The following is a 230686-nucleotide window of genomic DNA, read 5'->3' on the forward strand; positions in this document are numbered from 1 at the left end:
TCTCGACCGACAAAAATTGGAATGAAAACCATATTTATTACCACTTTGTTTAACCCTAAATCATTCGTATTTGCGACATATATAATTCCTTCAATTGCTTTCAGAGAGCTTCAGTCTTTCACTGCCGCCATGCTGAGTGTTTTTGTCGCGCTATTGCCTCTTTCTTTTATATGGGTTGCCTGTGGGAAGGGGATAGCCAGGCAAGGCAAGCTGCAATCACGATTATGGCCAATGTTTTTTTATCGCGGTCTGTCGCTGGCGATGGCGAGTTTCGCTGCTTCTATGGTTTACCATTCCGTCGCTGTTTGATGCGAAAACCTAAGGATAACCATGAAAATTTGCTGGTATCAAACACAACGACTAATGAAAGTCTTACCCGATTACATCCATTTCACCGTATTGCGTTTCTCCCTGGATGGTGTGCTGGAGGATGCTTTCCGAGTTTATGATATACCGCTCCCGCGCCGGTTGGCGAACGCATCAGATCAACGCCGGGCTGAATATCTTGCTGGACGGATTGGCGCTCAAAAGTTACTACAACATTTCGATTCCTCGCTATGTGCGCCGCTGATGGCAGATGATCGCGCACCCTCATGGCCTTCTTCCTTTTGTGGGGCAATTTCTCACGATCGCGATTTTGCTTCTGCCGCCGTTATCAAAATGCACCATGGCCGGGTCGGAATAGATATTGAATCGCTCTCACCGAAAATAGCTCTCGATACGATAAGCCAGCGCATAGCCTCTGCCAGGGAAATTGACACATTGGCCAACTCCCGCGATTTGCTTTCGGACCACGTCCTGCCATTGCTTTTTTCTGCTAAAGAGAGTGCCTATAAGGCTTTCCCACGTGATCTTCAACAGCATCTGGACTTTCACAGTATTGAATTGCGCGAGATTGATCCCCACTTGCAGCAGTTTACTTTTAGCCTGACACTTACGCTTAATCATGAATATGAGGAGGGGTTTCGCTTTAACGGCTGGTATACTTTTCTGGGAAATCGGGTTCTGACCTTGGTTCATTTGCATTGACGGATATCGGTGACTCCAGACAATCTCCGCGCTCTTTGCGCCTTCCCTTCCCTTCCCTTCCCTTCGAAAAAAAGCAAAAATCTCAAACAAAATCAATCATCTCCCCCATCAATTACAAAGACTTCAACCCATTTCCGATCACCAGAGTCGACTGATGAAGTCCTTAAAGCCCTGCAGGCTTTTCTGAGCTTGTAATTTATCCCGCAGAGCCCGTAAAATTTTCCGGCTACAAGTGAGCATCACGCCATTAAACGTTATTCCTCTCATGCTCAATGAGCCATTCTTTTCGAGAAATCCCCCCTCCATAACCCGTCATCGCTCCATCTTTACCAATTATCCTGTGGCAAGGGATCACAATCGCAATTCGGTTTGCACCATTAGCAGCAGCGACAGCGCGCACAGCATTTGGCTTATTCATCCGTAGTGAGATGGCCTGATAGTGTGAGGTCTGTCCATAGGGAACTGACCGCAGCTCGCGCCAGACGGATTGTTGAAAATCACTCCCCGGGGCATCTACAGAGAGATCAAACTGTCGGCGCGTTCCGGCAAAATACTCGCTGATCTCTTTTACTGTCTGCCGGGTATGGCTGTTTTCTCCGGTGACGATTCTGGCGTTAAATAAACGCTGAATATCGCGAAATTCTGTTTCTAACATCCGGCGATCGGTAAACTCCAGTAGACAAACTCCCCGCTCTGTCGCACAGACAAACATCGGCCCAAGCGTCGTGGTAAAACGGTGAATGACAATCACCTGGGTTGCCTGAGTCGGCGCTGCACCAGTAAGTCGCTTGTAGGTATAACCAAACCCACTCAGGGATTCATAGCCGTTGTCCAGCGCAACGTCAGTCGCCGTTCGTCCGCTTTTGAGCTCCTGCATGGCAACGTTCACCCGCTGCATTCGCTGGAAAGCCTGAAAAGTGATGCCGTGATGTTGCAGAAACCAGCGCCTTACCCGCTCCGGACTGATTCCATGCTGGCGAAGCTCCGCGTCTGCAACACGGGATTTAATATCGCGCCTGACAAGCGCAAGCGCCTGTTCAACAAATAATGGCGCGCTGTGCGCATTCTCAGCGGGTCTGCAGACCTTACAGGGCCGAAAGCCGGCTGCAAGGGCAGATTTGGCATCTTTATAAAATTCGACATTTTCACGTTTGGGCTTTCGCGCCCGACATACCGAAATGCAGAATACGCCAGTGGTTTTGACGCCGACAAAAAACACGCCAGTATATTCTGAAGCACGTTCAAGTAATGCCTGATACCAGATATCACATAAATTCTTATCGGTTATTTTCATCACCAAAAAGTCCTTCAAACGTCTGACGAGATCGGATCGCATGCATGACATCAGTCAGCGTTGACTGCATGGCTGAATGCACAAAATTGCCCATGGAAATGCGGCTTACTCCGGCCAGCTTCAGCCTGCCGAACGACGGAAGGTCGGGCATACACATGACATTAAGAGGCAAAGCCGTTGCCTCTGCAATGAGGCTGATGTCTTTCTCTGACGTCAGACAGGGAACAAAAAGGCCGTCAGCACCTGCAGCTTTATAACTTTGACCCCGTAATATCGTCTCATGCAACGCATCTACATGCCCGAGCAGGTAAGTGTCAGTCCGGATGTTCAGAAACAGGCTATGATTTTCGCTTCTCAGCGCATCGCATGTCCTCAGGGTACAGGTAAAATCAGAGGCATGGTCAAGCTGACGCACCCCGTTTATGACTCTGCTGTCTTCAAGGTTAACGCCTGCGACGCCTGCTTGAGCAAGGCGCCTGAGATTGGCTGTTATCTCTTCGGCTGAATCACCATACCCTGCTTCCATGTCAACGCTCAATGGCAGCTTGCTGACAGCCTGGATACGGGTGACCATATAAAATAACGCATCAAATGGCATTCCCTGCCCGTCTTCATATCCCAGTGTGGACGCGATTGCTGCGCTGGACGTTCCCAATGCCTGATAACCTGCTTCTTGCGCTGCTACAGCACTGGCGGCATCCCAGACATTAGCGATAAGAAGTGGCTCATGCTGGTTGTGGAGTTCTGCAAAGTTCATATCCATGTCCTCTCGATAGATTGAAAATGAATCTAAGCAGTCAGCAAGAACGTCACAACCGAAATTCAGACGACCATTTTTTTAGCAAACGTCGTCTGAACCCGGGGCGAACCAGACCGAAACCTTTCAAGGTCGGGTTCAGGCTTTCAGCATGGCAAGAACCGCCCATCGTGCCGCATCGTCTGCGATATTTTTCGGCAGCGCATCAGCCCGCAGAGTGATATAAGCGTCAATAGCCTTTCTGATGGCAATGCTGACGGAGTCACGATCGTGCGTTGCCAGCGTGGATGCAAGCAGGCCATCAGGATCAATGCCATGGAATTCAATGCGGCGAACCCCACGTTGCGGTAGATTTGCCCGACGGCACAGCATAGGTCCCAGCACTTGCTCGCGAAAGAATGACAGCATACCAATCGCTTCAAAGAGTTCGCCCCTTCCCAGTTTCACCACCGCATAATGAAGCCAGATCCAGGCTCGGGACTCAAACCACTCCGACGTCATGTCAGGCCATTGAGCACTATATTTTGCCAGTTGTTGTTCCAGAGCCAGGTGATCGCGGGTAAATAACACTGCAGGCTCCTCTACGCGTTGAGTGAGCATGTCCAGTGTGACAAATTTCAGATCGACATGGAGGAGTTCAGGACCATACAGGCATATAAGCAGACGAGGCTCTCCGACATGTTCCCCGGTGAAGGCATGCAGCAAATGCCCCAGTGTTCCGGCGAACTCAATACGCTGCGCCATGATCTCGTCATAGCTGAGAGGGTCTACCACAACGACAAAATCGAGATCGGAGTAAATATCGAACCCGCCATGAATAAGCGAGCCGCCAGCGAGAAGAGAGTGAATTCGCGAATCAGCCTGAAATTTAAGCTTGAGTTGCTCTGCAAAACTTCTGTGTAAATCGGGTAATGTACTTAGCATACTTTTTCCTGTTCACAAAAAAGACAAAGCATTACAGAATATCGAGCTCTTTAAATAAGGGCCAGATATTTTTTGCAGGAACCGTCTTGTCCCTGAGGAGTTTACTCGCTTAGCCATAAAGCAATCTCTTAGATATGAAGGGCATAGTTATGTTCTGACTGCCGAGCTCGCAGTGCGCTTTGTCTGACTGCAGGCACGATATCGTGATTCATCACTTCAGCGAGTGTTGAATCTGTTTTTGCTCAGCCATAACTGTTATTGTTTTATATAATTTAAGCAGGAGCATTCAACATTCAGGAGTGATGGGTGATAGATGCGCAACAGGAAGCGAAACTTCGTTCATACGGGTTTACTGATAAAAACATTACGGCTTTGCGTGCCGTACTTGAAGATCCGAAACGTAAAGATCGGACTCTGCATTCACTTTTAGTTGAGCTAAAACGACGCTTCTACACGTCCTGGATCATTGTCATTGGTTTACTGTTTTTTGCTACCTATGCCACTATCACTAATGATTATGGTAATGGTTGGATTTATTTCGCAATAATTATCGTTTTATCTCTTTTTATATTGGGAATGGCACCGCTCTCTGTTTCATGGAAGGCGGTGAAATTTTTAAGCAACGAAGGTTAACTCTCCTTTCTGTCTAACGAGCAAACTCTTTTTCATCGGTATTATAGGTTTTCACATTTTATAAACTTTATAAGCTAATTTTCACCATTAATAGCCAATGCAGGCCCTGTCATCAAATACGATGAGGCGTTACATTAAAAACTATTTTCATGCGTTCAATATCAAAAAGCATAAAAACATTGCTGTAATTACAGGGACGACTAATGAATGTTGCATTCAAAAAATTGTATAGTGTTTATATAGGGAGAAAATTAGCCAGAGATATTATCTCTACCACGCTGTTCGTCATGATGAGGTGCTGAATGGGATTCACATACCCCGCCGTTGCTGGTGCAATGCAGAATGATCAGAGAGCCTTTTCTGCTGCTCTAGCTTCGCTGCAAGGAACGGCGTCAAACTTTGCTGCACATTGTATACAGGACTCGCGTGTCAGAGAGCAATATTTGCGCGATATTCAGAAAATGTCTGCTGAGTTTGTGCAAGCAGTGGAGAGTGGAAAAATGTCTCCCCGAGAAGCAGCAACTTTAGCCTCCCAAACGCGTAACGAAATACTCGACCTTTCGCGGCTAAGAAACAGCCCTGTAGGTAAAGCCTATGCTAAAAAGCTAAAACCATCGGGACGCACGATGGCTGACCTTACCGAACATTATGCGACTAAAATGTTTCAGCAATCTTTTGAGTCTTTATCGGAAAGGCAGCAGGCCACTGTATTCAAGGAAATGATCCAGTCGGCCGGACGTGACAGGGGCGTGGTATCAGGTATTGCTAAAACATTGGGTAAGGCTGGTAAACGGGTTATCTTCGTTTCTTTAGCGGTCGCCGCGTATGAAATTTATCAGGCAGAATATAAAAGCACCGAAACAATGCACCAGGGCGCTATAGTTACTGCGGGTATTGCAGGCGGATGGGGAGCGGGTGCAGCGGTGGTAGCCACGGGTGTGTGCGCAGCAACTGCGCCCGTTTGTATTGGTGTTGCGGCATTAGTGGGCGGAATTCTTGCGTCGATTGGAACAGACCTCCTGTTCGGAACCGTGTATGTTTCACCGCAAGGGAGAAATTAAAATGCATTTGACTGAAACCCAGCTGATCGCCCGCGTCCCCGTCTGGCACGCCTTATCAGAACTTTTTACCGGGCGCGAACTCCAGGAGTATGACTATCAATGGATGGCAGAGGTGCTGAAAAAATCCGGATTAAACCGGGAAGAGATCTTCAGAATTGTGGATGAGGAAGTCGCCCCTGCTCTACAGGCTAACCTGCTTTACAACCCAACGCCGGTGATGGACGGTTGGTCAGAGGAAGACATCAAACGGCTTGTGACAGCGTATTTGAACAGAAAGCCGACAATTATCGAACGCATCATTCCGGCCCGGGTACTGTTAAAACAACGGCGCAAACACATCAGCAAGGAACTTAACAGGCTATCCGCTGAGCTTGATAAAGGCATGTAATAAGTTATAAAGCGAGATGATAACCAAAGAATGTTAATAGCACAGGTCTTCTCGCACAAACAAAAAACCCGCACACCTCAGGTATGCGGGCTTTTTTATACCAGTAAGGTCACTCTTACTCGGCGACCACAAACCCCGGCAGATCGGCATCGAAGTAGTTGTGATACATATTCATCACTTCGGGATTACGGAAGCTGTAGGTTTTCAGCAGCCAGCGTTTTTCTGCAGAGTAGGGATCTCTCACCTGGATGATTTCCCGGTTGTGTAAAGAGTCCTGATTGGCGAAGGAGAACAGGTCGCCTTTGTTAATAGCAACGCGGCCTTTTGCCGCTTTGGTGATGGCCACCTTAAGGTCAATTAATGCTTTGATCGCCTCTGCTGGCGCATCCGGAAAATACGTTGTGCGTGTGTCGTAGTAACGGAAAGTATGAATATTCTCCAGGATCGGATGCAGCTCAGAATCAATCTGGCTGGCGTTCGAGTCGCGAGAGTATTCATCAAAAGGGGTAATAAAAAGTGGCTTGCGTAACCACTCCTGGGATTCAGCCTTTAAATTATCCAGAATCGCTTTACCGTCCAGGTAGCCGGTAAAAATCAGGTTTTCTTCGCTGCAACGCATGCCTAATAAACTGAGAAAATCAGCGCGCACCGGGTGAGCGGTGCGATCGTTGTGGTAATAAAGTTCGCCGTCCGTTTTTTGCGTTTGTGTGTTGCTGTATTTTTTGTCGGCATAAACATCATGGAAAAAATCACCGTTGTTGCGCGTACGGTAGGCCAGTAACGGGGAGTCGGTGAGCTGAGCGAACAGCTCCAGCAGGGCCTCTCCTACAAAGGTGAGCTTTTTGGCGTACTTATCGTTAACGGGATTGGACTGATCAAATTCAGGAATGATGGTGTCGAGTGGTACGTTTTTTAATAAATGCGCGTTAATGCCTTGATCCTTGCGCTCTTGCCTGACGCGCTCGCAGGCCTGAACAAAAAAAGTGGGCACCAGACCATTTTCGATGAGTTCGGTGATGGACTGCTTGAAGAGTTTGTAGTCTGTATAAGGGCTGATGGTGACACGGCTGATAAGTTTTGATAGCTCATCTTTTTGAAGATCGTTAAACTCTAGCTGGGTGATCATAGTTTGATTGCCTTATGTACGCTCAAAACAGACGCTGCACCCTGAGAAAGTAAGGCGTCTTGTTTTGAGTCTTATGGTTGTATTGGATTAAATCTTTCCTGTTTGCCTTGCGTAAGCGAACAAGCCACCGGCGGCGACAATGTTCGCAAGTTCCCCTACCGGAGCGGTTTTCAGAATCCCATCAGCAGTACCAATCTGATGAGCGTCTAAATCGATTTCAATGGTATCCCCCGTTTTCAGCGCACGGATATCACAGCCTTCATTCAGCGTGACGGGCATGATTTGCCCCGTGGATACACAGTTACGGAAAAATATGCGGGCGAACGACTGGGCGACGACGGCCTTCACGCCGGATGCCCCCAGAGCCACCACCGCATGCTCGCGCGATGAGCCACAGCCGAAATTTTTCCCGGCCACAATAAAGTCATAACCGGCTCGCTGCGTCTGCGGGTTAATAAACGGCAGCGCCCCTTCCGGCAGTCCGCACATGGCGAGCGTTGCCAGCTCTTCACGCCCCTCGGCAGAGGCCGGGTTAATTTTCAAATATTCAGCCGTTAATATCTGGTCGGTATCGATATTGTCGCCTAACACATAAACTGTACCGCGCATTACGTTATTAATAGTCATTAGTTAAGTACCGTTCTGGATTAGTAATAAAACCGGTCACTGCCGCAGCAGCCACTGCATAAGGCGAGGCCAGATAAATCATCGCGCCTTTATTTCCCATCCGCCCCACAAAGTTACGGTTGGTGGTGGAGATCACGCTTATCGGATCCCTGACTCTCCCAAAGGTGTCCGCTGGCCCGCCACAGCAAGCCGCGCAGCCGGGTTCAGAAGATAATTTAACGCCAGCCCGGGTCAGGATTTCATACACGGATCGGCCCTTCACCTGGGTGGTGATCAGATTATGAAAAACCTCTTTGGTCGCGGGAACGGCGTAGGTTGGGATGGCCACCTTGCGCTGCCACAGTATTTCCGCGGCAGCGATAAAATCATCCGTTTTACCGCCCGTGCAGGAGCCAATATAGGCTTGCGAAATGGCAATATTTTCCAGCTGTGCCACTGCCACCACATTATCCGGGGAGTGTGGCCGCGCAATCACGCTGGTTAATGCCGAGACGTCAATATCAATCGTGCGGACGTAATGCGCGTTTTCATCAGGCGTCACCACGGAATACGGGACGGTGGTTCTGGTCGCCAGGTAATCCAGCGTGGCCTGGTTTGGCACCATAATGCCGTTTTTAGCCCCGCACTCCACAACCATATTGCACATCGTCATTCGCTCTTCGACCGATAATTCATCGATGACGTTGCCGGTAAATTCGATGGCATTATAGGTCGCCCCTTCCACGCCCAGCTCTTTCATTAACACCAGAATTAAATCTTTCGCCTGAACGCTTTTCGCTTTTTTACCGTAGTAATTCACTTTTATGGTGGCGGGAACCATCAACGGGATCTCCCCCGTACCCAGGGCGTACGCCCCGTCGGTGATCCCCACGCCAATGGCGAAGGTGCCAAAGGCCCCGGCGGTCACGGTGTGAGAATCGGTCCCCAACAACACCTCTCCCGGCCGGGTGTGTCCCCCTTCCGCCAGGCCGATATGACACACGCCTTTATAGTCCGGGGTGCCCACATCATAAAAATGGGTAATATTTTGCGCTTTTGCGAATTCCCGCATTACCCGAATATTTTGATTCGCCTGCGGGTCGGCGGAATAAACAAAGTGGTCAGGGATCATAATAAAGCGATCCGGGTTCCAGACTTTTGCCTCTTCACCAAATTCTTTTTTAAATACGCTGGCGACGCCAGGCGTGCAGGGATCGTGGGACATTAATACATCAACATTCACGAAAAGCACTTCACCCGGTGAAACATGCGATCTCTTGCTGGCTCTGGCGATTATTTTTTCGGTTAACGTCATCCCCGGCTTTATATTTACCGACGCATAATCATCAGTTTCGTGAATATTCATTTTTCTCTCCTCTTTATCTGATGGGGAAATTACACCGTACAGAGGAGGGGCTTTCAACGGGAATCCGTTATTCGTCAGATTAGTTTCATTTTGCGTATGAATTGTTCCTCAGGTGGAACTGTGCTCCCCGCTGCGCAAATTCTTTAAGTAAAGCAGTGCAGATATGCATACCACCAGAATATAGATCAGGCAGAAGATCAGCATCAGCGTGGAAAAGTCCCGGCTCACCAGCAGCCACGCCCCAACGGCCAGTAAAAAAGCATTGGCCAGCCCGAAATCACGCTCCATGCGCCCGAACACGCGCATACGTTCATCCGGGGTATTGGCAGAGAGATCGAGGTTAGCAAGCGTGACGGGCCGGATCGTCCCGGAGCCAAACCCCAGCAGCACCAGCGCCAGCAGCCCGGAGACAAAATAGTCCATGCCTCTCGCTGCAAGCCATTCATTGCTGGCAAAAAGCCCCAGCGCCGCCGTCATAAAAAGGCTTGTCGTCGCCAGTAACGCCGTTACCCCAAACCGTGCGATAAACGGCCCGGCTATTTTGATCGCTCCCCAGGACGAGAGCGTAAAGCAGCTCAGCACGGCACCGAAAAGCAGCGGGTCGACATTCACCATAATAAAGTAGAACGGGATAAAGCCGATGAACGGCGCCAGCGTAAAAGCGCGTGAAATGGAATAGAACAGCATCCAGAAGAGCTGGTCCCCTCTGGGCGAAAAAGAGACCCGCTCAACAGGCCGGGCAGGTTCGGGCTCTGCCTCCTGCACGCGAATCAACGCCACACACCCGGAGGAGATAACGCTCACCACAATGGCGGCGATAAACGGCCACTGGGGGTTATAGTCAAACAGAATACTCCCCAGCGACCCGGCGATCAGGGTGGCAATAAACATCCCGCTTTGCGACGTGGTCTGGATCTGCATAAACCGGTGCTGGTCGCCTGCGGTGAGCTGGCGCAGCAGGGCAGCATCCGTGGTCAGCGCAATGGTAAATCCCGCGCCGCCAAGCAGCTGCGACACCACCAGCAGAGAGAGGTTAACCTCACTTTGCCGGGTGCTCCAGAGCATCAGCGCCATTCCCAGCGCCTTCATCAGTTCGCCTGCAATCACCGTCTGTCTGGGTGACAAAAAGCGCAGCAGCCAGCCGGGTATGCCGCTGCTGAAGGTGCTGGTCAATCCATACAGCGCCAGCAGGAAAATAATCCGGTACATCCCCATGTCTATTGTCCAGAAATAGAGCAGCAAGACGGGAAGATGGAAATAGCAACGGGAAATAATACGGTAGGCCAGGAACAGGCCATGGTTGCCAGACCCGGGATGAAACCGGCGCGTCGTCATGACGCCAGCATCGCCATAATATCCATATCTCCCGCACGAAGGATTTTAATCTCCTTCTCCAGTAACGAGACGATGGTGCTGGAGACCGTCGTCACCGGGCGCTGGGCTGCGGGCAGAATATAGCCCACACGGTCGCCAAACGTCTGGCGGGCGGCATCAATGTCGATCAGGCAGTCAGACTCCACGCCGGAAAGATTGGCAGAACTCATCCCCAGCGGGCGGCCAAACAGCGCAATCACCTCTCGCAACACGCTCTGATGATTGCACACCAGAGAGATGGAGTCCGGCTTCAGATAGGGGTTCTGAGGCACATTGTCCGATGCCGGAACCACCACATTCAGCGCGCCGGGCATGGCACCAATCAGTTTGTCGAGCGCAGCGCGGTGCTGGACCTTATCGACGGCGATGTAATCCCATGCCTGCGCCGGTTCCGCGACGAAAAGCGTCAGCGGTTTCTGTCGTTCGCGTTTTTTGAGATCGTAAATTTTCTGGCAGGCGTCAATGTTCCACGGGTCTGCCGCCAGGGCGTAATTCGTGTCCGTGGGGACCAGAACCACCTCGCCGCGCTTCAGGGCGGCGACCGTATTGTGTATATGCTGCATCTCTTTTCCTGTTTAAATGTTGACGGTTACGCTACGTCCCGCGAGGCAGAAACTGGCGGGATCCGGCACGTCTTTCCAGTCGATATCGATATGTGCAGTCAGCACTTTTACGGGCAACTGCCGGCGCGCGATTTCAGGCGGGGGCTGTACGTCCCTCTCCCCGACCGCTACGCGTCCACTCCCAGCGCGGAGGGTTCTTATCGTTCCTTTCCAGCGCGTGGCGGATGCGGTGGTCAGACGCACCGTTACCGCCATCCCCGGGCGCAGACTGCCGGCGTCAGCCTCATCAAAAAACGCCTCTACCCAGCGGGTGCGGCAATCCAGAATGCGCACAATCGGGGTGCCGTTCTGGACGCTCGCACCACTCTCCTCCGTCACGTCCCAGATCACGCCGTCCGTGCTGCTGTTGAGCGCCGCCTGCTGACGGGAGTGAAGGAGCGCAGCGACTTCCTGAATGCTTTGCGTCGTCGCCTGCTTGCGGGCAATCAGCTGTAGCTTCTCCTGCTGCATATTCTCGATTGTGAGCGACATATCGCGCTGATTCTGCTGTGGCGCATCCAGCGTTCTTGGCCCTGTCAGCTGAAGGCCGGATTTGGCGGCATTCACGTCCAGTAAACGCTGACGGAGCTCGGCCGCTTTCGCCTCCTGGCTGGCCTGCAACACCCGGGTGTTGTTCTTACGCTCTTCATACTCCATGCGGCTGATGAAACGCTGCTGGTAGAGATTTTCATAGCGCTGAAGCTGCTGTCGGGAGAAGGCGGTTTGCGCCGTAATCGCGCTCAGCTCCTCCTTCAGTTGCACAAACGTGGCAGCCGATTGTTTCTCACCTAACTGCTGCTGCATCCTGCTCTCGGCGAGGTACTGCTGCCGCTGCTGCTGATAAACCTGCAGTCGTTGATCGATCCCCGAAATTTGCTTGTCGAGTTCAGCAAGCTGGATCTCCAGCGCGCTGCGCTGGGCCACCAGGCCGGGGATCTGGTCGTTCGCCTGCGTGGTGACCACATTTCCCAGCGATTGCCGGGCCCGGACCGCCTGTCCCGGCGCGATGTTCTTCGCCAGCACCAGCTGTCCCGGCAGCGGGGAGAGCACCGTGGATATTCGGCCATTGATAAAGGCCTCCTTGCTGGAGACCCCCATTCCCGCAAAAAACAACAGAACAATGGCCACCAGCACGCCACCCGCCACGCCCCATTTGAGCAGGCTATACCGGGCGAAAACCGCTCTGATTCGGTTAATCACACACGCCTCATTAACGCTTATACAGCGTGACGACGCTGGCTTTCTCAAGGGTATGCATGTTGATGAGGAAACGTATCACCGCGTTTGGCAGATCCGGCGTTACGCCCAGGTCATCGCAGCTCAGGGCGTGCAGGGTGAAGATATAGCGGTGCGGAATATCCCCCTCTGGCGGGCAGCAACCGCCGTAGCCAGGCGCGCCAAAATCGGAGCTAGCGTGTTTGATGTCGGGTGTGTTCGCCGGGTTTCCCGCGTCTGCCGCAAGCCCGGTCAGGCTGGCAGGAATGTTATACGCCACCCAGTGCCAGAAACCGCTGCCCGTTGGCGCATCAGGATCGTACGCGGTTACGGCAAAACTTTTGGTTCCCTGCGGGACATTTTCCCAGGACAAGGCGGGCGAGACATTATCGCCATTCCCCCCAAAATTATGATATTCGTTCGCTTTGGAGAGAAAAGCGTAGTCACTTAAACCTGCAATAGATACTTTCATAGCGTTAACCTCTGTTTAAAAATCGGTATTTACCGGTGGGTTGTTCTATTGGTAACCGATTGAAAGCAAAACCGGTAACAGAATTAACCAACCCGGCATATTGCCCAGGAATAACGCGATATTGTTCCAACACTGAAACAATGCGGTGAAAATTTCTCTGCTGATTGCGAAGCCTCTTATTACACGACATCCTTTCCCTAAATTTATGACACCAGTGCGGTGCAGGGAGAATTGAATGATGAATAAGAAAGTCGCGTGGAATGGTCAGGTTCAGCCGGAAGCGATTAACGTATTATCGGCTGAAGGCGGAATGATTGTTTGCCCTACGAAAGTGGGTTATATCATTATGACCTCAGATAAAGAGGGGCTGGAGAGAAAATTCGAAGCCAAACAGCGAAACCGTAATAAACCCGGCGTGGTATTGTGCGGCAGTATGGAACAGCTGAAATCGCTGGCGGAGATGAACCCGGAAATCGAGGCATTTTATCAGGCCCACTGGGATGCAGACGTATTACTGGGCTGTATTTTACCGTGGCGAGAAGATGCCATCGCCAGATTACCCGATAACGGCCTCAAAGAGCTGATGATGGACGGCAGAAAAACCAGCTGCTTCGTGATTAAATTTGGCAAACCCGGCGAAATGATTGCTAAAGAGCTGTGGGAAAATCATCAGAAATTCTCTTTTGCCAGCTCGGCGAATCCGTCAGGAAAAGGCAACCGCGGCATGGTGGAATTCATTGGGGAACGCATCGAATCGCGTGCAGACTTAATTATTTGTGCCAACGAGTACGTTAAGTCTATTCAGCCTGATGAAACCCAGGAGAGTCGCTATGAACAAGGCGTGATGGTGTCCATGGTGGACAGCGAAGGGAAACTGGTCCCTGAACAGGGTAGTGCCAGAAAAGTGACCCCTTGCCCGGTATTAATTCGCAAAGGTCTCGACGTGAATAAAATTATTAATTTCATGTCCGCCCAGTTTAATACCTGGGACTATCGCCACGGCGATTACTATTAATTTTTGGGTTTAACCGCGTCACAGGGATATCGATAATCATGTCATTTATAGACAAGGCCATTACCGTATTGCGTAATAGCGGGATCATCCTGATCCCTACCGATACCCACTTTGCCCTGGCAGCCGATCCTTACAGCCCGGATGCCGTGGAAAAACTGACGCTGTTAAAAAGATCGCCCTGTACCAGAGAGATGACGTTTTGCTTCTGCGAACTGGCGGACATATGGGAATGGGTGGATGTCAGCCCGTGGCAAAGAAGCAAAATTGAAATGCTCAGCCGGGCCTGCTGGCCCGGCACCCTTAAAATCAGCCTGCGAAAGAAACAGCGCGCCGATTTTCTTCCCGGCGCAGGCGATATACTCCCGGTCGTCTGCGTGAAAAACAGTCAGATGCGAACCATCATCAGCCGCTTAGGCAGGCCGCTGGTGGTGATCCCGGCAGGGTATCCGCAGGATGAGGGCGATCTTGTCAGTTTTACGCTCGCCCGGGAAGACATGGGAGACTGTGTCGATCTGGTTGTCCCGTCCAACTGCAAAAACCCCAGCCGTACCGCCACCACGCATATCTCTTTGCTGGATGACAAAGTCTCGATCCTGCGTCATGGCGAGCTGGATATCAGTAGCCTGCTTTGACCTCGGCCCCGGCGATCAGCTGCTGAAGTTCGTCGCTAAAGCGTTTAATGCCTGAGGTCATCGTGTTTTTATTTTTGGACAGTAGCCACACTTTATATTCATCCATCTGCCAGCCGGGTAAAAGCCGGACCAGTTTCCCGGTGGCGAGACTTTCTCGCGCAATGTAATTGGGCAAGTAAGCAATGCCGAGGCCGGAAAGCGCCATGCTGATCAGCGCCACGCTGTTGTTGCTTCTGAAGCGGCTATGAACGTCAATATTGACCTTCTGTTTCTCTTTTCTGAACGGCAGCGAAACCGTACGCGCCACACCGCGAAACAGAATGTAGTTGTGGGCCGGGAGATCGCCCGGCGTCAGGACAGGACGCATCCGGGCGATACAGTCAGGGGTGGCATAAAGCCCCCACTGGATGGAGCATAAAAATTTGGTGTGCTCATGGGTTGGCGTGTCCTGCGCCACAATGATAGAGAGATCGTACTGGCTCTCTTTGATATCCACCGCTTTATCCGATAAATCGAGATCGACGTTGGCCATAATATTTCGTTCTAAGTACGCATTTAATGCTGGCACAACATACTCTTTTCCGAACGTCACCGGGGCAAGTATTTTTATTGTCCCCGCTGGTTCCTCATAATAATCCCGTATAAAGCGTTCTGCGGCGCGCAGTTCATTCAATATTTTGAAGCAGTGCTGATAGTAACTCAGCCCCAGCTCCGTAATCTCTATTTTCCGGGTGGTGCGCTTAAGCAGCATTGCACCAATACGTTTTTCCAGCGTTGAAATATCCCGGCTAACTGATGACTTCGACATTCCCAAAGAGAGTGCGGCCTCGGTGAAGCTCAGGGTTTCGACGACACGCGCGAAAACCACCATCGGAATTAAATTCTCGATTTTTTCCATTCTACAATCTGCACCAGGTCAGCAAACATCACCCGATAATTAGTGGCAAAAGTCCTTGCTATCGTCAAGTGAAAATTTTCCAATATTATCGTTCTGCCCCGGTTCGATAATAACTCCGCAGCGCCGCACGGCTATTTTTCACCGCCTAACAAGAATATATTTTCTTCGAAAAAAGGGTTAACTCAGAGGGTGGATATCCACGCACTAAAAGAAAAATATCTGGTTTTTTATGCTTTATTTATTGCTTCTGAATACGAATTAAAAATTTAAATCCGCTGATTTCCCTCTAGCATAACGACTCAGGGTGAATGTTACGAGAGGGTTAACCGTGAGTGAATGCATAGTTTCAGGAACACAGTGGGGGGCACAAAACCCCATCCGCGAGGACGATCTTGCGGCAAGGATCGATGCCTTACCGGCTTCCGCCGGACTTTGGCGATTCATCGCCTTGCTGTCCCTTGGCGGTTTTTTTGAGCTTTACGACCTGTTTCAGACAGGCTACATCAGCGCCGGTCTCATTGCTGATGGCATCTTCCACACCGGCCAGCAGGGCGTGTTCGGTATGGCCGACCAGGCCGCGTTTGCGTCCGCAACCTTTCTGGGGCTTTTTATCGGTGCCAGCCTGCTCAGCCCCTATGCTGATCGCATTGGCCGACGCGCGACCTTTATGTATGCCCTGCTCTGGTACGGGCTGTTCTCCCTCGTCATGGCGTTTCAGCATCAGGCAGAATGGGTGATCTTTTTTCGTTTTATGGTAGGCATCGGCCTCGGCGTTGAACTGGTTACCATTGATACCTATCTGACAGAGTGGGTACCTGCTCACCTTCGCACCCGCGCCTTTGCTTTCGCCTTTTTCATTCAGTTTCTCTCGGTTCCTGCCGTCGCGCTGATGTCATGGTGGCTGGTACCGCAGATGTGGTTTGGCCTGAGCGGATGGCGGTTCGTGGTGATCGCTGGCGCGCTGGCGTCCATCATTATCTGGCTGGTACGCAAGGGGCTGCCGGAATCTCCGCGCTGGCTGCTGCAGCAAAAGCGTTTTCTCGAGGTGAGAACCGTCATGCAGGAGATGGAAAAGCGCTGCGGCAGCGGTGAACAGGCGGATTTCCCTCTCCGCGCCGGGCAGCACAACGAACAGGTTTCACTCAAGGGCAGGTTTAAAGATATCTGGTCTCCGCGCTACCGTGGCCGGGTTGCGATGCTGGTGGTGATGAATATCTTTCAGGCGATTGGCTTTTTTGGCTTCGGGAACTGGCTTCCCGCCCTGCTGTCCGGCAGCGGGACATCCGTCACGCACAGTTTGTTATACGCCTTTTTCATCACGCTGGCCTATCCTCTCGGCGCGCTTATCTGCAGCCGCTATGCCGATCGGATGGAAAATAAATGGCAAATCGTGTTGTCCTGTCTGACCACGGTCATCTTTGGTTCGCTGTTTGCGTTTCAGAGCAACCCACTGCTGCTCATTGCCTGCGGCTTTTTTATTACCTGGTCCAATGCCTGGCTGACTTACAGTTACCACTCCTATCAGTCAGAGATTTTCCCCACCCGTATCCGGGCGCGAGCGGTCGGCTTTTGTTACTCCTTTAGCCGTTTATCCACCGTCTTCAGCAGTATAATTATCGGTCTGATACTGCAATATAGCGGCTCAACGGCGGTCATTGCCTTTATTGTGATCAGTATGCTGATTGTTATGCTCACCATTGGTATTTTTGGTCCCAACACGCGCGGTATCGACCTGGAAAATATTTAATCACGGTGACTAATAAAATGCCGTCTCACAACTTGTGAGCGGCATCCATGATTATTTTCGCTGCCCCGGAGATAATAACGTCGCCCCTAATAACATCGGGCGGGAGCATACCAGGAACAACACGGATGATATTTGCGCAAACAAGGAGAGAGCGATGTACAGACCCTTCACCATAGTATTTTTTATTCTACTGACGCTGGCAGCACTGGCTGAGATTGGATACCTCACGTTCGGTTAGCCTTTCGCATGAAATAGCGCCGTCATGGCCTCCACCCTTTTACAGTTTTTTCCTAAAGCCGCTTCGCTTTGTCTGTGACATGCTGAATCACGCTCATAACCGATAACGTAAATGAGGATATTATGAAAAAAACAATTATCGCATTGTCTGCCATTCTGCTGGCTTCTCCAGTATTTGCTGCGACCACACATGCAACTGATGATACCGTCGCCGCGGCGAACGCTAACGCCAACGAAGCGAAGCAAAAACTGCACGAAGAGCAGAACAAAGGTGAAGAGCTGAAGCTGAAACAGAAACATGCTGCAGAAGGTAAAAGCGAAAGCTTTGGCAGCAAGGTCAGCGAAGACTCACAGAAAGTCTGGCACAAAACCAAAGAAGGCACCGAGAAGGGTTGGGACGCCACCAAAGAAGGTGCTGAGAAAGGCTGGAACAAAACCAAAGAAGGTGCCAGCGAGCTGGAAAAGAAAGTCACTGAGTAACCGTCACACAGATAAAAAGGCCGCCTGCGCGGCCTTTTTTATTGCTTCAAATAAAGTCAGGCGTATTTTACCCCTCACCATTCTATTAAATGTCGCCTGCTAGCAGAAAATTTAACCCTGTAAAAGAATATTTTTAAAATGCGAATAAATATAATATATCTTACATCAAAAACATTACCCTATCTTAAACTGCAATTAAGCAACCATAAACAATCAATGCCAGAATACGATTAAAGCTATCACCTACCAATTATTTTCCCGCGGCGAAAACGCACAAAAAACCGACTCATCAAAAATGAATTAACCGCACACAATCAATGACATACAAACTTTAAATTATAAATAAAATCTATAAAGTAATGCCCTCTTCACATCCTTGCGCCATGTTTACTAAAGCTTAATTTGCATATCCAGACTTTTCTGACTATATCATTTTCATACCGTCCCGGATTAATTCCTCTATTAAATACAAGGTTATATAAAAGACAAAATCACATTGTTGATAGTTTTTCTCAAATAAATAGATTCGCTCTGATGTTGCCACTCTGCATTCTGGCGGGCATCGTTCGCGCTGAAAATAAATACGGTGAGCGCTGTTTTAAATAACAGTTACTCCGCCGGGGGCGCGCTTTACCCTTAACAGAGATGGCTCATCTTGCTCGCCGTTAACGATAACTCTGCTGGAGTACTCACTAAATGAGCCAAATCTCTGTTATATCGAAACTTACGGGTGTGGAAACCACCACGGAAGGCACTCAGGTTACGCTGAGCCATTCCTCTATCGTTGAGCTTAAGGTAGAGCGAGCCAATGTCGCTGACTTCGCCCGCAACGGTAACGATCTGGTGATCACGCTACACTCCGGCGAGGTGATTACCGTTAAAAATTTCTTCGTCACCGATGCGCAAGGGGCGAGCCAGCTGGTTCTGCAGGACAGTGAGGGAGCGCTGTGGTGGATTCAGGACCCCGCCGGGGCGGCCACCTATGAATCTATTGCCTCCACTGACGTCCTGCTTGCTGCATCCGGAAGTGATGCAGGCGGCGCGGCCATCTGGCCCTGGGTACTGGGTGGCATTGTCGCCGCGGGTGGCATCGCGGCGGCGGCAAGCACCGGCGGTGGCGGCGGTGGGGATGACGATGATGACAACGGCAGCAACCCCGGCACGCCGACAAACCCTTCCGATCCGGATACCACTCCGCCGAATGCGCCGTCCGGTCTGCAGTTCTCGCCGGATGGTAAAACCGTCTCCGGTACCGCCGAACCGGGCAGTACCATCACGCTGAAAGACGCCGACGGCAACGTCATCGGCACCGGCAAAACCGGCAGCGACGGTAAATTTACCATCGATCTGGGGACGCCGCTGACTAACGGCGAACAAATTACCGCCACCGCGACGGATTCCTCCGGGAATACCAGCCCGGGCACGACCGTGACCGCCCCGGACACCACCGCGCCGGATGCCCCGGACATCCTGCTGGTAAATGACGATGCCGGCGACAAAGCGGGCCCGCTGGAAAACGGCCAGCGCACCGATGATGCCCGCCCGACCTTCAGCGGTATCGGCGAGCCAGGCAGCACCATCACTCTCTACGATAACGGCAAGCAGATTGGCACCACCACAGTGGATGCTAAAGGTAGCTGGAGCTTTACCCCCACCACCGATCTCGCCAACGGCAGCCACACCATTACCACAACCGCGACCGATGCGGCAGGCAATACCAGCCCGGCATCCACTGCCGTCAGTTTTGTTGTCGATACGGTTGCGCCCGGCGCGCCCACCATTAGCAGCGCAACGGACGATATTGATCCCGGCAAAGGAACGGTAAGCAGCGGAGGCAGCACTAACGATCCGCGTCCTCAACTCTCGGGCACCGCCGAACCAGGCTCCACCGTAACCATCTATGACGGCTCTGTCGCAATTGGCACGGCGGTCACCGGCAGCAACGGCACGTGGACCTTCACGCCATCGGTCAATCTGGGTGAAAGCACCCACCAGTTCACCGTTCGGGCAACCGATGCCGCTGGCAACACCGGACCCGCCTCTCCGGTATTCACCCTCACCGTGGATCTCACCCCTCCGGCAACGCCAACGGCGATTGTACTGAGCGATGAGACCGGGGCCATTAAAGGCGCAATTACCGCAGGCCAGTTCACCGACTCCTCTGAACCACTGCTGGCGGGACGGGGAGAGCCTGGCGGCACAATCCAGGTCTATGACAACGGTGTGCTGATTGGGCAAACCACCGTGCTGCCAAACGGCACCTGGAGTCTCAGGCCAGACAATCCGCTCGCGGAAGGCCCGCACTCGATCACCATTAAACAAACCGATGCGGCGGGCAACCAGAGCGCAGAATCCCAGCCAGTAAACTTTACCGTCGATACCACGCCACCGGCGCTGCCCGTTATTGCCATTAACCCGGTGGGAACCCAGGTTACCGGCACCGCCGAGCCAGGCAGCAAAATCGTCATCACCAACAGCAACGGCGACGTGATTGGCCGCGCCACCACTGACGGCAACGGTAACTTTGTTGCGACCCTTTCGCCTGCACAAACAAACGGCGAGCAGCTTTCGGTAGTAGCCACTGACGCGGCGGGCAACCAGAGTCCGGCGGCGTCCCTCACCGCACCGGACACAACACCCGATATCCTCTCTGTGGTGGATGATCAACCCGGCGTCACAGGCCCCATCAGCCAGAATGGGATCACCAATGACCGCACCCCTACCCTGAACGGCACGGCGGAGCCAGGCTCGACCATCACCATCCATAGCGGCGGCGACGTCCTCGGCACGGTCGTTGTTCCATCATCTGGCCAGTGGACCTTTACGCCATCCACCCCGCTGGCCGAAGGTGCCCATGTACTGACGGCGACATCAAGCAACGGTAACGTTTCAAACGCCTGGACCATTACCATTGACGGAACGGCGCCTGATGCGCCCGCCATCACCCAGCTTGTCGATAATGTCCCTGGGGGCACCGGCCCGGTGGATGTCAACGACACCACCAATGACGCAACGCCGACGCTCAACGGTACCGGTGAACCCGGCTCAACGATCACCATCCGTCTGGATGGCGTCGATATTGGCACCGCGGTGGTCGGTAGCAGCGGCGCGTGGACCTTTACGCCCACCACGCCGGTTGGCGACGGCACGCATACCCTGACCGCGATCGCCACCGATGTCGCCGGTAACACCAGCCCGGTATCCGGTGGATTTACCTTTACCGTTGATACCACCCCACCGCCGGTCGCGACGCTGGCAACCGTCACCGACGACGCCGGAGACGTTAAAGGCCCGCTCAGCAGCGGCGATACCACGGATGACACCCAGCCGTTACTTCAGGGGAGCGCCCCGGATGGCACGGTCATCACCGTGTATGACGGCACCACGCTGCTCGGTACCGCAACGCTCGACGGCAGCGGCGGCTGGAGCTTTACCCCTACCACGCCGCTCACCGACGGCCCGCATTCGCTGACGATCCATGCCACAGATGCCGCCGGGAATACCTCGATTTCTGATCCGTTCGAGCTGGTGATTGATACCGTCGCACCGGCCACACCGGACACGCCAGCCATCACCGTTAACCCGGATGGCTCAGCACCCACGTCGCTGAACCCGGGGGAAACCACCCGTGATACCACGCCGACGCTGAGCGGTACCGGTAATCCGGGCGATACGGTGACGATTTACAACGGCACCGACAAAATCGGTGACGCCGTGGTGGACGGCGACGGCAACTGGAGCTGGACGCCATCCACCGACCTGCCCAACGGCACCTATGACATTACCCTGACCGTCACCAACAAGGACGGCGCGGGTAACGAAAGCGCCCCGTCCCAGCCGGTGACTATCACCATCGACACCGACGCGCCGGCCGCGCCCGCGGCCCCGGTCATTACCGACAGCGTCAGCCAGATAACCGGCCCGGTTGCCGATGGCGAAACCATCAACGATCCGCGTCCGGTACTGAGTGGCACCGGTACGCCAAACGATGTGATTACCATTTACGATAGCGTTGATGGCGGCACACCAACCGCCGTGGGTACCGTCACGGTAGACGGCAACGGCAACTGGAGCTGGCGTCCTGAAAGCGCCATTGACGAGGGCAGCCACGAATTTACCGCTACCGCCACCGACGAGGCGGGTAACGTCTCTGACCCTTCTACGGGGATCACCATCACCGTCGATACCCTCGCACCGGACACCCCGGTGATTGGCGCCATCGCCGGTGAGCCGAATGGCGGTGTTACTACCGATACCACGCCAACCGTCGGCGGAACCGGTGTGACGGGTGAAACGGTAATCGTCTATAACAATGGCGTCGAGCTTGGACGCGTGGTTGTGGCTAACGGCGAATGGTCATTCACCCTGCCCACGCAGACGGATGGCCCGCTGAACATCACCGTTGCGGCAGTCGACGCTGCGGGTAACGTCAGCGCACTCAGCCCGGTCTTTACCGTCACCGTCGATACCACTGCACCTGAGATCCCGCTGATCAACAGTGTTACAGACAGCCAGCTCACCAACGGGACGCTCTATACCCGCGACGGTACGCCAACCCTCAACGGCACCGGCGAGCCGGGCTCCGCCGTGATTGTCAGCGTGGACGGTACGCCATCCACAGTCCAGGTCACCGTCCAGCCGGATGGGACCTGGAGCTGGACCGCCGACACCACACTGCCGGAAGGCCCACACAGCTTCACCGTCTCGTCGGTCGACCCGGCGGGTAACGCTTCAGGAAGCTCTGCGCCGCTTGCCGTCACGGTGGATACCGTGCTTCCGGCAGCGCCGGACAATATCAGCGTGGCTGCACAGGGGACGCCGCTGACCGGTACCGGCGAAGAGGGCGCCACCATTATCGTTACAGACGCCAGCGGTAACGTGATCGGTACCGGGGTGGTTTCAGGCGGCAACTTCTCCGTGGCGCTCAGCCCGGCCCAGCAGGACGGCGCGGCGCTGACCATCACCGCCACGGATGCTGCAGGGAATCTTAGCCCTGAAGCCTCCTATACCGTCACCGGTACGCAGCCGAACCTCCCGGACGTGCCCGTCATTACGGTCATCAACGACGATACGGCCCCGGTTACGGGCGATGTGAAAGACAAAACCACTAACGACACGACGCCGACCCTTGTCGGGACAGCAGAGCCAGGCAGCACAATCACTGTCTATCAGGATGGCGTGCAGGTTCTGCTGCCAACCGTGACCGCCGATGCAAACGGCGACTGGAGCTATACGCCAGCTCTGCCGCTGGGTGAAGGAGCGCACACCTTTGAGGTCACCGCCACGCTGAATGGCGAAACCAGCGGACGTTCGCCGGTGGCGACCGTCACTGTTGATCTCACCGCCCCTGACGCGCCTGCCATTGGCGCAGTTATTGATGATGTCGGCCCGGGCACCGGTCCTCTCACGGACGGGCAGACCACCAATGACAACCGCCCAACCCTGACCGGTAGCGGCACGGCGGGCGATACTATCTCCATTTACAGCAACGGCACCCTGCTGGGCACCACCGTGGTCGGCCAGACGGGTAACTGGAGCTTCACGCCGTCCGCGCTGGCGGAGGGCAATAACGTCCTGACCATCCGTGAGACCGATCCGGCGGGCAACGAGAGTGCGCCATCGGCAGGCTTCACTATTGTGGTTGACACCAGCTCCACCACACCGGTGATTGTCAACGTCACCGATGATGTCGGCAACACCGCCACGACCGTGGTCAGCGGCAATACCACCAACGACGCAACGCCTACCCTCTCCGGCACGGCGGAAGCGAACAGCGTGGTGACGATCTTCGATGGCAATACGCAGATTGGCATCGTCACGGCGGACGGTACCGGCGCGTGGAGCTTTACGCCTGAGACCGCCCTCGTCGAAGGGCCACACAGCTTAACCGTCAAGGCCACCGATCCGCAGGGTAACGTCAGCCTGTCGTCAAACGCCTGGAGCGTGGTGGTTGACCTGACGGCGCCAGCGGTCCCCGTGCTGGAAACCGTCAGCGACAACGTGGCGGGCGGGATTGTCGGTAATCTCACCACCGGCCAGGTCACCAATGACACCACGCCAACGTTCAGCGGGACAGGCGCCGTCGGCAGTACCATCCACATCCTGAACAATGGCGTGGAGATCGGTACCGCACCGGTAGACAGCAACGGCAACTGGAGCTTTACCCCTAATCCTGCGCTGGGAGATGGCAGCTATAACATTCGCATCAACGCCAGCGATGCCGCCGGTAACGTCTCAGCCAACTCGCCGGTCTTCGTCTTCACGGTTGATACCGCAGGTCCTTCCGCGCCGGTGGTCACCAGCGTGATTGACGATGTCGGTCCGGTCACCGGGACGCTCACCAGCGGCAACAGCACCAACGACACAAAACCCACCTTCAACGGCACGGGTGAAGTCGGTTCCACGGTGCACATCATTGTTGATGGCAGCGAGATTGGCACCGCGGTCGTCAATGCTCAGGGGAACTGGACCTTCACCCCGGGTACCGCGCTCACCGAAGGGCCACATGCCATCACCTTCAACGCCACAGATGCGGCAGGCAATACCGGCAGCACGTCGGCACCGATTAACCTGACGGTGGATACCTCCGCACCGACAGCGCCGTCCATTTTGACCGCGAGCGATAACGTGGGCAGCGTTCAGACACCGCTCTCCTCCGGGCAGAGCACGGACGACACCACCCCAACCCTTAGCGGCACAGCCGCGGCCAACGCGACCATCACTGTCTATCAGGACGGCCAGCAGGTCGGCACCGCCCAGGCTGACGGCAGCGGCGCGTGGAGCTTTACCCCGTCCACAGCGCTGGCGAATGGTAGCCACACCTGGTCCGTCACGGCCACCGATGCGGCGGGCAACGTCAGCCCCGCATCGCCTGACTTTACGCTGGTGGTGGATACCACGGCGCCTAACGCGCCGGTTATCAGCCAGGCGGTTGATGACGTGGGCACGATCACCGGCCCTGTCAGCTCCGGACAAAGCACCGACGACACCATTCCGCGTCTCGTCGGTACCAGCGAGCCGTTTGCCACGGTGAACATTTATGAAGGAACGACGCTGGTGGGCACCGGTACCGCGGATGCCAGCGGAAACTGGAGCATTCTGCTGACCACCACGCTGGCAACCGGTCCACATAGCTTTACGGCTCAGGCGACGGATGCGGCAGGTAACACCAGCGCGCCGTCAGCGACCTTCAACCTGACCATCGACACCACGCCGCCTGCGCAGCCGGTGCTGAGCAGCATTGTGGATGACGTCGGGAATGCCGCCACGCCTGTCGCCAATGGCGGATTGACCAACGACGCGCAGCCAACCCTCACCGGCACGGCGGAAGCGGGCGCGACGGTGAAAATCTTCGATAACGGCGTGCAGATTGGCAGCGTTGTCGCCACCGGCGGTAACTGGAGCTTTACGCCATCCCCGGCGCTCAGCGATGGTCAGCACAGCCTGACGTTTACCGCCACCGATGCGGCGGGCAACGCCAGCGCACCCACCACCGGGTATGTGATCAACGTGGATGCCACCGCGCCAGCCGCGCCGGTCATCAGCGCGATTGTAGACGACGTGGGCAGCGTTACCGGGCCGGTGACGGGCAATAACCCGACCAACGACACCCGACCAGCGTTGAGCGGTACCGCCGAAGCCAATGCGACGGTGCGTATCTACGACGGTAGCACGCTGGTTGGCACAGTCACCGCCGATGCCAACGGCAACTGGACGCTGGCGCAGACCACCACCACGCTGACGGAAGGTTCGCACAGCTTCACCGCCACCGCCACCGATGCCGCAGGCAATACCAGCGCGCCATCGACCGTGACCACAATCCTGGTGGACCTGACGGCACCGGGCGCACCGACCAGCCTGCAGGTGATCGCTAACGGAACCCAGGTCACCGGTACCGCTGAAGCGGGCAGCACCGTCACCATCACCAGCGGTAACGGCACGGTGCTCGGTACCGCGACGGCAGACGGTAACGGCAACTTTAGCGCTACCCTCACCACGGCGCAGACCAACGGTGAAGCCCTGCTGGTCTACGCGACCGATAAGGCCGGTAACGCTGGCGTCAGCGCCTCGGTGGTTGCGCCATCAACCAACATTCCGAACGCTCCGGTTATCGCCAACATTGACGATAACGTCGGTAGCGTTACCGGAGGGCTGACCAACGGTAAAACCACCGATGACACCACGCCAACCCTGAGCGGCACCGCACAGCCGAACGCCACCGTCACGCTGTATAACAACGGCGTGTCGATGGGTACGGTAGTGGCGGATGCCAGCGGTAACTGGAGTTTTACGACCCCGGCATTAAGCGAGGGATCACACGCCTTTACCGCCACGGCAACCAACTCAGCCGGCACCAGCCCGATCTCGCTCTCGACAACCGTTATCGTCGACGTGACGGCGCCAAACGCGCCTGCCGGGACCTTTAACGCTGACGGCAGCGTATTGACCGGTACGGCGGAAGCGGGCAGCACCGTCACCATCCGCCTCGCGGACGGCTCAACGGTGACCACCACCGCAGACAGCAATGGCGCCTACAGCTACACCTTCCTCAACAAGCAGACCGAAGGCCAGACGCTGCAGATCACGGCCACCGATGCGGCGGGTAACACCTCGCAGCCGGGCTCGGTCCTTGCGCCGGTGGTGCCGCTCTCTGCCAGCAATAACGTTGAAGAGCTGGATCTCAGTACCACCGCCACCGTCACCAACAGCCAGTACAGCGACTATGGCTTCCTGCTGGTGGGTGCCGTAGGCAACGTGCTGACCCTGCTGGGCAACGATACAGCCCAGGTTGAGTTCAACGTGGGCAGCGGCGGCAGTGCGGATATTGTGGTCAATGCCAACGCCACGGGGGCGGTACTTTCGCTGCTCAACACCCTGGAGCTGGTGGTGCAGCGTTTCGATACCGTCAACAACACCTGGACCACCGTCGTGGATACCGGACAACCGCAGTTCGCCGACTTGCTGACCCTTGGGGCCACCGGCGTGTCGCTGAACCTGACCGGGCTCGCTGATGGCCAGTATCGCGTGCTGAGCTACAATACCAACCTGCTGGCAACCGGCTCGTACACTAGTCTGGATGTGGCGGTGAAAGAGACCAGCGCCGGGACCGTAACGGGCGACACCAGCCTGGACGGTAACGTGATCCTGGATACCGATCCTACCGCAGGCAGCGATAACGCCCCGGCAGGTACGACCGTCTCCGCCGTGACCAACGCGCTGGGGGTCACCACCAGCGTTAACGCCGACGGCACGGTGATTCAGGGGCAGTACGGTACGCTGACCATTAACCGCGACGGCAGCTACACCTACAACCTCACCGACACCAGTGCCGCGGTGATTGGCCGCACGGAGAGCTTCACCTACACCATTACCCATAACGGTGTCAGCGCGTCGGCAAATCTCGTGCTGTCGCTCGGTTCGGGCAGCGTGGCGAATGGCATTGTCGCCGTAGACGACGCGGCTTCCCTGACCTTCGACACCACCGTCCAGGCCATCGATAACGGCACATCGTCGCAAAGCGGCTTTACCCTGGTGGGGATCAATCTCGGCAACACGCTGGGGCTGAACCTGCTGGACGATATGACCAACCCGATCATCTACACCGTGGAGGAAGGTACAACCCGCACCATGACGATTCAGGCCTCCGTGGGGGGCGTAGCCCTGGCATCGGTGTTCGACCTGTACGTCTATAAGTTCAACAATGCGACCCAGACCTTCGAGCAGATGCGCGTTGAGCCGGGCTGGCTGCGTGCGCCGCTGCTGGGCGGCACCTCCTCGCAGCTGACGCTGAACCTGCCTGCCGGGGAGTATCTGTTCCTGCTCAATACGGCGGCAGGGATCACCGCGCTGACGGCCTACACCCTGAGCGTGCTGCAGGATCATGTCTACAGCGTCTCCAGCATCGGGGAGAGCACCACGGGGGATGTGCTGGCAAACGATCCGGTGCCGGATGGCACGGTGGTGACGGAAGTGAACGGTGTGGCGGTTAACAGCAGTGGAACAACCGACATTCAGGGAGAATACGGCACGCTGACCATTGATTCGTCCGGCCAGTACACCTACACCCTGAATAGCGGCGTGGGTGCGGACCATATCAGCACGCCAGACACCTTCGTCTATACCATTACGGCACCAAACGGCGCGAAAGATACGGGCTCGCTCAACATTACCCCAACCGCGCGGGCAATGGATGCGGTGAACGATGTCAGCACCGAGATGAGTGTCACGTCGGTACACCATACCTCGGCTTACTCTGACACCACCGTCGGCAGCGCCAGCTGGACCACCTCGTTGCTAGGTACCACCACGGGCAGCGGAAGCGGGACCTTTGTGGTGGATCCGAACACCGCCCTGCATAGCGCGTCGCTGCACTTTGACGTCGCGTCGCTGCTGGCGCTGGGCGGGCTGACGGTGAACTGGACGATCAGTGATGCCAACGGTGTTATCCGCACCGGCTCCTTCAGCGGCGGCTCGCTGCTGGGCGGCAGTATCGACGTGCCCCTGACCGGGCTGGATCTGAACGCCGGGACCTATACGCTGAGCTATACCGGCAGCGTACCGGGGCTGAGCGTGGGCAATATCACCATCACCCCGAGCGTGAACGGTACCACCTACTCGCTGACCCAGTTCGACTCCACCAGCGGCCATACCGTTGACGGCAATATCTTCGACGGTACGGATTCCGCCGGGGCGATGGATCAGCTGCAGTCGGTCGATACCCGCGTGACCATTACCGGCTTCGACGGCACCACCACCACACTGGATCCATACACCGGCAGCACGCTGGTCAACGTCACGGGTCATTACGGCACGCTGTCGATTGGCGCAGACGGCCACTACACCTACACCCTCAACAGCGGGGTGTCGCTCTCAACCATCACGTCGAAGGAGGTCTTCAACTACACCCTCACCGATGCCAACGGCAATACGGACACTGCCACGCTGACCATCAATATGGCGCCGCAGTTCGTCAGTTCTGAGCATAACGATGTCATTACCGGCACCGCATACGGCGATACGCTGATTTATCAGGTGCTGAACAGCACCACAGGCAACGCCACCGCGGGTAACGTCAGCAGTACCGCCGGCGATCACTGGACCAACTTCTCGCTGGCCCAGGGAGACAAAATTGACATCGGCGATCTGCTGGTGGGCTGGAACGGCAGTGCGTCAACGCTCGGTAATTACCTGCATGTGACGAACAGCAATGGCAGTACCGTGATCGCCATCGACCGTGACGGTACAGGAAGCACCTATACCAATACCACGCTCGTGACGCTTGATAACGTCCAGACCACCTACGACGAGTTAGTTAACCAGCAACACATCGTGACCTGATAGCACCTGTAGTACCTGACCCGGGCGCACTGCGCCCGGGCATAAACAATAAAGCTGTACTTATTTTTTATTAGGGACATGACATGGGAAAGATGATGCCTTACTGGTGGCTCTCGTGCTGCCTGATATCTGTGCCCGCACTCTCCGCTAATCCGGCGGCGATGATTAATACCGGACAACTTCGCGAAACGCAGGAACTCCCCTCCCTGAATGGCCGCGTGGCGCCTGTGGCGGGCAAGGCCGCCCCCGGCACGCTGCAGCTTGGCGACGCCGTCAACCGCGCCGTCACCTGGCACCCGGCCATCAGTGAAGCGGTAGGAAAACTCTACCAACAGAGTGAAGAGGTGGACGTCGCCAAATCGAAATACTACCCGCAAATTAACGCCGGTATGGACAATGGCTATACCCATGATGGCGACGATAATGGCTTTACGCCATCGCTGGTGCTCTCTCTTTCCCAGATGCTGTACGACTTTGGCAAGGTGGCAAGCCAGGTGCGTGCCGAAAACGCCGGGGTTGCCCAGCAGCAGGCCAACGTGCTGGTGAGCATCGACACCATTGCCCACGATACCGCCATCGCCATGGTGGAAGTGCAAACCTGGCAGCAGATGGTCGATACCGCCAAAGAACAGCTCGACGCTCTCTCCTCCATTGGCAAGCTGACCCGCCAGCGTAACGACGAAGGGGCCACCTCGCTCTCTGACGTGGTGCAGACCGATGCCCGTATCGAAGGGGCCCGCGCCCAGCTCATGCAGTACCAGGCCAGCCTCGACAGCGCCCGCGCCACGCTGATGAGTTTTCTCGGCTGGAACACCCTCAACGAGGTGGGCAACGATTTCCCGCAAAAGCTGGCCCGCAGCTGTGATATCGCCGAACCGGACGATCGTCTGGTGCCAGCGGTGTTAGCGGCCTGGGCGCAGGCGAACGTCGCGCAGGCCAACCTTGATTACGCCAACGCCCAGATGACCCCGACCGTCTCGCTGGAGCCGGAAGTGCGTCACTACCTCAACGACCGCTATGCGGGTAACGAAACGCGGGATCGCACGCAATACTCCGCGTGGGTGAAAGTGCAGATGCCGCTCTATCAGGGCGGCGGCCTCACCGCCCGGCGTAACGCTGCCGGACACGCCGTGGAAGCGGCGCAATCCACCATTCAGCGCACCCGCCTTGAGGTTCGCCAGAAGCTGCTTGAGGCGCGCAGTCAGGTGATGAGCCTGCTCAGCACCCTGCAGATCCAGGGTCGTCAGGAGGCGCTCAGCGCCCGCACCCGCGAGCTGTATCAGCAGCAGTATCTTGACCTTGGCTCACGCCCGCTGCTCGATGTGCTCAACGCCGAGCAGGAGGTCTACCAGGCGCGTTTCACCCAGCAACAGACCCTTGGCCAGCTGCATCAGCTGCAGCTCAACTGCCTCTACAACACCGGGCAGCTGCGCCATGCGTTCGATCTTGATAACCGCACCATCCAGACCGTGGAGATCCAGCCATGAAAGAGCGTGATATGCCGCAAGCTGAGCCCATGACGGATGACGCCCTGGCCCAGTGGGCGCAGGCCTTTGGCTTTATTGCCACGCGCTACCGCGTCGCCTGCTCTCCCGGCGCGCTGCTGGCAGGCGCACCGTGGCTGAAAGGCAAACCGATGGTGCCCGCCCTCACCCAGCTCGCCCGCGAGGCGGGGCTGTCGTTTCAGCTGCTTACCGCCAGCCAGCAGTCGATCAACAGCTGGCGTCTGCCGGTGGTGGTGGCGCTAAACGACGGCAGGGTTGGCGTGATCGAACATTTCGACGGCGACGATACGCTGGAGGTCAGCTTCTTTGACGACCAGACCTACACCAACCGTTTGTCGATGACGGCGATGCTGCCCGCCATCCGCCACGTCATCGCCCTGCGTCCGCTGGCAGCGCTGAAGGACAGCCGCGTGGACGCCTATATCTCAAAATACCGCCCGGACTGGCTCTACCGGCTGGTGATGCGCGACCTGCGCCCCTACAGCTGGGTGATGCTCGCTGCGCTGTTTATTAACGTGCTGTCGCTCTCCGGAATTGTCTTTTCCATGCAGGTGTACGACCGGGTGATCCCCGCCCAGTCCTACCCGACGCTGTATGTATTGACCATCGGGGTGCTGATCGCCACCCTGTTCGGCTTCGTGCTGCGCGTGGCGCGCGGGCACATTATGGATCTGCTGGGTAAACGCTCGGATCTGCGCGTTTCGGATCGCGTGTTCGGTCACGCCCTGCGGCTGCGCAACAGCGCGATCCCACGCTCTACCGGCAGCTTTATCTCCCAGCTGCGCGAGCTGGAGCAGATCCGCGAGATGGTCACCTCCTCCACCATCTCGACGATTGTCGATCTGCCTTTCTTCTTACTGTTTGTGGTGGTGCTGGCGATTATCGCCCCGCAGCTGGCGTGGATCGCCCCGGTGGCAGCGGTGATCATGGTTCTGCCCGGCCTGCTGCTGCAGAAGAAACTGGCGGAGCTGGCGAAACAATCCGCCCATGAATCGACCCTGCGCAACGCGGTGCTGGTAGAAAGCGTGCAGGGGCTGGAGGACATCAAGCTGATGCAGGCGGAAAACCGCTTTTTGCAGCAGTGGAACAGCTATATCCAGATCACCGCGGAATCTGGCCTGCGTACCCGCGAGCTGACGCAGAATCTGATCAGCTGGGGGATGACCATCCAGAGCCTGGTTTACGCCGCCGTGATTGTGGTCGGCGCACCGATGGTGATCGACGGCACGCTGACCACCGGTTCGGTGGTCGCCGCCTCGATGCTGGCCTCGCGCATGATCGCCCCCATGGCGACGCTGTGCGGCGTGCTGGCCCGCTGGCAGCAGGTGAAAGCGGCAAAAGAGGGGCTGGACAGCATTATGCAGTTACCTACCGAGAACCAGCGCGAGGAGACGCCGATCCGCCAGGACGTGCTGCGCGGTCACTACCTGTTCGAGCAGGCGCAGTTTCGCTATCACCCGGAGGATCCACGTATGGCGCTGCGCATCAACCGTCTGGAGATCAAGCCCGGTGAGAAAGTGGCGATCCTCGGGCGTAACGGCGCGGGCAAATCAACCCTGCTGCAGGCGATGGCAGGCGGGATGGATCTGGCCGGCGGCGAGCTGCGGCTCGACAACCTCAGCCTGCCGCACCTCGACGTCGCCGACGTCCGGCGCAACGTCGGCTTTATGACCCAGAACGCACGGCTGTTTTACGGCACCCTGCGGGAAAACATCACCCTCGGCATGCCGCGCGCCACCGACGAGGAGATTTTCGCCGCACTGGAGTTAACCGGCGCGGCGAGCTTTGTGCAGAAGCTACCGAAGGGGCTGGACTATCCGATCATGGAGAACGGCGTGGGGCTCTCCGGCGGCCAGCGGCAGTCGATTTTGCTGGCGCGTATGCTGCTGCGCGACCCGAATATCGTCCTGATGGACGAACCCACCGCCTCGCTGGATGAGCATACCGAACGGGAATTTATCCAGCGTCTGAGCGCCTGGCTCGGCCACCGCACGCTTATCGTTGCGACCCATCGCGTGCCGGTGCTGGAACTGGTCGAGCGGGTGGTGGTACTCAAGGAGGGCATGCTGGTGATGGATGCCCCGAAAGCGCAGGCGCTGAACAACAGCCGCATGCAACAACAGCAGGCAGCCGCCGCAAGGGAGTGGAAAAATGAAAATCAGTCAGCGTGATGCCGCGGCAATGGACGATCTGGATAATGCGCTCGGTTCTGAAAGCGGCTACACCGGCGCGCGACGAATCGTGATCCTCTCTCTGCTGCTGTTTATCGTCCTCGGGATCTGGGCCTGGTTTGGCGTGCTGGATGAGGTCTCAACCGGTACCGGCAAAGTGATCCCCAGCTCGCGCGAGCAGGTTTTACAGTCGCTGGACGGGGGGATCCTCACCGAGCTGAACGTCCACGAGGGCGATCAGGTGCAGGCCGGACAAGTGCTGGCGCGCCTTGATCCCACGCGTTCAGAATCAAACGTCGGCGAAAGTGCGGCACGCTATCGCGCCTCGCTGGCTTCCAGCGCGCGCCTGTATGCCGAGGTGAACGATCTGCCGTTGAAGTTCCCCCCTTCGCTGAAGGAATGGCCGGAGCTGATTGCGGACGAAACGCGGCTCTATAACTCCCGCCGCGCGCAGCTTGAGGATACCCAGCGGGAGCTGCGTGCCGCGTTAGATCTCGCCAATAAGGAGCTGGCGATCACCCAGCGGCTGGTCAAAACCGGGGCCGCCAGCCACGTAGAGGTGCTGCGCCTGCAGCGGCAGAAAAGTGACCTGGAGTTGAAGCTCACCGACGTGCGCTCGCAGTATTACGTTCAGGCGCGCGAGGCACTCTCCAAAGCCAACGCGGAGGTGGATATGGTCTCGGCGATCCTGAAAGGCCGTCAGGATTCCGTCACGCGCCTGACGGTGAAATCGCCGGTGCGCGGGATCGTGAAAAACATCAAGGTCACCACCATCGGCGGCGTGATCCCGCCCAACGGCGAGCTGATGGAGATCGTGCCGGTGGACGATCACCTGCTGATCGAAACCCGCCTCTCGCCGCGCGATATCGCCTTTATCCATCCGAACCAGGAAGCGCTGGTCAAAATCACCGCCTACGACTACGCCATTTACGGCGGGCTGCACGGGGTGGTAGAGACGATTTCCCCGGACACCATCCAGGACGAAGCCAAGCCGGAAGTGTTCTATTACCGGGTGTTTATCCGCACCAGCCAGGATTACCTGGTGAATAAAGCAGGCAGGCACTTCTCAATTGTGCCGGGGATGATTGCGACGGTGGATATTAAAACCGGAGAGAAAACGGTGCTGGATTATATGATTAAGCCGTTTAACCGGGCGAAGGAAGCGCTGAGGGAGCGGTGATCTTTGCAGGATGAACAGGGCATGCCTCCACTCTATTTATAGAGCGGAGGCAGTTTGTTGCACTTCAAACCGTAGCTCGCTCATTCCAGGCATCGGAGTATTGAATATTTCCATCAACATAACGCCATGTGATTTTCTCGTAGCGCAGTTGAATGCTTTCCATGTGCCCTGTTCCCGGACAGTTACGTGTATCGTGCATAATTGGCGTAATAGAAACAACTTTTACACTTTCCAGTAAAATATTGAAGTATTCAACTTCCTGCCCTGCATCATTAATGTGGTACCACTTTACCTCTGCAGATTTGAGAGTTTGCCCTGTTGCAACAGCCCGATAAAGATAGGGGGATGCGCTGTCAATTTCTTTTTCAAACAGGAAAGGAGCGTGCTGACGTGTTCCGGTGAGTCTTCCTGTTGTCCCATCAACCGGGATACTTAAATTATGTGTCAAACCACGTAATTCAATACTCCCTTCTCTATGTTCTACGTCAGATGACCCCTTAATCAGATTCCCTGCATCATCTTTTAGCCATAAATGGACCGGTACAGCCATCATTTTCCTCCTTATTAATCATATAACCATCTTCCCGCTTTCGCAGATTCGGCGAACATCCTCACCGTTAAAGGCTTAGAAATTTGCTTTACGGGTTTATCCGTAAACCATTTTCGAAAAAACCATGTGTGAAACCATGGGTAATAGGCATTGTAATTCATCAGCGTTATATCAATATTGAATCGTTCGCTGAATTTATCCATACAGATGGCTAAATCATCATCCTCTGCATAGTCTTGTAAAATATCATCTAACTGCAAAGGTATGAGCTTGCCGGTAAATGTACCCATAACGGGCAATTCATTCTGAAAAAAAGCCAAAACCTCTTGTTCAGTTACCATATCCGGTCTTTCTTATGAGCAATCGTGTTATACATTTTAAGTGTCTTATAGCATATTTGAGCCAAATCGCTGGCTACCAATGTCCAGCCAATCACTGGTAGGCCTCTCCCGATAAAGGCCCCCAAATTTGTCACATACTTAGGTTTTAAAGTGGCAATGCTCGCTTCAGTTAACGTCGGTAATCTTACAGGTAACTCTACATTGAGATATTGACGTAAATATTTTGATGCTATAGATGTTCCTGCTGTTGTTCCGTAGGGCTTATTTCTGGTCTTTAATATCGGCAATCCTAAAATGATACAACTCATTGTTAGTGCATCCTCTATGCCGCCAAACTGCTCTTCAATTTTATCTAACAAAATCCAGAAAAACAGTTCACCAGCCGATATGTTGCAAATTCCTTTATAGAAGTAGGTTCCATTAAGCGCCTCGACGGTATCCATACACACCTTCATAGCCATTCTTATTAAGAATAAATACCATACGCCACTTTGACCGCAATGTTGATAAAATAGACCTTTATAAATTCCTAATTTTATAAACCGGCAGTATTATGTGCGGCGGAAAATATTTGCTCGTCAGGTGAAACATTTTTGGCTTGAACGCATTCCTCATTTTCCATTTTTTCTGAAGCAGCCTCGCAGAATGTAACTTATCCTTTCATCCCCACTTTTTCTAACGGCTTTTCGGGCGTATGTTCCTCCCACGCCAGCAAAATCTGGCGTCGGGATTGGCATCCCGGTTAAACTTAATGGCGGCGTAAGCTCTTGTTGCGCCGTGCGTCTGGCTACATTCCAATGGTGGGCTGGGCGGGGGCGTCGCAAGACGCGCCGGTGTCCATTAAGGCCGGTAATGCCAACTCCGTTCAGTCCTGCCACCCGGGAAATTGGCATTTCTCTGGCAGTGTCTTAATCACTTAATGGAAACTGTCATATGAACACCAGTAACGCACTTTTCACGACCCCTTTCGACTGCAACACCGACTTCATCGATCTTGCCGACAATTGCCAACGCTATTGCGAAGCGCTGGTGGAAGAGACCAATCCCGCGAGAAAAATAGCCCTCTGCGGTCGTCTTGCCTCGACTTTTGCCCTGCTCCGCCCAATGCTGCTGGAGCCTATCCCTGAGCACTTACAGGGACGGAGGCTGGAATCGCGTTGCTGGGTTGAGGTGGTTTTCTCCCTCTCCCTGTGGGAGAGGGCCGGGGTGAGGGCATCATACCGCACCTGTTTTATATTTATAAACAGGACGTTAATTATGAATAACCAGGAAAAATTACGCATCTCAACGACGCCACGCGCATTACCTTCACCCAAAAGGGGCTTCTTTAAGCGCCCACTGCCCCGGCGTTTTACCGGTCCACGCGCTGAAAACCTCAATGAATGCGCTGACGCTGTTGTAGCCGCAGGACAGCGCAATCCATCCCACCGGCTTCCCCGCGGCCAGCCACTCCATTGCCTGCATTACCCGCGCCAGTTGCCGCCAGTTAACGAAGTTCATTCCGGTCTGGGCACGAAAACGACGGTTGAACGTACGCACGCTCATCCCCGCCTGGCGGGCATGGTTCTCAACCGTCTGATTATCATCGACAAACTGCAGCAAATGCCTGACCACGTCCTTCAGACGCGGATCCGTCGGCACGGGCAGAGTAAAGTGCACCTGGGGTGCCACGGCAAGCTCATCCAGCAGCAGGGTGAGCTTTCGCGGATCGTACTCGCTTTCAGCAACGCTTAAGCGGGAAAACAGTGCATGGGTAAGATCGTCGGGCTCGAACAGGGCGGGCACATCGGGAAGCCTTGCGCAGCAGGCGGGGTCAAGATAGATGGCGCTGCCTTCTATCGCGCTTTCAGAAAAGGCGGCGTGCTGATTGCCAGGCGGGATCCAGCCGATGTGTTTTGCCGGTACGACCGAGCGCCCCCGCTGCGACTCAATCACCAGCAGACCCGTTGCAATGCGCCACAGCTGCCCAGCGCGATGGCTGTGCCAGGGGGTTCGGTACCCGCCAGGATGAAGGAGCGTCTCAGTACTGACCATATCATTTTGACCGAAAATCGTTATTCATCGGCGTATTACAGAAACTGCGTCTTCGGCTGTCAAGGATAATGGCGACTAAACCACATAAGGAGCCCTTAATGAGCATAATCACATCCCTGATAGCCGACACCGACAACGCCGCGCAGCGCGAAAAGATGGCGTGCCTGTTAACCCGCTTATTCAACGGCGATATCGATCCGGCAGAGGTCTTTACGCCCGATTACCAGCAGGTTACGGACGGTCACACGCTTGATTACCGGGGATTTATCCAGCACCTGAGCCACGTCAGCTCGCAGACTCGCACGATCGCCTTTACCGTGGCGGAGATAGCCTGTCATAACGAACTTCTGGCTGACCGGCATATCGTGACGGTCACGTATCCTGGCGGTCGTCAGGCAGAGATCGAGGTTTACCTGTTTGCCGCGCTGCGTGAAGGGAAAATCTGGCGGATCCATGAAGTCACGCGGGCCCTCAGCGGCGATGCTTCAGATCGCACGCTGGCCCATGCGACAGAGTAACGTCACTCCGCCGGGCGCGGTACGCTACGGTTATATACCTCAACATAACGCGCAAATTTCCCGATAAACACGCCCGCAAATACCCCGCCTGAGATAATCGCCAGCGCGCTCATGGCGGGTTGCTGCATTGTATGGGGAGAGATGGCGCTCATCACGCCCAGCACATACTTCACCGCGAACGCCAGCATCATAAACGGCAGCGCGGTGTAGTCTGCCTGACGGTAGAGGCTGCGCGGTGCCTCAGCTCGGGTGATAGCCGCCTGCTTAATCAGGAAGTACCCCAGTGCCGCACCGGCAAGGATCCCCGCCGTCCACAATGCAACAGTCGCAGGAGTCAGCGTGCGATAGACCACCAGATCGTAAATATCCCAGATAAGAAAAATGCCCGGAATGATAGCAAGCCGCTCCAGCGTCACGGTGGCGGGCTTGCGGGCTTTAATGCCGCGGTAGATAAGGAAGATAAACAGCACCCACACCCAGGCGGGTGTGTGCGTAACGACACCGAGCAGAAATTCAAACATGGAGATCACCATGGACGATCGCGGCTCCTGCCGCCCTGAACGCGTATTGCGCATAACGGCAGGAACGCCATTATGCGCAGGTCTTTTACAGCGATTTTTTCAGGCGACGAACCGCCTCTTTCAGCTCTTCATCCGTTGGCGTGACAAACGACATACGCAGCGTCGAATGGTCTGGCTCATTGCAGTAGAAAAATTCGCCCGGCACAAATACTACGCCGTTACTTAACGTCTTTTCCAGCCAGCGCGTGGTATTACTACCATTTTTCATATTCGCCCACAGGAACATGCCGCCCTTCGGCTTGTGGAACGACATCACATCGCCCAGCTCGGCTTCCAGTTCGTTGGCGAACGTCTGGTACTTCTGACGATAGGCTTCGCGGATCATTTTGATCTGCCCGGCCAGACGCCCGGTTTTCAGGTATTCGTAAGTCATCAGCTGCGACAGCGTGCTGGTGTGCAGATCGGTGGTTTGCTTCAGGTTCACCACCGCACGCTTCAACCACTCCGGCACCAGCACCCAGCCCACACGGGTGCCCGGCGCGAGAATTTTAGAGAAGGTTGAGGTATACACCACGTTCTCTTCGTTGCCGATATCTTTGGCATGGGCAATTAACGGGCGGAAAACTTCGTCGGTGTAATTAATTTCACTGTACGGATCGTCTTCGATAATCACGAAGTCATAGCGCTTCGAGAGTTCCACCAGCTGTTTACGGCGCGCCTCAGACAGCGTAACGCCACCCGGGTTACCAAATGTCGGCACAATATAAACCGCTTTGATGGGTTTATTTGCCACCAGGGCTTCGAGTTCATCCACTTTCATGCCGTCGCCATCGGTGCCAACGGATTCGAAATTCGCCTGCGCCAGACCAAAGACCTGCAGCGCAGCAAGATAGGTTGGGCGTTCGACGACGACGGTATCGCCCGGATTAATTAACGCGCGCGCCAGCACGTCAAGGGATTGTTGTGAACCGGAGGTCACGACCACATCATCCGCTTTGCAGCGGATCCCGCGCCCTTCGCAGATGCGCTGAATCTCTTCCCGCAGTCCCGGCACACCCTCGGTCAGACCATACTGGAAGGCTTCACCAAAATGCTGCGACAGTACGGCATCAGCGGCGATTTTCAGGCCTTCGTGATCGAACAAAGCCGGGTTAGGAATACCCCCACCCAGCGAAATGACGCCTGCCATTTTGCTATGTTTTAATAATTCACGGATGGCGGAAGATTGCAGGCCCTGCGCGCTGCTGGCGAGTTTGTTTGCAGACATTCTTTGATTACCTTCTTTTTTATATTGTGCCCAATCTTAGCAGAATATGAGCAATAAATTCCGTTAGCTTCGGGAGGGGACGTAAATCCTGACGCCACAGTAAATGCACCGGCCTCGGCGCGGGTGTAAACGGCTCCAGAACCCGAACCAGCCTGCCGCTTGCCAGCTCTTCCGCCACCAGCACCTCCGGCTGCAGAAGCAGCCCTGCCCCGGCGCGCGCCGCCATGCGTAAGCCGTAGCCGTCGTTGCATCGTAAAATGGCATCGCGCTTCCAGCGCACTTCGCCCTCCACACCCGGTAACCGCCATTCGTTGCGCGCGGTCCATACCGTGTGGGAAAGGCAGAGATGGTCCACCAGATCGGCTGGCGTTTGCGGCGTACCGTGGCGCGTCAGATAATCCGGCGACGCGCAGATCACCATGTTGTAAGGGCACAGGTATTTCGCCACCAGATCGTCATTGCGAATATCACCAATGCGAATGGCCAGATCGACCCCCTCTTCCACCAGATCCACCATCCGGTTGGTGAGATCCAGTTCGATACGCACTGCCGGATAGCGCTGCAGAAAGGTGGCGGTCAGCGGCGCGATAACGCAGCCGCCAAACGACGTAGGTGCCGTCACGCGCAGGGTGCCCGCTGGTGCGGCGCGCAGACGTTCCACTGCGCTTTCGGCAATGGCCACCTGCTCCAGCACCCGCTTCGCCTCGTCATAATAGACCCGCCCGGCGTCGGTCAGGCTTTGACGTCGCGTATTGCGCTCCAGCAGACGGGTGCCAAGCTCGGATTCCAGCAGCGCAATGTACTTCCCCACCATCACCGACGACATATCCAGCCGGGAGGCCGCCCCGGTAAAACTGCCGCTTTCCACTACGGCGATAAAGGTTTCCATGCCGCGAAGCTTATCCATATTACAAACCTCTGGTTAGCAATCTTCTAACTTTAGCCCAGTTTATCCGACTTTTAATTTATTAAAGAATGAAGACTCACAACATGAGGAGTCGGCTATGAAAATCATCATTATCGGTGCCAGCGGTACGGTCGGTCGCGCAGTAACGGAGGCGCTCAGTCGCCGCCACGAAGTGATCCGCGTGGGCCGCACGCAGGGCGATGAGCAGGTGGATATTACGTCACAGGCGAGCGTGCAGGCGCTGTTTGAGAAGGTCGGTCGTGTGGATGCGATTGTCTCCGCCAGCGGCGGGTTGTACTTTGGCCCCCTCACCACCATGAAAGACAGCGATTTCAATCAGGGGTTACAGGATAAACTGCTCGGACAGGTGCGCCTGGCGCTGACCGGCCAGCACTACCTGAACGATGGCGGCTCCATTACCCTGATTAGCGGGATTGTGGCGCACGAGCCCATCGCGCAGGGCGTCAATGCCACCACGGTGAATGCCGCGCTGGAAGGGTTTGTTCGCGCTGCCGCCTGCGAGCTGCCGCGCGGGATCCGCATCAACCTGATAAGCCCGACGGTCCTCACCGAATCGGTCGAAACGTACGACGGCTTCTTCCCAGGCTTTGAAAGCGTGCCGGCCGCCACCGTGGCGCAAGCCTATCGCCGTAGCGTGGAAGGGGTGCAGACCGGGCGGGTGTATAAGGTGGGTTACTGAAGCAGGAAAGGGGCGAGGAACGCTCGCCCCGTCACGATCAGAGCCTGCTTCGGATTTTCTCCACCATAGCGGTGGTTGAGATCCCGTAGCGGTCGTGCAGGGTTGGCAGCGCCCCCGCATCAAGGAACGCGTCCGGCAGTGCGACGGTATCAAAATCCACGTTCACGCGGTTGCGCATTAACAGCGACGCGACGGCCTCACACAGCCCGCCAACGCTGCTGTGGTTTTCCGCCACAATAACCAGCCGTCCCGGTTTCGCGGCCTGCGCCAGAATGGTCTCCTCATCCAGCGGTTTAATGGTGGGCGAGTGCAGTACCGCCACGCTGACGTTATCCTTACGCAGCTGCTTTGCTGCCTCCAGCGCGCGCATGGTCATTAGCCCTGAGGCGATGATCAGGACGTCGCTCCCCTCTTCCAGCAGCGCGGCTTTGCCCAGCGTAAACTGGTAATTGTACTGGTCCAGCACCACCGGCACCTTGCCGCGCAGCAGTCGCATATACACCGGCCCATTGTGCGCCGCGATCGCCGGTACAGCCTGTTCGGTGTCTATCGCGTCGCAGGGATCGATGATGGTCATCCCCGGAATACCGCGCATAATCGCAATATCTTCCGTCGCCTGGTGGCTCGGACCGTAGCCCGTGGTTAACCCCGGCAGTGCAGCGCATATCTTCACGTTGAGATGCTCTTCGGCGATAACCTGATGAATAAAATCGTAGGCACGACGGGTGGCAAAGACCGCATATGTCGTGGCGAAGGGAATAAACCCCTCTTTTGCCATTCCCCCGGCCGCGCCCATCAAGAGTTGCTCCGCCATCCCCATCTGGAAGAAACGTTCCGGATACGCCTGGGCAAAGATATGCAGATCGGTATATTTCGACAAATCCGCCGTCATACCGACAACTTCCGGGCGCTGTTCCGCCAGCTTCACCAGCGCATGGCCGAACGGTGCAGAGCGCGTCTCCTGGCCGTCTTCCGCAATAGAGGCAATCATGGCCGACGTGGTTAAACGCGGTTTTTTCTCCGTTATCTGGCTCATTACAGCACTCCTTCAGGTTTGTTGGCATCCAGCACGGCGAGTGCCTTTTGCCACTCGTCAGCATCCACGCGAATAAAATGGTTCTTGTCACGTTGTTCGAGGAAAGGCACACCTTTGCCCATCAGCGTGTCGCACAAAATGACGCGTGGCTGGTTTTCCGGATAGCGTCTGGCGTTATCAAACGCCGCCACCAGCGCAGGGACATCGTTGCCATTTACGCGCTGCACATACCAGCCGAACGAGGTCCATTTATCTTCCAGCGGCTCAAAGCCAAGGATCTTGTGCGAATTGCCGTCTGCCTGCTGGCGGTTAATGTCCACCAGCACGATCAGGTTCGACAGGCCATGGTGCGCTGCAGACATAGCCGCTTCCCAGGTTGATCCTTCGTCAAGCTCACCGTCCGACATGGAGTTAACGACCCATGCCGCGCTCTGCTTGTGCTTCAGCCCCAGCGCCATGCCGACCCCAATACTTAACCCCTGTCCCAGCGAACCACCGGAGATCTCCATGCCCGGCGTGTAAGTTGCCATACCGGACATTGGCAGGCGGCTGTCGTCCGAGCCGTAGGTCTCCAGCTCCTCTTCAGGAATGATCCCGGCTTCAATCAGAGCGGCATAACAGGCAATGGCGTAATGACCGTGGGAAAGCAGAAAACGGTCACGACCTTCCCACTCCGGCTCGTCCGGCTTGAGGTTCATACCGTGGGTAAACGCGGTGGCCAGTACGTCGGCATAGCCCAGCGCCTGCCCGATGTAGCCCTGCCCCTGCACTTCGCCCATGCGCAGCGCATAGCGGCGAATACGCCATGCCGCCGCGGCAACCTGTTGAACTGTGGTATCCGTCATCGTCGAGTCTCCTTAATGGATCAGCATGCCGCCGTTCACGTCGAGCGTGATACCGGTGGAGTAAGACGAAAGGTCGCTGCCAAGGAACAGCGCGGCGCGGGCAATATCCTGCGCGTCGCCGAGGCGGTTAAGCGGAATGCCCGCCAGGATGGCGGTTTTCATCTCATCGCTCAGCTTGCCTGCGGTGATGTCCGTCTGGATAAGGCCGGGTGTAATGCAGTTTACGCGTACGTTATCCGGCCCCAGTTCGCGGGCCATCGCTTTCGCCAGGCCCAGCACACCTGCTTTAGCCGCGCTGTAGTGGGGGCCGCCAAAAATACCGCCACCGCGCTGTGCTGATACCGATGAAATGCAGACAATGCTGCCCGACTTCTGCGCGCGCATGGTGGGGATCACCGCCTGAGACATCAGCAGCGTGCCGCGCAGGCTGACGTCCAACACCGCGTCGTAATTCTCGCGTTTAATATCCATCAGCTTAATCGGCTGAGTAATTCCGGCGTTATTCACCAGAATATCGATGCGCCCGTATTTTCCCAGCACCTGCTCAATGGCGGCATTGACCTGTAATTCATTGCTGACGTTCGCCGCAAGGCCCAGATGCTCTTCACCCAGATTCGCCGCCGCTGCCCGACTGGCCTCAGCATCTAAATCGATAATCACTACCTTCGCACCCTGCCCGGCATATAATTTAGCCGTGGCAAAACCCAAACCGCGTACAGAAGCCGCGCCGGTAATAACGGCGACTTTATCTTTCAGTAGCATATATTTACTCCACTATGGTAAAAGGAATTTATTTTTTATTTCGGTTCATCCAGCAACATAATCACAAATAGGCCAATCGCTGCACAAACACCGAAATAAATAAATACAGAGTTAAAACTTCCTGTTTTATCCAGCAGAAAACCCGCCAGCATCGGGGAAACAAATCCGCCGAGATTTCCGCCGCTATTGATAATTGACGCAGCTATCGGATAGGTTTTACTGTCCGCAACGGCCATACCGTAAGCCGTAAAAGCAGGCCAGCCGATATTCAGACAGAGGCCGACAAAAAACAGCCCCACGCAAACCGCAACGGTGCTTTGCGGAATATTCAGCATGATGACCATCATTAACACGGTGCTGATGGCGGTAAACATCATGGTCGGTTTACGCCGACGGCCGAGCAGTTTGTCGGATACGTAACCGCCAAAAATCGCCCCGATAAATCCGCCGATGCACGGCATACTGGCGACCAGCCCCATGCTCATAAACGTAAAGCCTTTCTCTTTCACCAGATAGAGCGGGATCCACGTCAACAGGCCATACAGCACGCTGACCATCATGAAATAGGCCAGACAGTCGCCGAGGATATTCTTCGAAGTAAACAGCCCTTTTACCGTGCTCACCGGGGCTAAGTCCCGCACGCGAATCAGGCGGTCAAGGCGCGCAAAGCCCGGTGAAATCACGATGTTTTCCCGTCTGGCGTCCGGCGTCTCCTGACCCACAGTAATGGTCTCCAGTTCGGCTTTAGAGACGAATGCGCTCTCTGATGGTCTGGTGCGCACCAGCAGATACCACAGAACGGCAATGACCAGACCGGGGATCGCGAAGGAGAAGAAGACCCAACGCCAGCCCCACGTCATGGCGATCCACACCGCCAGCGGCGGCACGAGGATCGGCGCGAACATGGTGGCCGCGATGTAGACGCCGGTGGCGGTGGCCTTCTCCCTGGGTGGAAACCAGTTATTGATGGTGGAGGCCAGCCCGACGGGGCACGGCCCCTCCGTTAACCCCAGCCCCAGACGAATAAACTTCAGCCCAAGAACCGAGGTTGCCGTGCCCATCAGCCAGGTAAACGCCGAGAAGCCGAATATCGACAGCGCCACCATGCCGCGAATACCCTTTTTGGCGATAAAAAAGCCCGCTGGAATTTGGCTCAATGCGTACCCCAAAAAGAACATACTGGCGATGGCACCGGCTTCGAAATTATTAATATGAAACTCATCAATGATAAAGGGCAGTACTGCACCAATATTTGTTCGGTCAGCATAGTTAATGGCATACACAATAAAAATTAATGCCAGCACAACGAAACGGTAATTGGTTTTTTTAGTGTTTATGTAGGGGACAGCATGTTCTATACGAGACATAACTTACCTCATTATTCGAACAACGTGAGTCGTTTTATTTTTACGTTCAAGGTCAATATATCGGCTCATGAATGAAACACCATTCAATAAACCTCATTTATTGCTGAGATAAATTTGATTCGCGATACAGCTCAAAAAAATAACCTCGGGATAAAATTGCCCGCATGTCATCTCAATGTTATGTTTTTTATCAATAAACATGACAGGAGTAGGCTATGTCCGCGCAGGATCGCCAGACGTTATCACTGCCCTCGCTCAGAAATTTGCAGGCATTCATCGCCGTCGCTAACGCATTGAGCATCCATCAGGCGGCCGAACAGCTCAACGTCACCCCCTCCGCGGTCAGCCATCAGATCGCGTCGCTGGAGTCGTGGATGGGCAAGAAATTATTCATCCGCAGCGGCAAAGGGGTTCAGCTCACCCCAACGGGAGAAAAATATCTGCGGGAGGTCTCGGCGGCGATGAGCGCCATCGGACGCGCCACCGATCAGATCGTCAAAGAGAAAGATAACGCCGTGCTTCGGGTGCACTCCTCGCCCACCTTCGGGTTGTCATGGCTGTTGCGCCGCCTGGGTAAGTTTCGCGCCGAATATCCCGATATCACCATCAATCTCACCTGCTCCTATGAGAATCTGCAATTCGCCAGAGATAATATTGATATTGATATCCGCCACGGTATCCCGGACTGGGATGCTTACCGGGTGATGACCATAAAAAACGACACGCTGGTGGTGCTGGCCTCGCCGGAGTATGCGCAAAAACACCCCATCAGCACACCCACCGATCTGCTGCAACAGTCACTCATCTCGTCCACCAGCACTCTGGTGAACTGGGAAAAATGGTTCGCCTGGCACAATATCGACAGGCCCTGGCTCAACTTCAGCCTCAGCTTTGACCGCTCCTATATGAGCTTTGAAGCGGCGCGCATGGGGCTGGGATTTATCCTTGAGAGCAAAATGATGGCGACAGACCACCTGAAAGATGGCTCACTGGTGCAGGTACTGCCGGATGAGATGGGGATCGCCATTAACGCGCATCATCTGGTAATGCCGCATATGCATGAACGCGCGTGGAAGATCCAGCAGTTCGTTGAGTGGATTGACCGGGAGCTGCGGCTGTCGGGTTATCATCTGTAACGTCGGGTGGCGGCTTCGCCTTACCCGACCTACAAAATCTGCGGCCTGTTGCCCTCACCCCAACCCTCTCCCACCGGGAGAGGGAAAAATGCACATTAACCCACCGTGCCCCAGACAAGGTTCCCCTTATGGAAGGTCGCGGTGCGCGGTGAAATGCGCGCCACCGCCTCGGCGGAACAGGAGGCGTCCACCAGCACAAAGCTGGCGTCGTCCTGCGCTTTCGGCCAGACGCGTTCACCTTTGTCGTTCAGCGGCAGCACGTCACCGGTCGCAATACCTAAAGCGCGGGACAGCGTCTGCTCATTAGGGCGGATATAGAGCTGGGCGTAGAGATTCGCTTTTTCCAGCATGTCCCCCAGGCCGTACGGAGACCAGTGGTCGATCACGCTGTCGGTGCCCGTCATGACAAACACGCCTTTATCGCGTAACTGCTTCAGCGGCATGTGCAGGGTGCCGATGGGTACGGTGGAGGCGATAGTCACCTGCTGCGCCGCCATGCGGGTGGCAATCTCGTCCACCTGCTGCTCGTTGAGCGTGGCCAGCGCAAAGGCGTGGCTGATGGTCAGTTTGCCCTTCAGTTGCGGGGTTTTCTCCACGGTTTCGACCATGTAGTTCACCGCCGCCACGCCCGCCGGGCTGGTTTCGTGCAGGTGAATATCCACCCCTTTGTCATAATCCAGCGCAATCTGGAACATGGTGTCTAGAGATTTCTCCATCGCCCCGTCAACGTTGGTTGGATCCAGCCCGCCCACGTAGTGCGCCCCGGCCTGCATCGCCTCGCGCATCAGCTTTTCGGAATTCGACAGCAGCAGGCCGTGCTGTGGAAACGCCACGATCTTGCAGTCAAATCCGGGCTTGCGACGCGCCAGCACCGCCTGCAGGTTCTCGAGATTCTTCAGGCCCGAGACCGGCTCAATATTGCAGTGGCTGCGGGCGAGGGTGGAGCCTTTCGACTGGATCAAATCGATCAGCTTTTCGGCGCGCTCCTGGGTATAAGGCTGAAGTTCGGGGAGCAGCTTCTGCTCAAGGCGGATCATATCCTGAATGGTGGTACCCGCCGGGCGGTTGAGCGAACGCCACGGGCCGCCGTAGAAGGTTTTATCCAGGTGAATGTGCATATCGCGCATCGCCGGGAGCATCAGCTTGCCGCCTGCGTCATAGTGCGGCAGGGTGGCGTCCGCGTGACTTTTGTTATCCCGCAGGGCGACAATTTTCCCGTCTTTGATCTCCAGCGTTTTCAGCTCGGTGCGGGTGCTGGTCGCCACGCCGCCGTCGACGTTAAATCCGGCCTCCAGCAGCACGTTGTCCAGGTAGTAGTGTTTAGCGGTGATGTTCATCGGTTTGCCCGTCTCGCAGGTTGGTTTTGCGGAATCGGCAGCATACGCGACGGAGCCAGTCGCGCCAAACAGCGCGCAGGCGGTGACCATTTTGCCGCTCTGGCTGATGAATTCACGGCGGCTTTTATTTTCACTCATCTTATCTTCCTTCATTAACAATATGGGTACCGGTTTCCCCGCGCAGCGCGGCGGGCAGGCAGTCTGGCGAGGTGATGATCACGCGCTTGCCGCCATGGCGTAAAAATTCCAGCGAGGCGACGATTTTGGGCAGCATGCTGCCCGCCGGGAAATGGCCCTCGTCTTTGTAACGGGTCATCTGCGCCACGCTCACCGTGTCCAGCGCCTGCTGATTCGGCTTGCCAAAGTGGATGCACACTTTTTCGACCCCGGTGGTGATCACCAGTACGTCGGCGCGGATCTCGCGCGCCAGCAGCGCGGTGGAGAGATCTTTATCAATCACCGCGTCAACGCTCTGGTAATCGCCCTGCTCAGTGCGCACCACCGGAATACCGCCGCCGCCCGCGCCAATTACCACAAAGCCTTTTTGCGTCAGGGTCTTGATGGCATCGGCTTCAACAATGCGTAACGGCTGCGGCGACGCCACCACGCGACGATAGCCCCGACCAGAATCCTCAACAAAGTGCCAGTCCGGATGCGCCTGCTGCAGTTCATCGCGCTGCGCTTCGCTGAAGAACGCGCCGATGGGCTTGGTCGGGTGGCTAAAGCCCGGATCGTTTTTATCCACCTCCACCTGAGTGACAACGGTGACCGCTTTTTGCTCACCGCGCGCAGACAGGCGGTTGTTAAGCGCCTGCTGGATCAGGTAGCCGATACCGCCCTGCGTATCCGCCACGCAGTTAGCCAGCGGCGTGAGCGGCAGTCCCTCCCTCTCGTGGGCAATTTCAGCGCGGCGGAGATCCAGCCCCACCTGGGGGCCGTTGCCGTGGGTAAGCACGATGTCATAGTCCGAGGCCAGCATCTCCAGCACCGACTCTGCCACCGCCTTTACCGCCTGCGCCTGATGTTCAACCGACTGGCTGGCGTTATCTTTGATAATGCTGTTGCCGCCGATGGCGACGACCATAAGCTCTTTCATTTTGTTTCCTTTAGAAGGTGCGTTCTGGTGCCCTCACCCCGGCCCTCTCCCACAGGGAGAGGGGGATTAACAGAGATATCCAGCACATGCTTCACCACAAACATGCCGCCCATCATCAGATACGCCGTCACAAACATCAGCGAACTGCCTTCGGCAAAGCCCACCACCGGGGCGTGGATCACGCCAAACAGCGCCAGCAGCGCGCCACCGGCGGCGGCAATGGCCCCGCGCAGCGGTTTGTTGATAATGGCGAAGATGGCGATGCAGCCCCACAGCATGCTGGCGAGCGGTGCGCCGCTGCCCAGATGCACCAGCCCCTCGTAGTAGATCCCTTTACTGTGCAGCACGTCGGTGCCGATTTTCGCCGCGCTGGTGCCCGCCGCGCCCATCACGCTGTTCATCATGGTCAACGCCCAGTTGGCGATCCACGGGAACAGGCAGATGAAAATCACGGGCACCTCCACTTTGGGCGTTTCCCTCACGACCTGGTTGGCGGTGACAACGCCGATAAACACCAGGATCGGCACGATGGCGGTCATCGGAATGATGGCGAGCATAAACGCCCCCAGCCCGAACAGCGGCACGATAAACATGGTCACGCCGGAGGCCAGCGTGTAGCCGATGCTGGCGCCCATCGCTTTCCAGCCCGCATGACCCACATAGACCGTCACCGGGAACGGATTGCCCATCAGGCAGCCGAGCATGGAGGCCAGGCCGTTCGCCAGCATTACCTTGCGGGTCGGGTACTCGTCTCCCGCCGCGTGGGCGCTTTCAATGTTTTCCAGGTCGAAGATGTAGTTCGCCAGCCCCAGCGGCACGGCAGACGCCAGGTACGGCAGCGCGTGCGGCAAGCCCTGCAGGAAACCTTCTACATGGACTTCGGGCGGGTTAAAGCCGAAAGAGGACATCGAGGCTTTGATTGCCTCCGGGCTTTGCAGGCCGGAGATCCACGCTAACACCGTGCCAGCAATCAACAACAGCAGACCGGTCGGGATCCTGGCGAAGATCGGTTTTTTGCCGAACCAGTTAATGAAGATCAGCAGCAGCACGATGAACGACACGGTGGGCGCTTCAAACGCCTGCAGCATCGGGTTCATCGCCAGCAGCAACAGACCCAGGCCCGACAGACACGAGAGCAGCACGGTACGCGGGATCATCTTGCGGATGGTCTCCCCCAGGAAAGAGCCGCCCGCCAGAATCATCGCCTCGACAAAGCACCACACCAGACCGATCTGAATGGCAAAATCCGCGTCACCGGTTTGCTGGTAGACCGGCATCAGGACCAGAAAGGTGACGGTAAAAATCGACGGCGCGCTCGGGCCAGACGGCAGCGCGGTGACGTCCGTTCGTCCGGTGGCGCGCGCCATCTGCAGGCCAAACCATGCGTAACAGACGCTCGCCACCAGCACCGCCAGCCCGAAGGCCGGTGCGATGCGTCCATAAACAATCTCCTTCGGGATGCCGACGACAAAAATGAGCAACCCCATCATGGTCAGCAAATTGGTCAGGTTGTTGGTCATCAGCCCGAAATATGCCGCCCAGTCACCTCTTTTCCACTCCAGTTTCATGTTTTTCATGGATGCTTGCCTTATAAAAAGTAGCGATCGCGGAAGGTCAACAGCGCCTTTTCAAAACAGCTAAACGGCGGGTGCACAATGCCCGCGCCAATCATGCCAATACCGGCGTTTTTGTGGGCAATGGCGGTGTTAATGACCGGCAGAATGCCGCTGCCTGCGACTCGGGTGATGTCGATAGCGGTTGGAATGCCCATAAACGACAGCAGCGGAATGGTGACGTTCGGGTTTTCACCGAGGGTGATTTCGCGCATCTGGCGGGAGAAGTCGATGGCTTCTTCCACCGTACCGCCCACCAGCGCGACAATCGCCGGGGCCGTCGCCATCGCAAAGCCACCGATACCGTAGGTTTCCGTGATGGCGCTGTCGCCGATATCCAGCCCGGAGTCTTCCGGCTTGTAACCCGCGAACATCGGGCCAATCACCTGCTGCGCCGGGCCGGTGAACCACTGCCCTGGCAGGCCAGAGACGCGCAGACCAAACTCGTAACCGTTACGCGCCATGGTGGTGACCACGGTGCTGTACTCAATGCCGTGGGCGGCGTCCAGCGCGGCCTTACACATCGCCATCCACGTCGGGCCGGAGAAGTAGTCGCTGCTGGCGACAAACTCAAATACCTCGCGCTGCTGCGCCACCGGATAACCCGCCTGGATCAGCCCCGGCGTCAGCGCCTGGATCAGCAGTGTGGTGCCCGCGTTGTTGCGGTTGTGGCATTCGTCACCCATGTGCAGCGCCTGGGCCAGCATCAGGCGCAGATCGATTTCGCCGATAATCTTCATGGCGTCGCGCAGCATCGGGCCAAGCACATCGCGCATCCAGTTCAGACGGTCAATGACGCTCTGGTCGTTGGCGCCCATGCGCAGGATCTTCGCCATCTGCTCGCTGAGGTTGGTGTAGGCGCGGTTGCCGTAGGTTTTATTCTCAACGATATGCATAAACATCGACGCGGAGGTGACGCCCGCCATCGAGCCCACGCAGTCGTGCTCGTGGCACGGCGAGAAGGTGATGTCGCCTGAAGCCGCCAGCCTTGCCGCCTCCTCCAGATCGTTCGCCAGCCCTTCAAACACCAGCGCGCCGGTGACAGCGCCTTTCATCGCGCCACACATATTTTCCCAGCTCACCGGAGGACCGGCATGCAGAATGGTGGTACGGGTCATCCCCGGCACAACGTTAATCGCCTGGTCGTACCCCACCAGCACCGGGTGGGACTGAATGATGCGCTCCAGCGCAATCTTGTTGGCGGCAGCGATCTTCTCTGCAAGCGGCTCCGCGGCCAGCTGGTCGAGCGCTTCGACGATCTGCATATTGCCCTGCCCCGGCGGTGCCCAGTCGAGCTGGGTGACGGGGACGTGCTGTTTTTTAAGATCGTCACTGAACAGCGCAATACCGACGTTAATGACGTTCAGCGGTTGGTTGAATAAGGTGGTCATCAGGCGTTCTCCCCTTTGCAGACAAATTCGCGTGCCAGTAATCCGGTGTTAGTACTGCTGCTGGCCCAGATCACGCCGGCATCGGTCAAAAGCTGACACTGCTGCGCCAGCGACTGGGGATCCTGGTCGGTGCCCAACACATAGCCGAGGATCTCCAGCGGACGGTTATCGGCTTTCGCAATCGCCTGCGCCTCTTTAATGGCATCGAGCATCACGCCGACCGGATCCTCATGCGCGCCAAAGCCCAGCACGAAGTCCATCACAATTACGCCCACTTCCGGATCGCGCGCCTCCTGCAGCAGGCGGCTGATGCGGTTGGTCGGGTCGATCATCGGGTGCGGTTTGCCGTTGGTGAAATCGTCATCCCCAAAATCGAGGAAGGTGTGAGCCTGGCTGACGTTAATGTCGCGCAGGCGTTTCGCCGGATCGGGCTGAATGTTGCTGTAGACGTCGTCGTACTTCTCAAGCGCGGCGAACATCGCTTCATCACACAGGGTGCCGCCACAGAACAGACCGCGAATGTATTTCTGCTGCGGAGTGAGACGGGCGCGCACCTCTTCAATCAGGGGCCAGTTGAGCGGATGCAGGTTAAGGGACGCTTTGTTGATACCGGTGAGCAGCACGGCCTTCAGGGCCGCTTCTTTGGTGCCGCGGGCGAACTGCAGACCGTCTTCATCGGCGGGCGGTTCGTTGCGTCCAAGGAAGCAGGCGATGACCGGTTTGCGACAGGCCCGGGCACGCGCCAACACCTTTTCTGCCACCGCTGGCGCTGGCGGTTTGGAGATCAGCGCGATGACCTGGGTGGCATCGTCGGCCTCCAGCATGTCGATGGCGTCGAGCATCATCAGACCACCGATTTTTTCACTGAGATCGCGCCCGCCGGTGCCAATCAGCTGCGATACCCCGCCGCCAAATTCATGAATGCGCACGCTCAGCTCCTGGCTACCGGTGCCGGACGCCCCGACAATGCCTATCGACCCGCGGCGTACGGCGTTGGCGAAGCACAGTCCTGCGCCGTTGATGATGGCAGTGCCGCAGTCTGGCCCCATCATCAGCAGCCTTTTCTGGTGCGCCAGCTGCTTGAGCGCCAGCTCATCGTCGAGGGAGACGTTATCGGAAAAGAGCATCACGTTGAGATCGTTTTCAAGCGCCTTGCGCGCTTCGCGTGCCGCAAACATGCCGTTTACTGAAATCACCGCCAGGTTGCTGTCGGGACGATGGGCTTTCGCGCTGGCCAGAGTCGCGTAGCGTGCTTCATGGGTGCCCGCGCTCTCTTTTCGGTTAAATAACGCTTCAATCGCCGCCAGGGTTTCATCATTAGCCGCATCGCCTTTAATGACGATCATCAGATCGCCGTTTTTCGCATCCTCTAATTCCGGCGTTAACAGCCCGAGATTTTTTAATACGCCTTTGTTCATTTCCGTCGCCATCGCTACAAAGGCCTGCTCAACGCCCGGCAATTTATTGGCTTTGGTGGAAACGGACATTAATGAGACGGAGTCAAAATACGTGTTCTTTTTAATCACGATTTTTGTGGGCATTATTTTCTCCTGAATGCGGATAAAAGGGGGCCGCCGTCGTGCAAAATGCACGTCGGAAAAATACGTTTGAAATGGGGGCCAGCCGGAAACAGGCTGGCCGAATAAATTACGCGCCCGCCGCCAGCAGCAGATCAGCTATCGCGTGGTAGCCTTTTTCCCGCGCCAGTTCGAGCGGGGTTTTACCGTATTTATCGGTCATGTGCGGATTCGCACCGTGGTCCAGCAGCAGCTTCACGATCGCCTGCTGTTTCGGGCCGCCGTCATTCAGGACAATGGCTTCCAGCAGCGGCGTCCAGCCGACAAAGTTGGTGTGATTAACGTTGATATCGGTCTTTTCCAGCAGCTCGCGGACAACCTCCACATGCCCTTTCTCACTGGCGGGCGTAATCCCCACTCCGCCGAAGCGCGTCAGGCGGTCCAGATCCGGGTTGGCGGGCAGAACAAGCCGCAGCAGGGTTAAATCATTGGTCAGGCAGCTTATCAGGAAGGGGTTAAAACAGGTCTGGTCCTGTTTATCTATATCCGCACCGGCGTCAATTAATAACGCGACACAGGGGTAATGTTTTTTCAGGCTGGCAATAACAATGGCGGTTCTTTTCTGACGGTTGGTGGCGTTAATATCGACACCTTTCTCAAGGCAGGCTTTTAGCGCGTCGACATTACCCTGCTCTGCCGCCAGTAAAAATTCCGTCACAAGTTCGTTCGCAGACATACAGACTCCCGATGGTGTGTTGCTGATGACCTGAGAATAGCAACAGCCCTTTCAGAAAAGAATCCGCTTAAAAATCATTCATCGACAGTCAATTCATTGTTGAGTTAAATTCAACGGTTCAGCCAAAACGTGCGTCTGTGCAACCTTTTTCTTATGGGTAAGCGTTTTTTCAGGCCATTCACGGCATTTTGCTTATGACCAAAGAAGCCTTGCATAACAAGGCCTGTAGCTAAACATCAGAACTGTGACCGCCGTCAAATGCGTTGTTGCGCCGCTGTTAAAATATGTTCAAAACTGATGGTAACCCGGAGCCGTAATATGAATTCCATCTTTACTGAAGAGAATCTGCTGGCCTTCACCACGGCGGCGCGTTTTGGCAGTTTCAGCAAAGCCGCCGCCGAGCTGGGTGTGACCACGTCGGCCATCAGTTACACCATCAAACGTATGGAGACCGGGCTGGACGTGGTGCTGTTTGTGCGTAACACCCGCAGCATTGAGCTGACCGAGTCCGGCTTTTACTTTTACCGCAAGGCTACCGATCTGCTGAACGATTTCTATGCCATCAGGCGAGGGATAGACACCATCTCTCAGGGCATCGAGGCGCGGGTACGCATCTGCATCAATCAGCTTTTGTATACCCCACGCCATACCGCGCGGCTGCTGCAGGTGCTGAAAAAGCAGTTTCCCACCTGCCAGATCACCGTCACCACGGAGGTCTATAACGGCGTCTGGGACTCAATCATCAATAACCAGGCCAACATCGCGATTGGCGCGCCGGATACGCTTCTTGACGGCGGCGGCATTGATTATACGGAGATTGGCGCTATTCGCTGGGTATTCGCCATCGCGCCGGAACACCCGCTGGCGTTTGTCCCGGAACCGATAGCGGAAAGCCAGCTGCGCCTCTACCCGAACATCATGGTGGAGGACACTGCGCACACCATTAATAAGAAGGTCGGCTGGCTGCTGCACGGGCAGGAGGCGATTCTGGTGCCGGATTTTAACACCAAATGCCAGTGTCAGATTCTGGGGGAAGGGATCGGTTTTTTACCGGAATACATGACCCGGGAGGCCGTAGCGGACGGGCTGCTGGTGACACGACGCATTAATAACCCGCGTCAGGATTCGCGCATGCTGCTTGCCACGCAGCATGCGGCGACCGGCCAGGTTACGCGCTGGATCAAACAGCAGTTCGGCCCGCAGGGCGTACTGACCGGGATCTACAGCGACTTACTGTGGCGTACCTAGTTTCTCGTCTGAACCCAAAACGCGTGGATAAGTCCAGGGAAGTAGCCCAGTATGGTCAGAAGGATATTCAGGATGAACGCCCAGCCCAGTCCATTGCCAAGCAGTACGCCCAGCGGCGGGAGAATAATCGTAAAAACAACACGCCAAAAACCCATAAAGACTCCGTGCAAGCTAACCAATTGAAAATTATAAAAGAGACATCTCTAAGCGTAGCCAGTTTACGGGTAACTGCCATTCGGCTGGCGCGCTTTTACCTGCCTTTACCCTCTTTACACTGGCTTAAATCCTTCTTTAAATGCTCTACTACATAAAACACGATCGTAAGGAAACACCATGTCTCTTCCTCTGATTACGCCACAGCAGGCAAACGCGCTTATTGATGACGGCGCAAAGCTGATTGATATTCGCGATCCTGACGAATATGCCCGCGAGCATATTCCCGTCGCACAGTCCGTGCCGCTGGACACCTTACCCGGCGCACTGAACGCCGGGGCAGGTGAAACGGTGATTTTTCACTGCCAGTCCGGGGCCAGAACATCGAACAATGCCGCACGTCTTGCCCTGGTGGCGTCGCCTGCTCAGGCCTTCGTGGTCGAGGGCGGTATTCAGGGCTGGAAACAGGCCGGACTGCCGACCGTAGAAGATAAATCCCAGCCGCTGCCGCTGATGCGTCAGGTGCAAATTGCTGCCGGACTGCTGATTCTGTGCGGCGTGGTGCTGGGCTATACGCTCTCCAGCGGCTTCTTTCTGCTGAGCGGTTTTGTCGGGGCCGGGCTTCTGTTTGCTGGCCTGACCGGATTTTGCGGCATGGCAAGACTGCTCAAGGTGATGCCGTGGAACAGACATACCTCATAAGCAGTAATCGATGAACCCTGCTGTACCCGGCGTGTGACGTGGGCTACAGTGAAGATCGCTAAAACGATGAGGAGGTTCTATGTTTTCTGTCGGTGATTATGTGCAACCGCGTCAGGGCGGCCCGAAACTGAAAGTGCTAGAAGTGAATGGGGATAGCATTGTGGCCGTTCAGGCCAGCAATGAGCAGGGCGAGAAATATACCCTGAAAGCAGCGGATGTTGCGCTGTACACCGAAGACGGTGATTTTGGCGTCTGCTAAACAGACAACCGGGCGGAGTCTTCCGCCCGGCTCACGCATTAGATCAGAAAATCATCCAGTGATTTGCCATTTTCCAGCGCATTGGCAATAGGCTTCGGCGTGCGGCCCTGACCGGTCCATGTTTTCTCTTCACCGTTCTGGTCAATAAAGCGATATTTTGCTTCACGCGGCTTACGTTTTTTCGCCGATTTACCCGCATGCGCCAGCTCTACACCCAGCAGATCGGACGGTGAAATACCATCGGCTTTCATCCGTTCCAGCAGAGCATTAATTTTTTCCTGCTGCTCAGCGCGCTGTTGCTCTAATTCCGCCTGCTCACTACGTTTCTCTTCAGCAACGACCCTGACTTTTTCCAGCATTTCCTCAAGAACGTCCAGGGATAATTCACGCGCCATGGCGCGCAGAGTTCGGATATTATTAAGATTCTGTAACGTCAAAGACATATTATTTGAAAACCTTTTTTGTGGTGAGTCGTAAAATCAAAGCGAAGAATAATTCATTTCAAACATAATATCCACCCATCGACGCTTTTTGTCATTATTGTAAATATTTTTAAAGACGCCGCTTATATTATCCGGATATCGCGTTGTCGCGCTGCTTTTAATAAACATTCATAACAACATAAACGGTCGGTTTTAAGGCAAATCACAGGAGGGTACGCTGCACGCTGCGTTTCGCACGGTCGCCGCCCACGCACTGCAAGCAACTTGTTGATTTTGCGCATCAAAAAACAGGACGAGAAAGAAAATAACGAAGCGAGCAAAAAACCATCATCTTTAGAGGATTTTGTGGAAAAAACGCGAATAAATAAAAATTTAACACTAGTTGTTAGTTTAAAGCCAGAAGGATACGCTATACACGTCAACCAAACCAACCCAAATCACTAAGATCATTACTTTTGTGCGTCTCAAGGAGCTCAGCCATGTTCTCACCGCAATCTCGCCTGCGCCACGCGGTAGCGGATACTTTCGCGATGGTTGTCTACTGTTCCGTCGTGAACATGCTGATTGAAATATTCCTCTCCGGAATGACCTTCGAGCAGTCACTTTCTTCGCGTCTGGTAGCGATCCCGGTGAACATTATTATCGCCTGGCCTTACGGCTTATACCGTGATGCCGTAATGCGCTTCGCCCGCCGCATCAGCCCGTCTGGCTGGATGAAAAACCTGGCAGATGTGCTGGCCTATGTGACGTTTCAGTCGCCGGTGTATGTGGCGATCCTGTTGACGGTGGGGGCAGACTGGCATCAGATTGCCGCAGCGGTGAGCTCAAATATCGTGATTTCAATGTTGATGGGCGCGGTGTATGGCTATTTCCTCGACTACTGTCGCCGCCTGTTCAGGGTCAGCCAGTACAGCCAGGCAAAAGCCTGATATGAAGCGACTGGCGTATGCCAGTCGCAGTATTATTGTGCGTCGCCAAACAGTCCCTTCAGAAACCGCTCCAGCGCCATACGCGAGCTAAAACCATGCGGAATACCATAATGCTCGTGCGTCTCGCCGCCTAAATAGAGCGGAAATTGCTGGTAGTGATCGCAGGTTTTAATATCCGAGGCAGGCTCAGCAAATGACAGACTTCTGTCTTTCAGCGTCGGGTGAATAATAAGAGCGGTACGCCCCATTCTGGCTTCACGATTCACGTAAACATAATTCTCGCCACGGCGATAGCCATACGCTTTTGGCGTCACTTCATCCATGGTGAATCCCGCTTTTTCAAGAACGCGCGCCACCTCATCCGGTCGTAAATACATATCTTTTCCTCGTTATCTTTTCCTGCCCGGCAACCTTACAGTATTCAGCATTAGCAGGGCTTTCAGAATATTCCATAAACGACCTGATGAGTCGTGACTCGCTTCAGATATTAAATTTCTGAACTAAACTAAACCGGAAGACAAAATTATGGAGGATCGTATGTTTAACAGACCGAACCAAAACGATATTAACGACGACGCTCAGGATATTCGTAATGATGTCAGCAGATTAGCGGACACGCTGGAGGAGGTGCTGAAATCCTGGGGCTCCGATGCGAAGGACGATGCGGAGGCCGCAAAACGTAAGGCTCAGTCTCTGCTGCGTGAAACACGCGCCCGGATGCATGGCCGCTCTCGTGCCACCCAGGCTGCCTGCGACATGGCAAGTTGCGCCACCACCTTCGTTCGTGAAAAACCGCTGTGTACCCTGGGTACGGTCGCGGCGGTGGGTATTTTTGTTGGCGCCCTGCTTAGCCTGCGTAAGTAAGCACGCGTTATCAGCCCCGGTTGCCTCTGGCGCCGGGGCTTTTCTTTGCCTGAAAGCCTGAAAAACCCGTGCAGCCTGCCCTGCCCCGCTGTGCTCATCATTGGGGCGCCATCAATCTGAATTTCCCATATCTTGTATGGTTGAAACTTAGCACAACTACATCTAGTATTCCCTTTAGCAAGACACATACAACCTGACGCGATGCTTCGCGCCGTTCTCTCATTTTAAATGGAAATACGAATCATGAGCATTATTATTTACACTCGTAACGATTGTGTTCAGTGCCACGCGACCAAACGCGCTATGGAAAGCCGCGGGGTGGACTTTGAGATGGTGAATATCGATCTGGTGCCCGAGGCTGCCGATACTCTGCGTGCCCAGGGATTTCGCCAGCTGCCAGTGGTGGTGGCCGGGGAAACCAGCTGGTCTGGCTTTCGCCCGGACATGATTAACCGCCTCGCCGCGCAGGCCGCAAGGGCATGAGTGGGCTGGTCTACTTCTCCAGCAGCTCGGAAAACACGCTCCGCTTTATTGAGCGCGTCGGGCTGCCTGCGGTGCGCATTCCGCTCAACGAGCGGGAGCGTATTCAGGTAGACGACCCTTACATTCTGGTGGTTCCCAGCTATGGCGGCGGCGGTACGGCAGGTGCGGTACCGCGTCAGGTGATCCGCTTTCTCAACGATCCCCATAACCGCGCGCTTATTCGCGGCGTGATTGCGGCGGGCAATCGTAATTTCGGCGACGCCTTCGGTCGCGCCGGGGATGTCATCTCTCAAAAATGCGGCGTGCCGTATCTCTATCGCTTTGAACTGATGGGGACACAGCAGGACGTAGAGAACGTGCGTAAAGGAGTGAACGAATTTTGGCAACGACAACCGCAGAACGCGTAATGCAGGCGACACCGGACTACCACGCCTTAAACGCGATGCTTAACCTCTACGATCGCGAGGGGCGCATCCAGTTTGGTAAAGATCATGACGCCGTGGACGCCTTTTTTGCCGCCCATGTCCGTCCAAACAGCGTGACGTTCGCCAGCCAGGATGAGCGTCTCGACTACCTGGTCAACGAAGGGTATTACGAAGAACGCGTGCTCTCCCGTTACGACCGCGCCTTTGTGGTCAGGTTATTTGAGCGGGCCCACGCCAGCGGTTTTCGGTTCCAGACGTTTCTGGGCGCCTGGAAGTATTACACCAGCTACACCCTGAAAACCTTCGACGGCAAACGGTATCTTGAAAGCTTTGAGGATCGCGTGGTGATGGTGGCGCTGACCCTGGCCCAGGGCGATGAAGCCCTGGCTGAACAGCTGATGGAAGAGATCCTCTCCGGACGCTTCCAGCCAGCCACTCCGACCTTCCTTAACTGCGGCAAGGCCCAGCGCGGCGAGCTGGTCTCCTGTTTCCTGCTGCGTATAGAAGACAATATGGAGTCGATTGGCCGCGCGGTAAATTCGGCGCTGCAGCTGTCCAAACGCGGCGGCGGCGTGGCGTTTTTACTGTCTAACCTGCGTGAAGCGGGTGCGCCAATTAAGCGCATTGAGAACCAGTCATCCGGCGTGATCCCGGTGATGAAGATGCTGGAAGATGCCTTCTCCTACGCCAACCAGCTTGGCGCGCGTCAGGGGGCCGGGGCGGTCTACCTGCACGCCCACCACCCGGACATTCTGCGTTTTCTGGATACCAAACGCGAAAACGCCGACGAAAAAATCCGTATCAAAACCCTGTCGCTCGGCGTGGTGATCCCGGATATCACCTTTAAGCTCGCCAAAGAGAATGCCGACATGGCGCTGTTCTCGCCGTATGACATCGAGCGAATTTACGGCAAAGCGTTTGGCGACGTGGCGATAAGCGAGCTTTACGACGAACTGGTTGCCGACGATCGCATTCGCAAAAAATACATCAACGCCCGCGATTTCTTCCAGCGGCTTGCCGAAATCCAGTTTGAGTCCGGCTACCCGTATATCATGTATGAAGACACGGTAAACCGTGCGAACCCGATTGCCGGGCGCATCAACATGAGCAACCTCTGTTCGGAGATTTTGCAGGTCAACAGCGCGTCCACTTATGACGAGAATCTGGACTACGCCGACATCGGCAAAGATATCTCCTGCAACCTCGGGTCGCTGAATATCGCCCACACCATGGATTCCCCCGATTTTGGCCGTACGGTCGACACGGCAGTTCGCGGCCTGACGGCAGTATCAGACATGAGCCATATCCGCAGCGTGCCGTCCATTGAGGCAGGCAACGCCGCGTCGCACGCCATTGGTCTGGGGCAGATGAACCTGCACGGCTATCTGGCGCGGGAAGGCATCGCCTACGGCAGCCCGGAAGGGCTGGATTTCACCAACCTCTATTTTTACACCATCACCTGGCATGCGCTGCACACCTCAATGATGCTGGCGCGCGAGCGCAACCAGCGCTTCGCGGGCTTTGAGCAGTCGCGCTATGCCAGCGGGGAATATTTCAGTCAGTACCTGGAGGGCGACTGGCAGCCGAAAACGGAGAAAGTGCGCGCGTTGTTTGCCCGCGCCGGGATCGTTCTGCCCACGCGCGAAATGTGGCAGCAGCTGCGTGACGATGTGATGCGCCACGGCATCTATAACCAGAACCTGCAGGCGGTGCCGCCCACCGGCTCTATCTCCTATATCAATCACGCCACGTCGAGCATTCACCCGATTGTGTCGAAGATTGAGATCCGCAAGGAGGGCAAAACCGGGCGCGTCTACTACCCCGCCCCGTTTATGACCAATGAGAACCTGGCGCTGTATCAGGACGCGTATGAAATTGGCCCGGAAAAAATCATCGATACCTACGCCGAAGCAACCCGGCACGTGGATCAGGGCCTGTCGCTGACGCTCTTCTTCCCGGACACGGCCACCACGCGGGATATCAACAAAGCACAGATTTATGCCTGGAAGAAAGGCATTAAAACGCTCTATTACATTCGCCTGCGCCAGCTTGCGCTGGAAGGCACCGAAATCGAAGGCTGCGTGTCCTGCGCGCTGTAAGGAGAAAGGATGAAACTGTCACGCGTGAGTGCGATTAACTGGAACCACATTCAGGATGATAAGGACCTGGAGGTGTGGAACCGCCTGACCAGCAACTTCTGGCTGCCGGAAAAAGTGCCGCTTTCTAACGATATTCCGGCCTGGCAAACCCTGAGTCATGCCGAGCAGCAGCTGACAATCCGCGTCTTTACCGGTCTGACGCTGCTGGACACCATCCAGAATACCGTTGGCGCCCCCGCGCTGATGGCCGATGCGCTGACGCCGCACGAAGAGGCGGTGATGTCGAACATCAGCTTTATGGAAGCGGTGCACGCCCGCTCCTACAGTTCGATCTTCTCGACGCTGTGCCAGACCAAAGATGTGGATGCGGCCTACAGCTGGAGTGAAGAGAGCGAGTCACTGCAGCGCAAGGCCAACCTGGTGCTGGATTATTATCAGGCCGATGAGCCGCTGAAGAAGAAAATCGCCAGCGTGTTTCTGGAATCATTCCTCTTCTACTCCGGCTTCTGGCTGCCGATGTACTGGTCGAGCCGCGGCAAACTCACCAACACCGCCGATCTCATTCGCCTCATTATCCGGGATGAAGCGGTGCACGGGTATTACATCGGCTATAAGTACCAGAAAGGGCTGGAGAAAGTCAGTGATGCCAGACGCGAGGAGCTAAAAGGTTTTGCCCTTGATTTGCTGATGGATCTCTATGATAACGAACTGAGCTATACCGAAGAGCTCTACGCCGGAACCGGCTGGGAAGAGGAGGTAAAAGCCTTCCTCTGTTACAACGCCAATAAGGCGCTGATGAACCTCGGCTACGAGGCGTTGTTCCCGCCGGAAATGGCCGACGTGAACCCGGCAATTCTGGCGGCGCTCTCCCCCAACGCTGATGAAAACCACGACTTCTTTTCCGGGTCCGGCTCATCGTATGTGATGGGTAAAGCGGTGGAAACAGAAGATGAGGACTGGGATTTTTAATGAGCGCCTTAACGTTCATTAATTAAATATAAATATTCCAATTTCCTTCCGGATATTTCTCCTTCAGCTACACTGTCATCTCCACGACATATTCGCCTGAATCACTCCGATCCAGGCGAATTCTCCCGATGGCGCAGCAAAAAATTCACAAAAATTCAGATCGCGCTCAGCCCTTTACTCATGGGAAATTCAGCCGTTTCGCTTACTGCAAAATTCAACCCATAAGCAAACCCAGGGTTGCCTCAGAATCTGAGTATGTTAGGGTTATGCCCGTTAACAATTTACCATGGTAATCATATCGACATAAACAAATAACAGGACACTCTCTATTGCATGGCAATTAAATTAGAAGTGAAGAATCTTTATAAAATATTTGGCGAGCATCCGCAGCGCGCATTCAAATATATTGAAAAAGGCCTTTCGAAAGAGCAAATTCTGGAAAAAACCGGGCTATCGCTTGGCGTTAAAGACGCCAGTCTGGCCATTGAAGAAGGCGAGATTTTTGTCATCATGGGGTTATCCGGTTCGGGTAAATCCACTATGGTTCGCCTTCTCAATCGCCTGATTGAACCCACCCGTGGGCAGGTCCTGATTGATGGTGTAGACATTGCCCAAATATCAGATGCCGAACTCCGCGAGGTGCGCAGAAAAAAGATTGCGATGGTCTTCCAGTCGTTCGCCCTGATGCCGCATATGACGGTACTGGATAATACCGCCTTTGGTATGGAATTAGCGGGCGTTGCCGCCAGCGAACGTCAGGAAAAAGCGCTTGATGCATTGCGCCAGGTGGGGCTGGAAAATTATGCCCATGCGTATCCGGATGAGCTTTCCGGCGGCATGCGTCAGCGTGTAGGTTTAGCCCGCGCATTAGCCATTAATCCCGATATTTTATTAATGGATGAAGCCTTCTCGGCGCTTGATCCCTTAATTCGCACCGAGATGCAGGATGAGCTGGTAAAATTACAGGCCAGACACCAGCGCACCATTGTCTTTATTTCTCACGATCTCGATGAAGCCATGCGTATTGGCGACCGCATTGCCATTATGCAAAATGGCGAAGTGGTGCAGGTCGGTACACCGGATGAAATTCTGAATAATCCGGCAAATGATTATGTGCGGACCTTCTTCCGCGGCGTGGATATTAGCCAGGTGTTTAGCGCCAAAGATATTGCCCGTCGTACCCCGAACGGCATTATTCGTAAAACGCCAGGTTTCGGTCCGCGCTCTGCCCTTAAGCTTCTGCAGGACGAAGACCGTGAATACGGTTATCTGGTTGAACGCGGCAATAAATTTGTCGGCGTTGTCTCCATCGATTCTCTCAAAACCGCGCTCAGCGAAAACCAGGGAATTGATGCGGCGTTAATTGACGCTCCGCTTGCCGTGGATGCCGAAACGCCGCTCAGCGAGTTGCTCTCTCACGTCGGCCAGGCACCCTGTGCCGTGCCGGTTATTGGTGAAGAACAACAGTACGTCGGCATCATCTCAAAACGGATGTTGCTGCAGGCTTTAGATCGCGAGGGGGCAAACCATGGCTGATCAATCTAACCCGTGGGGCACCACAGAGGCAGCAGACAGCGCTGCGCAATCTGCCGATGCGTGGGGTTCCACGCCAGCACCGGCCGATGGCGGTGGCGCGGCAGACTGGCTCAATAATGCGCCAGCACCGGCACCAGAACATTTCAATATTATGGATCCGTTCCACAAAACGCTGATCCCCCTGGACAGCTGGGTAACGGAGGGGATCGACTGGGTGGTTACCCATTTCCGTCCCGTCTTCCAGGGGATCCGCGTTCCGGTGGATTACATCCTCAACGGCTTCCAGCAACTGATGCTGGGCATGCCCGCGCCGGTGGCGATTGTGCTGTTCTCGCTGATCGCCTGGCAGTTTGGTAGTGCAGGTATGGGGATCGCCACGCTGATCTCGTTGATTGCGATTGGTGCCATTGGCGCGTGGTCGCAGGCGATGATCACCCTGGCGCTGGTGCTGACCGCCCTGCTCTTCTGCATTGTCATTGGATTGCCTACGGGGATCTGGCTGGCGCGCAGCCCACGGGCGGCGAAGATTGTTCGTCCGCTGCTGGATGCGATGCAAACCACGCCAGCGTTCGTTTATCTGGTGCCCATCGTGATGCTGTTCGGTATCGGCAACGTGCCGGGCGTGGTGGTGACCATTATCTTCGCCCTGCCGCCGATTATTCGTCTGACAATACTCGGGATTAACCAGGTGCCTGCGGATCTGATTGAGGCCTCCCGTTCGTTCGGTGCCAGCCCGCGGCAGATGCTGTTTAAGGTTCAGCTCCCGCTGGCAATGCCTACCATCATGGCGGGGGTTAACCAGACGCTGATGCTGGCGCTCTCGATGGTGGTGATCGCCTCGATGATTGCCGTTGGCGGGCTGGGTCAGATGGTACTGCGCGGTATTGGCCGCCTCGATATGGGGCTGGCGACCGTCGGCGGCGTGGGCATTGTGATCCTCGCCATTATTCTTGACCGCCTGACCCAGGCTGTCGGTCGTGATTCACGCAGTCGCGGCAACCGTCGCTGGTATACCACCGGCCCTGTCGGGTTACTCACCCGCCCATTCAGAAAATAAGGAACAACGATGCGACATAAGGTACTTTTTGCCACAGCGTTTGCCACCCTTGTCTCCACCAGCGCATTCGCCGCGGACCTGCCGGGTAAAGGCATTACCGTGCAGCCGGTGCAGAGCACCATTTCGGAAGAGAGCTTCCAGACGCTTATCGTCAGCCGCGCGCTGGAGAAGCTGGGTTATACGGTCAATACGCCGAGCGAAGTGGATTACAACGTCGGCTACACCTCGATTGCCTCCGGTGATGCGACCTTCACTGCCGTCAACTGGCAGCCGCTGCACGACGATATGTACGCCGCGGCTGGCGGTGATAAGAAGTTCTACCGTGAAGGCACCTTCGTGACCGGTGCGGCGCAGGGTTATCTGATCGACAAGAAAACCGCCGACCAGTACCACATCACCAATATTGAGCAGCTGAAAGATCCGAAGATCGCCAAACTGTTCGACACTAACGGCGACGGCAAAGCCGATATGATGGGCTGCTCGCCGGGCTGGGGTTGTGAAGCGGTGATTAACCACCAGAACAAAGCGTACGGTCTGGCGAAAACCGTCGACGTGAGCCACGGCAACTACTCAGCGATGATGGCCGACACCATCGCCCGCTTTAAAGAGGGTAAACCGGTGATTTATTACACCTGGACCCCGTACTGGGTGAGCGACGTGCTGAAGCCGGGTAAAGATGTGGTGTGGCTGCAGGTACCGTTCTCCTCCCTGCCGGGCGAGCAGAAAGATATCGACACCAAACTGCCGAACGGCATGAACTACGGCTTCCCGGTGAATACGATGCATATCGTCGCCAACAAAGCCTGGGCGGAGAAAAACCCGGCCGCCGCCAAACTGTTCTCGGTAATGAAGCTGCCGCTGGCGGACATCAACGCCCAGAATGCGATGATGCACGCGGGCAAATCGTCTGAGGCGGATGTGAAGGGCCACGTTGACGGCTGGATTAAAGCCCACCAGCAGCAGTTTGATGGCTGGGTGAAGGAAGCGCTTGAGGCGCAGAAGTAAGTTTTTCCCCTTACCCCGGTTCTCTTAATCATTCCCTCTCCCTGTGGGTTGAGGGATCCCCAGTAATTTTTTACCGAAAGCGACGAAAGTTGTTTTAGGAAAATTAATGACTTACAGCGACGCCCTGGTCCGGCTGTAAATCGCTGAGGCGTTTCCTGCAGGCCGGGGCGAGGCGCATGGATGCGCCGAGAGGGCGGCTTTACAGGGACGTTACATCCGCCCGTCCCCGATAAGCCGGAAGGAATAAGCCGAAAGTACCGCGAAGCGGCGATTTACCGCCGGGAGCCCGGGTCGCCAGGGCGGCGGCGATTGAGCCGCCCTGGCACGTTCACAAGTCATGCCGTTACAGAGTAGCAAGGAACATAAAGTGAACGGAATTACCTCTACAGCCATATGTTCCCCCTCACCCCAACCCTCTCCCTCAAGGGAGAGGGGGTCCTCCGTGCAGGCATTATTTTATGGGGATCCCTCACCCCTGTGGGAGAGGGTTAAGGTGAGGACACCAGACCGCACCATCCCCTAAACCGCACAATCCATCACCCAACAATCCCCCATCCTTCACAATCATTGGTTATTATTGTTTCCGGAAAAATAATCACTTAACTAATGATTTCTGAAACCCATGACAAAAACATCTCAGGGGCTTAGCCCCGCGCTTATTCTTTTAATGTCCGTGGCAACGGGTCTGGCGGTCGCCAGTAACTACTACGCTCAACCTCTGCTCGATACCATCGCCCGGGCGTTTAACCTTTCTGCCAGCTCGGCAGGCTTTATTGTCACCGCCGCCCAGCTCGGCTATGCCGCCGGGCTGCTGTTCCTGGTGCCGCTCGGCGACATGTTTGAGCGCCGGATGCTGATTGTCTCCATGACCCTGCTGGCCGCAGGCGGCATGCTGATCACCGCCAGCAGCCACTCTTTAACAATGATGATTATCGGCACCGCGCTGACGGGTCTGTTCTCCGTGGTGGCGCAAATTCTGGTTCCACTGGCCGCCACCCTCGCCGCACCGGAAAAGCGCGGCAAAGTGGTGGGCACTATCATGAGCGGCCTGCTGCTGGGGATACTGCTGGCACGTACCGTAGCAGGTCTGCTGGCCAGCCTTGGCGGCTGGCGTACCGTCTACTGGGTGGCAAGCGTGCTGATGGTGGTGATGGCGCTCGCGCTCTGGCGCGGCTTGCCGAAGGTGAAGCAGGAAAATCACCTGAACTACCCTCAGCTTCTGGCCTCCGTGTTCAGCCTCTTTACCCGGGATAAACTCCTGCGCACCCGCGCGCTGCTGGGATGTTTCACCTTCGCCAACTTCAGCATCCTATGGACGTCGATGGCCTTTCTGCTGGCTGCACCGCCATTTAACTATTCCGAAGGGGTGATTGGTCTGTTTGGTCTGGCCGGTGCGGCGGGGGCGCTCGGCGCGCGTCCGGCAGGCGGGCTGGCCGATAAGGGCAAATCTCACATGACCACCAGCGCGGGACTGGTGCTGCTTCTGCTCTCCTGGGCGGCCATCTGGTACGGTCATACCTCCGTGCTGGCGCTGATCGTCGGCATTCTGGTGCTCGACCTCACCGTACAGGGCGTGCATATCACTAACCAGACCGTGATTTACCGCGTGAAGCCAGACGCGCGAAACCGTCTTACTGCCGGATACATGACCAGCTACTTCATTGGTGGTGCTGCGGGCTCGTTAATTTCCGCCTCGGCGTGGCAGCATGGCGGGTGGACAGGCGTGTGCGCGACAGGGGCCGTTGTCGCCGCGCTAAACCTGGTAGTATGGTGGCGCGGATACCATCGTCAGGAAGCCATTCACTAAGTTTTACATAGCTTTGGGCCTCTTAGGGTGTAAAGGGGCCCCTCACTCTGTTAATGTAAACGTAATCATTTATCCCAGAAATTTTAATGTGGGTGACATATTTTCAAACGGCATGAATAGTTCAGACCCCTGTCCTCACATCCTCTCTTCCGCGGGTTCATCCCTCTCTCTTTCTGTGCTCACCGGGTCACGGACTCACCCGGCGCTTTCTGATAGTGACATTAGTTTGGCGGATTTAACCGCACAAATAATTCATTTACATTATTTGTCACTGTCGTTACTATATCGGCTGTAATTAATGAGGTTATGCCCAAATGGATAGTTCGTTTACGCCCATTGAACAAATGCTTAAATTCCGCGCCAGTCGTCATGAGGACTTTCCGTATCAGGAAATCCTGCTGACCCGCCTGTGCATGCACATGCAGGGGAAACTGCTGGATAATCGTAATAAGATGCTGAAAGCTCAGGGGATTAACGAGACGTTATTTATGGCGTTGATTACGCTGGAGTCTCAGGAAAACCACAGTATTCAGCCGTCTGAGCTGAGCTGCGCGCTGGGTTCGTCCCGTACGAACGCCACCCGTATCGCTGATGAGCTGGAAAAGCGCGGCTGGATTGAACGCCGTGAAAGCGATAACGACCGCCGTTGCCTGCATCTGCAACTGACCGACAAAGGTCACCAATTCCTGCGTGAGGTCCTGCCACCTCAGCACAACTGCCTGCACAAACTCTGGTCTGTCCTCAGCACAAGCGAGCGCGACCAGCTTGAGCACATCACTCGCAAGCTGCTCACCCGTCTGGATCAGATGGATGAAGATGGCGCCATCCTTGAGGCGCTGCGCTAACGCGACGACACGCTCGAACATCCAGATTTAATAAAAGAAAACTGACAGGCCAGCACGTGACACTGCTGGCCTTTCTGACAACAGGTCGGCTCAGCCGATGTGAAAATAAGAAGATCGTGGAGAACAACAATGAGCGCAAATGCGGAGAACACAACCCCGCAGCAACCGGCCAACAAGAAAGGCAAACGTAAGAGCGCCCTTCTTCTGTTGACCTTGCTCTTTATCATTATTGCCGTGGCATATGGGATCTATTGGTTTTTAGTATTGCGTCATGCAGAAGAGACAGACGACGCATACGTGGCAGGGAATCAGGTACAAATTATGGCGCAGGTGTCGGGCAGCGTGACGAAAGTCTGGGCTGACAATACCGACTTTGTGCAAAAAGGGGATGTGCTGGTCACGCTGGATCCGACCGACGCTCAACAGGCGTTTGAAAAAGCACAGACCGCGCTGGCCTCCAGCGTGCGTCAGACCCGTCAGCTGATGATCAACAGTAAGCAGCTGCAGGCCAACATCGACGTGCAGAAAACCGCACTCGCCCAGGCACAGAGCGACCTGAACCGTCGCGTGCCGCTCGGTACCGCCAATCTGATTGGCCGTGAAGAGCTGCAGCACGCCCGCGATGCCGTTGCCAGCGCCCAGGCGCAGCTGGATGTGGCTATTCAGCAGTACAACGCTAACCAGGCGATGATTCTCGGTACCAGCCTTGAAAACCAGCCTGCGGTACAACAGGCGGCGACCGAAGTGCGTAACGCGTGGCTTGCCCTGCAGCGTACCAAAATCGTCAGCCCGATGACCGGCTACGTCTCCCGTCGTTCCGTACAGCCAGGCGCGCAGATCAGCCCAACCACGCCGCTGATGGCGGTCGTGCCGGCGGACAATCTGTGGGTTGATGCGAACTTTAAAGAGACGCAGCTTGCCCATATGCGTATCGGCCAGACCGCAACTGTTATCAGCGACATTTACGGTGACGACGTGAAGTACACCGGTAAAGTAGTGGGTCTGGATATGGGTACCGGCAGCGCCTTCTCGCTGCTGCCTGCGCAAAACGCCACCGGTAACTGGATCAAAGTGGTGCAGCGTCTGCCTGTGCGTATCGAGCTTGATCCTAAACAGCTGGCAGACCATCCGCTGCGTATTGGCCTCTCCACGCTGGTAACGGTGGATACCGCTAACCGCGACGGCCAGATTCTGGCAAGCCAGGTACGTAGCACCCCGGCTTATGAAAGTAACGCCCGTGAAATTAGCCTCGATCCGGTCAACAAGCTGATCGATGACATCGTGAAGGCAAACGCCGGTTAATCCGAAGGTGAGCGTTATGCAACAGCAAAAGCCGCAAAAACCGCTGGAAGGCGCGCAGCTGGTCATTATGACCATTGCGCTGTCGCTGGCGACATTCATGCAGGTGCTGGACTCCACCATCGCAAACGTGGCAATCCCGACGATCGCCGGGAACCTTGGCTCGTCATTGAGCCAGGGAACCTGGGTCATTACCTCGTTCGGGGTGGCAAACGCCATTTCCATTCCGATTACCGGCTGGCTGGCGAAGCGCGTCGGTGAGGTGAAGTTGTTCCTGTGGTCAACGGTGGCGTTTGTGCTGGCCTCCTGGGCGTGCGGGATGTCCAGCAGCCTGACGATGCTGATTTTCTTCCGCGTCATCCAGGGGATTGTCGCCGGGCCGCTGATCCCCCTTTCGCAAAGTTTGCTGCTGAGTAACTACCCGCCTGCAAAACGCTCCGTCGCGCTGGCGCTGTGGTCAATGACCGTGATCGTCGCGCCTATCTGCGGACCGATTCTCGGCGGGTACATCAGCGATAACTACCACTGGGGTTGGATCTTCTTCATCAACGTTCCGATTGGAGCGGTTGTGGTTCTGATGACGCTGCAATCCTTGCGCGGTCGTGAGACCCGTACCGAACAGCGGCGAATCGACAGCATTGGTCTGGCGCTGCTGATCCTCGGTATCGGCAGTCTGCAGATCATGCTCGACCGGGGTAAGGAGCTGGACTGGTTCAACTCGCAGGAGATCATCATCCTGACCATTGTCGCGGTGGTGTCGCTGAGCTTCCTGATTGTCTGGGAGCTGACGGACGACAACCCGATAGTCGATCTCTCGCTGTTTAAGTCGCGAAATTTCACCATCGGCTGTCTGTGTATCAGCCTCGCCTATATGCTCTACTTCGGCGCGATTGTTCTGCTGCCGCAGCTGCTGCAGGAGGTGTATGGCTATACAGCGACCTGGGCGGGTCTGGCCTCTGCGCCTGTTGGGGTGATCCCGGTGCTGCTGTCGCCGATCATTGGCCGCTTTGCCCATAAGCTCGACATGCGCAGGCTGGTGACTTTCAGCTTCATTATGTATGCGGTGTGCTTCTACTGGCGGGCGTATACCTTTGAACCGGGGATGGACTTTGGCGCCTCTGCGTGGCCGCAGTTTATTCAGGGCTTCGCGGTAGCGTGTTTCTTTATGCCGCTGACCACCATCACGCTGTCTGGCTTACCGCCTGAGCGTCTGGCGGCCGCGTCGAGCCTGTCGAACTTTACCCGTACATTAGCGGGCTCCATCGGGACATCGATCACCACCACGCTGTGGACAAACCGGGAATCGATGCACCATGCGCAGCTGACCGAAGCGGTAAATCCGTACAACCCGAATGCGCAGCAGATGTATAGCCAGCTTCAGGGGATGGGCATGACGGAACAGCAGGCGTCCGGCTGGATTGCCCAGCAGATCACCAACCAGGGGCTGATTATCTCGGCTAACGAGATTTTCTGGATATCCGCGGGGATCTTCATCGTCCTGCTGGGGCTGGTGTGGTTTGCCAGACCGCCGTTTGGTGCCGGCGGTGGAGGGGGTGGCGCGCACTAGTCCTCTGCGTGAAATGCCCGGTGGCGCTTCGCTTACCGGGCCTACGATATGTGCACATCCGGCAAAACCCGCGCTGTTGTCCAAAACGCGACAGCAATTGTCACATCCGATAAAGCAGCGCTCCTGAAATCGATTCACGATAGTGAAAAGACAACAGGAGCGCATCATGCTGAACACACCCGCCGACAAGTACCAGCCTTATCCCGTTATTTCTCTTCCCGACCGTCGCTGGCCTGAGCAACGCATCACCCATGCCCCGCGCTGGCTCTCAACCGATTTACGCGATGGCAACCAGGCCCTGGCCGAACCCATGGACAGCACGCGCAAGCTGCAGTTCTGGGATCTGCTGTTAAGCTGCGGGTTTAAAGAGATTGAAGTTGCCTTTCCTTCTGCCTCGCAGACGGATTTCAACTTTGTTCGCCAGTTGATTGAAGAGAATCGCATCCCGGATGACGTCACAATTCAGGTATTAACCCAGGCACGGGAAGACCTGATCGTCCGCACCTTTGAATCGTTACGTGGCGCGAAACAGGCCACCGTCCATCTGTATAACGCCACCGCCCCGCTGTTTCGCCGCCTGGTGTTCGGCCTGGAGAAAGCGCAAATCGTTGAGCTGGCAACACGCTCCACGCGGCTTATCCGCACGCTGTGCGAAGAGAACCCGGAGACGCGCTGGCAGTACGAATACTCCCCGGAGACCTTCTGCTTTACCGAGCCCGAGTTTGCGCTGGAGATTTGTGAAGCGGTGGCGGAGATCTGGCAGCCCTGCACCGAACGGCCCATGGTGATCAACTTACCGGCCACCGTGGAGGTCAGCACGCCAAACGTGTATGCCGATCAGATCGAGTATTTCTGCCGCCACTTTAGCCGTCGCACCGATGTTTGCATCAGCGTTCACCCGCATAATGACCGCGGCACCGGCGTGGCCAGCGCAGAGCTGGCGGTGATGGCGGGTGCGGACCGGGTGGAAGGCTGTCTGTTTGGCAACGGCGAACGCACGGGCAACGTCTGCCTGGTAACGCTGGCGATGAATCTCTACAGCCAGGGGATCAGCCCGAATCTCAACTTTAGCGATATGAACCGGGTGGTAGAAGTGGTGGAAGCCTGCAACCAGCTTCCGGTACACCCGCGCCATCCGTGGGCGGGACGGCTGGCCTATACCGCCTTCTCGGGCTCGCATCAGGACGCCATCAAAAAAGGCTTTGATGCCCGCAAACCGGGCGAGCGCTGGGAGATGCCGTACCTGCCCGTCGATCCGCAGGATATCGGCTGCACGTATGAAGCGGTGATCAGGGTTAACAGCCAGTCCGGGAAAAGCGGCAGCGCCTGGCTCATCGAGCAGAATCATGGTCTGAAGTTGCCCCGCGCGTTGCAGCAGGATTTTAGCCAACATGTGCAGCAGGAGACCGATCGCCATGGTAAAGAGATGACGCAGCACGCCCTGTGGCAACTGTTTCGCAGCCGCTACGGGCTGGTCGCAGACCCACACTTTGCCCTGCAATCTTATCGCAGCGACAGTCAGCAGGACGGTCAGTTACGTTTGACGGCAAGCGTCGTGACGCAGGGCGCAACGCGCCAGCTTGAAGGCCAGGGCAACGGGCTGTTATCCGCGGCAGCCAGTGGGTTAAGCCGCTGGCTCAACACCCCGTTTGTGATTAAAGACTACCACGAACATACGCTGGGGGAGCGCAGCGACAGCCGCTCGGTGGCTTACATCCGCTGCCTGTTCCAGGACGGCAGCAGCCGTTGGGGAGTGGGCATTGACAGTGACGTGGCGCGCGCCTCGCTCCAGGCGCTGTTTAATGCGGTGAGCTGTCTTTGAAGTAATCGCTGGGTGATGTCCCCATCACCCGGCGAAACATCGCGGTAAAGGCGCTGTGGCTACCGTAGCCCAGATCCAGCGCCACGCGTAACACGGGCTGCCCCTGAGCCAGCCGTTGCAACGCCTCCAGCAGGCGCGCCCTTCTCAACCACTCCGCGTAGCGTAAACCGGTCTGCTGTTGAAAATGACGGTTCAGTGTGCGCTCGCTCATGCCTGCGCAGCTCGCCGCCTCAGTACTGCTCCAGCTTTCACCGGGTGCCTGGCGGATCCGCTGGCAAAGCTGGCGTAACGGCTCGCTTTCCGGCTCCGGCAGATGAAACGGCAGCACTGGCATCAAACGGATCTCATCCAGAATCAGCTCATACACCCGCTCGTCGCGGCTCCCCGGCGAGTAAGACTCATCAAGCAGCAGGGAAGCGAGGATCAGTTCGCGTAACAGCGACGAGATCTGCACGATCTGGCAGGTTGCAGGGAGATCGGCCCGCGCCAGCGGATCGATAAACAGCGTACGCGCCGCCACGTTGCCGGTGATGCGAAGCGAGTGTTGCGTTCCTGCTGGCAACCAGACGCCACGGCCCGGCGGAACAACCCAACAGCCCGATGCGGTATCCACTCTTACCACCCCGCTCAGGGTGTGCAGCAACTGGGCACAGTCGTGCTGGTGCCACGGCTCGCTGTCACCATGAACGTAATCATGGGCAAACGGAACGAGGGGACGATGGGTAAAAGAGAAGGTAGACGTTGTGGTCATGGGTTAAACAACCCTCACCCTACCCTCTCCCGGTGGGAGAGGGAAAAGGTGCACTAGATGTGCAGTTCCTGCAGTTTTTCTTTTGGCAGGGCCAGCTCTTCGTTGCTGTTGACGCGAACATCACGCTCGATGATGTGACGCGCGATCTCCTGGGCTTCTTCCAGAGAGTGCATCTGGTATGTGCCGCACTGGTAGACGTTCAGCTCGGGGATCTGGTTCTGCTCTTTTACCTTCAGCACGTCCTGCATGGCCGCTTTCCAGGCATCAGCAACACGCTTCTCTTCCGGTTGGCCGATCAGGCTCATGTAAAAACCGGTACGGCAGCCCATCGGAGAGATATCGATAATCTCCACGCCGTTACCGTTCAGGTGGTCACGCATAAAACCAGCAAACAGGTGTTCCAGCGTATGAATGCCTTTCTCCGGCATCACTTCTTTATTCGGCACGCAGAAGCGCAGATCGAAAACGGTGATCGTGTCGCCGTGCGGGGTGTTCATGGTCTTCGCCACGCGGACTGCAGGTGCTTCCATACGGGTATGGTCGACAGTAAAGCTATCTAATAACGGCATACGTCACCTCCGATAGTGATTTTTTTTAAAATAAACTGAACTCTTCTACAGAATGCACGTCTGAGTATATGAAAGACGCGCATTTGTTATCATCATCCCTGAATTCAGAGATGTATATTTTGGCCACAGCGATGTGGCCTTTTTCTTTTCTGCTTAAGCCTGCTTCGCCAGGAACGCCTCAAACGACTCCGTATCCGCCGCTTCGACCTCTTTCTGACGTACGACAGACGCATCGCGCTCCGCCGCAAAATCCGCTTCGCTCAGGATCTCTAAAGGCTCCTGCATCAGCATTTCACGGTACTCCGCAGAGAGTGCTCGCCCTGTTCCGCCGATGCCCTGATCAATCATAGAACGCAGAATACGCGCCGAGAATGTCAGTTCCGGGTTATCAAAGCATTCCACTAACTGGTCGCAGACCTGTTGATACGCTTCGCCACCGTAAAGGCTGTCCATTGTCTGGGCAACGCGCTTCAGGTCGCGGAACAGATCTTTACCCACTTTCGGCAGCGGGAACTGCGCCGTTTCACAGCCGATACCCAACGTCAGGCCCGGTTTGCGCCCTTCCAGGATCACGCGGTTCCAGTTAGTGCGGGTACAGAGCAGTTCGTCTGAACTCATTTCCGGCGCATCGGCCAGCACACACCAGACCATAAACAGATCCAGGAAGCGAACCTGCTGCTCATCAACACCGACCGGTGAGAACGGGTTGATATCCAGTGAGCGCACTTCAATGTATTCGATCCCGCCGCGCTGCAGCGCATCCGACGGGGTTTCACCGCTGCGCGTCACGCGCTTCGGACGAATCGGTGCGTACAGTTCGTTTTCAATCTGCAGCACATTGCTGTTGATTTGCAGACGTTTGCCGTCTTTTTCGAGGCCGATTTTCTCGTACTCTTCCGACGGGGTTTTGATCGCCCGCTTCAATCCTGCCACATATTCGTGCAATTCGTTAAACGTAATACCGAGATTGCTTTGCGATTTATTGGTATAGCCAAGGTCGCTCAGACGCAGCGAGGTGGCATACGGCAGGTAGTACATTCCGCACGCGGTCTTCTCGAACGGTAGCGTCGTCGGTTTCCCCTGCAGGAACGAGGAGCATATAGCCGGAGACGCACCAAACAAGTAAGGAATAACCCAGCCAAAACGGTAATAGTTGCGGATCAGGCGGAAGTAACCCGCGGAGATCGCGTCCTTATCCGTTTCACCGCATTTCGCCTGCCAGAAAGCCATCGGCAAAGAGAAGTTGTAATGTACGCCTGAGATCGTCTGCATCAACGCGCCGTAGCGGTTTTTCAGACCCTCGCGATACAGCGTTTTCAGTCGACCGATATTCGACGTGCCGTATTGCGCCAGTTCAATCTCCTGCCCCTGCTCGATATAGCAGGGCATGCTGAGCGGCCACATACGCTCATCGCCCATATTTCGGGCGGTGTAGCGATGGATGTCGCGCAATATCGTCAGCATATGATCAATATCACCGTCCACCGGAGTGATAAATTCCAGCAGTGCTTCAGCGAAATCGGTAGTGATCCATTTATGTGTCAGCGCCGAGCCTAACGTCTTCGGGTGACCCGTCGTCGCTAAGCTGCCATCCGCGTTTACGCGCAGCGTTTCACGCTCAAGGCCACGCTGAATACCCTTCAGTGCCTGAGGGTGGTTTTCCAGCCAGGCCAGCGCCTGTGATACGTCCGGGATCAAATTGACCTCCCGCCTGTCAAAGTAATGTTACTCAGCATAATTGTAATGGTTGACGATTGAAGGTCGCGTATTCATTCCACCAATTAGTGCCACCACGTCATACCCTGTAGTGTTGCCCACGCCACAAGAACATAGCGCAACGCCTTGCCAAGGCACAAAAAAAAGAGCACCGGCCCCCAGGAGATGCGCATCCATCCCGCCAGCAGACACAGTAAATCGCCTATTACAGGCATCCAGCTTAATAACAGCGTGGCAGCGCCATAGCGTTTTAGCCAGCCGACTGCCTTTTCCTGCCAGCGCGATTTTTCACGCAGCGGAAAGAAACGCCCAAGAATAACGTTAGTCAGCCCTCCAAGGCTATTACCCATTGTTGCTATTAACACAAGCAACCAGGGCTGACTCACGCCAGACAACAGCATCGCCACCAGCACCACTTCCGAATTGCCCGGTAAGAGCGTAGCACTTAAAAAACTGCTGGCGAATAATGATAAAAGTGACAGCGCGTCACTCACAGTAAGCGAACATCCACCGCATCCATTCCGGCAGCACGCGCGGCCTGAATGCCAAAGTCGGCATCTTCAAAGACAACGCATTTTGCCGCCGGCACACCCATTCGTTCTGCGCAAAGCAGGAAGGTGTCCGGTGCGGGCTTGTGATTGTTAACATGGTCGGCGGCAACCACCGCAGAAAAATAGTGGCGCAGGCCAAGATGGTTGAGCAGCGCTTCGGCGATGGCGCTTTCGCTGCCCGTGCCGACCGACATCGGGCGACGTCCGTGCCACTCTTTTACCACGTCAATAAGCGGCAGAGGACGCACGGTATCCAGCAGGATAGCTTTGACTGCATCGGTTTTTTCACGCGCGAGCTGGTGCGGATCGAGATCGGCCTGATTAAGTTCAATCACGGCCTGTGCGATACGCCAGGTAGGAGATCCGTTGAGGGCAATCATCGCCTGGAGATCGAAGCGCATACCGTAACGTCCAAGAACGTCCGTCCAGGCCTGGCGATGCGTGGGTTCGGTATCCAGAAGCGTGCCATCCATATCGAAGATCAAACCGTCATACTGTGCGTACATCGTGCTCTCGCTAACCGATTAACAAAGGGTTACTTTATCGTAAACGGGCGTTTTTGTCGCTGACAGAGAGTGTGATTGCTGACGGAACGTCGAAGGAATAAACAAACCAGGAGAAGATGGTGCATCCGGGAGGATTCGAACCTCCGACCGCTCGGTTCGTAGCCGAGTACTCTATCCAGCTGAGCTACGGATGCATCGGGATTTACTGCTATTGCTGCTGAAACTTGGTGTCACTTCAAAAGCAACACAAAGTAATAGATGGTGCATCCGGGAGGATTCGAACCTCCGACCGCTCGGTTCGTAGCCGAGTACTCTATCCAGCTGAGCTACGGATGCATCAGGGTACTGCTTTCAGAAATAGTAAATGGTGCATCCGGGAGGATTCGAACCTCCGACCGCTCGGTTCGTAGCCGAGTACTCTATCCAGCTGAGCTACGGATGCATCGGGATTTACTACTGTACTGCTCGATGTTCATATCACTTCTAAAGCAATATGAAGTAATAGATGGTGCATCCGGGAGGATTCGAACCTCCGACCGCTCGGTTCGTAGCCGAGTACTCTATCCAGCTGAGCTACGGATGCAAAATGGCGGTGAGGCGGGGATTCGAACCCCGGATGCAGCTTTTGACCGCATACTCCCTTAGCAGGGGAGCGCCTTCAGCCTCTCGGCCACCTCACCACACAACGCCTCTTTCGAGTGCTTCGAGCCACTCGTTAAGAGCTTCTCGTCGCTGCGTGGCGCATATATTACTTTCTGGGACTTATAAGTCAAACAATTTTCCAAAAGCTTTTATCGTTTGCACAAATCACAGGCAATTCGCATGTAAAAGCCGCAAAGAGAGTGTTTTATAAGCGGATTTTGCAGGCATCCTCCCAGAAATCTATGAAGAGAAGCGTGTGGTTTGGACGAGATAAGCTGGCGAGAGTGGTTAAAAACAGAGCGATTGAAATCGAACGGTAACTTTAAGCAGGAAAAATAACAGGAGGGGTTGCGTCTCGCCCGACAGCGAGACGCGACAATATCAGTAACTGGACTGCTGGGATTTTTCAGCCTGGATACGCTGGTAGATCTCTTCACGGTGGACAGATACTTCTTTAGGAGCGTTAACACCAATACGTACCTGGTTACCCTTTACCCCTAAAACTGTCACGGTGACCTCATCCCCAATCATGAGGGTCTCACCAACTCGACGAGTCAGAATCAGCATTCTTTGCTCCTTGAAAGATTAAAAGAGTCGGGTCTCTTGTATCCCGGCATTATCCATCATATAACGCCAAAAAGTAAGCGATGACAAACACGTAAAGTGTAAGCAGTCACGGCATCACATTCTGTTAAACGTAAGTTTAGCCGATATACACAAACTCAACCTGACTTTATCGTTATCGATAGTGCAGTGAACAAGACGCCATAACGTTACCGCTATGGCGTCTGTTTGTGCTTTGTAGTTATTACAGTTTCGCGCTTACCCAGCTTTCAACGCTGGCCAATGCCGCAGGAAGTGCCGCCGCATCCGTACCACCGGCTTGCGCCATGTCCGGACGACCGCCACCTTTGCCACCCACCTGCTGGGCAACCATGCCAATCAGTTCCCCTGCTTTAACGCGGTCGGTCACATCCTTAGAGACGCCCGCAATCAGAGAAACCTTACCTTCTGCTACCGTCGCCAGTACGATAACCGTCGAACCAAGCTGGTTCTTGAGATCGTCGACCATGGTACGCAGCATCTTAGGCTCTACACCTGCCAGATCGCTGACAAGCAGTTTGACGCCCTTAATGTCTACAGCCTTGCTGGAGAGGTTTGCACTCTCCTGCGCCGCAGCCTGCTCTTTCAGCTGCTGCAGCTCTTTTTCCAGCTGGCGAGTACGATCCAGCGCAACACGCACTTTCTCGCCCAGATTCTGGGTATCGCCTTTCAACAGCTGCGCGATATCGTGCAACTGGTCGCTCTGCGCATGCAGGCTGGCAATCGCGCCTTCACCAGTCACCGCTTCAATACGACGCACACCTGCCGCCGTACCGGATTCAGAAACGATGCGGAACAGACCGATATCACCGGTACGCGATGCGTGTGTACCACCGCACAGCTCGGTAGAGAAGTCGCCCATGCTCAATACGCGAACACGGTCGTCATATTTCTCACCAAACAAGGCCATCGCACCTTTTTTCTTCGCCGCGTCGAGATCCATAATGTGGGTTTCGATTGGCAGGTTACGACGGATTTGCGCGTTCACCAGATCTTCCACCGCACGGATCTCAGACGGTTTCATCGCTTCAAAATGCGAGAAGTCGAAACGCAGCACTTTGTCGTTAACCAGAGAACCTTTCTGTGCAACATGCGTTCCCAGAACCTCACGCAGTGCAGCGTGCATCAGGTGCGTTGCCGAGTGGTTCAGACGGATGCGTGCGCGGCGCGCTTCGTCGACATTAGCCTGAACGCCCTCGCCCACTTTCAGGGAGCCTGAAACCAGTTTACCCAGATGACCAATCGCCTGGCCGTATTTCTGAGTGTCGTTCACACTGAAGCTGAAACCGTTGCCTTTCAGTTCGCCTTTATCACCAACCTGACCACCAGATTCCGCATAGAACGGGGTTTTATCCAGAATGACAACTGCATCCTGACCTGCGCTGATGCTGTCTACGGCTTTGCCGTCAACAAACAGGGCGGTCACTTTGCCAGTCAGTTCCAGCGCTTCATAACCTTTGAATTCAGACGCGCTGTCCACGCGGATCATCGCGTTGTAGTCTGCGCCAAAACCGCTGGACTCACGCGCACGACGACGCTGCTCTTCCATCGCCGCTTCGAAGCCCGCTTCGTCCACTTTGATGTTGCGCTCACGGCAAACGTCCGCCGTCAGGTCAACCGGGAAGCCGTAAGTGTCGTACAGGCGGAAGGCGGTTTCGCCATCCAGCGTGTCGCCCTTAAGCTTAGCGAGTTCTTCATCCAGCAGCGCCAGACCACGCTCCAGCGTACGGGCAAACTGCTCTTCTTCAGTCTTCAGTACTTGCTCAACCTGCGCCTGCTGGCGTTTCAGCTCGTCACCTGCAGAACCCATTACGCCAATCAGTGGCCCAACGAGCTTATAGAAGAAGGTGTCCTTCGCGCCCAGCATGTTGCCGTGACGGATAGCACGACGAATGATACGACGCAGCACATAGCCACGGTTTTCATTCGACGGAATAACACCGTCAGCAATCAGGAACGCACAGGAACGGATATGGTCTGCGATTACGCGCAGTGATTTGTTGTTCAGATCGGTCGCGCCAGTCACTTCTGCAACGGCTTTGATCAGGGTGCTGAACAGATCAATTTCGTAGTTGGAGTTAACGTGCTGCAGAACAGCCGCAATACGCTCCAGGCCCATACCGGTATCAACGGACGGTTTTGGCAGCGGCTCCATGGTGCCGTCGGCCTGACGGTTGAACTGCATGAAGACGATGTTCCAGATCTCAATGTAGCGATCGCCGTCTTCTTCAGGGCTGCCTGGAGGACCACCCCAGATGTGGTCGCCGTGATCGTAGAAGATCTCGGTGCATGGACCGCAAGGGCCGGTATCACCCATCTGCCAGAAGTTGTCAGACGCGTACGGTGCGCCTTTGTTGTCACCGATGCGAATAATACGTTCGCGCGGGATACCGACTTCTTTTTCCCAGATTTCGTAGGCCTCGTCATCGGTTTCATAGACGGTAACCCACAGACGCTCTTTCGGCAGGTTGAACCAGTTTTCACCAGTCAGCAGTTCCCACGCGTATTGAATAGCATCATGTTTGAAATAGTCGCCGAAGCTGAAGTTACCCAGCATTTCGAAGAAGGTATGGTGGCGCGCGGTGTAACCGACGTTTTCCAGGTCGTTGTGTTTACCGCCCGCACGCACGCAACGCTGTGAGGTTGTGGCGCGGGAATAATTACGCTTGTCGAGACCAAGGAACACATCCTTGAACTGGTTCATCCCGGCGTTGGTAAACAGCAGAGTTGGGTCGTTGTTCGGTACCAGGGAGCTGCTGGCAACAACCTGGTGTCCCTTACTATGGAAAAAATCGAGAAACGCCTGACGGATCTCAGCGGTGCTCTTGCTCATAATTATCCTGAAATCAAGCTAACGAAATGTCGTAGCAAGCCGGTATCGGTAAACCCCTGGACAGACCTGCTACTGGAAAAAGTGGGAATAAGATAAGTTTTCTTTGGTGGGAAGTAAAATCCCGCATGCGTTCAATCGGCAAAATTACGCCAGATATCCTGAATATCTTCCATCAGAAAGCCGCGGTAGAGCAAAAAGCGCTGGATTTTGACTTTTTCTGAAAATTCACGCGGCAGCGGTTCACCGTATTTACGAATCGCCTGCTCTTTTGCCAGCGCACACCAGTCGGTGTCACAGTCGCGCATTGCTTTTTCGATGGACTCACGGGCAACGCCCTTCTGGTTCAGCTCCTGACGGATACGCGCCGGACCGTATCCCTTGCGGCCACGGCTGGCCAGGAACCGGGAAGCAAAACGGTCGTCATCCAGGTAGTGATGCTCATAGCACCAGGCAATCACCCGGTCATAATCTTCGGCGATGGCATCAATCTCTTCCGGCCCATTTTTACTCATCACCGGGGCCGACAGTTTACGCCGCAGCTCTTGTTCACTGTGGTCACGCACGGCAAGGATCCGCACCGCGCGGTCCAGTAATCGCGCATAAGCGGGTCGACGCGTTGTGGATTCGCTCATAAAAAACCTGCTGGTTCAGAAATGCAAAAAGGGCCGCATCAGCAGCCCTTCATTTTTAAACGAAAGCCTTAAAAGTCTTCGTTAGTTTCTTCAGCATCCGCACCATCAACCACAAAATCAGGTTTAGAGTCCTGGTTGTTCAGCAGAAGCTCACGCACTTTCTTCTCGATCTCTTTCGCTGCAGCCGGGTTCTCTTTCAGCCAGGAGATCGCATTCGCTTTACCCTGACCAATTTTATCGCCGTTGTAGCTGTACCATGCGCCCGCTTTTTCGATCAGCTTCTCTTTCACGCCCAGGTCAACCAGTTCGCCGAAGAAGTTGATACCTTCACCGTAGAGGATCTGGAATTCAGCCTGTTTGAACGGCGCGGCAATCTTGTTCTTCACGACCTTCACGCGGGTTTCACTCCCCACCACGTTTTCACCCTCTTTCACCGCGCCGATACGGCGGATATCCAGACGGACAGAAGCATAGAATTTCAGCGCGTTACCACCAGTAGTGGTTTCCGGGTTACCGAACATTACGCCAATTTTCATACGGATCTGGTTGATGAAGATCAGCAGCGTGTTGGACTGCTTCAGGTTACCGGCCAGCTTACGCATTGCCTGGCTCATCATACGTGCCGCGAGGCCCATGTGAGAGTCGCCGATTTCGCCTTCGATTTCCGCTTTTGGCGTCAGCGCAGCAACGGAGTCGACCACGATAACGTCAACCGCACCGGAACGCGCCAGCGCGTCACAAATCTCCAGCGCCTGTTCACCCGTGTCTGGCTGAGAACACAGCAGGTTATCGATATCCACGCCCAGCTTACGAGCATAAACAGGGTCCAGCGCGTGCTCGGCATCGATAAAGGCACAGGTTTTACCTTCGCGCTGCGCCGCGGCAATCACCTGCAGCGTCAGGGTGGTTTTACCGGAGGATTCTGGCCCGTAGATCTCTACGATACGGCCCATTGGCAGACCGCCCGCGCCCAGCGCGATATCCAGAGAAAGCGAACCGGTGGAGATCGTTTCCACATCCATGGTACGGTCTTCACCCAGGCGCATGATGGAGCCTTTACCGAATTGCTTTTCGATCTGGCCCAGTGCTGCCGCCAACGCTTTCTGTTTGTTTTCGTCGATAGCCATTATTACTCCTGTCATGCCGGGAGAAGCGACTGTGCTTCACCGTGGATTTCTGTTCTGTTGGTGCAATTATACTGTATGGTCATACAGTATCAAGTGTTTTGTAGAAATTGTTGCCAGAGCGTTTTTAACGCATAAACGGTGGCCTGACGACGCACGCTTTCACGATCGCCGCTAAAGCACTCGCGACGCGTGATCCCTTCACCTTTAGAGGTGGCAAAACCAAACCAGACGGTGCCGACAGGCTTCACGTCACTGCCGCCGTCCGGGCCGGCGATACCGCTAATAGAGATGGCATAATCTGCACGCGCCGCTTTTAGCGCACCAATTGCCATCTCAATCACCACCGGTTCGCTGACCGCGCCATGCTGTTCAAGCGTGGATTCGTGCACGCCAATCATTTGCGCTTTAGCTTCGTTACTGTAGGTCACAAAGCCGCGTTCAAACCAGGCGGAACTGCCTGCAATATCGGTAATGGCTTTAGCAACCCAGCCGCCGGTACAGGATTCGGCAGTTGTGATAGTCGCGCCACGTTGCTTAAGCGCCAGTCCTACGACTTCGCTAAGCTGCATCAATTCATGGTCAGTCATTCTCGCTCCGGGCATCAGAAAAACGTGCAGCACAAGATAGCACTTTCTCGTCAGATATGGAGATGAGGATCATGTTTTACGAGGGGGCTTCAGAAAAAAGCCGATGCGAAGGCACCGGCTGAGAAAAAGGTTACTTCATGCTCCTGGCGAGGGTATTCACGTTATGGCGAAACGCCTTAACGTAGGTATCCGCCACGCCGCCTTTGGCCGACAGCGCCTCCGGGTAAAGTTCGCCCCCCGGCTGCGCACCGGTGGCCGTGGCAATTTGTTTAACCAGGCGCGGGTCGAGCTGGTTTTCCATAAACCAGGTTTTCACCCCATCCGCTTTAATCTGATTGATAATCTCAGCCACCTGCGCTGCGCTGGCTTCGCTCTCTGACGACAAGCCCTGCGGCGCAATAAAGGTCACGCCATAGGCGCGGCTGAAGTAGCCGAAGGCGTCATGGCTGGTGAGGACTTTACGTTTCACCTGCGGGATCTGACTGAACTGCGTTTTGGCCCAGCTGTCCAGTTGCATAAGCTGCGCGATATAGGGTTGACCTGTGGCCTCCAGCGCCGCCTTATCTTCAGGATCGGCTTTTACCAGACCGGCAAGGATATTTTGCGCATACAGTGCCCCGTTCGCCGCGCTGTTCCAGGCATGCGGATCGGTCACGGTTTTCCCGTCCTCTTCAAGCGTGTGGGTTTTCACCCCGGTCGAGGCCACCACCAGCTGGCCCTTAAATCCGGAGGCCTTTACCAGACGGTCGAGCCAGCCCTCCAGCCCCAGACCGTTCACCACCACCACATCGGCCTTGCTGAGCGCCGCACTGTCTTTCGGCGACGGTTCAAAGGTATGCGGATCGCCGTCCGGCCCCACCAGCGTGGTCACATTGACCCGGTCGCCCCCTACCTCACGGGTGATGTCTCCCAGAATGGAAAAACTGGTGACCACATTAAGCGTTTTCGCCATCACGCCCTGTGACAACATCCCGAGCGCGAGCGCCATTATTAACCCTGTACGTTTCATCATTTCCCCTTGCGTTAAAAAAGCGCACGCAGGCTGCCAGCCAGGTGGCTTCGTGTGCCAAATAAAACAGAAATAAAGAACAGCGCGCTGGCGGTCAGCACGATGGACGGCCCGGCGGGTAAACTCACCGCCCAGGAGAGGCTTAACCCCAGCCATGCGCAAAAAACGCCGCTGATGCCCGCCAGGCAGAGCAACCCTGGCAGGGTGCGCACCCAGCAGCGTGCCGCCACCGCCGGCAACATCATCAGCCCGACGGCCATCAGCGTGCCGAGAACCTGAAATCCGGCCACCAGGTTAAGCACCAGTAGCGCCAGAAACAGCCCGTGCAACAGGCCGGGCAGCCAGCGGGCGTTAACCTGTAGCCAGGCGGTATCGAACGCCTCAGTCACCAGCCCACGATAGAAAACTGCCAGCGTCACCAGCGTGAAGATGCACACGCCAGCCACAAACAGCGCGGCGTCGTTATCCACCGCCAGAATGGAGCCAAACAGCAGGTGCAGCAGATCGACGTTCGAACCACGTAGCGACACCAGCGTCACGCCCAGCGCCAGCGAGCCGAGATAGAACCCGGCAAAACTGGCGTCCTCTTTGAGCGGCGTACGTCGACTGACCAGCCCGGCCACCAGCGCCACGGCGATCCCAGCGATAAACCCGCCGATGCTCATCGCCAGCAGTGACATACCGCTCAGCAGATAACCCACCGCAACGCCGGGTAAAATGGCGTGTGAAAGGGCATCGCCCATCAGGCTCATCCGGCGCAGCTGAAGAAATACGCCCAGTGCCGTGGTGCTGACGGACAGCGCCAGGCACACCACCAGCGCGCGACGCATAAAGCCGTATTCGATAAACGGCTGAAAGAAGAGATGCCAGATCATGCCACCCTCACCCGCTCGGTTTTCCAGTGCGGAATAGCCGTATCCAGCCGTAGTGTTTGCGGAAAATGACGCGATACGCGCTCGCTGTCATGCAATACCGCAAGCAGGGTCTGGCCCTGCATGTACATCTCGAGCATCAGGTCCATCAGCACGTTACAGGTAGCTTCATCGACGCCGGTAAAGGGTTCATCCAGCATCACCAACGGCGCCTGTTGCACCAGGATCCGCGCAAACAGCATGCGCTGAAACTGGCCGCCGGAGAGTGCATCGATGGTAGATAACGCCATGGCGTCCAGCCCGACACGCTCCAGCGCGCTGGCAATGCGCGAGCGTGTTTCCCGGCGAAAGCCGGAAAAGAGCGACACACGCGGCCAGCAGCCCATACTCACCACATCCTGCACCGTCAGCGGAAACTGCGCCTCCAGAGCGTGACGCTGTGCCAGCCAGCCAATCACCGGGCGTTTCTCCTGCCAGCGAAAACGGCCGCTCACCGGCGGAATAAACCCGGCGAGCGTTTTGAGCAGCGTGGATTTTCCACATCCGTTGGCCCCGATAATGGCGGTCATACTTCCGCGTTCAATTACGCCCGACAAGGCACGCGTAACGGGCATGCGGTCGTAACCCGCAACCAGTTCATTCATGACAATCATGGCAATGCCACCGCCCAGCGCACGGCCAGCCCGATAAACACGATAATCACCAGCGCCAGCAGAAACCTAACTGCCGCAGACAAAGAGAAAAGGGACGTTGACATGTTGACACCACATTAAATGTTATAACGTAACAATAATGAAAGGCGATTGAGATGTAAATGGCGCGTTTGCAAAGGGAGTGTGGCGAAATGTTTCTGCAAAATTCCCCTCTCCCGTGGGAGAGGGGGGAATAAAGCGACTTACTGACTGAACGGTGACGCCGCAGGGACACGCGCCTGCGATACCGCCAGGCCCAGCTGCCACACGGCCATCGCATAGTGCGTGCTGTGGTTATAGCGGGTGATGGTGTAGAAGTTTGGCATACCGTACCAGTACTGATACCCGGTTCCTACATCCAGGCGCAGCAGGCTCACCTGATCGACATTACCCAGCGGCTGCGTTGGCGTTAAACCTGCCGCCGTCAGCTGCGCAACGCTGTATTTGGTTTTGAAGCCGTTTTCCAGACCAAACGCTTCGCCGTTAGCCTGCACGGCAACCTGCCCACCCGGCGTCCAGCCGTGTGCCTTGAAGTAGTTCGCCACGCTGCCGATGGCATCCACCGGATCCCACAGGTTGATGTGACCATCTCCGTTAAAGTCGACGGCATACTGCTTGTAGGAAGAGGGCATAAACTGGCCGTAGCCCATCGCTCCGGCAAACGACCCTTTCAGATCGAGCGGGTCATCCTGTTCGTTACGCGCCATCAGCAGGAAGGTTTCCAGCTCGGAAGAGAAGTACTCGGCACGACGCGGATAGTTAAACGAGAGCGTGGCCAGCGCATCAAGAATGCGCGTTTTGCCCATCACGCGGCCCCAGCGCGTTTCCACACCAATAATGCCGACGATGATTTCAGGCGGCACGCCGTAGACCTGCCACGCGCGATTGAGGGCATCTTCATACTGATTCCAGAACACCACGCCATTTTGCACGTTGTCCGGGGTAATAAACTGTTTGCGATAGCGCAACCACGCACCGTTTGGCCCGGTTGGCACCTGCGCTGACGGTGCCTGCCTGTCCATCAGGCGCAGCACGTAGTCCAGACGTTTCGCCTGCGACAAGATTTCATGCAGTTGCTGTCTGTCAAAGCCGTGTTTGCTCACCATTTTATCGATGAACTGTTCGGCCGCCGGGTTATTCGCGAAGTCGCCCCCCATCTGCATCATATTGTGCTGCGGCTCCAGCAGGAATCCTCCTGAAGGCGCGCCAGCCGTCTGCACAGCGGCTTCAGTCTTGGGTTTACTACTACAGGCGGACAGCAGAATAAGCGCAGGTAACAACGCTGCATAACGACGCTTGAACATGGGACATCCATTTAACGGGTTCGATAAGAACCCAGTATGGTAAAGCATCCGCAACACCTCAAGGAAGCGGTACGCGCCTTACCCACCAAATCTTTACGCTCCTCAACGCAAATCTGCGCTTTTTTCAACCAAAATGCGTCACCCCCGCCCATTAACTTTCAAAATAATCCATTTTTCTTTCATTGTGAGATCTGATTAACACTTTAAAAACTTTCAAAGTGATTATTATTAGTCCCGGAAATACAAAACAAGAAAAGCCTCACAGGAGAGAAGAATGATAGAAACCATCACCCACGGCGCCGAGTGGTTCATCGGGCTGTTTCAGAAAGGCGGAGAAGTCTTCACCGGCATGGTGACCGGGATCCTGCCCCTGCTGATCAGCCTGCTGGTGATCATGAACGCGCTGATTAATTTTATCGGCCAGCAACGTATTGAACGCTTCGCCCAACGCTGTGCCGGGAACCCGTTATCCCGTTACCTGCTGTTGCCCTGCATTGGAACCTTCGTTTTCTGCAACCCCATGACCTTAAGCCTCGGCCGCTTTATGCCAGAAAAATACAAGCCGAGTTATTACGCCGCCGCCTCATATAGCTGTCACTCCATGAACGGCCTGTTCCCGCATATCAACCCGGGGGAACTGTTTGTTTATCTCGGCATTGCCAGCGGCCTGACCACGCTTGGCCTGCCGCTCGGCCCACTGGCGGTGAGCTATCTGCTGGTCGGCCTGGTCACCAACTTCTTCCGTGGCTGGGTGACCGATCTCACCACCACCATTTTTGAGAAAAAAATGGGCATCCAGCTTGAGCAACGCGTTCATTTGTCAGGAGCCACAGCATGAGCCGGATCCGTATTGAGAAAGGCACGGGTGGCTGGGGCGGCCCGCTGGAGTTCGACGCCACCGAAGGCAAAAAAATCGTCTATATCACCGCAGGCACACGCCCGGCGATTGTCGACAAACTACGCGAGCTGACCGGCTGGGAAGCGGTCGACGGTTTCAAAGAAGGCGAACCACCGGAGGCGGAAATCGGCGTGGCGGTTATCGACTGCGGTGGCACCCTGCGCTGCGGCCTCTATCCGAAGCGTCGCATTCCGACGGTGAATATTCACTCCACCGGAAAATCAGGACCGCTGGCGCAGTACATCCTCGAAGACATTTATGTCTCAGGCGTGAAGGAGGACAACATCACGCTGGTGAATGGCACTTCCGCGCCGCAAAAAGCCGCACCGCGTGATTACGACACCAGTAAGAAGATCACCGAGCAGAGCGACGGCCTGCTGGCGAAGGTCGGCATGGGAATGGGATCCGCCGTGGCGGTACTGTTCCAGTCCGGGCGCGACACCATCGACACGGTGCTAAAAACCATTCTGCCGTTTATGGCCTTCGTCTCCGCGTTAATCGGCATCATCATGGCCTCCGGTCTGGGAGACTGGATCGCCCACGGCCTCGCCCCGCTTGCCAGCCACCCGCTCGGTCTGGTGACGCTGGCGCTGATCTGCTCCTTCCCGCTGCTGTCGCCGTTCCTCGGCCCGGGGGCGGTGATTGCTCAGGTCATCGGCGTCCTGATTGGCGTGCAGATTGGTCTGGGCAATATTCCTCCGCACCTGGCTCTGCCTGCGCTGTTTGCCATTAACGCTCAGGCGGCCTGCGACTTCATTCCCGTTGGCCTGTCTCTGGCCGAAGCGCGCCAGGACACCGTACGCGTGGGCGTGCCGTCTGTGTTGGTCAGTCGTTTCCTGACGGGCGCACCGACGGTGCTGATTGCCTGGTTCGTTTCCGGCTTTATTTATCAATAAGAGGTTCCTGCGATGACAGTGATTTATCAGACCACCATCACCCGCATCGGCCAGAGCGCGGCCGATGCGCTCAGCGACCAGATGCTGATCACTTTCCGCGAAGGTGCACCGGCAGATATCGAAGAGTTTTGCTTTATCCACTGCCACGGCGAGCTGCACGGAGCGTTAAAGGCAGGAAGCCAGCTGGAGCTGGGTGACACCCGCTATGCCGTCACTGCCGTGGGCGACGTGGCCGAGCAAAACCTGCGCGAGCTGGGCCACATCACCCTGCGGTTCGATGGCCAGCCGCAGGCAGAGTATCCCGGCACGGTTCACGTGGAGGGGCCGGTTCCGCAGGCTGTTACCCCAGGCTGCACATTAAAATTTGTTGCGTAATTAAGGAGAGCGTTATGAGTCAGGTTGCCGTTGTCATTGGTGGAGGACAAACCTTAGGAGAGTTTCTCTGCCGTGGGCTTGCCGCAGAAGGTTACCGCGTGGCGGTAGTGGATATTCAGAGTGAGAAAGCCGCCCGCGTGGCGGATACCATCAACACCGAGTTTGGTGAGGGGATGGCGTACGGGTTTGGTGCCGATGCCACCAGCGAGCAGAGCGTCATGGCGCTGGCTCGCGGGGTAGACGAGATTTTTGGCCGTACCGACCTGCTGGTCTACAGCGCAGGGATCGCGAAAGCGGCGTTTATCAGCGATTTCGAACTGGGGGACTTTGACCGCTCGCTGCAGGTGAATCTGGTGGGTTACTTCCTCTGCGCCCGCGAATTTTCCCGTCTGATGATCCGCGACGGCATTCAGGGGCGCATCATTCAGATCAACTCCAAATCGGGCAAAGTGGGCAGTAAGCATAACTCCGGCTACAGCGCGGCGAAATTTGGCGGCGTAGGGCTGACCCAGTCTCTGGCGCTGGATTTGGCCGAATACGGGATTACCGTTCACTCGCTGATGCTGGGCAACCTGCTCAAGTCGCCAATGTTCCAGTCGCTGCTACCTCAATACGCCACCAAGCTTGGCATCAAAGAAGACGAAGTGGAGCAGTATTACATCGACAAAGTGCCGCTGAAGCGCGGGTGCGACTATCAGGACGTGCTGAACATGCTGCTGTTTTACGCAAGCCCAAAAGCCTCGTACTGCACCGGCCAGTCGATTAACGTCACCGGTGGGCAGGTGATGTTCTGATCGAGCAGGCTGATGCCCTCACCCTCTCCCTGTGGGAGAGGGAATATAACAAGGAGCCGATATGGTAACCGCACTCATCACCGTCGCCGCCCTCGCCTGGATCTGCCAGATGGCATTCGGCGGCTGGCAGATCCATCAGTTTAACCGCGCATTTGACGCCCTGTGCCAGAAGGGCCGCGTGGGCGTCGGGCGCTCCGGGGGGCGCTTTAAACCGCGCGTCGTGGTTGCAATTGCGCTGGATGATCAGAATCGGGTATGCGACTCCCTCATCATGCGCGGGATGACGGTGTTTGCCCGCCCGGTGAAAATTCAGGCAATTAACGGCATATCGTTGCAGGAATTACAGCCTGATGTGATCTTCCCCCACGATCCACTCTGTCAGAATGCACTATCATTAGCGCTTAAATTGAAACATGGATAATTTCGTTGTGAACGCGATAAGCTTGCGAAATTATCATTTCGCAACGTAAGGAACGAAGCGCCTATGAAACCTCGTCAGCGGCAGGCGGCCATTCTTGAGCATCTGCAAAAGCAGGGAAAATGCTCAGTAGAAGAGCTGGCCCACTACTTTGACACCACCGGCACAACGATACGCAAGGACCTGGTATTGCTCGAAAACGCAGGCGCGGTCATTCGAACCTACGGTGGGGTGATGCTCAACAAAGATGAAGCCGACCCACCTATCGATCACAAAACGCTGATCAACACCCACCAGAAAGCGCTGATAGCCGAAGCCGCGGTGAAATTTATCCATGATGGTGACTCCATTATTCTTGACGCGGGCAGCACCGTCCTGCAGATGATCCCGCTGCTCAACCGCTTTAACAACATCACGGTGATGACCAACAGTCTGCACATCGTCAACGCCCTGGCAGAGTTCGACAGCGAACAAACCATTCTGATGCCCGGCGGTACCTTCCGTAAGAAATCGGCGTCCTTTCACGGCCAGCTGGCGGAAAATGCCTTCGAGCACTTCAGCTTTGACAAACTGTTTATGGGCACCGACGGCATCGACCTGAACGCCGGTGTCACCACGTTCAACGAGGTGTTCAGCGTCAGTAAAGCCATGTGCAACGCCGCCCGGGAGGTTATTTTGATGGCGGACTCCTCGAAGTTTGGCCGTAAAAGCCCCAACATAGTCTGTAGCCTTGAAAGCGTCGATACGCTGATTACCGACGCAGGGATCGATCCGGCGTTCAAAAAAGCGCTGGAAGAGAAAGGCATTGATGTGATCGTAACTGGAGAAAAAGATGAGTGATTTTCTGTTAAACGCAGGCCGTCAGACCCTGATGCTGGAGCTGCAGGAAGCCAGCCGCCTGCCAGAAAGGCTGGGTGAAGATTTTGTGCGCGCCGCCAATATTATTATCGAGTGCAAAGGCAAAGTGATTGTCTCCGGGATCGGCAAGTCCGGCCACATCGGCAAAAAAATTGCCGCAACGCTGGCGAGCACCGGGACACCGGCGTTCTTCGTGCACCCGGCTGAAGCCCTGCACGGCGATCTGGGGATGATTGAAAGCCGTGACGTGATGCTGTTTATCTCCTACTCCGGCTCGGCCAAAGAGCTGGATCTCATCATCCCGCGCCTGCAGGAAAAATCGATCGCCCTGCTGGCCATGACCGGTAAATCCCGTTCGCCGCTGGCGCTGGCGGCCAAAGCGGTGCTGGATATTGCCGTGGAGCGCGAAGCCTGCCCGATGCACCTCGCCCCCACCTCCAGCACCGTCAACACCCTGATGATGGGCGACGCGCTGGCAATGGCGGTGATGCAGGCGCGCGGTTTCAATGAAGAAGATTTCGCCCGTTCACACCCTGCCGGGGCGCTCGGCGCACGGCTGCTGAATAATGTTCATCACCTGATGCGCTCTGGCGATGCCATCCCGCAGGTCAAACTCGACACCAGCGTGATGGACGCGATGCTGGAGCTGAGCCGCACCGGGCTGGGGCTGGTCGCCGTCTGCGACGATACGCGCCAGGTTAAAGGCGTCTTTACCGACGGCGACCTGCGCCGCTGGCTGGTGGGCGGCGGCAAGCTGGAGGCACGCGTCTCAGAAGCGATGACCTCTGGCGGGTTAACGCTGAATGCCAACAGCCGCGCCATTGAAGCCAAAGAGGTGCTGATGAAACGTAAAATCACCGCCGCGCCGGTGGTGGATGACGCTGGCCGCCTGTGCGGCGCCATCAACCTGCAGGATTTCTACCAGGCAGGCATTATTTAACCCTTCAGTCCCAGACGCTTCGCCAGCCGGTGCAGGTTGGCGACGTCCATTTCCAGCGCCCGCGCGCACGCCGCCCAGCTGCGGTTGTTCTGTTCCAGCGCGCGGGTAATCATCTGACGCTGAAATTCTTCCGTCGCTTCACGCAGGTTCTCGTTCACGTTTTCAGGCGCAGCGGGCTTCACGGACGGTATATTTTCATCATGCAGGGCAAAATGGCGCGCATGAATCACGATTTCATCCCCCGAGCGCGTCGCCCGCGCCAGCACCACCGCGCGATGGATGGCGTGCTCCAGCTCGCGTACATTACCCGGCCAGCCGTAGGTCAGCAGATGGCTTCGCGCCCCCGGGCTTAATACCACGCGCGACAAGCCCATTTTGAGCCGACACTGTTCGCAGAAAAAACCCGCCAGCAGCACCACATCGTCCCCACGCTCGCGCAGCGGCGGCACGGTAAGCGGAAAAACACTCAGACGATGGAACAGATCGGCGCGGAAATTGCCGTTCAGCACCGCTTCGCGCAGGTCGCGGTTGGTTGCCGCCAGCACGCGCACGTTGACCCGTAAGCTGCGGTCGTCTCCCACGCGCTGAATATCACCGTACTGTAATACGCGCAGCAGCTTGGCCTGCAGCGACAGCGAAAGCTCGCCTATTTCATCGAGGAACAGCGTGCCGTTATCGGCCATTTCAAACTTGCCGCTGCGGTTGCTGATGGCCCCGGTAAATGCCCCTTTGACGTGACCAAACAGCTCGCTTTCCGCCACGCTTTCCGGCAGTGCGGCGCAGTTAAGGTAGACCAGCGGGTTGGCCGCACGCGGTGAAGCTTCGTGAATGGATTTCGCCACCAGCTCTTTACCGGTGCCGGTCTCACCGAAGATCAGCACGTTCAAATCGGATGCCGCGACGATCTCAATCTCTTTTTTGAGTTGTACCATGCCTGGCGAGAGGCCAATCATCTCCGTATGCGCGACCTGTTCAAACGCCGCCGGGCTGCCGGGAAGAATATTCTGGCTCTCCAGCTGTTCAATCAGCAGAGCATTGTTCAGCGCCCCGGCCGCCAGGGCCGCAATCAGGCGCAGTTCTTCGTCGCTGAAGGTATCGAACTGGTCCGGCGACATGCCGTCGAGTGTCAGCGCCCCAATCAGGTTTTGTCCGGCAAACAGCGGCAGGCCGATACAGGCGTGCACCTTCAGGCTCTCCTGCCCAGGTATAAGGCCGTCGTACGGGTCGGGCAGATCGCTGTCTGCCGGAAAACGCACTACGTCACCCGCCCGGGCGATGGTCTCCAGCCGCGGGTGGCCTTCCAGCGTAAAGCGTCGCCCGAGCACGTCCTGCGCCAGCCCGTCGATGGCCAGCGGAATAAACTGCCGTCCCTCGTAGCGCAGCAGCGCCGAAGCATCGCAGTCCAGCACGTGGCGCAGCGTGGAGATCAGCCGCTGAAAACGATCCTGATGCCCGATGCCGGTTTGCAGTTCAATGGCGATTTTCGCCAGCACGTCTACGGAAAAGCTCATGTCTGCCTCGCTGTCATTTTGACAATACATAGTGTCATATTGACATCTTTAACGATAGTCATAATGACTACCCATTCCGGGGCATAAAAAATTTAATCCATAAAAATCAATAAAATAAAAGTTGGCACGCAAGTTGATATAGACAAAACAACTTATTCAACACGCCGTATTATTTGAGGTTGCTATGTCTATTCTGGTTAAAAATAACATTCATTGGGTTGGTCAACGTGACTGGGAAGTGCGTGATTTTCACGGAACGGAATATAAAACGCTGCGCGGCAGCAGCTATAACAGCTATCTCATTCGTGAAGGTAAAAACGTACTGATCGATACCGTCGATCATAAATTCAGCCGCGAGTTCGTGCAGAACCTGCGCAGTGAAATCGATCTGAACGACATCGACTACATTATCATCAACCACGCGGAAGAGGATCACGCCGGGGCGTTGACCGAGTTGATGTCCCACATTCCGGATACCCCGATCTACTGCACCACCAACGCCATCGACTCCATCAACGGTCACCATCACCATCCGGAGTGGAACTTCCACACCGTGAAAACCGGCGACACGCTGGATATTGGTAACGGTAAACAGCTGATCTTCGTAGAAACCCCGATGCTGCACTGGCCGGACAGCATGATGACCTACCTGACCGGCGACGCGGTGCTGTTCAGCAACGACGCCTTTGGTCAGCACTACTGCGACGAACGCCTGTTTAACGATGAAGTGGATCAGACCGAGCTGTTCGAACAGTGCCAGCGCTACTACGCCAACATCCTGACCCCGTTCAGCCGTCTGGTGACGCCCAAAATCACCGAGATCCTCGGCTTCAACCTGCCGGTGGATATGATTGCCACCTCCCACGGCGTGGTGTGGCGTGAAAACCCCACCCAGATCGTTGAGCTGTACCTGAAATGGGCGGCGGATTATCAGGAAGACCGCATCACGATTTTCTACGACACCATGTCCAACAACACCCGCATGATGGCAGACGCCATCGCCCAGGGCATCAACGAGGTGGACCCGAACGTGGCGGTGAAAATCTTCAACGTGGCGCGCAGCGATAAAAACGAGATCCTCACCAATGTCTTCCGCTCTAAGGGCGTGCTGGTGGGCACCTCCACCATGAACAACGTGATGATGCCGAAAATTGCTGGCCTGGTGGAAGAGATGACCGGCCTGCGCTTCCGTAACAAACGCGCCAGCGCCTTTGGCTCCCACGGCTGGAGCGGCGGCGCGGTAGATCGTCTCTCCACCCGCCTGCAGGATGCCGGTTTTGAGATGTCCATGAGCCTGAAGGCCAAATGGCGCCCGGATCTTGACGCGCTGGAAGTCTGTCGTCAGCACGGCCGCGATATTGCTCGTCAGTGGGCGCTTGCACCGCTTCCTGAGGCCGCAGCACTCCCCGCCGAACAGCCGCAAACCTGTGCCGGGGCAGCCAGCCCCGATCTCGGTCCACGCATGCAGTGCAGCGTCTGCCAGTGGATCTACGACCCGGAACTGGGCGAGCCGTTGCAGGACGTGGCTCCAGGTACGCCGTGGAGTGAGGTGCCGGACAACTTCCTCTGCCCGGAATGTTCCCTCGGAAAAGACGTCTTTGACGAACTGGCAACGGAGGCAAAATGAGCAACGGTATCGTCATCATCGGCTCGGGTTTTGCCGCCCGCCAGCTGGTGAAAAATATCCGCAAACAGGACGCTAATGTGCCGCTGACGATGATCGCGGCCGACAGCATGGACGAGTACAACAAGCCCGATTTAAGCCATGTGATTAGCCTGAACCAGCGCGCCGACGATCTCACCCGCCAGACGGCGGGGGAGTTCGCGGAGCAGTTCAACCTGCGTCTGTTTCCGTACACCTGGGTCACCGATATTGACGCCGATGCCCACGTGGTAAAAGCGAAAGATAAAACCTGGCAGTACGACAAGCTGGTGCTGGCGACGGGGGCCTCTGCGTTCGTGCCGCCGGTTACCGGCCGCGAGCTGATGATGACGCTCAACAGCCAGCAGGAATATCGGGCCAGCGAAACGAAGCTTCGTGATGCAAAACGGGTAATGATTGTTGGCGGCGGTTTGATTGGCACCGAGCTGGCGATGGATTTTTGTCGGGCGGGTAAAGCCGTCACCCTGGTCGACCACGCGGCAAGCATTCTGTCGGCCTTGATGCCTGCAGAAGTAAGCAGTCGCTTACAGCACCGTCTGACCGACATGGGCGTGCATCTGCTGTTGAAATCGCAACTGCAACATCTGAGCGAAACCGAAGGCGGCATTCGCGCGACGCTTGACCGCCATCGCAGCCTGGAAGTCGATGTGGTGGTTGCCGCGACGGGGTTGCGCCCGGAAACGGCGCTGGCGCACCGCGCAGGCGCTGAAACAGGCCGTGGCGTGAAGGTGAATAGCTACCTGCAAACCACGCAACCCGACATTTACGCCCTGGGGGACTGCGCGGAAATCAACGGCCAGGTACTGCCTTTCCTGCAGCCGATCCAGCTTAGCGCAATGTATCTGGCAAAAAACCTGCTCGGCAACAGCGCGCCGCTGAAATTACCGGCCATGCTGGTGAAGGTGAAAACGCCGGCGTTGCCGCTGCATCTGGCAGGTGAAACCCAGCGCCAGGATCTGAACTGGCAGATCGCTGTGGAAGCTCAGGGAATGGTCGCGCGCGGCTCTGACGCCGATGGCCAGCTCCGCGCCTTCGTGGTTAGCGAAGATCGGATGAAGGAGGCTTTCGCGCTACTGAAATCGCTGCCCGCTTAACCCTTAACCTTTTACCACGCTTACTTAACCCTGGGATTTTATTATCCGCAGCCCCGATGCCCCGGGGCTTTTTTTTACGTAATCTATTAGCAAGATAAATACAAAAGAGGTAAATCATCGCCATCTGTCCTTAACTTATTATTTAACTGAATATAAAAGCGTAAAAACCTTCATAAACAGCAAGATATTCATTCCATTTTTCCAGTAAAACGGCACCCTGCTTCGCTTTACCGGAACGACATCATGGCGATTTTACCCCTCAAACACAATGGTTTTAGCGCAGCGCTCTGGAATGTATGACCAGCGCGTCGTAGCCGCGCCAGCGGTAGTTGATCATGGAGATCAGCCAGCAGGCGACAAACAGCCCAACCACCACAAAACCGGCGTTGCCGAGGTTATCGTTGACGGCACCAATGCGATCCCAGATGCCGCCGCTGAGGGCAAATTTATCCATCAGCAGCCCAAGCGCTTCCAGCCCGCCGATAAACACCGCCACCACCACAGAGGTACCGGTAATGGTCATGTTGTAGTAGAGCTTGCGCTGCGGCTTGTTAAATGCCCAACCGTAAGCCCCCACCATCAGCAGGTTGTCGAGGGTATCCACCAGCGCCATGCCGCTGGCGAAAAGCGCCGGGAAGATCATGATTGACCACACCGACATGCCGTTTGAGGCGCTGGCGGCAGAGATCCCGAGCACGCCGATTTCGGTGGCGGTATCAAAACCAAGCCCGAACAGAAAACCGACCAGATACATCTGCCAGCTTTTGTTGACCAGGCGGAAAGTCGCGCCAAACAGCCAGTTCATTACTCCGCCCTGCGCCGGGAGGGAGATGTCTCCCTGCACCGCCTGCCCGTTTTTCAGCGCCTGGAAATTGCGCCAGACGCCGCGCAAAATCACCATATTGACTAACGCCATCGCCAGCAGGAACGTCGCGGAGACGGCCGTGCCAATCAGGCTGCCGGTTTCATGAAACCAGGCCATATTTTTCTGAAACGCGGTCGCCGTCGCGGCAATGGCGATGGAGGCCAGCACCACAATGGTGGAGTGCCCCAGTGAGAACCACGCCCCGACACCAGAGGGGCGCTTGCCCTGCTGCATCATCTTGCGTGTCACGGTATCAATGGCCGCGATGTGGTCAGCATCCACCGCGTGACGCAACCCATAGCACCAGGCAAGCAGGCTTGCGGCCATTAACGCAGAACTGCTGCTAAAGGCGTTCCACGCCCAGCCCCACGCCAGAAGATTAGCCATTACCAGCGCCAGCAGCAGGAGCGCGGCGCGAGGTTCATTGCGTAAGCGTCGTAACATTTTACATCCTTTTTGAACATGACCGGGCTGCGGCAACCACCGCCTGCCCGAAGGAGATAGCCCCGTCACCCGCAGGCAGATGATGGGGAAAAAGAAGCGTGAAATCAGAGAGGTGTACCCGCAGACGCGCCCGCAGCAGGCGGTTATGCAACACGCCGCCGCTGAAACAGACGGTAGAGAGCGACAGGCGTCGGGCATGGTGTCGGGCTAACGCCGCCAGCCCTTTTGCCAGCGCATCGTGAAAGGCCCACGCGCGCTCGCAGGGTTGCGCCTGCCAGGCCAGCCACTGCTGCCAGAAGAGCGCAAGGTTTTCAACCTGAAGCGTCACCGGGTGCTCAACACCCGGGCACTGCGCGGCCAGCGCCTCCAGCCTGCAGGCGGCTTCGCCTTCATAGCGTTGTGTTTCAATACCCAGAGCACAGGCCACCGCATCAAACAACCGCCCGCAGGACGACGCCAGCGGCGCGTTAAGGCCGCGCTGAACGGCGGTCGCTAAAAGCGGCCAGTTTTGCGAACGTACGGCGCGGGTTTCCGGGTAGCGTTGCCAGCCAGGAACAAACGCCAGGCAGTGTGCCAGCAGATTTCGCCAGGGCTGCATGGCCGCGAGATCGCCGCCCGGCATCGCCACGGTGGGCAGACCGTCCAGATGCTCGCACTCAAGGTAGTTCACCCGCAGACACTCCCCGCCCCACAGCGCGCCGTGCTCGCCCATGCCGATCCCGTCCAGCGTCAGGGCGATGGCGTCGCCACCGTCGAGCGGCCAGCCGTTTTCGGCAAGGCAGGCCGCGGCATGCGCGTGATGATGCAGTACGGTATCGACCGGCAGCGCCTGCTCCTGTGCCCAGTGCCGGGCGTGATAGCCAGGATGGGCATCGCACACCAGCCGCTCTGGCTGAAAGGCGTAGATCTGCTGCATCAACGACAGTGCTGAACGCCACTGGGCCTCGACACCGTCGTCACTGAGATCGCCAAAATGCTGGCTCAGCACCGCCTGGTTACCGCGCACCAGACAGAAGGTATTCTTCATGTCGGCACCGGTCGCCAGAATAGAGGGAACAGAGCTAAAACCGGCGGGTAACGTGATGGCATCCGGCACGAATCCACGCGCCCGACGCAGCATGGCCCCGTCCTGATCAATCACGGAATCGTCCATCCGCTGCAGGATGTCGCGGTTATGGAGCAGAAAACCGTCAGCAATCTCTGCGAGCTGTTCCAGCGCCTGTGGATTACTGATGGCAGGCGGTCTGCCGCTGAGGTTGCCGGAGGTCATCACCAGCGGGCGTTGCGTCTCCTGCATCAGCAAATGCTGCAGCGGATTGGCCGGGAGCATCACACCGAGGCTATCCAGGCCCGGCGCGATGTCGTCCGGGAAGGCCGGCAGCCAGGCTTTAGGGATCAGCACGATGGGCGCGGCAGGCGAGCGCAGCCGTGTTTGCACCGGCTGCGGAAGGCCATCGGCGTTCGGGATCATCACCGCCAGCGGTTTCCCCGGACGCTGCTTACGTGCCCGCAGCATTGCCACCGCCTGCGGGTTAAGCGCGTCGCAGGCCAGATGAAATCCGCCCAGCCCTTTGATAGCAACGATGCCACCGTTTTTCAGCGTTTGCACCGCCGCGTTCAGCGCAGCCTCACCGGCAGCAGTGACGTCGCCCGCCCGCCACTCAAGCTCAGGGCCGCAGTCCGGGCAAGCCACGGGCTGGGCGTGAAAACGTCGGTCCGCAGGGTTGCGGTATTCCGTTTCGCACGGCGAGCAGAGCGGGAATGGCGCCATGGCCGTGGCCGGGCGGTCATACGGCATGGCGCGGATAATGGTAAAACGCGGGCCGCAGTGGGTGCAGTTAATAAACGGGTAACGATAGCGGCGCTCGTGCGGATCGTTCATCTCCGCAAGGCACGCGGGACAGGTGGCGGCATCCGGTACAATCTGGGTGTCCATTGCTCCGCCCGCGCTGTGGCGAATGGTGAATGTCTCTGGCAGCGTTGACCAGTGGAACGGCTGCGTGTCGATACTCTCGATGCGCGCCAGCGGCGGGCAGTCCTGGCGCAGCCTCGCGGTGAAATGCCCCCCATTACCCGCGAGGCGCACCAGCACGCCCTCTCCGTCGTTGCAGACATCGCCGGTCAACTGCAGCGCCTGAGCCAGTTGCCAGACGAAGGGCCGAAAGCCCACGCCCTGTACCTTGCCACGCACCCGCAACTGTACGCCGTTACCGCCCATGACGGATCAGAACAGCAGAGATGAGGTGGTATCGAACGCTGCGCGACGGCGCTTTTCGGCGCTCATCTGCTCGAGCTTATCGCGATCCACGCAAACCAGCGCGTGTGTCGGGCAGGCCTCCATACAGGCCGGACCGGCGTCACGGTGATAGCAAAGATCGCATTTGTTGGCTTCGGCTTTTTCCGCCCGCACGTTCAGCCCCATGCCGCTGTTGCGGACCACCGGACGAACCACCACCTCCATCGCGCCATACGGGCAGGCGACCACGCAGGTTTTACAGCCGATACAGCGCGCCTGCATCACATGCACAAAGCCTTTTTCACGTTTGATTGCCCCGTTAGGGCAGACGTTGGCGCACGGCGCATCTTCGCACTGACGGCAAATAGCGGCGGTGGAAATATTCACGCCTTTGATGACGTGGATCCGCGGCAAAAAGGTCTCTGGCGTAAGCGAAGCGCAATCCTGCTCCGCCTGATGAGACACCACGCACGCCACTTCACAGGTACGGCAGCCAATGCATTTACTGGCATCAGCCATAATAAAACGGTTCATCTGCTTCTCCAGCATTACAGTCATGCGCGGAGATATTCATAAACCGTGCCAGTTTTTAACTCGTTGATTTATAGTGATTTAGAAAATGACGCCAGGGCTGTCATCGTCACTTCTGACGATGACAGCTGTCGACATCAGCGGTGCGGGCCGTCGATGACAGAGTCGCGCAGGATAAGCTCACCCGAGAAGGTTTGCTGATATTTAAACTCGCCGCCGTCGAGCATAAAAATCAGGCGGCTGATGGTCTCTTTAATCATCTCCGTAACCGGAATACGCACGCTGGAGAGCGAGGGCACGATGTAGGGCGCAATCGCCACATCGTCGAAGCCTACCACCGACACCGCATCAGGCGTGGCGACGCCGCTGTCGTGAAGCTGTTTCATGGCGCCAATCGCCATATCGTCGTTACTCGCCACCAGCGCGGTAAAGGTTTCGCCGCGCGAGAGCAGCTCAGACACGGCCGCCGCGCCGCTGGCCGGGTTCCATTTGCCGTGGGCGATCAGCGTCGGACGCAGCGGGATCTGGTGTTGCGCCAGGGCGTCTTTGTAGCCAGAAAGACGCTCCACGCCCGTGGGCGAATCCAGCGAGCCGGTGATAAACGCAATGTCACGGTGCCCTTTCTCAATCAGCTGTGACACCGCTTCCTGACAGGAGGCTTTATGATCTGACCAGACGCTGTGGCTGCTGTTTTTACGCAGGCGACGGTTCAGTACCATGATCGGCTGCTCGTATTTCTCGACGATCTCGTCCATCTCTTCCACGCTCAGGAAACGCGGATAGATAATGACCGCGTCACAGCGCATATCAAGCAGGTACTGGATGGCTTCGCGCTCTTCATCGGCGCTGTGCTTGCCGTCCGCCAGGATCAGCTGCCGCCCTTTCTCTTCCGTCATGCGGGCGGCGTGAAACAGCAACTCACTAAAATAGACGCCGTGATACAGGGTGTTGGTCACCACCAGTCCCAGCGTCTGGGTGCGTTTGGTCGCCAGGTTGCGCGCCAGCAAATTGGGGCGATAGCCGCTCTCTTCGATGGCCTGAAACACCCGGTCTTTGGTCTCCTGGCTGACATAGCCATTCCCCGACAGCACCCGGGAAACCGTCGCTTTCGAAACGCCTGCCCGCTTCGCCACTTCAAGCATCGTGGTCATGTTGTTATTCCCTTTCATACTGATGGCACGCAGTGTACTGCACTGCAAAACAATTGTCGCAACGACGCGCTCACGCTTTTTGAACCGTCTGGTGATCGCCATCACGAAATGAAAAAATGGTCAAAATGCGATCTTGTTTCATTCAAAGAAACTCATGATGATTATGTGGAACCGGTTTCCTACATACTCTCAAAACGACAACAGGATCACATCCGATGGCCAAAAATTATGCCGCGCTGGCGCAAGACGTTGTCAGCGCGCTTGGCGGCAAAGACAACATCGTCGCCGTCACCCATTGCATGACGCGACTGCGTTTCGTCCTGAAAGACGAAACCGCTACCGATACCGCACGCCTGAAAAATATCAGCGGCGTACTGGGCGTGGTACGTAACGACAACCAGTGCCAGGTGATTATCGGCAATACCGTTTCTCAGGCTTACCGTGAGGTGGTGAGCCTGCTGCCAACCGACCTGCAGCCTGCCGTACCGGAAGGCCCACAGAAATTGACCCTGCGCCGCATCGGTGCCGGGATCCTCGACGCGCTGATTGGCACCATGTCGCCGCTGATCCCGGCGATCATCGGCGGCTCGATGGTCAAGCTGCTGGCGATGATCCTTGAGATGACCGGCGTGCTGGAGAAAGGCGCGCCGACGCTCACCATTTTGACCGTCATCGGCGACGGGGCGTTCTTCTTCCTGCCGCTGATGGTGGCAGCATCTGCCGCGGTGAAATTCAAAACCAACATGTCGCTGGCGATCGCCATTGCAGGCGTGCTGGTGCACCCGAGCTTTATCGAGCTGATGGCGAAAGCCGCGCAGGGTGAGCACGTCGAATTCGCGTTTATCCCGGTGACGGCGGTGAAATACACCTACACCGTGATCCCGGCGCTGGTGATGACCTGGTGCCTGTCGTATATCGAACGCTGGGTGGATCGCATTACGCCTGCGGTGACGAAAAACTTCCTCAAGCCGATGCTGATCGTGCTGATTGCCGCCCCGCTCGCCATCGTGCTGATTGGGCCGCTGGGGATCTGGATCGGCAGCGCCATCTCCGCGCTGGTCTACACCATCCACGGCTATCTGGGCTGGCTCTCCGTGGCGATCATGGGCGCGCTCTGGCCGCTGCTGGTCATGACCGGGATGCACCGCGTCTTTACCCCGACTATCATTCAGACCATTGCCGAAACGGGTAAAGAGGGGATGGTGATGCCGTCGGAAATCGGTGCCAACCTGTCGCTCGGCGGTTCATCCCTGGCGGTGGCGTGGAAAACGAAAAACCCGGAGCTGCGCCAGACGGCGCTGGCCGCGGCGGCTTCCGCCATCATGGCGGGCATCTCTGAACCGGCGCTGTATGGCGTGGCGGTTCGCCTGAAACGCCCGCTGATTGCCAGCCTGATTAGCGGCTTTATCTGTGGCGCGGTGGCCGGTATTGCGGGGCTTGCCAGCCACTCAATGGCGGCGCCGGGGCTGTTTACCAGCGTGCAGTTCTTCGATCCGGCCAACCCGATGACCATTGTCTGGGTATTCGGCGTCATGGCGCTGGCGGTCGTGCTCTCCTTCGTGCTGACCCTGATATTAGGCTTTGAAGATATCCCGGTCGAAGACGAGGCTGAAAAAGCCCGCGCCCTGCAGAGCGCGCCGGTGCAGGCCAAAACCGCACAAGTTTAACCGTATAACGAGGTAGAAATGTCTGTTTTTCCACAAGGATTTTTATGGGGCGGCGCGCTTGCCGCCAACCAGAGCGAAGGCGCTTACCGTGAAGGCGGCAAAGGGCTGACCACGGTCGATATGATCCCTCACGGCGCAAACCGCCTGGCGGTGAAGCTTGGTAAGGAAAAGCGTTTTTCGCTGCGTGACGACGAGTTTTACCCAAGCCACGAGGCGATCGATTTTTACCATCGCTACAAAGAGGACATCGCCCTGATGGCGGAGATGGGCTTTACGGTGTTCCGCACCTCGATTGCCTGGAGCCGCCTCTACCCGAACGGCGACGAACCGCTGCCGAACAAAGAGGGCATTGCCTTTTATCGCGCGGTGTTTGAAGAGTGCAAAAAGTACAACATTGAGCCGCTGGTCACCTTGTGCCACTTCGACGTGCCGATGCATCTGGTGACGGAGTACGGCTCCTGGCGCAACCGCAAGATGGTCGATTTCTTCGCCCGCTACGCCCGCACCTGTTTCGAAGAATTTAACGGTCTGGTGAAATACTGGCTCACCTTCAACGAGATCAACATCATGCTGCACAGCCCGTTCTCCGGCGCGGGGCTGGTGTTCGAAGAAGGTGAAAACGAAGATCAGGTGAAATACCAGGCCGCGCACCACGAGCTGGTCGCAAGCGCGCTGGCGACCAAAATCGCCCACGAGGTAAACCCGGAAAACCAGGTTGGCTGCATGCTGGCGGGCGGGAATTTCTACCCTTACTCCTGCAAGCCGGAAGACGTATGGATGGCGCTGGAGAAGGACCGCGAGAACCTGTTCTTCATCGACGTGCAGGCGCGCGGCAGCTATCCGGCCTACTCCGCCCGCGTGTTCCGCGAAAAAGGGGTGGTGATTGTGAAAGATCCGGGCGACGACGAAATGCTGAAAAACACCGTCGATTTTGTGTCGTTCAGCTATTACGCCTCGCGCTGCGCGTCGGCCGATATGAACGCGAACAATACCAATGCGGCGAACATCGTCAAATCCCTGCGCAACCCGCATATTCAGGTGAGCGAATGGGGCTGGGGCATCGATCCGCTCGGCCTGCGCATCACCATGAACATGATGTACGACCGTTATCAGAAACCGCTGTTCCTGGTGGAAAACGGCCTCGGCGCAAAAGATGTCATTGATGAAAACGGCGAAATTAACGATGACTACCGCATCAGCTATCTGCGCGAGCATATCCGCGCGATGGGCGATGCCATTGAGGACGGCGTGCCGCTGATGGGCTATACCACCTGGGGCTGCATTGACCTGGTGGCGGCCTCAACGGGCGAAATGAGCAAGCGCTACGGGTTTGTCTATGTGGACCGCGACGATGCCGGAAACGGCACGCTGGAGCGCAAACGCAAGAAATCGTTCTGGTGGTATAAGAAGGTGATTGCGAGTAACGGGGGGGATCTGGCGTAGCCTGTTGCCCTCACCCTAACCCTCTCCCACAGGGAGAGGGGACAAAAAACGCCCTCTCCCCTATGAGGAGAGGGGTTCAAACCCACCCTTTCCAACCCACCCCGCAAGCCGTGAATAGACCACTTCCACCGCGGCTTTCACCGGGGGTGTCATCGGGTAATAAAATCCGACGATGTCCGGCTGAATGCCCAGAAACAGCACCTCGCCCACGTCCTCTTTGATCTGATCCACCAGATAGTTAAGCGGCATATTATGCGTGGTCATCATGAACATGTCGGCAATGTCGTCTGGGTCGATCAGGCGGATGTCCCCCGGGTTCAGCCCCATATCCGTAGCATCGACAATCAACAGCCGATCAGGGTGAAGCTCGCGGATGGCCACCACGTCGTTTTCCGGCGCGCTGCCGCCGTCAATCACCACCCAGTTGCCCTGCGGGTTCGCGGCACACATCTCTGCCAGCAGCGGGCCTGCGCCGTCGTCGCCCATCATGCTGTTGCCGACACACAGTAAAACGTCAGTCACGTAATCTCCTCACCATCAGGTAGATGGCACTTTCCTGATGAATATCATGCAGCATGCTGAGCAGCGTTTTGCTCCACGCCTGCTGTTCGGGGGTTTGCCGTTTCAGCGCCGCGTCAAACGCGTTCGCCAGCATCGCAATATGGTTGGCGTCGATAACGATCTCACCGTACTTCGGTACCCCTTCCATTTTGCGCCGCGCCGTACTGCCCTCTTCCAGCGTGGCGATCCACGCCAGATAGTCGGACCACGGGCAGCTCAGCGCCGCCTCCAGGCAGTCGATCACCCCGAGGTGATGCCCAATCGCCAGGCTGTAATAGACCACCTGCTGCGCCGCGTCCGGCGTGGCATCGTTCTCATCAATAAATTTACGGCTCAGCTGACTGAACACCACCGTCTCACTCATCGGATACGCGCCTCATCCACAATGCTGTTCAGGTTCGCCACAATCTCATTGAGACGCGGGTCGTTTTCCGCCTCCAGCCAGCGCGCCACCTGGTGCTCGCCCTGGCTCAGCAGGCGCAGGTAATCGTCGGCAATCTGACGGCCATAGCGATAGCCCGCCAGCCTGCGCGCCGTGCGATCGACCTTCACCCGCAGCGGCTGCACCATGTCCGGGTGCAGGATCATCGCAGGCTGATTGTCGGGTTCACCCGGTTCACGAGCGTGGATTTTCTGCTCCAGCAGGCCGAGCGCCATGGCAAAGCCGTACAGCGTGGCGGCAGGCGTCGGCGGACAGCCCGGAATGTAGACGTCCACCGGTACGATTTTGTCGGTGCCGCCCCATACGCAGTAGAGGTCATGGAAGATGCCGCCGCTGTTACCGCAGGCGCCGTAGGAGATGCAGATTTTCGGATCGGGCGCAGACTGCCAGGCGCGCAGCGCGGGCGAGCGCATGGCGCGGGTGACGGCCCCGGTGAACAGCAGAATGTCGGCATGACGCGGAGACGGCACCACTTTGATGCCGAAGCGTTCGGCGTCAAACAGCGGTGACAGCGTGGCGAAGATCTCAATCTCGCAGCCGTTGCAGCCGCCGCAGTCCACGCGGTAAACGTAGGCCGAGCGTTTGATTTTTTTCAACAGCGACGCCTTCATGCTGGCGATGGACTCCTCCACCGTCATCGGCACCGGAATGCCCCGCTCGTCGCGCGGACCGAGTAAGTTTTCCATCAGCTGGCCTCTCTCATATGACGGGTGATATCGATGCGGTCGGACGGCAGCAGGCATTTCTGCCGTTTGCATTCCGGGCAGGTTTCAAAGCTTTCGCGATGATGCTCCGCGCGGGCGTCGCCGTTGTGCTTCAGCAGCGCGATGGCGTAGTCGATCTCTTTTTGTACGGCGAACGGACGTTTGCAGACGCGGCAGTTACACAGGGCAAAACGCGACTGCTGCAAAAAGTCCTCTTTCTTCCACACCGCCAGCTCGTACTCCTGAGACAGACGAATGGCGACCGTCGGGCAAACCTCTTCGCAGCGGCCGCAGAAGATGCAGCGACCGAGGTTAAACTGCCAGGCCAGTTGGCCGGTTTTCAGATCCGTTTCCACCGTCAGGGCATTCGACGGACAGGCGTTGACGCAGGCCGCACAGCCGATGCACTGCTGCGGGTTGTGTTCCGGCTTGCCGCGAAAGTTTTTATCCACCGGCATCGGCTCCAGCGGGTAGCGGCTGGTGGGCGTGCCGGTTTTGATCACTTTTTTGATAAAGGTAAACATGACGAGTCCTTATTTCAGCGGCGAGTTCTTACGCTCGATGCTGTAGCGCTCAAGCTCTTTGTACGGCACCACCTGGCTTTTCTTCTTGCGCACGTCCACCACGGTCATGCGGTCGGTGCAGGAGTAGCACGGGTCGAGGCTGCCGATGATCAGCGGCGCGTCGGAGACCGTGTTGCCGCGCAGCATATAGCGCAGGGTTGGCCAGTTGGCGTAGGTGGCCGCACGGCAGCGCCAGCGGTAAAGCTTCTGGTTATCGCCGGTCATGCTCCAGTGGATGTCGTCCCCGCGCGGCGCTTCGGCAAAGCCGAGGGCAAAGCGGTTCGGGATGTAGGTGAAGCCCTCCACCATCAGCGGGCCGCCCGGCAGGTTATCGAGCCCAAAGTCGATCATATTCAGCGCGGTGAAGACCTCGTTGATACGCACCTTCAGGCGGGAGATGACGTCGCAGCCCTGTTCGCTGTGTACGGTCATTGGCAGCAGGCCGTAACCAACAAACGGGTGATCGGCGCGGGTGTCGCGGGCGTGGCCGCTGGCGCGCACCATCGGGCCAACGTTGCTGAACTCGCGGGCGATCTCCGGATCAAGGCGGCCGATCCCCACGGTACGCTGCTCGATGTTGGGCGTGCTGAGCAGCATATCCACCAGCTCCTGCACGTCGCGACGCATCTGCTGTGCCAGCTGTCGGGTCTGGATCATGTCGTTTTTAAGCAGGTCACGGCGGATCCCACCGATCAGGTTCAGACCGTAGGTTTTACGCGCCCCGGTGAGGATCTCCGCCATCTTCATCGACGCCTCGCGCACGCGGAAGAACTGCATAAACCCGGAGTCGAAACCGACAAAGTGACAGGCCAGACCGAGATTCAGCAGGTGCGAGTGCAGACGTTCCACTTCCAGCAAAATGGCGCGGATCATCTGCGCGCGCTCCGGCACCACGATCCCCATGCCGTTCTCCACCGAGGTGGTATAGGCGGTGCTGTGGGCGAAGCCGCAGATGCCGCACACGCGGTCCGAGAGGAATGTCACCTCGTTATAGCCCATCCGGGTTTCCGCCAGCTTCTCCATTCCGCGATGGACGTAGAACAGGCGGTAGTCGGCGTCGATAATGTTTTCGCCATCAACAAACAGGCGGAAGTGGCCAGGTTCATCAGAGGTGACGTGCAGCGGGCCAATCGGCACCACATTGTTCTTTTTGTTGCCGAGTTCGTTAATGAACTCGTAGGTTTCGCTGTCAGTGGTCGGGGCCGGACGCTGGCGGTAATCCATGCTGTCCTTGCGCAGCGGATACAGTTCGTCCGGCCAGTCGTCCGGCAGCACCAGGCGGCGTTCATCCGGCAGCCCCACCGGCACCAGGCCATACATGTCACGCACTTCGCGCTCGCCCCAGACGGCGGCAGGCACGCGGGGCGTGACGGACGGGTACTCCGGCTTGTTCGGGTCGACTTCCACGCGTACGGTAAGCCAGCACTTCTCGCCCTGCTCCATCGACATCACGTAGTACACCGCGTAATTGCCGCACAGCTGACGCTCGTCATTACCGAACAGCACCGACAGCCAGCCACCCTGCTGGTAGTAAAGAAATTCCACCACTTCCGGCAGATAGTTCACCTTAATGGTGACGGTTACCTGGTCTTTGGTCTGCCATCCTTCATCCAGCACAACACCCGGAAAAGCCTGATGCAACGCGGCGAGATACTGCTGACCTTTCTTTTCTTCAGACATAAATACTCTCTTTAATCACGCCACCAGCAAGGAGACGAACGCTAAAAATGCAAAACCAAAACCGGCCCAGGTGATGCGCGAGGTCGCGACAAAGCGCAGACGTGCCATGCTGTTTTCAAACAGGGCAATCACCAGCACGCCGACCAGCAACTTGAGCGCGGCAACCACCACGGCCAATACCAGCCCCCCAGCGGAGAAGTGCGTCATCTGCCCCCACGGGAAGAAGACGCCAACAAACATCTGCAGGACCACCAGCTGCTTAAGGCTGATGCCCCACTTAAGCACCGCAAAGCCGTAGCCGCTGTATTCGGTGAGCGGCCCTTCCTGCAACTCCTGTTCGGCTTCTGCGAGGTCAAACGGCAGTTTGCCCATCTCAATAAAGGTGGCGAACGCGCAGGCGCAAAGGGCCAGCACTAGCGGGAGGGTACGTGACACCGGCCAGTGGTAAACGGTGTGGGTGATAAAGCTGATATGGGTGGAACCCGCGACCTGCGCGGCCACCCACAGCCCCAGCAGCAGGATCGGTTCGACCAGCACGCCCAGCATCGCCTCGCGGCTGGCGCCGATACCGGTAAACGGGCTGCCGGTATCCAGGCCCGCAATAGCAAAGAAGAAGCGGGCAATGGCGAAGAGGTAAATCAGCGTAATCAGATCCCCAAGTGCAGGCAGCGGCGAGCCCACCGTAACCACCGGCAGCGCGGTGGCGATGGTCAGCATCACGCCGACCATCACGAACGGCGTCAGGCGGAAGACCCAGCCTGCGGCATCCGGCGCCACGCTCTGGCGGGAGAGCAGCTTGAAGAGATCGCGGTACTCCTGGAGCACGCCAGGCCCGCGACGGTTGTGCATCCGGGTGCGCGCCACGCGCGTGATGCCCGACAGCAGTGGCGCAACGGCGAACAGCACCAGCGCCTGAAGTATTGCCAGTAACAGACTCATGTCAGGCTCCTCGTGAAATCACAATAACCACCAGCACCGCCAGCTCGATCAGCGCCAGACGGCGGAACAGCGCAGGTACAGCGGCGCTCTGCCAGCCCGGCATCCAGCCCACCGGGTTCAGCCAGTGGCGCAGCTTCAGCACGGCAGCGAAGTTCTCTTTCACCGGCATGGCAAAACCGTGGGCGGTGATGACCATCGATTGTTCGTGTTCGTAGCCACAGGCCCAGGCCGCCCCGCGCGAGCGGGAGGGGAGTCGGTCGCGCCTGAAGAACAGCATCAGCACAAACGGCAGCAGCGGTGCGGCAACCAACAGCAGCGCCATCATCGGCTGGGAGACGGTGGTATGCGCAAGGGTCAGCGGCAGTGGAATGGCGTTACCCAGCAGCGGCAGCAGCCATGGGGCGGCGACCCCGCCCGCGATGCAGCACAGCGCCAGCGCGACCACGCTGGCACACATCAGTACCGGGGCGCAGCAGGCGTTTTCCGCTTCCCGCGTGCGCGGTGCGCCGAGGAAGGTGACGCCGTAGACTTTTGCCATACACATCACCGCCAGCGCCCCGGTTATCGCCAGCCCAACCGCCAGCAGCGGGCCGAGCAGTCGGGCGATAAAGGCGTCGCTCTGACCGAGCGCGAAGAAGGACTGGTAGATCACCCACTCGCCCGCAAAGCCGTTCAGCGGCGGCAACGCGGCCATCGCCATCAGCCCGACCAGCATGGCGAGAGAAATCACCGGCATCTTTTTGCCAATGCCGCCGAGTTTTTCGATATCCCGATGACCGGTACGGAACCAGACGCTGCCCGCGCCCAGGAACAGGGTGCTTTTAAACAGGCTGTGGTTAACGAGGTGATACAGCCCCCCGATAAACCCGGCGGCAATCAGCGCCGGTTGATTGAGTGCCAGGCCGGTCACGCCTGCGCCGATGCCGAGCAGGATAATGCCGATATTTTCCAGGGTGTGGTACGCCAGCAGACGCTGAATGTTGTGCTCCATCAGCGCATACAGCCCGCCGACAAAGGCGGTAACCATACCTGCGATAAGCAGCGCGACACCCCACCACAGCGGCGGCTGGCCGCCGGTCAGGGTGATAGTCAGAACGCCGAACAGACCGACTTTCATCACCACGGTGGAAAACAACGCGGCGGCGGGTGCAGAGGCATTCGCGTGCGCCTGCGGCACCCAGCCGTGCAGAGGGATGATCCCGGCCAGCAGGCCAAAGCCCGCCACGCCCAGCAGCCAGACGTCATTTCCCAGCGGCTGACCGTTAAGCGCTGCGAAGTCGAGCGTGCCGAAACGTTGCCACACCAGCCAGCAGGCCAGCGCCAGCAGCAGCGTGCCGAGGCGACCGAGCGCAAACCACAGCTTGCCGGAGGCGCTACATCCCGTCAGGAATACGCCGCAGAGCGCCATGATCTCCGCCATCACCACCAGCGCGCCGAGGTTGCTGGCAATGACGGTGCAGACCGCCGACGCCAGCAGCAGGTTAACCAGCAGACCATTCGCGCGGGTGTGCTGATGGCGGTGCCAGTCAATATTGAACAGGCTGATAAACACCCCGCACAGACCAAAAGTCACCAGCCAGATGGCGTTCAGCGGCGTTAGCTGAACGGTATGACGGACGATCGGAATCATTGCTTCGGCGGTCTGGCCGCTGAGTAACACTGCCGTACCTGCTGCCAGCGTCATCAGGCTGCCCACCGCCCCGCCGATACCGGCGATCCAGCCGCTCAGGGTTTTATGGAATGACAGGAGCCACGCCAGCACAGCAGCGGCGGCAAAGTACGCCACGGCGCTGTTAATCATGAATATCGCGTTCATTTCGCCCCCTCGTTAAGCGCCTGAAGCAGAGAAAGATCGCCGACGTCGGTATTAATGGTCAGCTCGCGCTTGCGTTTGCTGGTGCGGGCAATATCGCGAATGTTGACCAGAATCAGCGCTTTGGTCGGGCAGGTGCGCACGCAGGCCGGGCCCTGCTCATCGAAGCTGCACAGGTCGCACTTCACCGCCACCGCACGCACGCCGGGCACCCAGTCAAGCAGCGTACTGACACGTGCCGGAGCCGGGGGTGCAGGTGGCGCTTTTGGGGTGTTGGCATTCGCCGGAATATGCAGCGGACGGCTGCCGGAAAATTCAATCGCACCGAACGGGCAGGCTATGCCGCACAGCTTGCAGCTCACGCACAGGCTTTCGTTCAGCTGTACCGCGCCGTCAACGCGGGTGATGGCATTCACCGGGCAGACACCTGCGCACGGCGCATCTTCACAGTGGTGGCAGAGCTGCGGGGCAGACTCTTTTTCATTACGCATGACGCGCAGGCGCGGCATGGACTGGAGCCCGTGCAGGCGGTGCGTTTCCGAACAGGCCGCCTCACAGGTTCGACAGCCAATACAGACCGTCGAGTCAGCAATTACAAAACGGTTCACCGGGTCATCCTCTGGTGATAGTCATTTTTGACGAAAAATTGTCATGTCGACACTTCTCGACACGTGATGATCAGGCCACGTCCGCTGAGGCGTGTTCATCCATCAGCTGCTTCAGGTTGACCGGGAGATCGTGTTCAACGGCGGTGTACAGACCGTTATAAACCGGCGCGATTTTTTCCAGATAGTGCTCCAGCACCTGCTGGCGATCGCGGTTGCTGACGTGACCGTCAACCATGCCGTCGGCCATCAGTTGCGCCTTCGCAATACACTGTTTTTCACCCTCTTTTGTCTCGACGTAGTACTCAATGGTGTGGCTGTTGAAGGTGTCGGCCAGGGTGACGTAAATCGTGAAATGGCCGAACAAAACAAAGCGCATATCCCCCTGCGCCGCACAGCTCATGGCGTGGTGAAGACGGGCTTTGGAGAGGGTGATCCCCTGGACCAGTGAGTTGCAGTAAAGGTGCCACTGGTCCTGTAACTGCTGGTGACGCTGCGCGATGTAATCCGCTTTTTCGCTAATTTCCCAAATAGTCATAGAAGGTATCCGGTTAATGGAGATAGCGGCTGTTAAGCAGATTCCATGCCAGTTTTTAATGCTTTGATATTTAATGGATTTAATTCAAAACAGGCTGTCAACAAGAGGGTGTCGACGTGTCATTTCGACAGCGTTGACATCGTCACCCCCTAACCAAAACCAGGCTGGCATTGTTATTGCATTAACGGGGCAATTCATTAAGGAGGCGTCATGCACGAAATCACCCTCTGCCAGCGGGCACTGGAACTCATCGAACAGCAGGCAGCGCAAAACCACGCGACGCGCGTGACCGGCGTGTGGCTGAAGATCGGGGCCTTTTCCTGCGTCGAAACCAGCGCCCTCACCTTCTGTTTTGAACTGGTGTGCCGCGGCACGCTGGCGGAAGGCTGCGAACTTCATATTGAAGAGCAACAGGCGGAGTGCTGGTGCGAGCAGTGTCAGCAGTACGTCACCCTGCTGTCGTCGAAGGTCCAGCGCTGCCCACAGTGTCAGCACACCGGCCTTCGCATCGTGGCGGATGACGGGATGCAGATCCAACGCCTTGAAATCGAGAAGGAGTAAAGTATGTGTAGTACCTGCGGTTGCGCCGAAGGCAACCTGTATATCGAAGGGGATGAACACCGTCCTCACTCCGCGTTTCGCTCCGCCCCTTTTACCCCCGCACCGCGTCCGGCAGCGGCACTCACCGGGATTCGCTTTGCGCCTCAACGCTCCGATATGGGCGATCTTCATTACGGCCACGGCGAGGCGGGTACCCATGCGCCGGGCATGAGCCAGCGCCAGATGCTGAACGTGGAAATCAACGTACTCGATAAAAACAACCAGATCGCCGCCCGCAACCGCGCCCGGTTTGCCGCACGTCAACAGCTGGTGCTCAACCTCGTCTCCAGCCCCGGCTCCGGCAAAACCACGCTGCTGACGGAAACGCTCAAACGCCTGAACGAACGCGTCTCCTGCGCGGTGATCGAAGGCGATCAGCAAACGGTCAACGATGCCGCCCGTATTCGTGAAACCGGCACCCCGGCGATTCAGGTCAATACCGGTAAAGGCTGCCATCTGGATGCGCAGATGATTGCCGATGCCACACCGCGTCTGCCGCTGGCGGATAACGGCATTCTGTTTATCGAAAACGTCGGCAATCTGGTCTGCCCGGCCAGCTTCGATCTCGGGGAGCGGCATAAAGTGGCGGTCCTCTCGGTGACCGAAGGAGAAGACAAGCCGCTCAAATATCCGCATATGTTTGCCGCCGCGTCGCTGATGCTGCTGAACAAAGTGGACCTGCTGCCGTACCTGAATTTCGACGTGGATAAATGCCTGGCTTATGCCCGTGAAGTGAACCCGGACATTGCGATCCTGCTGGTCTCCGCCACGCGCGGCGACGGCATGGCGCACTGGCTAAACTGGCTGGAGAGTGAACGATGTGCATAGGCGTCCCTGGACAAATCCATTCCATTGACGGAAACCAGGCCAAAGTGGAAGTCTGCGGCATATTGCGCGACGTCGATTTAACGCTGGTGGGCAGCACCGATGAGACGGGCGTCTCGCGCCTTGGTCAGTGGGTGCTGCTACACGTGGGGTTTGCCATGAGCGTGATTAATGAAGCGGAAGCGCGCGACACGCTGGATGCCCTGCAGAACATGTTCGATGTGGAGCCGGACGTCGGCGCGCTGCTGTACGGCGAGGAACGGTAATTATGCGTTACGTTGATGAATACCGCGCACCTGAGCAGGTGATGCAGCTTATCGGTCATCTGAAAACGCGGGCCGCCCTGCTGAAACACACGGCGGAAAAGCCGCTGCGGATCATGGAAGTCTGCGGCGGGCACACCCATGCCATTTTCAAATTTGGCCTCGATCAGCTGCTGCCGGACAACATTGAGTTTATCCACGGCCCGGGCTGCCCGGTTTGCGTGCTGCCCATGGGGCGCATTGACAGCTGTATCGAGATCGCCAGCCAGCCTGACGTCATTTTCTGTTCCTTTGGCGACGCGATGCGCGTGCCGGGGAAAAAGGGCTCGCTGCTGCAGGCCAAAGCGCGCGGCGCGGATGTGCGCATCGTGTACTCGCCGATGGATGCCCTGAAGCTTGCAACCGATAACCCTGGCCGAAAGGTGGTATTTTTCGGGCTGGGTTTTGAGACCACCATGCCCGCTACGGCGATCACGCTGCAGCAGGCAAAACGCAGCAACGTCACCAATTTTTTCTTTTTTTGTCAGCATATTACGCTTATTCCGACGCTGCGCAGCCTGCTGGACGCCCCGGACAACGGCATTGACGCGTTCCTGGCACCGGGCCATGTCAGCATGGTGATCGGTACCGGGGCCTACGGCTTTATCGCTGACGATTACCATCGCCCGTTAGTCGTCGCTGGTTTCGAACCACTTGATCTACTGCAAGGCGTCACCATGCTGGTTGAGCAGAAAATAGCAGCCCTGAGCGCGGTGGAAAATCAGTACCGCCGCGTGGTGCCGGATGCCGGAAATGAACGGGCGCAGCAGGCGATAGCTGACGTGTTTAGCGTTGAGGGCGACAGCGAGTGGCGCGGGCTGGGGTTGATTGCTGACTCCGGCGTGCGCCTGACCCCAGCCTACCGGTCGTTTGATGCAGAAACGCATTTCCGCCCACAGCCACAACAGGTTTGCGACGATCCCCAGGCCCGCTGCGGCGAGGTCCTTACCGGAAGATGTAAACCCCACCACTGCCCGTTATTTGGCAACACCTGTAACCCGCAAACGGCATTTGGCGCGCTGATGGTCTCTTCCGAAGGGGCATGTGCCGCGTGGTATCAGTACCGCAACCAGGAGAGTGAAGCATGAACACGGTTGAAATGGCACACGGCAGCGGCGGTCTGGCGATGCAGCAACTGATAAACCGGCTGTTTATGGAGGCCTTTGATAACCCCTGGCTCGCCGAGCAGGAAGACCAGGCCCGCATTGACCTCGCGTCCCTCACCGCCCAGGGCGACAGGCTGGCCTTCTCCACCGACAGCTATGTGATTGACCCGCTATTCTTCCCCGGCGGCGATATCGGCAAGCTGGCAGTCTGCGGTACCGCGAACGATGTCGCCGTCAGTGGTGCCATTCCGCGCTACCTCTCCTGCGGATTTATCCTTGAAGAAGGTTTGCCGATGGAGACGCTCGCGGCGGTGGTCAGCAGCATGGCGCACACCGCGCGCGAGGCAGGGATTGCTATCGTCACCGGCGATACCAAGGTGGTGCAGCGCGGCGCGGCGGATAAGCTCTTTATCAACACCGCCGGGATGGGGGCGATCCCTGCCGATATTCACTGGGGCGCGCAGCAACTGGCCGTGGGCGACGTGCTGCTGGTCAGCGGCACACTGGGCTGTCACGGGGCGACCATCCTTAACCTGCGCGAAGGGCTGGGGCTGGACGGGGAACTGCGCAGCGACTGCGCGGTGCTCACCCCGCTTATCCAGACGCTGCGGGCGATCCCCGGCGTGAAAGCCCTGCGGGATGCCACCCGTGGCGGCGTCAATGCCGTGGTGCATGAGTTCGCGGCCTGCTGCGGCTGCGGTATTGAACTTACAGAGCGCAGCCTGCCCGTGAAGCCTGCGGTTCGCGGGCTGTGCGAGCTGCTGGGTCTGGATCCGCTCAATTTTGCTAACGAAGGCAAGCTGGTGATAGGCGTTGAGCGCGCCGCGGCCGAAGCCGTACTTGAACAGTTGCGGGCGCATCCGTCAGGAAAAGAGGCCGCGATAATTGGTGAGGTGGTTGAGCGCAAAGGGGTGCGCCTGGCCGGACTGTATGGCGTGAAGCGCACGCTGGATCTGCCGCACGCGGAACCGTTACCCCGCATTTGCTAGAACCGCGCGAAAAGCGGTCGGCACGGAATTTATTTTTGCCCGTTTCTACTGGAAAGCACTATGCCGTATACACCGATGAGCGATCTCGGACAGCAGGGTCTGTTCGACATTACGCGAACACTTTTACAGCAGCCCGACCTGGGTGCGCTGAGCGATGCCCTGACGCGTCTGGTCAGGCAATCTGCACTGGCAGACAGCGCCGCCATTGTGCTCTGGCATAGCGGCAGCCATCGTGCGAGCTACTTCTCCACACGAGAAAACGGAAAAGCGTTTGAATACGAAGACGAAACGTATCTCGCTCACGGGCCGATACGCCGTATTCTTTCCCGGCCGGAAGCGCTGCACTGCAATTTTGAGGAGTTCCGTCAGGCGTGGCCGATGCTGGCCCGGAGCGCCTTATATCAGCCGTTTGGTCATTACAGCCTGCTGCCGCTGGCGGTGGAAGGCCACATTTTTGGTGGCTGCGAGTTTATCCGTAATACCGACCAGCCATGGAGCGAGGCGGAATATGAGCGTCTGCACACCTTCACCCAGATAGTGGCCGTCGTCGCCGAGCAGATCCAAAGCCGCGTCAGCAATAATGTGGATTACGACCTGCTGAGCCGTGAGCGTGACAACTTCCGCATTCTGGTGGCAATCACCAACGCCGTGCTCTCCCGTCTCGACATGGATGAGCTGGTCAGCGAAGTGTCGAAGGAGATCCATCACTACTTCAAAATTGACGCCATCAGCATTGCCTTGCGCGGCCATCGCAAGGGCAAGCTCAACATCTACTCCACGCACTATCTCGACGAAGCGAACCCGGCCCATGAGCAGAGCGAGGTGGATGAAGCGGGAACCCTTTCTGAACGGGTGTTTAAAAGTAAGGAGATCCTGCTGCTCAATCTCAGCGAGCAGGATGTGATGGCGCCTTACGAGCGAATGCTGTTTAACATCTGGGGCAACAAAATCCAGACTCTGTGCCTGCTGCCGTTGATGTCCGGTAACACCATGCTGGGCGTTCTGAAGCTGGCGCAGTGTGAGGAAGGGGTGTTCACCACCGCCAACCTGAAGCTGCTGCGTCAGATTGCCGAGCGTATCTCCATCGCGCTGGATAACGCGCTGGCGTATCAGGAGATCCACCGTCTGAAAGAACGGCTGGTGGATGAAAACCTGGCGCTGACGGAACAGCTTAACAATGTCGACAGCGAGTTTGGCGAAATCATTGGACGCAGCGACGCCATGTACAGCGTGCTCAAACAGGTGGAGATGGTCGCGCAAAGCGACAGCACAGTGCTGATCCTGGGCGAAACCGGTACGGGTAAGGAGCTGATTGCCCGCGCGATCCACAATCTCAGCAACCGCAACAGCCGCCGGATGGTGAAAATGAATTGTGCCGCCATGCCTGCGGGTCTGCTGGAAAGCGATCTCTTTGGCCATGAGCGCGGTGCGTTTACCGGTGCCAGCAGCCAGCGGCTGGGCCGTTTCGAGCTGGCGGATAAAAGCTCGCTGTTCCTCGACGAAGTGGGCGATATGCCGCTGGAGCTACAGCCTAAACTGCTGCGTGTGCTGCAGGAACAGGAGTTCGAACGTCTTGGCAGCAATAAGCTGATTCAGACCGACGTGCGGCTGATTGCCGCCACCAACCGCGATCTGAAAAAAATGGTCGCCGACCGCGAGTTTCGCAGCGACCTCTACTATCGCCTGAACGTGTTCCCGATTTGCCTGCCGCCCCTGCGCGAGCGCCCGGAAGATATCCCGCTGCTGGTCAAAGCGTTTACCGCCAAAATTGCCCGCCGGATGGGACGCAACATCGACAGCATTCCCGCCGAGACGTTACGCACCCTTTCCTCGATGGAGTGGCCCGGCAACGTGCGCGAGCTGGAAAACGTCATTGAGCGTGCGGTGCTGCTGACGCGCGGTAATGTGCTGCAACTCTCCCTGCCGGAGGTTTCTCTGCCGGACTCTCCCGCGACCGCGACCGACGTGGCCCAGGACGGGGAAGATGAATATCAATTGATCGTCCGCGTACTGAAAGAGACCAACGGCGTGGTGGCCGGGCCGAAAGGGGCAGCCCAGCGTCTGGGGTTAAAACGCACCACCCTGCTGTCGCGCATGAAGCGCCTTGGAATAGATAAAGAGAGCCTGATTTAAGGCGCATTCCGGCGGTGCTTTCTGGCACCGCCTTTTGTCACCCTGCGTTATTGTCCCTCATTGACACACAATATTTTCCTCTGTATAAAATTCCGCCTTAATAATGAGTTTCATTTGCATCAAAAATAACTTTAATGAAGGGTAGCGTTTAATGAAGAAGGTCATCTGCGCGTTAGGCCTGGCGGTTGCGTCGGTCAGTTCTGCTCTGGCAACCACTTATCCTCTGACCATTGAAAACTGCGGTTATAAAGAGACCTTCACCAAAGCGCCGGAACGCGTCGTGGCCCTTGGTCAAAATACCGTTGAGATTTTGCTTCTGCTGGGTCTGGAAGATAAGGTGAAGGCCAGCGCCTTCTGGCCGACCAAAGTGCTGCCGCAGCTGGCGGAACAGAATGCCAAAATCAAAACGCTCACCGTCGAAATTCCTACGCTGGAATCTATCCTTGCGCAAAACCCCGATTTTGTTCCTGCACAATTGCCGCTGCTGCTCGGGCCAGAAAGTAAGGTCGCAAAACGTGAGGATCTGGCTACCGTCGGCGTGAACAGCTATTTATCACCGGGCATGTGCGCCACTAAAAAAGCCTCGGGCGATATGTACGGCAGCCGCCAGAAGCTGTGGGACATGACATACCTTTATAAAGAGATTGAAGATTTCGCCAAAATTTTCAACGTTGAAGACCGTGGTCAGGCCGTTATCGCCAGCTTCAAAAAACGTGAGGCAGACCTGCGCAAAGAATTTGGCAAAAGCAAAAAAGATCTCTCCTTTGTGTTCTGGTTCTCAAGCGCCTCCCCTTCTGCTGATGCCTACGTGGGCGGTAAAAACAGCGCCTCAGGCTTTATCGCTGACGTACTGGGTGGCCATAACGCCATCACCGCCGAGGCCGAATGGCCAACCGTGGGCTGGGAAAGCATCATTGCCGCTAACCCGGACGTGATTGTGGTCTCAAGCCTCGACCGTAACCGCTGGGCGCTGGATAACGCGGAAGAGAAAATCAAATTCCTGAAAAGCGATCCGGCCGTCAGCCAGCTTGATGCCGTCAAAAAAGGCCATATCGTGGTGATGGACGGCCAGGCAATGAACCCGACGATCCGTACCATTTATGGCGCTGAACAGGTGGGCGAACAGCTCAGAAAACTGGGGCTGAACTGATGACGGCAGCCGTACTTCAGGCCCGACAGGGCCTGTTCCTGACCACTTCCGCCCTGCTGGCTATTGTCCTGTTGTTTCTGGTGATCGCCCTAGGTGTAAGCGTCGGAGAGTTGTCGATTCCGCTGTCCAATGTCTTTTATGCTATCGGTAATAAGCTGGGGCTGACCGCGGTTCCGCTCAACCGCATCTATGAGAGCGTGATCTGGGACTTTCGCCTGAGCCGCGCGCTGGTGGCGGCCTGCTGCGGCGCGGGACTGGCTATCTGCGGCGCGGTTTTGCAGAGCCTACTGAAAAACGCGCTGGCTGAACCTTACGTGCTCGGCGTCTCTGCGGGGGCGTCCACCGGCGCGGTTTCCGTCGTGGTGCTGGGGATGGGGACCGGCGCGGTGTCGCTCTCTGCGGGCGCGTTTGCTGGCGCATTCGCCGCCTTTGCGTTTGTCGCCTTTCTGACCAACGGCGCGCGCGGCGGCAACGAGCGCACCATTCTGGCGGGCGTTGCTGCCTCTCAGCTCTTCAACGCCATCACCGCCTATACCATCAGCACCTCTGCCAGCGCGCAGCAGGCGCGTGATGTGATGTTCTGGCTGCTGGGCAGCTTTAGCGGTGTACGCTGGCCTGAATTCCAGCTGGCACTGGTTGTGGTGCTGATTGGGTTAGCCATTTGCCTCTACTATTCCCGGGCGCTGGATGCCTTTACCTTTGGTGACGACGCCGCGGCCTCGCTGGGGATTGCCGTCCCCTGGGTGCGCCTGGCGCTCTTTACCACCACCGCACTGATTACTGCAACCATCGTCAGTATGGCCGGCTCAATCGGCTTTGTCGGGCTGGTGGTTCCGCACGTCATGCGTTTCTTGTTCGGTCCTCTGCATCGAACCCTGCTGATTGCCAGCGCACTGGCGGGGGCGATCCTGATGGTGCTGGCAGATATCGCCTCGCGCATGCTGATTGCCCCGCAAAGTCTGCCCGTCGGGGTGGTAACCGCCCTGGTTGGCGTGCCGTTCTTTGCCGTGATCATCTACCGCTCAAGGAATAAGTAATGAGTATCTGCGCTGAAAATATTACCTGGAAGGTAGGCAAAAAGGTCATCGTCAATAACGTGTCACTCAAGGTGGCGCGCGGTGAAACGGTAGGTCTGCTTGGCCCTAATGGTTGCGGTAAATCATCGCTTTTGCGCATTCTGGCTGGCCTGCGCCGCCCGGATGCGGGCTGTGTGACGCTGGACGGTCAGGACATTTCCCGCATCGCCAAAAAGCAGCTTGCGCGCCGGGTGGCCTTCGTTGAACAGCACGGCATGACCGATGCCAATATGCGCGTTCGCGATGTCGTCAAACTCGGTCGCATCCCGCATCACTCCCCGTTCTCGAATTGGAGCAAGCAGGATGACGAGACCGTTACCGCCGCCCTGCAGCGGGTGGATATGCTGGAAAAAAGCGATCAGGGCTGGCTGAGCCTCTCCGGCGGGGAGCGCCAGCGCGTGCATATCGCCAGGGCGCTGGCGCAGACGCCTACAGAAATTTTGCTGGATGAACCGACCAACCACCTGGACATTCACCATCAGATGCAGCTGATGCACCTGATAAGCGACCTGCCGGTGACCAGCATTGTGGCTATTCACGATCTCAACCATGCATCGATGTTCTGCGATTCGCTGATTGTGATGCAGCAGGGGCAAATCGTGGCCACCGGAACGCCGCAGGAGATCCTCTCTGAGACGTTGCTCTGGGACGTTTTTCGGGTCAAAACCAAAATCGAGATCTCGCCGTTCCATGGCAAAAAACACATTCATTTTATCGTTTAAGCGCCCGTAACATGATGCCCCTGCGCCCTGCCACAACGCTCTGGCCGCCCGTCTTACTGGGCAGCCAGTTTGTGTTTAACATCGGTTTTTACGCGGTCGTCCCCTTCCTGGCGATCTTTTTGCGCGACGACATGCTGCTTTCCGGCGGCCTTATCGGGCTGATTCTGGGGCTGCGTACCTTTTCGCAGCAGGGGATGTTCATCGTCGGCGGTGCGCTCTCAGACCGCTTTGGTGCCAAAATCATTATCCTCTGCGGCTGCGTCATCCGCGTTGCGGGTTATCTGCTGCTGGCATTTGGACACGCGCTCTGGCCCATCATCCTTGGCGCCTGTCTGACCGGCATTGGCGGCGCGTTGTTCTCTCCCTCCATCGAAGCGCTGCTGGCCAGGGCGGGTACGCATAGCGAGACTAAAGGTCAACGCAGCCGTGCAGAGTGGTTTGCGCTGTTTGCCGTCTGCGGTGAACTCGGCGCGGTGCTGGGCCCGGTTGTCGGGGCGTTGCTCACGGGGCTGGGGTTTCGCCAGGTGGCGCTGGCGGGGGCGGGGGTCTTCGTCGTCGCGCTGATTGTGCTCTACTTCTGCCTTCCGGCTGCGCAACACAGCAAGCAGGCACTCAATATTGTTCCCTGGTGGACAACCTTCCGTCAGCCGCGCTTTGTCGCCTTTATCATCGCCTACAGCTCGTGGCTGTTGAGCTACAACCAGCTCTATCTGGCGCTGCCCGTAGAGATCCAGCGTGCCGGTGGTAACGAGAAAGATCTCGGCCCCCTGTTTATGCTGGCCTCTGTGCTGATCATCACCATGCAGCTTCCGCTGGCCCGCTTTGCACGACGCGTGGGCGCGGTGAGAATTTTGCCGGTGGGCTTTTTACTGCTCTCGGCATCTTTTGCGAGCGTGGCGGTGTTCGCCCCGACGGTGCCGCCGGAAGGCTGGCTGCGCTTGCTGCCGTCGGTATGTTTTGTGGCGCTATTAACGCTTGGGCAAATGCTGCTGGTGCCCTCGGCGAAAGATCTGGTTCCACGCTTTGCGGAGGAATCGACGCTTGGCGCGCACTACGGCGCACTCGCCACCGCAGGCGGTGTTGCGGTGCTGCTGGGGAATTTGCTGTTTGGCAGTCTGCTGGATCGTGCGCTTGTCCCTTCGCCGCAGGCGATGTCCCCCTGGCTGCTGCTGGCCCTGTTCCCGCTATGCAGCGCGATCGCCATGAAGATCATTTGTCGCCCTTTCACACGCTGAGACGGTTACTTTTTCGGGCGATACTTTTCCGGTAATTCCGGTACCGGGCGACGATCGTCAAGCAGATGGCGTACCGTCAGGATGGGGTGACGCCACAGCATGCGGGGCCCCGCCCAGCGCATAATCTGCTTCATCTCTTCACGCCTGGCGGGCTGGTAGCAGTGTACCGGACACTGTTTACAGGCCGGTTTTTCCTCACCAAAGACGCACTTATCCAGACGCTTATCCGCATAGGCATTCAGCGCCTGATAATGTCCCTCTTCCTGAGAAGCCTCCGGGCACTGTTTTTCATACAGAGCGATCATTCTGGCGATCGTCTTTTTTTCCCGTGAAATACGTTTACCAGACATAGCGGCTCACCGACTAAAAACATGCATTAATAATACTCCTTTATCTGCCACTTTTCAGTCGTTGCATTTCGTTTTCTGAAGCCGCCTTCCACTATTAAGCCCACCCCCACCCTTTTTTACTGGTATTTTATACAGGCATTAACAACACGCGTCGCTCATCGTTACGGAGGCTATATGCAAGAGATCACCACGACCAAACACTATCGCCACTTAAAAGTCGGTTATTTCAGAAAGCGTCACGAAGACCGGAAGACCAAAATCCCGCGACGTTACAGCGTACATGCGGCGTTGAGCTTAAAAGGCGACTGGCTGGAGCAGGCAGGGTTTACTACCCACTCTCAGGTCAGGGTGGGGGTTGAACAGGGGAAAATTGTCATCGAACTACTGAAAGAAGATCTCAGCGAGAGCAGAAGAAAATAGGACGCTTACCGACGGTAAATAGAAACCCTCTGGGCCCTTGTTTCAGAATGGTATAGTTCAATTTATGGTTCGGATAAATAAAGAAATCAGGCAACACGTCGCCGAGCACATTATCCGGCAGGGAGTCTTCATTAACCTCATGGATCTTCACGGAGGTAAACTGGAAAGAGTCTTTGTTTTCGGTCCAGATATAAGACACATCCCGGCGGATAGAGGCTATCGCCTTCTCATTTTTAAAATATGTCCCGCTTAGCGCGATGACCCCGGTCTGCTTTTGCATGGTGTACATAAAATCCAGCGTCAGGTTTGCGCGGGCATCTTCATGGTAAACAACAACAGAAACTGAACAGGCTTCCGTATTTTGTTTTTTTTCTAAGTGATAATGATAAAGCCAGGACGTCAGCGCCCCAACGGCAAACAGGACGAGACACAGGATGGCAGTAGACTTTTTAGTCACTGATTGTACCCCCTAAAATAAAGCGTAACGCATCCTGCATCTTCTTCTTGCTCATACGGTTTTCTGCAAATGAGTACAGAAAGTGCCGGAGCCGTGCTGGATGAAGAGAAGTAGGCCCAGGGGTATTTTTTACAATCGAGCCCTGTTCGCATGATAATTTGCTTATAACGCGTGAAGTTACCCCTGCTTTTAATATCATCGTTTCGTGAGAAAAAATGGCAGCCATTTTCCGTACTGCTTATGGTGTAGTCTTTAAAAAAGTCTTTTCTGGAATAGTCATGGACGGCCAGATGAAGAATAAAATAGCCCAGCCCAAAAGAGAGGGCCATAAAAAGCAGTGGAAGATAGCGACGATAGTGATGACGCGGGGTCTTATCCTTCACCTGAACGGCAGCAGTTTCCGCAATCACCTCTTTCGAGCCGCTGACAGGCTGGGCTTCTGCTATCGCGCTTTCTGATTCTGTTACGTCGTTTTCAATTCGGCTGACCTTAACTTCTTTTTTAATCTGGAACCCTTTTCTGGGTACCGTGGCAACCAGCGTGTCGTCAGTCTCTCCCGTCGTGCGCAGCCCACGCCGGATAATGGAGATATTCTGATAAAGGGTATTGGCCGGAACTAACATTCCGTCTTCACCCCAAACTTTAGTGAAGAAATCCCTTTGATTAACCACTTCCGGGGCGGACTCAAGCAGAAGTACCAGACAGCGACTGGCTGGCGTGGTCAGAATGACGCTCAACTCCGGTCGGGTCATAGAGACAAGTAAGTTTTTCTCTGGACAAAATTTAATATTATCGTTAATTATCCAGAACATATGAGACTCACTATGCAATAAACAGAATCAGAAAACTGTTGCCAGAGTTAGCAAGTATACTCTGCGAATATTCCTTGTCAAAGCAGTAAGTTATGGTGTTTGTTCAGCAGTAACACCGAAATAAAATAATATGAGCATAATAGAATATTATCCCCACATCGAAGACAAATACGTTTCTGAAACAGAAAAAAAGATGACGTTATATTCTGACGCCTTTATTCCCGTTTACGTTTAATACGCAAGGAATATCGCGCGGTGTTCCTTTAGCGTTACCGGACCAGCGTGCCTGTCGCAATTGCGGCAAGACAGGCCCACGTCTTCAGTATCGCTGGAATCAGGTACGCATTTTAGTCGAAAGAGCCTGCACGTCTGTTTTCCTGTCCAGCAGAGTCCGTTATCATGGTCCGTGAACGATTCATGATAAGAAACGCAGGCTGTCATGCGTTCCAATGAGAGAGTAAGAAACCTGACAATAAAAAAGACAACTCATTGAAATTGAAAAAAATGGACACGGTAACCTAATGAGTACACTTGAAAATTTTGACGCCCATACCCCAATGATGCAGCAGTACCTGAAGCTGAAAGCGCAGCATCCGGAAATTCTGCTGTTTTACCGCATGGGCGATTTTTACGAGCTGTTTTATGACGATGCTAAACGGGCATCGCAGCTGCTCGACATCTCTCTGACCAAACGTGGCGCATCGGCAGGTGAACCCATCCCGATGGCAGGCATTCCGCATCATGCGGTAGAAAACTACCTGGCCAAGCTGGTGAATCAGGGCGAGTCGGTTGCCATCTGTGAGCAGATCGGCGATCCGGCCACCTCAAAAGGCCCGGTTGAACGCAAGGTCGTGCGTATCGTCACGCCTGGCACCATTAGCGACGAAGCCCTGCTCCAGGAGCGTCAGGATAACCTGCTGGCGGCCCTGTGGCAGGACGGCAAAGGGTTTGGTTACGCCACGCTGGATATCAGCTCCGGGCGTTTTCGTCTGAGCGAGCCGGCTGACCGGGAAACCATGGCAGCCGAGCTGCAGCGCACCAACCCGGCGGAACTGCTGTATGCCGAAGATTTTGCCGAAATGGCGCTGATCGAAGGTCGTCGCGGCCTGCGCCGCCGTCCGCTGTGGGAATTTGAAATTGATACCGCTCGCCAGCAGCTCAACCTGCAGTTTGGTACCCGCGATCTGATTGGCTTTGGGGTGGAAAACGCCCCGCGTGGACTGTGCGCCGCGGGCTGCCTTTTGCAGTATGTGAAAGATACCCAGCGCACCGCCCTGCCGCATATCCGCTCTATCACCATGGAGCGCCAGCAGGACAGCATCATTATGGATGCGGCCACGCGCCGGAATCTGGAGATCACCCAGAACCTGGCGGGTGGCGTTGAGAACACGCTGGCATCCGTCCTCGATAACACCGTGACGCCGATGGGCAGCCGCATGCTGAAGCGCTGGCTGCATATGCCCGTCCGCGATACGGATACGCTCGTTTGTCGTCAGCAGACCATTGCCGCGCTGCAGGATCGCTACACCGAACTGCAGCCTGTGCTGCGTCAGGTGGGCGATCTGGAGCGTATTCTGGCTCGCCTGGCACTGCGCACGGCGCGGCCTCGCGACCTTGCACGAATGCGTCATGCCTTCCAGCAGTTGCCGGAACTGCGTGCTCAACTGAGCGACGTCGACAGCGCACCGGTTCAGAAACTGCGCGAAACCATGGGCGAGTTTGCTGAACTCCGCGATCTGCTGGAGCGCGCTATCATAGATGCGCCGCCGGTTCTGGTGCGCGACGGTGGCGTAATTGCCCCTGGCTACAACGAAGAGCTGGACGAATGGCGCGCGCTGGCTGACGGCGCAACGGATTACCTCGACAAGCTGGAGATCCGCGAGCGCGAACGTCTCGGGCTCGATACCCTGAAAGTCGGCTATAACGCAGTCCACGGTTACTATATTCAGATCAGCCGCGGGCAGAGCCATCTGGCGCCGATTCACTATGTGCGTCGCCAGACGTTGAAAAACGCTGAGCGCTATATCATTCCTGAGCTGAAAGAGTATGAGGATAAAGTTCTCACCTCGAAAGGCAAAGCGCTGGCCCTGGAAAAGCAGCTTTACGACGAGCTGTTCGACATGCTGATGCCACACCTCGCGGACCTGCAGTTAAGCGCTGGCGCGCTGGCGGAGCTGGATGTGCTGGTAAATCTGGCTGAGCGTGCTGAAACGCTGAACTATACCTGCCCGACCTTTACCGACAAGCCCGGCATTCGCATTACCGAAGGCCGCCACCCGGTGGTGGAGCAGGTACTGAACGAGCCGTTCATCGCTAACCCGCTGAGCCTGTCGCCACAGCGAAGAATGCTGATCATTACCGGTCCGAACATGGGCGGTAAAAGTACCTATATGCGCCAGACGGCGCTTATCGCCCTGCTCGCCTACATCGGCAGCTACGTTCCGGCGCAGAAAGTGGAGATTGGCCCCATCGATCGTATCTTCACCCGCGTGGGTGCGGCGGACGATCTGGCCAGCGGCCGTTCCACCTTTATGGTCGAAATGACGGAAACCGCCAATATCCTGCACAACGCGACAGAACACAGCCTGGTGCTGATGGACGAAGTCGGACGCGGCACCTCAACCTACGACGGACTGTCGCTGGCATGGGCGTGTGCGGAAAACCTGGCGAATAAAATCAAGGCCATGACGCTGTTCGCGACGCACTACTTTGAACTGACGCAGTTGCCGGAGAAAATGGAGGGCGTGGCAAACGTCCACCTGGATGCGCTTGAGCATGGCGATACCATCGCCTTTATGCACACGGTGCAGGAGGGGGCCGCGAGCAAGAGCTATGGCCTGGCCGTCGCGGCACTGGCGGGTGTGCCTAAAGAGGTAATTAAACGCGCGCGTCAGAAACTGCGCGAGCTGGAAAGCCTGTCACCGAATGCGGCGGCCACCCAGATTGACGGCACGCAGATGTCGCTGCTGGCACCTGCGGAAGAGACGTCACCCGCCGTTGAAGCGCTGGAGAATCTCGATCCGGATTCACTGACGCCACGTCAGGCGCTGGAGTGGATTTATCGGCTGAAGAGTCTGGTTTAGTTCTCTGCAATCTTTGCCCGGTGGCGCTGCGCTTACCGGGCCTACGGGTTTTGTAGGACGGGTAAGGCGAAGCCGCCACCCGGCAAAACAGACCGCACGATGTTACCGCCCGGTAAGCGCAGCGCCACCGGGCTTTTTTTACAGCAATGGCGGAATGGTCGGTACCTGCGGCGCCTCATCAATATCCTTCTGCGTCATGCGGAACGCTTCAGGGTAATGTTCGCGACTGGTACGACGCAGCGGCTCGGTATCGCGCCAGGTATACAGGCAATGCTGGCACTGATAAACCGTCCAGATCCCTTTCACCGGTGATGTAGCCATCACCTCAATTTGCTCATCGGCACAACGTGGACAAATCATCTTTTCCTCCTTATTGGCGTGCTGCCAGCATCGCAGTCAGCTTTTCAGCCCAGGCTTTGGTTTCAGGTAAATCCTGCACCGGCTGGCTGTAGTGACCGCGGTTATCCGGCGCAACAGGCGTGGTGGCATCAATAATCAGCTTGTCGGTGATGCCTGCCGGGCTGGACCCCGGATCAAGCTCAAGAACCGACATGTTCGGCAGCTGCACCAGATCCCCTGCCGGGTTCACTTTCGATGACAGCGCCCACATCACCTGCGGCAGGTTGAACGGATCGACATCTTCATCCACCATAATCACCATCTTCACATAGCCCAGGCCATGCGGCGTGGTCATGGCGCGTAAACCGACCGCGCGGGCAAAACCACCGTAGCGTTTTTTGGTGGAGATGATCGCCAGCAGACCGTGGGTGTACATCGCGTTCACCGCCTGCACTTCAGGGAACTCCGCTTTCAGTTGCTGGTAAAGCGGCACACAGGTGGCTGGCCCCATCAGGTAGTCGATCTCGGTCCAGGGCATCCCGAGATAGAGGGATTCGAAAATCGGTTTGGTGCGGTACGAGACTTTATCAATACGGACCACCGTCATATTGCGTCCGCCCGAATAGTGCCCGGTAAACTCACCGAACGGCCCTTCAATTTCACGTTTACGGCCTTCAATCACCCCTTCCAGGATCACTTCAGACCCCCACGGCACATCGAAGCCGGTCAACGGCGCGGTCGCAATCGGGTACGGGCTTTCACGCAGCGCCCCGGCCATTTCATACTCGGACTGATCGTATTTCAGCGGCGTTGCGCCCATCAGGGTGATGATCGGATCGTTGCCCAACGTAATCGCAATCGGCAGGTCTTCACCACGCTCTTCGGCTTTATGCAGATGCAGGGCGATATCATGCATCGGCACCGGCTGCAGTCCGAGCTTACGTTTGCCCTTCACTTCCATGCGGTAAATACCGACGTTCTGCTTGCCAAAATGGTCCGGATCGAGCGGATCGCGCGAGACAACGCACGCTTTGTCGAGATAAAAACCGCCGTCCCCGTCGTTCAGGCGAAACAGCGGCAGGATGTCGAACAGGTTAATCTCTTCACCGTCCACCGTATTCTGCGCCCATGCGGGGCTGGCCCGGCGCTCCGGTGCGACCGGGAATTTATCCCAGCGGCGAATAAACTCATCGATTTGCTTTTTGACCGGGGTATTCGCTGGCAGCCCCATCGAAATGGCGTGGTTCTGCCAGGAGCCGATGGTGTTCATCACCACCCTGGCATCGGTAAACCCGCGAATGTTATCGAACCACAGCGCAGGCGCACCGTCACCGATACGTCCCGTCGCGTTAGCGGCCGCCGCCAGATCCGGCTCCGCATTGACCTCTTCTTCAATTTTCAGCAGTTGCCCTTGCTCATCGAGCGCCTGCAGGAAGCTTCTCAAATCATCAAATGCCATCGTTATTCTCCTGTGAAAAATGTTTCGCCGCCTGCAGGCCGTTCCAGCGACGCGCCTTTTTGTACTCCAGACCAAACTGGTCGAGCACGCGGGTCACGATATGCTGGGTGATATCATCGGCGGTTTGCGGGTGGTTGTAATACGCAGGCATGGGCGGCACCATCGCCACCCCCATGCGGGAAAGCGCGAGCATGTTCTCCAGATGAATGGTGCTGAGCGGCGTTTCACGCGGGACCAGCACCAGCTTGCGCCCCTCTTTCAGCACCACGTCTGCCGCACGGCCCACCAGCCCTTCGGCATAGCCCGCGCGGATACCCGCCAGCGTTTTCATGCTGCAGGGAATGACGATCATGCCGTCGGTACGAAACGAGCCGGAGGAGATGGTGGCAGCCTGATCGGCAGGACTGTGAACGACATCTGCCAGGGCGGCGACATCCTGCGCGGTATAGGGCGTTTCCAGCTCAATGGTGGTTTTCGCCCATTTCGACATCACCAGATGGGTTTCAACCTCTGGCATGTCCCGTAACGCCTGCAGTAAAGCCACACCCAGCGGAGCACCTGTTGCTCCCGTCATTCCCACGATCAATCTCATTCAGCACCTCAATTAATTTGTTCGCATACGAACATAATGACTACGTTACTCCCGGTGAGCTGAGTTGACAATATTGTTCGTACACGATCACACGTAATGCTAAAAACTGCTGCGTTAAAATCGCAGGCAATAGCGGCTATCATAGGGGGGAGATTTTTTTCGTCGGAGTGTTCATGGAACTGAGACAAGAAGCGTTCCACCTGCTACGGCAGCTTTTTCAACAGCATACTGCCCACTGGCAACATGCTTTACCGGCGCTGACCAAGCCGCAATATGCGGTGATGCGATCTGTTTCTGAAAATCCGGGGATCGAGCAGGTCGCCCTGACGGAAGTTGCCGTGAGCACAAAAGCGACGCTGGCCGAAATGCTGAGCCGCATGGAATCGCGCGGGCTGGTGAAACGCGAACACGATCCTGCGGATAAGCGCCGCCGGTTTGTCTTCCTCACGCCTGAAGGAGAAGCCCTGCTTGCAAGCTGTAAACCGGTCGGCAATGAGGTGGATGAGGCGTTTTTAGGACGTCTCAGCCAGGACGAGCGGGAACAATTTACGGCGCTGATCAAAAAGATGATGCGCGACTAGTTCACCCGGGCACGCATAAAATCAATAAATGTCCGAACCTTAGCGGGCACATGCTGGGCATCTGGATAAACGGCATAGATGCCCTGCTGAGCAAACGTGTATCCCGGTAAAAGCGATACCAGCCCCCCCGAATTCAGTGCGTTTCGCACCAGCCACTCCGGCAGCAGCGCCACACCACATCCCGCATGCGCGAAAGCCATCAGCGCCTGGGCGCTATCTGCGTACAGGCGCGGGGCTTTTTTAATCTCAAAGGCAACCAGATTGCCATCTGCATCTTTCACCTGCCAGTGCAGCGGCGAAGGTAAACGCTCGTGAACGATCCATCCGGCCTGCGCCAGGTGTTCGAGAGATTCAACGGGATGGTTAGCCAGCCATCCGGGGGCGGCAACCGGCAGGATAGTAAAGTTTGAAATCAAGGCGGCGTGGTAGCGCGAATCAGCGAGTGTTCCCAGCCGGATGGCGACATCAAAGCGCTCCGAGATGAGATCGGCATGCTGAGACGACGAAACATGACGAACGCGAAGCTCCGGATGCTGCTGGCTAAATTCGGCCAGCAAAGGCACAACCACCTGCGAACCGTATTCGGGCGTGGTGGTGATCCGCAATTCGCCGGTCAGGCCGGCATGGTTAGCGCGAACGTCATCCTGCAGGCGTTCAGCCTCCTGTAAAAGCCTGACGCTTCGCTGATGAAAAAGCACGCCCGCCTCGGTTAACGTCAGGCGACGGGTGGATCGCAACAGTAGCGTGACTCCCAGCTCATCTTCCAGCTGGCGAATATTGAAGCTGACCACGGCCTTTGTCAGCCCCATCGACTCTGCGGCGGCAGTAAAACTGCCCGCATCTGCTACCGCCACAAACATCGCCGTTCGCTGGAGATTCAGCATCGTTAACCTTCAAAATTGTCAAAATAGTTTTGACAGTATATCGCGAATTGTTGCGTTTATCGGCACCGGACAAGCCGATACGATACGCCCCCTCACCGGAGGATCCACCATGACGTATCGCAGCAAAGTCGCCGTAGTCTATCTACTGGGCTTTTTTCTTGATTTGATCAACATGTTTATCGCCAGCGTCGCCTTTCCGGCAATGGCGCAGACCTATCACGCCACGCCCTCTGCACTCGCCTGGGTCAGTAACGGGTATATTGCCGGCCTGACGCTGGTGATCCCGTTCAGCAGTGCCCTGACGCGCCGCATCGGGGCAAAGCACGTCATCCTTCTCTCGCTGGTTCTCTTTAGCGTAGCCTCCACCGCGGCAGGCTTGTCTGCCACACTTGAAAGTCTGATTGCCTGGCGGGTGCTGCAGGGCGTGGGCGGTGGCTTATTGATCCCCGTAGGGCAGGCGCTGACCTGGCAACAGTTTAAAGCGCATGAACGCGCCAGGCTCTCTTCCGCCGTCATGCTGGTTGCACTGCTTGCCCCCGCATGCTCACCTGCGTTAGGGGGCGTACTGGTTCAGGCGTTAAGCTGGCGGTGGGTATTTTTTGCTACCCTCCCGGTTGCTCTCCTGACCTTTGCGTTGGCCTGTCTGTGGCTTAAGCATGAAATGCCCGCGATGAAAGCAAACCGACTGCTGAACCTGAGTTTGATCGCCGATCCGCTTCTGCGCGTTTCCATGATGGTTTATGTATGTGTCCCCGGTATGTTTATCGGAATAAACGTCACCGGCATGTTTTATCTGCAGAGCGTGGTCAACATGACGCCAGCCGCGACGGGCATGCTGATGCTGCCGTGGTCTCTGGCATCGTTTATGGCCATCACCGCAACGGGCCGTTACTTTAACCGTGTCGGCCCCCGACCTCTGTTGATCGCGGGTTGCCTGCTTCAGGCGTCAGGTATTCTGCTTTTGCTCAGCGTCAGTGCGACCACGGGCACGCTGCCAGCGATCGTTGCGTTTACATTAATGGGCGCAGGAGGCAGTCTTTGCAGCAGTACGGCGCAGAGCAGCGCATTTCTGACAACGCGTCGGGAAGAGATGGCTGATGCCAGCGCGCTGTGGAATCTTAATCGTCAGCTGAGTTTTTTTGCGGGTGCCTTTCTGCTGGCACAGGTGCTGGATCTGGCCCAGAGGTATTTGCCCCCCGTCGCCGCGTGGCACGGGATGTTTCTGGTTGCTTCGGCCATCACCCTGGTGCCCGTCATCTCTGTATTTCGTCTTAACAACCCGCAGGTGCTTGCACAACTGCAACAGGAGAAACCATGACGCCTTTCGAACACGACATCATTGATATTCATATCGCACTGGAAAACTGGCTGGGTGCCGGTGAAGGTAATATTGATGCCCTGCTCGCTCGTTTCCAGCCAAACTTTCTGATGGTTCCCCCGAGTGGGGCGCATTTAAACCATGACGCCCTTGTCCGTTTTCTGCACGCCCAGCGTGGAAGCCGACCCGGCCTTAAAATCATCATTGATGAGCTAGCCACGATTCAGTCATGGGATAACGGTGCGGTGCTTCATTACCGGGAGACGCAGACCCGCCCGGACCAGCCCGTCAACGTACGCTGGTCAACCGCGGTGCTCAATCGGGAAGGCGAGACGATCAGCTGGCGTCTGCTGCACGAAACGGCGCAGCCGTAAGAGATAAAAAAGGCCCGTCTCACGACGGGCCTTTTTTTGACGAAAGGTTGCTTATTCGCGGAACAGCGCTTCGATATTAAGACCTTGCCCCTGCAGAATTTCACGCAGGCGGCGCAGACCTTCAACCTGAATCTGACGAACACGTTCACGGGTCAGGCCAATTTCACGGCCGACGTCTTCCAGTGTCGCAGCTTCATACCCCAGCAAACCGAAACGACGTGCCAGCACCTCACGCTGTTTGGCGTTCAGTTCGAACAGCCATTTGACGATGCTCTGTTTCATGTCATCATCCTGCGTGGTGTCTTCCGGGCCGTTGTCTTTTTCATCGGCCAGGATATCCAGCAGCGCTTTTTCGGAGTCGCCACCCAGCGGGGTGTCAACCGAGGTAATGCGCTCGTTGAGACGCAGCATGCGGCTTACGTCATCAACCGGTTTGTCGAGTTGCTCAGCAATCTCTTCTGCGCTTGGCTCGTGGTCCAGTTTATGGGACAACTCGCGCGCGGTACGCAGATAGACGTTCAACTCTTTGACGATGTGAATCGGCAGGCGAATCGTACGGGTTTGGTTCATAATGGCCCGTTCGATGGTCTGACGAATCCACCAGGTCGCGTAGGTGGAGAAGCGGAACCCACGTTCTGGGTCAAACTTCTCTACTGCGCGGATGAGACCTAAGTTGCCCTCTTCAATCAGATCCAGCAGAGCCAGACCACGATTGCCGTAACGACGGGCAATTTTCACGACCAGACGCAAGTTACTTTCAATCATGCGACGGCGCGAGGCAACATCACCACGCAAAGCACGACGTGCGAAATAGACTTCTTCTTCGGCCGTTAACAGTGGGGAGTAACCAATCTCCCCAAGGTAAAGCTGAGTCGCGTCCAGTACACGCTGTGTGGCACCCTGCGATAACAGCTCTTCTTCAGCCAAATCGTTATCACTGGGTTCCTCTTCTACTAAGGCTTTTTCGTCAAAAGCCTCTGCTCCGTTCTCATCAAATTCCGCATCTTCATTTAAATCATGAACTTTCAGCGTATTCTGACTCATAAGGTGGCTCCTACCCGTGATCCCTGAACGAGACACCCTGGCTGGCATGCCCCGTCAATTTATCGCTGCGGCAAATACTGCAGCGGGTTTACGGATTTCCCCTTGTAACGAATTTCAAAATGCAAGCGTGTAGAACTGGTTCCGGTGCTACCCATGGTAGCGATTTTTTGCCCCGCCTTAACTTCTTGTTGTTCCCGGACCAGCATTGTGTCGTTATGGGCGTAGGCACTCAGGTAATCATCGTTGTGTTTGATGATAATAAGATTACCGTAACCGCGCAGAGCGTTACCGGCATACACAACGCGTCCGTCTGCGGTCGCGATGATAGCCTGTCCCTTACTTCCTGCGATATCGATCCCTTTGTTCCCTCCTTCGGAGGAAGAGAAGTTCTCGATAACCTTACCGTCAGTTGGCCAGCGCCAGGTTGAAATTGGCGAACTGGAACTCATACTGCTGGCAGTCGGTTCAGTAGAGCTAACCACAGGTGCCGTAACCGGTGCTGTGACAGCAGTCGCAGTCCCTTTATTATTCGGCAACATTTTGTTAGCAGTCTGATCACCTGAATCTTCAGAATACGTAATTACAGGTTGTGAAGCAACCACCGTGGTGGATTTTTGTGCAGGCTTAACGCTGTTATTTTGCGCGGTCACGTCGGCTGCAGAAACGGTATTGCCAGGCGTAAGCGGCGTACCCGTCGCGTTGCCCACCTGGAGCGTCTGCCCGACTTCCAGCGCATACGGTGCCTGGACGTTGTTGCGCTGCGCGAGGTCACGGAAATCGTTCCCGGTGATCCACGCGATATAGAACAGCGTATCGCCACGTTTCACGGTATAGGTGCTGCCGCCGGTATAGCTGCCTTTCGGAATGTTCCCATACTGACGGTTATACACTATGCGGCCATTTTGGGTCTGAACAGGTTGTTCGACTGGCTGAATCTGTGTTGGCTGTGTAACAGGATGTTGCACAGGCTGAATTTGTGGTGTTTGCTGCGGCGCAGCAGTGCCCATTTTAGGTGGCGGCGTGATCAACATTCCGCTGGACGTGTTACCGGAGCCGCTGTTTCCGCCAACAGAACTGACAGGCGCAGGTGCATTGTTAGAACTCGAACAGCCTGCCAGCCAGAGCGAAACCAGTGATAATGCCGCAACACGGCTGATGGTGAATTTAGGGCTTCCCGCGCTCATTTATCCCCCAGGAATGTGTTAACTACCAGTGACTTAAAATTAACCGTGATGGCACGACTCTTTCGCGCCACACCATACGCTGAATTTGCCTTAATAACCCTGGAAAATTCCGAGTCTTAGGCCAGTTCCCCCTTTACCAGAGGCACAAAGCGCACGGCTTCTACGGTATCGATAATAAACTCGTCGCCACGTCGACGAACGCGCTTTAACAGCTGCTGCTCATCGCCAACAGGCAATACAAGAATGCCCCCCTCATCCAGCTGCGACAACAGGGCCGCAGGGATCTCCGGTGGAGCCGCCGTCACGATGATTGCGTCAAACGGGGCGCGAGCCTGCCAACCCTGCCATCCATCACCGTGTCGTGTCGAAACATTGTGTAAATCAAGTTGTTTCAGGCGACGACGCGCCTGCCACTGTAAACCTTTGATCCGCTCAACCGAGCACACATGATGCACCAGATGCGCCAGAATCGCAGTCTGATACCCGGACCCGGTGCCAATCTCCAGCACGCGGGAGTCGGGGGTGAGCTCCAGCAGCTCCGTCATGCGCGCCACCATATAGGGCTGCGAAATCGTCTGGCCCTGCCCGATGGGCAACGCCACGTTTTCCCACGCTTTGTGTTCAAACGCCTCGTCTACAAATTTCTCACGCGGAACCTGGGCGAGCGCGTCAAGCACATGCTCGTCGCGGATCCCCTGTGCGCGAAGTTGTTCCAGAAGAGTTTGTACACGTTTGCTTACCATTGCGCGTTCACTCCTGCGCGATCAAGCCAGCCCGACACCACATCATGCGCGCTATACGCGGTTAAATCTACGTGCAGCGGCGTTACCGAGACATAGCCTTCATCCACAGCGGCAAAGTCGGTATCCGGCCCCGCATCGCACTTATCGCCGGGAGGGCCAATCCAGTAGAGCGTGTTGCCGCGCGGATCCTGCTGCGGGATGACCTGATCGGCCGGATGACGGCTTCCGCAACGCGTGACGCGAATGCCCTTGATTTCATTCAGCGGGAGATCCGGCACGTTGATGTTGAGGATGCGTCCGGTACGCAGCGGTTCACGGCTAAGTGCCCGCAGGATAGAACAGGTTACCGCTGCCGCCGTGTCGTAATGAGTGTGACCATTTAACGATACCGCCAGCGCCGGAAAGCCAAGATGACGGCCTTCCATTGCGGCCGCCACGGTACCAGAGTAGATAACGTCATCACCCAGATTCGGCCCGGCGTTAATCCCGGAAACGACGATATCCGGGCGCGGGCGCATCAGCGCATTCACCCCCAGAAAAACGCAGTCCGTTGGCGTGCCCATCTGCACGGCAATATCGCCATTTTCAAAAGCAAAGGTGCGAAGCGACGACTCCAGCGTCAATGAGTTAGACGCTCCACTGCGGTTACGATCGGGAGCCACGACCTGCACATCCGCAAATTCGCGAAGGTGTTTCGCCAGCGTCTGAATGCCTGGGGCATGGATCCCGTCATCGTTACTCAGCAATATTCGCATAATCACCCGACGTGTTGATAAGTTCCCTGACAACACTGGTGGCAAAGCTACCTGCCGGCAGCCAGAAGCGTAACTCAACGGTTACGTCATCCCACCAGTTCCAGCTTAACTGCTGCGGGTAGAGCAACATCGCCCGGCGTGCTGCTTCGACTTTTTCCCGCACCAGCAATGATTGTAATTCTTGCGCTTCGGCCACGGCTGCCTGCTCCGCGGCCAGCGCGTCACCCTGCGTTCCCCAGTCGCCCGTGCCGGGCAAGGCTGCGGTGATCATCAGCGTTTTAGCGTCCACGCGCGACTGTACATCGGCCATTTCTTCGGCCGTTGCCACAAACCAGCTACCGCGTCCCGCTAATTGTAGCGCATCGCCGACAACAACTTGATTCGCGTCCGGTTTTTTCAGCCGTTCGCTTACGATCTGATTAAACAACGCACTGCGGGCCGCCGACAACCAAAAACTGCGTTTATTCCTGTCGCGCACCGGCGCATCGCTCTGCGCCCAGCGCAGTGCGCCCTGCAGGTTACTGCCGCCGATGCCAAAACGCTGTGCGCCAAAGTAGTTAGGCACACCGCGTTCATTGATGGCCTGCAAGCGTTTTTCCACGTCGTCACGGTCGGTCACTTCACGCAGTACGAGGGTAAAGTTGTTACCTTTCAACGCCCCCAGACGCAGTTTGCGCTTGTGACGGGCGTACTCCAGCACCTTACAACCCTCAAGCTCAAATTTGCTTAAATCAGGCATCGCATTGCCTGGAACGCGCGCGCAAAGCCACTGTTCGGTGACCGCGTGTTTGTCTTTCTGCCCGGCGAAGCTCACTTCGCGGGCATGGATTTTCAGGAATTTAGCCAGCGCATCGGCCACAAAGCGGGTATTGCAGCCATTTTTGAGGATGCGCACCAGGATATGCTCGCCTTCGCCGTCCGGCTCAAAGCCCAAATCTTCCACGACCACGAAATCTTCAGGGCTGGCTTTCAGCAGACCACTCCCCAGCGGTTTACCGTGCAGGTAGGTCAGGTTGTCAAAATCGGTCATTTGCTCGCCTTCACCAGCAGCGCCACGGCTTCGCAGGCGATGCCTTCGCCGCGACCGGTAAAGCCCAGTTTCTCCGTGGTGGTCGCTTTGACGTTGACGTCATCCATATGGCAGCCCAGATCTTCAGCGATAAATACGCGCATCTGAGGAATATGCGGCAGCATTTTGGGGGCCTGAGCGATGATCGTCACATCGACGTTACCTAGGGTATAACCCTTCGCCTGAATACGGCGCCAGGCTTCACGCAACAGCGCACGGCTGTCTGCGCCTTTAAACGCCGGATCGGTGTCCGGGAACAGCTTGCCGATATCGCCCAGCGCCGCCGCGCCCAGTAAGGCGTCGGTTAAGGCGTGTAGTGCCACGTCGCCATCAGAATGCGCCAGCAGCCCTTTTTCATAAGGAATGCGCACGCCGCCAATGATAATTGGGCCAACGCCTCCAAAGGCGTGTACATCAAAACCGTGTCCAATTCGCATTATGCCTTCTCCTGATGGGTCGAACGGGTAAGATAAAATTCCGCGAGCTGTAAATCTTCCGGGCGCGTCACTTTTATATTATCAGCGCGCCCTTCAACAAGCGTTGGGTGGAAACCGCAATACTCCAGCGCAGAGGCTTCGTCGGTGATGGTCGCACCTTCTTTAAGCGCGCGCGTTAAGCAGTCGTGGAGTAATTCGCGGGGGAAAAATTGTGGCGTCAGCGCGTGCCAGAGATCGACGCGCTCAACGGTATGCGCGATAGCCTGTTTGCCAGGCTCGGCACGCTTCATGGTGTCGCGTACCGGCGCGGCCAGAATGCCACCGACTTTACTGGTTTCACTCAGCGCCAGCAGGCGCGCAAGATCGTCCTGATGCAGGCACGGGCGCGCAGCGTCGTGGACCAGCACCCACTGGGCATCGCCAGCGGCCTGGATGCCCGCCAGCACGGAATCGGCGCGCTCGGCACCGCCATCAACGACGGTGATCTGCGGATGAGCGGCCAGCGGTAACTGTGCGAACCGGGCATCGCCCGGACTGATGGCGATGATGACACGCGTCACTCGGGGGTGCGCCAGCAGCGCCGCCACGGCATGTTCGAGGATCGTTTTATCGCCAATAGAGAGGTATTGCTTGGGACATTCTGTCTGCATGCGCCGGCCAAAACCCGCGGCCGGCACCACGGCGCATACGTCCGAAAAAGTCACTGCCATGTCGTAATCCTGGGCCTGATTATCGATTGTTTTGTGCTGAGCCCTGATTGCGTTTAGACGCATCCGGAACCAGACGATAAAAGGTTTCGCCCGGTTTAGTCATACTGAGTTCATTGCGTGCGCGTTCCTCAATCGCCTCCTGCCCGCCATTGAGGTCATCAATTTCAGCAAAGAGTTGATCGTTTCGCGCCTTAAGTTTGGCGTTAGTTGCCTGCTGAGCCGCGACGTCATCACTTACCCGGCTATAGTCGTGCAGTCCGTTTTTACCGAACCACAGCGAATATTGCAGCCAGACCAGCAGAGCCAGCAACAGCAGCGTTAGTTTACCCATCCTGCCCCCTGAAAAACGGCATCTTCATCCCACAACGCCCCCGGCGCTCTATGCCGGAGTAACAGAGATGCCGCAACATCGCGGGCAAATGTACCACATTTTTTCCGCAGAATCGCCCTGCTCAATATCGTCACACAGTTGGTTACGGTTTGAATTATGGCTGAAGTTAGCCCATGAGCCACAAAAATAACAGACCAAACATCAGGACCACCGTCACAATCGTGACAACGGTGCTGTACAGGAGTTTGCCGTTAAGCAGTGAATGCAGGGCGATGCCGACGACAACCGCCACGGGCATTAGCGCCAGGAAGAAGGGCCAGGTGTAGAGAAAGAAGAACAGCGTGTTACCGCCGTAGATGAGAAACGGGATGCCCAGCGCCAGCAACCACGAGACGAAGCCGACGAAGGCCCCGGGAAAGGACCAGGTCGTCTCGTCGTCGGTCGCTATCGGATCCGACCCGGTGGTAATCATGTAGTTTTCACTGTTGCGCATAGCTAATCCTGTGACCGTGACTCATCGTTCGGGAAGACAGCTCCCGAACGATACCGTCTCAGGATCTGATAATATCGTCCCGTCTGAGCAGGTCTAATAATTGGCTTACTAAATTTGTTACCAATTGTTGACCTTCCAGGTGAATCTCAGGGGATTCAGGCGCTTCGTAGACCGAGTCGATGCCGGTGAAGTTTCGCAACTCACCCGCGCGGGCTTTTTTGTACAGCCCTTTCGGATCGCGCGCTTCGCAGATTTCCAGCGGCGTATCGACAAACACCTCGATAAATCGATCCTGACCGACGCGCTCGCGTACCATCTGCCGCTCGGCGCGGTGAGGCGAGATAAACGCGGTCAGCACCACCAGCCCGGCATCCGCCATCAGGCTGGCCACTTCCCCAACCCGACGGATATTCTCCTTGCGGTCTTCATCGCTAAACCCTAAATCACTGCACAGTCCGTGACGCACGTTGTCGCCATCCAGCAGGTAGGTGCTCACCCCCTGCTGATGCAGCGCCTCTTCCAGCGCGCCCGCGACCGTCGATTTACCGGAGCCGGACAGCCCGGTAAACCACAGCACAACCCCACGGTGGCCGTGGAGTTGCTCCCGCTGAGCGACGGTAACCGGATGAGGATGCCAGACGACGTTCTCATCATGGGCGGCCATTACTTGCCTCCCAGCAGATCGCGTGCACCCCAGTGCGGGAAGTGCTTACGCACCAGCGCATTCAGTTCAAGCTCAAAGGCGCTGAATTCAGACACCGCTGCCGCCTGTTGATTAGGCTCGCGCACCATGCCTGCACCAACGGTAACGTTGGTCAGGCGATCGATAAAGATAAGTCCACCCGTTACCGGATTTTGCTGATATTTATCCAGCACCAGCGGCTCGTCAAAGGTGAGATCCACCAGGCCAATACCGTTCAGCGGCAGTTCGCTCACTTCACGCTGAGTCAGATTGTTGATGTCCACCTGGAACTGGATACCGTCCACGCGGGCGCGGGTTTTCTTACCGGCAATTTTGATGTCGTAGCTTTGGCCTGCGGTCAGCGGCTGTTCAGCCATCCACACCACATCCACGGCAGCACCCTGCACCGCCGCCAGCGTTTCCTGCGCATCCACCAGTAGATCGCCGCGGCTGATATCAATCTCATCTTTCAGCACCAGCGTCACCGCTTCACCGGCACCCGCTTCCTGCAGGTCGCCATCAAAGGTGACGATACGGGCAATGGACGACTCCACACCCGACGGCAGCACTTTGACGCGCTGCCCCACCGTGACGGTGCCCGAGGCGAGGGTGCCGGAGAAGCCGCGAAAATCGAGGTTCGGGCGGTTCACATACTGCACCGGGAAGCGCATTGGCTGGGTATCTACCACGCGCTGAATTTCAACCGTCTCCAGCACTTCCAGCAACGTCGGGCCGCTGTACCACGGCATGTTGGCGCTCTGGGAGGCAACGTTATCCCCTTCCAGCGCCGAGAGCGGCACAAAGCGAATATCAAGGTTACCCGGCAACTGTTCAGCAAAGGTCAGGTAGCTCTGGCGGATCTCCTCGAAGGTCTCTTCGCTGAAGTTCACCAGATCCATTTTATTCACCGCCACCACCAGGTGTTTGATCCCCAGCAGCGTGGAGATGAAGCTGTGACGACGGGTTTGATCCAGCACGCCTTTACGGGCGTCGATCAGCAGGATCGCCAGCTCACAGGTTGATGCACCGGTTGCCATGTTGCGGGTGTACTGCTCATGTCCCGGCGTGTCGGCAATAATAAATTTGCGTTTCTCGGTGGAGAAATAGCGGTACGCAACATCAATAGTGATGCCCTGCTCGCGCTCCGCCTGCAGGCCGTCCACCAAAAGCGCCAGGTCGAGCTTTTCGCCCTGAGTACCATGACGTTTGCTGTCGTTATGCAGGGAAGAGAGCTGGTCTTCATAGATCTGACGCGTGTCGTGCAGCAGGCGACCAATCAGCGTGCTTTTACCGTCATCAACGCTACCGCAGGTCAGAAAGCGCAGCAGGCTCTTGTGTTGTTGTGCGTGCAGGTATGCTTCTACGCCGCCTTCGTTGGCAATTTGTTGGGCAATCGTGGTGTTCATGGCGGCTCCTTAGAAATAACCCTGACGTTTCTTCAGCTCCATCGAGCCTGCCTGGTCGCGGTCAATGACGCGCCCCTGTCGCTCGCTGGTGGTCGATACCAGCATCTCTTCGATGATCTCTGGCAGCGTTTGCGCGTTGGACTCCACCGCGCCGGTCAGCGGCCAACAACCAAGAGTACGGAAACGTACCATCTGTTTTTTGATCACTTCGCCCGGCTGTAAATCAATGCGATCGTCGTCGATCATCATCAGCATGCCGTCGCGCTCCAGCACCGGGCGTTCAGCCGCCAGGTAAAGCGGAACGATCTCGATATTTTCCAGATAGATGTACTGCCAGATATCCAGCTCGGTCCAGTTGGAGAGCGGGAAGACGCGAATGCTTTCGCCTTTGTTGATCTGGCCGTTGTAGTTGTGCCACAGCTCAGGACGCTGGTTTTTCGGATCCCAGCGGTGGAAGCGGTCGCGGAAGGAGTAAATACGCTCTTTGGCGCGGGATTTCTCCTCGTCACGGCGCGCACCGCCGAAAGCGGCGTCAAAACCGTACTTGTTCAGCGCCTGCTTCAGCCCTTCGGTTTTCATGATGTCGGTGTGTTTGGCGCTGCCGTGAACAAACGGGTTAATGCCCATCGCCACCCCTTCCGGGTTTTTATGCACCAGCAGCTCACAGCCATAGGCTTTGGCGGTACGGTCGCGGAACTCATACATCTCACGGAATTTCCAGCCGGTATCCACGTGCAGCAGCGGGAACGGCAGCGTACCCGGATAAAACGCTTTACGCGCCAGATGCAGCATCACGCTGGAATCTTTGCCGATGGAGTACATCATCACCGGGTTAGAGAACTCGGCGGCCACTTCGCGGATAATATGGATACTTTCCGCTTCAAGCTGTCGCAGGTGAGTAAGTCGTTTTTGGTCCATAACCGTTCCTTAAGCCAGATTCACCACAGAGGAGCCAAACCCCTCTGAGTCTGTTGTATGTTGAAACCAGGCGAGCGTTCTGTGCAGCTGTACCACTTCGCCCACCACGATAAGCGCGGGCATCGGGGCGTCTTTCGCCAGGACTGCAAGGTCTTGTAGCGTACCGGTCACCACACGCTGATCGACGCGGGTACCGCGAGAAATCACGGCCACCGGCGTTGTCGCCTCGCGACCGTGCTGAATAAGTTGTTCACTGATGTCCGCCGCCTTCATGGTGCCCATATAGATGGCCAGCGTCTGTCGGCTCTGGGCGAGATGCGACCAGTCAAACGGCGTGCTATCGGCCTTATAATGACCAGTCACAAAGGTCACGCTCTGGGCGTAATCGCGGTGCGTAAGCGGAATACCTGCGTAGGCCGTTACCGCGGAGGCCGCCGTAATCCCCGGCACCACCTGGAACGGTACGCCCGCTTCGGCTGCCGCCTGCAGTTCTTCGCCACCGCGACCAAAGATGAACGGATCGCCCCCTTTAAGGCGCACCACGGTTTTGCCTGCTCTCGCTGCGGCAACCAGCATCTGATTGGTGTCGTGCTGCGGTACCGAGTGCTCGCCTGCGCGTTTACCCACGCAGATTTGCTCGGCATCGCGACGAATTAGCTCGCGCACACCGTCGGTGACCAGATGGTCATAGAACACCACGTCCGCGTCCTGTAGCACCTGCAGTCCGCGTAAGGTCAGTAACCCGGCATCCCCCGGACCTGCCCCCACCAGAATGATCTCCCCGCCCGTGCTGCCGGGGTTATCCAGCTCGTCTTCGAGGATTTTTTGCGCTGCCGTCTCATTACCGGCGTGCATCAGGCTGGCAAAGCGGCCACGGAATACCCGCTCCCAGAAGCGACGGCGTTCCGTTACGCTGGTCAGGCGGGTTTTCAGATGGTTGCGCCAGTAGCTCGCTTTCTCTGCCATACGTCCGAGACTGGTTGGTAACAGCGCTTCAATCTTTTCCCGCAGCACGCGCGCCAGCACCGGTGCGGTACCGCCGGAGGAGATCGCCACCAGCAGCGGCGAGCGGTCGACAATCGACGGGAAGATAAACGAGCACAAAGGCTGGTCGTCGACCACGTTCACCAGGCGGTAACGCGCCTGAGCGGCCTCGGAAACGCGTCGGTTGAGTTCGCGATCCTCCGTCGCTGCAATCACCAGCACCACGCTGTCGATTTGTGACTCGTCGAACTCCGCTTCTGCGACAACCCGCACCTGCGCGCCCGCGCGCTGCAGAAACGCGATTTTGCGATCGGCAATTTCACCCGTACCCACAACCAGTACCGGTTTTTCTTTAATCGCAGCAAAAAGGGGCAGATAGTCCACAAGCAACAACTCACTAACAACGAGGAATAGAGGGACTATAGGGGGCGGCTTAGACCGAATGAAATTACGAATTGGAATGAGTAGTTACTCAATGGAATAACGCGATGAAAAAGCAAATATCAAAAAGTGCTTAACACGCGAAATTTCGGGCATTTAAGAGCAATTCAAATTGTGTATGGCCGATCACAGTTTCATACTAAGCGGGTTATAATTTTGCTCTGTTTTTAAGGACTCACTATGTTTTCCGCAATGCGCCACCGATACGTTGCCCTGGCGCTCGGCGTTTGCTTTATCCTTCCGGCTCAGGCAAAAAATCAACCGTATGGTGAAATCGCCAATATGCAGGCGCGGCATATTGCCACCGTTTTTCCCGGACGCATGACCGGCTCCCCTGCGGAAATGCTTTCCGCTGACTATCTTCGCCAGCAGTTTGCCGATATGGGCTACCAGAGCGATATCCGCTCGTTTCACAGCCGCTATATCTACACCTCACGAAATAAAACAAAAAACTGGCATAACGTGACAGGCAGTACCGTTATTGCGGCACATGAAGGTAGCGCGGCTGAGCAGATCATTATTATGGCGCACCTGGACACTTACGCGCCCATGAGCGACACCGATACCGATAACAATCTGGGCGGGCTGACGCTGCAAGGGCTGGACGATAACGCGGCGGGTCTGGGCGTAATGCTTGAACTGGCCGAGCGAATGAAAAACATTCCGACAAAATACGGTATTCGCTTTGTGGCAACCAGCGGCGAAGAGGAAGGCAAACTCGGCGCGGAGAATTTCCTTAAGCGCATGAGCGCTGAGGAGAAGAAAAATACGCTGCTGGTGATTAACCTCGATAATTTAATCGTTGGCGATAAGCTCTATTTTAATAGCGGACAGAGTACGCCGGGTACCGTGCGTAAACTGACCCGTGACCGGGCGCTGGCAATTGCACGCAGCCATGGCGTGTATGCCACGACCAATCTTGGCGGCAATCCGGCTTATCCGCGCGGAACGGGCTGCTGTAACGATGGTGAAGTGTTCGATAAAGCGGGCATCCCGGTGCTGTACGTCGAAGCCACCAACTGGGCGTTAGGCAAGAAAGATGGCTATCAGCAGCGGGCTAAAACGAAAGCCTTTCCGGACGGGACGAGCTGGCATAACGTGATGCTGGATAATCAGCAGCATATTGATAGCGCACTGCCGCAGCGCATTGAGCACCGCAGCCGCGATGTGGTGAAAGTGATGCTGCCGCTGGTGAAGGAGCTGGCGAAAGCGGGGAAAGCCTGAGGTCGTGCGGCCTGATGCCCCACCCCACCCTCTCCCACCGGGCTGAGGGATCCCCATAAAATAATACCTGCACGGAGGACCCCCTCTCCCTTGAGGGAGAGGGTACCGGGTGAGGGGGAACATATGGCTGTAGAGGTCATTCCGTTTCACTTTATGTTCCTTGCTACTCTGTAACGGCATGACTTGTGAACATGCAAGGGCAGCTGGATATCGCCACCGCGTGGCAACCAGGGCTCCAGGCGGTAAATCGCCGCTTCGCGGTGCCTTCGGCTTCTCCTTCCGGCTTATCGGGGACGGGGTGTAAACGTCCTGTAAACTTCACCTCTGGCGCATCCATGCGCCTCGCCGGCCTCCGGAAGCGCCACAGCGATTTACAGCCGGACCAGGGCGTCGCTGTAAGTCATTTATTTTCCTGAAACAACATTCGTCGCTTTCGGTAAAAAAATTACTGGGGAACCCTCAGCCCACCGGGAGAGGGTGGAAAAATCATTACCCTTCGTGTAACCCGCACTCGCGCTTCAGTCCAAAGAATCGCGTCTCTTCTTCCGCCATTCCCGGTTCCCATTTGCGCGTGGTGTGGGTATCCCCCACGGACAGGTAGCCCTGATCCCACAGCGGATGGTATTTCAGCCCGTGTTTTTGCAGATACTGGTACACCGTACGGTTATCCCAGTCGATGATCGGCAGCACTTTAAACACGCCGCGCTGCACCGCCAGCACCGGCAGCGTGGCCCGGCTGCCGGACTGCTCGCGGCGAAGACCGGCAAACCAGGTCTGCGCGTTCAGCTCTTTCAGCGCACGGTTCATCGGCTCGACCTTGTTGATCTCATTGTATTTCTCAATGCCCTCAACGCCCTGCTCCCAGAGTTTGCCGTAGCGCGCCTCCTGCCAGGCCGCGCTCTGCTCCGCGCGGTACACTTTCAGGTTCAGCTTAAGCTTGTCCGTCAGCTCATCGATAAACTGGTAGGTTTCCGGGAACAGATAGCCGGTATCGGTGAGGATCACCGGAATATCCGGGCGGATCTGATTCACCAGATGCAAACTGACCGCCGCCTGAATGCCAAAGCTCGACGACAGCACGTAGTCACCCGGCAGGTTTTCCAGCGCCCACGCCACGCGCCCTTCGGCGTCCAGCTTTTCCAGTTGGGCGTTGGTTTCTGCGAGTGCCAGAATGCGTTCGACTTTTGGCAATGCGTTAAGCGCGTTTAGATCGAGTACGGACATAATTACCTCTCGTGGTTACTCCCAGAAATCCCTTGCGGGATCGAGCACCGGGCGAATAATGCCCGCACGCACCGTAAAGTCGCCGAAGCCTTCACCCGCTTCGCGCTCTTTCGCCCAGCGCCCGACAAGCTCGTCGATGGAATCGAGAATTTCTGGCTCAGTGATATTCTCGCGGAACATACGCGGAATACGCGTGCCGATACGGTTACCGCCCAGGTGCAGGTTATAGCGACCCGGCGCTTTCCCCACCAGCCCAAGCTCGGCCAGCATCGCGCGGCCACAGCCGTTCGGACAGCCGGTAACGCGCATAACAATATGCTCGTCCGGAATACCGTGTTTTTCCAGAATCGCTTCCACTTTGTCTGTAAATGACGGCAGGAAACGTTCCGCTTCCGCCATCGCCAGCGGACAGGTCGGGAACGACACGCAGGCCATCGAGTTTTCGCGCTGCGGTTTGACCGCATTCATCAACCCATGGTCACGCGCCAGCGCCTCAATTTTCGCCTTTTCACTTTCCGGCACACCAGCAATAATCAGGTTCTGGTTGGCGGTAATGCGGAACTCACCTTTGTGGATCTTCGCGATTTCCAGCAGGCCGGTTTTCAGCGGACGGCCCGGGTAATCCAGAATACGGCCGTTTTCGATAAACAGCGTCAGGTGCCATTTATTGTCGATGCCTTTTACCCAGCCGATGCGATCGCCGCGACCGGTGAATTCGTAAGGGCGGATCGGCTCAAATTTGATCCCCGCGCGACGCTCCACTTCCTCTTTGAACGTCTCAACGCCCACGCGCTCCAGGGTGTATTTGGTTTTCGCGTTTTTACGGTCGGTACGGTTACCCCAGTCGCGCTGGGTGGTGACCACCGCTTCCGCCACGGCCAGCGTATGCTCCAGCGGCAGGAAGCCGAACTCGCTCGCGGTTCGGGCATAGGTTTTCTTGTTACCGTGTTCAATGGACAGACCGCCGCCCACCAGCAGGTTAAAGCCCACCAGCTTGCCGTTTTCGGCAATTGCCACAAAGTTCATGTCGTTGGCGTGCAGATCGATGTCGTTCTGCGGCGGGATCACCACCGTGGTTTTGAACTTACGCGGCAGATAGGTCTGACCGAGGATCGGTTCTTCATCGGTGGTCGCAACTTTTTCCTGATCGAGCCAAATCTCCGCATAGGCGCGGGTACGCGGCAGCAGGTGCTCGGAGATCTTCTTCGCCCACTCATAGGCTTCAGCGTGCAGCTCGGACTCATACGGGTTCGAGGTGCAGAGCACATTACGGTTCATGTCGTTGGCCGTCGCCAGCGCGTCCAGTCCGACGGAGTGCAGCATCTGGTGTACCGGCTTCACGTTCTTCTTCAGAATGCCGTGGAACTGGAAGGTCTGACGGTTGGTCAGACGAATGCTGCCGTAAATGGTGTTTTCACCGGCGAATTTATCAATCGCCTGCCACTGTGTCGTGGTGATCACTCCGCCCGGCAGACGGCAGCGCAACAGCATCGCGTGACGCGGCTCCAGCTTCTGTTCAGCACGCTCGGCGCGAATGTCGCGGTCGTCCTGTTGATACATGCCGTGGAAACGGATCAGCAGGAAGTTGTCGCCTTTGAAACCGCCGGTGAGACCGTCATTCAGATCTTCAGCAATGGTGCCACGCAGATAGTTGCTTTCCAGCTTCATGCGCTCGGCGTCTGACAGTTTACCTTCGACCACGAGGGGCCCTGGATGTTTTTCGCTCATTAGTAGACATCTCGCTGATAACGGCGCTCAACGCGCAGCTCACTTAAAAATTCATCCGCCGCTTCGGCATCCATACCGCCGAATTCGGCAATCACTTCCAGCAGTGCCTGCTCAACGTCTTTCGCCATGCGATTGGCGTCACCGCAGACATAAATGTGGGCACCGTCATTGATCCAGCGCCACAGCTCTGCGCCCTGTTCGCGCAGTTTGTCTTGTACGTATACTTTTTCTTTCTGATCGCGCGACCAGGCCAGATCGATACGGGTCAGCACCCCTTCTTTCACGTAGCGCTGCCACTCAACCTGATAGAGGAAATCTTCGGTAAAGTGCGGGTTGCCGAAGAACAGCCAGTTTTTACCCGGTGCCTCGTCCGCCGCACGCTGCTGCATAAAGGCACGGAACGGCGCAATGCCGGTACCCGGGCCAATCATGATTACCGGCGTTTCCGGGTTCGCCGGCAGACGGAAGTTGTCGTTGTGCTCGATAAAGACGCGCACTTCGCCCTCTTCCTCCACGCGATCGGCCAGGAAGCTGGAGGCACCGCCCGCGCGGGCACGGCCTTCGATGTCGTACCGCACCACGCCCACGGTGATGTGCACTTCGCTCTCGACTTCAGCCTGCGATGAGGCAATGGAGTACAGACGCGGCGTGAGCGGACGCAGCAGGCCGATCAGCGCCTCGGCATCCAGTTGTGCCGGAGAGAAACGCACCATATCGACAATCGGTGTGGTCGCCGCGTAATGCTGCAGCTTTGCCTTATCGCCCACTAACGGCAGCAGCGATTCGCTGCGCGTTAAGGTGGCATAGTTCTCAACGATATTGGCGGTATTTACCGTCAGCTCGAAGTGCCACTGCAGCGCTTCAGTGAGCGGCTGCGTTTTGCCTTCGACGGTGACAGGCTCGTCGCCTTTCAGCCACAGCAGTTCGACCAGCTCCTTGACCAGCGCCGGATCGTTTTGATACCAGACCCCCAGCGCATCGCCAGGCTGATAGCGCAGACCCGAGTCGCCCAGATCGATCTCGATATGGCGCACATCTTTTTCAGAGTCGCGGCCGGTAATTTTTTGATTAACCGACAGGCTTGCCGACAGCGGCGCCTCTTTGGTGTACGGGCTGGTGTGAATGTCGTTGACCACGCCGGTCGCGGTGATCGCAGCCTGGGCTGGTGTCTCTTTCGGTACGCGTGCTTTCAGCACGTCAACAATGCGCGCACGCCACTCTGCAGCGGCAGCCTGGTATTCCACATCTGCATCAACGCGGTCCAGCAGGCGCTCTGCGCCCAGCTCCGCCAGCTTGCTGTCGAAATCTTTGCCGGACTGGCAGAAGAATTCATAAGAGGTATCGCCCAGGCCGAACACGGCAAACGCAGTGCCATCGAGTCTGGGCGCTTTTTTCGAGAACAGGAATTTATGCAGCGCGACCGCCTCTTCAGCGGGTTCACCCTCGCCCTGCGTTGAGGCCACAACCACCAGCAGTTTTTCTGACGCGATCTGTTTGAATTTATAATCCCCGGCGTTCACCAGGTTCACGTTCAGTTTGGCGGCCAGCAGGTCGTCACGCAGCGCTTCTGCCACGCGGCGGGCATTGCCCGTCTGCGAAGCGGAGATAAGCGTAATGGCAGGAATTTCTACCGCCGTTGCCGGAGCCGCAGCCACAGCGCCAGGCTGCTGGTTGAGCATTCCCCAGAAATAGCCAGAGACCCAGGCAAGCTGGGTGGGAGAAAAATCAGAGGTGGCAGCCTGAAGGCGCGCCAGTTGCTCCGGGTTCAGGGGAAGCAAATTTGAAGGTGGGGCCTGTGTTGTCATGCGTCGTTATGTTCCAGTAGCCAAGCGGACTTTAAGCGAATAAATCCAAACTGAAGATAAGGTTAACGGCGAGGATAATAACAATTAAAGAAGGGATGGAAATAATAAATAACCAAATGGACTAACCTGTTTTAGTTATCGTTCTTAACGGTAAAAGCGATAAAATAACTGACTGTAAAATAAGGATATAAATAACAAAGCGACAGCTTTTTTGCTGTATTGAAGGTAAAGACCGTTTTAGTTAATGCTAAAAATTGTGCTTTCCGGTACTATGCGGCGGTTTTTTCCGCATTACTGAGAGCGATCATGTCCACCACACTGTTTAAAGATTTCACCTTCGAAGCCGCCCACCACCTTCCGCATGTTCCTGAGGGACATAAATGCGGCCGTCTGCACGGGCATTCGTTTATGGTGCGTCTTGAGATCACCGGTGAAGTTGATCCGCATACCGGTTGGATCATGGACTTTGCTGAGCTGAAGGCGGCATTTAAGCCGACTTACGATCGACTGGATCACTATTACCTGAACGATATCCCGGGCCTTGAAAACCCGACCAGCGAAGTGCTGGCAAAATGGATTTGGGATCAGATGAAACCGCTGGTACCGCTGCTGAGCGCAGTAATGATCAAAGAGACCTGTACGGCAGGCTGCGTGTATCGCGGCGAGTGATGCTTGCCGGGGGTCGGCTTCGCCTTACCCGGCCAACAAAAGCCTGGAACCGTAGGCCCGGTAAGCGCTAGCGCCACCGGGCTTTTTTTAGGCAATATTCAGGTATTTGTGCGTCTGCATCGACAGGCGCCAGTTACGCGCGATACAGGTTTCAATGCACAGGCGCGTGGCGTCTTCTTTCTGACTGATAGGCTGCAGCGCAATCACGCGCTGTTTTTCGTCCGTCAGCGTCGCCAGCAGTTCATCCAGCGCTTCGATATCACGTACTCGCCCTACCGGGTGTTTAATCTCATCAGCACGTTCCAGCGCCTGAGACAGTACGTCGTAGCCGCCGCGCATGTTTACTTTAGGCGATACCGTTACCCAGGTGGTGTGGGAGCAGCGCACTTCATGCGTGCCGCTGGTCTCAATCTGGCAGCTATAGCTGTTCTTTTCGAGCAGTTCGGTCAGTGGCGTCAGATCGTGAATGCAGGGTTCGCCCCCGGTAATGACCACATGGCGCGCCGTCCAGCCCTGACGACCAATAATGGCCAGCAGATCTTCCGCGCTGCCAGCACCCCACTTATCGCTCTCTTTGGTTTTCGCCAGAACGCTAAACAGCGACACTTCCCGATCTGCGAGTTTATCCCACGTATGTTTGGTATCACACCAGGCACAGCCAACCGGGCATCCCTGTAAACGAATAAAAATTGCGGGAACGCCGGTAAAGTAACCCTCGCCTTGCAGGGTCTGGAACATCTCGTTAATCGGGTACTGCATAGTCATCTCAGTTAAGGGGATAAACGATAAGTATCGCAGATCCCCGTGAGATGGTCATGCTCGATCGGTGCTTTGCGCGTCAATTGCCGCCATAAAGCGTTCCGTAATCTGCTGCGGGCGGGTGATTGCCCCGCCCACCACCACCATATGCGCCCCCAGCGCAAGACATCTGGCGGCGCGTTCCGGGGTGTCCACGTTACCTTCGGCCACCACCGGTACCGTGACGGCTGCCAGTACCGCTTTCAGAAACTGACAGTCATCATCGGGTAAGGCGTGTCCGGCGGTCTGCGCGGTGTAGCCGTAAAGCGTGGTCCCGACACAATCAAACCCCAGCGCCTGCCCCGTGACGGCCTCATCAACAGTGGCTATATCAGCCATAAGCAGCACCGAGGGATAACGGGTACGAATGCGCGTAACCAGCGTTGCCAGAGATTCCCCGCCAGGCCGCGCCCTGTCGGTCGCATCAAGCGCAATGATCGCCGGGGAGACGGTCATCAGTTCATCCACCTCTTTCATCGTCGCGGTGATAAACACCTCGCTGTCGGGGTACTCCCGCTTGATGATGCCAATAACCGGCAGCGAAACCTGCTCTTTAATCGCCTCAATATCCACCACGCTGTTGGCACGGATGGCCGCAGCCCCTCCCTGACGCGCCGCCAGCGCCATCCGCGACATAATAAACGGGCTATGCAACGGTTCGTTCTCAAGCGCCTGACAGGAGACGACCAGTTTTCCCTTCAGGGTATCCAGTACAGTTTTCATTACGATAAGATCTCTTCCACTTCGTTTTTGATAATCGTGACATGCGGACCATAAATGACCTGAACGCCATTTCCGCGCACAATCACGCCGCGCGCACCGGTGGCTTTCAGCGCCGCGTCATTCACTTTGCTGCCGTCTTTAACCGTGACGCGAAGACGCGTGGCGCAGCAGTCCACCTCTTCCAGATTGTCTTTTCCGCCCAGTCCGGCGATCACCGCACTTGCGCGTTCGCTCTGGACTAAAGTCACGTCATTGGCCACCGCCTCCTTTTCCCGACCCGGCGTGGCAAAATCAAAGCGATTAATCAGATAGCGGAACGTGAAGTAATAGAGGAAGAACCACGGTACGCCCACCAGCGGCACTAACATCCAGTGGGTTTTGGCCTCCCCCTGCAAAATGCCGAACAGCACAAAGTCGATAAAACCGCCGGAGAAGGTCTGCCCAATGGTGATGTGTAAAATATGCGCGAGCATAAACGCCAGCCCGTCAAAAAATGCGTGAATGACGTACAGCACCGGCGCGATAAACAGGAAGGAGAACTCGATGGGCTCGGTGATCCCCGTAAGGAAGGAGGTTAATGCCGCTGAAAGCAACAACCCCGCGACGCGTTTTTTGTTCTCCGGTTTAGCCGTGTGATACATCGCAAGGCAGGCCCCGAGCAAACCAAACATCATCGTGATAAAGCGCCCGGACATAAAGCGCGACGTTCCTTCATAAAACTGGCGCGTCGTGGGATCGGCCAGCTGAGCGAAGAAGATCCGCTGCGTACCTTCAACCAGTTGCCCGTTGACGATCTCGCTGCCGCCAAGCGCGGTGGTCCAGAATGGGAGGTAGAAGATGTGGTGTAAACCGAACGGGCCCAGCATGCGCAAAATGAAGCCGTACAGCAGTGTTCCCAGATAACCGGTCGCATCCACCAGCCCGCCCAGACCAAAGATCAGCTTCTGGAAATATGGCCAGACTACGGTCATTAAGGCTCCGACCAGGATCGCAGCCAGTGAGCTGATAATCGGCACAAAGCGTGACCCGCCAAAGAATCCCAGAAATTGTGGCAGCGCGATCTTATTAAACCGATGATGCAGCGCGCAGGTCACAAGACCAATGACCACCCCACCAAATACGCCGGTCTCCAGCGTCTGGATCCCCAGCGTCATGCCTTGCCCGACCGCCCCGGGATTCTCGTGCGCCAGTTTTCCGGTGAGGATCAGCAGTGCGTTAATGGTGGCATTCATGACCAGAAACGCGAGTAACGCCGCCAGCCCTGCCGTACCTTTATCATTTTTTGCCAGCCCGACGGCAACCCCAACGGCAAACAGCACCGACAGATTCGCGAACACAATCGAACCGGCGCTGCTCATGATGGTGAAAATAGCCTGTAACCAGTCCACATCTAAAAACGGATATGCCGTAAGCGTATTGGGATTCGATAACGCGCCGCCTATCCCCAGCAGCAGACCCGCCGCAGGCAGTACGGCGATGGGTAACATAAAGGATTTGCCAAAGCGCTGCGCTTTTTCAAACCATCCGCCGGACGAAACACCACTGAACATTTGCATCATTTTTTCATCCCCTTAGTTAACGATGAAAATTTTTACCATAATTATATTTAACAGTGAAAATTACCATCAAAAACCAGGAGGACGATCATACTTTTTCGAAATGACTGGCATCCCTGCCCCGCTTTCCGCCACACTAGGACGCAGAGAAACGCATTAAGGATCTAGCATGTCAGACCATGAAAACCTGCTGCTGAAGCTGCGCCAGGAGGCTTCCGGGTACAGCCCCACGCAAAAAAAACTGGGAGAGTTTGTTCTCAACGATCCGGCCCGGGTGCTCTACCTGACGATCACCGAACTGGCACGGGAGAGCCACACCAGTGAAGCCAGCGTGACGCGTCTTTGCCGGACGCTCGGCTGCAAAGGCTATAACGAATTCAAGATGGCACTGGCGCTGGATATTCAGCAGGGTCAGCCCGCACGCGTGGCCGGGGACGAAATTGATAACGTCGTCGATGAGTCTGTTCAGGCGCTGCAGGATACCGCAAGACTGCTCGACAGAGCACTGCTGGAAAAAGCCGCTCAGGCGCTGCATCAGGCGCAAGCCGTACAAATATATGGGGTGGCCGCCAGCGCGATCCTCGGTGAGTATTTACATTACAAACTGTTGCGACTCGGCAAACCTGCACAGCTTTTTAGCGATATGCATCGTGCGGCCATGAATGCAGCAACGCTTTCAGAAGGGACGCTGGTGGTGGCCATTTCCAGTTCCGGTTCAACGCGGGATTTGCTCCACGTCGTAAAACTTGCACGCAAACGCGGCGTTAAGGTGTTATCCCTTAGCAATACGCCCCGCAGCCCGCTGGCTTCGCTTAGCGATATGCAGCTGGTTGCCGCAAAACCGGAAGGGCCACTCAGCGCAGGCGCGCTCAATGCTAAAGTGGGCGTAATGTTACTGGTTGAGTTACTTACAACTTCCCTGATTGCGATTGATAGCCATTACGGTGAAGTTAGCCAGCAAACAGCGAGCGCAACGCTGCCTTTATTACTCTAAAACCCTTTGCAGGCTAAATAAAATAGCCTGCATGGCGTGATGTCGATTCCATTTAAGTGCTGATACGGTTATTTCGTGCGCGGCATAATGGTGTAACAAATTATTTTATTTATTACATATTCAATGAGTGTTAAAAGCAATAAAATCGCACAAATAACAGAACAAAATCAGTTGGTTAAAATTATTTGATTTATAAATTGAATTTTTCTCACTCTGCTAGTGTCCAATATTTCCACCTGAATTCCTTACCTTAAAATAAGCTTAAGACGCCGTCAGCTTTGCCATTTTTCTATTTAAATGCCGTTTACTTTTCCCTGCCTACAATCCGCCTCATCAATCATTATGAGACGGTATAGATTAATATGTTATTTATTACAGGCGTGACTGGTTTTCTGGGCGGTGCAGTACTTGAAAAAATACTGACCAGCAATAGTTCAGTAAAATTACTGCTGCTTGCGCGCGCCAGTGACCCGCAACAAGGGCTGGAACGCGTGCGGGACAACATGCGTAAATTCAAGGTTTCAGAGGAGACGCTGGCCGCGTTGAGCGAGGAGAATATCCTTATCGGCGATCTCAGCCAGCCGGAGGGGTTCCTGAACGACCCGCGTCTGGAGCAGGTGACGCATGTTCTTAACTGCGCGGCCGTCGCGTCATTTGGTAACAATCCGCTGATCTGGAAAGTGAATGTGGAGGGGACGCTGGCGCTCGCCAGACGCATGAACCAGGTTGCCGGTTTACAGCGCTTTCTGCATGTAGGAACAGCCATGTCGTGCACGCCGGAGCAGGATTCGCTGGTCGCCGAAAGCGCGGAGTTCAGAGAAAATGCCGAGCATCTGGTGGAATATACGTATTCGAAATCCACCATTGAACAACTGATGCGCCAGCACTGTCCCAACCTGCCGCTGCTCATCGCCCGTCCGTCCATCGTGGTCGGCCATACCCGTCATGGCTGTACGCCGTCGAGCAGTATTTTCTGGGTCTTCAGCATGGGGCTAATGCTGCAAAAATTCATGTGCTCAATGGAAGACAAAATAGATGTCGTCCCGGTGGATTACTGCGCCGATGCGCTGCTGATGCTGCTTAACAGCACTGCGCAGCCGGGAGAAGTGGTACATATTTCTGCCGGAGAAGAGAACAGCGTGCGCTTTGCGGATATTGATAATGCGATGGCACAGGCGCTGGAGAAAGCCCCGGTCGGTGATAAGTATGCCCAGGTAAGTTACGAAACGCTGGTCAGAATGCGCCGTGAGCTGAAGGATATTTTTGGCCCCTGCAACGAACGGCTGATGCTGAGAGCAATGCGCTTGTACGGGGCCTTTGCCACACTGAATGTACGTTTCAGCAACGACAAGCTGCTCAGTATGGGCATGCCTAAACCGCCGCGTTTTACGGACTATATTGCCCGCTGCGTACAAACTACCCGGGGGTTGAGCATCCCGGAGCAAATGGCGGTTGATTTCAAATAACCAAAAAAAATGCCAGTCTTTCGACTGGCATTTTCATTTTAAGGCTTAAGCAATTATGCCTGGCCTTTGATCTCTTTACGACCGTTGTAAGGTGCTTTTTCGCCCAGCGCTTCTTCGATACGAATCAGCTGGTTGTATTTAGCAACACGGTCAGAACGGCTCATAGAACCGGTTTTGATCTGGCCAGCAGCGGTACCAACAGCCAGGTCAGCGATGGTAGCGTCTTCAGTTTCGCCAGAACGGTGAGAGATAACAGCGGTGTAGCCAGCGTCTTTCGCCATTTTGATCGCAGCCAGAGTTTCGGTCAGAGAACCGATCTGGTTGAATTTGATCAGGATGGAGTTAACGATGCCTTTCTCGATGCCTTCTTTCAGGATCTTGGTGTTGGTTACGAACAGATCGTCACCAACCAGTTGGATTTTGTCGCCCAGTACTTTAGTCTGGTATGCGAAACCATCCCAGTCAGACTCGTCCAGACCGTCTTCGATAGAAACGATTGGGTACTGTTTGGTCAGGTCTTCCAGGAAGTGAGTGAACTCTTCAGAGGTGAACGCTTTGTTGCCTTCGCCAGCCAGAACGTATTTACCGTCTTTGTAGAATTCAGATGCTGCGCAGTCCATCGCCAGAGTGATGTCTTTGCCCAGCTCATAGCCAGCGGCTTTTACTGCTTCAGCGATAACAGCCAGTGCTTCTGCGTTAGAACCCAGGTTTGGCGCGTAGCCACCTTCGTCACCCACAGCCGTGTTCATACCTTTTGCTTTCAGAACTTTAGCCAGGTTGTGGAACACTTCAGAACCCATACGTACTGCTTCTTTCAGGGTTTTCGCGCCAACTGGCTGAATCATGAATTCCTGAATATCAACGTTGTTGTCTGCGTGCTCACCACCGTTGATGATGTTCATCATTGGTACAGGCATGGAGTATTTGCCTGGGGTGCCGTTCAGTTCAGCGATGTGCTCGAACAGTGGCATACCTTTCGCTGCCGCAGCGGCTTTGGCGTTCGCCAGGGAAACCGCCAGGATTGCGTTCGCACCGAAGTTAGATTTGTTTTCAGTACCGTCCAGATCGATCATGATCTTGTCGATGCCAGCCTGGTCTTTAGCGTCTTTGCCAATGATTGCCTGAGCAATAGGACCGTTTACAGCGCCAACAGCTTTCAGTACGCCTTTGCCCATGAAACGGGATTTGTCGCCATCGCGCAGTTCCAGCGCTTCGCGGGAACCAGTAGAAGCACCTGATGGAGCAGCTGCCATACCGACGAAACCACCTTCCAGATGAACTTCGGCTTCAACGGTCGGGTTACCACGGGAGTCGATGATTTCACGACCGATGACTTTAACGATTTTGGACATTAGATTTTCCTCAGTACAAGTTAAACTAAAACTCCAGACAAACAACGCGTACCGGGGGTACGCGTTGCCGTTCTAACTTTTTTACTTCGCCTGACGCTTCTGATACTCGCTGGCGGCTTTCACGAAACCTGCAAACAGCGGATGCCCGTCACGTGGCGTTGAAGTAAATTCCGGGTGGAATTGGCAGGCGACAAACCACGGGTGGTTTGGCACTTCGATGATCTCGACTAACTGATCATCCCCGGAGCGGCCCGCAACACGCAGACCCGCAGCTTCAATTTGTTTCAACAACATGTTGTTGACTTCATAGCGGTGACGATGACGCTCGGTGATGACCGGTTCGCCATACAGCTTACGAACCACGCTATCGTCAGACAGCTGGCAGGCCTGTGCGCCAAGACGCATAGTGCCACCCAGATCGCTCTTCTCGGTACGGACTTCGACGTTACCGTCTTCGTCGCGCCATTCAGTGATAAGCGCCACTACAGGGTACTTACAGTCTGGCACAAATTCCGTAGAGTTCGCGTTTTCCATTCCCGCTACGTTGCGCGCAAATTCGATCAGCGCAACCTGCATACCCAGGCAGATGCCGAGGTATGGAATATTGTTTTCACGCGCATAGCGTGCAGTGGCGATCTTGCCTTCTACACCACGGTAGCCGAAGCCGCCAGGGATGAGAATCGCATCCAGATCTTTCAGAATTTCGACGCCACGTGTTTCAACATCCTGCGAATCAATCAGCTTGATGTTCACGGAGACGCGGTTCTTCAGACCACCGTGTTTCAGCGCTTCGATAACGGACTTATAGGCATCCGGCAGTTCGATGTACTTGCCGACCATACCGATAGTCACTTCACCAGCCGGATTGGCTTCTTCATAAATAACCTGTTCCCATTCAGACAGGTTAGCTTCCGGACAGTTCAAGCTGAATCGTTTACAAATATAATCGTCCAGGCCCTGTGATTTCAACAGGCCCGGGATTTTATAAATGGAATCGACATCTTTCATTGAAATAACGGCTTTTTCAGGCACGTTACAGAACAATGCAATTTTCGCACGTTCGTTCGCCGGAACCGCGCGATCGGAGCGGCAAACCAGAATGTCAGGCTGAATACCGATGGAGAGCAGCTCTTTCACGGAGTGCTGAGTCGGTTTGGTTTTCACTTCACCTGCGGCTGCCATGTAAGGCACCAGCGTCAGGTGCATGAACAGCGCGTGTTCACGACCGATATCAACCGCCAGCTGGCGAATCGCTTCCAGGAACGGCAGGGATTCGATATCACCCACGGTACCGCCGATTTCAACCAGCACCACGTCGTGGCCTTCGCCACCCGCAATGATGCGTTCTTTGATAGCGTTAGTGATGTGCGGGATAACCTGAACGGTTGCACCCAGATAATCACCACGGCGTTCTTTACGCAGAACGTCGGAGTAGATACGACCAGTCGTGAAGTTATTACGACGGGTCATTTTGGTGCGAATGAAACGCTCGTAGTGGCCAAGATCCAGATCGGTTTCAGCGCCGTCTTCAGTAACGAACACTTCCCCGTGTTGGATTGGGCTCATGGTGCCAGGATCGACGTTGATGTACGGATCCAGTTTCATCATGGTCACATTGAGGCCACGGGCTTCAAGAATGGCTGCGAGGGAGGCTGCGGCAATGCCTTTACCCAGAGAGGATACGACCCCGCCGGTCACAAAAATATAGTTCGTTGTCATGCTGAACCTGAGAAGTTAGGGTGAAACGATGGAATAACCAAGACGGGAAAGTAGTATACCCGAACACGGCGAGCGCCACAAACTTTCATTCTTCGTCTCCATTCCAGGCCATGACAAACATAAGGAGTGAGAAAATAGCCCCTTTTGGGTAAATGTTTTTGACGCAAATCAAGCGCTTGTCATTTAAAAAATCACACAAATTGCGCTTGATCGCAAAATTCCGTTAGAGATCAGATTCCTGGCGTTTTACTTCCTGCCAGACTTCTTCCATCACATCGAGGTCAATTCCGGTCATTTCCAGGCCGCGCGAGGCCACAATGCGCTCGACTTCGCGAAAGCGTCGTTCGAACTTAAGGTTGGCTTTTTGCAGGGCCGTTTCCGCTTTTACACCCAGGTGGCGCGAAAGGTTGACGGTGGCAAACAGCAGATCGCCCATCTCTTCTTCAAGCTTTGCTTCATCCACCACGGCCTGCTGCGCTTCGTGCATCACTTCGTCGATTTCTTCATGGACTTTGTCCAGTACCGGGCCAAGCGAGTGCCAGTCAAACCCTACTGCCGAGCAGCGTTTCTGGATCTTATGGGCACGCATCAGGGCGGGCAGACTCAGCGGGATGTCATCCAGCGCGGAGTGTTGGGATTTTTCAGCCCTCTCGGCGCTTTTAATCTGCTCCCAGCGCGCCAGCACTTCCGCGCTGTTGCCCGCCGTGGCATCGCCAAAGATATGCGGATGGCGGCGCTCAAGCTTGTCGCTAATGGCGGCGCAGATATCGTCAAAATTAAAGCGCCCCTCTTCCTGCGCCATCTGCGCATAGAACACCACCTGGAATAGCAGGTCACCGAGTTCGCCGCGCAGGTCGTCAAAGTCCTCACGTGAAATGGCGTCCAGTACTTCATAGGTCTCTTCGAGGGTGTACGGGGCGATAGTCGCGAAAGTCTGCTCTTTATCCCACGGGCAGCCGTTTTCCGGGTCGCGCAGGCGTTTCATGATGCCGAGCAGGCGGTCGATTTGAGTCATAGTACTGTCCTGATGAAAAAATGCCGGGTGGCGGCGTTGCCTTACCCGGCTTACAGAAGAGGATGTTTAACCGCCGTGGAGACGACGCGCGTCAATCACATCCGGGACCTGGTTCAGTTTGCCAAGCACGCGGCCCAGCACCTGCAGGTTGTAGATTTCGATGGTCATATCGATGGTGGCAAGCTGCTCGCGGGTATCGCTGCGGCTGGCAACGCCCAGCACGTTGACCTTCTCGTTGGCAAGAATGGTCGTAATGTCGCGCAGCAGACCACTGCGATCGTTGGCGGTGACGCGCACCACCAGCGAGTAGCCGGCAGAGTAGCTTTCACCCCAGACGGCTTCAACGATGCGTTCCGGCGCATGCGACTGCAGCTCAGCAAGCTGGTCACAGTCTGAGCGGTGAATCGAAATCCCGCGCCCCTGGGTGATAAAGCCGACGATGTCGTCCCCCGGGATAGGCTGGCAGCAGCGGGCGATATGGTGCATCAGATTGCCGACGCCTTCCACCACCACGCGGCCATTGTCTTTGCTGCGCTGCTGCGGGGCGTAGGTTTTCTGCTGCAGCTGTTTTAGCGCCGCCGCATCCTGCTCTGCCGCACTTGGCTTGTTGAACTGCGCCTGCAGGAAATTCACCATCTGGTTGAGACGAATATCGCCGCCGCCAATGGCCGCTAACAGCTCATCGAGCTCATTAAAGTTGTAACGCGGCAGCAGGAACTTCTCCGCCTCTTTCAGGCTGATGCCTATATGCTCCAGCTCGTCATCCAGGATCTGGCGACCGGCAAGGATGTTCTTGTCACGATCCTGTTTACGGAACCAGGCGTGAATTTTGGAGCGTCCGCGGCTGGTGGTGACATACCCCAGGTTCGGGTTCAGCCAGTCACGGCTCGGGTTTGGCTGCTTCTGGGTGATGATTTCAATCTGATCGCCCATTTGCAACTGGTAGGTAAACGGCACAATGCGCCCGCCGATTTTCGCACCAATGCAGCGGTGCCCGACATCGCTGTGGATGTGATAGGCAAAGTCGAGCGGCGTTGACCCGGCAGGCAGGTCGACAACGTCCCCTTTCGGCGTAAAGACGTACACCCGGTCGTCGAAGACCTGGCTGCGCACTTCGTCGAGCATCTCGCCGGAGTCGGCCATCTCTTCCTGCCACGCAATCAGCTTACGCAGCCAGGCAATGCGGTCTTCGTGGCCGGTGCGCGCTCCGCCCGAGGTGCCCTCTTTGTATTTCCAGTGCGCGGCGACACCCAGCTCGGCGTCTTCGTGCATCTGTTTGGTACGGATCTGAATTTCAACCGTTTTACCGCCGGGGCCCAGCACCACGGTATGAATAGACTGGTAGCCGTTAGGTTTCGGGTTGGCGACATAGTCATCGAACTCATCCGGCAGATGGCGGAAGTGCGTGTGCACGATCCCCAGTGCGGCGTAGCAGTCCTGCAGACGCTCCGCCACAATACGCACGGCACGCACGTCGAACAGCTCGTCAAAGGCGAGGTGTTTCTTCTGCATTTTGCGCCAGATGCTGTAGATATGCTTTGGCCGACCGTACACTTCGGCACGGACGTTCTCTTCCTTCATCGACTGGCGCAACCCGCTGACAAATTCTTCAATATAGTGTTCGCGGTCGATACGGCGTTCATGCAGCAGTTTCGCAATGCGCTTATATTCCGCCGGGTGCAGATAACGGAAGCAGTAGTCTTCCAGCTCCCATTTGAGCTGACCAATGCCTAAGCGGTTCGCCAGCGGCGCATAGATGTTTGTACACTCTTTGGCGGCGAGTACGCGCTCATCTTCCGGCGCGTCCTTCACTTCACGCAGGTGGGCGATACGCTCGGCAAGCTTGATCACCACGCAGCGGAAATCATCCACCATGGCCAGCAGCATCCGGCGAACGTTATCGACCTGTTCAGAGGAGACGGAATCGGTGTGCGCGGCTTTGAGCTGACGAATGGCCGCCATATCGCGGACACCGTGGATCAGCGCCACGACCGATTTTCCGACGCTTTCACGCAGCACGTCTTCCGTGACGACGTCCGCATCGGCAAGCGGGAACAGAAGCGCGGCCTGCAGTGTTTCGATATCCATATTGAGCATGGATAAGATTTCGACCATCTCCACGCCGCGCCACAGCAGCAGCTCGGCGTCCGGATGCCCCAGCGTGGTGCGCTGACAATAGGCCCAGGTTTCGGTTAAGCGTTCACACGACTGCTGGCTGGAAATTCCCAGACTTGCGATCCATTTTTGAGGGTCAAACTCACCAGCTTTATTAAGATGTGCACTTCTTACCGCAACCATCGTCCTCTCCTTTAGGGACCAGGGCCTGTCGAAGTCGACAAGCCAAACTAATTAGATGTGCTCGAACAACACCATTGATTCCAGATGCCCAGTGTGCGGGAACATGTCCAGCATTGCCAGACGCTGAATCTGGTAACCCGCGCTGAGTAATGCCTCGCTATCCCGGGCAAGCGTTGCCGGGTTACAGGAAACGTAGACCACGCGTTTCGGGGCGAGTTTAATTATATGCTGCATCACGCCCGGTGCGCCTGCCCGTGCCGGGTCGAGCAGGATTTTGTCAAAGCCCTGTTTTGCCCAGGGCTGCTGCGTGACATCTTCCTCCAGATTTTGATGAAAGAATGTCACATTTTGCAAGCCGTTCTGTTGCGCATTCTCCTGGCCTTTCGCCACCAGCGCGTCGACGCCTTCTACCCCCACAACACTCGCCGCTTTACAGGCCAGCGGCAGCGTGAAATTGCCCATGCCGCAGAAGAGATCAAGCACGCGGTCGGTCGGCTGGACATCCAGCCACGTCAGCGCGGTTTCGATCATCTGCTGATTAACGCCGTCATTAACCTGGATGAAATCCCGCGGACTGAACGTTAAGCGTAGTCCGTTTGACGCATACCAGGGCGCGTCACCTGTAACCTGCTCCAGTATCTCGCTTTGTGGGGCGAGAAAAAGCGCCAGCTCGTGGGAATGCGAAAAGCGTTCCAGTTTTTCGCGGTCTTTTTTGGACAGCGGCGCGGTATGGCGCAGCACCATCAGCGGACCATTGTTTGCCAGGACCAGTTCCACATGCCCGAGGTGGCGAACACTGTCCAGCCCGGACAGGCATGCGTGCACGTCTGGGAGCAATGCCTCAAGACGGGGCACCAAAATGGGGCACTGCCTGATATCGACGATATCGCTGGAGCCCGCTTTGCGAAACCCCATCTCCAGCCGCTCGTTTTTGGGCTGAAAGCTTAGGCTCAGCCGCGCACGACGACGATAGCCCCAGGGTTGGTCGGCAATGATGTCGTCAACGTCATGCCTGAGCAGGCGTGCCAGGGCATTACTCTTACTTTTTTGCTGTAAAACTACGCTGGCATGTTGTTGCTGGCAGCCTCCGCAGACGCCAAAATGCGGGCAGCGTGGCTCTGTGCGCTCCGGGCTGGTGGTCAGACGGCGCTTCACCTTCCCGCGTGCGTACTGGCGTTTATCTTCCGTCAGCGTAATTTCTGCTCGTTCTGTGGGCAGCAAACCTGTTATAAACAGTGTCTTACCATTGTGATGCGCGACGCCCTGACCAAAAGGGTCAAGGTCCGTGGCTTCGACAGTGATGATCTGACGCGTCGTCACGCGTCGCTTTGCAGAGTAGAATTGCGCCATCGCCGGGAATTTTCTCAAATATACATAATTATCTTAATTGTCCCATAACGGAACGCCATGACCAACTACAGCCTGCGCGCGCGCATGATGATTTTGATCCTCGCCCCCACCGTTCTCATCGGTTTGCTGCTGAGCATCTTCTTCGTTGTGCACCGCTATAACGACCTGCAGCGACAGCTGGAAGATGCCGGAGCCAGCATCATCGAACCCCTGGCCGTGTCCAGCGAATACGGGATGAACCTGCAAAACCGCGAGTCGATTGGTCAGTTAATCAGTGTGTTGCATCGCCGCCACTCGGATATTGTGCGTGCGATCTCCGTCTATGACGAGCATAACCGGCTGTTCGTCACCTCTAATTTTCATCTTGATCCGGCAGCGTTAAAAATTCCTGACGGTTCGCCGTTCCCGCGCCATCTCACGGTGATGCGACGGGGCGATATTATGATCCTGCGCACGCCGATTATTTCGGAAAGTTATTCCCCCGATGAGTCCGCGCAATCCGACGCCAAGTCCAGCAGCAATATGCTCGGATATGTGGCGCTGGAGCTGGACCTCAAGTCGGTGCGACTGCAGCAGTACAAAGAGATTTTTATTTCCGGCGTGATGATGCTGTTCTGTATCGGCATTGCGCTCATCTTCGGCTGGCGACTGATGCGCGATGTGACCGGGCCCATCCGCAATATGGTCAACACCGTTGACCGCATTCGCCGTGGCCAGCTCGATAGCCGTGTGGAAGGGTTTATGCTGGGCGAACTGGACATGCTGAAAAACGGCATCAACTCGATGGCGATGTCGCTGGCGGCCTATCACGAAGAGATGCAGCATAACGTGGATCAGGCCACTTCGGATCTGCGCGAAACGCTGGAGCAGATGGAGATCCAGAACGTCGAGCTGGATCTGGCGAAAAAGCGTGCCCAGGAGGCTGCCCGCATTAAATCGGAGTTCCTTGCCAATATGTCGCACGAGCTGCGTACGCCGCTCAATGGCGTGATTGGCTTTACCCGCCTGACCCTGAAGAGCGAGCTTAACCCCACCCAGCGCGATCACCTGCACACCATTGAACGTTCGGCTAACAATCTGCTGGCGATCATTAATGACGTGCTGGACTTCTCCAAACTGGAGGCGGGCAAGCTGATTCTGGAGAGCATTCCGTTCCCGCTGCGCAGTACGCTTGATGAGGTGGTTACGCTGCTGGCGCACTCGTCGCACGACAAAGGGCTTGAGCTGACGCTGAACATTAAAAACGACGTGCCGGATAACGTCATCGGCGATCCGCTGCGCCTGCAGCAGGTCATTACCAATCTTGTCGGTAATGCCATCAAATTTACCGAAAGCGGCAACATCGACATTCTGGTGGAAAAACGTGCCATCAGTAATAACAAAGTACAGATTGAAGTTCAGATCCGCGATACCGGCATTGGCATTCCCGAACGGGATCAATCCCGTCTGTTCCAGGCGTTTCGTCAGGCGGATGCGAGTATTTCGCGGCGTCACGGTGGTACGGGCCTGGGGCTGGTTATCACGCAAAAACTGGTTAAAGAGATGGGCGGCGATATCTCTTTCCACAGCCAGCCAAACCGGGGGTCGACGTTCTGGTTCCATATCAACCTGGATCTCAACCCGAACGTGCTGACGGACGGCCCGGTGACGGATTGCCTGAAAGGCAAGCGCCTCGCTTACGTGGAGCCGAACGCCGCCGCGGCCCAGTGCACGCTGGACATCTTAAGCACCACGCCGCTGGAGGTGGTCTACAGCCCGACCTTCTCTGCGCTTACCGTTGAGCATTACGACATCCTGCTGATGGGGATCCCGGTCACCTTTACCGGGGAGCTCACCATGCAGCAGGAACGGCTGGCGAAAGCCGCATCAATGACCGACTACCTGCTGCTGGCGCTGCCGTGCCATGCGCAAATCAATGCCGAAGAGTTGAAAAACGACGGGGCGGCCGCCTGTCTGCTTAAACCGCTCACCGCCACACGCTTGTTGCCTGCCCTGACGGCCTACTGCCGCCTGAATGAGCATGCCGTGGCATTGGTTAATGACGAGCAGAGGCTGCCGATGAGCGTGATGGCGGTGGATGATAACCCGGCAAACCTGAAGCTGATTGGCGTGCTGCTTGAGGATCAGGTTCAGCATGTTGAGCTCTGCACAAGCGGTGCTGAAGCGGTTGAACTGGCCAAACAGATGCAGTTCGATTTGATTCTGATGGATATTCAAATGCCGGGTATGGATGGCATTCGCGCCTGTGAGCTTATCCGCCAGCTACCTCATCAACAGCAAACGCCGGTCATTGCCGTGACCGCGCATGCGATGGCCGGGCAGAAAGAGAAGCTGCTCGGCGCCGGAATGAACGATTATCTGGCGAAACCTATCGACGAAGAGAAACTGCATAACCTGCTGCTGCGCTATAAGCCGGGGCATATCGGCGGTACGTATACCTTATCAGCAGAACCAGTTGAGATTAGCGTGAATCAGAACGCCACCTTTGACTGGCAGCTTGCGTTACGCCAGGCGGCGGGGAAACCCGATTTAGCCCGCGAGATGCTACAGATGCTGGTCGCGTTTCTGCCGGAAATTCGCAATAAGGTAGAAGAACAGCTGGTGGGCGAAAACCCGGAGGAGCTGCTGCAGGCTATCCACAAGCTGCACGGTAGCTGTGGCTACAGCGGCGTGCCCCGCCTGAAAAACCTCTGCCAGTTGCTGGAGCAGCAGCTACGCGCAGGGACACCAGAATCTGAACTGGAACCGGAGTTCCTTGAACTGCTGGATGAGATGGATAACGTGACGCGGGAAGCGATGAAGGTGTTAGGAAACTGAGGTAAATGCCCGGTGGCGCGACGCTTACCGGGCCTACACCCTCACCCCTCTCCCACTGGGAGAGGAAGAACTACATCCCCTGCCCGAGTTTCAGTACCGCCGCGATATTTCTTGCGGCCATCCTGACGTTCTCGCTGGCGTTTTCCAGCGCATCTTCCAGCGAGCAGATGGTGTAAATCACGCTAAACACCGCATCGATGCCGTGATCGTGCACGACGCCAACGTCCGCCGTCAGACTGCCTGCAATCCCGATAACCGGCTTGTTGAAGCGTTTGGCTACCTTCGCCACCCCAACCGGCACTTTGCCGTGGATCGTCTGGCTGTCGATGCGACCTTCACCCGTTATCACCAAATCCGCATCGGCAATCTGGTCAGCCAGATGTAGCGCATCGGTGACGATCTCAATGCCCTGGCGCAGCTGCGCACCGCAGAAGGCATACAGCGCCGCCCCCATTCCACCTGCCGCGCCGCCGCCCGCCAGGTTGAGCACATCCATATCAAGATCCCGGGCAATGATCCGCGCATAGTGCGCAAGCGCATTGTCCAGAGTAATGATCATCTCGGGTGTGGCCCCCTTTTGCGGGCCAAAAACCGCTGATGCGCCCAGCTTACCGGTAAGCGGATTCGTCACATCGCAGGCCACTTCTATGCGGCACTCGGCCAGACGCTTGTCCAGCCCGCTCAGGTCGATACGGGCAAGTTTGCCCAGCTCGCCTCCGCCCTGCCCCAGCGGCTGTTCACGGTCGTCCAGCAGCCTGGCCCCCAGCGCCTGCACCATTCCTGCACCGCCATCATTGGTGGCGCTGCCCCCGATGCCGATGATGATATGCTTAACGCCCGCATCCAGCGCGTGACGGATAAGTTCACCCGTGCCCCAGGAGGTCGTTTTCAGAGGATCGCGCTGCGAAGGTGCAACCAGCTCAAGACCACTGGCCGCCGCCATTTCGATAAAGGCGCTCTTCTCGTCGCCGGATATCCCGTAAAACCCTTCCACGCGATGGCCCAGAGGGCCGGTCACCGGAACATGCACAATGCGTCCCTGCGTTGCCGCGATCATCGCTTCGACGGTGCCTTCACCGCCGTCCGCGACCGGCAGTTTGACGTAAACCGCCTCAGGAAAGATCTCGCGAAAACCCTGCTCTATCGCTGTCGCAACCTCAAGCGCACTCAAACTTTCCTTATACGAGTCCGGTGCGATAACAATTTTCATAAGCCATCCTTACGCATAGTCGTTACGTTAAGCATACACCACGTAAAGAACCGCTCATGGGAGCGGTCCCAATGCGTTTATCGTACCATGCACGGACGTTTATTGTCGAATGTCCACTCTGGGATCAGATACTGCATCGCCATCGCGTCATCGCGCGCACCCAGCCCATGTTTCTGGTACAGCTCGTGGGCTTTCATCACCTGATCCATATCCAGCTCCACGCCCAGACCCGGTGTGGACGGGACCTGCACCATCCCCCCTTTGATTTCAAATGGCGCTTTCGTCAGGCGCTGATTGCCTTCCTGCCAGATCCAGTGGGTGTCGATCGCGGTGATCGTGCCCGGCGCGGCAGCGGCCACGTGGGTGAACATCGCCAGCGAGATATCAAAGTGGTTATTGGAGTGCGAGCCCCAGGTCAGACCGAACTCATGGCACATCTGCGCCACGCGTACCGAGCCCTGCATCGTCCAGAAATGCGGGTCCGCCAGCGGAATATCGACAGACTGCAGGGACAAGGTGTGCCCCATCTGACGCCAGTCGGTGGCGATCATGTTGGTCGCAGTAGGTAAACCCGTGGCGCGGCGGAACTCCGCCATCACTTCACGGCCAGAGAAACCTTGTTCTGCCCCGCACGGATCCTCCGCGTAGGCCAGCACGCCTTTCAGCTGCTTGCCGATGGCGATCGCCTCATCAAGCGACCAGGCCCCGTTCGGATCCAGCGTGACGCGCGCCTGCGGGAATCGTTTAGCCAGGGCTGAGATAGCTTCGGCCTCTTCTTCCCCGGCCAGCACGCCGCCCTTCAGTTTGAAATCATTAAAACCATATTTTTCGTACGCGGCCTCCGCCAGGCGTACCACCGCATCCGGCGTCATCGCTTCATCGTGGCGGAGTCGGTACCAGTCACATTGCTCGTCCGGCTGGCTCTGGTATGGCAACGGCGTCAGGTTGCGGTCGCCAACAAAGAACAGATAGCCCAGCATCTCCACTTCACTGCGTTGCTGCCCCTCACCCAGCAGGGAAGCAACGTTAACCCCCAGGTGTTGACCTAACAGATCCAGCATGGCGGCTTCGATGCCGGTCACCACGTGGATGGTGGTGCGCAGATCAAACGTTTGCAGCCCACGGCCACCCGCATCGCGATCGGCAAAGGTATTCCGCACGGTATTTAAGACGTTTTTATATTCGCCCAGCGTTTTTCCCACCACCAGCGGGATGGCGTCTTCAAGCGTTTTGCGGATCTTCTCACCGCCCGGGATTTCCCCCACGCCGGTATGCCCGGCGTTATCTTTAATAATGACAATATTGCGGGTGAAAAACGGCGCATGTGCGCCGCTCAGGTTCATCAGCATGCTGTCATGGCCGGCAACCGGAATGATCTGCATGGAAGTAACAACAGGGGTGGTAAAAGTGCTCATGGTGCAATCCTTTTATCAGTGACGTCCAAAAACTGGGCGCTTACGGTCAAATGTCCAGCCAGGGATCAGGTACTGCATCGGCCCGGCGTCATTACGCGCGCCGCCCGGCAGTTTTTTATACGCTTCATGCGCCTTGTGGACCTGATCCCAGTCAAGCTCCACGCCCAATCCCGGCGCATCCGGTACTGCGATGGTGCCGTTTTTAATTTCCAGCGGATTTTTCGTCAGACGGGCCTCCCCCTCCTGCCAAATCCAGTGTGTGTCGATAGCGGTTGGGTGACCCGGTGCCGCCGCGCCAACGTGGGTAAACATCGCCAGCGAAATATCGAAATGGTTATTGGAGTGACAACCCCAGGTGAGCCCCCAGTCATCACACAGCTGCGCCACACGCACGGCGCCTGAAAGCGTCCAGAAGTGCGGGTCTGCCAGCGGAATATCGACCGCATTCAGCATGACCGCATGGCCCATTTCACGCCAGTTGGTGGCGATCATGTTCGTAGCGACCGGTAGCCCGGTGGCACGTCGGAATTCCGCCATCACCTCGCGACCCGAGAAGCCTTGTTCAGCCCCAACCGGATCTTCCGCGTAGGTCAGGACATCCCCCAGTCCTTTGCACAGGGCGATAGCCTCATCCAGCAGCCAGGCACCGTTAGGGTCAACGGTAATGCGGGCATCCGGAAAACGTTTCTTGAGCGCACGCGCGGTTTCAATCTCCTGCTCACCGGGTAATACCCCGCCTTTGAGTTTGAAGTCTTTAAAACCGTAGCGGTCCTGTGCCGCCTCGGCCAGTCGAACCACCGCGTCACTGGAGAGCGCCTCCTGGTGACGCAGGTGATACCACTCATGGTGGCCCGGCGAGTGCGCCAGATAAGGCAGATCGGTTTTTTGCCGATCGCCAACATAAAACAGATAGCCGAGTACCGTCACCGCGTCACGCTGTTTGCCCGGCCCCAGCAGTTCACAGACCGGAACGTTCAGCGCCTTACCGAGCAAATCGAGCAGGGCGGCCTCCAGCGCGGCGACAGCATTGACGCGCAGCTCAAACGTCCAGGCGCCTTTGCCGAAGGTGTCAAAGTCCGCCGACTGGTTGCCTTTGTGAACATGCTGGACCACTTTATTCAGACGGGCGACCTCCTGGCCGACCACCTGCGGAATGGCGTCTGACAGCGTCTGGAAAATTACCTCACCGCCCGGCGCTTCCCCAACGCCGGTGTTCCCTGCGCTGTCGGTCAGCACCACGATATTGCGGGTAAACCAGGCGTTATGCGCGCCGCCAATATTAAGCAGCATGCTGTCCTGGCCGGCCACCGGGATGACCTTCATGTCGGTAATAACCGGGCTCGATTGTGTTGTCATCAGCCACGCTCCGCTACAGGTTTGAGTTCAATGCGTTTGATATCACCCACCAGCACCAGATAGCTCAGGACCGCCACCAGGGCGTGCACACCCACATAAATCAGCGCACCGTTGAATGAGCCCGTGGTCCCGACGATGTAGCCAATGGCAATCGGGGTGACAATCCCGGAGATGTTGCCGAACATGTTAAACAGACCGCCGCTCAGGCCGCTGATCTCTTTTGGCGCGGTATCCGCCATCACTGCCCAGCCCAGCGCACCAATCCCTTTCCCGAAGAAAGCCATCGCCATAAAGCCGATGATCATCCACTCCGCGCTGACGTAGTTACAGAACACCATGGTCATTGAAAGCAACATGCCGAGCACAATTGGCGTTTTACGGGCGATGTTCAGCGAACCGGTACGACGCATCAGCCAGTCGGAAATCACCCCACCCAGTACGCCCCCCACAAAGCCGCAGATAGCCGGTACGGAGGCGACAAAGCCTGCTTTCAGAATCGACATACCGCGTGCCTGCACCAGATAGACCGGGAACCAGGTGATAAAGAAGTAGGTTAAGGCGTTAATGCAGTACTGCCCCAGGTAGATGCCAATCATCATGCGCGAACCGACAAGCTGCTTGATCTGCGCCCATTTCTGGCTCAACGGGACTTTTGCTTTTTGGCTTTTCTGATCCATGTTGATCAGCGCCCCGCCTTCCGCAATGTACTCCAGCTCTTTCTTGTTCACGCCCGGATGTTGGTTCGGCTCGTGGATCACTTTCAGCCAGATAAAACTGATGACGATCCCCAATCCGCCCATGAAGAAGAAGACGTGTGACCAGCCCACTTCATGCGTCAGCCAGCCCATGATTGGCGCAAAGATCACCGTCGCGAAATACTGGGCAGAGTTAAAAATCGCCACCGCCGTTCCCCTCTCCTGCGCCGGGAACCAGGCGGCCACGATGCGGCTATTCCCCGGGAAGGATGGCGCTTCTGCTAACCCCACCAGGAAGCGGAGAGTAAAGAGCGCGACGATAATACCGAAGCCGCTGAAGATATCGACGAAGCCCTGCAACAGGGTAAACATCGACCAGATAAAGATGGACCAGAAGTAGACTCGCTTGGATCCAAAACGATCGAGCAGCCAGCCACCCGGGATCTGTCCAATAACATAGGCCCATGAAAATGCGGAGAAAACATACCCCATGCCAACCGGATCAAGCCCAATGTCTTTTGCCATTTCAGAGCCGGCAATCGACAGCGTGGCGCGGTCACCATAGTTAAAGGACGTGACGATAAACAGCATCACCACTATCCAGTAGCGAGCGTTAGTGCGCTTCTCCGCACTGCTCGCCGCGTGGCTTAATGTACTCATTGTTGCACTCCTGAAACATAGCTTTCGCCTGGTTCACTCTGTACAGCACCGGTAGGGTAATCAGAATGAGATTTGTGTTTGTCGTTTTGGTACGGCCTGAAGCCGTTTTATTGTGACCGGGAAAGTATATGAAGGAGTGACACGTTCTCTCACCGTGCAAAAACACAACATTAAGGGGCATGAGAAAGGTTGTTTGTGGCAAAAGCCTAAAAGAATGGAAGATGGTTCACGGAATTGGCGTTTGGTGCGGAAGTTATCGCCGGGTGGCGGCAACGCCTGACCCGGCCTGAATAACCCGCAGGCCCGCGCAAGCGAAGCGCCGCCGGGCAGGATGTTATTTAAGCAGTGTGGCCCAGTTCTCAACCCACGGGTTTGATTCGCTTTCGGGTTCCGGGTGTTCACCGGCGTCAATCAGCAGCATGTCGCCCACGCGCTGGGCGCTCTGTTCCTGCAGGAGTGCGTCGAACTGCTTGCCGCCGCCGCAGAAATTGGCGTAAGAGCTGTCGCCCAGGGCGATGATGCCGTAGTGAACGTCCGGCTGGTAGCCAATATCTTTAATGCCCTGGAAAAGCGGCACGATGCTGTCCGGCAGATCGCCCTGCCCGGTGGTGGAGGTGACCACCAGAATGTATTTATCTTTATACTTTTCCCAGTCTGCCAGTTCCGGGTCTTCATAAACCGTGGCTTTATGACCCTGGCTTGTGAGTATCGCTTCCGCCTCTTCCGCAACCAGCAGCGAGTTGCCGTACATTGTGCCGACAAAAATGCCTACTTCAGCCATGATATGTTCCCTTAATTATTGCGCTTGCCGTTCATCCTGAACGTTGCCAGATACAAACTCAACCCTTTCATTTTTGGGGAGTTGCCCCAGCCAGCCAAACTGTGACAGCGCCTGCATCCAGACATCATCGAGACCCGCATGGATCGTCAGAGGTTTGCCGGTAAACGGATGCGTCAGGCTCAGTTCGCTTGCGTGCAGCATCAGACGATCGCAACCAAAATGTTCAGCCGCACTGCGGTTCTGGCGCAGATCGCCATGCTTGCTGTCACCGATAATCGGATGTCGCAAATGCTTCAGGTGTCGGCGGAGCTGGTGTTTACGCCCGGTTTTGGGCAAAAGCTCAACCAGGCTGTAGCGAGTGGTGGGAAATTTGCTGGTTGCCACCGACATTTCAGTCGTCGCCATACCGCGATACTCGGTTACCGCAGGTTGCGGACCTTTGTCATCACGGGCAAATTTATCGGCGATTTTGTCCAGCTCTTCCACCAGAGGATAGTCAAGCGTCGCGGCTTCTGTCAGCCAGCCACGCACGATCGCGTGGTAGCGTTTCTGGATCTGATGCTGCTCAAACTGCTGCGCCAGCAGACGACCCGCTTCGCTGGACAATCCCATCAGCAGTACACCGGAGGTGGGTCTGTCCAGGCGATGGGCGGTAAACACATGCTGACCAATCTGGTCGCGCACGGTCTGCATCACAACCACCTTCTCGTCACGATCCAGCCAGCTGCGGTGCACCAGCCATCCCGACGGTTTGTTCACTGCCACCAGCCACTCATCCTGATAGAGGATCTCAAGCGTCATGCGTCATCACCGGCAAACAACGCATCCAGCTTTTCCAGCTCAGCCAGCATGACAGCACGCGCCGGGTGGGTGGCCTCCAGCGCCATTTCATAGTAAGGCGAGACCGCAAACGCCTGCGGCAGCGGATGACCACCCTCCAGCAGCGCATGCATACGGGGAATTAACACCCACTGGAGCCACTCAAACGGTGCCAGCGTATCCAGGCAGAACGGCTGGGTACTTGCGAACGCCTCTGGCTGCGGCGCGGTCTCCTGCCACAGCTGATGTTGGCGCAAAAGAGCTTCGATGGCGTGCAACCGGGCACGAACGCTATCGTGTTGCGTCATAGTAACCTCAACTGAAAAAATGAACGGCGCGCAGCATAGCATTGCAGGCAGCAGAAATAAAAAAAGGGAGCACTGTAAAAACAGTGCTCCCGGTTCGTTTCGCAGCATTCCAGCTACAATTTATGCTCCCTGCTCTTCCGTGACAACTTTTCCTGAAGCCCGAAGGCCTGTTCATCCGTAAACTGTTTGCATCCTGCACACATCGTCCTGATGTGTCTGTTTCATCCTGAAACGTCCTGGCCATCCTGACCCACCGATCATCCTGAGCGGCTCTCGTTCTCCTTCCTGGAGGTGTCCCTTACGCGTCCTGCGTGATCCTTTGCTTCATCCTGAAGCCTTCCTGCAGCGCCATCCTGACGTGTCCTGTGTGAGAAGCGCCATCATCCTGATGTTCGTTTCTCGTGTCGGCGTCCTGTCGACAGAGATAGAATCCGCTATTCCGCTTCGTCTTACAACCCACCCTGTAAGCGTTGTCAGCCTCTGAAAAGCGGGTTTGCTGCGTCAGAATTTTATTAATCCTTTGATAATTATCATAATATTTTTCTTAATTACGTAAGGTAATACTGATCGTTGCGGCGATCTCTCACAAACCGTGTAAGAGATCTCTCACACGCGCTGTAGCATGATGGATTACAGAAGCGGCTCAAGTCGGGTAAGGAAATCCGCAAGTGAGGGGGCGAGGGTCTCGCGATTGCGGGTGCCGATTGTCTCTTTGATTACTTCACCAGACAGGTTGCAGACGGAAATAACATCCAGTTCACTGTCCAGCGTGGCAATAAAGAGTGTCGGAGAAAGCTTAAGGCGTTTTTGCGTGACCAGATGACCAATCAGGTTTTCCTGAACACGCTGCAGATCGTCTTCGCTCCAGGTCTGCAACAGCGTCAGCGTTATCTCACCAAAGCGGGCAGGCATATCCCCTGCAAACTGCGTGGTGTAGAACGCGTGAACCGCTGGTTGTACCACAATGTCCATTGCCCGTTCAACCGCATTTACATTCTCCTCGACAGACCAGGGCTGCGGCTGCCAGATAACGTAGTCGTCCACCGAAGAGATAATGCAGGGCGAAGGCACACCATAGAGATCAGCACTTTGCGGCCAGGTGCCCCGGGTGTCATGCCATGCGTCGCAGTAACGGGTCGTGAAGGTCTTAAGGGCATTTGCAGTTTCGATATCCACCGATTTCTCTCTTCTGGTAAGACAGGATAAACTCAGCCCTAAGTGTACCTGTAAAGTGACTATGAAACATGTCTTACGAAAATCATCAGGCGTTAAGTGGCTTAACGCTGGGTAAATCGACCGATTACCGCGACACCTACGATGCCAGCCTGCTGCAGGGCGTTCCGCGCAGCCTTAACCGCGATCCTTTAGGGCTGCGTGCAGACGCGCTGCCGTTTGTCGGCGGTGATATCTGGACGCTGTATGAGCTCTCCTGGCTGAATGCTCGCGGTCTGCCGCAGGTGGCGGTAGGCCAGGTTGAGCTGGATCATGCCAGCCTTAACCTGGTGGAATCCAAAAGCTTCAAGCTGTATCTCAACAGTTTTAATCAGACTAAATTCACCAGCCTGGAAGAGGTTCAGCACACGCTGGAGCGTGATTTACGCGCCTGCGCCCAGGGCAACGTGACCGTTGCGCTGTATCGCCTGAATGAACTGGAAGGGCAACCTGTCGCCCATTTTAACGGCACCTGCATTGACGATCAGGATATCGAGGTGGATAACTACGAGTTCAGCGCCGGGTACCTGGAAAATGCGGCAAGCGGGAAGATCGTGGAAGAGACGCTGGTCAGCCATCTGCTGAAGTCCAACTGCCTGATCACCCACCAGCCGGACTGGGGTTCTGTGCAAATCCAGTATCGCGGCCCCAAAATTGACCGGGAAAAGCTGCTGCGCTATCTGGTGTCGTTCCGCCATCACAACGAATTCCACGAGCAGTGCGTGGAGCGCATCTTCAGCGATATTCAGCGCTTCTGCCAGCCAGAAACGCTGAGCGTGTACGCGCGCTACACCCGTCGTGGCGGGCTGGACATTAACCCGTGGCGCACTAATACCGATTTTGTACCTGCAACGGGCCGACTGGTGCGTCAGTAATATAAATATTTTCACAATATGCGCGGGTAATGCAGCGCTTTAGGTTGTGAAACGTCACGCGGCAGGGCTATTGTAATCAGCAGGGAATGACGATAATCGTCCCATAAGGAGCTCACTTGATTACACATATTAGCCCGCTTGGCTCAATGGATATGTTGTCGCAGCTGGAAGTGGACATGCTTAAACGCACGGCCAGCAGCGATCTTTATCAACTGTTTCGTAACTGTTCACTTGCCGTACTGAACTCCGGAAGCCTGACAGACAACAGTAAAGAACTGTTATCCCGCTTCGAAAGCTTTGATATCAACGTGCTGCGCCGTGAGCGCGGCGTGAAACTTGAAGTGATCAACCCGCCGGAAGAGGCCTTCGTCGACGGGCGGATTATTCGTTCCCTGCAGGCCAACCTGTTTGCCGTGCTGCGTGACATCCTGTTTGTTAACGGGCAGATCCACAACGCGGGCCGCTTCCAGCATCTTGACCTGGAAAGCTCGGTTCATATCACCAACCTGGTGTTTTCTATTCTGCGTAACGCCCGTGCCCTGCACGTTGGCGAAGCACCGAATATGGTCGTCTGCTGGGGCGGTCACTCCATTAACGAAACCGAATACCTGTACGCCCGTCGGGTGGGTACCCAGCTCGGTCTGCGTGAGCTGAATATCTGCACCGGCTGTGGCCCAGGCGCGATGGAAGCGCCAATGAAAGGTGCCGCCGTGGGTCATGCCCAGCAGCGTTATAAAGAGGGGCGCTTTATCGGCATGACCGAGCCGTCGATCATCGCCGCTGAGCCACCTAACCCGCTGGTCAACGAGCTGATTATCATGCCGGATATCGAAAAGCGCCTGGAAGCGTTTGTCCGTATCGCTCACGGCATCATCATCTTCCCGGGCGGCGTGGGTACGGCAGAGGAGCTGCTCTATCTGCTGGGGATCCTGATGAACCCGGCCAACAAAGATCAGGTTCTGCCGCTGATCCTGACCGGGCCGAAAGAGAGTGCCGACTACTTCCGCGTGCTGGACGAGTTTATCGTGCATACGCTGGGTGAAGCCGCGCGTCGTCACTATCGCATTATCATTGACGATGCGGCAGAAGTGGCGCGTCAGATGAAAAAAGCGATGCCGCTGGTGAAAGAGAACCGTCGTGATACCGGTGATGCCTACAGCTTTAACTGGTCAATCCGTATTGCGCCGGATCTGCAGATCCCGTTCGAGCCTTCGCATGAGAATATGGCGAACCTGAAACTCTATCCTGACCAGCCGGTAGAAGTGCTGGCCGCCGACCTGCGTCGCGCCTTCTCGGGCATTGTGGCGGGTAACGTGAAAGAGGTGGGGATCCGCGCCATTGAGCAGTTTGGCCCGTATAAGATCCACGGTGACCCGGAGATGATGCGCCGCATGGACGACATGCTGCAAGGCTTTGTCGCCCAACACCGTATGAAGCTGCCGGGCTCGGCTTATATTCCTTGCTACGAAATCTGCACATAAGGCGTTAATCGTTCTTCTGAGGGCCGGGGCGCGTTCTGTCGTTACCCGGCCTTTTTTTCGCATCAATTCATAGTTATCGCTTATAGAATTTATAAACTGCACGCCAACGCAAACGATTACCTGGATTTTAAAACCATAAATTATCAGCTTTAAAGCAAATTACTCATCAGAAAATCCTAAAACCCACCATCTTTACAGCGCAAGACACCTATCTTCGGGGCCGCTCTTTCCGGACATATGTTGTTAATGGTAGCCTTCGCGCCCGTAAATTCTCTTTGATGTTTTTTTAACAGAGAAATGGTCTAAATATACCCACATCATGAGTGGATTATTGCATTTGGGATCGCGATCACTGATACATTCATAAGTAGAATGTATCTTTCCGCCCGCCAATAGTTACGGGTGAAAATTATTAAAAAACCGTCACTGAACGAATTTCATATTACCGTCAGGCATTTTTTCATCGGATTTGACTACAAACCTGACAATTTGCTTCCTCCAGGAGATACAGATGGAAACCACTCAAACCAGCACCGTTGCTTCGATTGAATCCCGAAGTGGTTGGCGCAAAACGGATACCATGTGGATGCTTGGCCTTTACGGCACAGCAATCGGCGCTGGTGTACTGTTCCTTCCTATCAACGCAGGCGTCGGCGGTCTGATCCCGCTGATCATTATGGCCATCATCGCGTTCCCGATGACCTTCTTCGCACACCGCGGTCTGACCCGCTTCGTGCTGTCCGGTAAAAACCCGGGCGAAGACATCACCGAAGTGGTTGAAGAGCATTTCGGCGTTGGCGCAGGGAAACTGATTACCCTGCTCTACTTCTTCGCCATTTACCCGATTCTGCTGGTTTACAGCGTGGCGATCACCAACACCGTTGAAAGCTTCATGACGCACCAGCTGCAGATGACGCCGCCACCGCGTGCCATTCTGTCCCTGATCCTGATCGTCGGTATGATGACCATCGTGCGCTTCGGCGAGCAGATGATTGTTAAAGCGATGAGCGTCCTGGTGTTCCCGTTTGTTGCCGCACTGATGGTGCTGGCCTGCTACCTGATCCCACAGTGGAACGGTGCGGCGCTGGAAACCCTCTCCCTGAGCAGCGCATCTGCAACCGGTAACGGCCTGATGATGACCCTGTGGCTGGCGATTCCGGTAATGGTCTTCTCCTTCAACCACTCCCCGATCATCTCTTCCTTCGCCGTGGCGAAGCGTGAAGAGTACGGCGCAGGCGCAGAGAAGAAGTGCTCCAGCATCCTGGCACGTGCACACATCATGATGGTGCTGACCGTAATGTTCTTCGTCTTCAGCTGCGTACTGAGCCTCTCCCCGGCGGACCTGGCAGCAGCGAAAGAGCAGAACATCTCCATTCTGTCTTACCTGGCGAACCACTTTAACGCACCGATTATTGCGTGGATGGCACCGATCATCGCCATTATCGCCATCACCAAATCCTTCCTCGGCCACTACCTGGGCGCACGTGAAGGTTTTAACGGTATGGTGATCAAATCTCTGCGCGGTAAAGGCAAGAGCATTGAAATCAGCAAGCTGAACAAAATCACTGCACTGTTCATGCTGCTTACCACCTGGGCCGTTGCTACGCTGAACCCAAGCATCCTGGGCATGATTGAAACCCTGGGCGGTCCGGTTATCGCGATGATTCTGTTCCTGATGCCGATGTACGCAATTCAGAAAGTCCCTGCTATGCGTAAGTACAGCGGTCATGTGAGCAACATCTTTGTGGTTATCATGGGGCTTATCGCTATCTCTGCGATCTTCTACTCCCTGTACACCATGTTCTGATTATCACCCGCGCCGTCCCCGGACGGCGCACTCCTTCCTCTCTGACTGAAAGCAATGGACGCATCATGATTAGCGTATTCGATATCTTCAAAATCGGTATTGGTCCTTCCAGCTCTCACACTGTCGGACCAATGAAAGCCGGTAAGCAGTTCACGGATGACTTGATTGCACGCGGCATCTTGCACGACATCACCCGCGTGGTTGTCGATGTGTACGGCTCGCTTTCCCTGACCGGAAAAGGCCACCATACCGATATCGCCATTATCATGGGCCTGGCGGGAAACCTGCCGGATACCGTTGATATTGATGCGATCCCTGGCTTCATCCAGGACGTAAACACCCACGGTCGCCTGCTGCTGGCAAACGGCGAACACGAAGTGGAATTCCCGGTTGACCATTGCATGAATTTCCATGCGGACAACCTGTCGCTGCACGAAAACGGCATGCGCATTACCGCGCTGGCCGGCGACACCGCGGTTTACAGCCAGACCTATTACTCTATCGGCGGCGGGTTTATCGTCGACGAAGACCACTTTGGTCAAACCAGCACCTCTTCTGTCGACGTGCCGTATCCGTACAAAACTGCGGCCGATCTCCAGCGTCACTGTCAGGAGACGGGGCTTTCCCTCTCCGGTCTGATGATGAAAAACGAGCTGGCCCTGCACAGCAAAGCGGAGCTGGAACAGCACTTTGCTAACGTCTGGGAGGTGATGCGCGGCGGGATTGAACGCGGGATCACCACCGAAGGCGTTCTGCCCGGTAAGCTTCGCGTACCGCGTCGTGCGGCCGCGCTGCGCCGTATGCTGGTGAGCACCGACAAAACGACCACCGACCCAATGGCCGTCGTAGACTGGATCAACATGTTCGCCCTGGCGGTGAACGAAGAGAACGCCGCAGGGGGCCGCGTGGTCACGGCGCCAACCAACGGTGCCTGCGGTATCGTTCCGGCCGTGCTGGCCTACTACGACAAGTTTATCCGTGAAGTGAACGCCAACTCGCTGGCGCGCTACCTGCTGGTCGCCAGTGCGATTGGTTCTCTGTATAAGATGAACGCCTCCATTTCCGGCGCGGAAGTGGGCTGTCAGGGTGAAGTGGGCGTGGCCTGTTCCATGGCCGCTGCGGGTCTGGCAGAGCTGTTAGGCGCAAGCCCGGCGCAGGTCTGCATTGCCGCCGAAATCGGCATGGAGCATAACCTGGGGCTGACCTGTGACCCGGTTGCCGGACAGGTTCAGGTGCCGTGTATCGAACGTAACGCGATCGCCTCCGTGAAGGCAGTGAACGCCGCACGAATGGCGCTGCGCCGCACCAGCGAGCCACGCGTCTGCCTCGATAAGGTTATCGAAACCATGTACGAAACCGGTAAAGATATGAACGCCAAATACCGTGAAACCTCTCGCGGTGGTCTGGCAATGAAGATCGTGACCTGCGATTAAGCCTCTCAGGAAGCCTCGTTTTGCGAGGCTTCTTCCTGTTTTCCCCGCCGCGCATAGTTTCATACCGCTGACAGTGTTACCCTTCCTTCATGAGATAGAAGGGAGATTATCTGTGGCTGTTCATTTGCTTATCGTCGACGCGCTCAACCTGATTCGCCGGATCCATGCAGTGCAAGGCACGCCCTGTAAGGACACCTGTCTGCACGCGCTGGAGCAACTTATTCGCCACAGCGAACCGACGCATGTCGTGGCCGTATTTGATGACGAGGCGCGTAATTCCGGCTGGCGACATCAGCGTTTGCCGGACTATAAAGCCGGACGCGCCCCCATGCCGGACGATTTGCATTCAGAAATGCCGATGATTCGCTCGGCATTCGAAAAGCGCGGCGTGCCCTGCTGGGGCGCCCAGGGCAATGAAGCGGACGATCTCGCGGCGACGCTTGCGGTCAAAGTGGCCAGCGCCGGGCATCAGGCAACCATTGTGTCGACGGATAAAGGCTACTGCCAGCTGCTCTCACCCACTATCCGCATTCGTGATTACTTCCAGAAACGCTGGCTCGACGCCCCGTTTATTGCCAGTGAATTTGGCGTCTCGCCTGAGCAACTTCCTGACTACTGGGGGCTGGCGGGGATCAGCAGCTCTAAAGTACCGGGCGTTGCCGGTATTGGGCCTAAAAGCGCCGCACAGCTGCTGACGGATTTTCAGAACCTGGAAGGGATCTACGCCCGGCTCAATGAAGTTCCGGAAAAATGGCGTAAGAAGCTGGAGGCCCATAAAGAAATGGCCTTTATCTGCCGGGATGTGGCGACGTTACAGACGGATTTACAGCTGGACGGGAATTTGCAGCAGTTGAGGTTAGAGCGTTAAAAGTCCCCTCTCCCCGTTGGGGAGAGGGTTAGGGTGAGGGGCCTATCGCTCGTCGCGACGCCCGCCCACGGCCGCCCACCAGCGACGAATATGCACCGTCACCTCTTCGCGATCGTGATACAGCTGACGCGCCTGGATCTCCACGTTAATGCCGTGTTCATCCAGTTGCTGCTGAATATAGGCCAGGTTCTGAGAGACCTCCTCATAGCGCTTTTTCATTGGCAGCTTGAGGTTAAAAATCGTCTCACGACACCAGCCGTTCACCAGCCAGGAGGCCATCAGTGCCGCCACTTTCGCTGGTTTTTCCACCATATCGCACACCATCCAGGAGATGTTATTGCGGGTTGGACGATAGCGGAAACCGTCTTCACGCAGCCAGGTGACCTGCCCGGTGTCCATCAGGCTTTGCGCCATCGGACCGTTATCAACAGACGACACCCACATGTTGCGTTTCACCAGCTGATAGGTCCAGCCACCGGGGCACGCGCCGAGATCGACCGCGTACATGCCGTTGGCCAGACGCTCATCCCACTCATCCGCCGGAATAAAGACGTGAAACGCCTCTTCCAGCTTCAGGGTTGAACGGCTCGGCGCATCAGCCGGGAACTTCAGGCGTGGGATCCCCATAAAGAACGGAGAGTTGTTGTTGGTATAAGAGTAACCGGCGTAGCAGCAGCCCGGGGCAATAAAGAAGATATGCACGACCGGACGTTTTGGCGTTTCGTAGTTTGTCAGCACGCCGGCATCACGCAGCGCCGCGCGCAGCGGTACGGTGAACTTACGGCAGAACTTCATCAGCTCTTTGCTTTCGTTGGTGTCGGCCACTTCAACGCGCAAATCGCCCCCCTTCTCGACCACGCCCTGCAGCATGCCCACAATCGGGGTGATGCGATCTTCTGGCGGGAGATCTTTCAGCAGCTCACCCGCGACGAACATCTGGCGCGCAAAGATCAGTGAACTGAACGGCAGCTCGCGTGCCAGCTTATCCGCATCGTCAGGCTGGTAGCATTCGAACACCACATAGCCCGCATTATCCTTAACGCGCGCAAAACCGAAGACTTCTCGCTTCGCCGCTTTATCCGTAATTTCCGCGGCGCACTCTTTCTCAAACCCCGGGCGACAATATAAAACAACCTTATTCATGAACAACGCCCTTGCGTTTCAGACGGATAGCTCCGATAAACATTAATACCCACCCTGCCAGGAAGCTGACGCCGCCGACAGGTGTAACAAACGCCCACAGGCGCAAATGCGAGAGCGCAAGGCAGTAAAGGCTGCCGCTGAACAGCACCGTACCCAGCGCCAGGAAAACGCTGCTCCAGTAAAACCAGATGCTGATGCGGCGCTGCATCGCTACCGCCAGCCCAAAAATAGCCAGCGTATGGAACGCCTGGTATTCAAGGCCGGTCTGGATCCAGCCCATCTCCACCACACCCAAAGACTTGCTTAAGACATGTGCGCCAAACGCGCCCAGTGCAACAAAAATAAAGCCACTCACCGCGGCAAAAATCAGCATGAATCGGCTGGTCATGTTTCAGTCCTAAAGTAATGCGTGCCCGGCACACAAAAGTTATTGTTCATACCTGAAGCGGAATTTTTCTTGCTCGCTCGCCGCTTTCGCCAGTATCCACTGCCGGAAAGCGGCTATTTTACCCAGTTCTGCCTGACTGTCATGACAAACCAGATAAAACGCATTCTTGCTGACCAGTACATCATTAAAAGGGCAAACCAGACGGCCGGCCTCAATTTCGGACTGCGCCATGACGTTGTTCGCCAACGCAATGCCCTGTCCGTGAATGGCAGCCTGTAGCACCATCGCACTGTGGCTAAAGATGGGGCCCTGCTGCACGTTTATATGATTAAGACCTAATTGACGGGTATAAGTTTGCCAGTCGCGGCGAGAAGCATCGTGTAACAGCGTATGTTGTGCCAGATCGGCGGGCGTTTTTAACGCTTTATCGCCTGTCAAAAGCAGCGGTGAACAGACTGGCAGCAGATATTCTGCGTATAATTTCTCGACACGCAAGCCCGGCCAGTTACCACGCCCATAGAAAATGGCAACGTCCACATCGTCCGCCAGTTTGTCTTCCTGACGATCCACCGCCTGGATCCTGACATCAATTCCCGGATAAGCTGAGTTAAAGCTTGAGAGTCTGGGCACCAGCCACTGAATGGCAAAACTGGGCAATAAACTGACCGTCAGTGCGCCTTTTGCACTCCTGGCCTGCAGCTTGCGCGTGGCTTCCGTGAGCTGGGAAAAAATCTCTTTAATATCCTGAAAATAGCTCTGCCCCTCTTCCGTCAGCAACAGCGAACGGTTGCGTCGGCGAAACAGCTTGAGGCCCAGAAAATCCTCCAGGGACTTGATTTGGTGACTTACTGCGGCCTGTGTCACAAAAAGCTCATCTGCTGCGCGGGTGAAGCTTAGATGACGTGCTGCTGCATCAAAAACACGTAATGCATTTAGGGGTGGCAATCGCTTGGACATGGTTATCTGGCTTAGATGTTAACGAGATTTAACAAACAGGAAACAACGTTTAACCTATTAGTTTTTTTTATCTGAGCCATTATAATTTGTCCGTTGAGGAACTACCAGCAAATACCTATAGTGGCGGCACTTCCTGAGCCGGAACGAGAAGCTTTTTTTGGAATGCGTGTTCTGAAGAGCTTTTGGCTTACGGTTGTGATGTTGTGTTGTTGTGTTTGCAATTGGTCTGCGATTCAGACCACGGTAGCAACGCTACCAATTTTTCACTTCCTGTACATTTACCCTGTCTGTCCATAGTGATTAATGTAGCACCGCCAATTTGCGGTGCTTTTTTTTGCTTAGCGATCTGTTAATGCTCGATCTCTTTCATCTCTTTCACGTCCGTGCGGTTGATCTGCTGCTTGTTCCCGTTAGCATCTTTGTATGAAATCATCCCGGTATCGTTATCGGTTGTCGGTTTCCCTTCCGAAACAATGGAACGACCATCGTTAGTGTGCATGACGTAGTTGTTACCAGAACAGGCGCTCAGGGCAAAAGTAAACGCACAGGCAGAAATGATTGCAGCTGTCTTATTCATGATTCTTCTCCTTTAGCAATTAATGCTATTCAAACCTCGATTTATAACAGGCTAAAACATCCGCCTAACACTATTTAGCATAACCTGCTTTTTCAGGGGCGTTGGGATAAGCAGACAATTCTGATAGATATCAACCTCCTTGCCCTGCCGCTGAAATTGCGCGACGATCTCATTAATGCAATGAGGAATCCCATGAACGCTTTCAGCCCTGCGCAGTTTCGCGCACAGTTTCCGGCGCTGGCCGATGCCGGCATTTATCTCGATAGCGCTGCCACAGCCTTAAAGCCGCAGGCGGTTATTGAGGCAACGCAGCAGTTTTATAGCCTGAGCGCAGGCAATGTGCATCGTAGCCAGTTTGCCGAGGCCCAACGCTTAACCGCACGCTACGAAGCGGCACGCGATCAGGTTGCTCGTCTGATCAATGCCGAAAGCGGGAAAAACATCGTCTGGACGCGGGGTACCACCGAAGCCATAAACATAGTGGCCCAGTGTTATGCACGCCCACTGCTTCAGCCCGGAGACGAGATCATCGTCAGTGAAGCGGAACATCACGCCAACCTGGTCCCATGGCTGATGGTGGCAGAGCAAACAGGGGCACGGGTGGTGAAGCTCCCGCTGGGGACAGATTACCTGCCGGACGTAGCACAGTTACCGGAGCTGATTACACCGCGCAGCCGCATTCTGGCGCTTGGACAGATGTCGAACGTCACCGGTGGCTGCCCGGATTTGGCGCAGGCTATCCGCATCGCGCATGCCAACGGCATCATAGTGATGGTTGACGGCGCGCAGGGCGTGGTCCATTTCCCGGCCGATGTGCAAAAACTGGATATCGATTTTTATGTCTTCTCAGGGCATAAGCTCTACGGACCAACCGGTATCGGGGCGCTGTACGGTAAGCCTGAGCTGCTGGCACAAATGACGCCATGGCTCGGTGGCGGCAAGATGATCGCGGAAGTCTCTTTCGAGGGCTTTAAAACCCAGGACGTCCCTTACCGGCTGGAAGCGGGTACGCCAAACGTGGCGGGCGTCATTGGCCTGAGCGCCGCGCTCGAATGGCTCGCCGAAACGGACATTGTCCAGGCGGAGAGCTGGAGCCGGGGTCTGGCGACGCTGGCTGAAGAGGAGCTTAAAAAACGCCCTGGCTTCCGTTCGTTCCGCGTGCAGGATTCAAGCCTGTTAGCCTTTGATTTTGCGGGCGTACACCATAGCGACATGGTGACCCTGCTGGCAGGATATGGCATTGCGCTGCGTGCCGGGCAGCACTGTGCCCAGCCGCTGCTGGCAGCGCTTGGCGTGAGTGGTACACTGCGCGCCTCGTTTGCACCTTACAATACCCAAAGCGATGTCGACGCGCTGATTTCCGCGGTTGACCGCGCCCTTGAACTCCTGGTGGATTAATGACTAGCTCAGCTTTAGCCGGACATCCGTTTGGCACAGTGATCACAGAAGAAACGTTAAAACAGACCTTCGCGCCGTTCACACAATGGGAAGATAAATATCGTCAACTGATCCTGCTGGGTAAGCAGCTTCCGGCCCTTTCTGACGATCTCAAAGCGCAGGCAACAGAGATCGCGGGCTGTGAAAACCGCGTCTGGCTTGGGTTCAGCGTATCCGGTGAGAAACTGCATTTCTTTGGCGACAGCGAAGGCCGTATCGTGCGCGGTCTGCTGGCGGTGCTGTTAACCGCCATCGAAGGGAAAAGCGCGGCGACGCTACTGGCGCACTCGCCGCTGGCTCTGTTCGATGAGTTAGGGCTGCGCGCGCAGCTAAGCGCCTCGCGCGGTCAGGGCCTGGTCGCCCTTAGCGAAGCGGTGCAGGACGCCGCCCGTCAGGCTCAGGCCTGACGTTCCGCCTTCGCCATCATCTTTTTCAGTGCGTGAGACACCGCCACAAAGCCAAAAGAGGCGGTCACCATAGTGGCCGCGCCAAATCCTGAGGCGCAATCCATCCTTTTTGGCCCTTCCGCCGTGCTTTTCATTGCACACACCGAGCCGTCCGCCTGCGGATACACCAGCGCTTCGGTCGAGAAAACACAGTCGACGCCCAGCTTGCCTTTGCTGTTTTTCACCACGTTAAAATCGCTTTTCAGACGTTCACGCAGCTTGGCCGCCAGCGGATCCTGAATGGTTTTGGCCAGATCGGCCACCTGGATCTGTGTGGGATCGATTTGTCCGCCTGCGCCACCGGTGGTCACCAGTGGCACCTTGTAACGACGACAGTACGCAATAAGCGCCGCTTTTGGACGCACGCTATCGATCGCGTCAATCACGTAGCTGTAGCCTTTACTCATATAGTCTGCGACATTATCCGCCGTCACAAAATCATCAATTACCGTGACCCGACATTCCGGGTTGATCAGGCGGATACGCTCTGCCATGACCTCAGATTTTGCCAGGCCGACGTTGTCACGCAGGGCATGGATTTGACGGTTGGTGTTGGTGACGCACACGTCATCCATATCAATCAGCGTGATTGCGCCAATACCGGTTCTCGCCAGCGCTTCTGCAGCCCACGAGCCCACACCACCAATGCCCACGACGCAGACATGCGCATCCGCAAACAGCTGCAGGGCTTTTTCACCATAGAGACGTGCCGTACCGCCAAAACGCTGGCGCCAGGCGTCGCTGATTACCACAGACATAAAACCTCAGATGTAAAAAGGGTGAGGTTTTTCCTCACCCTGAACAGTAATCCGTATTCCGCTCAGAATACCACAATCAGCCGCTGAATACGTTTCCGGCGCCAGGCGCTGTCTTCAGCACCCATACGCGGCCATAGTGGTTATACCAGCCCGCCCGGTGACCAGCATCCGGACCAATTCCCTGATAAATATCGAAGTGCTGGCCTTTAATCGCGCCACCAACGTCCAGTGCCACCATCAGACGTAGCTCGTACTGGCCGTTAAATTTACCGTTATTATCCAGCAGCGGCACTTCTGCCAGCAGCGTGGTGCCCGCAGGAATGATGGAACGATCCGATGCTACCGACGCACGGCCAATCAGCGGCACGGCGCTCGCCCCTTTCACCGGCGCAAAGTTTTGCGGTTTGAAGAAGACGAACGACGGGTTCTGCTCCAGCAGCTCGCGTACCTCGGCTTCACTGTGTTTTTCGCCCCACTCGCGGATCGCCTGCATCGACATATCTTCTTTTTTCACTTCGCCACGGTCGATCAGCACTTTACCAATGCTGCGATAGGCATGGCCGTTTTTACCGGCGTAGCTAAAGAAGTTCAGCGGAGAACCGTCACCAAAATCGATGTAGCCGCTGCCCTGAACGTCCATGATGAAGTTATCCATCAGGGAGTTGCTGTAAGCCAGGACGTAGTTTTCGCTAAGCGCACCGGCGTAGATCTCAGCACGGGACGGCAGGCGACCACGTTTTGGCGGCATACGATAAATAGGATACTGGAATTCGCCCTGACGCGTATGTCGCGCCTGGATAACCGGGGTGTAATAGCCGGTAAACTGCACGTTGCCGTAGTTGTCCGCCCCTTCCATCTGCCAGGCATCGATACCAAACTGGCGCATATTGCGCGTATCGCCGCCCGCGCGCAGCCAGTCCTGCACCGCGTTATAGACGCTACTCTGGGCACCATACAGGCGCGGCGACGCATTACGGATCTGGTAAACCTGCTCGGAGAAATCACCGGCGTTGATCGGTGCGCCGACAGCATCCGGCTGGTTAACTAAAGAGAAAGGCTGGGATAACTTCCCGTCTTTATACTGTTGACCGCGATCGGTCGGTTTAGAAGAACAGGCCGCAAGAATGGCTACCATTGCGCCCGTGATCAGATACTTTGCCCAACGTCCTTTCATTATATCTCGTCTTTAAGTTGCCCATTTCCGCGTGATGAAGATAACAAACCCACTGTTCTAATGAAACGGAATCACATGCCCTTTGGCAAATTCTGAGCAAAAAATAGTCCAAAGGTTTCAATGTCGTTCAATTTACATACAAAATTAATGAATTATGTGAAAAAGGGGTTGCATCACAAACCTAACCGAGTATAGTGCGCTTCCACGGACGCGGGGTGGAGCAGCCTGGTAGCTCGTCGGGCTCATAACCCGAAGGTCGTCGGTTCAAATCCGGCCCCCGCAACCAATACTTCTAAAAACAATAAACACCCTTAAGGGTGTTTTTTTGTATCTGTCGTTTGTGAATTTGCCGGGGGTTAACCCGGCGTTCAGCATTATCCACGTCGTGCCAGCGTCGCCCCGTCAGAGAAATACGCCCGGATCCCTGCCAGAATCGACTCAGCCACTTCCTGCTGGAATTTGGCCGTCTTGAGCTTACGCTCCTCTTCCACGTTACTGATAAACGCCGTTTCAACCAGGATAGACGGAATATCCGGTGCCTTCAGCACCGCAAACCCGGCCTGTTCGACGCTGTTTTTGTGCAGCTTATTGACCCGCCCCAGCTTGCCCAGTACCGCTTTACCAAACTTCAGGCTGTCGGTAATGGTCAGCGATTGCACCATGTCGAACATGGTGTGATCGACGTAGCGGTCGCCGCTTTTGCTCACACCACCGATGAGATCCGAGGCGTTCTGCGTGTCCGCGAGGTAACGCGCCGCGGTACTGGTTGCCCCTTTGGTTGAGAGCGCAAATACTGACGATCCACTCGGCTGACGGCTGGTAAAAGCATCAGCATGGATAGAGACGAAGAGATCCGCCCGCTGCTTCTGGGCTTTTGCCACGCGGACTTTCAACGGAATAAAGACGTCTTCATTACGCGTCATGTAGGCGCGCATGTTGCCCTCTCTATCGATTAACGCCTTCAGACGGCGGGCAATCTGCAACACCACATCTTTTTCCCGCGTCCGGTATTTGCCTACCGCACCCGAGTCTTCTCCGCCGTGGCCAGGATCGAGCATGATCACAATCGGGCGATCGCGCCCTGCTTTTCCGGGCTGCGGACCACTTTGCGCAGGCGGAACCTGTTTCTCCAGATTGCCCTGGTTGTAGTCTTCCAGTAACGCCAGGAGCGGATCCTGAATGTCCGTTGCATTCGCCGGATAGAGATCCATCACCAGACGCTCTTTGAACGATGCCACAGGCGCAAGGGCGAACAGCTGTGGTTTCACGTTCTGCTTGAGTTCAAACACCATGCGCACGGTTTGCGGATCAAACTGCCCAACGCGCGCCGATTTGATAAACGGATCGTCACCGCGGATCTGCGCCGCCATCCCCTTCAGAACGGAGTTCAGGTTAACGCCTTCGAGATCCACCACCACACGCTCAGGGCTGCTCAGGGCAAATTGCTTATATTTCAGCACCCGATTGGATTCCACCGTCACGCGCGTATAGGTTGACGACGGCCAGACGCGCACCGCCACCACCTGACTTGTGGCGGCAAGACCCACCTGGCTGACGCTGAGCAGCCACATCGCCCCTGCCCCTTTTAACAAACGGCGGCGGCTTATTGCTGAATTGGATCCCGACATGCTTCTCCCGAGCAAGAAATCTGATTGACAGACAAAACATCAAAATTGACCGAAAACTTTAACGAATGACGCATAAACTGTCATCTATAAAAGGGTAAACAATCATACGTTAACGCACGGATTACTTATTATTTTCTGTGGGTCGCAGAAAATTTAGGCTTGCACATGCGGCCACAATCGAATAAAAATACAGAAATTACGAATAAACATTCATTAAGGGTTGTGCCATGGTGAAGGAACGTAGAACCGAACTGGTCCAGGGATTCCGCCATTCTGTTCCCTATATCAACGCCCATCGGGGAAAAACGTTTGTCATCATGCTCGGCGGCGAAGCCATTGAGCATGAAAACTTTTCCAGCATCGTCAATGACATTGGCCTGCTGCACAGCCTCGGCATCCGCCTGGTGGTGGTGTATGGTGCGCGTCCGCAGATCGATGCGAACCTGGCCGCACACCATCACGAGCCGATTTATCACAAACATACCCGCGTTACGGATGCCAAAACCCTTGAGCTGGTGAAACAGGCAGCGGGTCTGCTGCAGCTTGATATCACCGCGCGTCTGTCCATGAGCCTGAACAACACGCCGCTTCAGGGGGCACATATCAACGTCGTCAGCGGTAACTTCATCATCGCTCAGCCTCTTGGCGTGGACGACGGGGTGGACTATTGCCACAGCGGACGCATTCGTCGTATTGATGAGGAAGCCATTCATCGTCAGCTGGACAGCGGTGCCATTGTATTGATGGGGCCGGTGGCCGTTTCCGTAACCGGCGAGAGCTTTAACCTCACTTCAGAAGAGATTGCCACCCAGCTGGCGATCAAACTGAAGGCGGAGAAAATGATTGGGTTTTGCTCTTCTCAGGGCGTCGTGAACGAAGAAGGGGTGATCGTGCCAGAGCTCTTCCCGAATGAGGCCCAGGCCCGCGTGGAAGCGCTGGAAGCCGAGGGAGATTACTACTCTGGTACCGTCCGGTTCCTGCGCGGTGCTGTGAAAGCCTGCCGCAGCGGCGTGCGTCGCAGCCACCTGATCAGCTATCAGGAAGACGGTGCCCTTCTGCAGGAGCTGTTCTCCCGCGACGGTATCGGCACCCAGATTGTAATGGAGAGCGCGGAGCAGATCCGCCGCGCCACCATTAACGATATCGGCGGTATTCTGGAGTTAATTCGCCCGCTGGAGCAGCAAGGGATCCTGGTACGCCGTTCCCGCGAACAGCTGGAAATGGAGATCGACAAATTTACGATTATCCAGCGCGATAATCTGACCATCGCCTGCGCCGCGCTCTATCCGTTCCCGGAGGAGAAGATCGGCGAAATGGCCTGCGTTGCCGTCCATCCAGACTACCGCAGCTCTTCACGCGGCGAGATGCTGCTTGAGCGCGTGGCGGCTCAGGCGCGCCAGATGGGCCTGAGCAAGCTGTTCGTCCTGACCACGCGCAGCATTCACTGGTTCCAGGAGCGCGGATTTACGCCTGTGGATATTGATTTGCTGCCTGAAAGTAAAAAAGAGATGTACAACTATCAACGCCGCTCAAAGGTGCTGATGGCCGACCTGGGATAACAGATCCTTCGCCGGGTGGCGTTGCGCCGGCCCGGCCTCTCTTTCTCACCTCATTCAGAGGGACTCAAATATCGCGCTCAGGCCGCTTCGCCGTTCTGTACGGGTGGCAATCGCCTGCACCAGCACACGCTCGTCGGTATAGAGCGACAAGCGCTGACGCGCGCGGGTGATGGCGGTGTAGATGAGCTCGCGGGTAATCACGGGTGAAAGCTGGGTGGGCAGGATCAACGCCGCATGGTTGAACTCCGAGCCCTGGGACTTGTGTACCGTCATCGCCCATGCTGTTTCATGTTCAGGCAAGCGACTGGGCTGCACAGACTTCACGCTTCCGTCCGGCATCAGGAACCAGACGCGCAGCCCCTGTCCACGGTCAAGCGCAATGCCAATATCGCCGTTAAACAACCCCAGCGCGCTATCGTTACGGGAAATCATCACTGGCCGACCTTCGTACCAGCGTGAATGCGGCGTGCGGATGATTTTGCGCTTTTGCGCAAGCAGTTGCTCAAGCCTGTCGTTGAGGCCGCTGACACCAAAAGGCCCCTCTCTCAGCGCACACAGCAGCTGATACTCGCCAAACGCGGCAATGACCTGCGCAGGCGTATGTTGCTGCTGCACGCTCGTCAGGAAGTGCTGATAGCCCAGCAGGGCATCATCCAGCATCGCCTGATACTCTTCCCCGGTTTGCAGCGATTTCTTCTCAATATCACTGAAGCTGCCGTCAAAAACGGCACTGGTCGCATGCCGATCCCCTCTGTTCACGGCCGCCGCCAGTTGGCCAATGCCGGAATCACTCCCGAACCGGTAGCTTTTTTGCAGCAGACAGAGGCTGTCTCGCAGCGCCGCCGCGAGAGACTGACTTTCGGCTACGAGCGAACATCCAGTGAGGCGGGCTAACTCCTCAGCACGTTCCGCGGTATACCCAAGACTCGCATAGGTGCAGATATCGCCCAGTACGGCCCCGGCTTCCACCGAGGCAAGCTGGTCACGATCGCCCAGGAAAATTACGCGCGCGTGGGGAGGTAAGGCGTCAATCAGCCGCGACATCATCGTCAGGTCGATCATCGACGCTTCATCCACCACCAGCACGTCAAGATGCAGCGGGTTTCCGGCGTGGTAACGCAGGCGCTGGCTGCCCGGCTGGGCGCCCAGTAGCCGGTGCAGGGTACTGGCTTCACTGGGGAAAAGCGCAAGCTGTTCCTGCGTGAGCGGCAGTTTTTGCAGCGCGCCACCTAACGACTCCGTCAGCCTGGCCGCCGCTTTGCCGGTGGGCGCCGCCAGGCGAATACGGCATTTTTGCTCACCCGACAGCTGAATCAGCGCGGCAAGCAGTTTTGCCACGGTGGTGGTTTTACCCGTGCCCGGTCCGCCCGAGATCACCGAGATCCGCCGCGTTAAGGCGACGGCCGCCGCCACTTTCTGCCAGTCTGTCGCCTCATCTGAGGTAAACAGGGCATCAAGCGTTTGCCGGAGCCGCGCTTCTTCACAGGGAAGCGGCGCGTTTGTCTCGCTGAAAAAGCGCGCTACCGTCAGTTCATTACGCCACAGCCGGTTAAGGTACAACCGGTCGCCGATGAGGATCATGGGCGTCTGGGTATCAGCTCTGCTGACAGCAGGAGAGCTTAGCAAAACGCTCTGCCAGTCTACCGACTCGTCCAGCAGGGCAAAACAGGACTGAAGAGCCGCAGGCATTTTCTCATCAATGGTCAGGCGCGAAAGCGGCAGGCAGACATGCCCTTCCCCCGCGTCGTTGCTCAGGATAGCGGCAGCCAGCATCACGGCCGGCTGCTCGCCAGCCACCATGATGGCGAACTGCACATCAAGATGGCGCAGTAAACGCTGTTCTACGGCTTCCAGCAGTAATTCCTGCATCGTCATGCCAACTCCTCCGTGCCTGCGGCAAATAAACTGTCCATTTTCTCAATCAGTGCCGCGTCCGGGCGCGTACTAAAAATACCAGACTGCGGATCGGCGGCATCCACCCCGCGCAGGAAGAGGTAAATCACCCCGCCAAAATGGTCTTCGTAGCGGTAATTTGCAATGCGATGACGCAGATAGCGATGCAGCGCCAGGGTATACAGCTGGTACTGCAGATCGTAACGATGCATCTGCATGGCAGAGGCCATCGCCTGTTGGGTATAGGCTTCGCTGTTTTCACCCAACCAGTTCGATTTGTAATCCAACAGGTAGTAACGCCCTTCATGGCGGAACACCAGATCGATAAAGCCCTTCAGCATCCCCTGAACCTGACGGAAGTTAAGTGGCGGGCAACCGGCTGATAGCGGGTCGTGCTCGCGGATCAGCGCATCCAGTGCCTCGGCTCTTAGCGGGCTGGCGATGGGGAGATAAAACTCCATCTCCACCTGCTTATCTCTGGCGGTCAGCTGGCTGAGCGAAATACCCTGTGTCGTGAGCGGGGCGTGAAGGATAGCGGTGATCCATTCGCGGAGCACCGGCTGCCATTGCGCGTCGTAGCCGCCGCTTTGCAACATTTTCAGCACCCACTCCTCAGAGACAGGTTGCGTGAAATCCAGCTCTTCAAACAGGCTGTGTAAAAATGTGCCCGGTGACGCGCCGCGCGGAAATTGATGAGGGGTCAGCACCGGTTCATCCGGCACACTGCCGGTACCTGCGGCATCCACGTCAAGCTTAGGCATCAGATCCTGCGCAATGCTCTGCCCGTGCTGCTGTAAACCGGAATAGCTGGTCACGCGCCAGTCGTCTGCAACGGTTCGCGTAATCTGCCGGGCCTGCAGGTCGGTTGTCTGCTGTTCTGGCAGCTGCCAGCGACTGTTATCGGGTTGCGACGGGATATGCAGGGCAATATGTTCCCCGCACAGTGTTTCAATACACTGACGCAGCCCGGCCGCATCTTTTGGCTCACCAAGCTGAATCAGCCTGCCCAGCGCGCTCAGATGAAAATCGGTCTCGCCTGCCTTTTCGCCACGGCGGCGGAATAGCGGAGCGATACCCAGACTGCAGTGCCAGACCGAGCGGGTCAGGGCCACATAGAGCAAGCGTAAATCTTCCGCCAGGCGCTCGGCCTCGGCCAGTTCTACGCTGGACTCTGCTTTGCTGAGATCGAGCACCGCTTCGAACGACTCGCGATCGTGATAAAAAGCCTGATCCTGCACCCGATAATTGGCGATAAAAGGCAGCCAGACCAGCGGATACTCCAGGCCTTTCGACTTGTGAATGGTGACGATTTGCACCAGGTGTTTATCACTCTCAAGACGCATCTGCTGGCTCGACGAGTTACTGTTCGGATCGGCAATTTGCTGCGCCAGCCAGCGCACCAGGGCATGCTCGCTCTCCAGCTGCGTGCCCGCCTCCTGCAACAGTTCGCTGATATGCAAAATATCGGTCAGACGGCGCTCGCCGCCCGCTGTGGCGAGCATATTCTCGGCAATGTGACGCTGCCTCATCAGTTCACGCAGCATCGCCATCACGCCGCGTTTTTGCCAGCGCTCGCGGTACTGCACAAACTCTTCGACCACCGCATCCCAGGCGGCTTCGTCGCAATTTAGCGCATCAATATCGCGCGCGTTCAGTCCCAGCATGCTGCTTGCCAGCGCGCTGCGAAGGGTGCTTTCCCGCTCCGGCGCCAGCACGGCCTGCAGCACCCACAGCATCTCCTGCGCTTCCAGCGTTTCAAAGACGCTATCGCGGTTAGAGAGATACACGGACGGGATGTTCAGTGACGTCAGGGCATCACGGATAAGCGCCGCCTCCTGACGGCTGCGCACCAGCACCGTAATATCGGATGCTTTTACCGGGGCTGATGTGTCCCCCTTCCACAGCAACGCCTCACCGCGCGTACCTGCGCTGAGCCAGTCCCGGATCTGCGCGGCGCAGTGCTGAGCCATCGCATGTTGATAGTCCGTAACGCCGCACCCCTCGCCGTCCAGCAGCCAGAAATTCATGGCGGGCTGGTTCACGCCGTTGAATTCAAAGCGCAACGAAGCATTTCTGGCGGCGAACTTTACCGGCTGGAAGGGAATCTCCCTGAACATAAACGCCGAATCCATGCGGCTGAAGAGCGCATTGACGCTCTCCACCATCCCCGGCGAGGAGCGCCAGTTGGTGTCCAGGGTGTAGTGCGCCTCAACCTCGCTGCGGGCTTTCATGTAAGTGAAAATATCCGCGCCACGGAAGGCATAAATGGCCTGTTTTGGATCGCCAATGAGCAACAGTGCCGTGTTGGGCTGCTGTCGCCAGATGCGGCGGAAAATGCGGTACTGCTGGGGATCGGTATCCTGAAATTCGTCAATCATCGCCACCGGAAAGCGCGTGCGGATGGCGGCGGCAAGCGCCTCGCCATTTTCACTGCACAACGCCGCGTCCAGGCGACTTAGCATATCGTCAAAGCCCAGCTCACCCCGGCGGCGTTTCTCACGCGACACCGCTTCACGGATCTCCGCCATGGCGCGGGTGATCATCAGGTCGTTAAGGGTTAATGGCTCTGCCAGCAGGGTTTCAATCTCAACAAACAGCGGGTGTTCTGGGACAATGCCATCGGCTTTGGTTCGCTCAACCAGAAAACGCCGGGAAAATTTTTCCAGCGAATCCGGGAGCTGGTAACCGCGCGTCTCTTCCTGCGCCCAGGCAGTGATCTTGTCGATCCATTTCCCCTGATTGCCACGGTTAAACTTGCGCCTGTCGATCCCGGAGTTTTCGATAATGGCGTCGATCTCGCCGACAGACTCAATCCATTTTTGCTTAACGGCTGCAATCTTCGCGACGATTTTTTCATGGCGCGAGGCCAGCGTTTCATCCGCAGGCGGTGGCGATTTAATGACCGGGGCCTCCCCCTGCAGATAGCGCTCAATGGCGCGCAGAAGCTCCTCAGGGCCTTTCCACAACGCATGTACCGCTTCGGCGATGTCCCGCTGTAACGGATAGCAGTGGCGACGCCAGAAATCAGCACAGGCCTGGTAGCGAAGCTCAGACTCATCTTCAATAAGCTGCAGTTCAAACAGCATGCCGGATTCAAACGCATTCAGGCTCAGCATGCGCTGGCAAAAACCGTGGATGGTGAAGACAGAGGCCTCGTCCATTTGCCGTTCAGCCAGAAGCAGCCACTGTGCGGCCTGCTGTTTATCGGCAATCTCTTCCAACAGGCTCGCGTAGAGTGGGTTATCCGTGCTTTCGCGCAGACAGGCGATACGCAGTTCATGAATATTGGCACGGATACGGCCGCGCAGCTCAGCGGTGGCGGCCTCGGTGAAGGTCACCACCAGCAGCTCCTCCACGCTTAACGGACGCGGAAAAGCGGCCTGGCCGCCAAGCCCCAGCAACAGACGCAGATAAAGCGCGGCAATGGTGAAGGTTTTTCCCGTTCCCGCTGAGGCTTCAATCAATCGTTCACCCTGCAGAGGTAAACGTAAGGGATCAAGGGACTCAGCGGTGTCGGTCATTCTTTCTTACTCCAGGGCATAGATTGCTGCAGGGCGCTGACGCTCTTCCAGATTTTCCAGCCTTTCGGGTTAACGTAGTCCGTTTTTCCGTTCTGGCTACCAGAAACCTGAGACAGAATGGCTATTCCCTGCGGTTTAACCACCGCCTGATGGAAGAAGTCGGCAACCTTCTGAGGCGTCAGCTGTTTTATCTCGGCCACTACTTTATCACGCGAATCAAATTTCAGATTACCGCGATCGAAATCTTTGCTCAGCTGGGATGCTTCTTCACCCAGCGTCTGAGGCGGCTGCATCACCTGCGCGATGACGGCCTGCTGGATTTGGGCAAACTCATCCGGCTTCATGGCTCGCAGTTTAGCTTCCGCTTGCGGGAAGAAAGCCTGGTAACGCTGCCAGAGATAAGCGGGCTGTTTATCGCTGCTCTGCAGCAGGAAACCCAGCCCCCACTGGCGGCCAACGTTCATGGAGAAGGCAAAGACCGCGTAGCCAAGCTGCTCTTCTGTGCGCAGCTGATTGTAGAACCACGGCTGTATAATTTGTCCCAGAACGGCACTCTGCGCAGAGCTGGCAAATTCATCATAGCCCGTAGGAACAAACACGGCGGCCAGCGCGGAATCCGTGCTGTTACCTGCTTTTTCAAAAATCACATTCTGTTTTTTCTCAACCAGCACGTCCTGGTTACGGCACCACTCGTCGCCTTTTGAACCGAGCTGCTGACGTACGTTCTCTGCCAGCGTTTTGGCCTGGTCCTCGCTCATGTTGCCGACGATAAGAAACTCCGGACGCGTGTTAGTTTTCAGCGCGTCGCGGTAGGCCAACACCTCTTTTAATGTGATGGATGGCAGCAGCGCCCGGCGATCTTCACGCTGGAAATAAGGGATTTGCGACAGCATCTGCGCCGGCATAATCGCCTGATCGTACGCCTTGCCTTTCTCAGCGGAATCCATCATCTGCGCATACCAGGACTTCGCCTGCTCAAACTGCTCTTCCGTTGGCGTGTAGCTGAAATAGCCCTCCAGCAACGCCTGGAACAGCTGAGGCAGACGCTGGGTATAGCCGTTTGCATTGACCATCAGTCCGTTATTGGCGTTGGTAGAGAAGCTGATTCCACCCACCGCGGCCTGGTTGCTGAGCTGGTCAAGCGCGATACCGGCCAGATAGTCATTAAGCGCAAACATCACCTGATTTTTGGCGCTATCCATCGCTTTCGGGTTGCGAAGAACAACGCTGACATCGGCTTTTGGCTCGCTGGCGAAGTAGTGGCTTGGGGTGTACACCACGCGCAACGTTGGCTCATCAACAATAAGCTGCGGGTGTGGGTACGCTTTCGCGGTTTTAATCAGGGAGAAATCATCCGGGATGTAGGGATTCAGCTCCGGCAGCTTCAACGCGATCTCGCTGGCCTTTTTCTGCCAGTTTGCGAACGTTTGCTCACTGATTTTATCCACCTGGTAAGGGGCATCCACGAAATAGGCCGTTTTGTTATGCGGCTCGTTCGGGCTGATGTACCAGATGCGGGCATTCTGTGGGGTCATCATTGCCAGGCGCGCTTTTATCGCCTCAGCGTCGTACTGGTCGGCAATGTTGACCGCGTCCAGGGTATGTTCAACCGGCACGCGGATCATGGTATCCGCCAGCCACTCAACATAGTCCATGTCGCGGGTAATGGACGGATAGCGGAAATCGAGATCCAGCACGTGTGCCAGTTCGTCAAAGTAGCGTTTATCGACGCCTTTATCGCGCAGCAACGAGAGATAGCTGAAGATAGCCGCGACCACCTCATCACGGTGCGCCAGCCCTTTGTCGGTCAGGGTGGCGGAAATCGCCAGCACACCGCTGTTGCCGTTAACCACAGGATCGGAGTCGGCACGGATCCCTTCCACCAGCCCCTGCTTTTGCAGCCAGTCAGAAAGCGTTCCCGGGCTGCGGTTACCAATAAGATAGGTGACCAGTTCATCCGTTTTACTGCGGAACTGTGCGGTATTGTTATCAATGCGGAACTCAACGCGTAACACCTTGCGCGGCAGTGCGGGCACGTAGTGGATCACGATCCCTTTCTGCGCGTCGGTGACAACCGGTACGTTTATCTGCGGCAGGTCGATGTTTTTATTTGGTACCCGTCCAAAGGTCTGCGCCGCCATGGCAGCCAGTTCTGGCAACGGTTTGTTGCTGTAGATAACCGCTTTCATCAGGTTGGCGGAGTAGTATTTGTCGCGAAACGCATGCAGCGCATCAAGCACCGGGCTGTTTGGTTTGTCACTCAGCGTCTCGAGGTTCCCCCCGGAAAAACGGGATCCAGGGTGCGCCGGGTTGATGGTTTCGGCGCTCACCTGCGCCATGCGCATACCGTCTCGCGTACGGGCCAGGGTCAATTCAGCATTGACGGCATTACGTTCACGGTCAGCGTATTTTTTATCCAGCAGCGGTGCGGCAATGGCATCGGCGAGACGATCCACCGCCCCTTCCAGCGCATCATTTTCGACTTCCAGATAAAACGCCGTCCGATACGGTGCCGTACTGGCGTTGTGGCTGCCGCCATGCATTTTCAGAAATTCGGAGAGGCTATCAGGCTGGGGGTATTTTTTGGACCCCATCAGCGTCATATGTTCCAGATAGTGCGCAAGACCCGGGTGCTCTTCGGGATCTTCCAGCGACCCAACGGGTACCACGAGCGCCGAGAGGGATTTCACCGCCTGCGGATCGGAAACCAGCAGCACGGTCATCCCGTTATCAAGGCGGACAGCCTGATACTGACGGGTATCTTTTTCGCTCTTACGGATAGTTTCCTGAACGGGTTGCCAACCGGAGTCTGCCTGAGTGACGGGAGCCCAAAGGGCGACAAACAAAACAAACGCTTTGAACAAGGTGCTGCCTGGCATTAACGACCTCTTTATCACGGCTACATCATTAACAAACTTCGTGCTGGACACGCCAGCATCTCTTTCTTTCTGTACATCAGTCCGTGATAGCAGGTGCATCATAAATGAACACCCTTTACTGCGCAATTTTTATACAGCACTCAGGACTGATTAAATTTGAACAACGGTAACAGGTAACGTTGTGCCTCTTCCGTGATGGTCTCAAAGTATTCTGGCTCAAGCGTTCGCCATAACCGTTGATACCAGACATCATCGCCTTCACCACGGACCATCATGTTACCTTCCCAGGCCTGAACAAATTTACTCCGCGCTTTCTGCAGTGAAGCGTCATCCGTTAACATCGCATCATTCTGCGCGTCATAACAGGCTTTTATCCACGCCCCGCCACTTTCAGGCAGCAGCAGCAGCGGCTTGTTCATCCCCTGACGGTAACCTTCAATGTACAAGGACAAGTAATGTAATGCCTGCTCCGGCTCCATTGGCGGGAAACGCCACTCGCCCTCCTTGCGTACAAACATCCGGCTTTCACCCTGGTTACCGCCAGCACTGTAGACAAGATGTTCGAGCCAGAGTTGCAAACCCTGTGAAACGCTCAGCATGGAAGGCCGCCAGCGCAGCAGCCCGTCCGGTTGAACCTGCGTCAGCCAGCCCGTCAGCTGGATACCGTTGCAGTTGAGGTCGATTTCGAGGCTTGTTCCCGGCTGTCGGCATTCGATAACACGCTCGGCAAGCGCCTTCATCTCTGTGCACTGCGCCTCCCAGACGATCTCCCCAAACGCACCATACGGTAATTGCCCCGCAGCGCGATAGCGGCGGAACAGTTTGTCAGCATCTTCCTGCTCCACCAGCGCATTCAGCAGCTGGAGGTTTAACTGATAACGTTCCAGCCCTTCCAGCGTAAACGGTTCTGCGTCAGGAATTTCGCTCTCTTCCGAGCGGAAATTTACCTGCAATCGCTGCTGGAAGAAGGCGCGTACCGGATGCGCCCAAAAACGCTGCAGCTGTTCGAAGGTCAGGGTTTCAATGGGCCGCGCGTCGAGCTCCTGAATGAAATCACTGTGCGCCTTCCCCTCTTTTTTCGCCGCGGGCAGCCACTCCTGGGCATAGCTCTGCAATTCGCTGGCGACGTAGTTCATCGGGTCAAACGGCATACGGCTGTGACAACAGGTGATATGCGCTTTCACCCGCTGGTCGCTCTCATCGCAGTTACGTTCTTCATCCCCCGGCAGGTAGTGGCTCTGTCCGATATAGTCCACCAGTTCCTGCACCAGAACAGAGGGAAAACGCTCGCTGTTGTCCTGAATCGACCGACCGATATAACTGATGTAAAGCTTGTTCTGCGCGGAAATAAGCGCCTCAAGGAAGAGGTAGCGGTCATCATCACGACGGCTACGGTCGCCCCGCTTCGGTGCCGGGCTCATGAGATCAAAGCCCAGCGGCGGCAGGGCTCGCGGATAAACACCGTCATTCATACCAAGCAGACACACCACTTTGAAGGGAATGGAACGCATGGGCATCAGCGTGCAGATATTGATCGGCCCGGCAAGGAAGCGCTGGCTGATACGCTCCTGATCGAGGCGCAGGGTCAATTCGTCCCGCAGCAGCGAAAGCGGGATCGCTTCGTTATAGTGGGAGTTCACCCCCTCATCGACTATCGCCTGCCACTGTGTTTCAATCAGCGCCATTGCGGCTTCCGTGTCACTGTCCGGCAGGAAGAAATCATTGAGCAGTTCCCGGCAAACCGGCAGCCACTCCTCCAGCGGACGCGGCTGCATTAGCGCACGTCGCCAGCGGTTAAGCTGCATCAGCAGCGAGGCTAAATGCCCGACAAGCTCCGCGATGAGCCCGCTGGATTCATCATAAGGCAGGACCTCGTTCCACTCGCCCTGGCTGCTTTCCATGGCATACCCCAGCAGCATACGCGTCAGACCAAACTGCCAGGTGTGCTGCCCGGTAGGGGGAAGCTCAAACTCCTGTACGTTGTCGTCATCGATCCCCCAACGTACGCCAGACTCGTTTACCCACTGACGAAGGTAGCGTAACCCCTCTTCGTTAATGTTAAAACGAGCGGCCAGCACGGGGACATCGAGCAATGCCAGGACATCTTCGGAAATGAAGCGGCTGTCGGGCAGTGACAGCAGGGTAACGAATGCCTGCAAGGCCGGGTGAGACTGGCGAGCCCGACGGTCAGAGATGGCATAAGGCAGGTAGCGCTCTCCCGTCGCACTGCCGAAAACGGCCTGAATAAAGGGGCTGTAGCTGTCGATATCCGCCACCATCACCACGATATCACGCGGTGTCAGGTCAGGATCGTCCTGTAGCATGGCGAGCAACTGATCGTGCAGGACTTCGACTTCACGCTGCGCACTGTGGCAAACATGCACCGTGATACTGCGATCGTCGGGATCCAGTCTCCGCTTCGTGTCGCTGCGTTCAAATTCTTCGGCCGTCACGCCCATCACCGCGCGATTTTCCAGATCCAGAATATCGGACTGGATATTGTGCAGCAGGCTGTCCGGCGTGATTTCAACAAACGCATCCACGTCGCCTTCGCCTGACGAGGTGATATCAGAGAGCATATGAATGTAGTCCCGGCCCAGCTTGCCCCATGAGGCAAGCAGCGGGTTAGGCAGGTTCTGAATGCCCTGCTCATCAAAAAGCTGCGCGGCAGAGGCACTGTCTTTAAACAAGGGCACCGTGCGTTCTTCAAAGAGACGTCGCCGCTGGCGCGTCACAAGCCGCGAAAGCCACCGGTCATCCTGAATGTCGCCCCAGTAATGGCGGCAGGGGTTAGTAAACAGAATATGGATGTCGGTGTGTTTTCCGAGCGCTTTCAGCGCATCCAGATAGACGGGTGGCAAGGCGGAAATACCGCAGATAAATACGCGGGAGGGCAGCCGGGCCGGTCGGTCAGTGCTATTTTCCAGTATGGAGATGAACCGTTGGTAGAGGTTCGCACGGTGCCACTTGGGTTGACCCAGCTTTTCGGTATGCTCCACCAGCGCTTTCCACAGCGGCGCCTGCCAGACCTGCGCCTCCGGCAGACCTTCCACTAACTCACCCGCCTCCCAGCGAGTCAGCCATTCCGGACGATACACTAAATACTGGTCATAGAGATCCGCGGTACGTGATGCCAGCTGGAACAGCTTGCGTTTGTCGGTATCGTCATGCAGGTAGTGGCGCAGCATGGCAAACTCATCATGCGTGAGCATATCTGGCAAAAGCGCCATCAGCTTCCAGCTCATGCTCTGTTTGTTAAACGCGCTCTGCTCCGGGATGTCAGGCAACACGCGGACAAACATCTCCCAGATAAAGCTCGCGGGAAGCGGAAAATCGATATTCGCCGCGATGCCAAATTTACGGGAAAGCGACATCTGCAGCCATTGTGCCATACCGGTGCTCTGCACCAGCACCATTTCAGGCTCAAACGGATCGTCGAGCCGCTCGCGCTCAACGATAAATTCCATCAGCGCTTCCAGCACATCCAGACGATTTGAGTGGTAGACCCTTAACATAGACGCTCCCGACTACTGGCTAACCGGGCAATGCAGACGCGTCATCTCACCGCGTCGACCCAGAGGAGAAATAAGTGTAACCGTGATGCTGACACATCCAGACTGCGTTGTCTGCATCCGGTTTATCTGCCAGCCTGCTGGCAGCGCACCAGCATCCATCTGCGACTGCGTCCAGGCGATGTGCCAGAGCTGACGATACTGGCTAAACAGGGCAAAGCGGGAAGCCAGCGCCCGGTGATAGCCGGACAGCGCCGTTACGATCGCCACCAGCAGCATCATCGCCAGCAACACGTCGACCATGCTGAACCCCTTTTCATTCTTTACGGCAACCGACATAACGCACGCTCCTTTAGCGGGCAAAAATCACTCCAGCCATGAGGTAAAAAGCGTATGTGCCCGTTGACAATCTCCCCGCCACGCCAGAGCAACAGCTCTCCATCTCCAGCGATGAGTAACACCTGCGACTCATTCAGTACACGCAAACAAACACGTTGCGTTTGTCTCTGTTTGCACTGTACATCAGGCTGCAACGACCAGTGCTGAACGCGCCCCCACTCCAGCGCAGACTGCGCGGCTGCCTGCTGCTGGATGGCGCGGCTCTCGTCGCCAACCAGCATGGTAAATGTTATGAGTTGCTGGTTAAGGCCGGTCAGGATCAGTGTGCCTAACACCAGTAACAGCAGAACCAGCGTCAGTGAGGCAATCCCATTCTGGCGGTTCACAAGTTAAACCCCGTAACGCCATAGCGAACCTGGTAAGGGGCAGCGTGCTTATCATTCACCCCGCTGGCGGTCAACTCGAGATATAACGCTGGCGCAAATCCCGGGTGCTCATGTTTACGTACCACAAATGTATGGATCATAAGCCGGGCCGGGTCGGTAAGCTTCTCCCATCCTTTTCCTTCACACCCCGTCGCGCCACGCAGGGTTTCCAGCGCGCCTGATTCCAGACGAAACCCCGTACTTTCGTTATCCGATGCTGAGGTGTCCCAGGTGCCGTTACTGTTTGCATCCCACCGGACAATCACACAGCTTCCCTCCCTGCCGATGGTCAGGCTCTGCCCCTGACAATTACCCGCGCAATACCCCGCGCGCTGTAACTGCTTGCCAATCGCGAACAGGCGTTGCCAGATCTCTTCTTCACGCTCTTGCGCCCTGGATTGCAGCAAAACTGCCCGTTGCAGCTCCGGTAAAAAACGCGACGTGCTGAGTAACAGAATGCTGCTGATCGCCATTGCAATCAGCACCTCTGTGAGTGAGAAGCCGTGCTGGTTCATCGGCATGCATTTTCCCCTGTAACAGTGCACATCCTGATACGCCCTCCGTTTGAGACGACAATCATCCATTCTCCTGCCCTGCTCTGTACGCGTATCCGCCCTGCCCACGCCGTGTCCCTTAATCCATAGAATCCTAATGAAGGCGTAACCTCCCTTAGCACGACGTCAGGCCACAACGGTCTGAGCACATACGGGCTGTTGTTCTCACAGCCCTGCACCGCAGAGCTCATCAAACAGGCGCCTCTGTCGTCCTGCTGAAGCGTAATCAGGTGGTCACGGTTGTGACGATTGGCATCGTTTCGCAGAAACACCAGATAGTCGCGGACCTGACAGGCGACCTGCCACAACCTCTGCCGCTGTTGCCAGTTGTCCCAGCCGGCGAGCCCTGTCGCGCTGAGGATAATAACCAGCGAAATGGCAACCAGAGTTTCGATAAGCGTATAGCCGCGCTCTTTTTTCATGCCGGGAGTGTGGCGAAACGCCGTGAACATGACGAGCCGCAATTCGGGGTTTTACGAGGCGTTATCCAGAGAATGTTATCCGTTGCAGCGCGTTGCACGCCGACTGGATAACGCCTCGGGGAACAGAGTACAGACGAAAAAAAACCGGCGCGTAAATGCGCCGGTTATGTAACGATTTGCTGTATCAGATTGCGACAGGCGCTTTGATGCCCGGATGCGGGTCGTATCCCTCAATCTCGAAGTCGTCAAAGCGGTAATCGAAGATCGATTCCGGTTTACGTTTGATAATCAGCTTCGGCAGTGCACGCGGCTCACGGGTCAGCTGGAGATGCGTCTGTTCCATGTGGTTGCTGTACAGGTGCGTATCCCCACCGGTCCAGACAAAATCGCCCACTTCCAGATCGCACTGCTGGGCCATCATATGTACTAACAGCGCATAGCTGGCGATGTTAAACGGCAGGCCGAGGAAGACATCGCAAGAGCGCTGGTAAAGCTGGCAGGAGAGTTTGCCATCAGCCACATAGAACTGGAAGAACGCATGGCACGGTGCCAGCGCCATTTTATCCAGCTCACCCACGTTCCAGGCAGAAACGATAATACGGCGCGAGTCCGGGTCGTTTTTCAGCTGGTTCATCACGGTGGTAATCTGGTCAATATGGCGGCCATCAGGCGTTGGCCACGCACGCCACTGCTTGCCGTACACCGGGCCCAGATTGCCGTTTTCATCTGCCCATTCGTCCCAGATAGAGACATTGTTTTCGTGCAGATAGGCAACGTTGGTATCGCCTTGCAGGAACCAGAGCAGTTCATGAATGATCGAGCGCAGGTGGCAGCGCTTTGTCGTCACCAAGGGGAAGCCTTCTTGCAGGTTGAAGCGCATCTGGTGGCCAAAAATGGAGAGCGTGCCTGTTCCGGTACGGTCATTTTTCGGCGTGCCCTCGTCGAGCACTTTTTTCATCAATTCAAGATACTGTTTCATGGTTCCTCAGGAAAGTTGTTGCTGTGGACGACGACGATACGCCCAAATCATCATAATGGCACCTGCCACGATCATCGGAATGGAGAGGATTTGCCCCATGCTGATGTACTGTACCCACTCGCCGGTGAACTGCGCATCCGGCTGGCGGAAGAACTCAACGATGATACGGAACGCACCGTAGCCAATCAGGAACAGGCCGGAGACAGCCCCCATCGGGCGCGGTTTGCGGATAAACAGATTCAGGATGATAAACAGCACCACGCCTTCCAGCGCCAGTTCATAGAGCTGAGACATGTGACGCGGCAGAACGCCGTACGTATCAAAAATGGATTGCCATTCAGGATGAGACGGCAGCAGCGCCAGGTCTTCCGCGCGCGAGCCCGGGAACAGCATAGTAAAGGAAACGCTCGGGTCGACACGTCCCCACAGCTCGCCGTTAATGAAGTTGCCCAGACGACCAGCCCCCAGACCAAACGGAATCAATGGCGCGATAAAATCCGATACCTGGAAGAAGTTGCGTTTGGTGCGTTTGGCAAAAATCACCATCACCAGAATCACACCAATCAGGCCGCCATGGAAGGACATCCCCCCGTCCCAGACGCGGAACAGATAGAGCGGATCGTTGAGGAATACCGGGAGGTTATAGAACAGGACATAGCCAATACGCCCACCAAGGAACACACCGAGGAAGCCCGCGTAAAGCAGGTTTTCGACTTCGTTTTTGGTCCAGCCGCTGCCAGGACGACTGGCGCGACGGCCAGCAAGCCACATAGCAAAAATGAAGCCCACCAGGTACATCAGACCGTACCAGTGAAGCGAAACGGGTCCTACTGAGAAAATGACCGGATCAAATTCCGGAAAATGCAGATAACCACTGTTCATCTGTCACCACAAGATGTTGTTATTCCGCTGAAAGTGGACAGCGGTAAAGATGCGCCCCGGCAGTCAGCAGAGGCTCCAAAGTTGCGAATCATAGCACAAGGCGAACGCGGAGGATGCGCCAGAGATGTAAAAGATGTGTATAGAGGATGATATGGGATGTTGCCCTCTCCCACGGGGCAGAGGGATCCCCACAGAAAAATTACGCACGGACAGTTCCCTCTCCTCCTGGGAGAGGGCTGGGGTGAGGGGGAACATACAGCTCTGGTGGTCATTCTGAGAGCAGCGTTATTGCTTCTGTTTATGAATCATTGTGGATCCCTCAGCCTACAGGTAGAGAGATAAAAACTTCAGCGGCCACCGCGGATCAGGCCGCCCATGCCGCGTCGCTCCATAAACGCGGCGACCTGATGACGCACTTCTGTTGCCAGCTGCGCTTCAAGACTGCGCTCGGCCAGCTCGCGGGCATCCTCGATGTCAATATGGCGCAGCAGGTACTTCACACGTGCGACAGCGCGGCCGTTCATCGACAGATGGCGATACCCCAGGCCGATGAGGATCGCAACGCACATTGAATCCCCGGCCATTTCGCCACACAGCCGCAAATCGATACCGTATTGTTCCGCTTCACGGGCAATCATCGCCAGCGCCCGAATGATAGCCGGATGCAGGCTGTCATAAATACTGGCAACACGCGTGTTGTTACGATCGACGGCCAGAATATACTGCGTCAGATCGTTGGTCCCGACAGAGATAAAATCCACCCGGTTCGCCAGCTGCGGCAGCATGAAGACCATGGAAGGCACTTCGAGCATCACCCCGATCCGCGGTTTGGGGATCGCGTAACCGATCATCTCTTCTACTTCACGGCCTGCACGTTCGATCAACCGTCGCGCTTCGTCGATCTCATCAATGCTGGTGACCATAGGCAGTAAGATGCTGAGGTTCCCGGTCGCCGCATTCGCGCGCAGCATGGCGCGCACCTGGATCAGGAAGATCTCAGGCTGATCCAGCGTAATGCGGATCCCACGCCAGCCCAGGCACGGGTTTTCTTCACTGATTGGCATATACGGCAGCTGTTTATCCGCCCCAACGTCCAGGGTACGCAGGGTAACCGGCTTGTCGTTAAACATCTGCAACATGCCCTGATACTGTGCGACCTGCTCCTCTTCTGAGGGAAAGCCGCTTTGCAGCATGAACGGGATTTCAGTGCGATATAAGCCGATGCCATCAATGCGGCTGCCGAGCTTCTCTTCATGCTCGGGGCTTAACCCTGCGTTGAGCATAACTTTGATGCGCTCGCCGCTTTTGAGCTGTGCAGGCAGGTCGACGTCATCTTCCGCCAGCTTGCTTAATTCATTCTCTTCACTGATAAGGCGCTGGTATTCCTGGAGCAGGACCGGCTCAGGATCGACCAGGAGCTCACCGCGATAGCCATCCACCACCAGCGTGCGTCGGTGCAGCACCGAGGGCTGAATATCGGCCCCCATAACGGTGGGGATACCCAGGGCACGAACCATAATAGCCGCATGGGAGTTAGCTGCGCCATCGCGCACCACCACACCTGCCAGCCTGTCCTGCGGCAGCTCCGCCAGCGTGGTCGCGGACAGTTCATCGGCAACCAGCACAAAGCGTTTTGGCCAGGCATTCGGCCCCTGGATCGTGTCATCAAGGTGGAACAGCAGACGCTGACCGAGTGTACGTAAATCTCCCGCACGCTCTTTCAGGTAACCGTCTGTCAGTGCGGCAAATTGCTCCGCAAATTTTTCGATGACCTTTTTAACGGCCCATTCCGCTACGGCACCTTTATCAACCTCGGCAAAAAGCTCACGGCGCAGACGCGCATCGGAGAGCAGGTGCGAATAGAGGTCAAAAATGGCCGCCGTCTCTTTTTGCGCCCCGGCGGCAAAGCGTTTGCTGTAACGCCGAAATTCGTTGGCCGCCTCTTCCAGCGCCGCGGTGAGGCGCTCGCGCTCAAGCGCTTCATCCAGCGTTGAGGCTTCGTACACCTGTTCCATCAGCGGCAGGGTGGCGTCCATCCAGCCTTCAGCAATCGCCACGCCAGGCGAGGCCGGCAGCGCACGAATACGCGTGTGACGGTACTGCCCAAACAGGGCGGCAAGCTGAGACTGAGAGAGGATCGCAGCCATCTGCGTGGCTAGCGTCACGAGGAAAGACTCTTCGCTTTCGTCATACTGACGCAGTTCGCGCTGCTGAACGACCAGTACGCCAAGCAGTTGACGACGCTGGATGATCGGTACGCCCAGGAAGGCGCGGAAACGCTCTTCTTTTACGGAGGGAATGTATTTAAAGCTGGGGTGCTTTTGCGCGTCGGCAAGGTTGATGGGTTCAGCCAGTCGCCCCACCAGGCCTACGATACCTTCATCAAAGGCGAGCGTAACGGTACGACCGCGTGGTTTTTTTAAACCACGGGTCGCCATCAGGTAGTAGCAACGTCGGTCATGATCGGCCAGATACACCGAACAGACTTCTGTTTCCATCGCAAGACAGATGTCAGTGACCAGAATATTCAGCGCCTCGTTCAGACGAGGCGCACTGGCCACTTTCTCGACTATTTCTCGCAAGCGGGTGAGCATGATTTGCGTAGCTTAACCTCTTTTACGTCGCCAGGCAGGTGCGCTCTGCGGCTTAGGCGGGATCTCCTGAAGCTGCATGACAACACTTGCGAACTCTTTCATCACCCTACGGTAAACATCGCGTTTAAATGACACGACCTGACGAACAGGATACCAGTAACTCACCCAGCGCCAGCCATCAAACTCCGGCGTACTGCTGGTTTGCATATTGATATCTGAATCGTTGCCCACCAATTGCAACAGAAACCACTTCTGTTTCTGGCCGATACAAACCGGCTTTGTGTCCCAACGCACCAAACGTTTCGGTAACTTGTAACGCAACCAGTTGCGGGTCGAAGCCAGGATGCGAACATCTTTTCGGCTTAAACCGACCTCTTCAAACAGCTCCCGGTACATCGCTTGTTCTGGGGACTCCCCTGGGTTGATCCCGCCTTGCGGAAACTGCCAGGAGTGCTGACCATATCGCCGGGCCCACATCACCTGGCCCTGACGATTACAAATTACTATTCCTACGTTCGGGCGGTAGCCATCGTCATCAATCACCGGACTACCCCAAACTAAATCTGATATATGAATGATTGTTTCACACTACAGGGAGGCGGTAAACCACTCTCTTACAGGCCTGCAACCTAATAACATTTGAATAACTCACAAATATGCGCAGAGTTATAAACAGATAAGCGGCAACAAGGGCAATTTTATTCACCTTTTCTGTGGATATAGTTGTGAAGAAGTGTGGAATTACCGATGAACAACCTGAAGAGCCCTTCGCTACACCGTGTCACCCGCTGAAAACATTCCTATAATATTCATTTAATTAGCTCTATTTTTAGCGCCCCAGGAAGGAATTACGTGACGATCATCACACCTATGATCGTTATGCTGATGAAAGATCGAACAGCGTCGGTTTTATCCACAGATTGTGCCAATAAGTTAGGCACAATTTGTGTGAAAATTCGATTTTCGTCGCACGTCAAGGCTGTAAATTGAAACAGTAGTCAGGGTTATTCCCAGTTATCCCACTTTTCTGTGGATAACATGGTGTAAGATCCTGTTTATTGTCAGTGACCAGAATTGAACAACCCGTTTTTCGTTTCATAAAGAACGGTCTGGCATGACTAAAAAAACCTAAAAATCATGCACATGGCATATTCGTACAGAAAAAGTTAAACTCTATCCACAGGGGATAGTTTCTTAGTTTATTTTTTAATCAAAAGGTTGCCGTCATGCTTGCGCTTTCACCCATGCTTTCTCCGCCAACAAGCGAAGCCCAGTTGCTTGGGCAGGCGCAACGTCTGGCGGGCTTTTCGCTTGGCGAACTCGCAGCGATGGCAGGGTTGCCGATCCCAAAGGATCTGAAACGGGATAAGGGCTGGATCGGCATGTTGCTTGAACTGTGGCTGGGGGCAAGTGCGGGGAGTAAACCCGAGCAGGATTTTGCGGCTCTGGGCGTTGAGCTAAAAACCATTCCCATAGACCGTCTGGGAAAGCCCCTTGAAACCACCTTTGTCTGCGTGGCGCCGTTAACCGGGAATACCGGCGTGACGTGGGAAACCAGCCATGTTCGCCATAAACTCAAGCGTGTGCTCTGGGTTCCGGTTGAGGGTGAACGCCAGATCCCGCTGGCTGAACGCCGGGTAGGCGCGCCGCTGCTCTGGAGTCCCGATGAAGATGAAGAGCGGCAGCTAAGGCTGGACTGGGAAGAGCTGATGGATATGATCGTCCTTGGACAGGTAGAGCGCATCACGGCCCGACACGGAGAAGTTTTACAGCTGCGTCCGAAAGCGGCCAACAGCAAAGCCCTCACCGAGGCTATTGGCGCCAAGGGCGAACCGATACTCACGTTGCCGCGCGGCTTTTATCTCAAAAAGAACTTCACAGGTGCGCTGCTGGCTCGCCATTTCTTACTGAAAACATAGTTTTTTACTCATTTTGCGAACTATCAAACATAATCGACGGGGATTTAAGATTTTCCCCCTTTCTCCTTTCGATATATCAGGTTAATACTACACTATGATTTGATACGAGCCAGGTGAGGACGATAACGATGAAAAAATGGGCAGTGTTGATTTCAGCAGTGGGTTTAGCGTTTGCGGTATCGGGCTGTAGCAGCGATTACGTTATGGCGACGAAAGATGGCCGGATGATCCTGACCGACGGTAAACCTGAAGTCGACGATGATACTGGCCTGGTCAGCTACCATGACCAGCAGGGTAATAAAATGCAGATCAATCGCGACGAAGTTTCGCAGATTATCGAGCGATAAACAGATAAAGGTCAGTGGCTTGCTGGCCTTTTTGATTTTTTTCTTCCCCTTTTGCTTCCCCTCTGCCATGTTTATATTCCTTTGTCGGGAGGTTCCTGACGTGGTCTGTATTTCTAATGAAGGAAGCCGGCTATGCATTATCACCGTATCCCCCACAGCGCTCTGGAAATAAGCCAACTGGGGTTGGGCACGATGACATTTGGTGAACAAAACAGCGAAGCCGATGCCCATGCACAACTCGATTATGCCGTCAGCCAGGGCATTAACCTGATTGATGTTGCTGAGATGTACCCTGTACCGCCTCGTCCGGAAACGCAGGGGCTTACCGAAACCTACGTCGGCAACTGGCTCGCCAAACGCGGGAATCGCGAAAAGCTGGTTGTTGCGTCAAAAGTCAGCGGCCCCGCACGCAACAACGATGCCGGGATCCGTCCAAACCAGATCCTCGATCGCAAAAATATCCGCGCCGCGCTGGATGCCAGCCTGAAGCGCCTGCAAACCGACTATCTCGATCTCTATCAGGTTCACTGGCCGCAGCGCCCCACCAACTGCTTTGGAAAGCTGGGCTATAGCTGGAATGAGAGCGCCCCGGCCGTTACGCTACTGGAAACGCTGGAAGCCCTGGCCGAATGCCAGCGAGCGGGAAAAATCCGCTACATCGGTGTCTCTAACGAAACGGCCTTTGGCGTGATGCGCTATCTGCACCTGGCGGACAAACATGACCTGCCCCGCATCGTCACCATCCAGAACCCATACAGCCTGCTCAACCGCAGCTATGAAGTGGGTCTGGCCGAAGTGACGCAATACGAAGAGGTGGAATTGCTCGCCTATTCATGTCTGGGCTTTGGTACGTTGACAGGGAAATACCTGAACGGCGCGAAACCTGCCGGAGCGCGTAACACCTTGTTCAGCCGCTTTACCCGCTACAGCGGTGAGCAGACACAAAAAGCCGTGGCGGCCTATGTGGATATCGCGAAACGTCACGGTCTTGATCCAGCTCAGATGGCCCTGGCCTTCGTGCGTCGTCAGCCGTTTGTTGCCAGCACTCTGCTGGGCGCAACGACCATGGAACAGCTGAAAACGAATATCGAGAGTTTCCATCTGAATCTAAGTGAAGAGGTATTAGCAGAGATTGAAGCGGTGCATCAGGTATACACCTACCCGGCACCGTGATAAAAGCAAACGGCAACCTGGTTGCCGTTTTTAATGTTTGCGCCCTCTCCCGTAGGAGAAGGCCGTGGTGAGGGCGTCAGGCCGCTCTTATCAACGGCGACGCTGCCAGAGCCATAATCCGGTAATCGCCAGCGCAAACAGCGCACCGAATCCTACGCCAATCCCCACCACCGGCACACCGACTTTAACGGCCAGCGAATAGAGCCCCAGCATTAACAGCATCGCCAGGTTTTCACCGAGATTTTGCACTGCAATGGCATTCCCTGCGCCGACGGTCTGCTTGCCGCGTTCCTGCAACAGCGCATTGAGCGGCACAACGAAAAAGCCCCCCAGAATACCAATCAGGACAAGCAGCGCGTAGGCGGGTAGCAAGGCGTGCTGCAGCGAGAAGATAAGCACCACCACGCCAATCAGGATCCCCGCAGGCATGCAGCGTGCAACGGTCTCAAGCGTCACCAGCTTCGCCGCCGCGCCAGCCCCAACGACAATCCCAATCGCCACCATTGCGTTAAGATAAGTCGGTGTCGCATTGTCAGTAATCCCCAGCGCCACCGGCACCCACAGCACCAGCAGAAAACGCAGCGTGACGCCTGCGCCCCAGAACATGCTGGTGCCCATCAGGGAGAAGCGCGTTTCACCGTTACGCCATAGCACGCGGCAGGCGTTGAAGAAACTGCCTGTCATAGGCGTAAAGCGCCAGGATTGCCCCGGGCGAGCCACCGGCAATTTTGGAATAAACAGGTTGGCTACCACCGCCCCGCCATAAACTACTGCACACACGCTCAGCGCCGCCAGCACATGCCAGTCAGCCAGTACGCCCCCTGCGACAGAGCCGAGCAGGATCGCCGCAATGGTAGAGGACTCCATCAGCCCGTTGGCTTTCACCAGCTTATCGCCGGTCGTGAGTTCCCCCAGGATGCCATACTTCGCCGGGGAGTACGCCGCTGCGCCAATGCCCACCAGCGTGTAGCCGATAAACGGGTTAATACCAAAACAAATACTGGCGGCGCCCAGCAGTTTCAGGCCGTTCGCAAACATCATCACCCGGCCTTTCGGGAAGCTGTCCGCCACCTGTCCGACAAACGGAGCGAAAATAATGTAAGCACCCACAAACACCATCTGCAGGATGGGCTGGCTCCAGTCTGGATAAAACTCGGCCTTCAGCAATGCCAGGGTGGCAAACAGTAACGCATTGTCACCAAAGGCAGAGAGAAACTGGGCGGCAATGACCGCCATCATGCCCTTCGACCAGAGTGAAGTGTTAGTGTGTACTGACTCACGCATTTTGCTGTTCCGCCTCGTCAACCATACCCTTCAGGGTCACGAAATCAGGCTTCCCGCTGCCCAGCACCGGAAGCTGCTTCAGGTAACGAATATCGCGCGGTACCGCCAGCTCAGGAATGCCATGTTCACGCGCATGCTGTAGCAACCGGTCGCGTTTCAGTTCGCTGTCGGTGGTGAACAACACCAGTGCTTCGCCTTTGCTGGCATCGCTCTTCACAACCGTAGCATGCAGCTTGTCAGCGGATACCGCTGTCGCCAGTTGCTCAACCATCTCCAGCGAGACCATCTCACCCGCAATTTTGGCGAAGCGTTTTGCCCGGCCCTGGATCTGCACGAAGCCCTGTTCATCGAAACGGACAATATCTCCGGTGTCATACCAGCCCGTCTCACTCTCGCCATTGACGTTTTCCGCCGTCGGCACTTCCAGCACGCCCGGATTTTCCACGCGCAGATAACCGTTCATCACGTTTGGCCCCTTGAGTTGCAGACGGCCACCGTCCTCAATGCCAGGTACCGCCAGCAGACGCGCATCCATTCCCGGCAGAATACGGCCCACCGTCCCCGGCTTCGCCGCCATCGGCACGTTGATCGAGACCACCGGCGCGCATTCGGTAACGCCATAGCCTTCAAGAATGCGCAGACCAAACTTGTCCTGCCAAATCTGGCGCGTGCTCTCCTGCAGTTTTTCCGCCCCGGCCACCACATAGCGCACGCGGTAAAAGTCATACGGATTGGCAAAGCGCGCGTAATTACCGAGGAAGGTTGAGGTGCCAAACAGCACGGTGCAGTTACGGTCATACACCAGCTCCGGCACAATGCGATAATGGAGCGGGCTTGGGTAAAGGAACACTTCGGCACCGGTCAACAGCGGGGTAAAAAGCCCCACCGTCAGGCCAAAGGAGTGGAACAGCGGCAGCGCCGACATGAACCGGTCATTGGCGGTAAAGTCAGCAATACTTTTAATCTGCTCCACGTTTGCCAGAATGCTCTTGTGACTGTGAACCACCCCTTTCGGGTTTCCCTCTGAGCCAGAAGTAAAGAGGATAATGGCGTCATCTTCCGGCTGCTGTTTGACCTGGGCCAGACGCGGCATCAGCAGGTGAGCGAAAATCCACAGCTTGTCACCCGTCGTCACGTCCGCTTTCAGATCTTCCAGGAAGACCCAGCGTACCTGCGTCAGCTGCTCCGGCAGGTGCCACAGCTTGCCTTTGTCGAGGAACTGGCGCGAGGTGAAAACGGTATTGATTTGAGCCGCGGTGATGGCGCTGGTCAGCCCTTTTACGCCCGCCGTGTAGTTCATCATCGCCGGGATACGGCCCCGGGAAACCGCACCAAAAATCACCGCCGCGCTGATCCCGGCGTTAGGCAGCATCAGGCCAATCTTCTCGCCTTTCTGGCTATATTTCTCAAGAATACGTCCCACGAACAGGGTTTTGGTCAGCAGCTTGCGATAGGTGTCCGGGGTGAAGTTAATGTCTTCAATGCAGTTTTTCTTCGCGCCATAGCGGTACTGCGCCGACAGCAGAGATTCATAGAGCGTTTCGCGCGGGCGGACGGCCATCCGCGCTTCCATCATGATCTGGTGCAGCATTTCACCGGCGATTTTACGGCGGTCACGCGCACGCGGCGCGTCGGGCATCGGTAATGAGGTTGGCGGCAGAATATGCAGGGTGATTTTCGGGAACAGGCGCTGCTTCACTAACCCTTTCAGACGACTGAAATGGGTGAGCTCCGCCCCTTCAATACGCAGTGGCACAACGGTCGCTTTTGACTTCGCCGCCACAAACCCTGCCCCGTCGTAGATTTTCATCAGCGAGCCGGTGACCGAGATCCGCCCTTCCGGGAAAATCACCACCGGACGTCCCTGCTCAACCAGACGTACCAGATGTTTAATCATCATCGGTTTTGTCGGGTCGAGCGGCACAAAATCAATCAGCGGGGTGAGCCAGCGCATGTACCACTGCTGACTAATAGAGGTATAGACCGCAAACACCGGGCGCACAGGCAGAAACAGCGCCAGCAGGATGCCGTCGATAAAGGAAACATGGTTTGGTGTGATAAGTACACGCTCGCCGCGGAGCGCCGTTGCATCGCCCGTTAGACGGACGCGAAAGAGGATACGGAACAGTGTGCGAAAGAACCCAAAAAGCATCTCAACTCCCTTTGCCAGCCAGTGTGAAGGGTAAGTAAATGGTGGCAGATTACACGAGAAGTGGTACAGGAGCGACAGCAAAAATAGAGGCGAAAAAAAACCTGCGCATCCGCGCAGGTTGGTGCAAGAGATGAGTACGAAACCGTACTAAGAAATCTCACCAATCAATACCTCTGGGATCTCAACTTTATCAATGTCGTCTTCTTTCCCGCTATCGGACAATCGCAACAGCCTGAGGCAAAGTGTAACTAAAGGTTCAGATTGACATTATTCCGACATGTCTGGCCGTGTAACGATTACACCGCCGGGGTTGTGCTGCGTCACGTTTGTGGAGAGGGACAGCGCGCCCCCCTTGAATGCACGGCGCTTTTCCGCAACACTTATTGGCGTGTAAACGCTTACCCCCACTAAGAAGGTAATGAATGGCGACAATAAAGGATGTGGCCCGTCTGGCAGGTGTTTCCGTCGCGACCGTGTCGCGCGTGATCAACGACTCCCCAAAAGCCAGTGACGCATCACGCCAGGCGGTGCAAAACGCCATGGAATCTCTGAACTACCATCCTAATGCTAACGCCCGTGCGCTCGCTCAACAGTCAACCGAAACCATCGGGCTGGTTGTGGGTGATGTCTCTGACCCCTTTTTCGGCGCCATGGTGAAAGCGGTTGAGCAGGTTTCTTATCAGACCGGGAATTTTTTGCTGATCGGCAATGGCTATCACAATGAACAAAAAGAACGCCAGGCTATCGAGCAACTGATCCGCCACCGCTGCGCGGCGCTGGTTGTCCATGCCAAAATGATCCCCGACGCCGAACTCATTCATCTGATGAAGCAGATCCCCGGCATGGTGATCATCAACCGGATTATTCCCGGGTTTGAGAAACGCTGCGTGGCGCTCGACGACCGCTACGGTGCCTGGCTTGCCACCCGCCATCTGATTCAACAGGGTCACACCCGCATTGGTTATCTCTGCTCAAACCACCCCATTTCCGATGCCGAAGATCGCCTGCAGGGGTATTACGATGCCCTGCGCGAAAACGGTCTGCCGTGCAATGACCGGCTGGTGGCTTACGGTGAACCCGACGAGAGCGGCGGCGAACAGGCAATGACAGAGCTGTTAGGACGTGGAAGGAACTTCACCGCAGTCGCCAGCTATAACGACTCGATGGCAGCCGGAGCTATGGGGGTGTTAAATGACAACGGGATTGAGGTGCCGGGAGAAATTTCCCTTATTGGCTTCGATGATGTGCTGGTCTCCCGCTACGTGCGCCCTCGCCTGACCACCGTCCGCTACCCCATTATCACCATGGCCACGCAGGCGGCCGAGCTGGCGTTAGCACTCGCCGAGCAGCGTCAACCACCGGAAATCACCCACCTGTTTAGTCCAACGTTAGTGCGCCGTCACTCTGTTGGGGCACCCGCCGAAGCCCCGGACGAATAGCGATAGAGATGTACCGTTTTGTCCGGGTACTCCAGCGCATCGCCGATATACTGCCAGCCGTAACGTTCGTAGAAGTCACGACAGGCAGACCAGAGATGCAACGTGTCATACCCGGCCTGCGCGGCATAGTGGATAACATGCTTTTGCAGCAGCCCCGCCAGCCCCTTGCCTCGCGCCGCGTCATCCACATACAGGGCTGCCAGCCAGGGGCAAAGATCCTGTCGGGTGATCAGATCGCAGCGCCAGAGCCCTACGGTGCCCACAAGCTGTTCGTTCTCCAGGGCAATAAAGGTCAGCGGTAATGCGCCCGGCGTCTGGCTGTGCTCAACAATACTGTGGAAAAACGCCCGGGGCAGGCCGTCGCCAAAGGCCTGCCAGATCCAGTCGGTCACCTGCTCCGCATACTGCGGTTCGGCGTAGAGCGGCAGAATAGTCATACCAGCTTCCCCTGGAAAATAGGCACAGATTCAAAGAGATAGCCGTCAAAATCCGGCGCATCTTCGTCTGAGAGTTCAAGTAAGCTTTTTTTCACGTTTTCCAGATGCTGGAACATTGCCTGCCAGGCGCCCATGACGTCACGGCGGCGCAGCGCGGCCAGGATGGTTTGCCGGTCACCCAGCCATTTCAGGCGGTACGCGCGGCTGGCGATGTGGCCATTAAACTGCTGCCACAGCGGACTGCTGTCCATGTGATGCCAGATACTCTCCACCGTCGCCAGCAGCATCTGATTTTGCGTCGCGCCCGCAAGGACCAGATGGAACATCTTATTGTTGTCCTGACTATTATCGTCGGCGGCAATCGCGCGTTGCTCCTGCTCGATAATACGGCGCAGATTGTCGATGTCTGCACGGGTCGCCATTTTGGCGGCAAACGCGGCAATATTGCTTTCGAGGAGCTGACGGGCCTGTAAAATCTCAAACGGCCCCACGTCGCTATTGAGAAAACGCTCTTCTTCGTTTTCATGCTCTTCGGGGATGCGCATCACATAAACACCGGAGCCCTGGCGTATATCCACCGTGCCCTGCAACTCCAGCATCAGTAAGGCCTCGCGCACGATGGTGCGGCTTACGCCGTACTTCTCGGCAATATTGCGCTCAGGAGGAAGACGCGAACCTACGGGATAGTGCCCCTGGATAATCTGCGCCCGTAAATCCTCGCCAATTTCCTGGTACTGTTTTTTTTCCGGTAGGATGACAGCCTTATCCACGTTTTCACCTGTTTTTTCAGTTAATGCGCAGACCGGGCGTCCTCCCGGCCAGTTTGTGCGCTATTTTACCAGAACCGGCATGCTTTTCGCCTACTTCCATTCATCATCAACCTGAAGCGTGAGCCTCCGCGTATCGCGTAGCTGCCGGAACCAGGAGGCTGATTTTTTTGCTCGTCTGGCACGCTGGTTATCCAGATCGATCTCAATCAACCCGTAGCGGTTTTTAAACGCGTTCATCGGTGAGACGTTGTCGGTAAATGCCCACAGCATATAGCCATGGCAGTTCGCCCCCTCCTCCCGCGCCAGCAGCGTGTAGTAGAGGTGTTCGCTGATGAAATCGATGCGGTAAGTGTCGTCGATAATCCCATCGCGATTGCGAAATTGCGCTTCGTTTTCCACTCCCATTCCGCTTTCCGCCACGAACCAGTCGATATTGCGATAGTCTTTTTTAATCCGCATCGCCATGTCGTAAATAATGCGCGGGTAGATCTCCCAGCCGCGGGAGCGGTTCATTCGCCGCCCCGGCAGTTCAAACGGCTCGTAGTAGTATGCCGGGTGGAATGGCGTGTCCGGATGCCAGGCGCGGGAAGGTGCCTTCACACGGTGCGGGTAGTAGAGGTTAATCCCCAGTTCGTCGACGGTGTTATCCGCAATCAGCGCCAGCTCGTCCGCGGTGTACTCCCACTCAACCTGATGCTGCTCCAGCAGGGTAAAAAGCTCTGCGGGATAGCCCCCTTGGACCAGCGGGTCGAGGAAGAGACGGTTGTAGAACAGGTCATACATCTCAGCGGCCCGCACGTCATGCGGTGCGCGGGAGCGGGGATAGGTCACTTCAGGGTTGAGAATACAGCCCACAGAACCGCGATAGCCTTTCTCGCGAAACAGCTTCACCACCTTTGCCGTCGCCAGCACCTTATGGTGATTCCACTGCATCCACGTGCCGGTGTTCTGCTCATACGGCCAACGCAGCGCGTCCAGATAGACGCGGGTCTGGACGACAATCGGCTCGTTGAAGGTAAACCAGCGGGTCACTTTACCGTGGTAGCGTGCAAAGACCTTTTCCGCATAGCGGACAAACAGCTCAACCACATGCTTTGACGCCCAGCCGCCGTAGGTATCCAGCAGCACGCCCGGCAGTTCGTAATGTTCGAGGCAGATCATCGGCTCAATGCCCTGACGGTGCATCTCATCGAACAGCGCGTCGTAGTAGGCAGCGTACTCTTCATCCACCGTCGCGTTTTCGTAGTCGGTTAAAAAGCGTGACCAGTTGATCGAGGTGCGGTAGTGCGTCAGCCCCGCCTGCTTCATCAGGGCCACATCCTCGCGAAAACGGTTGATAAAATCGGTCGCCACCGCCGGGCCATAGCCGTTGTGCCAGACGTGACGGTCATTCTTGTACCAGAGATCGATCCATGAATCCTGCCCCGGCTTTTTACCGCTCCAGCCTTCGGTCTGCCAGGCCGATGCGGCCGCGCCGAGAATAAAATCCTGCGGTATGGCTATCTGTTTTGTGCTCATCGCATCCTCACGGGTTGTCAGTGGCCTGCTGCAGCGCGGCCTGCTCTGCGCGGCGTGAAGCGATTTTCACAAACGGCAGATAGATAATCACCGCCGTCACAATGCAGATGAGCTGGGTGATCACCGCCCCCATCGAACCTGCCGTAGAGAGCCAGGCGTTGATCAGCGGCGGCGTCGTCCACGGCACCATCACCACCGCTTTACCGGCAAACCCGGTCACGGTGGCGAAGTAGCCGATGGAGCCCGTCACCAGTGGAGTGATAATGAAGGGAATGGCGAGGATCGGGTTAAGCATGATTGGCATACCGAAGATCACCGGCTCGTTGATATTAAAAATCCCCGGGCCGATGGAAAGCTTGGCGATCTCTTTCATCTCTTTGCGTTTGGTGGCAATCATCACCGCGATCAGCAGGCCGATAGTCAGGCCCGAACCACCAATGCTCATATATACATCCCAGAACGGCATGGTGATGATGTTCGGCACCTCTTTACCCTGCTCAAACGCGCTCATGTTGACGGTGATCGCCCCCAGCAGCAGCGGCTCGCGGATCGGCTTGATCATCTGGTTGCCGTGGATACCAATCACCCAGAAAAGCTGTGCAACGAACATCAGCAGCAGGATCCCAGGCAGACTTTGCACCACCCGCTCCAGCGGCTGTTGCACCACCTGATACACCGCGTCGTAGAGATACATCCCGGTGATCTGATGAAACACAAACCCCAGCGTGGCAATGGCAGTGGTGGTAATAATCGCCGGGATCAGCGCGGAGAACGACGCGGCCACGTTAGGCGGCACGGTGTCTGGCATTCGGATCTTCAGCCCCGGGCGGTTCTCCAGCCAGCAGTAGATTTCAACGGACAGAATGGCGATAAACATGCCGAGGAACAGGCTGCGGGTATCTGAGAACTGGCGCAGCAGCACATCTTTCACCACGTGCATTTCGCCATCCACCAGCATCTCCACGGTGGTGGGCGTCACGCAAATAAAACAGATCACCGCCAGCAGCCCCGGGAAAAGGGATTTGATACCGTTGACGCGCCCCAGCTCAATGCCAATCAGGAATACCGCACCAATGTTAAGGAAGTTCAGCGTGGCGTAATTCAGCGCGCTGGTGATCGGCTTTAGCGCGGCGAGGAACGACAGCGACGAGAAGCTCGCCAGGCCGTTTTTCGGATCCAGCACCATATTGGAGATCAGCACAGAGAACGCCCCAACGATGATGACCGGCATTAAGGTAATGAAAGCTGACTTGATCGCCATGATATAGCGATAACTGTTGAATTTAGTGGCGAAACTGCCCAGAGCGTCGATCAGTTTTTCCTGCAATGCCATAGGGTATTACCTCAGTAAAAGGGCTTTTATTGAATAAGGTGTACAGCCGGATACTATTGGCATACCAAAAATAGCTTTATGAAGGTAATGGTTCTGTGATTAAGCTCTCAACACCACCAGCGGTATTCCAGATCGTGATTTATGACCAATTTGGTATACCAATTGCAGCAATTTCTTCGGTTATGTTGGATCGTTACTGAAAAGCGTGATCGTGATGGGCGTTTTGCCCTTCCCGCGTCGCTTATGCGCCGGATGGTCTGTGTTAAACTGCAGATCGTTACGTGGAATCAGGAATGTCTAATGGCAACAATGCTGGATGTCTCACTGCGCGCAGGTGTATCAAAAGCCACGGTATCACGCGTGCTGAACGGCACAGGTCAGGTCAAAGAGAGCACGCGTCAGCAGGTGTTCGCGGCAATGGAAGAGCTGGGGTATCGCCCGAATTTTCTCGCGCGTTCGCTGGCTAACCAGACCAGCAACAGCATTGGTCTGGTGGTCTCGACCTTCGATGGCTTTTACTTTGGCCGCCTCCTTCAGCAGGCCTCCCGGCAGACCGAAACGCACGGGAAGCAGCTGATCGTCACCGACGGTCATGACGCGCCGGAACAGGAAGAACAGGCGGTACAGATGCTGGCCGATCGCAAGTGTGACGCCATTGTGCTCTACACGCGCTACATGAGCGAAAAAGCGATCATGAAGTTGATCCACTCCGTGCAAACCCCGCTGGTGGTCATCAACCGGGAAGTCAGCCAGGCTCCCGATCGCTGCGTCTTCTTCGAACAGCAGGATGCCGCCTTTAAGGCCGTGGATTACCTGATAAACCAGGGCCACCGGGAGATCGCCTGTATTACCGTCCCTATCCACACCCCTACCGGTAAAGCCCGCCTGATGGGCTACCGTAAAGCGCTGGAAAAGCACGGCATTCGTCTGGATGAGCGGCGGATTAAGTACGGCGATGCGGGCATGACGCGGGGGTATGAACTGTGCAGGGAGTTGATTGCTGACGGTGTGCCGTTTAGCGCCCTGTTTGCCTGTAACGATGATATGGCGCTGGGAGCCTCCAAAGCCTTGCACCAGGCAGGGCTGAAGATCCCGCAGGATATTTCACTGTTTGGCTTTGACGATGCGCCCAGCGCAAAATGGCTGGAGCCTGCGCTCTCATCGGTCTATCTGCCGATAGATAATATGATTGTCACGGCCATCGACCAGGCGATCCGGCTGGCAAAAAACCAGCCGGTAGAAGCGATCCCGCCGTTTACCGGTACGCTGGTACTACGCGACTCGGTAACCACGGGGCCATATTTTACTCAGACGAGTTCCAGCGCCAGCAGCTCCTGAATGGTCTGGCGGCGACGGATCAGCCGCGCCTTGCCGTTATCAAACAGCACTTCCGGCAGCAGCGGGCGGCTATTGTAGTTAGAAGACATCGACGCCCCATAAGCGCCGGTATCGTGCAGCACCAGATAATCCCCGGGTTTCACCTCCGGCAGCGCGCGGGTTTCTACTTTACCCCCTTCCTGCTGGGTAAAGACATCGCCCGATTCACACAGCGGGCCTGCGACAACCGTATCAATACGTGGGGCGTCGGTTAAATCGCTGCCATCGGCGGCGAGCGCTGAAATATGGTGGTAGCTGCCATACATGGACGGACGCATCAGGTCATTAAAGCCCGCATCAATCAGCACGAAGTGGCGCGATCCCATCTCTTTCACGCTACGCACCTGAGCAACCAGCACGCCAGATTCCGCCACCAGGAAACGACCCGGTTCAATTTCGAGCTTCACCGGATGCCCCACATGCGCGGCAACTTTGTCGCGGGCGGCGCTCCACAGGCCGTAATAGTGATCGGTATCGATCGCCTCTTCCCCTTCACGATAAGGAATCGAAAGGCCACCACCGGCGGAAATCGCCTCCAGATCCTGCCCGAAGTCGATAACCTGACGCACCATCGCGCCGCACACCTGTTCCAGGTGACCGTAATCCACGCCCGAACCAATGTGCATATGAATGCCCACCAGCTTCAGGTTGTAACGCTGTAATACCTCCAGGGCGGCTGGCATATCGGCATACCAGATGCCGTGTTTACTGTTTTCACCGCCAGTGTTGGTTTTCTGGCTGTGACCATGGCCAAAACCGGGGTTCACACGTAGCCAGACGCGGTGGCCGGGAGAAACCTGTCCAAGCTGTTCCAGCATATCCACAGACCCGGCATTAACCGGGATCTGCAGTTCATGCACGCGGGCAAGCGTCGCGTCGTCGATCAGATCCGCAGTAAAGACAATTGCGTCAGGATCGGTTTTTGGATCGTAACCAGCCGCCAGCGCGCGCTCGATTTCCCCCAGCGACACGGAGTCAACCTTCACGCCCTGCTCGCGCATCAGGCGCAGGATATGGATATTGGAACACGCCTTCTGGGCAAAACGCACCACGTCAAACTGATGCAGCGCGGCAATCTTCTCGCGAACGATTTGCGCATCGTAGACCCATACCGGGCAGCCAAACTCGGCAGGCAGGCGCAGCAGGTTGTCGGCATTTAAATCGGTGTCAGTCTGGTTAAGCGGGCGTGGCATGGTCTTCTCCGGGTGGTCATCTTTTTTATGATTACGCCACAGCAGAAAGAGAATAAAAAATATCGTTTTATCGCGAGTCTATGCAAAAATGATATGGATAGTTCTTCGCTTTCAGGTGCCCTATGCCCGCCGTCAACTTACGCCATATTGAGATTTTTCACGCCGTGATGACCGCCGGCAACCTCACCGAAGCCGCGCAGATGCTGCACACCTCGCAGCCTACGGTAAGCCGCGAGCTGGCACGGTTCGAGAAAGTGCTGGGACTGAAACTGTTTGAACGCACCCGGGGCCGGCTGCACCCAACGGTACAAGGGCTGCGTCTGTTCGAGGAAGTGCAGCGCTCGTGGTATGGGCTGGACAGAATTGTCAGTGCGGCGGAAAGCCTGCGCGAGTTTCGTCAGGGCGAACTGTCGATTGTCTGCCTGCCCGTCTTTTCACAATCCTTTTTACCGACGCTGCTGCAGCCTTTTCTGGCCCGCTATCCGGAGGTCAGTCTCACTATCGTGCCGCAGGAATCTCCGCTGCTGGAAGAGTGGCTTTCAGCGCAGCGTCACGACCTGGGGTTAACCGAAACCCTCACCACCCCTGCAGGTACGGAGCGCACGGAACTGCTCACGCTGGATGAGGTTTGCGTGCTTCCTGCCGGGCACCGGCTTGCCAGTAAAGCAATGCTGACCCCCGCTGATTTCCACGGGGAAAATTACATTAGCCTGTCGCAGACCGACAGCTACCGACAACTGCTGGACACGCTGTTTGCCGAACATCAGGTAAAACGCCGGATGGTGGTGGAAACACACAGCGCGGCCTCAATATGCGCAATGGTACGTGCCGGGGTAGGCGTAGCCGTGGTTAACCCGCTTACAGCGCTGGACTTCGCCGGGAGCGAGATTGTGATTCGCCCGTTTAGCCTCTCCGTCCCGTTTACCGTCAGCCTGATCCGCCCCCTGCATCGCCCGGCGTCGGCACTGGTTGACGCCTTTACCGGGCATTTGATTGAGCATGCGCGTCAGGTGGCGCTTCGCTTACCTGATCTGCAAAATCCGTTATGACAGCATAAACTCCACCGCATCAGCAGCGTGAATGGCGGCAGTGTCGAATACCGGGATCGGGCTTCGCTCAGCCGGTACCAGCAGGCCGATCTCGGTACAGCCGAAGATCACCCCTTCAGCCCCCTGCCGGGCAAGTTGTTCAATCACGCTGACGTAATACGTCCGGGAAGACTCACTGAAGGTGCCGAGGCAAAGCTCATCAAAAATAATCTTATTAATGCGCACCCGGTCGGCGTCATCCGGGATCAGGCTTTCGATACCGAACTCACTGCTCAACCGGCCACGGTAAAAATCCTGCTCCATGGTGTAGCGCGTTCCCAGTAGCGCCACGCGACGCATCCCCGCCGCGCCAATCGCGCGCCCGGTCGCATCCGCAATATGCAAAAACGGCAGCGGGCAACGCGCTTCAATGTGCGAAGCAACTTTATGCATCGTGTTGGTACAGAGCAAAATCCCTTCGGCACCGGCACGCTGAAGCCCGAGTGCCGCCTGCGCCAGTATCTCTCCGGCTTTGTCCCATTCACCGCTCGACTGGCACGCTTCAATCTCATGGAAGTCCACGCTGTGCAGCAGCAAACTGGCAGAATGCAGTCCCCCGAGGCGCTGCTTCACCCCTTCATTAATTAAACGATAGTAGGGAATGGTCGATTCCCAGCTCATGCCACCCAGCAGGCCGATTGTTTTCATTATCCCTCCTTCTCTGTTTATCTCAGTGAAGCAAACTTGTGATCGCGTTTCCAGTTCTTTGTCGCGCCGTTTCTTTTTAAAAAGAGGTGATGTAAATTAAATGAAACAATATTTCATTTTATAATGAGGGAAGGCATGTTTATTTTCCACAACGAGACCACGCTTGACGATCTGGGTAACGGCGTAACCCGTCGGATCCTGGCCCACAGCGGTAAGATGATGGCGGTTGAAGTGAATTTCGCCCAGGGCGCTATTGGCCCGATGCATAGCCATCCGCATGAACAGCTAACCTATGTGCTGTCCGGTGAGTTCGAATTCACCATTGGTGAAGAGAAGCATATTGTCAGGGCCGGCGATACGCTCTACAAAGCGCCGCATGTCATGCACGGCTGCGTATGTCTTCAACCCGGCACCCTGCTGGATACCTTTACCCCCGTACGGGAAGATTTTTTGCAATAAAAAAGGGCGCTGATTTCAGCGCCCTTTCTCTCTGCGTCAGTTATTCCGCTACCGGCTCTGGCAGCGGGTTACGGCTAAGCATCGCTTCACGAAGCAGTACGCTACCGCAGGCGAACAGCCCACCCAGAATCCCCGCCAGCATGACAATCAGCGCTTTCCCCGGGCCATCTTTTTTCACCGGCATGGAAGGTGAAAGCTGATACTTGAAGGGTTCCAGTTTAACGTCTTCAACGGAGAGTTTTTTCAGCTGCGCCAGATAATATTCACGGTTCTGGAAGTCTGCATTCAGCTCAGACACATCCTTAAGATTTTTCTCAATCTGCAATTTCTGCGCGATACCGTCAGCGCCCAGGGCAACGGAGTAATCCGGATCGTCTTTTACGGCCTGTCCGTTGCTGTAGACAGGTTTCTTAATACCCGCCGCGTTAGCCACTTCCAGCGAATAGTTAAGACGCTGCAGATTGGTGTTGTGAATATTGGTCAGACGCACCCGATCCAGATCCAGCTGCTGCTCTACCACCTTCGTTTTCAGGGCGAGCTGGTTACGGATATTCAGCATGATCTCTTGCTCGACAATCGCGGCAATATACTTGATATACCCTTCCAGAACGGTTTGCGCATCTCCCGCCGTGGGGGCGGTGAAGCTGAGCGTCCAGGAGACGTAAGGCGCTTTATCTGCGTCTTTTACCTGAGTGTTATCAATCGCTTTCATCTTCTCAGAGATATTGACCACCGCACGATGCAGCTCCAGCGGATCCACGTTTGTCCCCTCAAGCTGTGACATAACGTAAGGGGAGGATTTCATATACTCTTCAAGCAATGACTGCGACTGAAACTTTTTGATAAACAGTCCAAACACTTCATCACGGGACACTTTTACGTCCACATCCAGAACCTGTAGTGCCACCATCATCTGGCGCAGCGGGTTCCACTGCGTCTGTTCGGCAGGCGTGATCACCGCTTTACTGGTCCATTTCTGCGGCAGTAAAAAGGCAATCGCCAGTCCGGCCAGCGCAAACGCGAACGCAATTGCGATGATGCGTTTTTTGGCGGCAAGCAGGATGTCTAACAGCCCCAAAAGGTCGATTTCTTTAGTGCTGACAGCCGGGGTGGCATAAGAAGGAAAATCGAGGTCCGTGTTTTTTTTGAAATCCATCGCTGACATAGACGTTCTTCTGTTAAGAGTGCAGGTAATTTCTGCCTCGTGAGTTCAAGTGGTCCGATGATACAAGAAAGTAAGAATAATCTGAACGCGATATTGATCTATCTGTGTACTGGCTATCAAAGTTGGTAGTTAGTACCTTTCCGGTATTATTGTTATTAATCATCCGCTTTTCTTTCTGCTTACATGCAAGACCTGCCTTGATCGCCAGAAATAGCGGCAAAATGCCACCCTCCTCACTTTATTGAAACAGCGTTTCGATGCTGATCACATTTCCATCATTAAGCGAATGACGCGGGAAAAAATAGCCATAATATAAAATAAAACACTGTTTTATTATTCGAAAACTACGGTTCGGATGTCATGAAACTCATACCGTCATTTCACCCACTGATTGCCAGGTAGGTCTGTATGAATGAAAACAAGCTGCTGGGGCTCGCATGGATATCACCCTACATTATTGGGTTGATACTCTTTACGGCTTTCCCCTTCGTCTCATCGTTTTTCCTCAGTTTTACGGATTACGATTTGATGAGCCCACCGGTGTTTAACGGTATCGAAAACTATCGCTATATGTTTACTGAAGACACGCTCTTCTGGACATCAATGGGTGTCACGTTCGCGTATGTATTTTTGACCATTCCGCTGAAGCTCGCGTTTGCATTAGGGATTGCGTTTGTTCTCAACTTCAAATTACGCGGGATCGGCTTTTTCCGTACCGCTTACTATATTCCGTCGATCCTCGGCAGCTCCGTGGCGATTGCTGTGTTGTGGCGCGCCTTATTTGCGATAGATGGTCTGCTGAACAGCTTTATTGGCGTATTTGGCTTCGACCCGGTGAACTGGCTGGGTGAGCCCTCTCTGGCGCTGATGTCCGTGACCCTGCTGCGCGTCTGGCAGTTCGGCTCCGCGATGGTCATCTTCCTGGCGGCGCTGCAAAACGTTCCGCAGTCTCAGTATGAAGCGGCAATGATCGACGGCGCGTCCAGATGGCAAATGTTCATGAAAGTGACCGTGCCGCTGATTACGCCGGTGATTTTCTTCAACTTCATCATGCAAACCACTCAGGCATTCCAGGAATTTACCGGGCCGTACGTCATTACCGGCGGCGGGCCAACCTACTCGACCTATCTGTTCTCGCTCTACATCTACGACACGGCGTTCAAATATTTCGATATGGGTTATGGCGCGGCGCTGGCGTGGATCCTGTTCCTGGTGGTGGCCGTCTTTGCCGGTATCGCCTTTAAGTCGTCGAAATACTGGGTGTTCTACTCCGCCGATAAAGGAGGCAAAAATGGCTGATATTCAACACCTTTCCGCGGCAAGAAGCGTCGCCGAACGCGAGGTTGCCCGTACGCAGCGCAGAGAGAAAATCAACGCCACCGTTCGCTATACGATCC

General features: G+C 56.1%; 207 protein-coding genes, 6 tRNA genes and 1 pseudogene (2 of these 214 running past the window's edge). 83 read left to right on the forward strand and 131 right to left on the reverse strand.

Annotated elements, in window-relative coordinates:
- Nucleotides 1-309 carry the 3' portion of a LysE family translocator gene (locus ACQG22_RS18040; protein ID WP_038420437.1) on the forward strand. It extends 288 nt beyond the left edge of the window, so the window shows 309 of its 597 coding nt (coding positions 289-597); its start codon lies beyond the left edge, outside the window; its stop codon occupies nucleotides 307-309.
- A gap of 21 nt (nucleotides 310-330) precedes the next feature.
- Nucleotides 331-1029: a 4'-phosphopantetheinyl transferase family protein gene (locus tag ACQG22_RS18045; RefSeq protein WP_369706687.1), complete on the forward strand. Its 699-nt coding sequence runs from the start codon at nucleotides 331-333 to the stop codon at nucleotides 1027-1029.
- A 247-nt stretch (nucleotides 1030-1276) separates the two neighbouring features.
- On the opposite strand, the gene ACQG22_RS18050 is transcribed toward ACQG22_RS18045, so the two are convergent.
- From ACQG22_RS18050 to ACQG22_RS18060, 3 genes are all read right to left on the reverse strand, one after another.
- Entirely contained in the window at nucleotides 1277-2323 is a 1047-nt protein-coding gene (locus ACQG22_RS18050) for a bifunctional transcriptional activator/DNA repair enzyme AdaA (protein ID WP_062935016.1), read from the reverse strand.
- The gene (locus ACQG22_RS18055; RefSeq protein ID WP_369706686.1) at nucleotides 2307-3080 is read right to left on the reverse strand and encodes an isocitrate lyase/PEP mutase family protein; all 774 of its coding nucleotides are present in this window, start codon (nucleotides 3078-3080) and stop codon (nucleotides 2307-2309) included. Before ACQG22_RS18055 ends, ACQG22_RS18050 begins: the two co-directional genes overlap by 17 nt.
- Before the next feature lie 138 nt (nucleotides 3081-3218).
- Nucleotides 3219-4004, reverse strand: a complete 786-nt coding sequence (locus tag ACQG22_RS18060; protein WP_369706685.1) for a nucleotidyltransferase domain-containing protein — start codon at nucleotides 4002-4004, stop codon at nucleotides 3219-3221.
- A gap of 306 nt (nucleotides 4005-4310) precedes the next feature.
- Between ACQG22_RS18060 and ACQG22_RS18065 the strand changes: the two genes are divergently transcribed.
- From ACQG22_RS18065 to ACQG22_RS18075, 3 genes are all read left to right on the forward strand, one after another.
- Entirely contained in the window at nucleotides 4311-4637 is a 327-nt protein-coding gene (locus ACQG22_RS18065; protein ID WP_251109144.1) for a hypothetical protein, read from the forward strand.
- Nucleotides 4638-4939: 302 nt separating this feature from the next.
- On the forward strand, nucleotides 4940-5698 hold the full coding sequence (locus ACQG22_RS18070) for a hypothetical protein (RefSeq protein ID WP_348569344.1): 759 nt from the start codon (nucleotides 4940-4942) through the stop codon (nucleotides 5696-5698).
- 1 nt (nucleotide 5699) lies between these two features.
- Nucleotides 5700-6086 (forward strand): DUF7079 family protein, encoded by a 387-nt coding sequence (locus ACQG22_RS18075; protein WP_038420448.1) that lies wholly within the window; start codon nucleotides 5700-5702, stop codon nucleotides 6084-6086.
- A 115-nt stretch (nucleotides 6087-6201) separates the two neighbouring features.
- On the opposite strand, the gene ACQG22_RS18080 is transcribed toward ACQG22_RS18075, so the two are convergent.
- From ACQG22_RS18080 to ACQG22_RS18110, 7 genes are all read right to left on the reverse strand, one after another.
- Nucleotides 6202-7212, reverse strand: a complete 1011-nt coding sequence (locus ACQG22_RS18080; RefSeq protein ID WP_369706684.1) for a TauD/TfdA family dioxygenase — start codon at nucleotides 7210-7212, stop codon at nucleotides 6202-6204.
- Between the two features lie 87 nt (nucleotides 7213-7299).
- On the reverse strand, nucleotides 7300-7839 hold the full coding sequence (locus ACQG22_RS18085) for a 3-isopropylmalate dehydratase small subunit (protein WP_013098375.1): 540 nt from the start codon (nucleotides 7837-7839) through the stop codon (nucleotides 7300-7302).
- The gene (locus ACQG22_RS18090; RefSeq protein WP_029882099.1) at nucleotides 7829-9184 is read right to left on the reverse strand and encodes a 3-isopropylmalate dehydratase large subunit; all 1356 of its coding nucleotides are present in this window, start codon (nucleotides 9182-9184) and stop codon (nucleotides 7829-7831) included. Before ACQG22_RS18090 ends, ACQG22_RS18085 begins: the two co-directional genes overlap by 11 nt.
- A 108-nt stretch (nucleotides 9185-9292) precedes the next feature.
- A complete protein-coding gene (locus ACQG22_RS18095) occupies nucleotides 9293-10519 on the reverse strand; it encodes an MFS transporter (RefSeq protein WP_369706683.1) in 1227 nt (408 codons plus the stop codon).
- Nucleotides 10516-11121: an L-threonylcarbamoyladenylate synthase gene (locus tag ACQG22_RS18100; RefSeq protein ID WP_020690754.1), complete on the reverse strand. Its 606-nt coding sequence runs from the start codon at nucleotides 11119-11121 to the stop codon at nucleotides 10516-10518. The genes ACQG22_RS18095 and ACQG22_RS18100 overlap by 4 nt, the downstream gene beginning before the upstream one ends.
- Before the next feature lie 12 nt (nucleotides 11122-11133).
- A complete protein-coding gene (locus tag ACQG22_RS18105) occupies nucleotides 11134-12360 on the reverse strand; it encodes an HlyD family secretion protein (RefSeq protein ID WP_045901484.1) in 1227 nt (408 codons plus the stop codon).
- 10 nt (nucleotides 12361-12370) lie between these two features.
- Complete coding sequence (locus ACQG22_RS18110) at nucleotides 12371-12847, reverse strand: YbhB/YbcL family Raf kinase inhibitor-like protein (protein WP_062729677.1); 477 nt, start codon at nucleotides 12845-12847, stop codon at nucleotides 12371-12373.
- 235 nt (nucleotides 12848-13082) lie between these two features.
- Between ACQG22_RS18110 and ACQG22_RS18115 the strand changes: the two genes are divergently transcribed.
- Nucleotides 13083-13862: an L-threonylcarbamoyladenylate synthase gene (locus ACQG22_RS18115; protein WP_023620864.1), complete on the forward strand. Its 780-nt coding sequence runs from the start codon at nucleotides 13083-13085 to the stop codon at nucleotides 13860-13862.
- 38 nt (nucleotides 13863-13900) lie between these two features.
- Nucleotides 13901-14494, forward strand: a complete 594-nt coding sequence (locus tag ACQG22_RS18120) for an L-threonylcarbamoyladenylate synthase (RefSeq protein WP_013098382.1) — start codon at nucleotides 13901-13903, stop codon at nucleotides 14492-14494.
- Here the strand turns inward: ACQG22_RS18120 and ACQG22_RS18125 are convergent.
- Nucleotides 14478-15392 carry a LysR family transcriptional regulator gene (locus tag ACQG22_RS18125; protein ID WP_013098383.1) on the reverse strand — a complete coding sequence of 305 codons (915 nt, stop codon included), beginning with the start codon at nucleotides 15390-15392 and terminating at the stop codon, nucleotides 14478-14480. The two genes, ACQG22_RS18120 and ACQG22_RS18125, sit on opposite strands and share 17 nt — an antisense overlap.
- A gap of 340 nt (nucleotides 15393-15732) precedes the next feature.
- Between ACQG22_RS18125 and ACQG22_RS18130 the strand changes: the two genes are divergently transcribed.
- The 6 genes from ACQG22_RS18130 to ACQG22_RS18155 all read left to right on the forward strand — a co-directional run bounded on the left by ACQG22_RS18130 (nucleotide 15733) and on the right by ACQG22_RS18155 (nucleotide 34049).
- Nucleotides 15733-17139, forward strand: a complete 1407-nt coding sequence (locus ACQG22_RS18130) for an MFS transporter (RefSeq protein WP_129253265.1) — start codon at nucleotides 15733-15735, stop codon at nucleotides 17137-17139.
- A gap of 360 nt (nucleotides 17140-17499) precedes the next feature.
- The gene (locus ACQG22_RS18135; protein ID WP_013098385.1) at nucleotides 17500-17856 is read left to right on the forward strand and encodes a hypothetical protein; all 357 of its coding nucleotides are present in this window, start codon (nucleotides 17500-17502) and stop codon (nucleotides 17854-17856) included.
- A 696-nt stretch (nucleotides 17857-18552) separates the two neighbouring features.
- Nucleotides 18553-29193, forward strand: coding sequence for a BapA/Bap/LapF family large adhesin (locus tag ACQG22_RS18140; protein WP_369706682.1), 10641 nt, complete (start codon nucleotides 18553-18555; stop codon nucleotides 29191-29193).
- An 83-nt stretch (nucleotides 29194-29276) separates the two neighbouring features.
- Nucleotides 29277-30680: a TolC family outer membrane protein gene (locus tag ACQG22_RS18145; protein ID WP_045294743.1), complete on the forward strand. Its 1404-nt coding sequence runs from the start codon at nucleotides 29277-29279 to the stop codon at nucleotides 30678-30680.
- Nucleotides 30677-32869, forward strand: coding sequence for a type I secretion system permease/ATPase (locus ACQG22_RS18150; protein WP_045294745.1), 2193 nt, complete (start codon nucleotides 30677-30679; stop codon nucleotides 32867-32869). Before ACQG22_RS18145 ends, ACQG22_RS18150 begins: the two co-directional genes overlap by 4 nt.
- A 10-nt stretch (nucleotides 32870-32879) precedes the next feature.
- Entirely contained in the window at nucleotides 32880-34049 is a 1170-nt protein-coding gene (locus ACQG22_RS18155; RefSeq protein ID WP_086528237.1) for an HlyD family efflux transporter periplasmic adaptor subunit, read from the forward strand.
- A gap of 64 nt (nucleotides 34050-34113) precedes the next feature.
- On the opposite strand, the gene ACQG22_RS18160 is transcribed toward ACQG22_RS18155, so the two are convergent.
- The 4 genes from ACQG22_RS18160 to ACQG22_RS18175 form a co-directional block, all read right to left on the reverse strand.
- Entirely contained in the window at nucleotides 34114-34599 is a 486-nt protein-coding gene (locus tag ACQG22_RS18160) for an Hcp family type VI secretion system effector (protein ID WP_029882108.1), read from the reverse strand.
- A 14-nt stretch (nucleotides 34600-34613) separates the two neighbouring features.
- Nucleotides 34614-34940: a DUF1493 family protein gene (locus tag ACQG22_RS18165; protein WP_040023494.1), complete on the reverse strand. Its 327-nt coding sequence runs from the start codon at nucleotides 34938-34940 to the stop codon at nucleotides 34614-34616.
- Nucleotides 34934-35383, reverse strand: a complete 450-nt coding sequence (locus ACQG22_RS18170; protein WP_040023496.1) for an STM2901 family protein — start codon at nucleotides 35381-35383, stop codon at nucleotides 34934-34936. Before ACQG22_RS18170 ends, ACQG22_RS18165 begins: the two co-directional genes overlap by 7 nt.
- 865 nt (nucleotides 35384-36248) lie before the next feature.
- On the reverse strand, nucleotides 36249-36974 hold the full coding sequence (locus tag ACQG22_RS18175; protein WP_369706681.1) for a helix-turn-helix domain-containing protein: 726 nt from the start codon (nucleotides 36972-36974) through the stop codon (nucleotides 36249-36251).
- A gap of 98 nt (nucleotides 36975-37072) precedes the next feature.
- On the opposite strand from ACQG22_RS18175, the gene ACQG22_RS18180 reads away from it, so the two are divergent.
- Nucleotides 37073-37492 (forward strand): nuclear transport factor 2 family protein, encoded by a 420-nt coding sequence (locus tag ACQG22_RS18180; protein WP_038980946.1) that lies wholly within the window; start codon nucleotides 37073-37075, stop codon nucleotides 37490-37492.
- A gap of 2 nt (nucleotides 37493-37494) precedes the next feature.
- Here ACQG22_RS18180 and ACQG22_RS18185 read toward each other — a convergent pair whose 3' ends face one another.
- The 3 genes from ACQG22_RS18185 to ACQG22_RS18195 all read right to left on the reverse strand — a co-directional run bounded on the left by ACQG22_RS18185 (nucleotide 37495) and on the right by ACQG22_RS18195 (nucleotide 40187).
- Nucleotides 37495-38013, reverse strand: coding sequence for a DUF6622 family protein (locus ACQG22_RS18185; RefSeq protein ID WP_369706680.1), 519 nt, complete (start codon nucleotides 38011-38013; stop codon nucleotides 37495-37497).
- An 85-nt stretch (nucleotides 38014-38098) separates the two neighbouring features.
- Nucleotides 38099-39280 carry a PLP-dependent aminotransferase family protein gene (locus ACQG22_RS18190; protein WP_038420464.1) on the reverse strand — a complete coding sequence of 394 codons (1182 nt, stop codon included), beginning with the start codon at nucleotides 39278-39280 and terminating at the stop codon, nucleotides 38099-38101.
- Nucleotides 39281-39299: 19 nt separating this feature from the next.
- Nucleotides 39300-40187 carry a LysR substrate-binding domain-containing protein gene (locus ACQG22_RS18195; RefSeq protein WP_369706679.1) on the reverse strand — a complete coding sequence of 296 codons (888 nt, stop codon included), beginning with the start codon at nucleotides 40185-40187 and terminating at the stop codon, nucleotides 39300-39302.
- A 97-nt stretch (nucleotides 40188-40284) separates the two neighbouring features.
- Between ACQG22_RS18195 and ACQG22_RS18200 the strand changes: the two genes are divergently transcribed.
- Nucleotides 40285-40887, forward strand: coding sequence for a short chain dehydrogenase (locus tag ACQG22_RS18200; protein WP_038980949.1), 603 nt, complete (start codon nucleotides 40285-40287; stop codon nucleotides 40885-40887).
- 37 nt (nucleotides 40888-40924) lie between these two features.
- Here ACQG22_RS18200 and ACQG22_RS18205 read toward each other — a convergent pair whose 3' ends face one another.
- The 4 genes from ACQG22_RS18205 to ACQG22_RS18220 are packed head-to-tail and all read right to left on the reverse strand — an operon-like array spanning nucleotide 40925 to nucleotide 44897.
- Nucleotides 40925-41923, reverse strand: a complete 999-nt coding sequence (locus ACQG22_RS18205) for a transketolase family protein (RefSeq protein ID WP_201749379.1) — start codon at nucleotides 41921-41923, stop codon at nucleotides 40925-40927.
- Complete coding sequence (locus tag ACQG22_RS18210; RefSeq protein WP_013098399.1) at nucleotides 41923-42768, reverse strand: transketolase; 846 nt, start codon at nucleotides 42766-42768, stop codon at nucleotides 41923-41925. The genes ACQG22_RS18205 and ACQG22_RS18210 overlap by 1 nt, the downstream gene beginning before the upstream one ends.
- 12 nt (nucleotides 42769-42780) lie before the next feature.
- Nucleotides 42781-43530 (reverse strand): SDR family NAD(P)-dependent oxidoreductase, encoded by a 750-nt coding sequence (locus tag ACQG22_RS18215; protein ID WP_023620857.1) that lies wholly within the window; start codon nucleotides 43528-43530, stop codon nucleotides 42781-42783.
- A gap of 35 nt (nucleotides 43531-43565) precedes the next feature.
- A complete protein-coding gene (locus tag ACQG22_RS18220; RefSeq protein WP_038980953.1) occupies nucleotides 43566-44897 on the reverse strand; it encodes an MFS transporter in 1332 nt (443 codons plus the stop codon).
- 215 nt (nucleotides 44898-45112) lie between these two features.
- Between ACQG22_RS18220 and ACQG22_RS18225 the strand changes: the two genes are divergently transcribed.
- Nucleotides 45113-46033, forward strand: a complete 921-nt coding sequence (locus ACQG22_RS18225) for a LysR substrate-binding domain-containing protein (protein ID WP_013098402.1) — start codon at nucleotides 45113-45115, stop codon at nucleotides 46031-46033.
- A 95-nt stretch (nucleotides 46034-46128) separates the two neighbouring features.
- On the opposite strand, the gene ACQG22_RS18230 is transcribed toward ACQG22_RS18225, so the two are convergent.
- The 6 genes from ACQG22_RS18230 to ACQG22_RS18255 form a co-directional block, all read right to left on the reverse strand.
- On the reverse strand, nucleotides 46129-47508 hold the full coding sequence (locus ACQG22_RS18230) for an amidohydrolase family protein (RefSeq protein WP_369706678.1): 1380 nt from the start codon (nucleotides 47506-47508) through the stop codon (nucleotides 46129-46131).
- Nucleotide 47509: 1 nt separating this feature from the next.
- Complete coding sequence (locus ACQG22_RS18235) at nucleotides 47510-48466, reverse strand: carbamate kinase family protein (protein ID WP_013098404.1); 957 nt, start codon at nucleotides 48464-48466, stop codon at nucleotides 47510-47512.
- Nucleotides 48463-50043 carry a xanthine permease gene (locus ACQG22_RS18240; protein WP_040023525.1) on the reverse strand — a complete coding sequence of 527 codons (1581 nt, stop codon included), beginning with the start codon at nucleotides 50041-50043 and terminating at the stop codon, nucleotides 48463-48465. Before ACQG22_RS18240 ends, ACQG22_RS18235 begins: the two co-directional genes overlap by 4 nt.
- A gap of 11 nt (nucleotides 50044-50054) precedes the next feature.
- Nucleotides 50055-51470, reverse strand: coding sequence for a DUF1116 domain-containing protein (locus tag ACQG22_RS18245; RefSeq protein ID WP_180978486.1), 1416 nt, complete (start codon nucleotides 51468-51470; stop codon nucleotides 50055-50057).
- On the reverse strand, nucleotides 51470-53011 hold the full coding sequence (gene fdrA, locus ACQG22_RS18250) for an acyl-CoA synthetase FdrA (RefSeq protein ID WP_369706677.1): 1542 nt from the start codon (nucleotides 53009-53011) through the stop codon (nucleotides 51470-51472). The genes ACQG22_RS18245 and fdrA overlap by 1 nt, the downstream gene beginning before the upstream one ends.
- Before the next feature lie 106 nt (nucleotides 53012-53117).
- Entirely contained in the window at nucleotides 53118-53723 is a 606-nt protein-coding gene (locus tag ACQG22_RS18255; protein WP_040023527.1) for an ankyrin repeat domain-containing protein, read from the reverse strand.
- Nucleotides 53724-54041: 318 nt separating this feature from the next.
- Between ACQG22_RS18255 and ACQG22_RS18260 the strand changes: the two genes are divergently transcribed.
- A complete protein-coding gene (locus tag ACQG22_RS18260; RefSeq protein WP_013098409.1) occupies nucleotides 54042-54971 on the forward strand; it encodes a LysR substrate-binding domain-containing protein in 930 nt (309 codons plus the stop codon).
- Here the strand turns inward: ACQG22_RS18260 and ACQG22_RS18265 are convergent.
- The gene (locus ACQG22_RS18265) at nucleotides 54968-55126 is read right to left on the reverse strand and encodes a YqaE/Pmp3 family membrane protein (protein ID WP_102752601.1); all 159 of its coding nucleotides are present in this window, start codon (nucleotides 55124-55126) and stop codon (nucleotides 54968-54970) included. The genes ACQG22_RS18260 and ACQG22_RS18265 overlap by 4 nt on opposite strands.
- Before the next feature lie 178 nt (nucleotides 55127-55304).
- Here ACQG22_RS18265 and ACQG22_RS18270 point away from each other — a divergent pair, with 178 nt between their 5' ends.
- Together ACQG22_RS18270 and ACQG22_RS18275 are read left to right on the forward strand one after the other, a co-directional pair.
- On the forward strand, nucleotides 55305-55826 hold the full coding sequence (locus tag ACQG22_RS18270; protein WP_369706676.1) for a rhodanese family protein: 522 nt from the start codon (nucleotides 55305-55307) through the stop codon (nucleotides 55824-55826).
- A 79-nt stretch (nucleotides 55827-55905) separates the two neighbouring features.
- Nucleotides 55906-56085 (forward strand): hypothetical protein, encoded by a 180-nt coding sequence (locus ACQG22_RS18275; RefSeq protein WP_023621597.1) that lies wholly within the window; start codon nucleotides 55906-55908, stop codon nucleotides 56083-56085.
- Between the two features lie 38 nt (nucleotides 56086-56123).
- Here the strand turns inward: ACQG22_RS18275 and stpA are convergent, their stop codons facing one another.
- Nucleotides 56124-56528, reverse strand: coding sequence for a DNA-binding protein StpA (gene stpA / locus ACQG22_RS18280; protein WP_013098413.1), 405 nt, complete (start codon nucleotides 56526-56528; stop codon nucleotides 56124-56126).
- A gap of 479 nt (nucleotides 56529-57007) precedes the next feature.
- Here stpA and alaE point away from each other — a divergent pair, with 479 nt between their 5' ends.
- Entirely contained in the window at nucleotides 57008-57457 is a 450-nt protein-coding gene (gene alaE, locus ACQG22_RS18285; protein ID WP_013098416.1) for an L-alanine exporter AlaE, read from the forward strand.
- A 32-nt stretch (nucleotides 57458-57489) separates the two neighbouring features.
- Here alaE and ACQG22_RS18290 read toward each other — a convergent pair whose 3' ends face one another.
- Nucleotides 57490-57834, reverse strand: coding sequence for a DUF2002 family protein (locus tag ACQG22_RS18290; protein WP_013098417.1), 345 nt, complete (start codon nucleotides 57832-57834; stop codon nucleotides 57490-57492).
- Nucleotides 57835-57994: 160 nt separating this feature from the next.
- Here ACQG22_RS18290 and ACQG22_RS18295 point away from each other — a divergent pair, with 160 nt between their 5' ends.
- The 13 genes from ACQG22_RS18295 (at nucleotide 57995) to leuA (ending at nucleotide 73235) form a co-directional block, all read left to right on the forward strand.
- A complete protein-coding gene (locus ACQG22_RS18295) occupies nucleotides 57995-58321 on the forward strand; it encodes a DUF883 domain-containing protein (protein WP_029883716.1) in 327 nt (108 codons plus the stop codon).
- Nucleotides 58322-58564: 243 nt separating this feature from the next.
- Entirely contained in the window at nucleotides 58565-58804 is a 240-nt protein-coding gene (gene nrdH, locus ACQG22_RS18300; protein ID WP_013098419.1) for a glutaredoxin-like protein NrdH, read from the forward strand.
- Nucleotides 58801-59211: a class Ib ribonucleoside-diphosphate reductase assembly flavoprotein NrdI gene (gene nrdI / locus ACQG22_RS18305; protein ID WP_029883717.1), complete on the forward strand. Its 411-nt coding sequence runs from the start codon at nucleotides 58801-58803 to the stop codon at nucleotides 59209-59211. The genes nrdH and nrdI overlap by 4 nt, the downstream gene beginning before the upstream one ends.
- Entirely contained in the window at nucleotides 59184-61328 is a 2145-nt protein-coding gene (gene nrdE / locus ACQG22_RS18310) for a class 1b ribonucleoside-diphosphate reductase subunit alpha (protein WP_062857149.1), read from the forward strand. The genes nrdI and nrdE overlap by 28 nt, the downstream gene beginning before the upstream one ends.
- 9 nt (nucleotides 61329-61337) lie before the next feature.
- Nucleotides 61338-62297, forward strand: a complete 960-nt coding sequence (nrdF, locus tag ACQG22_RS18315) for a class 1b ribonucleoside-diphosphate reductase subunit beta (protein ID WP_020684925.1) — start codon at nucleotides 61338-61340, stop codon at nucleotides 62295-62297.
- A gap of 333 nt (nucleotides 62298-62630) precedes the next feature.
- Nucleotides 62631-63833 carry a glycine betaine/L-proline ABC transporter ATP-binding protein ProV gene (gene proV / locus ACQG22_RS18320; RefSeq protein ID WP_013098423.1) on the forward strand — a complete coding sequence of 401 codons (1203 nt, stop codon included), beginning with the start codon at nucleotides 62631-62633 and terminating at the stop codon, nucleotides 63831-63833.
- Nucleotides 63826-64890 carry a glycine betaine/L-proline ABC transporter permease ProW gene (gene proW / locus ACQG22_RS18325; RefSeq protein WP_013098424.1) on the forward strand — a complete coding sequence of 355 codons (1065 nt, stop codon included), beginning with the start codon at nucleotides 63826-63828 and terminating at the stop codon, nucleotides 64888-64890. Before proV ends, proW begins: the two co-directional genes overlap by 8 nt.
- 9 nt (nucleotides 64891-64899) lie before the next feature.
- Nucleotides 64900-65895 (forward strand): glycine betaine/L-proline ABC transporter substrate-binding protein ProX, encoded by a 996-nt coding sequence (gene proX / locus ACQG22_RS18330; RefSeq protein WP_013098425.1) that lies wholly within the window; start codon nucleotides 64900-64902, stop codon nucleotides 65893-65895.
- Nucleotides 65896-66517: 622 nt separating this feature from the next.
- On the forward strand, nucleotides 66518-67702 hold the full coding sequence (locus tag ACQG22_RS18335) for an MFS transporter (protein WP_013098426.1): 1185 nt from the start codon (nucleotides 66518-66520) through the stop codon (nucleotides 67700-67702).
- Between the two features lie 314 nt (nucleotides 67703-68016).
- Nucleotides 68017-68547: a transcriptional repressor MprA gene (mprA, locus tag ACQG22_RS18340; protein WP_013098427.1), complete on the forward strand. Its 531-nt coding sequence runs from the start codon at nucleotides 68017-68019 to the stop codon at nucleotides 68545-68547.
- A 129-nt stretch (nucleotides 68548-68676) separates the two neighbouring features.
- Nucleotides 68677-69849, forward strand: a complete 1173-nt coding sequence (emrA, locus tag ACQG22_RS18345) for a multidrug efflux MFS transporter periplasmic adaptor subunit EmrA (RefSeq protein ID WP_013098428.1) — start codon at nucleotides 68677-68679, stop codon at nucleotides 69847-69849.
- Between the two features lie 16 nt (nucleotides 69850-69865).
- Nucleotides 69866-71413 carry a multidrug efflux MFS transporter permease subunit EmrB gene (gene emrB / locus ACQG22_RS18350; protein WP_013098429.1) on the forward strand — a complete coding sequence of 516 codons (1548 nt, stop codon included), beginning with the start codon at nucleotides 69866-69868 and terminating at the stop codon, nucleotides 71411-71413.
- Between the two features lie 166 nt (nucleotides 71414-71579).
- Nucleotides 71580-73235: a 2-isopropylmalate synthase gene (leuA, locus tag ACQG22_RS18355; RefSeq protein WP_045294779.1), complete on the forward strand. Its 1656-nt coding sequence runs from the start codon at nucleotides 71580-71582 to the stop codon at nucleotides 73233-73235.
- On the opposite strand, the gene ACQG22_RS18360 is transcribed toward leuA, so the two are convergent.
- The 19 genes from ACQG22_RS18360 to mltB form a co-directional block, all read right to left on the reverse strand.
- A complete protein-coding gene (locus ACQG22_RS18360) occupies nucleotides 73213-73986 on the reverse strand; it encodes an AraC family transcriptional regulator (protein ID WP_013098431.1) in 774 nt (257 codons plus the stop codon). The genes leuA and ACQG22_RS18360 overlap by 23 nt on opposite strands.
- Nucleotides 73987-74039: 53 nt before the next feature.
- Nucleotides 74040-74555: an S-ribosylhomocysteine lyase gene (gene luxS / locus ACQG22_RS18365; protein ID WP_013098432.1), complete on the reverse strand. Its 516-nt coding sequence runs from the start codon at nucleotides 74553-74555 to the stop codon at nucleotides 74040-74042.
- A gap of 153 nt (nucleotides 74556-74708) precedes the next feature.
- Entirely contained in the window at nucleotides 74709-76253 is a 1545-nt protein-coding gene (gene gshA / locus ACQG22_RS18370) for a glutamate--cysteine ligase (protein ID WP_013098433.1), read from the reverse strand.
- Between the two features lie 83 nt (nucleotides 76254-76336).
- Nucleotides 76337-76765: a YqaA family protein gene (locus ACQG22_RS18375; RefSeq protein WP_014833021.1), complete on the reverse strand. Its 429-nt coding sequence runs from the start codon at nucleotides 76763-76765 to the stop codon at nucleotides 76337-76339.
- Nucleotides 76762-77328 (reverse strand): fructose-1-phosphate/6-phosphogluconate phosphatase, encoded by a 567-nt coding sequence (gene yqaB, locus ACQG22_RS18380; protein ID WP_038420473.1) that lies wholly within the window; start codon nucleotides 77326-77328, stop codon nucleotides 76762-76764. Before yqaB ends, ACQG22_RS18375 begins: the two co-directional genes overlap by 4 nt.
- Nucleotides 77329-77445: 117 nt before the next feature.
- A tRNA-Arg gene (locus ACQG22_RS18385) sits at nucleotides 77446-77522 on the reverse strand.
- 65 nt (nucleotides 77523-77587) lie between these two features.
- Nucleotides 77588-77664 (reverse strand) — tRNA-Arg (locus ACQG22_RS18390).
- A 29-nt stretch (nucleotides 77665-77693) separates the two neighbouring features.
- Nucleotides 77694-77770: transfer RNA gene (locus tag ACQG22_RS18395), tRNA-Arg, on the reverse strand.
- Nucleotides 77771-77834: 64 nt separating this feature from the next.
- Nucleotides 77835-77911, reverse strand: a tRNA-Arg gene (locus ACQG22_RS18400).
- 4 nt (nucleotides 77912-77915) lie between these two features.
- Nucleotides 77916-78008 (reverse strand) — tRNA-Ser (locus ACQG22_RS18405).
- Nucleotides 78009-78351: 343 nt separating this feature from the next.
- Nucleotides 78352-78537 (reverse strand): carbon storage regulator CsrA, encoded by a 186-nt coding sequence (gene csrA, locus ACQG22_RS18410; protein WP_000906486.1) that lies wholly within the window; start codon nucleotides 78535-78537, stop codon nucleotides 78352-78354.
- Between the two features lie 241 nt (nucleotides 78538-78778).
- Nucleotides 78779-81406, reverse strand: a complete 2628-nt coding sequence (gene alaS / locus ACQG22_RS18415) for an alanine--tRNA ligase (protein ID WP_029883887.1) — start codon at nucleotides 81404-81406, stop codon at nucleotides 78779-78781.
- A gap of 131 nt (nucleotides 81407-81537) precedes the next feature.
- A complete protein-coding gene (gene recX / locus ACQG22_RS18420) occupies nucleotides 81538-82038 on the reverse strand; it encodes a recombination regulator RecX (RefSeq protein ID WP_045294916.1) in 501 nt (166 codons plus the stop codon).
- 68 nt (nucleotides 82039-82106) lie between these two features.
- The gene (gene recA, locus ACQG22_RS18425) at nucleotides 82107-83165 is read right to left on the reverse strand and encodes a recombinase RecA (protein WP_013098438.1); all 1059 of its coding nucleotides are present in this window, start codon (nucleotides 83163-83165) and stop codon (nucleotides 82107-82109) included.
- 89 nt (nucleotides 83166-83254) lie between these two features.
- Entirely contained in the window at nucleotides 83255-83752 is a 498-nt protein-coding gene (gene pncC / locus ACQG22_RS18430) for a nicotinamide-nucleotide amidase (RefSeq protein WP_013098439.1), read from the reverse strand.
- Nucleotides 83753-83882: 130 nt separating this feature from the next.
- Nucleotides 83883-84761: a metal ABC transporter substrate-binding protein gene (locus ACQG22_RS18435; protein WP_029883886.1), complete on the reverse strand. Its 879-nt coding sequence runs from the start codon at nucleotides 84759-84761 to the stop codon at nucleotides 83883-83885.
- A gap of 14 nt (nucleotides 84762-84775) precedes the next feature.
- Nucleotides 84776-85636 (reverse strand): metal ABC transporter permease, encoded by an 861-nt coding sequence (locus ACQG22_RS18440; RefSeq protein ID WP_013098441.1) that lies wholly within the window; start codon nucleotides 85634-85636, stop codon nucleotides 84776-84778.
- Entirely contained in the window at nucleotides 85633-86286 is a 654-nt protein-coding gene (locus ACQG22_RS18445) for a metal ABC transporter ATP-binding protein (protein WP_038420474.1), read from the reverse strand. Before ACQG22_RS18445 ends, ACQG22_RS18440 begins: the two co-directional genes overlap by 4 nt.
- Nucleotides 86287-86528: 242 nt before the next feature.
- Nucleotides 86529-87629: a lytic murein transglycosylase B gene (gene mltB / locus ACQG22_RS18450; protein WP_023620633.1), complete on the reverse strand. Its 1101-nt coding sequence runs from the start codon at nucleotides 87627-87629 to the stop codon at nucleotides 86529-86531.
- 274 nt (nucleotides 87630-87903) lie between these two features.
- On the opposite strand from mltB, the gene srlA reads away from it, so the two are divergent.
- From srlA to gutQ, 7 genes are all read left to right on the forward strand, one after another.
- Nucleotides 87904-88467 carry a PTS glucitol/sorbitol transporter subunit IIC gene (srlA, locus tag ACQG22_RS18455; protein WP_013098444.1) on the forward strand — a complete coding sequence of 188 codons (564 nt, stop codon included), beginning with the start codon at nucleotides 87904-87906 and terminating at the stop codon, nucleotides 88465-88467.
- Entirely contained in the window at nucleotides 88464-89423 is a 960-nt protein-coding gene (gene srlE, locus ACQG22_RS18460) for a PTS glucitol/sorbitol transporter subunit IIB (RefSeq protein WP_020689263.1), read from the forward strand. Before srlA ends, srlE begins: the two co-directional genes overlap by 4 nt.
- Before the next feature lie 12 nt (nucleotides 89424-89435).
- Nucleotides 89436-89798, forward strand: a complete 363-nt coding sequence (srlB, locus tag ACQG22_RS18465; protein ID WP_013098446.1) for a PTS glucitol/sorbitol transporter subunit IIA — start codon at nucleotides 89436-89438, stop codon at nucleotides 89796-89798.
- A gap of 14 nt (nucleotides 89799-89812) precedes the next feature.
- Nucleotides 89813-90592, forward strand: a complete 780-nt coding sequence (gene srlD / locus ACQG22_RS18470; RefSeq protein ID WP_013098447.1) for a sorbitol-6-phosphate dehydrogenase — start codon at nucleotides 89813-89815, stop codon at nucleotides 90590-90592.
- Nucleotides 90593-90653: 61 nt separating this feature from the next.
- Nucleotides 90654-91013 (forward strand): transcriptional regulator GutM, encoded by a 360-nt coding sequence (gutM, locus tag ACQG22_RS18475; RefSeq protein ID WP_040023800.1) that lies wholly within the window; start codon nucleotides 90654-90656, stop codon nucleotides 91011-91013.
- 63 nt (nucleotides 91014-91076) lie between these two features.
- Nucleotides 91077-91850 (forward strand): glucitol operon DNA-binding transcriptional repressor SrlR, encoded by a 774-nt coding sequence (gene srlR / locus ACQG22_RS18480; RefSeq protein ID WP_013098449.1) that lies wholly within the window; start codon nucleotides 91077-91079, stop codon nucleotides 91848-91850.
- The gene (gene gutQ, locus ACQG22_RS18485) at nucleotides 91843-92808 is read left to right on the forward strand and encodes an arabinose-5-phosphate isomerase GutQ (protein WP_045902012.1); all 966 of its coding nucleotides are present in this window, start codon (nucleotides 91843-91845) and stop codon (nucleotides 92806-92808) included. The genes srlR and gutQ overlap by 8 nt, the downstream gene beginning before the upstream one ends.
- Here gutQ and norR read toward each other — a convergent pair.
- Nucleotides 92805-94319 (reverse strand): nitric oxide reductase transcriptional regulator NorR, encoded by a 1515-nt coding sequence (norR, locus tag ACQG22_RS18490; protein ID WP_102752694.1) that lies wholly within the window; start codon nucleotides 94317-94319, stop codon nucleotides 92805-92807. The two genes, gutQ and norR, sit on opposite strands and share 4 nt — an antisense overlap.
- A gap of 184 nt (nucleotides 94320-94503) precedes the next feature.
- Here norR and norV point away from each other — a divergent pair, with 184 nt between their 5' ends.
- Together norV and norW are read left to right on the forward strand one after the other, a co-directional pair.
- Nucleotides 94504-95946, forward strand: coding sequence for an anaerobic nitric oxide reductase flavorubredoxin (gene norV, locus ACQG22_RS18495; protein WP_178328313.1), 1443 nt, complete (start codon nucleotides 94504-94506; stop codon nucleotides 95944-95946).
- A complete protein-coding gene (gene norW / locus ACQG22_RS18500) occupies nucleotides 95943-97076 on the forward strand; it encodes an NADH:flavorubredoxin reductase NorW (protein ID WP_038984768.1) in 1134 nt (377 codons plus the stop codon). The genes norV and norW overlap by 4 nt, the downstream gene beginning before the upstream one ends.
- A 274-nt stretch (nucleotides 97077-97350) precedes the next feature.
- On the opposite strand, the gene ACQG22_RS18505 is transcribed toward norW, so the two are convergent.
- The 4 genes from ACQG22_RS18505 to ACQG22_RS18520 all read right to left on the reverse strand — a co-directional run bounded on the left by ACQG22_RS18505 (nucleotide 97351) and on the right by ACQG22_RS18520 (nucleotide 102303).
- On the reverse strand, nucleotides 97351-98385 hold the full coding sequence (locus ACQG22_RS18505) for a HoxN/HupN/NixA family nickel/cobalt transporter (RefSeq protein WP_369706675.1): 1035 nt from the start codon (nucleotides 98383-98385) through the stop codon (nucleotides 97351-97353).
- Between the two features lies 1 nt (nucleotide 98386).
- Entirely contained in the window at nucleotides 98387-100603 is a 2217-nt protein-coding gene (hypF, locus tag ACQG22_RS18510) for a carbamoyltransferase HypF (RefSeq protein ID WP_369706674.1), read from the reverse strand.
- Between the two features lie 6 nt (nucleotides 100604-100609).
- The gene (gene hydN / locus ACQG22_RS18515; RefSeq protein ID WP_014833044.1) at nucleotides 100610-101155 is read right to left on the reverse strand and encodes an electron transport protein HydN; all 546 of its coding nucleotides are present in this window, start codon (nucleotides 101153-101155) and stop codon (nucleotides 100610-100612) included.
- A gap of 134 nt (nucleotides 101156-101289) precedes the next feature.
- Nucleotides 101290-102303 carry a LacI family DNA-binding transcriptional regulator gene (locus ACQG22_RS18520; protein ID WP_029883949.1) on the reverse strand — a complete coding sequence of 338 codons (1014 nt, stop codon included), beginning with the start codon at nucleotides 102301-102303 and terminating at the stop codon, nucleotides 101290-101292.
- A 215-nt stretch (nucleotides 102304-102518) separates the two neighbouring features.
- Between ACQG22_RS18520 and ascF the strand changes: the two genes are divergently transcribed.
- Nucleotides 102519-103970, forward strand: coding sequence for a PTS cellobiose/arbutin/salicin transporter subunit IIBC (ascF, locus tag ACQG22_RS18525; protein WP_013098459.1), 1452 nt, complete (start codon nucleotides 102519-102521; stop codon nucleotides 103968-103970).
- A gap of 18 nt (nucleotides 103971-103988) precedes the next feature.
- Entirely contained in the window at nucleotides 103989-105413 is a 1425-nt protein-coding gene (locus ACQG22_RS18530; RefSeq protein ID WP_038420482.1) for a 6-phospho-beta-glucosidase, read from the forward strand.
- 60 nt (nucleotides 105414-105473) lie between these two features.
- Here ACQG22_RS18530 and hycI read toward each other — a convergent pair whose 3' ends face one another.
- The 9 genes from hycI to hycA all read right to left on the reverse strand — a co-directional run bounded on the left by hycI (nucleotide 105474) and on the right by hycA (nucleotide 113258).
- On the reverse strand, nucleotides 105474-105935 hold the full coding sequence (gene hycI / locus ACQG22_RS18535; protein ID WP_038420483.1) for a hydrogenase maturation peptidase HycI: 462 nt from the start codon (nucleotides 105933-105935) through the stop codon (nucleotides 105474-105476).
- Nucleotides 105928-106338: a formate hydrogenlyase maturation HycH family protein gene (locus ACQG22_RS18540; RefSeq protein ID WP_014833049.1), complete on the reverse strand. Its 411-nt coding sequence runs from the start codon at nucleotides 106336-106338 to the stop codon at nucleotides 105928-105930. The genes hycI and ACQG22_RS18540 overlap by 8 nt, the downstream gene beginning before the upstream one ends.
- Nucleotides 106335-107102, reverse strand: coding sequence for an NADH-quinone oxidoreductase subunit B family protein (locus ACQG22_RS18545; protein WP_014833050.1), 768 nt, complete (start codon nucleotides 107100-107102; stop codon nucleotides 106335-106337). Before ACQG22_RS18545 ends, ACQG22_RS18540 begins: the two co-directional genes overlap by 4 nt.
- The gene (locus tag ACQG22_RS18550; protein ID WP_023620172.1) at nucleotides 107102-107644 is read right to left on the reverse strand and encodes a formate hydrogenlyase complex iron-sulfur subunit; all 543 of its coding nucleotides are present in this window, start codon (nucleotides 107642-107644) and stop codon (nucleotides 107102-107104) included. The genes ACQG22_RS18545 and ACQG22_RS18550 overlap by 1 nt, the downstream gene beginning before the upstream one ends.
- Nucleotides 107645-107653: 9 nt before the next feature.
- A complete protein-coding gene (gene hycE, locus ACQG22_RS18555) occupies nucleotides 107654-109363 on the reverse strand; it encodes a formate hydrogenlyase subunit HycE (protein WP_369706673.1) in 1710 nt (569 codons plus the stop codon).
- A gap of 15 nt (nucleotides 109364-109378) precedes the next feature.
- A complete protein-coding gene (locus ACQG22_RS18560; RefSeq protein ID WP_369706672.1) occupies nucleotides 109379-110302 on the reverse strand; it encodes a respiratory chain complex I subunit 1 family protein in 924 nt (307 codons plus the stop codon).
- A 1-nt stretch (nucleotide 110303) separates the two neighbouring features.
- The gene (gene hycC / locus ACQG22_RS18565; protein ID WP_369706671.1) at nucleotides 110304-112118 is read right to left on the reverse strand and encodes a formate hydrogenlyase subunit 3; all 1815 of its coding nucleotides are present in this window, start codon (nucleotides 112116-112118) and stop codon (nucleotides 110304-110306) included.
- A complete protein-coding gene (locus ACQG22_RS18570; protein ID WP_013098468.1) occupies nucleotides 112115-112723 on the reverse strand; it encodes a 4Fe-4S dicluster domain-containing protein in 609 nt (202 codons plus the stop codon). The genes hycC and ACQG22_RS18570 overlap by 4 nt, the downstream gene beginning before the upstream one ends.
- Nucleotides 112724-112793: 70 nt before the next feature.
- Entirely contained in the window at nucleotides 112794-113258 is a 465-nt protein-coding gene (gene hycA, locus ACQG22_RS18575; RefSeq protein WP_013098469.1) for a formate hydrogenlyase regulator HycA, read from the reverse strand.
- A gap of 210 nt (nucleotides 113259-113468) precedes the next feature.
- On the opposite strand from hycA, the gene hypA reads away from it, so the two are divergent.
- From hypA to ACQG22_RS18625, 10 genes are all read left to right on the forward strand, one after another.
- Complete coding sequence (gene hypA, locus ACQG22_RS18580; protein WP_013098471.1) at nucleotides 113469-113819, forward strand: hydrogenase maturation nickel metallochaperone HypA; 351 nt, start codon at nucleotides 113469-113471, stop codon at nucleotides 113817-113819.
- A gap of 3 nt (nucleotides 113820-113822) precedes the next feature.
- Complete coding sequence (gene hypB / locus ACQG22_RS18585) at nucleotides 113823-114686, forward strand: hydrogenase nickel incorporation protein HypB (protein WP_058678798.1); 864 nt, start codon at nucleotides 113823-113825, stop codon at nucleotides 114684-114686.
- Nucleotides 114677-114949: a HypC/HybG/HupF family hydrogenase formation chaperone gene (locus ACQG22_RS18590; RefSeq protein ID WP_369706670.1), complete on the forward strand. Its 273-nt coding sequence runs from the start codon at nucleotides 114677-114679 to the stop codon at nucleotides 114947-114949. Before hypB ends, ACQG22_RS18590 begins: the two co-directional genes overlap by 10 nt.
- Before the next feature lie 2 nt (nucleotides 114950-114951).
- A complete protein-coding gene (gene hypD, locus ACQG22_RS18595; protein ID WP_369706669.1) occupies nucleotides 114952-116073 on the forward strand; it encodes a hydrogenase formation protein HypD in 1122 nt (373 codons plus the stop codon).
- On the forward strand, nucleotides 116070-117080 hold the full coding sequence (gene hypE, locus ACQG22_RS18600) for a hydrogenase expression/formation protein HypE (RefSeq protein WP_038984755.1): 1011 nt from the start codon (nucleotides 116070-116072) through the stop codon (nucleotides 117078-117080). Before hypD ends, hypE begins: the two co-directional genes overlap by 4 nt.
- 60 nt (nucleotides 117081-117140) lie before the next feature.
- Entirely contained in the window at nucleotides 117141-119213 is a 2073-nt protein-coding gene (gene flhA / locus ACQG22_RS18605; protein ID WP_369706668.1) for a formate hydrogenlyase transcriptional activator FlhA, read from the forward strand.
- Nucleotides 119214-119364: 151 nt separating this feature from the next.
- Nucleotides 119365-120363: an ABC transporter substrate-binding protein gene (locus ACQG22_RS18610; RefSeq protein WP_013098477.1), complete on the forward strand. Its 999-nt coding sequence runs from the start codon at nucleotides 119365-119367 to the stop codon at nucleotides 120361-120363.
- Nucleotides 120363-121400: a FecCD family ABC transporter permease gene (locus tag ACQG22_RS18615; protein ID WP_013098478.1), complete on the forward strand. Its 1038-nt coding sequence runs from the start codon at nucleotides 120363-120365 to the stop codon at nucleotides 121398-121400. Before ACQG22_RS18610 ends, ACQG22_RS18615 begins: the two co-directional genes overlap by 1 nt.
- Entirely contained in the window at nucleotides 121400-122161 is a 762-nt protein-coding gene (locus ACQG22_RS18620; RefSeq protein WP_038984751.1) for an ABC transporter ATP-binding protein, read from the forward strand. Before ACQG22_RS18615 ends, ACQG22_RS18620 begins: the two co-directional genes overlap by 1 nt.
- Before the next feature lie 14 nt (nucleotides 122162-122175).
- Complete coding sequence (locus ACQG22_RS18625) at nucleotides 122176-123396, forward strand: MDR family MFS transporter (RefSeq protein ID WP_038984915.1); 1221 nt, start codon at nucleotides 122176-122178, stop codon at nucleotides 123394-123396.
- Nucleotides 123397-123401: 5 nt separating this feature from the next.
- On the opposite strand, the gene ACQG22_RS18630 is transcribed toward ACQG22_RS18625, so the two are convergent.
- The gene (locus ACQG22_RS18630) at nucleotides 123402-123746 is read right to left on the reverse strand and encodes a nitrous oxide-stimulated promoter family protein (protein ID WP_028028023.1); all 345 of its coding nucleotides are present in this window, start codon (nucleotides 123744-123746) and stop codon (nucleotides 123402-123404) included.
- 174 nt (nucleotides 123747-123920) lie between these two features.
- Between ACQG22_RS18630 and ACQG22_RS18635 the strand changes: the two genes are divergently transcribed.
- Complete coding sequence (locus ACQG22_RS18635; RefSeq protein WP_023621090.1) at nucleotides 123921-124166, forward strand: SymE family type I addiction module toxin; 246 nt, start codon at nucleotides 123921-123923, stop codon at nucleotides 124164-124166.
- On the opposite strand, the gene ACQG22_RS18640 is transcribed toward ACQG22_RS18635, so the two are convergent.
- Both ACQG22_RS18640 and ACQG22_RS18645 read right to left on the reverse strand, forming a co-directional pair.
- Entirely contained in the window at nucleotides 124144-124623 is a 480-nt protein-coding gene (locus tag ACQG22_RS18640) for a membrane protein (RefSeq protein ID WP_023621089.1), read from the reverse strand. The two genes, ACQG22_RS18635 and ACQG22_RS18640, sit on opposite strands and share 23 nt — an antisense overlap.
- On the reverse strand, nucleotides 124620-125435 hold the full coding sequence (locus ACQG22_RS18645) for a winged helix-turn-helix domain-containing protein (RefSeq protein WP_038984748.1): 816 nt from the start codon (nucleotides 125433-125435) through the stop codon (nucleotides 124620-124622). Before ACQG22_RS18645 ends, ACQG22_RS18640 begins: the two co-directional genes overlap by 4 nt.
- A 521-nt stretch (nucleotides 125436-125956) precedes the next feature.
- Between ACQG22_RS18645 and mutS the strand changes: the two genes are divergently transcribed.
- Nucleotides 125957-128518, forward strand: a complete 2562-nt coding sequence (mutS, locus tag ACQG22_RS18650) for a DNA mismatch repair protein MutS (RefSeq protein ID WP_029883183.1) — start codon at nucleotides 125957-125959, stop codon at nucleotides 128516-128518.
- A gap of 138 nt (nucleotides 128519-128656) precedes the next feature.
- On the opposite strand, the gene ACQG22_RS18655 is transcribed toward mutS, so the two are convergent.
- The 3 genes from ACQG22_RS18655 to ACQG22_RS18665 are packed head-to-tail and all read right to left on the reverse strand — an operon-like array spanning nucleotide 128657 to nucleotide 130908.
- Complete coding sequence (locus tag ACQG22_RS18655; protein WP_013098486.1) at nucleotides 128657-128878, reverse strand: non-oxidative hydroxyarylic acid decarboxylases subunit D; 222 nt, start codon at nucleotides 128876-128878, stop codon at nucleotides 128657-128659.
- Nucleotides 128879-128888: 10 nt separating this feature from the next.
- On the reverse strand, nucleotides 128889-130316 hold the full coding sequence (locus tag ACQG22_RS18660; protein ID WP_062730081.1) for a non-oxidative hydroxyarylic acid decarboxylases subunit C: 1428 nt from the start codon (nucleotides 130314-130316) through the stop codon (nucleotides 128889-128891).
- Nucleotides 130306-130908, reverse strand: coding sequence for a non-oxidative hydroxyarylic acid decarboxylases subunit B (locus tag ACQG22_RS18665; RefSeq protein WP_058660452.1), 603 nt, complete (start codon nucleotides 130906-130908; stop codon nucleotides 130306-130308). The genes ACQG22_RS18660 and ACQG22_RS18665 overlap by 11 nt, the downstream gene beginning before the upstream one ends.
- Nucleotides 130909-131081: 173 nt before the next feature.
- On the opposite strand from ACQG22_RS18665, the gene ACQG22_RS18670 reads away from it, so the two are divergent.
- On the forward strand, nucleotides 131082-131489 hold the full coding sequence (locus ACQG22_RS18670; RefSeq protein ID WP_013098489.1) for a MarR family winged helix-turn-helix transcriptional regulator: 408 nt from the start codon (nucleotides 131082-131084) through the stop codon (nucleotides 131487-131489).
- On the opposite strand, the gene ACQG22_RS18675 is transcribed toward ACQG22_RS18670, so the two are convergent.
- Nucleotides 131486-132373, reverse strand: a complete 888-nt coding sequence (locus tag ACQG22_RS18675; RefSeq protein ID WP_129327577.1) for a LysR family transcriptional regulator — start codon at nucleotides 132371-132373, stop codon at nucleotides 131486-131488. The two genes, ACQG22_RS18670 and ACQG22_RS18675, sit on opposite strands and share 4 nt — an antisense overlap.
- Nucleotides 132374-132482: 109 nt before the next feature.
- Between ACQG22_RS18675 and ACQG22_RS18680 the strand changes: the two genes are divergently transcribed.
- Both ACQG22_RS18680 and ACQG22_RS18685 read left to right on the forward strand, forming a co-directional pair.
- On the forward strand, nucleotides 132483-133691 hold the full coding sequence (locus ACQG22_RS18680; RefSeq protein WP_369706552.1) for an MFS transporter: 1209 nt from the start codon (nucleotides 132483-132485) through the stop codon (nucleotides 133689-133691).
- On the forward strand, nucleotides 133688-134065 hold the full coding sequence (locus tag ACQG22_RS18685) for a DUF4440 domain-containing protein (RefSeq protein ID WP_038420496.1): 378 nt from the start codon (nucleotides 133688-133690) through the stop codon (nucleotides 134063-134065). Before ACQG22_RS18680 ends, ACQG22_RS18685 begins: the two co-directional genes overlap by 4 nt.
- 51 nt (nucleotides 134066-134116) lie before the next feature.
- Here ACQG22_RS18685 and rpoS read toward each other — a convergent pair whose 3' ends face one another.
- From rpoS to cysG, 13 genes are all read right to left on the reverse strand, one after another.
- Nucleotides 134117-135109, reverse strand: coding sequence for an RNA polymerase sigma factor RpoS (gene rpoS, locus ACQG22_RS18690; RefSeq protein ID WP_013098493.1), 993 nt, complete (start codon nucleotides 135107-135109; stop codon nucleotides 134117-134119).
- A gap of 59 nt (nucleotides 135110-135168) precedes the next feature.
- Nucleotides 135169-136293: a murein hydrolase activator NlpD gene (gene nlpD, locus ACQG22_RS18695; RefSeq protein ID WP_058681954.1), complete on the reverse strand. Its 1125-nt coding sequence runs from the start codon at nucleotides 136291-136293 to the stop codon at nucleotides 135169-135171.
- A 116-nt stretch (nucleotides 136294-136409) separates the two neighbouring features.
- Nucleotides 136410-137036, reverse strand: a complete 627-nt coding sequence (locus tag ACQG22_RS18700) for a protein-L-isoaspartate(D-aspartate) O-methyltransferase (protein WP_013098496.1) — start codon at nucleotides 137034-137036, stop codon at nucleotides 136410-136412.
- The gene (gene surE, locus ACQG22_RS18705; RefSeq protein WP_029883175.1) at nucleotides 137030-137791 is read right to left on the reverse strand and encodes a 5'/3'-nucleotidase SurE; all 762 of its coding nucleotides are present in this window, start codon (nucleotides 137789-137791) and stop codon (nucleotides 137030-137032) included. Before surE ends, ACQG22_RS18700 begins: the two co-directional genes overlap by 7 nt.
- Complete coding sequence (truD, locus tag ACQG22_RS18710; protein WP_040023576.1) at nucleotides 137772-138821, reverse strand: tRNA pseudouridine(13) synthase TruD; 1050 nt, start codon at nucleotides 138819-138821, stop codon at nucleotides 137772-137774. The genes surE and truD overlap by 20 nt, the downstream gene beginning before the upstream one ends.
- A complete protein-coding gene (ispF, locus tag ACQG22_RS18715; RefSeq protein WP_013098499.1) occupies nucleotides 138818-139297 on the reverse strand; it encodes a 2-C-methyl-D-erythritol 2,4-cyclodiphosphate synthase in 480 nt (159 codons plus the stop codon). Before ispF ends, truD begins: the two co-directional genes overlap by 4 nt.
- Nucleotides 139297-140007: a 2-C-methyl-D-erythritol 4-phosphate cytidylyltransferase gene (gene ispD / locus ACQG22_RS18720; protein WP_013098500.1), complete on the reverse strand. Its 711-nt coding sequence runs from the start codon at nucleotides 140005-140007 to the stop codon at nucleotides 139297-139299. The genes ispF and ispD overlap by 1 nt, the downstream gene beginning before the upstream one ends.
- Before the next feature lie 19 nt (nucleotides 140008-140026).
- Entirely contained in the window at nucleotides 140027-140338 is a 312-nt protein-coding gene (gene ftsB / locus ACQG22_RS18725) for a cell division protein FtsB (protein WP_003862095.1), read from the reverse strand.
- A gap of 166 nt (nucleotides 140339-140504) precedes the next feature.
- Nucleotides 140505-140831 (reverse strand): DUF3561 family protein, encoded by a 327-nt coding sequence (locus ACQG22_RS18730; RefSeq protein WP_013098502.1) that lies wholly within the window; start codon nucleotides 140829-140831, stop codon nucleotides 140505-140507.
- Nucleotides 140832-140889: 58 nt separating this feature from the next.
- Nucleotides 140890-141495 (reverse strand): adenylyl-sulfate kinase, encoded by a 606-nt coding sequence (gene cysC / locus ACQG22_RS18735; RefSeq protein WP_013098503.1) that lies wholly within the window; start codon nucleotides 141493-141495, stop codon nucleotides 140890-140892.
- The gene (cysN, locus tag ACQG22_RS18740) at nucleotides 141495-142919 is read right to left on the reverse strand and encodes a sulfate adenylyltransferase subunit CysN (RefSeq protein ID WP_020689300.1); all 1425 of its coding nucleotides are present in this window, start codon (nucleotides 142917-142919) and stop codon (nucleotides 141495-141497) included. Before cysN ends, cysC begins: the two co-directional genes overlap by 1 nt.
- 9 nt (nucleotides 142920-142928) lie before the next feature.
- On the reverse strand, nucleotides 142929-143837 hold the full coding sequence (gene cysD / locus ACQG22_RS18745) for a sulfate adenylyltransferase subunit CysD (RefSeq protein WP_008499613.1): 909 nt from the start codon (nucleotides 143835-143837) through the stop codon (nucleotides 142929-142931).
- Between the two features lie 9 nt (nucleotides 143838-143846).
- A complete protein-coding gene (gene cysG, locus ACQG22_RS18750) occupies nucleotides 143847-145196 on the reverse strand; it encodes a siroheme synthase CysG (RefSeq protein ID WP_336340287.1) in 1350 nt (449 codons plus the stop codon).
- Nucleotides 145197-145442: 246 nt separating this feature from the next.
- Between cysG and ACQG22_RS18755 the strand changes: the two genes are divergently transcribed.
- Nucleotides 145443-146486: an aminopeptidase gene (locus tag ACQG22_RS18755; RefSeq protein ID WP_336340238.1), complete on the forward strand. Its 1044-nt coding sequence runs from the start codon at nucleotides 145443-145445 to the stop codon at nucleotides 146484-146486.
- Between the two features lie 489 nt (nucleotides 146487-146975).
- On the opposite strand, the gene cysH is transcribed toward ACQG22_RS18755, so the two are convergent.
- From cysH to cysJ, 3 genes are read right to left on the reverse strand one after another with little or no spacing between them, the layout of a single operon-like run.
- A complete protein-coding gene (gene cysH / locus ACQG22_RS18760; protein ID WP_020689303.1) occupies nucleotides 146976-147710 on the reverse strand; it encodes a phosphoadenosine phosphosulfate reductase in 735 nt (244 codons plus the stop codon).
- Between the two features lie 15 nt (nucleotides 147711-147725).
- A complete protein-coding gene (gene cysI, locus ACQG22_RS18765) occupies nucleotides 147726-149438 on the reverse strand; it encodes an assimilatory sulfite reductase (NADPH) hemoprotein subunit (protein WP_020689304.1) in 1713 nt (570 codons plus the stop codon).
- On the reverse strand, nucleotides 149438-151243 hold the full coding sequence (gene cysJ, locus ACQG22_RS18770) for an NADPH-dependent assimilatory sulfite reductase flavoprotein subunit (RefSeq protein ID WP_108453907.1): 1806 nt from the start codon (nucleotides 151241-151243) through the stop codon (nucleotides 149438-149440). The genes cysI and cysJ overlap by 1 nt, the downstream gene beginning before the upstream one ends.
- A 306-nt stretch (nucleotides 151244-151549) precedes the next feature.
- Here cysJ and queD point away from each other — a divergent pair, with 306 nt between their 5' ends.
- Nucleotides 151550-151912 carry a 6-carboxytetrahydropterin synthase QueD gene (queD, locus tag ACQG22_RS18775; RefSeq protein WP_010434567.1) on the forward strand — a complete coding sequence of 121 codons (363 nt, stop codon included), beginning with the start codon at nucleotides 151550-151552 and terminating at the stop codon, nucleotides 151910-151912.
- Nucleotides 151913-151999: 87 nt separating this feature from the next.
- Here queD and queE read toward each other — a convergent pair whose 3' ends face one another.
- The 3 genes from queE to ACQG22_RS18790 are packed head-to-tail and all read right to left on the reverse strand — an operon-like array spanning nucleotide 152000 to nucleotide 154992.
- A complete protein-coding gene (gene queE / locus ACQG22_RS18780; protein ID WP_336340237.1) occupies nucleotides 152000-152671 on the reverse strand; it encodes a 7-carboxy-7-deazaguanine synthase QueE in 672 nt (223 codons plus the stop codon).
- A 54-nt stretch (nucleotides 152672-152725) separates the two neighbouring features.
- Complete coding sequence (locus ACQG22_RS18785) at nucleotides 152726-153433, reverse strand: N-acetylmannosamine-6-phosphate 2-epimerase (protein ID WP_336340236.1); 708 nt, start codon at nucleotides 153431-153433, stop codon at nucleotides 152726-152728.
- On the reverse strand, nucleotides 153433-154992 hold the full coding sequence (locus tag ACQG22_RS18790) for a maltose/glucose-specific PTS transporter subunit IIC (protein ID WP_336340235.1): 1560 nt from the start codon (nucleotides 154990-154992) through the stop codon (nucleotides 153433-153435). The genes ACQG22_RS18785 and ACQG22_RS18790 overlap by 1 nt, the downstream gene beginning before the upstream one ends.
- Nucleotides 154993-155158: 166 nt before the next feature.
- Between ACQG22_RS18790 and ACQG22_RS18795 the strand changes: the two genes are divergently transcribed.
- Both ACQG22_RS18795 and ACQG22_RS18800 read left to right on the forward strand, forming a co-directional pair.
- Nucleotides 155159-155983: a MurR/RpiR family transcriptional regulator gene (locus ACQG22_RS18795; RefSeq protein ID WP_013098513.1), complete on the forward strand. Its 825-nt coding sequence runs from the start codon at nucleotides 155159-155161 to the stop codon at nucleotides 155981-155983.
- A gap of 356 nt (nucleotides 155984-156339) precedes the next feature.
- Entirely contained in the window at nucleotides 156340-157449 is a 1110-nt protein-coding gene (locus ACQG22_RS18800; protein ID WP_028027975.1) for an SDR family oxidoreductase, read from the forward strand.
- Nucleotides 157450-157502: 53 nt separating this feature from the next.
- Here ACQG22_RS18800 and eno read toward each other — a convergent pair whose 3' ends face one another.
- The 5 genes from eno to rlmD form a co-directional block, all read right to left on the reverse strand.
- A complete protein-coding gene (eno, locus tag ACQG22_RS18805) occupies nucleotides 157503-158801 on the reverse strand; it encodes a phosphopyruvate hydratase (protein ID WP_013098515.1) in 1299 nt (432 codons plus the stop codon).
- A gap of 81 nt (nucleotides 158802-158882) precedes the next feature.
- Entirely contained in the window at nucleotides 158883-160520 is a 1638-nt protein-coding gene (pyrG, locus tag ACQG22_RS18810) for a glutamine hydrolyzing CTP synthase (protein ID WP_013098516.1), read from the reverse strand.
- Between the two features lie 223 nt (nucleotides 160521-160743).
- Entirely contained in the window at nucleotides 160744-161535 is a 792-nt protein-coding gene (mazG, locus tag ACQG22_RS18815) for a nucleoside triphosphate pyrophosphohydrolase (RefSeq protein WP_029883908.1), read from the reverse strand.
- 66 nt (nucleotides 161536-161601) lie between these two features.
- Nucleotides 161602-163833 carry a GTP diphosphokinase gene (gene relA, locus ACQG22_RS18820; RefSeq protein ID WP_013098518.1) on the reverse strand — a complete coding sequence of 744 codons (2232 nt, stop codon included), beginning with the start codon at nucleotides 163831-163833 and terminating at the stop codon, nucleotides 161602-161604.
- 51 nt (nucleotides 163834-163884) lie between these two features.
- Nucleotides 163885-165183: a 23S rRNA (uracil(1939)-C(5))-methyltransferase RlmD gene (gene rlmD / locus ACQG22_RS18825; RefSeq protein ID WP_336340234.1), complete on the reverse strand. Its 1299-nt coding sequence runs from the start codon at nucleotides 165181-165183 to the stop codon at nucleotides 163885-163887.
- Nucleotides 165184-165240: 57 nt separating this feature from the next.
- Here rlmD and barA point away from each other — a divergent pair, with 57 nt between their 5' ends.
- Entirely contained in the window at nucleotides 165241-168000 is a 2760-nt protein-coding gene (gene barA / locus ACQG22_RS18830; RefSeq protein WP_023620554.1) for a two-component sensor histidine kinase BarA, read from the forward strand.
- Nucleotides 168001-168070: 70 nt separating this feature from the next.
- Here the strand turns inward: barA and ACQG22_RS18835 are convergent, their stop codons facing one another.
- The 8 genes from ACQG22_RS18835 to syd all read right to left on the reverse strand — a co-directional run bounded on the left by ACQG22_RS18835 (nucleotide 168071) and on the right by syd (nucleotide 176420).
- On the reverse strand, nucleotides 168071-169210 hold the full coding sequence (locus ACQG22_RS18835; RefSeq protein ID WP_040021628.1) for a glycerate kinase: 1140 nt from the start codon (nucleotides 169208-169210) through the stop codon (nucleotides 168071-168073).
- 77 nt (nucleotides 169211-169287) lie between these two features.
- Nucleotides 169288-170625 carry a glucarate dehydratase gene (gene gudD, locus ACQG22_RS18840; RefSeq protein WP_029882847.1) on the reverse strand — a complete coding sequence of 446 codons (1338 nt, stop codon included), beginning with the start codon at nucleotides 170623-170625 and terminating at the stop codon, nucleotides 169288-169290.
- A 15-nt stretch (nucleotides 170626-170640) separates the two neighbouring features.
- Nucleotides 170641-171981, reverse strand: coding sequence for a glucarate dehydratase family protein (locus ACQG22_RS18845; RefSeq protein WP_222168934.1), 1341 nt, complete (start codon nucleotides 171979-171981; stop codon nucleotides 170641-170643).
- Nucleotides 171981-173336: a galactarate/glucarate/glycerate transporter GudP gene (gene gudP / locus ACQG22_RS18850; protein ID WP_013098524.1), complete on the reverse strand. Its 1356-nt coding sequence runs from the start codon at nucleotides 173334-173336 to the stop codon at nucleotides 171981-171983. Before gudP ends, ACQG22_RS18845 begins: the two co-directional genes overlap by 1 nt.
- A gap of 334 nt (nucleotides 173337-173670) precedes the next feature.
- The gene (locus ACQG22_RS18855) at nucleotides 173671-174117 is read right to left on the reverse strand and encodes a flavodoxin (RefSeq protein ID WP_013098525.1); all 447 of its coding nucleotides are present in this window, start codon (nucleotides 174115-174117) and stop codon (nucleotides 173671-173673) included.
- Between the two features lie 15 nt (nucleotides 174118-174132).
- The gene (truC, locus tag ACQG22_RS18860; RefSeq protein WP_222168933.1) at nucleotides 174133-174918 is read right to left on the reverse strand and encodes a tRNA pseudouridine(65) synthase TruC; all 786 of its coding nucleotides are present in this window, start codon (nucleotides 174916-174918) and stop codon (nucleotides 174133-174135) included.
- A complete protein-coding gene (locus tag ACQG22_RS18865) occupies nucleotides 174915-175244 on the reverse strand; it encodes a YqcC family protein (RefSeq protein WP_013098527.1) in 330 nt (109 codons plus the stop codon). The genes truC and ACQG22_RS18865 overlap by 4 nt, the downstream gene beginning before the upstream one ends.
- Before the next feature lie 630 nt (nucleotides 175245-175874).
- A complete protein-coding gene (gene syd, locus ACQG22_RS18870) occupies nucleotides 175875-176420 on the reverse strand; it encodes a SecY-interacting protein (protein WP_020689319.1) in 546 nt (181 codons plus the stop codon).
- 68 nt (nucleotides 176421-176488) lie between these two features.
- Between syd and queF the strand changes: the two genes are divergently transcribed.
- The 5 genes from queF to xni all read left to right on the forward strand — a co-directional run bounded on the left by queF (nucleotide 176489) and on the right by xni (nucleotide 182920).
- Entirely contained in the window at nucleotides 176489-177331 is an 843-nt protein-coding gene (gene queF / locus ACQG22_RS18875; protein ID WP_013098529.1) for an NADPH-dependent 7-cyano-7-deazaguanine reductase QueF, read from the forward strand.
- Nucleotides 177332-177447: 116 nt separating this feature from the next.
- A complete protein-coding gene (gene ppnN / locus ACQG22_RS18880) occupies nucleotides 177448-178812 on the forward strand; it encodes a nucleotide 5'-monophosphate nucleosidase PpnN (RefSeq protein WP_013098530.1) in 1365 nt (454 codons plus the stop codon).
- Between the two features lie 511 nt (nucleotides 178813-179323).
- A complete protein-coding gene (locus tag ACQG22_RS18885; protein ID WP_013098531.1) occupies nucleotides 179324-180619 on the forward strand; it encodes an HAAAP family serine/threonine permease in 1296 nt (431 codons plus the stop codon).
- A gap of 65 nt (nucleotides 180620-180684) precedes the next feature.
- Nucleotides 180685-182052, forward strand: a complete 1368-nt coding sequence (locus ACQG22_RS18890) for an L-serine ammonia-lyase (RefSeq protein WP_020689323.1) — start codon at nucleotides 180685-180687, stop codon at nucleotides 182050-182052.
- Between the two features lie 112 nt (nucleotides 182053-182164).
- Complete coding sequence (gene xni, locus ACQG22_RS18895; RefSeq protein ID WP_038983832.1) at nucleotides 182165-182920, forward strand: flap endonuclease Xni; 756 nt, start codon at nucleotides 182165-182167, stop codon at nucleotides 182918-182920.
- Nucleotides 182921-182962: 42 nt separating this feature from the next.
- On the opposite strand, the gene rlmM is transcribed toward xni, so the two are convergent.
- The 4 genes from rlmM to ACQG22_RS18915 form a co-directional block, all read right to left on the reverse strand.
- Nucleotides 182963-184063 (reverse strand): 23S rRNA (cytidine(2498)-2'-O)-methyltransferase RlmM, encoded by a 1101-nt coding sequence (rlmM, locus tag ACQG22_RS18900; RefSeq protein ID WP_013098534.1) that lies wholly within the window; start codon nucleotides 184061-184063, stop codon nucleotides 182963-182965.
- Nucleotides 184056-184451: a DUF423 domain-containing protein gene (locus tag ACQG22_RS18905; protein WP_003862756.1), complete on the reverse strand. Its 396-nt coding sequence runs from the start codon at nucleotides 184449-184451 to the stop codon at nucleotides 184056-184058. Before ACQG22_RS18905 ends, rlmM begins: the two co-directional genes overlap by 8 nt.
- A 39-nt stretch (nucleotides 184452-184490) precedes the next feature.
- Nucleotides 184491-185408 carry a glycine cleavage system transcriptional regulator GcvA gene (gcvA, locus tag ACQG22_RS18910; protein ID WP_023622031.1) on the reverse strand — a complete coding sequence of 306 codons (918 nt, stop codon included), beginning with the start codon at nucleotides 185406-185408 and terminating at the stop codon, nucleotides 184491-184493.
- Nucleotides 185409-185757: 349 nt separating this feature from the next.
- Nucleotides 185758-185985 (reverse strand): YgdI/YgdR family lipoprotein, encoded by a 228-nt coding sequence (locus ACQG22_RS18915; protein WP_008499648.1) that lies wholly within the window; start codon nucleotides 185983-185985, stop codon nucleotides 185758-185760.
- 192 nt (nucleotides 185986-186177) lie between these two features.
- Here ACQG22_RS18915 and csdA point away from each other — a divergent pair, with 192 nt between their 5' ends.
- Nucleotides 186178-187383: a cysteine desulfurase CsdA gene (gene csdA / locus ACQG22_RS18920; protein ID WP_038983836.1), complete on the forward strand. Its 1206-nt coding sequence runs from the start codon at nucleotides 186178-186180 to the stop codon at nucleotides 187381-187383.
- Nucleotides 187383-187829 (forward strand): cysteine desulfurase sulfur acceptor subunit CsdE, encoded by a 447-nt coding sequence (gene csdE / locus ACQG22_RS18925; RefSeq protein ID WP_038983838.1) that lies wholly within the window; start codon nucleotides 187383-187385, stop codon nucleotides 187827-187829. The genes csdA and csdE overlap by 1 nt, the downstream gene beginning before the upstream one ends.
- Here the strand turns inward: csdE and tcdA are convergent.
- Nucleotides 187820-188626 (reverse strand): tRNA cyclic N6-threonylcarbamoyladenosine(37) synthase TcdA, encoded by an 807-nt coding sequence (gene tcdA, locus ACQG22_RS18930; RefSeq protein WP_014833111.1) that lies wholly within the window; start codon nucleotides 188624-188626, stop codon nucleotides 187820-187822. The genes csdE and tcdA overlap by 10 nt on opposite strands.
- Nucleotides 188627-188702: 76 nt before the next feature.
- The gene (gene mltA, locus ACQG22_RS18935) at nucleotides 188703-189800 is read right to left on the reverse strand and encodes a murein transglycosylase A (RefSeq protein WP_013098540.1); all 1098 of its coding nucleotides are present in this window, start codon (nucleotides 189798-189800) and stop codon (nucleotides 188703-188705) included.
- Nucleotides 189801-190009: 209 nt separating this feature from the next.
- Here mltA and ACQG22_RS18940 point away from each other — a divergent pair.
- Nucleotides 190010-190086 (forward strand) — tRNA-Met (locus tag ACQG22_RS18940).
- Between the two features lie 88 nt (nucleotides 190087-190174).
- Here ACQG22_RS18940 and amiC read toward each other — a convergent pair.
- Nucleotides 190175-191428 carry an N-acetylmuramoyl-L-alanine amidase AmiC gene (gene amiC, locus ACQG22_RS18945; protein ID WP_038983840.1) on the reverse strand — a complete coding sequence of 418 codons (1254 nt, stop codon included), beginning with the start codon at nucleotides 191426-191428 and terminating at the stop codon, nucleotides 190175-190177.
- A gap of 227 nt (nucleotides 191429-191655) precedes the next feature.
- On the opposite strand from amiC, the gene argA reads away from it, so the two are divergent.
- On the forward strand, nucleotides 191656-192987 hold the full coding sequence (gene argA / locus ACQG22_RS18950) for an amino-acid N-acetyltransferase (protein ID WP_013098542.1): 1332 nt from the start codon (nucleotides 191656-191658) through the stop codon (nucleotides 192985-192987).
- Between the two features lie 54 nt (nucleotides 192988-193041).
- Here the strand turns inward: argA and recD are convergent, their stop codons facing one another.
- From recD to rppH, 12 genes are all read right to left on the reverse strand, one after another.
- Entirely contained in the window at nucleotides 193042-194862 is a 1821-nt protein-coding gene (gene recD, locus ACQG22_RS18955) for an exodeoxyribonuclease V subunit alpha (protein ID WP_038983842.1), read from the reverse strand.
- Nucleotides 194859-198401 carry an exodeoxyribonuclease V subunit beta gene (recB, locus tag ACQG22_RS18960; RefSeq protein WP_038983844.1) on the reverse strand — a complete coding sequence of 1181 codons (3543 nt, stop codon included), beginning with the start codon at nucleotides 198399-198401 and terminating at the stop codon, nucleotides 194859-194861. The genes recD and recB overlap by 4 nt, the downstream gene beginning before the upstream one ends.
- The gene (gene ptrA / locus ACQG22_RS18965) at nucleotides 198398-201280 is read right to left on the reverse strand and encodes a pitrilysin (protein WP_038983846.1); all 2883 of its coding nucleotides are present in this window, start codon (nucleotides 201278-201280) and stop codon (nucleotides 198398-198400) included. The genes recB and ptrA overlap by 4 nt, the downstream gene beginning before the upstream one ends.
- A gap of 140 nt (nucleotides 201281-201420) precedes the next feature.
- Nucleotides 201421-204795, reverse strand: coding sequence for an exodeoxyribonuclease V subunit gamma (recC, locus tag ACQG22_RS18970; RefSeq protein WP_038983848.1), 3375 nt, complete (start codon nucleotides 204793-204795; stop codon nucleotides 201421-201423).
- A 12-nt stretch (nucleotides 204796-204807) separates the two neighbouring features.
- Nucleotides 204808-205131, reverse strand: coding sequence for a prepilin-type N-terminal cleavage/methylation domain-containing protein (locus ACQG22_RS18975; protein WP_013098547.1), 324 nt, complete (start codon nucleotides 205129-205131; stop codon nucleotides 204808-204810).
- Nucleotides 205116-205517 (reverse strand): DUF2509 family protein, encoded by a 402-nt coding sequence (locus tag ACQG22_RS18980; protein ID WP_013098548.1) that lies wholly within the window; start codon nucleotides 205515-205517, stop codon nucleotides 205116-205118. Before ACQG22_RS18980 ends, ACQG22_RS18975 begins: the two co-directional genes overlap by 16 nt.
- On the reverse strand, nucleotides 205514-206077 hold the full coding sequence (locus ACQG22_RS18985) for a prepilin peptidase-dependent protein (protein WP_058650442.1): 564 nt from the start codon (nucleotides 206075-206077) through the stop codon (nucleotides 205514-205516). The genes ACQG22_RS18980 and ACQG22_RS18985 overlap by 4 nt, the downstream gene beginning before the upstream one ends.
- Nucleotides 206068-206532 (reverse strand): prepilin peptidase-dependent protein, encoded by a 465-nt coding sequence (locus ACQG22_RS18990; RefSeq protein WP_038983914.1) that lies wholly within the window; start codon nucleotides 206530-206532, stop codon nucleotides 206068-206070. The genes ACQG22_RS18985 and ACQG22_RS18990 overlap by 10 nt, the downstream gene beginning before the upstream one ends.
- A 184-nt stretch (nucleotides 206533-206716) precedes the next feature.
- Nucleotides 206717-207511, reverse strand: coding sequence for a thymidylate synthase (gene thyA, locus ACQG22_RS18995; RefSeq protein ID WP_013098550.1), 795 nt, complete (start codon nucleotides 207509-207511; stop codon nucleotides 206717-206719).
- Between the two features lie 6 nt (nucleotides 207512-207517).
- On the reverse strand, nucleotides 207518-208393 hold the full coding sequence (lgt, locus tag ACQG22_RS19000) for a prolipoprotein diacylglyceryl transferase (RefSeq protein WP_013098551.1): 876 nt from the start codon (nucleotides 208391-208393) through the stop codon (nucleotides 207518-207520).
- 347 nt (nucleotides 208394-208740) lie between these two features.
- Nucleotides 208741-210987 carry a phosphoenolpyruvate--protein phosphotransferase gene (ptsP, locus tag ACQG22_RS19005; protein ID WP_020689338.1) on the reverse strand — a complete coding sequence of 749 codons (2247 nt, stop codon included), beginning with the start codon at nucleotides 210985-210987 and terminating at the stop codon, nucleotides 208741-208743.
- 12 nt (nucleotides 210988-210999) lie between these two features.
- On the reverse strand, nucleotides 211000-211530 hold the full coding sequence (rppH, locus tag ACQG22_RS19010; RefSeq protein WP_013098553.1) for an RNA pyrophosphohydrolase: 531 nt from the start codon (nucleotides 211528-211530) through the stop codon (nucleotides 211000-211002).
- Between the two features lie 442 nt (nucleotides 211531-211972).
- Here rppH and ACQG22_RS19015 point away from each other — a divergent pair.
- The 4 genes and pseudogenes from ACQG22_RS19015 to ACQG22_RS19030 all read left to right on the forward strand — a co-directional run.
- Nucleotides 211973-212059, forward strand: a pseudogene (locus tag ACQG22_RS19015) (hypothetical protein); the annotation flags it as partial.
- 154 nt (nucleotides 212060-212213) lie between these two features.
- Nucleotides 212214-212906 (forward strand): DNA mismatch repair endonuclease MutH, encoded by a 693-nt coding sequence (gene mutH / locus ACQG22_RS19020; RefSeq protein WP_013098554.1) that lies wholly within the window; start codon nucleotides 212214-212216, stop codon nucleotides 212904-212906.
- Nucleotides 212907-213034: 128 nt separating this feature from the next.
- The gene (locus ACQG22_RS19025) at nucleotides 213035-213253 is read left to right on the forward strand and encodes a YgdI/YgdR family lipoprotein (RefSeq protein ID WP_013098555.1); all 219 of its coding nucleotides are present in this window, start codon (nucleotides 213035-213037) and stop codon (nucleotides 213251-213253) included.
- Nucleotides 213254-213385: 132 nt separating this feature from the next.
- Entirely contained in the window at nucleotides 213386-214426 is a 1041-nt protein-coding gene (locus tag ACQG22_RS19030; RefSeq protein ID WP_013098556.1) for an NADP(H)-dependent aldo-keto reductase, read from the forward strand.
- 90 nt (nucleotides 214427-214516) lie between these two features.
- On the opposite strand, the gene lplT is transcribed toward ACQG22_RS19030, so the two are convergent.
- Both lplT and aas read right to left on the reverse strand, forming a co-directional pair.
- A complete protein-coding gene (gene lplT, locus ACQG22_RS19035; RefSeq protein ID WP_023620430.1) occupies nucleotides 214517-215710 on the reverse strand; it encodes a lysophospholipid transporter LplT in 1194 nt (397 codons plus the stop codon).
- Nucleotides 215703-217862, reverse strand: coding sequence for a bifunctional acyl-ACP--phospholipid O-acyltransferase/long-chain-fatty-acid--ACP ligase (gene aas / locus ACQG22_RS19040; protein ID WP_038420521.1), 2160 nt, complete (start codon nucleotides 217860-217862; stop codon nucleotides 215703-215705). The genes lplT and aas overlap by 8 nt, the downstream gene beginning before the upstream one ends.
- Nucleotides 217863-218284: 422 nt before the next feature.
- Between aas and galR the strand changes: the two genes are divergently transcribed.
- Nucleotides 218285-219301 carry an HTH-type transcriptional regulator GalR gene (galR, locus tag ACQG22_RS19045; RefSeq protein ID WP_013098559.1) on the forward strand — a complete coding sequence of 339 codons (1017 nt, stop codon included), beginning with the start codon at nucleotides 218285-218287 and terminating at the stop codon, nucleotides 219299-219301.
- On the opposite strand, the gene ACQG22_RS19050 is transcribed toward galR, so the two are convergent.
- The 4 genes from ACQG22_RS19050 to ACQG22_RS19065 form a co-directional block, all read right to left on the reverse strand.
- On the reverse strand, nucleotides 219262-219738 hold the full coding sequence (locus tag ACQG22_RS19050) for a GNAT family N-acetyltransferase (protein WP_013098560.1): 477 nt from the start codon (nucleotides 219736-219738) through the stop codon (nucleotides 219262-219264). The two genes, galR and ACQG22_RS19050, sit on opposite strands and share 40 nt — an antisense overlap.
- Nucleotides 219735-220508, reverse strand: coding sequence for a GntR family transcriptional regulator (locus tag ACQG22_RS19055; RefSeq protein ID WP_013098561.1), 774 nt, complete (start codon nucleotides 220506-220508; stop codon nucleotides 219735-219737). Before ACQG22_RS19055 ends, ACQG22_RS19050 begins: the two co-directional genes overlap by 4 nt.
- Before the next feature lie 90 nt (nucleotides 220509-220598).
- Nucleotides 220599-222026, reverse strand: a complete 1428-nt coding sequence (locus ACQG22_RS19060; RefSeq protein WP_248091544.1) for a glycoside hydrolase family 1 protein — start codon at nucleotides 222024-222026, stop codon at nucleotides 220599-220601.
- A 7-nt stretch (nucleotides 222027-222033) separates the two neighbouring features.
- Nucleotides 222034-223359 carry a PTS sugar transporter subunit IIC gene (locus ACQG22_RS19065; RefSeq protein ID WP_114519403.1) on the reverse strand — a complete coding sequence of 442 codons (1326 nt, stop codon included), beginning with the start codon at nucleotides 223357-223359 and terminating at the stop codon, nucleotides 222034-222036.
- Between the two features lie 300 nt (nucleotides 223360-223659).
- On the opposite strand from ACQG22_RS19065, the gene ACQG22_RS19070 reads away from it, so the two are divergent.
- Entirely contained in the window at nucleotides 223660-224697 is a 1038-nt protein-coding gene (locus tag ACQG22_RS19070; protein ID WP_023620433.1) for a LacI family DNA-binding transcriptional regulator, read from the forward strand.
- On the opposite strand, the gene lysA is transcribed toward ACQG22_RS19070, so the two are convergent.
- On the reverse strand, nucleotides 224667-225929 hold the full coding sequence (gene lysA, locus ACQG22_RS19075) for a diaminopimelate decarboxylase (RefSeq protein WP_369706551.1): 1263 nt from the start codon (nucleotides 225927-225929) through the stop codon (nucleotides 224667-224669). The two genes, ACQG22_RS19070 and lysA, sit on opposite strands and share 31 nt — an antisense overlap.
- 122 nt (nucleotides 225930-226051) lie before the next feature.
- On the opposite strand from lysA, the gene ACQG22_RS19080 reads away from it, so the two are divergent.
- Entirely contained in the window at nucleotides 226052-226978 is a 927-nt protein-coding gene (locus ACQG22_RS19080) for a LysR family transcriptional regulator (RefSeq protein ID WP_369706550.1), read from the forward strand.
- Here the strand turns inward: ACQG22_RS19080 and ACQG22_RS19085 are convergent.
- Nucleotides 226973-227665 (reverse strand): aspartate/glutamate racemase, encoded by a 693-nt coding sequence (locus ACQG22_RS19085; protein WP_369706549.1) that lies wholly within the window; start codon nucleotides 227663-227665, stop codon nucleotides 226973-226975. The genes ACQG22_RS19080 and ACQG22_RS19085 overlap by 6 nt on opposite strands.
- Before the next feature lie 135 nt (nucleotides 227666-227800).
- On the opposite strand from ACQG22_RS19085, the gene ACQG22_RS19090 reads away from it, so the two are divergent.
- Nucleotides 227801-228124, forward strand: a complete 324-nt coding sequence (locus ACQG22_RS19090) for a cupin domain-containing protein (RefSeq protein ID WP_013098568.1) — start codon at nucleotides 227801-227803, stop codon at nucleotides 228122-228124.
- A 40-nt stretch (nucleotides 228125-228164) separates the two neighbouring features.
- Here ACQG22_RS19090 and wzz(fepE) read toward each other — a convergent pair whose 3' ends face one another.
- On the reverse strand, nucleotides 228165-229289 hold the full coding sequence (gene wzz(fepE), locus ACQG22_RS19095; protein WP_013098569.1) for an LPS O-antigen length regulator Wzz(fepE): 1125 nt from the start codon (nucleotides 229287-229289) through the stop codon (nucleotides 228165-228167).
- A 408-nt stretch (nucleotides 229290-229697) separates the two neighbouring features.
- Between wzz(fepE) and ACQG22_RS19100 the strand changes: the two genes are divergently transcribed.
- Complete coding sequence (locus tag ACQG22_RS19100; protein ID WP_013098570.1) at nucleotides 229698-230588, forward strand: carbohydrate ABC transporter permease; 891 nt, start codon at nucleotides 229698-229700, stop codon at nucleotides 230586-230588.
- Nucleotides 230581-230686, forward strand: the beginning of a protein-coding gene (locus ACQG22_RS19105; protein ID WP_023620436.1) for a carbohydrate ABC transporter permease. It continues 797 nt past the right edge of the window; the window shows 106 of its 903 coding nt (coding positions 1-106); it begins with the start codon at nucleotides 230581-230583; the stop codon falls past the right edge of the window. Before ACQG22_RS19100 ends, ACQG22_RS19105 begins: the two co-directional genes overlap by 8 nt.

This window comes from Enterobacter cloacae complex sp. 309I3, from assembly GCF_050031595.1.
GTDB lineage: Bacteria > Pseudomonadota > Gammaproteobacteria > Enterobacterales > Enterobacteriaceae > Enterobacter > Enterobacter cloacae.

Bases quoted from the DNA above. Each gene is read 5' to 3' on its own strand.
- ACQG22_RS18045 (WP_369706687.1), top strand. From the start codon at position 331: ATGAAAATTTGCTGGTATCAAACACAACGACTAATGAAAGTCTTACCC.
- ACQG22_RS18050 (WP_062935016.1), bottom strand. From the start codon at position 2,323: ATGAAAATAACCGATAAGAATTTATGTGATATCTGGTATCAGGCATTA.
- ACQG22_RS18055 (WP_369706686.1), bottom strand. From the start codon at position 3,080: ATGAACTTTGCAGAACTCCACAACCAGCATGAGCCACTTCTTATCGCT.
- ACQG22_RS18060 (WP_369706685.1), bottom strand. From the start codon at position 4,004: ATGCTAAGTACATTACCCGATTTACACAGAAGTTTTGCAGAGCAACTC.
- ACQG22_RS18070 (WP_348569344.1), top strand. From the start codon at position 4,940: ATGGGATTCACATACCCCGCCGTTGCTGGTGCAATGCAGAATGATCAG.
- ACQG22_RS18075 (WP_038420448.1), top strand. From the start codon at position 5,700: ATGCATTTGACTGAAACCCAGCTGATCGCCCGCGTCCCCGTCTGGCAC.
- ACQG22_RS18080 (WP_369706684.1), bottom strand. From the start codon at position 7,212: ATGATCACCCAGCTAGAGTTTAACGATCTTCAAAAAGATGAGCTATCA.
- ACQG22_RS18085 (WP_013098375.1), bottom strand. From the start codon at position 7,839: ATGACTATTAATAACGTAATGCGCGGTACAGTTTATGTGTTAGGCGAC.
- ACQG22_RS18090 (WP_029882099.1), bottom strand. From the start codon at position 9,184: ATGAATATTCACGAAACTGATGATTATGCGTCGGTAAATATAAAGCCG.
- ACQG22_RS18095 (WP_369706683.1), bottom strand. From the start codon at position 10,519: ATGACGACGCGCCGGTTTCATCCCGGGTCTGGCAACCATGGCCTGTTC.
- ACQG22_RS18100 (WP_020690754.1), bottom strand. From the start codon at position 11,121: ATGCAGCATATACACAATACGGTCGCCGCCCTGAAGCGCGGCGAGGTG.
- ACQG22_RS18110 (WP_062729677.1), bottom strand. From the start codon at position 12,847: ATGAAAGTATCTATTGCAGGTTTAAGTGACTACGCTTTTCTCTCCAAA.
- ACQG22_RS18115 (WP_023620864.1), top strand. From the start codon at position 13,083: ATGATGAATAAGAAAGTCGCGTGGAATGGTCAGGTTCAGCCGGAAGCG.
- ACQG22_RS18120 (WP_013098382.1), top strand. From the start codon at position 13,901: ATGTCATTTATAGACAAGGCCATTACCGTATTGCGTAATAGCGGGATC.
- ACQG22_RS18125 (WP_013098383.1), bottom strand. From the start codon at position 15,392: ATGGAAAAAATCGAGAATTTAATTCCGATGGTGGTTTTCGCGCGTGTC.
- ACQG22_RS18135 (WP_013098385.1), top strand. From the start codon at position 17,500: ATGAAAAAAACAATTATCGCATTGTCTGCCATTCTGCTGGCTTCTCCA.
- ACQG22_RS18140 (WP_369706682.1), top strand. From the start codon at position 18,553: ATGAGCCAAATCTCTGTTATATCGAAACTTACGGGTGTGGAAACCACC.
- ACQG22_RS18145 (WP_045294743.1), top strand. From the start codon at position 29,277: ATGGGAAAGATGATGCCTTACTGGTGGCTCTCGTGCTGCCTGATATCT.
- ACQG22_RS18150 (WP_045294745.1), top strand. From the start codon at position 30,677: ATGAAAGAGCGTGATATGCCGCAAGCTGAGCCCATGACGGATGACGCC.
- ACQG22_RS18155 (WP_086528237.1), top strand. From the start codon at position 32,880: ATGGACGATCTGGATAATGCGCTCGGTTCTGAAAGCGGCTACACCGGC.
- ACQG22_RS18160 (WP_029882108.1), bottom strand. From the start codon at position 34,599: ATGGCTGTACCGGTCCATTTATGGCTAAAAGATGATGCAGGGAATCTG.
- ACQG22_RS18165 (WP_040023494.1), bottom strand. From the start codon at position 34,940: ATGGTAACTGAACAAGAGGTTTTGGCTTTTTTTCAGAATGAATTGCCC.
- ACQG22_RS18170 (WP_040023496.1), bottom strand. From the start codon at position 35,383: ATGGATACCGTCGAGGCGCTTAATGGAACCTACTTCTATAAAGGAATT.
- ACQG22_RS18175 (WP_369706681.1), bottom strand. From the start codon at position 36,974: ATGGTCAGTACTGAGACGCTCCTTCATCCTGGCGGGTACCGAACCCCC.
- ACQG22_RS18180 (WP_038980946.1), top strand. From the start codon at position 37,073: ATGAGCATAATCACATCCCTGATAGCCGACACCGACAACGCCGCGCAG.
- ACQG22_RS18185 (WP_369706680.1), bottom strand. From the start codon at position 38,013: ATGTTTGAATTTCTGCTCGGTGTCGTTACGCACACACCCGCCTGGGTG.
- ACQG22_RS18190 (WP_038420464.1), bottom strand. From the start codon at position 39,280: ATGTCTGCAAACAAACTCGCCAGCAGCGCGCAGGGCCTGCAATCTTCC.
- ACQG22_RS18195 (WP_369706679.1), bottom strand. From the start codon at position 40,187: ATGGATAAGCTTCGCGGCATGGAAACCTTTATCGCCGTAGTGGAAAGC.
- ACQG22_RS18200 (WP_038980949.1), top strand. From the start codon at position 40,285: ATGAAAATCATCATTATCGGTGCCAGCGGTACGGTCGGTCGCGCAGTA.
- ACQG22_RS18205 (WP_201749379.1), bottom strand. From the start codon at position 41,923: ATGAGCCAGATAACGGAGAAAAAACCGCGTTTAACCACGTCGGCCATG.
- ACQG22_RS18210 (WP_013098399.1), bottom strand. From the start codon at position 42,768: ATGACGGATACCACAGTTCAACAGGTTGCCGCGGCGGCATGGCGTATT.
- ACQG22_RS18215 (WP_023620857.1), bottom strand. From the start codon at position 43,530: ATGCTACTGAAAGATAAAGTCGCCGTTATTACCGGCGCGGCTTCTGTA.
- ACQG22_RS18220 (WP_038980953.1), bottom strand. From the start codon at position 44,897: ATGTCTCGTATAGAACATGCTGTCCCCTACATAAACACTAAAAAAACC.
- ACQG22_RS18225 (WP_013098402.1), top strand. From the start codon at position 45,113: ATGTCCGCGCAGGATCGCCAGACGTTATCACTGCCCTCGCTCAGAAAT.
- ACQG22_RS18230 (WP_369706678.1), bottom strand. From the start codon at position 47,508: ATGAGTGAAAATAAAAGCCGCCGTGAATTCATCAGCCAGAGCGGCAAA.
- ACQG22_RS18235 (WP_013098404.1), bottom strand. From the start codon at position 48,466: ATGAAAGAGCTTATGGTCGTCGCCATCGGCGGCAACAGCATTATCAAA.
- ACQG22_RS18240 (WP_040023525.1), bottom strand. From the start codon at position 50,043: ATGAAAAACATGAAACTGGAGTGGAAAAGAGGTGACTGGGCGGCATAT.
- ACQG22_RS18245 (WP_180978486.1), bottom strand. From the start codon at position 51,470: ATGACCACCTTATTCAACCAACCGCTGAACGTCATTAACGTCGGTATT.
- fdrA (WP_369706677.1), bottom strand. From the start codon at position 53,011: ATGCCCACAAAAATCGTGATTAAAAAGAACACGTATTTTGACTCCGTC.
- ACQG22_RS18255 (WP_040023527.1), bottom strand. From the start codon at position 53,723: ATGTCTGCGAACGAACTTGTGACGGAATTTTTACTGGCGGCAGAGCAG.
- ACQG22_RS18260 (WP_013098409.1), top strand. From the start codon at position 54,042: ATGAATTCCATCTTTACTGAAGAGAATCTGCTGGCCTTCACCACGGCG.
- ACQG22_RS18265 (WP_102752601.1), bottom strand. From the start codon at position 55,126: ATGGGTTTTTGGCGTGTTGTTTTTACGATTATTCTCCCGCCGCTGGGC.
- ACQG22_RS18270 (WP_369706676.1), top strand. From the start codon at position 55,305: ATGTCTCTTCCTCTGATTACGCCACAGCAGGCAAACGCGCTTATTGAT.
- ACQG22_RS18275 (WP_023621597.1), top strand. From the start codon at position 55,906: ATGTTTTCTGTCGGTGATTATGTGCAACCGCGTCAGGGCGGCCCGAAA.
- stpA (WP_013098413.1), bottom strand. From the start codon at position 56,528: ATGTCTTTGACGTTACAGAATCTTAATAATATCCGAACTCTGCGCGCC.
- alaE (WP_013098416.1), top strand. From the start codon at position 57,008: ATGTTCTCACCGCAATCTCGCCTGCGCCACGCGGTAGCGGATACTTTC.
- ACQG22_RS18290 (WP_013098417.1), bottom strand. From the start codon at position 57,834: ATGTATTTACGACCGGATGAGGTGGCGCGCGTTCTTGAAAAAGCGGGA.
- ACQG22_RS18295 (WP_029883716.1), top strand. From the start codon at position 57,995: ATGTTTAACAGACCGAACCAAAACGATATTAACGACGACGCTCAGGAT.
- nrdH (WP_013098419.1), top strand. From the start codon at position 58,565: ATGAGCATTATTATTTACACTCGTAACGATTGTGTTCAGTGCCACGCG.
- nrdI (WP_029883717.1), top strand. From the start codon at position 58,801: ATGAGTGGGCTGGTCTACTTCTCCAGCAGCTCGGAAAACACGCTCCGC.
- nrdF (WP_020684925.1), top strand. From the start codon at position 61,338: ATGAAACTGTCACGCGTGAGTGCGATTAACTGGAACCACATTCAGGAT.
- proV (WP_013098423.1), top strand. From the start codon at position 62,631: ATGGCAATTAAATTAGAAGTGAAGAATCTTTATAAAATATTTGGCGAG.
- proW (WP_013098424.1), top strand. From the start codon at position 63,826: ATGGCTGATCAATCTAACCCGTGGGGCACCACAGAGGCAGCAGACAGC.
- proX (WP_013098425.1), top strand. From the start codon at position 64,900: ATGCGACATAAGGTACTTTTTGCCACAGCGTTTGCCACCCTTGTCTCC.
- ACQG22_RS18335 (WP_013098426.1), top strand. From the start codon at position 66,518: ATGACAAAAACATCTCAGGGGCTTAGCCCCGCGCTTATTCTTTTAATG.
- mprA (WP_013098427.1), top strand. From the start codon at position 68,017: ATGGATAGTTCGTTTACGCCCATTGAACAAATGCTTAAATTCCGCGCC.
- emrA (WP_013098428.1), top strand. From the start codon at position 68,677: ATGAGCGCAAATGCGGAGAACACAACCCCGCAGCAACCGGCCAACAAG.
- emrB (WP_013098429.1), top strand. From the start codon at position 69,866: ATGCAACAGCAAAAGCCGCAAAAACCGCTGGAAGGCGCGCAGCTGGTC.
- leuA (WP_045294779.1), top strand. From the start codon at position 71,580: ATGCTGAACACACCCGCCGACAAGTACCAGCCTTATCCCGTTATTTCT.
- ACQG22_RS18360 (WP_013098431.1), bottom strand. From the start codon at position 73,986: ATGACCACAACGTCTACCTTCTCTTTTACCCATCGTCCCCTCGTTCCG.
- luxS (WP_013098432.1), bottom strand. From the start codon at position 74,555: ATGCCGTTATTAGATAGCTTTACTGTCGACCATACCCGTATGGAAGCA.
- yqaB (WP_038420473.1), bottom strand. From the start codon at position 77,328: ATGTACGCACAGTATGACGGTTTGATCTTCGATATGGATGGCACGCTT.
- csrA (WP_000906486.1), bottom strand. From the start codon at position 78,537: ATGCTGATTCTGACTCGTCGAGTTGGTGAGACCCTCATGATTGGGGAT.
- alaS (WP_029883887.1), bottom strand. From the start codon at position 81,406: ATGAGCAAGAGCACCGCTGAGATCCGTCAGGCGTTTCTCGATTTTTTC.
- recX (WP_045294916.1), bottom strand. From the start codon at position 82,038: ATGAGCGAATCCACAACGCGTCGACCCGCTTATGCGCGATTACTGGAC.
- recA (WP_013098438.1), bottom strand. From the start codon at position 83,165: ATGGCTATCGACGAAAACAAACAGAAAGCGTTGGCGGCAGCACTGGGC.
- pncC (WP_013098439.1), bottom strand. From the start codon at position 83,752: ATGACTGACCATGAATTGATGCAGCTTAGCGAAGTCGTAGGACTGGCG.
- ACQG22_RS18435 (WP_029883886.1), bottom strand. From the start codon at position 84,761: ATGAAACGTACAGGGTTAATAATGGCGCTCGCGCTCGGGATGTTGTCA.
- ACQG22_RS18440 (WP_013098441.1), bottom strand. From the start codon at position 85,636: ATGATCTGGCATCTCTTCTTTCAGCCGTTTATCGAATACGGCTTTATG.
- ACQG22_RS18445 (WP_038420474.1), bottom strand. From the start codon at position 86,286: ATGATTGTCATGAATGAACTGGTTGCGGGTTACGACCGCATGCCCGTT.
- mltB (WP_023620633.1), bottom strand. From the start codon at position 87,629: ATGTTCAAGCGTCGTTATGCAGCGTTGTTACCTGCGCTTATTCTGCTG.
- srlA (WP_013098444.1), top strand. From the start codon at position 87,904: ATGATAGAAACCATCACCCACGGCGCCGAGTGGTTCATCGGGCTGTTT.
- srlE (WP_020689263.1), top strand. From the start codon at position 88,464: ATGAGCCGGATCCGTATTGAGAAAGGCACGGGTGGCTGGGGCGGCCCG.
- srlB (WP_013098446.1), top strand. From the start codon at position 89,436: ATGACAGTGATTTATCAGACCACCATCACCCGCATCGGCCAGAGCGCG.
- srlD (WP_013098447.1), top strand. From the start codon at position 89,813: ATGAGTCAGGTTGCCGTTGTCATTGGTGGAGGACAAACCTTAGGAGAG.
- gutM (WP_040023800.1), top strand. From the start codon at position 90,654: ATGGTAACCGCACTCATCACCGTCGCCGCCCTCGCCTGGATCTGCCAG.
- srlR (WP_013098449.1), top strand. From the start codon at position 91,077: ATGAAACCTCGTCAGCGGCAGGCGGCCATTCTTGAGCATCTGCAAAAG.
- gutQ (WP_045902012.1), top strand. From the start codon at position 91,843: ATGAGTGATTTTCTGTTAAACGCAGGCCGTCAGACCCTGATGCTGGAG.
- norR (WP_102752694.1), bottom strand. From the start codon at position 94,319: ATGAGCTTTTCCGTAGACGTGCTGGCGAAAATCGCCATTGAACTGCAA.
- norV (WP_178328313.1), top strand. From the start codon at position 94,504: ATGTCTATTCTGGTTAAAAATAACATTCATTGGGTTGGTCAACGTGAC.
- norW (WP_038984768.1), top strand. From the start codon at position 95,943: ATGAGCAACGGTATCGTCATCATCGGCTCGGGTTTTGCCGCCCGCCAG.
- ACQG22_RS18505 (WP_369706675.1), bottom strand. From the start codon at position 98,385: ATGTTACGACGCTTACGCAATGAACCTCGCGCCGCGCTCCTGCTGCTG.
- hypF (WP_369706674.1), bottom strand. From the start codon at position 100,603: ATGGGCGGTAACGGCGTACAGTTGCGGGTGCGTGGCAAGGTACAGGGC.
- hydN (WP_014833044.1), bottom strand. From the start codon at position 101,155: ATGAACCGTTTTATTATGGCTGATGCCAGTAAATGCATTGGCTGCCGT.
- ACQG22_RS18520 (WP_029883949.1), bottom strand. From the start codon at position 102,303: ATGACCACGATGCTTGAAGTGGCGAAGCGGGCAGGCGTTTCGAAAGCG.
- ascF (WP_013098459.1), top strand. From the start codon at position 102,519: ATGGCCAAAAATTATGCCGCGCTGGCGCAAGACGTTGTCAGCGCGCTT.
- ACQG22_RS18530 (WP_038420482.1), top strand. From the start codon at position 103,989: ATGTCTGTTTTTCCACAAGGATTTTTATGGGGCGGCGCGCTTGCCGCC.
- ACQG22_RS18540 (WP_014833049.1), bottom strand. From the start codon at position 106,338: ATGAGTGAGACGGTGGTGTTCAGTCAGCTGAGCCGTAAATTTATTGAT.
- ACQG22_RS18545 (WP_014833050.1), bottom strand. From the start codon at position 107,102: ATGGAAAACTTACTCGGTCCGCGCGACGAGCGGGGCATTCCGGTGCCG.
- ACQG22_RS18550 (WP_023620172.1), bottom strand. From the start codon at position 107,644: ATGTTTACCTTTATCAAAAAAGTGATCAAAACCGGCACGCCCACCAGC.
- hycE (WP_369706673.1), bottom strand. From the start codon at position 109,363: ATGTCTGAAGAAAAGAAAGGTCAGCAGTATCTCGCCGCGTTGCATCAG.
- ACQG22_RS18560 (WP_369706672.1), bottom strand. From the start codon at position 110,302: ATGAGTCTGTTACTGGCAATACTTCAGGCGCTGGTGCTGTTCGCCGTT.
- hycC (WP_369706671.1), bottom strand. From the start codon at position 112,118: ATGAACGCGATATTCATGATTAACAGCGCCGTGGCGTACTTTGCCGCC.
- hycA (WP_013098469.1), bottom strand. From the start codon at position 113,258: ATGACTATTTGGGAAATTAGCGAAAAAGCGGATTACATCGCGCAGCGT.
- hypA (WP_013098471.1), top strand. From the start codon at position 113,469: ATGCACGAAATCACCCTCTGCCAGCGGGCACTGGAACTCATCGAACAG.
- hypB (WP_058678798.1), top strand. From the start codon at position 113,823: ATGTGTAGTACCTGCGGTTGCGCCGAAGGCAACCTGTATATCGAAGGG.
- ACQG22_RS18590 (WP_369706670.1), top strand. From the start codon at position 114,677: ATGTGCATAGGCGTCCCTGGACAAATCCATTCCATTGACGGAAACCAG.
- hypD (WP_369706669.1), top strand. From the start codon at position 114,952: ATGCGTTACGTTGATGAATACCGCGCACCTGAGCAGGTGATGCAGCTT.
- hypE (WP_038984755.1), top strand. From the start codon at position 116,070: ATGAACACGGTTGAAATGGCACACGGCAGCGGCGGTCTGGCGATGCAG.
- flhA (WP_369706668.1), top strand. From the start codon at position 117,141: ATGCCGTATACACCGATGAGCGATCTCGGACAGCAGGGTCTGTTCGAC.
- ACQG22_RS18610 (WP_013098477.1), top strand. From the start codon at position 119,365: ATGAAGAAGGTCATCTGCGCGTTAGGCCTGGCGGTTGCGTCGGTCAGT.
- ACQG22_RS18615 (WP_013098478.1), top strand. From the start codon at position 120,363: ATGACGGCAGCCGTACTTCAGGCCCGACAGGGCCTGTTCCTGACCACT.
- ACQG22_RS18620 (WP_038984751.1), top strand. From the start codon at position 121,400: ATGAGTATCTGCGCTGAAAATATTACCTGGAAGGTAGGCAAAAAGGTC.
- ACQG22_RS18625 (WP_038984915.1), top strand. From the start codon at position 122,176: ATGCCCCTGCGCCCTGCCACAACGCTCTGGCCGCCCGTCTTACTGGGC.
- ACQG22_RS18630 (WP_028028023.1), bottom strand. From the start codon at position 123,746: ATGTCTGGTAAACGTATTTCACGGGAAAAAAAGACGATCGCCAGAATG.
- ACQG22_RS18635 (WP_023621090.1), top strand. From the start codon at position 123,921: ATGCAAGAGATCACCACGACCAAACACTATCGCCACTTAAAAGTCGGT.
- ACQG22_RS18645 (WP_038984748.1), bottom strand. From the start codon at position 125,435: ATGTTCTGGATAATTAACGATAATATTAAATTTTGTCCAGAGAAAAAC.
- mutS (WP_029883183.1), top strand. From the start codon at position 125,957: ATGAGTACACTTGAAAATTTTGACGCCCATACCCCAATGATGCAGCAG.
- ACQG22_RS18655 (WP_013098486.1), bottom strand. From the start codon at position 128,878: ATGATTTGTCCACGTTGTGCCGATGAGCAAATTGAGGTGATGGCTACA.
- ACQG22_RS18660 (WP_062730081.1), bottom strand. From the start codon at position 130,316: ATGGCATTTGATGATTTGAGAAGCTTCCTGCAGGCGCTCGATGAGCAA.
- ACQG22_RS18665 (WP_058660452.1), bottom strand. From the start codon at position 130,908: ATGAGATTGATCGTGGGAATGACGGGAGCAACAGGTGCTCCGCTGGGT.
- ACQG22_RS18670 (WP_013098489.1), top strand. From the start codon at position 131,082: ATGGAACTGAGACAAGAAGCGTTCCACCTGCTACGGCAGCTTTTTCAA.
- ACQG22_RS18675 (WP_129327577.1), bottom strand. From the start codon at position 132,373: ATGCTGAATCTCCAGCGAACGGCGATGTTTGTGGCGGTAGCAGATGCG.
- ACQG22_RS18680 (WP_369706552.1), top strand. From the start codon at position 132,483: ATGACGTATCGCAGCAAAGTCGCCGTAGTCTATCTACTGGGCTTTTTT.
- ACQG22_RS18685 (WP_038420496.1), top strand. From the start codon at position 133,688: ATGACGCCTTTCGAACACGACATCATTGATATTCATATCGCACTGGAA.
- rpoS (WP_013098493.1), bottom strand. From the start codon at position 135,109: ATGAGTCAGAATACGCTGAAAGTTCATGATTTAAATGAAGATGCGGAA.
- nlpD (WP_058681954.1), bottom strand. From the start codon at position 136,293: ATGAGCGCGGGAAGCCCTAAATTCACCATCAGCCGTGTTGCGGCATTA.
- ACQG22_RS18700 (WP_013098496.1), bottom strand. From the start codon at position 137,036: ATGGTAAGCAAACGTGTACAAACTCTTCTGGAACAACTTCGCGCACAG.
- surE (WP_029883175.1), bottom strand. From the start codon at position 137,791: ATGCGAATATTGCTGAGTAACGATGACGGGATCCATGCCCCAGGCATT.
- truD (WP_040023576.1), bottom strand. From the start codon at position 138,821: ATGACCGATTTTGACAACCTGACCTACCTGCACGGTAAACCGCTGGGG.
- ispF (WP_013098499.1), bottom strand. From the start codon at position 139,297: ATGCGAATTGGACACGGTTTTGATGTACACGCCTTTGGAGGCGTTGGC.
- ispD (WP_013098500.1), bottom strand. From the start codon at position 140,007: ATGGCAGTGACTTTTTCGGACGTATGCGCCGTGGTGCCGGCCGCGGGT.
- ftsB (WP_003862095.1), bottom strand. From the start codon at position 140,338: ATGGGTAAACTAACGCTGCTGTTGCTGGCTCTGCTGGTCTGGCTGCAA.
- ACQG22_RS18730 (WP_013098502.1), bottom strand. From the start codon at position 140,831: ATGCGCAACAGTGAAAACTACATGATTACCACCGGGTCGGATCCGATA.
- cysC (WP_013098503.1), bottom strand. From the start codon at position 141,495: ATGGCCGCCCATGATGAGAACGTCGTCTGGCATCCTCATCCGGTTACC.
- cysN (WP_020689300.1), bottom strand. From the start codon at position 142,919: ATGAACACCACGATTGCCCAACAAATTGCCAACGAAGGCGGCGTAGAA.
- cysD (WP_008499613.1), bottom strand. From the start codon at position 143,837: ATGGACCAAAAACGACTTACTCACCTGCGACAGCTTGAAGCGGAAAGT.
- ACQG22_RS18755 (WP_336340238.1), top strand. From the start codon at position 145,443: ATGTTTTCCGCAATGCGCCACCGATACGTTGCCCTGGCGCTCGGCGTT.
- cysH (WP_020689303.1), bottom strand. From the start codon at position 147,710: ATGTCCGTACTCGATCTAAACGCGCTTAACGCATTGCCAAAAGTCGAA.
- cysI (WP_020689304.1), bottom strand. From the start codon at position 149,438: ATGAGCGAAAAACATCCAGGGCCCCTCGTGGTCGAAGGTAAACTGTCA.
- cysJ (WP_108453907.1), bottom strand. From the start codon at position 151,243: ATGACAACACAGGCCCCACCTTCAAATTTGCTTCCCCTGAACCCGGAG.
- queD (WP_010434567.1), top strand. From the start codon at position 151,550: ATGTCCACCACACTGTTTAAAGATTTCACCTTCGAAGCCGCCCACCAC.
- queE (WP_336340237.1), bottom strand. From the start codon at position 152,671: ATGCAGTACCCGATTAACGAGATGTTCCAGACCCTGCAAGGCGAGGGT.
- ACQG22_RS18785 (WP_336340236.1), bottom strand. From the start codon at position 153,433: ATGAAAACTGTACTGGATACCCTGAAGGGAAAACTGGTCGTCTCCTGT.
- ACQG22_RS18790 (WP_336340235.1), bottom strand. From the start codon at position 154,992: ATGATGCAAATGTTCAGTGGTGTTTCGTCCGGCGGATGGTTTGAAAAA.
- ACQG22_RS18795 (WP_013098513.1), top strand. From the start codon at position 155,159: ATGTCAGACCATGAAAACCTGCTGCTGAAGCTGCGCCAGGAGGCTTCC.
- eno (WP_013098515.1), bottom strand. From the start codon at position 158,801: ATGTCCAAAATCGTTAAAGTCATCGGTCGTGAAATCATCGACTCCCGT.
- pyrG (WP_013098516.1), bottom strand. From the start codon at position 160,520: ATGACAACGAACTATATTTTTGTGACCGGCGGGGTCGTATCCTCTCTG.
- mazG (WP_029883908.1), bottom strand. From the start codon at position 161,535: ATGACTCAAATCGACCGCCTGCTCGGCATCATGAAACGCCTGCGCGAC.
- relA (WP_013098518.1), bottom strand. From the start codon at position 163,833: ATGGTTGCGGTAAGAAGTGCACATCTTAATAAAGCTGGTGAGTTTGAC.
- rlmD (WP_336340234.1), bottom strand. From the start codon at position 165,183: ATGGCGCAATTCTACTCTGCAAAGCGACGCGTGACGACGCGTCAGATC.
- barA (WP_023620554.1), top strand. From the start codon at position 165,241: ATGACCAACTACAGCCTGCGCGCGCGCATGATGATTTTGATCCTCGCC.
- ACQG22_RS18835 (WP_040021628.1), bottom strand. From the start codon at position 169,210: ATGAAAATTGTTATCGCACCGGACTCGTATAAGGAAAGTTTGAGTGCG.
- gudD (WP_029882847.1), bottom strand. From the start codon at position 170,625: ATGAGCACTTTTACCACCCCTGTTGTTACTTCCATGCAGATCATTCCG.
- ACQG22_RS18845 (WP_222168934.1), bottom strand. From the start codon at position 171,981: ATGACAACACAATCGAGCCCGGTTATTACCGACATGAAGGTCATCCCG.
- gudP (WP_013098524.1), bottom strand. From the start codon at position 173,336: ATGAGTACATTAAGCCACGCGGCGAGCAGTGCGGAGAAGCGCACTAAC.
- ACQG22_RS18855 (WP_013098525.1), bottom strand. From the start codon at position 174,117: ATGGCTGAAGTAGGCATTTTTGTCGGCACAATGTACGGCAACTCGCTG.
- truC (WP_222168933.1), bottom strand. From the start codon at position 174,918: ATGACGCTTGAGATCCTCTATCAGGATGAGTGGCTGGTGGCAGTGAAC.
- ACQG22_RS18865 (WP_013098527.1), bottom strand. From the start codon at position 175,244: ATGACGCAACACGATAGCGTTCGTGCCCGGTTGCACGCCATCGAAGCT.
- queF (WP_013098529.1), top strand. From the start codon at position 176,489: ATGTCTTACGAAAATCATCAGGCGTTAAGTGGCTTAACGCTGGGTAAA.
- ACQG22_RS18885 (WP_013098531.1), top strand. From the start codon at position 179,324: ATGGAAACCACTCAAACCAGCACCGTTGCTTCGATTGAATCCCGAAGT.
- ACQG22_RS18890 (WP_020689323.1), top strand. From the start codon at position 180,685: ATGATTAGCGTATTCGATATCTTCAAAATCGGTATTGGTCCTTCCAGC.
- rlmM (WP_013098534.1), bottom strand. From the start codon at position 184,063: ATGAATAAGGTTGTTTTATATTGTCGCCCGGGGTTTGAGAAAGAGTGC.
- ACQG22_RS18905 (WP_003862756.1), bottom strand. From the start codon at position 184,451: ATGACCAGCCGATTCATGCTGATTTTTGCCGCGGTGAGTGGCTTTATT.
- gcvA (WP_023622031.1), bottom strand. From the start codon at position 185,408: ATGTCCAAGCGATTGCCACCCCTAAATGCATTACGTGTTTTTGATGCA.
- ACQG22_RS18915 (WP_008499648.1), bottom strand. From the start codon at position 185,985: ATGAATAAGACAGCTGCAATCATTTCTGCCTGTGCGTTTACTTTTGCC.
- csdA (WP_038983836.1), top strand. From the start codon at position 186,178: ATGAACGCTTTCAGCCCTGCGCAGTTTCGCGCACAGTTTCCGGCGCTG.
- csdE (WP_038983838.1), top strand. From the start codon at position 187,383: ATGACTAGCTCAGCTTTAGCCGGACATCCGTTTGGCACAGTGATCACA.
- tcdA (WP_014833111.1), bottom strand. From the start codon at position 188,626: ATGTCTGTGGTAATCAGCGACGCCTGGCGCCAGCGTTTTGGCGGTACG.
- mltA (WP_013098540.1), bottom strand. From the start codon at position 189,800: ATGAAAGGACGTTGGGCAAAGTATCTGATCACGGGCGCAATGGTAGCC.
- amiC (WP_038983840.1), bottom strand. From the start codon at position 191,428: ATGTCGGGATCCAATTCAGCAATAAGCCGCCGCCGTTTGTTAAAAGGG.
- argA (WP_013098542.1), top strand. From the start codon at position 191,656: ATGGTGAAGGAACGTAGAACCGAACTGGTCCAGGGATTCCGCCATTCT.
- recD (WP_038983842.1), bottom strand. From the start codon at position 194,862: ATGACGATGCAGGAATTACTGCTGGAAGCCGTAGAACAGCGTTTACTG.
- recB (WP_038983844.1), bottom strand. From the start codon at position 198,401: ATGACCGACACCGCTGAGTCCCTTGATCCCTTACGTTTACCTCTGCAG.
- ptrA (WP_038983846.1), bottom strand. From the start codon at position 201,280: ATGCCAGGCAGCACCTTGTTCAAAGCGTTTGTTTTGTTTGTCGCCCTT.
- recC (WP_038983848.1), bottom strand. From the start codon at position 204,795: ATGTTAAGGGTCTACCACTCAAATCGTCTGGATGTGCTGGAAGCGCTG.
- ACQG22_RS18975 (WP_013098547.1), bottom strand. From the start codon at position 205,131: ATGTCGGTTGCCGTAAAGAATGAAAAGGGGTTCAGCATGGTCGACGTG.
- ACQG22_RS18985 (WP_058650442.1), bottom strand. From the start codon at position 206,077: ATGCCGATGAACCAGCACGGCTTCTCACTCACAGAGGTGCTGATTGCA.
- ACQG22_RS18990 (WP_038983914.1), bottom strand. From the start codon at position 206,532: ATGAAAAAAGAGCGCGGCTATACGCTTATCGAAACTCTGGTTGCCATT.
- thyA (WP_013098550.1), bottom strand. From the start codon at position 207,511: ATGAAACAGTATCTTGAATTGATGAAAAAAGTGCTCGACGAGGGCACG.
- lgt (WP_013098551.1), bottom strand. From the start codon at position 208,393: ATGAACAGTGGTTATCTGCATTTTCCGGAATTTGATCCGGTCATTTTC.
- ptsP (WP_020689338.1), bottom strand. From the start codon at position 210,987: ATGCTCACCCGCTTGCGAGAAATAGTCGAGAAAGTGGCCAGTGCGCCT.
- mutH (WP_013098554.1), top strand. From the start codon at position 212,214: ATGCTTGCGCTTTCACCCATGCTTTCTCCGCCAACAAGCGAAGCCCAG.
- ACQG22_RS19025 (WP_013098555.1), top strand. From the start codon at position 213,035: ATGAAAAAATGGGCAGTGTTGATTTCAGCAGTGGGTTTAGCGTTTGCG.
- ACQG22_RS19030 (WP_013098556.1), top strand. From the start codon at position 213,386: ATGCATTATCACCGTATCCCCCACAGCGCTCTGGAAATAAGCCAACTG.
- lplT (WP_023620430.1), bottom strand. From the start codon at position 215,710: ATGCGTGAGTCAGTACACACTAACACTTCACTCTGGTCGAAGGGCATG.
- aas (WP_038420521.1), bottom strand. From the start codon at position 217,862: ATGCTTTTTGGGTTCTTTCGCACACTGTTCCGTATCCTCTTTCGCGTC.
- galR (WP_013098559.1), top strand. From the start codon at position 218,285: ATGGCGACAATAAAGGATGTGGCCCGTCTGGCAGGTGTTTCCGTCGCG.
- ACQG22_RS19050 (WP_013098560.1), bottom strand. From the start codon at position 219,738: ATGACTATTCTGCCGCTCTACGCCGAACCGCAGTATGCGGAGCAGGTG.
- ACQG22_RS19060 (WP_248091544.1), bottom strand. From the start codon at position 222,026: ATGAGCACAAAACAGATAGCCATACCGCAGGATTTTATTCTCGGCGCG.
- ACQG22_RS19065 (WP_114519403.1), bottom strand. From the start codon at position 223,359: ATGGCATTGCAGGAAAAACTGATCGACGCTCTGGGCAGTTTCGCCACT.
- ACQG22_RS19070 (WP_023620433.1), top strand. From the start codon at position 223,660: ATGGCAACAATGCTGGATGTCTCACTGCGCGCAGGTGTATCAAAAGCC.
- lysA (WP_369706551.1), bottom strand. From the start codon at position 225,929: ATGCCACGCCCGCTTAACCAGACTGACACCGATTTAAATGCCGACAAC.
- ACQG22_RS19080 (WP_369706550.1), top strand. From the start codon at position 226,052: ATGCCCGCCGTCAACTTACGCCATATTGAGATTTTTCACGCCGTGATG.
- ACQG22_RS19085 (WP_369706549.1), bottom strand. From the start codon at position 227,665: ATGAAAACAATCGGCCTGCTGGGTGGCATGAGCTGGGAATCGACCATT.
- ACQG22_RS19090 (WP_013098568.1), top strand. From the start codon at position 227,801: ATGTTTATTTTCCACAACGAGACCACGCTTGACGATCTGGGTAACGGC.
- ACQG22_RS19100 (WP_013098570.1), top strand. From the start codon at position 229,698: ATGAATGAAAACAAGCTGCTGGGGCTCGCATGGATATCACCCTACATT.